Origin of the sequence: Cupriavidus oxalaticus, assembly GCF_016894385.1 — a bacterium.
Classification (GTDB): domain Bacteria; phylum Pseudomonadota; class Gammaproteobacteria; order Burkholderiales; family Burkholderiaceae; genus Cupriavidus; species Cupriavidus oxalaticus.
Genome location: NZ_CP069811.1, coordinates 2,383,093 through 2,605,209, shown reverse-complemented (window position 1 = coordinate 2,605,209; position 222,117 = coordinate 2,383,093). Strand labels below are relative to the sequence as shown.

Sequence of the window (222,117 nt, the reverse complement as noted above, 5' to 3'; positions counted from 1 at the left end):
CTCAAGCGCCGAGAAGGCCTTTTCAGCCAGGACCTGCGCGCGCGGCAACTGCTGTTGGGGTGGGGGGTGGTCCACGGTCATAGAGGATTCGCGTTGGCGGCCCGACCAACGCATTAACCTGTCTCACTGCGACGTGCAGTGCAGACACCCTGTCGGCGATTGTACATGAGAGATTCGTGAGGGTGAGACAAGTCTGAGCTTCGCCTATGGGCCGCGTTCCTGCGGTCAAGTACGACGGCAGCTGAAGCAACCTTGCTGCTTCTGAATGACGAAATCGACCTCTGGGCATTGGGCTGATATTTGGTCACCCAACTGCTAAACGCGCCGGGATTCGATAGCCTGTACAAAATGCATGCCAGGTTGCTTCTGAGCCCCGGGGCTACTGCCGCCCAGGGGATGATGGTCCGCCACCCTCGGATGTACCTTTGGCGCAGGCCGTCCACGTTCGAGCGTTGCCCATCCAGGCATGGTGTGTCGCTTCGCCTACACTGAAAGTGCCGCGATTTTGGCGTGTGTCGTGCCATTCGAGTTGGGAGTCAATCATCGAAGGAGCTTGGTCATGGATTCAGGGTTCGCGGCCGCCGGCGTCATCTTCCTGATCGCGCTGATTTTCATCTCCGCTTTCCGCGTCCTGCGCGAATATGAGCGCGGTGTCGTATTTATGTTGGGGCGTTTCTGGAAAGCCAAAGGACCGGGACTCGTGTTGGTCATTCCGGCGATTCAACAAATGGTGCGGGTAGACCTTCGTACGGTAGTGCTGGATGTGCCGGCGCAAGATCTGATGTCGCATGACAACGTCTCGGTCAAGGTCAATGCCGTGGTTTACTTTCGTGTGGTGGACCCCGAACGCGCCATCATCCAAATTGCGAACTTCCGCGAAGCCACCAGCCAGCTTGCGCAGACCACCCTCCGATCGATATTGGGCAAGCATGAACTTGATGAGATGCTGGCCGAGCGCGAGCGCCTCAATCTCGATCTCCAGGCAGTGCTTGACCTTCAGACCGATGCCTGGGGCATCAAGGTCTCGAGCGTGGAGATCAAGCGTGTTGACCTCGATGAGTCCATGGTGCGTGCAATTGCCCGACAAGCCGAAGCAGAGCGCGAGCGGCGCGCGAAGGTGATTCACGCGGAAGGCGAACTGCAAGCGTCGCTTAAGCTGTTGGCGGCGGCGCAGATGCTCGCAAAAGAGCCAGCCGCGATGCAACTGCGGCTCATGCAGACCCTTACGCAGGTCGCGAGCGACCGGGAGTCCACCATTGTCTTCCCGCTTCCCATCGACATCAGCAACACTCTGCCTTCTGAAAGGGCCGCAGGGTAGTCATGACGGAGCATCCTTCGGACGGCCCGCATCCAAAGCATTTGAGCGATTCGCCATGACACTTCCCGGGCCCGCGTCCAGCGCAAGCGTGACGCCGTGGCCGCACCTCAGCTATGCTCGTCGTGTCTGGTCACCAGCAAGACCGGGACGGGGGAGGCGGCTAACACTCGCGCGGCAACCGAGCCGAGGATGGCTGACAGGAAGGCGCCCCGTCCGTGCGTGCCCATGACGACAACGTCGGCCTGGCACGCTCGGATCATGTCCACGATCCGTGGCGCCGGCTCACCGATGCACGGATGCTCCTTCACGGCGCAATGGGCCGCCTTCAGCAGCGGACGAATGGCATGGAAGGCGTCTTCAGCGGCCTCGTTTGCCCATTGGTCGATCTGCGTCTTTGAGAAAAATGCCTGCGGCCTGCCGCTGATTTCGGGAAACGCATGCACCAGGTGCACTTCCAGCGGACGTTCGAAGAGACCGGGAGAGACCAGCCTTCTCGCCGCGGCGATGCTGTAAGGCGAGCCGTCACTCGGTAGCACGACAATGGTCATCCCTGCCTCCCTTGAAGCGATTCAAGCTCACGTTGGCCCGTCCGCAAGTCAAACGGTTGGTAGCAGCGACACCGCATGCCCCAATGCCCGTTCCTGGCCACCCCTTGGTCCGATGTTGCGAAGCATCAGGCTCCCCTTATGGGCAAGTCAAATTAACCTAGGTTGGGCTGCCGACAGCCCGAAGATTCTTCAGGCTGCACGGCCCATGAAACCAGCGTATGCGAGGTCGCGTTCACCGTAAGAATTCGTTAAAAGATAGTCGCAGAAAAGTATTTTATTAATCACTTCCGTTGTTGCTGCCCTTCTTGGCCGCACAGCAGAAAGATAAGCGGTCGAGGGGCGGCTGCAAAGCCGATATTGCTGCCCGGCTCAACTGAATGGGATTTCGCACACCATTCACCTGCACATCTCATTGTCTCTCGCGTCCGCGCCAGCCGATTTTTATGCGTTTTTTATACCTTTGTATCGCCTTTATATCCTTTTTTTATCGCCCCATCGCTAAGCTGCAAGCCGAAGAATCGCTTTGAGGTGTTTTGTCATGGATGGGATCTTTCTAATCGTTTTGATTGGCTTCGCTGTACTGAGCGCAGCCCTGTTAGGGCTATGCGTCATGCTCGCTAAGGACAATGCGTCCGACAGGGAGCAGTGATGGACTGGACTAACCTGCTGAGCGGCGCGCTGGCCGTCGCCATCTTCGTGTACCTCCTTGTTGCGCTGTTCCGGCCGGAGAAATTCTGATGTCCTCGCAATTCGTGGGTCTGCTGATCCTGTATCTCGCCATCCTCCTGGCGTGTGCACCATTCCTTGGGCGCTACCTGCGGCGCGCTGTGGAGGACAACGGCTACGTATTGACCGCGTGGGGCCGTCCGCTGGAGCGGTTGCTGTATCGCCTGGGCGGCGTGCGAGCCGAAGCCGAGATGGGGTGGCAGCAGTACACCGTCGCAGTGATCGCTTTCAACCTGCTTGGTGTGGTCGCGGTCTACGCGCTGCAGCGCCTGCAGGGCCTGTTGCCGCTCAATCCGCAAGGCTTTGGAGCCGTTTCGCCCGACTCGGCTTTCAATACGGCGATCAGCTTTGTGACCAATACCAACTGGCAAGGCTACGCCGGTGAATCGACCATGGGCTATCTGGTGCAGATGCTCGCGCTCACCGTGCAGAACTTCCTGTCCGCAGCGACCGGGATCGCGGTGGTGTTCGCGTTGATTCGCGGCTTCGCTCGGCAAAGCGCGACCACGATTGGCAACTTCTGGGTCGACATGACGCGGATCACTTTGTACGTGCTGGCGCCGATCGCCACGGTGATCGCGCTCGCGTTGGCCAGCCAGGGTGTGATCCAGAACTTCGACGCCTACAAGGACGTCAGCCTGGTCACGCCGGTCGAATACATCCAGCCCCAGGTCAATGCGGCCGGGCAGCCGGTGCTCGATGCCGAAGGCAAGCCGGTGACCGAGGCTGCAAAGACAGACAAGCAAACGCTTGCGATGGGCCCGGTGGCTTCGCAAGAGGCCATCAAGATGCTCGGCACCAACGGAGGCGGCTTTTTCAATGCCAACTCGGCGCATCCCTTCGAGAACCCGAATCCGCTGACCAACTTTATCGAGATGCTGGCGATCTTCCTGATCCCCGCTGCACTGTGCTTCACCTTCGGTGAGATGGTGGGGGACCGGCGCCAGGGGGTGGCGGTGCTGGCATCGATGACGGTGATCTTCATTGCCATGGCGTGCGTGGCGGCGCTTTCCGAGCAGATGGCCAATCCCGCACTGGCTGGCCTGCCGGTCGACCATACCACCTCGCTGCTGCAGGCGGGCGGCAATATGGAAAGCAAGGAAACACGCTTCGGCATCGCGGCCTCGGCCTTGTTCGCGACTATCACCACCGCGGCATCCTGCGGCGCGGTCAATGCCATGCATGACTCGTTCACCGCCATCGGCGGCCTGGTGCCGATGCTGCTGATGCAGCTGGGCGAGGTGGTGTTCGGCGGCGTCGGCTCAGGCCTGTACGGCATGCTCGTGTACGCGGTGCTGGCGGTGTTTATCGCCGGCCTGATGATCGGCCGCACGCCCGAGTATCTCGGCAAGAAGATCGAGACCTACGAAATGAAGATGACGGCGGTGGCGATCCTGGTCACGCCGCTGCTGGTGCTGCTTGGCACTTCGGTCGTGGTGATGGCTGAGGCGGGGCGTGCAGGGGTGTTCAATCCCGGCACACACGGGTTCTCGGAGATCCTGTACGGCTTGTCGTCGGCCGCCAACAACAACGGCAGCGCCTTTGCCGGCCTGTCCGCGAACACGCCGTTCTACAACACGCTGCTGGCTGCCGCGATGTGGCTCGGTCGCTTCTGGATCATCATCCCGGTGCTTGCGCTGGCGGGTTCACTGGCGGCCAAGAAGCGCGTTCCGGCGAGCGGCGGCACGATGCCGACGCACGGCCCCCTCTTCGTGGTGCTGCTGGTGGGTACGGTGCTGCTGGTGGGAGCACTAACCTATGTCCCCGCACTCGCGCTGGGGCCGATCGCTGAGCAGCTCCAGGGCGTCGCGACGGCCATCGCGGGCAAGTAAGGCGACCAACTGACCAAGAGATACCAGGCATTCCTGGGCGCCTGGCACCACTACAGCCGAACAGGCCAGGTGTCAGCGCTTTCAGGGGATTGCGGAGAGACCATGCAACGAGATTCAATGGCCCCTAAGGCCAAAGGCGAGAACAAGGCGCCGGAAGTTGGCGCTTCCAACCCTGTACAGGCGCAAGGTATGCCGGTCGCCGGCCAGCAGAGCGTTCCCCATCACCATCACCATCATCATCCCCATCGCCCGGCGGCGCGCAGCATGTTTGCGCCGGAATTGGTGAAACCGGCGCTCGTTGCTGCCTTCAGGAAACTGTCGCCGGTCGACCAGCTGCGCAACCCAGTGATGTTCGTGGTCTACGTCGGCAGCATCCTGACAACAATCCTCTTCCTGCGTGCGATGTTCGCGCCTGCGGCCACTGCCGGCAGCGAGAGCGCCGGCTTTATCCTGGCGGTATCGGTCTGGCTGTGGTTCACGGTGCTGTTCGCCAACTTTGCCGAGGCTCTCGCCGAAGGCCGCAGCAAGCAGCAGGCCGAGGCGCTGCGCGGTCTGAAGACCACGGTGACCGCCCGCGTGCTGAAGGACGGCAAGCGTGGCGGCGCCACTGAGGCGCGGGCTGCCACCGCGCTGCGGCGCGGTGACGTGGTGCTGGTGGAAGCCGGCGACATGATTCCGGGAGATGGCGAGGTCATCGACGGCGTGGCTTCGGTCGACGAGAGTGCCATCACCGGCGAATCGGCACCGGTGATCCGCGAGTCCGGCGGCGATTTCTCATCGGTGACTGGCGGCACGCGCGTCCTGTCCGACTGGATCGTGGTGCGCATCACCACCAATCCGGGCGAGAGCTTCATCGACCGCATGATCACCATGGTGGAAGGGGCCAAGCGCCAGAAGACGCCCAACGAACTGGCCCTGACCATCCTGCTGGTCGGCCTGACGCTGGTGCTGCTGCTGGCCACCGCCACGCTGCAACCGTTCTCGCTCTACGCCGTGCTGGTCACGAAGGCTGGCATACCCGTGACCGTAACCGTTCTGGTGGCGCTGCTGGTCTGCCTGATTCCGACGACCATCGGTGGCCTGCTGTCGGCCATTGGTGTGGCAGGCATGAGCCGGATGATGGAAGCGAACGTAATCGCGACCTCGGGTCGCGCGGTCGAGGCCGCGGGTGATGTGGACGTGCTGCTGCTCGACAAGACCGGCACCATTACTCATGGTAACCGCCAGGCCTCGCGTTTCATCCCGGCGCCGGGCGTGTCGCTGTTGCAGCTCGCCGAAGCGGCGTGGCTGTCCTCGCTGGCTGACGAAACGCCGGAAGGTCGCAGCATCGTGACGCTGGCACGCCAGCAACCGGGGCTCGTCGCGCCGCAGATCAGCTCGCTGGCGCCTCTGTTCGTACCATTCAGCGCCCAGACCCGCATGAGTGGCGTGGACCTCACGGACGAAAAAGTTGGCCGCCAGGTGCGCAAGGGCGCGGCCGATGCGGTGCGTCGCTACGTGACCGGGCGTGCCGGAAAGTTTCCGGATGCCGTGACGCAGGCCGTGGAAGAAGTGGCGCGCGCCGGCAGCACACCCCTGGTGGTGGCTGACGCCAGCGGCGCGTCGGTGCGCGTGCTTGGCGTCATCGAGTTGAAGGACATTGTCAAGACTGGCATCCGCGAACGCTTTGGCGAACTGCGCAAGATGGGCATCAAGACGGTCATGATCACCGGCGACAACCGCCTGACCGCAGCATCGATTGCCGCCGAGGCGGGCGTCGATGACTTTTTGGCCGAGGCCACGCCGGAGGCCAAGCTCAAGCTGATCCGGCAGTACCAGGCGGAAGGGCGGCTGGTAGCAATGACCGGTGACGGCACCAACGACGCCCCGGCGCTGGCGCAGGCCGATGTCGCCGTGGCCATGAACAGCGGTACGCAGGCCGCCAAGGAGGCCGGCAATATGGTCGACCTGGACAGCAATCCGACCAAGCTGATCGAGATCGTCGAAATCGGCAAGCAGATGCTGATGACGCGCGGGTCATTGACGACCTTCAGCGTGGCCAATGATATCGCCAAGTACTTCGCGATCATCCCGGCGGCGTTTGCCACCACGTATCCGCAGCTCGACCTCCTCAATGTCATGGGCCTGGCGACGCCGGCCTCGGCCATCATGTCGGCAGTGATCTTTAATGCACTGATTATCGTCGTATTGATCCCCCTGGCCCTCAAGGGCGTCGTCTACCGACCGCTCGGTGCGGCCGTGCTGCTGCGCCGCAACCTGCTGATCTACGGACTCGGTGGCATCCTGGTGCCGTTCGCCGGGATCAAGCTGATCGACATGGCCCTTGCCCTGTTCGGCTGGGTCTGAATTCCCTCGGAGCTTTCATGAATACCGACGCGTACTCTCAACAGCCATCCTCGCAGCCACTCTCCGCGCCGCTGCAGGCGGGTCTGGTCCGGCCGATGGTGGTATTGTTTGTCGCCTTGTCGCTGATGACGGGCCTGCTCTACCCGGGCGTGATCACCGGCATCGCGAAGGCCGTGTTCCCGCACCAGGCCGGCGGCTCGCTGCTCGAGAAGGATGGCAAGACCATGGGATCCGAACTGATTGGTCAGCCGTTCTCTGATCCCAAATACTTCTGGGGCCGATTGTCCGCGACGACGCCGATGCCATATAACGCCTCGGCGTCGTCGGGATCCAATCTGGGCCCGAGCAATCCGTCGCTGGCCGACGCGGCTCGCGCCCGCATCGAAGCGCTGCATGCTGCGGATCCCGGCAACCACGCGCCGGTGCCCGTTGACCTGGTCACATCCTCGGCCAGCGGGCTGGATCCGCAGATCAGCCCGGCAGCCGCCGAATACCAGGCAGCGCGCGTCGCACGGGTCCGGGGCTTCGCGCTGGAGCAGGTCAGGGCGCTGATTGCCGCGCATACTGAAAAGCCACTATTGCCAGTGCTGGGCGATCCGGGCGTCAATGTGCTGAAGCTGAATCTTGCGCTGGACAGTGTTGCACCACAGCGATGACGCGGTGACCATATAAGGGATCGAACAGTGCGGCGTTTGCCAGGATTGGGGTGGCTCGTTTATGTCTGATGCCCAATTTCGTGAAGCCGGCGCTCGCCCCGACCCCGACGCGTTGCTCCAGATCGTGCAGGCCGAGGGGGAGCGGGCAGCACGCGGCAAGCTCAGGGTTTACTTTGGCGCATCGGCCGGGGTGGGCAAGACCTTTGCCATGCTGACGGCAGCGCGCGCAGCGGCGCAGCAGGGCACGGATGTCGTTATCGGCATCGTGGAGACCCACGGCCGTGCCGAGACTGAAGCGCTGATCGCCGGTATCGAACGGCTGCCGATGAGGGACGTGCCGTATCGTGAGCGGGTACTCAAAGAGTTTGACCTGGATGCTGCGCTGGCCCGTCAGCCTGCGCTGATACTGATGGACGAACTGGCCCACTCGAACGCGCCGGGCAGCCGCCATCCCAAGCGCTGGCAGGATATCCAGGAATTGCAAGCGGCCGGCATCGATGTCTGGACCACTGTCAACGTGCAGCATCTCGACAGCCTGAATGAAGCGGTGGGAGGCATCACTGGCATCCGCGTCTGGGAGACAGTGCCAGACATAGTTTTCGATAGCGCGGACGAAGTCGTGCTGGTTGACCTGCCAGCCGACGAACTGCTGCGCCGGTTGAAGGAAGGCAAGGTTTACCTGCCGGAACAGGCCCGGCATGCGGCACGCAACTTCTTCCGCAAAGGCAACCTGATTGCCCTGCGCGAGTTGGCGCTGCGTCGTACCGCGGATCGCGTTGACGACGATGTGCGGGCCTGGCGGCAGGCAGAAGCCGTGCAAGCGGTCTGGCGCACGCGCGAAGCGGTGCTGGCCTGCATCGGCAGCGGCGACGATGCCGAGCAGGTGGTCAAGAGTGCACGACGTCTGGCGGGGCAACTGGATTGTGACTGGCATGTGGTAACGATCGCCACGCCGCGGCTGGCGCCGCCGTCCACTGCAGGAAAAGCTCGCCTGCAAGCGGCCATGCGTCTAGCCGAGGAACTTGGCGCACGTACAGAGACCCTGGCAGGCAACGATATGGTGCAGGCCGTGGTGGGCTACGTGCGCCGCCACAACCTCACCAAGGTTGTGATTGGCCGGGCCCCGGCGGACTGGCGCCGTGGCGGCACCTCGCTGACGGAGCGAGCGCGTTCGTTGCTCGCCCTGGCACTGTCGCCCTTTGTTGACGCGCCGGCCTGGCTGTTCGGCCGACGCAGCTTTGCTGATGCGCTGGCGCTCGGCTGTCCGGAAATCGACATTATCCGTGTAGCGGCTGACACCACGCGCGCCGACATTCGCCAGCGCCACGGTGCCGAAGAACCCGAATCGAGCGAAGCAGAGGATGGCGCGAAGCGTAAGGACTACGCCTGGGCGGTGGTCTGGTGCGGCGGTGCCGTGCTGCTGTCGGCACTGGCGTTTCGGTGGTTCGACGTCGTCAACATCGCCATGTTGTTCCTGGCAGCAGTGGTCGGGGTCGCGCTACGTCATGGCCGCGGGCCCGCTGCGCTCGCCTCCATCCTCGCCGTGGCCGCCTTTGACTTTTTCTTTGTGCCGCCGCGGTTGTCGTTTGCTGTCAGCGACGTGCAGTACCTGCTGACCTTTTTGGTGCTGCTCTCCGTCGGACTGGTCATTGGACAACTGACGGCCGGCTTGCGCGAGCAGGCAAGCCTGGCCGTGCAGAGGGAGGAAGACGCGCGTACGCTGTACGAGCTGGCGCGCGAGTTATCCGCCGCACTGATGCCCGACCAGATAGTTTCGATTGGCAGTCGCTTTCTGCGCGCGGCGTTCGATGCCAACTCAGCCTTTTTTCTTGTGTCGCCGGAGGGACGGCTGCTGCCCCCTGTGGCGGACGCAGGTCAGCAAGACACGACGGTGCGCACAGATTCCATCGACCGCGTACTGGCTGAATGGGTCTTCGTGCACGGCCAGCCCGCCGGTACCGGCACTCATACGTTGCCTGGCAGCACCGTGCTGTACCTGCCGCTGAAGGCGCCCATGCAGACCCGGGGCGTGCTGGCGGTCGAACCTGCGGCGTCGCGCGCGTTTGCGCAGCCCGCGCTGCGGCGGCAGGTCGATGCATTTTGCACGCTGATTGCCATCGCCATCGAGCGGCTGCACTATGTCGAAGTCGCACAGGAGGCGCTGCTGTCGATGGAGTCCGAGCGTCTGCGCAGTTCGCTGCTGGCCGCTGTGTCTCATGACCTGCGCACACCCCTGACCAGCCTGATTGGCATGGCCGAGACTATGCAGCGCAGCGTTCCTCCGCTGGTGCCAACGCTGGATCAAACCGTATCCGCAATGCTCGAGCAGGCGAAGCGGATGCGGACGATGGTGGTCAATTTGCTGGACATGGCGAGGCTGCAGAGTTGCGATGTCCGCACCAACAAGGAGTGGCAGTCGGTGGAGGAACTGGTCGGCGCCAGCCTTGCATCGATGCGCGACGCGCTGGCGCGCCATCGCGTCGTCGTGGCAGATCTGTCGACCGTCCCATTAGTCGAATGCGACGCTGTCTTGATCGACCGCGTGCTATGCAACCTGTTGGAGAACGCCGCAAAATACACACCGGTGGGCACTGAAATCCGGATTTCAGCCGCAGTTGTCCAGCACGAGATCCGCATCTCCGTCGAAGATGACGGGCCGGGCGTGCCCAAGGGCAAGGAACGCCAGATATTCGAGAAGTTTACGCGCGGCGAGCGCGAGTCCGCCACGGCCGGAGTCGGCCTGGGCCTGGCTGTTTGCGAGGCGATCATGCAAGCGCATGGCGGCCGTATCTGGGTGGAGGCCGCCCAGCGGCCGGATCTACCGATGCGACCCGGCGGCCGGACGGGAGCGCGCTTTACCATCGCATTGCCTCGCGGAAATCCGCCAGCCGTCGAGCTTGACCCGACCGATGTCTGACAATTGCCGCACACCCGAGGAGAGGCATTGATGCCGTTCGATTTTTCCCCAACGATCCTCCTCGTCGAGGATGAGCCGCATATCCGGCGCTTTGTTCGCGCGACACTGGAATCTGAAGGCTGCGCAGTATGCGAGGCCGAAACGCTCAAGCGCGGATTGATTGAGGCAGGGACACGCCAGCCTGACCTTGTCATTCTCGACCTGGGACTGCCGGACGGCGATGGCGTGCAGTTGATCGGCGAGATGCGAACCTGGACCAATGTACCGATCCTGGTGCTGTCGGCTCGCAGTGGAGAGACCGACAAGGTCGGAGCGCTCGATGCCGGCGCGGACGACTATCTGACAAAGCCGTTTGGCGTCGCGGAGCTGATCGCGCGTCTGCGCGTCCTGCTTCGCCGCCATGCGAGGACCAATCCGCAAGGCTCCTACCAGATTACGTTTGGCGACGTTCACGTCGACCTGGCCAGCCGCTTGGTCACGCGTTCCGGACAAGCCGTACATCTGACACCGATTGAATATCGCCTGTTGGCGGTGTTGATTGCGAATCGTGGCAAGGTCATGACGCATCGGGAGTTGCTGCGCGAGGTGTGGGGACCCTCGCAGGCGGAAAGCAGTCAATACTTGCGCGTCTACATGGGACATCTGCGGCACAAGCTGGAAGCTGACCCGGCCCAGCCTGCTCATCTGCTGACCGAGGTCGGATTGGGTTACCGGTTTGCGGGATAGGACCGAAGCAAACGCGAATCTTTATGTGGATTGCACGCCGACGCTGCAGCTTTTGATACATTTTTTAGGCGTCAGGACATATCTTGGCGAGGCTCCCTCTCATAGGGTTCCTTTAATTTTCGCCAAACGAAAATGACTCTCCTGCGCCAGACTTCCGGTGCGCTGCTTGCTTGCTTGCTTGCGCCGTGCCTGCCCTTACCCTGTTTGCCGCCGTGCCCGCCATGGCGCAATCCCAGCCTGAAGCCGAAACGCCCACGCACACGTTTAGCGCGAACGTCTCCGTCGCCACCGACTACCGCTACCGCGGCTTGATGCAAACCAATCGCCGGCCCGCGATCCAGGGCGGCTTTGACTACAGCCATGCCAGCGGCTTCTACCTAGGCAACTGGAACTCGAACATCAGTTGGCTGGGCGACAGTAACGCGGAAGTGTCGGCTCCTATCGAAATGGATTTTTGTGGCGGCTACAAGGGCATGATTGGCACGGACTGGAGCTACGACATCGGGGTGCTGCAGTACTTCTACCCCGGCGACTACCCGGCAGGCTCACGCGGCCCTATACCTCTGACGTCTACGCCGGGCTGGGCTACGGCCCGATGACGCTGAAGTACTCCTATGCGCCGACCAACCTGTTCGGATTCGCGGGCAGCAAGCATAGCTGGTACATCGACCTGTCGGCGAACCTGCCGCTGGATGTCTGGGGACTGACGCTGAATACGCATGTCGGCTATCAGAAAGTGCAGGTTGCCAACGCTTCGTATGTGGACTGGAAGATCGGCCTGACCAAGGGCCTGGGCAAAGGCTTCGCGCTGGCGGTGGCCTATATCGATACCAATGCCGACAAGGCCGTGTACACGAATGCGAAAGGCCGCTACATGGGGCGTGGCACCGCGTGGGCCTCGCTGTCGAAGACGTTTTGAGCGAACGTGCGCTTATTCTGGGCACGACGGGCGAGGGAAGCCTGCTTTCCACCCACGAGCGGCAAGTCTTCACGGCGGCAGTGCTCGAAGCCGTCCATGGAGAGCTGCCGGTGATGGCTGGCGTAGGTGCCGTCGATACGCGCGCGGTGTGCGCCCAGGTTGCCGAGCTGGATGCCTTTGAACTGGCCGGCTATCTGGTTGGTGCCGCCGCCGTACTACCTGAGGCCTTCCGATGAAGGTCTCATGTGGCATTTTGGCGAGGTGGCGCGCGCAACGGTCCGACCCTTGATGCTGTACGACGTGCCGAAGCGGACAGGCTGTTCGATGTCGCCGGCGCTGATCCGGTCTCTGTTGGCACATCCGCAGATCGTGGCGGTCAAGGAGTGCGACAGCGGCAATTTGCGGGCATTTTTCAACATCCGCATGTCACTGCGCTCTGCGGCGAGGATGCGGCCCTGCTGGATCACCTGCTGACTGGCGGGGCAGGCATTGTCGCCGCGCCCTCGCATATCCGTCCTGACTTGTTCTTGCGCCTGCTGCATCTGGCGCAGACGGGCCGATTGTGCGCCGCCCGCGCCTTGTTTGCGAGGCTTGCCCCGTTGATCTCGCTCCTGTTCGAAGAGCCGAATCCCGCTCCGGTAAAGGCGGCCTTGGCCCTATCTGGCGTGATTTCGCCGGAAACCAGACTGCCGTTGCAGCCGGCAAGCGCCGCGCTGGTCCAACGACTGGAAGAAGCCATGGCCCTTCTTCCGCCAGCTTCCATGGCATGGGATCCACATCTGGTGAAAGGCTAGCCACCTTCGTCCGGCTTCGCCGCAAGTAGGCCTTGGCTGGCCGGCAACCGGTCCCTTTTATGCGCTGTTTATGCCGTGAGCGGAGTTCTTTACACAACTTTTACGGTGGCATTTGTACATTGATAGTGGGCTTGGCCGCATGAGCTTCGCCACAACGCGGTCTCGAGCGTACGCCAAGTTTTGCGGAACTCTCCAGGAGCCGATCCTCCGAGGCGACCATGAAACCTCCTGTTCCACTCTTCTTCACCTGCACGACGTGCGGACACGTTCATTCCGAGACGCTGCAGGATTTGGTTTCGGGAAAACTGCCTCAGCCACTGACTTGTCCGGCTTGTCGCACTGAGTTGAACGTCGACTGGGACTGGATCAATGACCAGGCCCAGCAACTGGGACTCGTCTTCCCGGCGCGATAAGCTGTCCTCATCACCGGCCGCAGGCAATGCGAGGATGCCACGCCGCAAAATTTCATTACGAGCCGCAGCCGCCGCTCGGACGGCTTGGGAAGATTCCTGTGCCAGGGGACATGCGCGCTGTCGGGGTAACGTTAGCGATGTCGTTGGCGCCCTGGGTATGTCTTTGGCGGTTTGGGTGCGAGTTCGCTATACGCACTGCAGGAAGCCTTCAGCTCAACCATGGCTCACAAGATGCGCGTGGCCGTGACAGCGCGGTGGGGCCGAATCGCCGAGATCTCGATGCCTTCGAGCGACGCGTTCAGTTCGGCCAGCGTGAAGCCACGCTGGGCTACGAAGCGCACGATGCGTTCGGCATGCACCCCACGCAGCTCGGGCCGTGGCGGCTCATGCACGGCAGCGCGCCCCGGCCGGCATGTGGTTCTTACCGGACGTTGTAATTCTGCCGCGCGTCCGCACTAGCCCCCGCCCGCCCGCAGGCCGGCGCGCATAAGGAACGCAATTTGCGATGCTTCCTTATTTGCGGTGCTTTATCAGCGATGAACCATTGCCCGCCCGGCGCGATGCCGGGCTCATCCTGAGGAGGAAGCGGCAGATGAAACCAACCCTGAAGAAAATCGGCTCGCAGGTGGTCGTGCTGACCGGCGCCACCAGCGGCGTGGGCCTGGTCACCGCGCGCAAGGCCGCCGCGCGGGGTGCGCGGCTGGTGCTGGTGGCGCGCAGCGAGGATTCGCTGCACAAGCTGGCCGAAGAACTGCGCGAGCAGGGCGCCGAAGTCATCACTGTCACTGCCGATGTCGGCCGGCACGAAGACGTCGCCCGCGTCGCGCATGCCGCGATCGAGCGCTTCGGCGGCTTCGACACATGGATCAACAACGCCGGCGTGACGATCTTCGGCCGCCACGGCGACGTGCCGCTGGAAGACCAGCGGCGGCTGTTCGACACCAACTACTGGGGCACCGTCCATGGCTCGCTGGCGGCGGCCGCGCACCTGCGCGAACGCGGCGGCGCCATCATCAACATGGGCAGCGAGGCCTCCGACGGACCGCTGCCGCTGCAGAGCGCGTACGCGGCCTCGCAGCATGCGATCAAGGGCTTTACCGATTCGCTGCGGCTGGAACTGGAGCAGGAGCAGGTGCCGGTCAGCATCACGCTGATCAAGCCCGCCGGCCTGGAAACGCCGCTGGCCATGCATGCCAAGAACTTCCTCGACGTCGAGCCGCGCCTGCCGCCGCCGCTGTACGATCCGGCGCTGGCCGCCGATGCGATCCTGTTCGCCGCCGAGAACCCGCGCCGCGATCTCTTCGTCGGCGGCGCGGCCAAGGCCTTCTCCGCGGCGGCGTACCACACGCCGCATGCCTTTGACCGCTTCATGCGCCGCTTCATGGGCCGTGCCCAGCAGACCCGCCACCCGGCCGGCCCGCTCGAGGACAACACGCTGTACGGCAGCGGCAGCGGCCTGCAGGAGCGCAGCGGCACGCGGACCGCGCTGCAGTCGTGCCCCTATACGACCACGGCGCGGCATCCGCTGCTGGTCACCGCGCTGGTCGTTGGCGCGTCCGCCGCGTTGGCGGCGGTGGTGCAGATGCGCCGGGGACGCTAGCCCTCCGGCCCGTCCCCGCCTTACGGGCAACCGGCGCGCCGCGTGATGGGCGCTGCGGTCGCGGTCGGTGCCACGAACACCTATCATGGATCTGGATGCCCGCCGGTTGGTGGGCATTTAGCCGTGCCGCATGCGTACATTGCATGCCGGCCATGGTGGCATGCCGGGCGCCCGCATCTGTTCCTATTGAACGGCCTGCCATGTTCGTTCACTACCACATAGGGTTTGTCCATGTCGGAGCCGCAAGCGGCAAAAGGTGCCCGCGCGCCACATCTGGCAGAGGCGGGAGACGTCCTACCCGGGCAAGCCGGCGAGCCGGTCGTTGAGCAGGTCACCGAGCAATACCGGCGCCTGCTCGATGCAGTCGAGGACGTGGCGGTGTTCGAAACGGATGCAGCGGGCCTGATCGTGGCATGGCCCGACGCCGCGCGGCGCGTGTTCGGCCATCGCGCCGAAGACATCGCCGGCCGCCATTTCTCCTGCCTGCACCGCGCCGACGATGTCGCCGCCGGGTTGCCTCAGCAGTGGCAGCAGGCCGCTGCGCGGGCCGGCAGCGCGCGCGACCGGGGCTGGCGCGTGCGCCGGGACGGCAGCCAGTTGCAGGCCGCCTGTGTCATGCATGCGAGCGCCGGCGGGTTCGTGGTGGCTTGCCGCGATATCACCGTGCAGGAAGCCGCATCCGAGCACGCCAGCCTGGCGGAGTCGCGCCTGCAGCTGCTGGCCGACAACCTGCCCGGCACCGCGGTCTGCGAACTGGACCTGGATGGCACCATCCGCAGCTGGAACGTCGGCGCGCAGGCCGTGACCGGATACGCGGCGGCTGACGCGATCGGCAAGCCGCTGGCGCTGCTGTACGCCGGGCCGGATGCCGCGGCCGGACGCGACCGCGCGGCGCTCGAAGCCGCGCGCGCCTGCGGCCAGTGGGCCGGCGACGAGCGCCTGGCACGCCAGGATGGCGCGATCGTGCGCTGCCAGACCCGCATGGTGCTGGTGCGCGATGCCGCGGGGTGTCCGGCCGGGCTGATCTGGACCGCGCGCGACATCAGCGACGCACTGCGCCTGGAGCTGCTCGAGTCCGGCAACCGGCGCCTGCAATCCTTCCTTGCCATCCTCGGGCACGAACTGCGCAACCCGCTGGCGCCGGTGCGCAATGCGGTCGAGGTGATCGCGCTGACGCCGGACGCCGATGCGCGCATCCGGCATTGCGCCGCGATCATCGACCGGCAGCTGCGCCAGCTCGAGCGGCTGGTCAACGACCTGCTCGATGTCGGCCGCGTGACCGCGGGCAAGATGAAGATGGAGCTGACGCCGACGTCTTACAACGACGTGGTCAGCAACAGCCTGGAGGCGATCCGGCCGGTGCTCGATGCCGCCGGCCAGCAACTGGTGGCGGAGTTGCCCGCGGTTTCGCCGCACGTGCGCGCCGATGCCAACCGGCTGGGGCAGGTGCTGCTGAACCTGTTCAGCAACGCCACCAAGTACACCCCGCGCGGCGGCACCGTCAGCGTGCGGGTCCAGGTCGAGCCGGCGCGCGTGGTGACGATCGTCTCCGATACCGGCCGTGGCCTGGCGCCGGTGGCGCTGGACCGGATCTTCAACCTGTTCTCGCAGGAAGCGGAGGCTGGCAGCCGCAGCGGGCTCGGCGTCGGGCTGGCGCTGGCCAAGGCCGTGGTCGAAGCCCACGGCGGCGCGATCCAGGCCGACAGCGCCGGGCCGGGCCAGGGCAGCACCTTTACCGTGATCCTGCCGCGCGCCGCCGCGCCGCGCCGCGAAGCCGCCGCGCCGGCGCCGGCGCCAGGAACGCCGCCGCGGCGACGCGTGCTGGTGGTCGACGACAATGCCGATTCCGCCGACAGCATGGCCGAACTGCTGAACATGCTCGGCCACGAGGCGCGCGCGGCCCATGGCGGCCACGAGGCGCTGGCGCTGGCCGGCAGCTTCCGCCCGGACTGCGTGCTGCTGGATCTGGAGATGCCCGACATGTCGGGCTATGAAGTCCTGCTGGCGTTGCGCCAGACCTGCGCCGCGCAGGTGCGCTTCCTGGCGCTGACCGGGCGCGGCACCCCGGAGGACCAGCAGCGCAGCAAGCTGGCCGGCTTCCATGCGCACCTGACCAAGCCGCTGGCAATCGACGCGCTGTCGCGCGCGCTGGCCGATCCGGCCACCGGCGCGTCACCGCCTCAGAGCGACCGGTAAGCGTCCAGCCGGTTGTACAGTGTCTTCAGGCTGATGCCGAGGGCGCGCGCCGCCTGGCGCTTGTCGCCGTCGAAGCGCGCCAGCGTGGCCATGATGATCTCGCGCTGGGTATCGGCCAGCGTGGTGCCCACGCGCACGTTGACCACGCCGTCCACGGTGGTGGGCCGCGGCGGCTGCGTGGCCAGGTTGGGATTGCCGATCTCCACCACCTTGTCGGCGAGGATAAAGGCACGGTAGACCGCGTTCTTCAGCTCGCGCACGTTGCCTGGCCAGTCATAGCGCGCCAGCCGGTCGAGCGAAGCGGCCGAAAAGGCCTTGTCGCTGTGTTCCATCGCGTTGTATTCGGCGAGGAAGTGCCGCGCCAGCGGCACGATATCGTCCGGGCGCTCGCGCAGCGGCGGGATATGCAGCGGAAACACGGCCAGCCGGTACAGCAGGTCTTCGCGCAGCTGGCCGGTGCGCACGGCGTCGACCGGGTCGCGGTTGGTCGCGGCCAGGATGCGCACGTCGGTGACGATCAGCGTATCGCCGCCGACGCGGTGGAAGGTGCGGCTTTCCAGAACCCGCAACAATTTGATCTGCATCTCGAGCGGCATTTCGGTGACTTCGTCCAGGAACAGGGTGCCGCCCTGCGCCTGCTCGAAGTACCCCGCCTTCTGCTCGATCGCGCCGGTAAAACCGCCTTTCTCGTGCCCGAACAGTTCCGACTCGATCAGCGTCGGCTGGATCGCGCCGCAGTTGACGGCAATAAAGGGACCGTTGCGCCGCGCGCTGCGCTCATGCACGGCACGCGCCACCACTTCCTTGCCCGAGCCGCTTTCCCCCACCGCCAGCATGGTGACATCGGTCGGCGCCACCCGCTCCACCTGGGCCATCAGGCGCTGCATGGCCGGCGCGGTGCTTTCCCACAGCAGCGAGACCTGCGAGGGCACGGCGCGGCGCGGCGCGCCTTCCCCGCCCGCCGTGGAGAGAGTGGCCTGGCGGGTGGAGGCGGGGACGGCGGCGCTGCGCCGCGGAGGCGTGGTGGTCACTGGCACGATCGAAGTCAGGGCCTGGCGAGCTTGTCGTGTGGGGGTGGGAAGTTCCTATGCTAGCCTTTGCCACAGGGCCTTGCCATAGCCGCGCGGTCCTGCGCGGAAAGGTCCGACAGCGGTGTCAGACAGACACCGGCAACCACGGCGCCAGGCCGCGCTTAGACTTGCATTACGCAGTGGACTGGCAGTATGCAGTCGGAACCGTGCCGCCCCTGTCCTGAAATGCCCGGAATGCCTGCCTGCCGCGCTTCGCATGGCGCGCGGCGGCGGCTGCGGCACCTGGTGCCGGGCGGGCGCGGGGCGGGAAAGCAGGCAGGCATTTTTGCCGGTTCCGCAGAAGTTTCCATTAAGTCTCACTGACGGATCGTATGCCCCACATCCTGATTGTCGATGACGATGAAAACGCATGTGCCGCGCTGGCGGAGATCGTGGCCATGGAAGGCTTCACTTCCGCCACCGCCGGCAGCCTGCGCGAAGCCCGGCTGCAGTTCGGCTGGCACATGCCCGACGCGATCGTTGCCGACCTGCGCCTGCCCGACGGCAATGGCATGGAGCTGTTCGACGAGGTCGGCGCCTCCGGCGTCGAAGTGATCCTGACCACCGGCTATGCCAGCGTCGAAAGCGCGGTCGACGCACTGCGCGCCGGCGCTACCGACTACCTGGTCAAGCCGATCAACGTGGCGCGGCTGCAGACCGTGCTCAAGCGCCTGGCCACCACCGGCGAGCTGCGCGCCGAAATCCATTCGCTGCGCGGCGAACTGCGCCGCTACGGCCGCTTTGGCCGCCTGATGGGCAGCTCGGAGGTGATGCAGGCGGTCTATGACCAGCTCGCGCGCGTGGCGCCCACCGAGGCCACGGTGCTGCTGATCGGCGAAAGCGGCACCGGCAAGGAGCTGGCCGCGCAGACCGTGCACGAGCTGTCGTCGCGGCGCCGCCAGCCCTTCCTTGCGGTCAATTGCGGCGCGATCTCGCCCACGCTGATCGAGAGCGAGATGTTCGGCCACGAGCGCGGCAGCTTTACCGGCGCCGACCGCCAGCACAAGGGCTACTTCGAGCGCGCCGACGGCGGCACGCTGTTCCTCGACGAAATCACCGAGATGCCGGCCGAGCTGCAGGTCAAGCTGCTGCGCGTGCTGGAGACCGGCACCTTCATGCGCGTGGGCACCAACCGCGAATGCCATGCCGACGTGCGCGTGCTGGCCGCCACCAACCGCAACCCGGAAGAGGCCGTGGCCGACGGCAAGCTGCGCGCCGACCTGTTCCACCGCCTCAACGTGTTCCCGGTGGAGCTGCCGCCGCTGCGCGCGCGCGGCGACGACGTGATCCAGATCGCCAACCTGATGCTGGACCAGCTCAACGGCGAGCAGGGCACGCAGCGGCGCTTCGCCCCCAGCGTGCTCGACAGCCTGCGCCTGCATGCCTGGCCGGGCAATGTGCGCGAGCTGCGCAATTTTGTGCAGCGCGCCTTTATCATGGCCGACGAGGACCTCATCACCGAGGTGCAGGTGCCGCTGCAGGTGGCGGCCACGCAGGCCCCCGGCGCGGCGGTGGTGTCGGTGCCGGTAGGCATGTCGCTGGCCGACGCCGACCGCCAGCTGATCTTCGCCACGCTGGAGCAGTGCGCCGGCGTCAAGAAGCACGCCGCCGAGATCCTTGGTATCAGCCTGAAGACTTTGTACAACCGGCTGGAAGATTATGCCGCCCGCGGGGAGCTGCCCGAGTGGCTGCGCGCCTCGCGCAATGACACGGGATCGTCGGCGACCGGTTGACTGGCCTGGGATGCCATGCGGGCTGGCCTCCCGGCGCTGCGCGCAGCACGTTTCTTGCTTCCAGGCCAGGCAGACAACCTGGCCGACCAGACGCCAATCCGACCATGACGCAACCGCAGCCGCCGTCCAGCCAGCCGGACGTTTCTGACGATCATTCCAAGGAGGTGGCCGCGGGCGCGGGCTCCGCCGACGCGGCGGTGGTGCGCGCGGTGCAGGAAGTCAGCACGCTGATCGAGCAATCGGCCCATGACCTGCGTTCATCGCTCAATGCCATCCAGAGCTGGGCCTACGTGCTGGACCGCGCCTTCGATACGGCGCCGGCCCCGGCGCAGCGCGCGCTCGACGGGATTCGCGCCGGCGCCCGGCAGCAGCTGGCGCTGATCGAGGAAATGGAGGAATCGGTGCGACTGCTGGCCGACGAGCGCCCGCCGAGCTGGCAACGCATCGACCTGCTCGACGCCGCCGCGCAGGCCATTGCCGACCGCCGTCCGGCCGCCGAGGCGCGAGGGGTGCTGCTGGCCCCCGTCACCACCGACGGCGCGGGGGATGGCGCGTATGGCATCGACGGCGATGCGAACCGCCTCGTCCCGTTGCTGCGGCACCTGCTGGTGCATTGCATCTGGCGCGCGCCGGCGGGCGGCTCGGTGGCCATGCATCTGTTCGGCGAGCCTGCCCACGTGAAGCTGCGCATCACCGAGAGCCCGCCGCTGGACCACCAGCGCAGTGCCAGCCGGCTGGCGGCGCTGACCGACTTCTTCGGCCGCCGCGCCGCGGCCGACGGTGCCACGCCGGCACGGCAGAGCACCGCGCTGCTGCTCACGCGGCGCATGGTCGAGATGCATGGCGCGGTGCTCAGCGCCGAAAGCGACGGCTGCGACGAGGACAGGATCAGCGTCTGCATCGCCGTCAGGTTTCTGCGCCAGCCACGTATGGCGTGACCGCGCGCGGTGCGCGCCTTCCATCCTTTGCTTGACGATGTAGTTTTTACCGGCATGTCCGGCCCGGTGCGCATTGGCCGGGCGCCGGCGGCGCGCCCGGCGTGGCGCCCGGCGGGCAGATGGCGCGCGGCGGTGCGGCCCGGCCGGTCTGGCCCGGCCTTTGCATGGGTAAGTCACTCAACCAAGGAGGGAACAACCATGCCTACCGCCAGCCGCAAGTCCGACAAGGCCGCGCAGGTTGCCCGCAAGCCGTCCGGCGCGAAATCCTCGGCATCCACCGCAAGATCCTCGGCCAAGCCTGGTGCGCGATCGGCCGCCAAGCCGGCCGCGAAGCCTGCTGCAAAGACTGCGACCAGGGCTGCGGCAAAACCAGCGGCCAAGCCGGCAGCGAAGCCGGCAGCGAAGCCCGCTGCCAAGGCCGCCAAGCCTGCTGCAAAGACCGCCAGGCCTGCTGCAAAGACCGCGACAAAGAGCGCGGCTCGGCCTGCAGCCAAGGCCGCGAAGGCTGACAAGCCGCAGGCGATGCGCGCCAGCGCCGCCGCGGACAAGCCCCTGCGCGGCAAGGAAGCCAGGACTTACCAGGCCGCCGTCGACGACTCCCTGGAGATGACCTTCCCGGCCAGCGACCCGATCTCGCCCAGCGCCGCCATGCATGCCGAAAGGAAGACGCATACCGCGCGCGACGACGTCGACTGGAAGCTCAAGCGCGGCAGCGAGCAGCAGCCCGTGGGAGCCAAGCCGGCGGGCCAGCGCAAGGGCAGCGCACGCGGCCGCTAGCGTAGCCGGTGGGCGATTCCGATCAACAAGAAAGGGAGCCAGCATGACCGCCATCGTCGCAGGTCGATTCGACAGCTTCAGTACCGCCGAATCCGTCGCCAGCCGCCTCAAGGCGCGTGGCTTCGCGGACCAGGACCTCAGCCTGTTCTATGTCAACCCGCCCGGGCAGCACGCCGCTTACCCGGTGGGCGGAGACCACGCGGTCGATGCCGGCGCGCGCAAGTCCGGCGCCGGTGCCATTGCCGGCGTGGTGATCGGCGCCGCGGCCGGCGCTGCCGTGGGCGCGATGCTGGTGGCGGCGCTGTCCGCCGTGCCGCCGGTGTCGATCCTGGTGCTGGTATTTGCCGTGGGCCTGGGCGCGTACCTCGGCTCGCTCGCGGGCGCACTGGCGCTGGCGCGCGATGGGCGTCGCAACCCGGTGACCGGCCAGCCGCCGGTGCGCAACGCCGGCGTGCTGCTGGCCGCGCACGTTCCCGGCGGCGATACCGCCGCGGTCGCGGACCTGCTGCGCCGGGAAGGCGCCAAGGACGTGGAGCGGGCCGACGGGCAATGGGTCGACGGCCGCTGGGTGGATTTCGACCCGCTGGTGCCGCCGGTGCCGGCAGACGCGCGCCGCCAGGCACAGGGCAGCCGGCCCCGCACGGAATGACTTTCTGCAGCGACCTTCTGCAGCAGACCTTCTGCAGCGACTTGTTGCAGCCAACCCGAAACGGAGGTGTCCATGACCCCAGTCCAACCTGAATCCCCTGGCGAGCAGCCGCGCGGCGCATCGATCGTCGGCGGCATCGACCGCAATTCCCCGGGCCCCGGCCCGTTCGTGATGGCCGCCGATACGCTCGAGGGCAACAAGGTGGTCGACCCGGCGGGCGACGACATCGGCACCATCGACCACATCATGATCGATGTCCTGGGCGGCCGGGTCGCGTATGCGGTGCTGGCGATGGGCGGCTTCCTCGGCATCGGCGAGAAGCTGTTTGCGTTGCCGTGGTCCGCGCTGACGCTGGACACGCGCCGCAAGTGCTTCGTGCTCGGCGTCGAGAAAGACCGGCTCAAGGCCGCGCCCGGGTTTGACAAGGACCACTGGCCGAGCATGGCCGATTCGCAGTGGGCCACCAGCATTCACCAGTACTACGGCATTTCGCCGTATTGGGAAGCGGACCGCTACGATCCATGGGCGTGACCCGGGGAGACGGCGCTGTGGGCCAGTGAGCGATGAACGAGGCGCCGGATCTGATCCGGCGCTTCTATTTTGCGTGGAGTCAGACCTTGTGGTTGATCTGTCCGTACGGGCGCTGCGACGGGTCGGCTTGCATGCCGCTGTCTTCGGGCTGCGCCGGTGCCTCCGGTGGGGGTTCGTGGCGCAGCGACAGCGCGTTGTGCACGCCGAGCACGCCGGCGCTGACGGCCGCGGCCTTCTCGATGCGCTGCGCGGTGTCGACATCCTCGACGCAGCCTCGCACGGTGACCCGGCGATCCGCGACTTCGAGCGTCACGCCGTCGGGAAAGCGGCCGTCGAATGCCGCGGCGATCTCGGCGCGCACCGCCACGCGCAGGGCTTCGTCGTCGGCGGCGGTGGGGCGCGTGGTGGGGGGCGTGGAGGGGGGCGTGGAGGGGGAAGGGGCATTCTGTTTCATCTCGTCGGCTCCTCGACAGGAAAACCATGTCCGGCGCAAGAAGCATTCCCGCGGGCAAGTGCCGCGCGCGTTGTAGGACTGCGCCCGCTGCACGCCGGCCCCATGCTCTCCATACAATGAAATCAGCATGCCGCCGCGCCGGCGCACGGCGCGAAGGGGCAAGTGCAATCGAGGAGCGCAACGATGAGCAAGTCCAGCCCGATCCTGCCGGGCTTCAATCCTCCGCCACCGTCCGGCAAGCGTGCCGGCATATGCCACGCGTTTGACCGCTTCGCGGGCGGTGCCACGCGCCATGCCGGCTCCCCTGCTGCATTCGTGCTCGCGCTCGGCGTGGTGGCCGCCTGGGCCATCACCGGGCCCATGTTCGGGTTCTCCGAGACCTGGCAGCTGGTGATCAACACCGGCACCACCATCGTCACCTTCCTGATGGTGTTCCTGATCCAGCAGAGCCAGAACAAGGATGCCGTGGCGGTCCACCTCAAGCTCAACGAGCTGCTGGCCTCGCACCGCGAAGCCAGCAACATGCTGGTTTCGATCGAAGACCTCGACGAGGAAGAGCTGCGCCAGCTGGTGACCTTCTACCGCCACCTGGCCGAACTCGCCGACAAGGAAGACGGCGTCAAGATGAGCCATTCGCTGGACGAGGCGCGCGAAAACCACGCGGCCAAGCAGCACGCGCGTGCCTCGCGGAAGTACCGCCCCGAGGACGGCGGCAGCGGCGCCGATGCGCGTGCCGCCGCCGGCGCCAGTCCATAAGCCGCACCACCGGGCCGCGGCGCCCAAGGTCGCGGTAACCGTCAACTTGTCGCGCCAGCAGGTCATCGAGCAAGGAGCCACCCCGTGTCCGATCCAAACAAGGCAAGCAAGCGCAAGCAGATGGGGCCGGCCGCCGCGCCCCGCGCGGTCATGGTGTACGGCTGCGATTCGCTGGGGCAGCCGGACAGCCACCTTGGCACCACCATGGCCAATATCGCGCGCAAGGTGGCCGAGATCGCAGGCATCGGCTATGCCGGAGCCTACGATGATGCCGCGCCGGGCCAGCCGCGGCCGTACCTGGTGCCCGCGCAGACGCTGGTCGGGCAGGACCTTGCCGCGCGCCTCGGCGTGCATGCGGAGGGCGACCTGTTCGGCGGCGTGGTGCCGTACGCGTTCGTCGCCACCAAGGCGATCACGCACGGGCTGGTCGCGCCGGGCGCGGCCGCTCCCGAAGGATGGAGCGAGGCCTTCGTGCAGCGCGTGGTCGGCGCGACGCTGCCGGGCTTCACTGCGTTCACCCTCGCCGATGCGCGCACCGCGGGCAAGCGCCTGCTGGCACTGGGCCCGGTGCGGCTGAAGGAGCCATGCGGCATCGGCGGGCTGGGCCAGTGCGTGGTCGACAGCGAGCGCGCGCTGGAGGAAGCGCTTGAAGCCATGCCCGACGCCGTGGTCGAAGCCCACGGCATCGTGGTCGAGCGGGATCTGGACGCGCCCCAGACCTATAGCGTCGGCCAGGTGGAACTGGCCGGACTGCGCGCCAGCTATTGCGGCACGCAGGGACTGACGCAGAACAACCGCGGCCAGCAGGTCTACGGCGGCTCGACGCTGACGGTGGTGCGCGGCGGCTTCGACACGCTGCTGCAGCAGCCGTTCGACGCGCGCACGCTGGCCGCGGTGCGCGCGGCGATGGTGTATCACGACGCCGCGCTGGCGTGCTATGCCGGCATGGTGCTGACGCGCTGCAACTACGACGTGGCCTTCGGCCCGGCCGCGGGTCCCGGTGCCGACCGCGAGCAGGTGCTTGGCGGCGTGCTCGAGCAGTCGTGGCGTGTCGGCGGTGCCACCGGTGCCGAGCTGGCCGCCCTGGCGGCGCTGCAGAGCGATCCGGGCCGCGCCCAAGTGGTAGCGTCCACGCGCGAAGTGTACGGCGCGAACGTGCAGGTGCCCGCCGGTGCCGAGATCTATTTCCAGGGAGAGGACCGCCACGTCGGTCCCCTGACCAAGTACGCAAGGCTGGAGCCCGATTCCCATGGCAACCCATGAAGAACTGCTGCAGATTCAAAGCGAGGGCGGCACCATTGCCGGCACCCTGATCAGTCCCGAGACCCGGCTGCCCGGCGTGCTGTTCGTGCACGGCTGGGGCGGCAGCCAGCAGCAATACCTGGCACGCGCGCGCAAGGTCGCGGGGCTGGGCTGCGTCTGCCTGACCTTCGACCTGACCGGCCATGCCGGCACCAGGTCGCAGTACGAGACCGTCACCCGCATGCGCAACCTGGCTGACGTGGTTGCCGCATACGACACGCTGGTGCGGCAGCCTGAAGTCGATCGCAACGCCATCGCGGTGGTGGGCAGCAGCTACGGCGGCTACCTGGCGGCGCTGCTGAGCGCGATGCGCCCGGTGCGCTGGATGGGCTTCCGCGCGCCGGCGCTGTACATGGATTCCGGCTGGGAGCTGCCCAAGCGCCAGCTGCACCGCGAACAGGACCTGGTGGCGTACCGGCGCAGCGTGGTCCCGCCCGAAGACAACCGCGCCGTGCGCGCCTGCGCGGAATTTGACGGCGACGTGCTGGTGATCGAATCCGAGCACGACCAGGTGGTCCCGCACGCCGCGGTGATGAGCTATGTCGACGCATGCGTGCATGCCAGCTCGATGACCTACCGCGTGATCAAGGGCGCCGACCATGGGCTGACCGACGAGGAAAGCCAGCGCGCCTACAGCAGCCTGCTGGTCAACTGGCTGCGCGAGATGATCACCGCGGCGCGCGCCGGCCCGGTCAGCGCCGACCGTGCCCTGGAGCCGAAGCCGCGGCCCGCGGCAGCGGAGCCCGACGACGAGATCGTCGCCATGGGCGGGGTGGTGCCGCCGCCGGCTTCGGGTTCCGCCGGCGCGCCGCCGGCCAGCGCCGAATAGTGCGGAACAGCGCCGAGTGGCGCCGGTTGCCAGCACGCCGCCTGCATGGACAGCACCCTGCCCGCCACCGAGGCCGCCGCGGCGCTTGACGCCGTGCTGCGCGATGCCGGCCTGCGCTACGTCGACGACGCCAGCCCGGGGATCACGCGGCGCCGCCAGGGCAGCGGCTTCAGCTATCTCCGCCCCGATGGCCAGCGCGTGCGCGACGGCGCCACGCTGGCGCGCATCGCCGCGCTGGCCATCCCGCCGGCGTACGAGTCGGTGTGGATCTGCCCGGATGCGCGCGGCCATCTGCAGGCCACGGGGCGCGACGCGCGCGGGCGCAAGCAGTATGTCTACCACCCGGAATGGGCGGCACTGCGCGATTCAGACAAGTACGCGCGCCTGCCCGCCTTCGGCGCGGTGCTGCCGCGGCTGCGCGCCCGCGCCGCGCGCGACCTGCGCCGCAACGGCATGCCGCGTGAGAAAGTCGTGGCGGCGGTGGTGGTGCTGCTCGATGCCACGCTGGTGCGCGTGGGCTCGCCGCGCTACGCGCAGCAGAACCGCACCTACGGCCTGACCACGCTGCGGCGCCGGCACGTGACCGTGCGCGGCAGCCGGCTGCGCTTCCAGTTCACCGGCAAGAGCGGCATCACCCACGACGTCTCGGTCAACGACCCGCGCCTGGCGCGCGTCGTGCGCAACTGCGCCGACCTGCCGGGCCAGCGGCTGTTCAAGTACCGCGACAGCGACGGCGAGATCCGCGAGATCGGCTCGGCCGATGTGAACGCCTACCTGAAGGAGGCGACCGGCGGCGAATTTACCGCCAAGGATTTCCGCACCTGGGCCGGCAGCGTGCATGCGCTGGCAATCCTGCGCAAGCTGCCGCCGGCAGCCAGCGAAACGGCGCGCAGGAAGGCCGTGGCCGACGCGATCCGCGAGGTGGCGCGCCAGCTGCGCAATACCATGGCGGTTTGCCGCAAGTGCTATGTGCATCCCGGCGTCATCGAGGCTTACCTGTGCGGCGTGCTCGAAGCCGGCGGAAGGGCGCCGTCGGTGACCCGGCTGCGCGCTGACGAAGCCCGCTTGCTGCGCCTGCTGGCCGCGGTGCAGCGCGATGGCTGAGCGGGGAGCCGGCGGGTGGCCATTTGGTGGGGGGGCCATTCGGTGACTGGCCATTTCGGCACAGGGGTTCAGCACGGCAGCGGGCCGAGATAGCCGGGCAGCTCGCGCGCGCCTGTGGCATGCGCCAGGCGGAACGCGTGCGCCAGGGCGGCGGCGAATTCATGCGCCGTGTCGAACGGGCCCGGCACGTTGCGGCGGAAATAGTCGGCCCAGCGGAAATCCGGGTAGGCGGTCTTGACCTTGCGATAGCCGCCGGCAAGCTGCACGAACGCCTCCAGGCTGCGGTAGGGGTCGTCGCGCATGTCGTGGATGGCCTCGGGCAGCTCGGCCAGCGGCCGGCGGCGGCCGTGCTCGTCATACGGGTGGACCAGGTGGTTGGCGACCATGTGGCGCCAGAATGCCGGCACGTCGAGATCGCTGGCATCGGCGTGGACGATGCCCGGCACGTGGGTCAGGCCAAGGTCGTGCCAGGCGCGCACCCAGTGGTGGTGGTCGACCACGTAGAGGCCCTGTTCCGGCCCGACCACCAGATGGACGCGGTGCCGGTCCAGGAACGCAGCGCGGTCCTCGGGCGGCACGCGGCGCGTCACGTGGACCTTTTGCGCAACGTGATAGCCACCGACGGTGATCTGGGTCGGGTGCAGCGCGTCCAGGGGCACCATCAGCTTGCTGCCGGGACGAAACTTGCGGGGATGGCGTGGCATCTCGGCGCGGCGCGGCGCGTGGCTGCGCCGCGCCGATGTCGTCTGGGGCTCAGCTCTTGTTCAGCGTGCGCTCCGGCGACGTGCCGGTGTCTTCGCCGCCGACTTCCGAGCCGGCGGCCCAGGCCGAACCGCGGTCGCCCTGGCCACCTTGCCCGCGCTCCACGCGCAGCCGGTTGTCGACCTCGGTCACGCCGAACACCGCGTCAGCGATTTCCTCGATGACATACTTCTCGCGGCGCTCGCGCACGGTGCCGTCCAGCGTGACCACGCCGTTGGCCACTTCCACGCTGACTTCGCCGACATCGATGTACGGATTCATGGCCAGGCGCTCGCAGACATCCTCGCGCACGCGCTCGTCCGAGCGGTGGTAGCCCTTGGGTCCGGTCATGCGCCTGCCAGCGTGCTGGCTGTGCTGGCTCCAACCCTGCGCGGCCGCCTGCTGGCCGAAGGCCCGGCTGCGGCGATAGCCGTGATCGTCCGGATAGACCCGCTGCCCGCCGCTGAACGACTGGCCGCCGCTGGCGGAATCGCCATAGTAGCCGCTGCCATAGCTTGGCTCGCCGCCGCGCTGGCTGCGGTCGCGCTCCATGCCTTCGCGCCAGTGCAAGGCGCGGCCGCCGCGCTCGCCGCCGCTGCCCCGGTCATCGCGCTCGCCGCCGCGGCCGCGCGGCCCGAAGCGGTCTTCGTCGCGGTAACCATAGCCCGAGTCCCGTTCCTGGCTGCGATAGCCGCTGTCTTGCACCGACGGGCGATAGCCGCCGTAGCCGCTGCTGTAGGGATGACCGGTGCCGCCGGCATCCGAAGCGCCATAGCCCGGCTGGCCCCAGCTGCCGCGGCCCTGGCCGGCGGGCGTATCCTGCTGGTACCACGGACCGCCGTGGCGCGCGGATTCGCCGCCGCGGCGTTCATCGCCCCGCTGCTCATTGCCGCGCTCACCGCCATACGGGCCGGTGCCGGAGCGGCCACGGCCTTCGCCGCGCCACTCACCGCGCCAGTCGCCGCGGCCTTCGCGCTGCTCTGCGCGCTCATCACCGCGCCAGTCCTCGCCCCATTCCTGGCCCCAGTCTTCCGAGCCGCTGCCCTGGCTCTCGTCGCGCCGGCCCGCTTGCCGGCCCTGGTCCTGATTGCCCCGGCGGCTGCCGCGGTCGTTGCGGAAGTTGAACATTGCTTGCCTCCTGGCTGAATGGTCCGGCTTGGCCGTAGCCCGCGCAAAGGACTGGCTGCGGCGCCGGGCCGTTGAAGTGCGGTGGTTTCCGCGGGGGAAAGCCGCACAGGCACAGCGAAAGCCGCAAAATCCGTGCCCCTTCGCCAGCGCGCCGGCACGCCGCTGCGCGGGCTGCTGCGCTGTAAGGATTGCCGGGCGATGTAAGGGTTACGGGCGGCTGCCACGTCACCGCAGCTGGCGCGGCGCGCTGCCGAGGCAGCATGCAGAGTGCATCCCAGCGGCATGGAACTTGCGCGGCACGCGCATGGGCCAGCGCGCCCTCCACTGACAGCAGACAGGAGTCAGCCATGTCCACACCGAAGAGCGTCCCACCCCAGCACCAGGAACGCCAGCCCGGGCTGGAAGCACCCATGCGGCCGCAGCCGGACAGCGGCGCGGACGACTACGTCGGCAGCGGCCGCCTGCAAGGGCGCGTGGCGCTGATCACCGGCGGCGACAGCGGCATCGGCCGCGCCATCGCGGTGGCCTTCGCGCGCGAAGGCGCCGACGTTGCCATCGCCTACCTCGATGAACATGCCGACGCCCGCGAAACCGTCGAACTGGTCGAAGCCGCCGGGCGCAAGTGCCTCGCCGTCGCAGGCGATCTGGCCGACTGCAGGCATGCCGAAGCGGTTGCCCGCCAGACGCTGCAGCAATACGGCAAGCTCGATATCCTGGTCAACAACGCCGCCGAGCAGCATCCCGAGAAATCCCTCGAAGACGTCGACGAAAACCAGGTCGAGGCCACCTTCCGCACCAATGTCTTCGCCATGTTCCACCTGACGCGCGCGGTGCTGCCGCACATGAAGGCGGGCGCGTCGATCCTGAACACCACGTCGGTGACTGCATATCGCGGCAGCAAGCATCTGCTGGACTACTCGGCGACCAAGGGTGCGATCGTGTCGTTCACGCGTTCGCTCGCGCTGCAGGTGGTCGAGCGCGGCATCCGCGTCAATGGTGTTGCGCCGGGCCCGATCTGGACCCCGCTGATCCCGTCCACCTTTACCGCGGAGGAAGTCGCCGAGTTCGGCAAGAAGACGCCGATGGGCCGTCCGGGACAGCCGTTCGAAGTGGCGGCGGGCTTCGTGTTCCTCGCCTCGGATGCGGCGAGCTATATCACGGGGCAGGTCCTGCACATCAACGGCGGCGAGGTTGTCAACGGCTGAGCGGGCGTCGCTGTCCCCACACGCCAGGGACGCCGTGTAGTTCGGGCGCCGCGCTTGCAAAAATTGCACGTTCCGCGCGCCGCCACGGCCGCTACCGTGGGTAAATCCGGCGCGGGCGTGGCTCTTGCAAGCGGCCTGGGGAAGTACCGCCTCCATTCATCGATAGCAGGGAGCCACCATGTCACCGATCGTAGCGGGTCGCTTCGACTCCATCGCCAGCGCCGAAGACGCGGCGCGGATCTTGTTCGCGCGGGGTTTTTCGGTGTGGGACGTTTCCATCATGTCGGTACGGCCGCCTGGCGAAGCGCAGCCCGAGACCCAAGCCGACAAGAGCGCCGGCAACGTGATGCTGGCCGCCTGCGTCGGCAATGGCCTGTCGTCGGTCGTGGTCGACGTGCTGCGCGAAGCCGGCGCGAGCGACCTGGAGCGCGCACAGGGCCGCTGGGAATGCGGCCAGTGGACCGACTTCGACCCGAACGTGCACGGCGAGCCGGTGCGGGACGGCGAGGGCGAATACTGGCCTCGGCCGCTGGCACGGGAATCGGTGGCCGAGCAATCCACCGGCAACGAGGATCCCGGCAGCGAGCTCGAGCATTTCGTCAACCAGAAGCGTGCCGAACACGACTGAACGGCGCGACCGCGCCAGCGCGAGGAACGGCAATGCCATTGCCGAACTGGCGCGGCTGCGTCCCACGCAGCTCACGCTGGGCTATATCCACGTCAGCCACAAGAAGGAAGTCACGCAGCGCCACGCGGACCCCCGCGACCGCGCGGCGCTGCGGCGCTTCATGCGCAGGCACCGCATCAAGACCGTGGCGGGCCCCGGCGGCAGCCTCTATATCGTCGATCACCATCACTGGGCGCGCGCGTGGCTGGAGCTGGGCTACCGCAAGGCGCCGGTGCGCATCCTGCGCGACCTGAGCGAACTGGGGCCGTCCGCCTTCTGGAAGCGCATGCGCGAGCTCGGCCATATCCATCCATACGACGAGCACGGCAAGCTGCAGGGCCACAAGGCGCTGCCGCCCACCGTGATGGGCATGCGCGATGACCCGTACCGCAGCCTGGCAGCGTTTGCGCGCGCGGCCGGCGCCTACCGCAAGCCGGGCAATGCCTATGGGGATTTCCGCTGGGCCGGCTTCCTGCGCGATCGGGTGGTGCAGGATCTCCACAGCATCGCGGGCTTCGGGCTGGCGCTGTCCGAATCGATCAAGCTTGCGCGCAGCCCCAAGGCCAGGCGGCTGCCGGGATTTTGTGGCAGGCCAGAAGACTACGAGAACGGGAAAGGCTGAAACGGCGCGCCGTTCCCGCCCCGGCGGGAACGACGGGAGGAAAGGAACGGATCAGCGCTCCGATTTGTGCTTCGGCAGTTTTTTGGTCTTGGTCGATGCCATCTTGTCGAGTTCCTTTTCGCTCATCGACTTGTACATCGAGCGCGAGGCGCCTTTCAGCGATCCGGCCTTCTTGTCCCCGCGCTTGGCGGAGAGCGCCGCTCCCGCGGCCTGCTGTTGCGCCTTCGATTTGGCTGGCATGTCAGTCTCCTTGGAGGGTGCAGAAAAGATGGGGTAAAAGATGTGCTGCTGTCAGTTAACCACTGTCATTCCCGCCTGCGCGGGAATGACGATAGGGTCTGCCAGCCGCCATCGCCCGCTGGGCGGCCGGAACGCTATATCCGGCCGAGAACCACGAGCAGCAGCACGATCAGGACGATCAGGCCCAGGCCGCCGCTTGGCCAGTAGCCCCAGCCGGAACTGTACGGCCAGGCTGGCAGGGCACCCAGTAGCAGCAGGACAAGAATGATCAGAAGGATAGTGCCGATTCCCATGGCTTGCTCCTTGTTCGTGGATCGGGGAAGCCGGGGCTTCCGTACCGAAGCGGCCCGCGCATCTGAAAGGCCACTGCTCAAGGTTCAGCCTATGCCACGGCCCGGCCGCGTCCCTCCGGGCAGGGACTGATATCGGTGTAGGAATCGGACGACGCCGTGCGCCGCGAGCGGCTTTGACGCGCTGCACAACGGCTCGTGCAGCACATTGGCACAGCACATCGGCGCAGCATCGGCGAAGTGGATGGGTGCGCGTTCAGCCCGCCTCGGTCAGGCCGTGCTCGACCGCGTAGACCGCCACTTGGACGCGGCTGGCGAGGTTGAGCTTCTTCAGGATGTTCTGCACGTGGATCTTCACCGTGCTTTCGGCCACACCGAGATCGCGCGCGATTTCCTTGTTGCTTTCGCCGCGCGCCAGCCCCTGCACGATCTCGCGCTCGCGCGCGGTCAGGCGCGGCGCGTCGTCGTGGCGCGGCGCGGCGGCGGGCGCCGGCGTGCGGAACTGCGCCACCAGCTTGGCCGTCATGCTGTCGGAGATCACCGGCTCGCCCGCGGCGGCGCGGCGGATGCCGGCGATCAGCGCCTCGGTCTCGATGTTCTTGATCAGGTAGCCGCGCGCACCGCTGCGCAGCGCGGCGGCCAGCTCCTCGGCTTCCTCGGACACCGTCAGCACGATCACCGCGGTCTGCGGCAGGTCTTCCACCAGCAGCTGCAGCGCCTCCAGCCCCGACAGGCCGGGCATGTTCAGGTCCAGCAGGATCACGTCGGGGCGATGCTGCTTGGCGCGCTTGATACCCTCCACGCCGTCGGCGGCTTCGTCGACGATCTCGAAATCGGTCTGGCGCTGCAGCAGCGCGCGGATGCCGGAGCGGAACAGGGTGTGGTCGTCGATCAGCAGGATGCGGATGGTCATGGCTGGGTCTCGGTGGTCTGTGGGGCGCGGCGCGGCAGCACCAGCTCGATGCGCACGCCGCGGCCGGGGGCCGCCTGCACGTGCAGTTGCGCGTCCAGGCGCGCGGCGCGCTCGCGCATGATGTTCAGGCCGATATGCGCGTCGGCGCGCGTGGCGAGTTCGGCGGGGTCGAAGCCTTCGCCGTCGTCTTCCACCACCAGGCGGAAGTCGCGGCCGTGGCTGAGCGCCACCGTCACGTGCGCGGCCAGCGCGTGCTTGCGCACGTTGGAGAGCGCTTCCTGCAGGATGAAGAGCACCTGCAGCTGCTGTTCCGGCGACAGCGGCCGGCCGCTCGCGCCGATGCCGTCGGCTTGCTCGTCGATGGTGAGCGTGGCTTCGGTGCGGCACTGGCGGCGGAAGCGCGCCACGGTGTCCTCCACCGCCGGGCGCAGCTCGCCGCCGCCCAGGCGCGAGCGGAAATTGTTGAGCAGCTCGCGCACGTCCTGGTAGCTCTCTTCCACGCCGTGGCGCAGCATGGGCACGATCTCGCGGGTCTCGCCAAGGTCGTCGCGCGCGACCGCGTCGTCGAGCAGCTGCACCTGCAGGTTCAGGTAGTTCAGGCCCTGTGCGATGCTGTCGTGCAGGCCCTGCGCCACCAGGTTGCGTTCTTCGACCACTGCCAGCTGGCGCGCGGTCGCCGACAGCCGCAAGTGTTCCAGCGCCGTGCCCAGGTGCTGGCCCAGCGTTTCGAGCAACTGCCGGTCGGAGGCGGGCAGCGCGCGCGGGGTGCGGAAATGCAGCGCGAATACGCCGGTGGCGCCGCGCTGGCTTTCGATGCGGAAGGCGGCCAGCGCCTGGAAGCCGTTGCGCGCGCACGGCGTGCCGTCCTGCCTGCCGTCCCGCCTGCCGCGCAGGTCGGTAATGGTAATCACGGCCTCGCGCGTGGCGTCGCCGCAGTGGCAGGCATCGGCGGCGGCACACGACGCGGCCTCGGCCAGCGCCGCGGGCAGGCCTGCGCTGGCCAGCAGGTGCAGGCGGCCGTGGCGCGGGTCGAGCACGCGCACGCTGCCGCCCTCGGCGTCGAACTGGCGCATCACGCGCGCCAGGAAGCCGCGCGCCATGGTGTCGGCGTCGCTGGCCTGGTTCAGGAACGCCGCCATGTCGTACAGCGTCTCCAGGTCGCGGTTCTGGCGTTCCAGCTCGGCGGTCTTCTGCGCCACGCGCGCCTCCAGGTCGCGGTACAGGCCCTGCAGCTCGCCGGCCATGCGGTTGAAGCCTTCGCTGAGGGTGCCGAACTCGTCGCGCGTTTCCACCGGCAGGCGCAGCGAGAACTCGCGCGCGGCCATGCGCCGCAGGCCGTCCTGCAGCCGCAGCACCGGCAGGATGATCCACAGGTAGAGCAGGTAGATCACGGCCACGGTGCCGACGCAGGCCATCAGCGCCAGCGCCGTCTGCGACAGGCGCAGCAGGTCGGTCTTGCGCGCGCTGTCGTGCTCGATCATGCCCACCAGCGTGTCGGCCTGCGCCACGAAGCCCGGCAGCGCGGCGATATAGCGCGCCGGCGCGGTGCTGTCGGCGCCGGCCATGGCGATCGGGCGCAGCTGGGTGTGCCAGTCCTGCGTCACGCGCGCGAGCTGGGCGTGGATGGCGGGCTCGTCGGGCAGGAACAGCGGGCGCGACGGGTTGCCGCGGCGCAGCTGCGCCAGCGTGCCGTCCAGCGCCTGCACCTGCATCGCCAGCGCGTTGTCGCGCTGCGCGTGCGCCATGGTCAGCTCGATCGCGACCCGGTTGGCGCGCATGCGCAGGCTGCCGGCGTCATTGATGGCGGCGCCGGCGCCTTCGAGCTTCCAGGACAGCCACAGCGTGCCGGAGATCATGCCGAGCACGACCAGCAGCACGGCCAGCGACAGCGAGATGATGCGCGTGGAAAGGCGATGGCGCAGCGGGGTGGCGGCCTGCGCTTCGGCCGGGGGATCGGCCGGTAGATCGGTGTAAGGCATGGTTCGGTATCGGGGGCTACCTGTCAGGGGAACGCCGGCGTGCTGTCAGTCGTCAGTCGCGCGCGCGTCTCGAAGGCAATTCTCCACGTGACAGGCGCCGCACTACCTGCGCCAGATCAACAAAACGCAAGGTCGGCCACGTCGCATGTGCGCGCGGGGCCGCATTGCGCGGCCGGCGTCAAGCGCGATGGTGATGGATACGACGCTATTGACATATCACGTTGTGATATATCGACACACCGATCCCTCTTACACCGGCTATTGGCGCCCGACTTATCCCCGATCAAATCCCCACGCCGGGCCGCGTCCTAGCATCCGGTCAATACCGGTCCGGAGAATCCATACCATGTCTGATGGCATCGACACCCTGGTGCAGCAGCACCGCAGTTGCGACGCCGCGCTGGCACGCCTGGAAGGCGCGCTGCGCGACGCCGACTGGACCCAGGCCGCCGCGGCATTCGCCGAGCTGGAGGCCGCGCTGGCCGGCAACTTCGGTGCGGAAGAGGCGCGGCTGTTCCCCGCCTTCGAGCAGGCCACCGGCATGGCCGGCGGCCCGACCGCAGTGATGCGACACGAACACGACGAAGTGCGCGCGCTGATGGACAACGTGCGCGAATGGCTGTCGCTGCGCGACGCCAATGCGCTCGCGGCCGAGACCGACACGCTGGTGGTGCTGCTGCAGCAGCACAACATCAAGGAAGAGAACGTGCTGTTCCCGATGTGCCGCGCGCATGTGCCGGGTCTCGATGCCGTGCTCGGCGGCATTGCATAGCGCTGGCGAGGCAGGGCAACCGAAATGAAGGCCGCCAATCTCGACTACGAGCGCGCGCCGCGTCCCGCGGTGGTGTTCGGTTGCCTGGTCCCGGCGCCATGGCTGGGCGCCGCGGCAGGGCTGCTGCTCGCGGCCGGGCCCGCCGACGGCTTGCCTGACCGCTTTGCGCCGCTGGCGCTGGTGGCGGTCCATGTGCTCGCGCTGGGCATGCTGATGCCGGTGATGGTGGGCGCGTTGTTCCAGATGATGCCGGTGGTGGCGGGCGTGGCCGTGCCGGGTGCCGGCTTGCTGGCGCCGTTTGTCGCCGTTGCCGGTGCCGGCGTGGCCGCCGGGCTGGGCTTCGGGCTGCTTGGCGGCATGCCGCAAGGCATGCAGGCCGCCGCCGCGGCCGGCGTGCTGCTGTTGCTTGCCGGCGCGCTGCTGCTCATGGCCGGACGGCGCGTGGCGGCGGTCGATGCCACCACGCGCACGCTGGCCGGCATCGGCGCGCCGATGCTGGCCGCGGTGCTGTGCGGCATCGCGCTGGCCGGCACCTTCGGCGGCTGGTGGCACATGCCGGTGGCGCCAGTGCTCGGCATGCATATGGCCTGGGCGCTGGGTGGCTGGCTGGCGGCGCTGGTGACCGGCGTGGCCACGACAGTATTGCCGATGTTCTGGCAGACGCGGCGCCTGCCCGCGGCACTGGCGCGTGGCCTGCCGATGGCGCACTGGGTGCCGCTCGCGCTGTTCAGCGGCGCAACCCTGCTGTGGCCCGGGCAGCCTGCCCTGGGCCAGGCGGCGCTGCTGGCGTGGCTGGCGTTCGTCGCCGTGGTGGCCGCCTGCGGGCTGGCAGGCACGCTGCGCGCGCGGCGCCGCCAGGACCCGCTGTGGCTGCTGTGGCCGGTGGCCAGCGCCAGCATGCTGGGCGCTGCCGTGCTGGGGGCGGCGGCAATCGTGTCGCCCGCATCGGATATGCCGCTGGCGTGGTGGGCCGGCACCATGGCGCTCGTCGGCACCGGCGTGCTGCCGGTCACGGCGATGCTGGGCAAGATCGTGCCGTTCCTGGTCTGGCTGCACCTGCGCCGGCTGCTGCCGCCGCGCGCGCGTGTGCCGGCCATGCAAGCCATCATCGTGCCCGCCCGCCAGCGCCGCCAGGCGTGGCTGCTGCTGGCGGCCTACTTGCTGCTGCTGGCGCTGCCGCTGGCGCCCGTGCCGCTGGCGCGCACCGCCGGCCTGCTGCTCGCCGCGGCCAATGCCTGGCTGGGCTGGCAATTGTTGTCCGCGTTGCGCTGCATGCGGCAGATGCGCCGCAGTGGCGGCCTGCCGCCGCGCCATGCGGCCTGGAATGCTGAAGGCAGTCATGCCGAAGGAGGTCATCACCATGGGTGAAGCCATCAACCTGGAAGCGCTGCCGCTGTTCCGCGGCGTCGATGCGGCCGTGGTAACGCAGCTGCGCGCCGCGGCCACGCTGCGCTGCCTGCGCAAGGGCGAATACCTGTTCCGTGGCGGCGAGCCGTGCGCCGGCCTCTATATCGTGGCGGAGGGCCTGCTCAAGCTGGCGCTGCAGCCGCCCGCCGGCGACGAGGCCGCCTGCGAGCGCGCCATCGAAGTCTTCGGCCCGGGCGCGGCCTTCGGCGAAGACCTGCTCTGCCTGGACGTGCCGGGCCGCATGGCCTGCCAGGCGCAGACGCGCACGCTGGTGCTGCAGATCGGCAAGGCGGCGCTGTGGCAGGCCGTCATGCAGGAGCCGCTGCTGGCCGCGCAGCTGCTGCGTAACCTGTCGGGCCGGCTGCATGGGCTGATGCGCGACATCGAGGCAATCAGCCTGCAGACCGCGCTGCAGCGCGTGGCGGGCTTCCTGCGCGAGCAGGCGTTTGCCACGCGGCGCACCTGGCTGGCCTGCACGCAGCGCGTGATTGCGTCGAAGCTGGGGATTACGCCCGAGACCCTGTCGCGCGTGATGCACAGGTTCTGCGCCGAGCGGCTGGTGCGGATCGAGCGCGGCAAGATCTACCTGATCGATCCGGATGGGTTGGCGCGCCAGGCCGGCGTGGGGGAGCTGGCGGTGGCCTGAATGTCGGCACGTCAGGCACGTCCGGTGCCGCGTGCCGGGGATCCGGACGCGGCACGCAGGCTCAGGCCGTAGCGGCCACCCTGGCAGGGGCCAGTGCCGCTGGCTTTTCCCCTGTCATCAGGTAGTGGATCAGCTCCGCCACCGGGCGGATCGCCTCGCCGAACGGCAGCGCGCCCTTGCCGCGGAAGAACAGCCCGCGTTCCACGTCGCCACGCACCGCCTGCGCCAGCTTGAGGTCGATGCAGAACTGGCCGATGCGCCCAATGCCGTCGCGCAGGCCGCACGACTGCAGGCAATCGAACCCTTCCAGGCACTCGCGTACCTTGGCGCGGCGCTGCAGCCTGGCCTCGCTCGACAGGTAGCGCGACAGCCATGGCGTCAGCACCGCGCGCGCCGGCAGGCCGGCCACGCTGGTGAACTCGCGCAGCGTCTCGGGCCGCGCCGTGGCCAGCACCTGCTTGAAGGCCGGATGCGCATCGCATTCCTCGGTGACGGCAAAGGCGGTGCCGAGCTGCACCGCCGCGGCGCCCTCGTTGAGCCAGTGGCGCACCTTGGCATGGCTGTCGATGCCGCCGGCCAGGATCAGCGGGATGCTGTCCCATGCCAGCCCCAGCGACTGGAACAGCTCGCGGCATTCGGCCAGCACGCGCGAGAACGAGAAGCGCGGCTCGGACAGGTCCTGGATCGTGGCGGCGCCAAGGTGGCCGCCGGCATGGGCCGGGTGCTCGACCACGATGGCATCGGGCAGCCGGCCCTTCTTCATCCAGCGGCGCAGCACCAGGCCGATGCCGCGCGACTCGGACAGGATCGGGATCAGCGCCACCTTGGGGTGGCCGGCGGCCAGCTCGGGCAGGTCCAGCGGCAGCCCGGCGCCCATCACGATGGCATCGGCGCCGCTTTCGCACGCCTGGCGCACCAGCGAGGCATGCGAGCCGACTGCCTTCATCACGTTGACCGCGATCAGCCCGCGGCCTTCCGACAATGTGCGCGCGGCGCGGATCTCGCGGTCGAGCGCCTCCAGGTTGGCGGCTTCGATGGCCGCTTTGTCGCGTCCGCCGCGGGTGCGCGCCATCAGGTCCGGGTGGTGGTGGCGCAGGTCGATGCTGGCGATGGTGCCCACGCCGTTCTCGCGTGCCACTGCGCCGGCAAGCCGGTGCGCCGAGATGCCGATGCCCATGCCGCCCTGCACGATGGGCAACAGGCGGCGGCCGGCCAGCTTCAGCCAGTGTTCGTTCATAAAAGGAATCTCCGGAAGGTGAATCGCGTGTGGCCGGCAGCCGGCCTGGCGCGGGGGGTGACTGGCGAAGCGTGGCACAGCGGAAAGACCCTGCGTTTGCCGCAGGTCAAGCCCACGGGCGCTGCCTGCCATCGGCCTATGCCGACCGGCATACGCCGGCGCCAGCCAGGTGCCGTTGGTGCCGGTTTGCGCGCGATCAAGCCCCTTTCGCCAGCGCGTGGCTAGCATCGGCCGCTGTCCTTGTCCTGTTTCCCCTTGTTCCCCACACCATGACAACTGCCTGTACTGGTCCGGACGCGGCCACCGTTGCGCCTGCCTGCGCGCCGCGCCGGCCCCAGCTGGTCGCGCCCGCCGGCTCGCTGGCGGCGCTGCGCATGGCGCTGCAGCACGGCGCCGACGCGGTCTACCTCGGCCTGCGCGATGCCACCAATGCCCGCAATTTCGGCGGCCTGAACTTCACCGAGGCCGACATCCGCACCGGCGTCGCCGAAGCCCACGCCCGCGGCGCGGAAGTGCTGTTCGCGATCAACACCTTCGCGCAGATGGGCGCGGTGGCGCAGTGGCACCGCGCCGTCGACGCCGCCGCGGAACTGGGCGCCGACGCGGTCATCATGGCCGACGCCGGGCTGATGGGCTACGCCTGCGAGCGCCATCCCGGGCTGCGGCTGCACCTGTCGGTGCAGGGCTCGGCCACGCATGCCGATGCCATCGAGCTGATGCGCGAGCGCTTCAATATCCGCCGCGTGGTGCTGCCGCGCGTGCTGTCGCTGGCGCAGATCGGCAAGCTCGCGCGGCAGACCAGCGTCGAACTGGAAGTGTTCGGCTTCGGCAGCCTGTGCGTGATGGCCGAGGGGCGCTGCCTGCTGTCGTCGTACGCGACCGGCGATTCGCCCAATAACAAGGGGGTCTGCTCGCCCGCGCACGCCGTGCGCTGGACCGAGCAGGACGGCACCATGCAGGCGCGCCTGTCCGGCATCCTGATCGACAGCTACGCGCCGGGCGAGCCGGCCGGGTATCCGACGCTGTGCAAGGGCCGCTTTGAAGTGGAGGGCGAGCGCGGCTACGTGCTCGAGGAACCCACCAGCCTCAACGCGCTGTCGCTGCTGCCCGCGCTGGTCGGCATGGGCATCGCCGCGATCAAGATCGAGGGGAGGCAGCGCAGCCCGCGCTATGTCGCCGATGTGGTGGGCGTGCTGCGCGCCGCCATCGACGACGCCTGCGGCGATCCCGCCCGCTTTGCGCCGCGCCAGGAGTGGCAGGCCACGCTGGGCCGACATGCCGAGGGCGACCAGGTGACGCAGGGCGCCTACGACCGGCCATGGCGGTGATGCGGATGGATGCGACCAGCCTAGATCGCCCCGTCGATCCCGCCGCCACCCCAGCCACGATGGAACCTGCCATGCCCGATACCGCCACGGCGACCGCGCCTCGAGCTGTCTCACAACATACTGCACCGCCATTCGGCATCGCCCTCGGCCCGCTGCTGTACTACTGGCCGCGCGAGCGCGTGCTGCAGTTCTACGCCGCGGCCGCCGATGCCCCGGTCGACCGCGTCTACCTCGGCGAGACCGTCTGCACGCGGCGCCACGAACTGCGCCACGCGCAATGGCTGGAGATCGCGCAGATGCTGCGCGATGCCGGCAAGGAGGTGGTGCTGTCCACGCCGGTGCTGGTGGAGAACGATACCGACATTGCCTGGATGCGCCGCGCCTGCGAGCAGCACGGTTACCTGGTCGAGGCCAACGACCTCGGCGCGGTGCGCTGCATGGGCGGGCGGCCTTTCATCGCCGGCCCGCACCTGAACGTCTACCACGCCGACACGCTGGCCTGGCTGGCGGGGCTGGGCGCGGCCGGCTGCGTCGTGCCGGTGGAAATGGACGGCCGCACGCTGGCCGCGCTGGCCGCGGCGAGGCCGGGCGGCGTTGGCGTCGAAGCCTTTGCCTGGGGCCGCATGCCGCTGGCGTTCTCGGCGCGCTGCTTCACCGCGCGCCACCATCGGCTGCGCAAGGACAGCTGCGAGTTCCGCTGCATGGACTACCCCGACGGCCTGGTCGCCGCCACCGGCGAAGGCCAGGCGTTCTTCACGCTCAACGGCGTGCAGACGCAGAGCGCGACCTGCCTGGACCTGTGCGGCGAGGCGCTGGCCATGGCCGCGATGGGCGTGGACATGCTGCGCGTCAGCCCGCACTCGACCGGCACGCTGGAGGTGGTGCAACAACTGGCGGCGATCCGCGCGGGCGAGTGCGCGCCGGCGCCGAGCGGCATCACGCCGGCGGGGGCGCAGCCCTGCAACGGCTACTGGCATGGCGGCGCCGGCATTGCGTGGGAGGCACGGGCATGAAGGCGAACACAACCCCATTGCACAAGCTGATGGCCGGCGTGCACCGGCGCATGCCGGCGCGGGGGCGCGCGCTGCCGCTGGTGGCGGCGCTGGAGCTGGCGCGCCGCGCCGGCTGGCTGGAGCCGCCGGCCGCGCTGGAAGGCCATGTGTTCCTGCTGACGGTACAGGACCTGGGGCTGGAAGTGCCGTTCCGCTGCGAAGGCGGGCGCTTCCGTACCGCGGGCGCCGGCAGCGGCGAACCTGCGCTGACGCTGCGCGCCGCCGCGGTGGACTACCTGCGGCTGCTTGGCGGCGAGGCCGACACCGACACGCTGTTTTTCCAGCGCAAGCTGGTGATCAGCGGCGACACCGCGCTCGGGCTGGAGGTCAAGTACTGGCTGGATGCGGCGCCGCGGCCGGCGTGGGTCAGCCAGGCGGCGGCGCGGCTGGTGGCGCTGCAGGGCGCGCTGACGGTACGCGCGGGTTAGCCGGCGCCATGGCCTGGCCACTGCCGTTCAGGCCGCTTCGCCATCCAGCATGTACCGGTTGCGGCCTGCGCGCTTGGCGCGGTACATCGCGCTGTCGGCGCGATGCAGCAGCGGCTCCAGCCGGGGCGACTCGGGCACGGCGCAGACAGCGCCGACGCTGATGGTCACCACCGGCTGCACCGGGGTGCCGCGGTGCGCGATGTCAAGCTCGCGCACCGCGGCGACCATGCGGCGCGCCACCTCGCGGGTCTCTTCGCGCGAGGCGCCGGGCAGCACCGCCGCGAATTCCTCGCCGCCCAGCCGCGCGCAGAACTGCTCGCCCGCTACCGTGCCGGCCAGCGTGCAGGCGATCTGGCGCAGGCAGTCGTCGCCTGCCAGGTGGCCGTGCAGGTCGTTGTACTGCTTGAACAGGTCGACATCCAGGATCAGCAGCCCCACGGGCTGGCCGCGCTCATGCGCGCGGGTCACGGCGGCGAGCGACTCGCGCTGGAAGTAGCGCCGGTTGAAGATGCCGGTGAGCGCGTCGACGTCGAGGTCGGCCTGCACTTGCCACAGCTGCTCCTCGGTCTGGCCAAGGCGCGCGGCCAAGGCCAGCTCGCGCGACTGGAAGCGGCTGATGTCGTGCATGAACACCAGGCTGCCGATCTGCCTGCCGTCCAGGCGCGCGACGCTTTCGACCGCCAGCTCGAACGGGGCGCCCGGCGGCACGAACGGCGTGGCGGGCGCAAGGCCGGGCGCAGCCTGCGCGGGTTTCTGCGCCGATTCCAGCGCCGATTCCAGCGCCGTCCCCCATCCCGCCGGCACCGGGCTGCCGCGGTGCAGCGCCGGCCACAACCGGGCCGCAGCGGGGTTGAATTCCACGACCGCGCCCTTGGCGTCGACGATCACGCAGCCCTCGCGCAGCGCGTCGAACACGCGCAGCCGGGCGTAGTGGCCGATATCGTCGAGATGCGTGCGCAGCGCGCAAAACCACACCAGTACCGCCATCAGCGAAAACGTCGCCGGGGTCAGGTCGCCGCCCAGCGGGCCGGTCCAGCGGTTCAGGTAAGCGACATGGGCAATCAGCGGCAGCGCCAGGCCGCCGGCCAGGATGACGCGGCCGCGGCGCGACAGGGCGTCGTTGGGCACTTCGGCCGTCATCAGGAAATACCAGCTCAGCGCCAGCAGCGAGTAAGACCAGAAGGCCACCACGACGTAGCCCGCGCCATGCTCGAACACCGCGCCGGGCGCGACCCCGGGCGGCATCAGCGTGATGCGTGTCCAGACCAGGTGGTGGCGCTCGTTGGTGAAGACCAGCACCACCGTCACCACCGCCGCCAGCACCGGCAGCCACAGCCGCGACCATGGCACCACGTAGCGGGGGCGGCTCAGGTGCACCATCGCCACCAGCCAGCCGATCGGCACCGCGACGATGCCGATGTACTGGATCTTGGCCCACAGGATGCGCCCGGGCAGGTCGGCCGAGCTGATCTCAAGCAGGCGCCCGCCGCTCCAGACCACCGCGCCGAAGGCCAGCACCAGGAACGCCTGGACGGTGGGGTCGTCGCGCCGGGGCCAGGTGGCAATGGCCATGCCGATGCAGCAGACGACGGCAACGGTGAGCAGCAGGACCAGTGGATATGAGGGCATGAACCGGGGCGCGTCCTGAACCAGTCCTGTGTGGAGATCCGCCAGCCGGGACGGCGGGGATGGCGGATCGGGATGTCATGATCTGCATGATACCGGGGCGCGCGGGCTGTCATGGCAAGCACGCAGGAAAAATTGGCCGCGGCGTGCCGGCACGCAACGCCACGGCGCCTGGGGCGGGTGAGTTCGCGGGTAATTTCGCGGGTCAGTTCGCGCGCGGACGCGGTGTCTCGCGGACCAGCCAGGCGGGAATGTCGGTGACGGCCTTCGCCCCCGCGGTCCAGTCCGTCAGCGGTCCCTGCATGAACAGGTGGCCCCAGCCATCGATCCATTTCTGCTGGGCGCGCGCCAGCAGTTCCAGCATGGCCGACGCATAGTGCAGCGGCCCGCCCAGCAGCGGCAACTCGCTGGCGATCTCGCGCGCGTACAGGCTCTCGGGATCCTGTTCCGCCAGCAGGCCCACGGTGTCGAAGCGTATTTCGTCCGCCATGCTGCGGGCAAATTCCAGGTTCAGCTCGGCCATGCGGCGCCACGTGTCGGCCAGGTCTGCCTGCATGGACTGGAACTGTTGCAGGCTGGCAAAGCCTGCCGTGAAGACGGCAGGGAATGGCCAGAAGGTTGGCGTTGCGGTCATCATCATGGGCATCTCCGGTTAGGGTCCACAGGTTGCGCCGGCCGCAGGGTGCTGGGGACAACACATGCATGTTGCACTGCAAACGACGTCTGACTAGCTTAGCCAGAGGACGCGGCCTTTGCCATCGCGGATGCCGCCGGCGCCCTGATGCCGTTCAGTTAAGGTATCAAGCCCCACCGTCATTTCCCGCGAAGGCGGGAACGACTGTGGTCAGCTGAACAGCATTACCGCCGGCGCCCTTCATTTGCAGCCCAGGCGCCTGGCCAGCTTGTGCAGGTTGCTGGCGTCCACGCCGAGCTGCCGCGCCGCCTGCGCCCAGTTGCCGCCATGGGCGTGCAGCGCCTGTTCGATGCAGGTGCGCTGGGTCTGGTCGACGGCCTCGCGCAGGCTCGTGCCGGGGACGATCGCGGGCAGCGCGGCGCGCGCGGCCTCAGCCAGCGCTGGCGGTGCCGCATCGAGTCCGTCCAGGTCGAGCAGCTCGGTCTCCAGCGTGACGATGTCGTTGCGGCCGGCGCCGCGGCTGACCGCGCGCAGCGCGGCGCGGCTGAGCACGTGCTCGAGCTCGCGCACGTTGCCGGGCCAACGGTAGCGCCGCAGCGCATCCTGTGCCGCCGGCGACAGGCGCAGGCTGCGCAGGCCCAGGCGGGCGCGGTTCAGTTCCAGGAAGCGCCCGGCCAGCAGCAGCACATCGTTGCCGCGCTCGCGCAGTGGCGGGATCGGGATCGGGTAGACCGACAGGCGGTGGTACAGGTCGGCGCGGAACGAGCCATCGCGCACATGTTCGCGCAGGTTGCGGTTGGTGGCGGCGATCACGCGCACGTTGACGCGGCGCGGCCGGTCCGAGCCCAGCCGCTGGATCTCGCCGTTCTGCAGCGTGCGCAGCAGCTTGGCCTGGATCGACAGCGGCAGCTCGCCGACTTCATCGAGGAACAGCGTGCCGCCGTCGGCGGCCTCGAAGCGCCCCGGGCGTTCGCCGGTGGCGCCGGAGAAGGCGCCGCGGGCGTGGCCGAACAACTCGCTCTCGGCCAGGGACTCGGGCAGCGCCGCGCAGTTGACGTGCACCAGCGGCTGCGCGCGCCGGCGCGACTGGCGGTGCAGCCGGTGCGCGAACAGCTCCTTGCCGACCCCGGTCTCGCCCAGCAGCAGCACCGGCAGCTCGGTATCGGCAACGACTTCCAGCTCGTGCAGCAGGTTGGCGATGGCCGTGCTCTGGCCGACGATTTCGCCGGTGATGTCGCCGGCGCCGGCCGTGCCTTCGTCGGCAACGGGCTTGCCCCGTGCCACCTGCAGCGCCAGGATCTCGGCCTCGAGCCGGGTGGTGCGGATCGCCGCCTCGACCACCACGGTGAGCCGCTGCAGCTCGGCCTGCGCGGCGGCGTCGAAGGTGCCCACGGTGAGCGCATCGAGGGTCAGCACGCCCCATGGCTGTCCTTCGACCTCCAGGCTGGTGCCCATGCAGTCATGCACCGGCAGCGGCTCGCCCACGTGCTCGTCGATCAGGCCGTCGTACGGGTCGGGCAGCACGCTTTCGTGGTGGAAGCAGGTCACGCCGCGCCGCGCCAGGATTGCCGCCAGGCGCGGATGCAGGCCGACGGCAAAGCGCCGGCCCAGCGCGTCGCCGACCAGGCCGTCCACCGCCAGCGGGCGCAGGTGGTCTTCTTCCAGCCGCAGCAGCGCCACGGCGCCGCAGCGGAAATGCGCCCGCAGCCCGCTGACCAGGCGCTGCAGGCGCACGGCATGGGGCAGGTCGGCCACCAGGTCGGCCAGCAACTCGGGAACGATCGCGGAATCGGTCATGGTGAAAAATACCTGCTGCGGTAATTAGTACCACGGGAAGTGTAGGGTATTTAAAACCGTCCGTACAGCAACTCGTTGATATGGAATGGTTTTTTTCAGGCACGCTCCTCGCGTTATGTCATGCGGACGCAACTTCCCACACAGGAGCACCTCATGACCTACCAGGACCAATCGCTCGGCCAACTGGCCCGCCGCATTCCCGGCGCGACGCGCATCTTCCATGACTACGCGCTCGACTTCTGCTGCGGAGGCAAGCAGACCCTGCGCGATGCCGCGCTCGAAAAGGGCCTCGATGCCGCTGCCATCGACAGCATCGAAGCGCGGCTGCATGCCCTGCACGACGACGCCGCACCTGCCGGACAGGACTGGAACGCCGCGACGCCGGCCGCGCTGATCGACCATATCCTGACGCGCTTCCACGCCCGCCACCGCGAGCAGCTGCCCGAACTGATCCGGCTCGCAAGCCGGGTCGAGCAGGTCCACGGCGACCGGCCCGAATGCCCGGTCGGCCTGGCCGACCACCTGACCGGCATGCTCGGCGAGCTGGAAACCCATATGCAGAAAGAAGAGCAGGTGCTGTTCCCGATGCTGACGCGCGGCCTGCAGGCCGCCGCCGGCCGCCCCATCGCGGTGTTGCGCATGGAGCACGACGACCACGGCGTGGCGCTGCAGCGGATCGCCGACCTGACCAACGACATCACGCTGCCGCGCGCGGCCTGCAATACCTGGCGCGCGCTTTACCTGGGCCTGCGCGCGCTGCGCGAAGACCTGATGGAGCACATCCACCTGGAAAACAACGTGCTGTTCGAGAACGCCGCCGTGACCGACACGGTGGCCGCCACCGTGCCCGCCACCGGTTGCGGCTGCACGGGCCACGCCTGAACCGCGCACCACCCATCACAACCCCAACGAATTCACATCATGGGTTCCTACCGCAGACTCTGGTTCTTGCTGATCGCCGTGCTGGCGGTCACTTTCTCCCTGCTCGGCTACTACGGCGTCGAGGTGTACCGGCAGGCTCCGCCAATACCGGACAAGGTGGTCACGGCCGAGGGCCGCACGCTGTTCACCGGCGAAGAGATCCTGGACGGCCAGACCGCCTGGCAGTCGGTGGGCGGCATGCAGCTCGGCTCGATCTGGGGCCATGGCGCCTACCAGGCGCCGGACTGGACCGCCGACTGGCTGCACCGCGAACTGACCGCGTGGCTCGAGCTGGCGGCGCAGGACACGTACGGCCGTCCGTACGACAAACTGGCCGCGCCCGAACAGGCCGCGCTGCGCGAGCAGTTGCGCACGGAGTACCGCGGCAATGCCACCGATCCGGCCACCAACGTGCTGACCGTGTCGAAGCGCCGCGCACAGGCCATCGCCAACACCGCGGTCTACTACGACCAGCTCTTCTCCGACGCGCCGGCACTGCACACCACGCGCGATCACTTCGCCATGAAGGAGAACACGCTGCCCAGCGCCGAGCGGCGCCAGCAGCTGACGCAGTTCTTCTTCTGGACCGCATGGGTCGCCTCGACCGCGCGCCCCGGGCATGAAGCCACCTACACCAACAACTGGCCGCACGAGCCGCTGATCGGCAACCAGCCGACCAGCGAAAACGTGGTGTGGTCGGTGATCAGTGTGGTGGTGCTGCTGGCCGGCGTGGGCTTCCTGGTGTGGGCGTGGGCCTTCCTGCGCGGCAAGGAAGAAGCGCCGCCGCAGGCGCCCGCACGCGACCCGCTGCTGTCGGTGGCGCTGACCCCGTCGCAGCGCGCGCTCGGCAAGTACCTGTTCCTGGTGGTGGCGCTGTTCGTGTTCCAGGTGTTCCTGGGCGGCTTTACCGCGCACTACACCGTCGAGGGGCAGAAGTTCTACGGCATCGACGTCTCGCAGTGGTTCCCGTACGCACTGGTGCGCACCTGGCATATCCAGAGCGCGCTGTTCTGGATCGCCACCGGCTTCCTGGCCGCGGGCCTGTTCCTGGCGCCGCTGATCAACGGCGGCAAGGACCCGAAGTTCCAGCGGCTCGGCGTCGATGTCCTGTTCTGGGCGCTGGTGGTCGTGGTGGTGGGCTCGTTTGCCGGCAACTACCTGGCGATCGCGCAGAAGCTGCCGCCGCACCTGAACTTCTGGCTGGGCCACCAGGGCTATGAATACGTCGACCTGGGCCGGCTGTGGCAGATCGGCAAGTTCGCCGGCATCCTGATCTGGCTCGGGCTGATGATGCGCGGCATCCTGCCGGCGCTGCGCGCGCGCGGCACTGACCGCAACCTGCTGGCACTGCTGACCTCGTCGGTGGTGGCGATCGGCCTGTTCTATGGCGCGGGCCTGGCCTACGGCGAGCGCACCAGCCTGACGGTGATGGAGTACTGGCGCTGGTGGGTGGTGCACCTGTGGGTGGAAGGCTTCTTCGAGGTCTTCGCCACCACCGCGCTGGCCTTTATCTTCGCCACGCTGGGACTGGTGTCGCGCCCGATGGCGACCGCGGCCAGCCTGGCCTCGGCGTCGCTGTTCATGCTCGGCGGCATCCCGGGCACCTTCCACCACCTGTATTTTTCCGGCACCACCACGCCGGTGATGGCGGTCGGCGCCGCGTTCAGCGCGCTGGAAGTGGTGCCGCTGATCGTGCTGGGCCATGAGGCCTGGGAGAACTGGCGCCTGAAGCAGCGCGCGCCGTGGATGGCAGACCTGAAGTGGCCGCTGATGTGCTTTGTCGCGGTGGCGTTCTGGAACATGCTGGGCGCCGGTGTATTCGGCTTCATGATCAACCCGCCGATCGCGCTGTACTACATCCAGGGCCAGAACACCACGCCGGTCCATGCGCATGCGGCGCTGTTCGGGGTCTACGGCTTCCTGGCGCTTGGCTTCACGCTGCTGGTGCTGCGCTATGTGCGGCCGGCCTACCGGCTCAGCCCGGCGCTGATGAAGACGGCTTTCTGGGGCCTGAACGCCGGCCTGGTGCTGATGATCGGCACCAGCCTGCTGCCCATCGGCATCATCCAGTTCCTGGCCAGCGTCGAGCATGGCACGTGGTACTCGCGCAGCGAGGAGTTCATGCAGCAGCCGATCCTGCAGACGCTGCGCTGGGTGCGCACGTTCGGCGACGTGGTGTTTATCGTCGGTGCGGTGTCGTTTGCCTGGCAGGTGGTGCTGGGGCTGGCTAACCGTACCCCGGCCGCGGCGGACGCGGCGGCGGTGAGGCTGAAGGCGGCTGCGCGCTGACGCGCGCGGCTACGCGGCAGTATTGAAGCAGTAAGAGGTAAGGAGAGGCAGTACTTGCCCGCCCGGTTTCCGGGCGGGCGTTTTTTTGCGTCAGTTGTAGCCAAGAATCGCGATCGTCGCGACGTCTGGCCGGTCGTTCGAGTTGTCCGTCAGCACTTCCGTGGGCGTTTTCTGCTGACTCACCCGATGCGGCCTGATCTGCGGCGCTTGCCGGGTAGCCCCGGACAACGATACGGGGGACGGGTCAATGCTCGTGGTGGCGTTCATATGCATTTCTCGGTAATAAGCGCTTCGGGTCGACTACGTTTCAGGCGCGGCTTGCCTGGGCAACGCCATCGTGGGATTTCTGGGTCCGGCTGCGTTTGATGATGCCGAACACGATCAGCACCACGGGCAGGATCAGCAGGCCTTCGGCCAGTTCGGGATCGACGGGCAGCTTCACGACATGCAGCGCCTTCAACCCCGCTGCCGCGATGGACAGCACGTAGTACGAGATCGCGGCGACAGACAGCCCCTCGACCGCATGCTGCAGATGCAGCTGGTTGCGCGCGGTACGCTCCAGTCCGGCCAGCAGCCGGGTGACATCGCGCTCCTGGGTCAGGTTGACGCGGGTGCGGAGCAGGTCGACAGCACGCGCGACCCGTGCCGCGATCTGTTCGTGGCGTGACCAGACGCTGCGGCACGTCTCCATGGCGGGGCCGAAACGTCGCTCCATGAACTCCGAGATCGTGGGCATGCCTTCGATTCGCTGTTCCCGCAGCTCGTGGATGCGCGCCAGCACGATCCGCTCATAGGCGCGCGACGCGCTGAAGCGTCCGCTGTGCCCCGACAGCGATTCCACGCGCACGGCCAGTTCGGTGAGCCTGTCCAGCAGTTCCGCATCGTCCTCGCCGGCGCGACGGGCGTCCATGGCCCGCATCAGCTCCTGGAGCGAGCCGTGAATGTCGTCGAGCTCGCGGCCCAGGCTGCGTGCGACCGGCAGCGCCAGCAACGCCATCATGCGATACGTCTCGATCTCGTAGAGCCGCTGCAGCAGCCTGCCGCCCTGTTCCTCGCGGAAGTCCTCGTCGATCGCGAGGATGCGCATATAGCCGTCGGCCCGCACATTCCAGTCGCAGTAGACCTTGCCGCCGCCCAGGACATCGCTGCCGACGAGAACCGGCCCGTCGAGCCAGTGGCGCAAGTCAGCGCTCGCGGCGGCTGCGGCATTTCCGCGGAGCAATTCCATCCGGACCGCATGAAAGCGCTTGCCCGCCAGCAGGCTCAGCCAATCTGCCGGAACACGATCGATGGCGAGGTCGTTGAAGTAATCGGTGTCGTCGCGCGGACTGACGAAGGTGAAGGTGGAGAACTCGGTGTGCCGCTCCCACTTCAAATGCCAGCCGAAGGGCGACTGTACGGCGTGGTGCGTGACCCCGTCCGTGGGCAGCGCCATGCCGGTCTGTTCGCACAAGGTGCGGACGAGATGTTCGTGGATCGCAGGATCCTCATCCGAATAGATCGCGTAGTGGGTCAGTGACACGCTGCGGCTGAGCCGAAGAAACGGGCGGGCGTGCAATTCAGCGACCAGGGAGGCGCGCAGCGGGTGGTCGACAAGTAGCGAAGTGGCTTGGTTGTCCATGCTCGGAGGGCGGATGGCTGAAATCCGTGGTCAAGACGTGGTGCAAGGTTGCGGTCCACGTTGTTTGTTTGCTGTTGCCGAATATCGCACGCCGCTTTCAAGAAGAAAAACGCATAATGTTGATTGGTGCATTCAGTTTTCCTGATAGCCATGAAGATGCTCGACCACGATGTCCTGGCTACGGTAGTCGCCGTCGCCGAGACCGGCAACATGACGCGGGCCGCCGAGGCGGTGAACCGCTCCCAATCCGCTGTCAGCATGCAAATCAAGGCACTTGAGGAAGCGCTGGGGCGGCCCCTGTTCGTGCGGCGTCCGCGCAGCATTGTGCTGACGCACGAGGGTGAAGTGCTGCTGGGCTTCGCCCGGCGGATGCTGGCCCTGCACGACGAAGCCTGGGCCGCCGTGGTACGGCCGGAGGTGACCGGCAAGGTAGCGATCGGGGTGCCCGACGACTACGCATCATCGCTGCTGCCATCGGTGTTGAAGAAGTTCTCGACGACGTACCCGAAAGTGCAGATCCAGGTAGTCGGCCTGCCCAGCAGCGCGTTGGCGCCACTGGTCAAGGACGGCACCGTCGACCTGGTCTGCGGCACGCGCGTGAAGGGCTTGTCGGGCGACTTCATCCGCTACGAGCCGATGGCATGGGCCGCCATGACGAACGGGCCGCAAGTCTGGGAGGACAGGCCGTTGCCCATCGCCGTGTTCATGCCGGGCAGCGTGGCGCGCGAGAATGCGATCCGCAGCCTGGATCGCGCACGGATTGCGCATCGAACTTCGTACGAGAGCCCGAGCCTGCTGGGTTTGCTCAGCATGGTCGAGGCTGGCCTGGCCGTCGCGGCGCTGGCCCGGTGCGCGATCCCGCCCCAACTGACCGTGCTTGGCCAGGCCCATGGGCTGCCCGACCTGCCGCCGCTCGAGCTGATCCTTGCCCGAAGCGCGAAGTCCAAGCGGCCGCCTTGCGATTTCCTTGCCGAGCAGATCATGACGGACCTTCGGACAGGGGCAGGGCAGGCCTAGCACCGGTCGCCTGTATTAAGGCGACGCTTAAATGGGTGGCTTGTCGCTAATGCCGTTCAGTTAAGGTATCAAGCCCCACCGTCATTCCCGCGAAGGCGGGAATCCAGCGTCTTTTGAAGTCACTGGGTTCCCGCCTTCGCGGGAACGACTGTGGTGGCTGGTCGCCGCTTTTATCCCCGCTGTTATCCCCGCTTTTATCCCCGCTTTTATCCCCACTGCGCCGGCACGATGCAGACATGGCTAACCCCGGTGGGATAGTCCATACTGCATTGCGTGCATTCTGGCTCTAACCATAAATCCAGGGAGCTAGCCATGAAGCTGACCTGCATTGCTTGCCTGGCCTTCGTACTTGCCGGATGCGCCATGAACCAGGGAGCGCCAGCCAGTCCACAGGCGTCCCGCACCGAATCCTGCAAGCAGGCCTCAGAGCAGGAAATCGCCGCGTTGTTTGATCGATGGAACCAGTCACTGCAGACCGGCGATCCCAACAAGGTGGTGGCCAATTATGCGGAACGGTCGATCCTGCTTCCGACGGTATCCAACAAGCCGCGCCTGACCCCCGCCGATAAGCTCGACTATTTCAAGGAATTCCTGCAAAGCCGTCCCGCCGGCAAGATCGACTTTCGCAGCATCGAGCTGGGCTGCAATTATGCGGTGGATGCCGGCATCTATACCTTCACCTTCGCACGAACGGGGGCCGTGGTGAAGGCTCGCTATACCTACACCTATCGCTGGACTGGTTCGCAATGGCTGATCACAAGCCATCATTCGTCGGCCATGCCGGAGAAGACCTGACGCAACCTTGGGCCTCAGGAGCCCTTGCGCCCGGCCATATGATGCAGGTACGCCAGCAGGTCCTTCAGGTCGGCATCCGATAGCGTCCTTTCGTCGATGGCCGGCATGCGCGCGCCGGGCCACCAGCGTAGTGACTGCGGGTCGCGGATCAGTTTGGTCAGCTTGTCGTCGCCCATGTACTCCACCACGCTGTGCGGCACATTGAGATCCGGGCCGAGGTGGGCATCGCCGACCTTGTTCAGCGAATGGCATGAAAAGCAGACACGCTGGAAGGCCGCGAACCCGCGCATGACCGCACCGTCGGCCGGCTGGTCGGAGGCAGGCCGGATGGCCGCAAAGCGCTCCGCGGGCGACGCGGTGAGATCGATGCGCGCGATGCTGTAGGTCCAATGGCTTTCATTGACCACGGATGCGGCGCGCCCCGACGGCAGCGTCCAGATCAGGCGAAACGGGCCGATGCCCTGGCCCTTGAGTTTCGGCCACGGCCTCGCAGGATTTTCTACGGCCAGCCAGGCCCGCGGCGCGTCGGCGCTATCGGCCAGCAACATCCGGATGGGCAGGTGGGAGACATAGCCATCGCTGGCCGCGGTCGTGGCAGTCGCGCTGGCCTCCACAGGCATGCCGCGCAACAGGGAGGCCATGGGGATCGCCTTGAACGTCAGGCGGCGTTTCAGGTTGTCATCGTCGACCGTCACGTCGGTCAGCCGGCGGTCCTTTAGCAGCGCATCGACCGTCCAGCTGCGTTGCTGCGTGCCAGCCGAAATGACCAGCGTGGCCGGCTCGGCGCCGCTCGCCGGACTTGCAAGCAAGGCCATGGCGCAGCCAAGCGCTCCAACTGCCTTTGCAATCCAGGCCTTCATGGGTGTTTCTCCGGAAGCGGGTAATGTGTCGAAATGCGCGCGTCGAAATGCGCGCGTCGAAATGCGGGTCGAAGGCTCAGTGTAATAAAAAAAAAACGGACAGCCTGCGCTGCCCGCTTCTTTTCCGCCTACCCTGCCTGTTACCTCGCGCTCACCGCCACCGCACGCTCCATGGCTTGCTGCTGCCGCAGGACCTCCGTCGTCTGACCCTTCCCGTCCGGTGCCCAGCCCGGAGGCATCAGCAGGTAGCCGATCGCATTCAGCAGGCCGCCAGCGTTGATCATGTCCTTGCCCAGGCCGATCCAGTGTTCGAACTGGTTGACGAACGGGTTGTGCGTGGTGGTCGGGTGGACCAGGCCGTAGCGGCAGGGCTCGTCCTCACGCTCTTCCACGTAGGTGCCGAACAGGCGGTCGAAGATGATCAGCACGCCGCCGTAGTTGGCATCCAGGTAATCCACATTCGAGGCATGGTGCACGCGGTGCGCCGACGGGGTGTTGAACACTTTTTCGAACCAGCCCAGCTTGGGGATCCAGGTGGTATGCAGCCAGAACTGGTACAGCAGGTTCAGGCTCAGCGTGGACAGCACGACCTCCGGACGAACCCCAAGCCAGACCAGCGGGGCAAAGAACATCGACGCGCCAAGGATCTTGCCGGTCCAGCCGAGGCGATAGGCCGTACCCAGCGTCAGTTCATTGGGCGAGTGGTGGACCGCGTGCGTGGCCCAGAAGAAGCGGATGCGGTGCGAGGCGCGGTGGTACCAGTAGTAGCAGAACTCTTGCCCGAGGAAGAGCAGCAGCACGGCCAGCGCGCTGTTGATCTCGACGGTGAAGATCCGGTGTTGCCAGGCGAGCGCGAAGATCGGCGTGGCCAGTGACAGCGGCAGCAGTGCCATCAGCTTGCGCCCGGCCATGTCGGCCAGCGACAGTCCCATTTCGTGCCAGGGGTAGGCCTTGCCTTGCTGGCGGGCCCTGCGCGCCAGGAAGAAGGCTTCGACCAGTGAGATCGCCACGACGAAGACTGTGGCGAGAAGGGTGATCTTGTGGAGGCTGTGCATGATCGTCCTGTGGGGTCAGTGGTGACGCCTGGCTTTACGGGGAGCGGCATTGCTGCGTCGGTGAGGCAAATGTAGTGGCCGATCGCGGCCGGCGCCATGTGGGAAATATGTCGCCGCATGTCATGCCTGACGGGGCCGCCGTCGTGTAACACCGCGACATGTTTTCCGCGTCGAATTTCGCCAGACCCCGACCTATAGTTCGGTCCGTTGCCGCGCTGCACCGGCCGGCTGAAACCGAAACCTAAGGACCTGTGATGACCTCGCGCTTCTCCAAATTCCCCCGCATTCCCCGCTTCCTTGGCGCTGCCGCCGGTACGCTGGTCCTGCTGGCAAGCAGCCAGGCCTTCGCCTCGACCGTGGTGGTCGCCCCGGCCAGCGTGTACGTCCGTCCGCAGGCGGTGGTGGTTGCGCCGCCGCCCAAGGTGGTGGTCAAGCCTGCACCCAAGGTGGTCGTGGCCTCGGCGCCGCTGCCAACGGTGGTCGTGAAGGCCACGCAGCTGCCGCGTAATGTCTACGTCGCATCCCGCCCGGTCTACTTGGTGCGGTGATATTCACGGGTCAATGCGCGGGTGCCGTATGCGTATCCGCGAACCTGAGTTCACAACGCCGGCAGAGGCCGGCCAACGGAGAAACACCATGAAGAAGATGATTGCAGTAGTCGCCATGTGCCTGGCTTCTGCAGGTGCGTTCGCGCAAAGCGCCGACATGCCCGCTGCCGCCGCCAACCCGCGCGTGGAGCGTGCGATGCAGCAGTTGCAGGGCCGCTTTGCCGGTGCAAATACCACGCACGACGGCAAGCTGACGCGCGAGCAGGCAGCCGCCGGCATGCCGATGGTCGCGAAGCATTTCGACCAGATCGACGCGCAGCGGACCGGCTATGTGACGCTGCCGCAGATCGAGGCGTTCATGGGGCAGATGATGATGTCGCGGTAATCCCGGTCTCCCGCGGTCCACGGGTCCGCTGGATCAGTTGAGCGGCTTGACGCGACGGAACGAGCGCAGCATCGCGAGGTCATAGGCGATCTTCAGCAGGCCGCAGGCGACCAGCGGCGTACTGGTAAAGCCGTAGGCCATCAACGCGGCGGCGAGCGCAGGACTGAGAGCCGCAGTCAGGCTGCGCGGCACCGCGGTCAGGCTTGCAGCAGCCGCCCGTTCGGGCGGTGTGACAACGGCCATCACATAGGCCGTCCGGGTCGGCACATCCATTTGCGACAGCGCGCTGCGAGCCAGCAGCAGTGCCAGGCTAAGCGCCAGCGTGGGTGCAAAGGCAGCTGCGATCAGGCACAGGCTGGACGGAATATGCGTGAACACCATCGTATTGAGCAGGCCGATCTTTCGCGCCAGCGGCACCGCAGCGAGTTGCGAGAACGTCGTCAGTACCCCTGCCACGAAGAAGAACTGGCCGGTCGCGGCCGGACTCAGGCCGAAACGCTGCATCAGCCACAGCGACAGCAGCGAATTGACGACGAGCCCGCCCGCGAACGCGTCGACACTGAACAGCATGGCCAGTCGTAACACGATTGGACGGGAAGGACCCAAGGGTGTTCTCGCCGCGGTCGCCGCTCCATGTGGCTGAGCGACAGGTACGCGCGCATACAGACGCCACAGCAGCAACCCTATGATCCCGTAGAAGACGAACATCAGGCGCATCGCATCGAGCAGCGGCAGCCGGGATTGCCCGGCCAGCCATGCCGGTATCGCCGCCGCCAGTGCCCCGAAGGCGGACGAGAATGCGCCGATCAGGCCATAGCGGGCGAACAGCGCCGTCCGGGTGTCGGGCGTTGCCGATTCCGCCAGCCGCGCATGTTCCAGCGGCAGGAAGATACTGACATCGCCGGACCCGGGGTTGAGCGTGCCGACGAAGGCGATCATCAGGAGCGGCCACAGCGTGGAGAAACCCGCGAAGGCGAGGCCAGTCGCAAACATCAGGGCAGCCGCCAGCATCATCAGGCGGCGTTGCGGGTAGCGGTGCCCAACGAGCCCGATCAGGATCGTGGCGAGGGCGGAGCCGATCAGCGTCGCGCTGCTGATGAGCCCGACCGCCATCGAGTCGAAGCCGAGCGCCAGCAGATAGGACGGCAACAGCACGGCAACATAGCCATCGCAGATGCCACGCAGCGCGCGGCCGGCAAGCAGCGGCATGGCGTCGGCGTGGACACCGGATGGCAGCGCGAGGCGTTCGAGCCAGTGGCTTCCGGTGTTCGAGGGGTGGTCATTAGTCGCCATCGCTGATCCAGCCCCGCCGCTCCACCAGGTCGCGATGCATATAGCCGGCCAGCGCGACCGGCCCGCCAAAGCCGGTCGTGCCCAGGCGAAGAAAATAGAGCACGAGCTGCCAGAGGGTATAGGCAGGGCGCTCCGCGGCCTCCGGCGGTGCCATGCCGCTTGATTGCATGCGATTCATCACGAAGTCCTGGAGGGAAGCCGAAGTCAGGGCTTCCTGTTGGTGGAAAAGTGTGCGTAAAGCGAATCCAGCACCGCGCCGATTTCCGCCAGCAGGGCGTCATCATCCTTCAGGCGCGCGCGTGCGCCGGCCAGCATGGCCTCGAAGCCGCTGGCTTCCGGTACCGCAATGCCGCCGATGTTGCGCGCCTCTGACAGGGCCGCTTGCAGTTCGGCGTAGTCGGCGGTGCGGTCGAACAACGCCCGGAAAGCGCTCTCCTCCTCCGGATCGGCGGCGCGGACATTCAGGAGCCAGGCTTGCCCGCCTTCCTGGCGCGCCTCGCCGGCCAGCTCGCGCAACTGGGCGACCTGCACGTTGCCCGCGGGCAATAGATAGGCGCCGTCACGCAGTGCGGCGCAACCAATGGTCTTGATCGCGCGCCAGATCCGCATCCGGGCGGTGGCGCCGGAGGTTGGTAGCGTGACGATCAGCAGGGCCCAGGTGTCGGGGAACGCCGTCATGAGCGCATGTTAGAAGCCCACAACTTGCATTTCAACGGTGTAGATGTCTCTACAAAAAATGCTCTTGGGCCACATTTGAGGCATGACCTGGACCCCGGTCGCGCCCGCACACGATAGGTCAGGTAAAATTGCGCCTCATGTCGCGCGTGATTGCCATCCTCCTGATGCTGATCCTGCCGCTGCAGGCACTGGCCGCAGCGCAGCGGCAGCTCGCGCATTCCGCCGGTTTCCCGGTGGATCACATGGCGGCGCATGCCGATCATGTCCCCCATCACCACGATGATGACGGGGATATCACGTTCGACGATTCCGCTGCCTCCGCGTCGCACCAGCTCGACTTCGACTACGGCATGCACTTCCAGGCGCCGCTGCCCGGGGGGCTGCCGCTGTCGCTGGCGCAGCGGACGCAGCCCAAACCGTTATTCCTCGGCGGCCGCATGCCTGATCCCCGCGGCAGTCCACCTTTACGCCCCCCTCACGCGCCCGCCTGACGGCGGGGCACTGATCTCCTGACTGCATCCCGTGGCGCAATGTCTTGTGCCGCGCCCCGCCGCATTTGCTTCGTTTTTGCAATTTGCATTGGGGATTCCATGCGGAAGATTTTCATTTCCATTGTTGCGTCCGCGCTGCTGCTGCCGTCGGCCCATGCCCATCCAGCGCCGGCGGACCTGCACGCGCTGTTCAATACCGCGTGGGAGCGGTCCGTTGCCTTCCAGGCGACCGAAGGGCGGCGCCTCGAGGCCGCGGCCAGCCGGATCCAGGCCGATTCGCTGATCGCCGGGCCGCCTACGCTCGGGCTGCTGCACCGGGATGACCGCTGGACCGAGAAGCGCGGCCTGCGCGAGAGCGAGGTCCAGCTTGGCGTCCCCGTATGGATGCCAGGGCAGCGTGCGGCACGCGGCGACCTGGCCGACGCGCAAGCGGCCGAAGCTGAGGCCGGCGGCGACCTGGCGCGGCTGAATCTTGCTGCGGAGGTGCGCGAGCGAGTCTGGCAGCTCGCGGCCGCGGAAGCGGAGCGCGATGTGCTGCGGCATCGCGCAGAGATCGCCGCGTCATTGCGCGACGATGTGCGCCGGCGGGTTGCCGCCGGCGACCTCGCGCGCACCGACCTGCTGCTGGCGCAGCAGGACCATCTGGCGGCACAGGGCCTGCTGGCGGACAGCGAGGGGCGGCTGGTGGACGCCAGGACGCGGCTGCTGCAAGCGACCGGGGTATCGGCCCTGCCGCTTCGCTTTGACGAAGCCGCGGCGCCAGTGAGCGACCCTGCTGCCGCCGCCGCGACCCACCCGCGGCTGGAAGCGGCGCAGCGGGCCGTGCAGCGCGGCGAGCGTCAGGTGAGCTACCTGCGCAAGTCGCGCCGCGACGCGCCGGAAGTCGGCGTGCTGTACCGCAATGACCGTGCGGGCGGCGGCATGCCCAGCGACCAGACGGTCGGCTTGTTCATCAAGATTCCGTTTGCCACAGAGGCGCGCAACATGCCACGCGAGTCGGCCGCGCAGACGGATCTGATGACGGCGCGCGCCGAACTCGACCGCACCGAGCGCGTCGTTCGCTCCGAAATTGACGCGGCACGCCAGGCGCTGTCGCTGGCGGAGCAGCAGCTCAGGCTCACCGAAGAGCGCAGCGCCACGCTGTCCGAGCGGGCAGCGCTGCTACGCAAGGCTTTCGATGCCGGCGAACTCGGCTTGCCGGAGGTGCTTCGCGCCCAGAACCATGCCCTCGAAGCCCAAGCCGACCTGGCGCGCCAGCGCGCCCGGCGCGGGTTCGCCATTGCCAACCTGAACCAGGCTCTCGGAGTGCTGCCATGATCCGCCAGTTCTTTCTGACTTTGCTATTTTGCTGCGCCTGCGTGGCGCATGCCGGGCCCGGGGCCCACGGACCAAACGGCGAACACCTGGACGCGCCGGCAAGCACCGGTGCTGCCGTGAATGCCCAGCCGGTCATCGAAGCCAATACGGAAACGTTCGAACTGGTTGGCACCCTGGCTGCCGATGAACTGTCGGTGACGGTGGACCGCTATGCCACCAACGAACCGGTCCTGAACGGCAATCTGGAGGTCGAGTTCAACGGCATCAAGGCGCAAGGCAAGCTGCACGCCGACTTCGGCGACTACTCCTTTACCGACGAGAAGCTCCTCAGGGCGCTGCGCCAGCCCGGCAACCACGCGCTCGTGTTCACGCTGATTGCGGGGAATGAGTCCGATCTGATCGAGGGCAGCCTGAACGTTGTTGCTGACGGGCACGACCACGGCCTTGGCGCGTTCTGGAAAGCGCGCTGGCCGTGGATCGCCCCCGTTGCGCTGGTACTGGCCGCTGCGGCCGGGTTCGTATGGCGCCGCCATGCAGGCAAGAAGAGCTGAGGCCAGACATCATGTCCAGGATTTCAAGTTTCGTAGTCATTGCTATGGCACTGGCCGCTAGTGCGGGCATGCCAGTCCAGGCGGGACCCGGTGCCCATGGGCCCAATGGCGAACACCTCGATGTGGCCGGCGCGGTATCGGGCACGGGGCTGGCCAGGCTGCCGGATGGCAGCGTCCACGTGCCCAAGCTCGCGCAACGGCGCATGGGCATCCGGACCGCGCTGCCGCAGGAAGCCACGCATCCGATGACGGTGGAGCTGAACGCCGTGGTGGCGATCGATCCCAATGCCGGTGGCCGCCTCCAGGCGGGACACGCCGGCTGGATCGAGCCGCCTCCCGGTGGCTTCCCGGTGCTGGGGCAGCGCGTTGCCAAGGGGCAGGTGCTGGCCGTGCTGCGGCACAAGAACGAACCCTTCGATACCGGCAACCAGCAGGCCCGCCTGGCGAGCCTGAGTGCCGACCTCAAGCTGGCGCAGCAGCGGCTGGCGCGGCTGGAGTCGCTGCAGGACAGCATCCCGCGCAAGGAGATCGAAGCCGTCCGCGCGGAAGTCCGCAGCCTGTCCGGCCAGCGCGACGCGGTGGGCAAGAGCCTGCGCCACACCGACAACCTGACCGCGCCAGCCAGCGGAATCATCGCGACCGCCAATGTCCTGGCCGGCCAGGTGGTGGCGGCGGGCGACGTGCTTTACGAAGTGCTGGATCCGGAGCGGATGCTGATCGAAGCCAACACCGCGGATGCCACGCTGGCGGGCCGCATCCAGGGCGGCACGCTGGGCCGCGCGGACGGTGGCAAGCTGGAATTCGTCGGCGCGGGCCGCAGCCTGAAGAACGGGGCCGTGCCGCTGATGTTCCGGCTTGCGGGCAAAACGCTGCCGCTTGCCGTTGGCCAGCCGGTGACCGTGGTAGCCACGCTGACCGACACGGCCACGGGCATTGCGCTGCCAGCCGAGGCACTGGTGCGCAATGCCAGCAATGTGCCGGTGGTATGGATCAAGTCCGGGACACAGCGCTTTATCGCCCAGCCGGTTGAGGCCCGGGTGCTGGATGCGCGTACCGTGGTCGTGGTCAGGGGCCTGTCGCCGGAGAACCGCGTGGTGGTGTCCGGCGCGGCGCTGATCAACCAGGTCCGCTGAGGGGCGCGCATGTTCAACTGGATTGTTCGCGCGAGCCTTGGCAACCGGCTGCTGGTCCTCGCCGTCGCCGTCATTCTGATGGCGTACGGCGCCTTCACCGCGTGGCGCACGCCGGTGGATGTCTTTCCGGACCTCAACAAGCCGCTGGTGACCGTGATCACGGAGGCCGGCGGCATGGCGCCGCAGGAAGTCGAACTGCTGGCCTCGTTCCCGATCGAGACTGCGCTCAACGGTATGCCGGGCGTCACGCGGGTCCGCTCGGTGTCCGGCGTCGGCTTGTCCATCGTGTATGCGGAGTTCGACTGGGGCAGCGATATCTATCGCAACCGCCAGCTCGTGTCGGAACGGCTTGCCCTGGTCAGGGAGCAATTGCCCGGCGGGCTCACGCCCATCCTTGGGCCGGTATCGTCGATCATGGGCGAAATCATGTTGATCGCCTTGCCGATCGATCCGGCCAGGGCCAGCCCCATGCAGGCGCGCGAGTATGCCGATTTCGTGCTGCGTCCGCGCCTGCTGTCGGTGGCCGGGGTGTCGCAGGTCATCCCGATCGGCGGCGAAGTGCGCCAGTTGAGGGTGGAACCGGACACCGCCAGGATGGCGCAGTTCGGCGTGGCGCTGCCGCAGGTGGAAAACGCGTTGCGCGACTTCGCGGCCAATACCAGCGGCGGCTTCATCGACCTGAATGGCCGCGAATACCTGATCCGCAACCTCGGGCGCACCAACCGCCTGGAAGACCTCAAGGGACTGGCCGTTGCCTACAAGGACGGTGCGCCGGTGCTCCTCGAGCAGGTGGCGAGTGCGCGCTATGCCGCGGCGCTCAAGCGCGGCGATGCCGGCTTCAACGGCAAGCCGGCAGTGATCGTCAGCGTGCAGAAGCAGCCCGCGGCGGATACGGTCCGGCTGACGCGCGAGCTGGAAGCAGCGCTGGGCGAACTGAAGCGAGGACTGCCTGCGGGCGTGTCCGCGCCGCAAATCCTGTTCCGGCAGGCGGACTTTATCGAGGCGTCGATTGGCAATGTGGTCGAGGCGCTGCGCGACGGCGCCATCATGGTCGCCGTGATCCTGTTCGCCTTCCTGCTGAGCGCGCGCACCACCGCGATCTCGCTGGTCGCGATCCCGCTGTCGCTGGCGGTGACTGCGCTGGCCTTCCATCTGCTGGGCCAGTCGATCAACGTGATGACGCTGGGCGGGCTGGCCATTGCCATCGGCGAGCTGGTCGACGACGCGGTGGTCGACGTGGAGAACATCCTGCGCCGGCTCAGGCAGCGCGCAAGCCTGGAGGATCCGCCGTCCGTGCTGGAAACGATCTGGCGCGCGTCGGTCGAAGTCCGCTCCGGCATCGTCTATGCCACGCTGGTGGTGGTGCTGGTATTCGTGCCGCTGTTCGCGCTGCCCGGCATCGAGGGGCGGCTGTTCGCGCCGCTGGGTATTGCCTATATCGTGTCGATCCTGGCGTCGATGCTGGTGTCGATGACGGTGACCCCGGTAATGTCGTACTACCTGCTGCCGCGCATGAAGCGGCTGGAACATCCGGACAGCCCGCTGGTGGCGTGGCTCAAGCGGCTCGATGCCAGGATGCTGGACTGGTCGTTCCCGCGCGCCAAAGCCGTGCTTGCTGCGGCCGCCGTCACAGTGGCCCTGGCGGCCGCCACCGTACCCTTCATGCCGCGGACCTTCCTGCCGTCCTTCAACGAAGGCTCGCTGGTGATGTCGCTGATGCTGAATCCCGGCACCTCGCTGGCCGAAGCCAACCGCATGGGCGCACTGGCCGAGACGCTGGTCCGCCAGGTGCCTGAAGTCACCCAGGTGGGACGGCGCACCGGCCGCGCCGAACTCGACGAACATGCCGAAGGCGTGCATTCGTCCGAGATCGACATCGACCTGACGCGCTCGGATCGTAGCCGGGAGCAAGTGATGGCCGCGATCCGCGCCCAGCTTGCAAGCCTTCCGGCGTCGGTCGCGATAGGCCAGCCGATTTCGCACCGGCTGGACCATCTGCTGTCCGGCGTGCGGGCGCAAGTCGCGCTCAAGATCTATGGCGATGACCTCGATACGCTGCGCGGGCTGGCGGAGAACGTGCGCGGGCGGCTGGCTGCCATACCGGGGCTGGTCGATATCACGGTGGAGCGCCAGGTATTGATTCCGCAGGTAAACGTGCGGCTCGACTACCGCAAGGCAGCGCAATACGGCATCCCCGCGGGCGAGGCGCTGAAGGCTCTGCAGACCTTGTCCGATGGTTCGCGCATCACGCAATTAATCGAAGGCGTGCGCCGCTACGACCTGGTGGTGCGCTTGCCGGATGCCGGCCGCACGCCGCAGGACCTGTCCCGCATCATGCTGGAATCGCCGCGCGGGCCGGTGCCGCTGTCGGCTCTCGCCACCGTCGAAGAGGGCGACGGCCCCAACCAGATTGGCCGCGAGAATGGCCGGCGGCGCATCGTCGTCTATGCCAACACCGACGGCTCGGATATGTCGAGGATCATCAGCGAAGTACGTGGCGCCGTGGCGCGCGCCGGGCTGCCGGGCGGTTACTTCATCAGCATCGAAGGCCAGTTCCAGGCGCAGGAGCAAGCCACGCAACTGATCGTGCTGCTGTCCCTGGTGTCGCTTGCGCTGATCTACCTGGTGCTCTACTCGCGCTACCGCTCGGCGACGCTGGCGCTGATCATCATGGCCAACATTCCGCTGGCGCTGATCGGCAGCGTCATCGCGATGTGGATCGGCGGACTGGCGCTGTCGGTGGCATCGATGGTCGGCTTCATTACGCTGACGGGCATCGCGACCCGCAACGGCATCCTGAAAGTCAGCCACTACATCAACCTGTGCCGCCACGAAGGAGAAACCTTCGGGATCCCGATGATCGTGCGGGGATCCCTGGAACGGCTGACCCCGGTACTGATGACTGCGCTGGTTGCCGCATTTGCGCTGGTTCCGCTGCTGGTGTCGGCCGATGCGCCAGGCAAGGAGATCCTGCATCCGGTTGCCGTGGTGATATTCGGCGGCCTGGTCAGCTCGACCATCCTCGATGCCGTGTTGACGCCGCTGGCCTTCTGGCTGTTCGGGCGCCGCCCGCTGGAGCGGATCCTGTCGCAGCGGCAGGGCGACATGTACTGAACATGGGCTTTGGCAGCGACGCCCCCAAGTTGCTGCATCAATGGAGTATGCGATGAAGAAGCAGATCACAACCATCCTGATTGCCACCAGCCTTGGCGTGTCCGGCCTGGCGCTGGCCCACGGCGCGGGGCCCGCACAGTACGGCGGCATCGTGCAGGCGGCCAGCGACCTGCAGTTCGAACTGGTCAACAAGGATGGCGCGGTCACCATCTATGTTGACGACCATGACAGGAAATTGCCCGTGGCCGGTGCCAGCGGCAAGCTGACGGTGCTGACGGGTGCCAGGAAGACGGAAACCACGCTTGCGCCGGGCGCTGGAAACGCGCTCGTGGCGGCCGACAAGCTGTCGCTGCAGGCTGGCGCCAAGCTGGTTGCGACGATCCGGTTTGCCGATGGCAAGACCGTGACGGCGAGATTTGTGGCGAAGTGATTTGTGGCGAAGTGATTTGTGGCCAAGTGATTCGTGGCAAGTAACAGGTGCCGGCGGACCAGGGTGGCGAAGGCGGATCATATGTGCCCGTCAACACAGTTCAGGAGCAGGCCGGCCTTCCGCCTGCCTTGACGCCCTCGCCATTGGTGTAGCACCATCGTTCGCTAGCAAAACCCGCCTGACCTCGCCATGAACGACCCGCTCAAGCCTTCGTCCACCATCGCCAGTGAATGGCAGTCACCGCCGGACCGCACCAGCGTGACTGACGACGCGCATGTCGAAGACATCATCCCGCTGCCGCCGCCCGAACACCTGATCCGCTTTTTCCCGATCCGGAACACGGCGGTCGAGTCGCTGATCACGCAGACGCGCCAGCGCATCGCGCGTATCCAGCATGGCCAGGACGACCGGCTGCTGGTGATCATGGGGCCTTGCTCGATCCACGACCCGCAGGCGGCGCTCGAATATGCGCGGCTGTTGCTGGCGCAGCGGCAGCGCCATGCCGGCACGCTGGAGATCGTGATGCGGGTGTATTTCGAGAAGCCCCGGACCACGGTCGGCTGGAAAGGGCTGATCAATGATCCTTATCTGGACGAGAGCTACCGTATCGACGAAGGCTTGCGCATTGCGCGCAGCCTGCTGGTCGACATCAACCGCCTCGGCCTGCCGGCGGCGGGCGAGCTGCTGGACGTGATCTCGCCACAGTACATCGGCGACCTGATCTGCTGGGGCGCGATCGGCGCCCGCACCACGGAAAGCCAGGTGCATCGCGAGCTGGCTTCGGGTAGTTCAGCGCCGATCGGCTTCAAGAATGGCACCGACGGCAACATCAGGATTGCGATCGACGCGATCCAGGCGGCATCGCGTCCGCACCACTTCCTGGGCGTGCACAAGAACGGCCAGGTCGCGACGGTGCACACCAAGGGCAATCCGGATTGCCACGTCATCCTGCGCGGCGGCAAGGCCCCCAACTACGATGCGGATTCCGTGGCGGCGGCCTGCAGGGAGCTGCAGGCGGCGGGGCTGGGCGACGCGCTGATGGTGGATTTCAGTCACGCCAACAGCAGCAAGCAGCATCAGCGGCAGATCGATGTGGCGAGAGACGTGGCGCAGCAGGTCCGTCGCGGTAGCCGGTCGATCTTCGGGGTCATGGTCGAAAGCAATCTGGTGGCCGGCGCGCAGAAGTTCACCCCGGGGCAGCACAGCCCGTCCGCCCTGACATACGGGCAGAGCATTACCGATGCCTGCATCGGCTGGGACGATTCCCTGGCCATGCTGGAAATGCTCGCCGACGCGGTCGACGAACGCCGCGGCCTCAAGCGCAACACCTAGCCTGCGCGCCGTGCCTTAGCGCGGCGTTCCCGCCTGCTGCGCCTCGGCCACGATCTCGCGGATCGCCTGCTCGAAGGCCTCGGCCGGCTGCCCGCCCGTGACCAGGTAGCGGTTGTTGAAGATCACCGACGGCACCGACTGGATGCCCAGCTGCTGGTACTCGCGCTCTTCGGCGCGCACGTCGTCGGCATACTGGCCGCTTTCCAGCACCCGGCGCGCAGCGTCCGCATCCAGGCCAACCGACGCGGCAGCTTCAAGCAGTACGGCATGGTTGCTGGGATCCTTGCCGTGGGTATGGTAGGCACGCAGCAGCGCCAGCTTCAGCGGGACTTGCCTGCCTTCCAGGCCGGCCCAGTGCAGCAGCCGGTGCGCGTCGAACGTGTTGTAGACAAACGCGCGTTCGCCGAAGGTGAAGCCCACGCCGGCGCCGCGCTCGCGGATCATGGCCTGGGTTTCGGCGATCTGCGCGGGCGTGCGGCCATACTTCCTGCCGAGGTAGTCGACGATGGCCTGGCCTTCGGGGCCCATGTCGGGGTTCAGCTCGAACGGATGCAGCACGATCTCGGCGTCGACGCCGTCGCCCAGCCGCTGCAGCGCCAGCTGCAGCGAAGACAGGCCGATGGCGCACCAGGGGCAGGCGATGTCGGAGACGAAGTCGATTCTGAGGGATTGGGTCATGGCGATTTCCTGGCGGGCTCAAACGGGAGGATGGCCGACAGGGTAGCCTGACTTGCGGATCTTTGCTGGAAGGATGCTGTTGCTGCGGCCGGACCCGCAGGCCCGGCCGGCAGCACGTCAGTCCCAGTGGCGGCCAGGGCCGCGGTGATCGCCGTGGCCGTCATGACGATGGGCCCATTCGCGCCCGCGCCACTCGCGGCGAGCTTCACGGTATTCCGCGCGGTGATAGCCGGGACGATAGTCGGCCCGATAGTCGGGGCGATAGCGCACCGGCACCGGGGCTACCACCACCGGGCGCGCCGGGGCATAGGCGACCGGGGCAGGGGCATACACGACCGGCGCCGGCGCGTAGACCGGGGCCGGGCGGTACACCGGGGCAGGCTCGGCCACCACCACGGCGGGCGCGCCGATATTGATGCCGACGCTGACGCCGGCATGGGCCGCGGCGCTCGCCGCCAGCAATGCACCGCCTGCTACTGCCATTGCTAGGATTCGTTTCATGGCTGCCTCCCAAGGGGCGTTGGACATGGGCTCACTGTAGGGGCAGGGTCCGTAATATTGGGCGCTCGAAGTGTTGCAAGTGTGACGCGGTGTAACCTGCCCACTCACCTGCTGCCCACTCACCAGCCCACTCACCAGCCCACTCACCCGCGGGCCTGTATCATGCAGCCTCGCCGTTCGTTGCCCCGTGTTGCCATGCGCCGTACCGTCTTGCCCGCAGCTTCCGCCCTTGCCTTGTCCGCCCTCGCCGCGATGTTCATTGCATTCCCCGCCGTGGCGCGTGCCGAACCTGACCTGCAGGCCGGCAAGGCATTGTTTGCCACGCGCTGCGCGTCGTGCCACTACGTGGGCCGCAATGCGCGCGGCGCGTTCGGCCCGCAGCTGAACGGCATCTTCGGGCGGCAGGCGGGCACCACGACGGATTTTCAGTATTCGGACGCGATGCGCACATCCAGGGTGGTGTGGTCGCACGACACGTTGAGCGCGTTCCTGCGTTCCCCGGCCAAGGTTGTGCCAGGCACGAAGATGCGGTTCTGGGGCCTGGGCAACGACAAGCAGATCGAAGACCTGCTCGGCTACCTGCAGACCTTCCGTTAAGGCGTTCGTTTATCAGGCGTTCGCTTATTCCTGCTCGCCGGGGAAATGCGGCCCCGGCCCTTCTCCGGCCAGCGCATCCTGTGGGTTGCGCAGCGGGCACGCCTTCAGCGACAAACAGCCGCACCCGATGCAGCCGTCGAGCTGGTCGCGCAGCAGCGTCAGCGTGCGGATGCGTTCATCCAGGTCGTCGCGCCAGCTGGCCGACAGCCGGCGCCAGTCCGCCACCGTCGGCGCGCGCCCGTCGGGCAGCTTCTGCATCGCCGCAGCGATCACCGCCAGCGGCAGCCCCATGCGCTGCGCCACGCGGATCACCGCCAGCCGCCGCAGCACGGCGCGCGCATAGCGGCGCTGGTTGCCGCCGCTGCGCGTGCTGGCGATCAATCCGCGCGATTCATAGAAATGCAGCGCCGATACCGCGATGCCGGTGCGTTCGGCCACCTGGCCGACCGACAGCAGTTCCTCCGCGGGCCGTGGCCGGCGCCGGCGCGGCGCCTCGGCCGTGGCAGGCGTGGTGGAAACAGGTGGGGAAGTCCTGGGCATGGCTGGCAGGTGGGGCAGGTGGGGCAGGTGGGGCAGGTGGGGCAGGTGGCGGCGGCGGAATGCCCATGCTACCACCATGGCCGCGCTTGACCTTAACCTAACTTGAGGTTTGATACTTGCGGCTCCATTGTTCGCCTTCGCCTGACACAGAGTCGATGACCATGCTGACGCTTGCCCGCCCCAATGCTTCGCTGAACCTGATCAATCCCCCCGCGTTGTACGACCCGCGTCCCAACGGCTATTCGCACGTGGCGGTAGTGGAAGGGCCTGCCCGCATCGTCTACGTGGCCGGGCAGGGCGGCGAGGATGCCGCCGGCTGCCTGGCGGCGGATTTCCCGCGGCAGGTGGCGCGGGCCATGCAGAACCTGCGCATTGCGCTGCAGGCCGCGGGCGCCGACGTGGGCGATGTCGCCAAGCTCACGGTACTGGTGGTCGATCACTCGCACGACCGCCTGCGCACCTTCGGCGCCGCGCTGCGCGAGATGTGGGGCGACCGGCCGGCGCCGGCCTGCACGCTGATCCCGGTGCCGCGGCTGGCGCTCGACAACATGCTGTTCGAGATCGAGGCGACCGCGGTGCTGCCCGCCTGAGTCGCGCGGGCAGTTGCTGCGTACGTTACTGCTGCGGGCGCGGCGCCGCGCTGAAGGTCTTGTTGACGATCTTCCACGCGCCGTCGATCTGCAGCAGCGTCATGTAGTCGGTAAAGACCACGTCCGGATGCTCCAGCACGACCTTGGCCACGCCGGCATTGCCGACCACGTCGAACTGGGCGATGGCGCGCCGGCGCTGCGCTTCATCGGCCGGCGCATGGCCGGGGCAGCGCGCGGCGATAAAGTCTTCCACCGTCAGCGCATGCAGCTTGCCGTCGCGGAACGAGACGATGCGGGCGTCGGCATGGAAGGCGCGGCGCATCACCTCGGGGTTGCCAGTGGCGTGGCCCTGCAGGTAGTCCTCGATCGGGGCCAGCGCGGCGGTGTGGCGGGAAGTCAGGCCGGTTGCACTGTAGGTCATGGTCTCCTCCAAAACTGGGGCGGCGCGGGACGCACCCCGGCCGCTACATTGAAAGGGTTGATTGTATTCCAGTTTTGTATGCAAAAAAGACTGTCCCATCTATCTTTAATGCCGTTCAGTTAAGGTATCAATCACAACTGTCATTCCCGCGGCAGGCGGGAATCCAGCGTCTTGAAGCCCCCCGATGGGGGACAAAAAGTCACTGGGTTCCCGCCTGCGCGGGAACGACGGCGGTTAACTGAACGGCATTCACCCATCTATCTCCGCTGTAACCACGCTGCGATTTGCTCCCGCAGCCGCCTGCCTTCTCGACCCGCGCCCGCACCGCGGCGCCGTTGCCGTAGGCCGGCCAGTTCGACCATGCGCGCACGCGTGGCGGGCGCATTGGCGACTTCGGCCAGCGCCTTCTCCAGCTTCTGCTGCACCGGCGCGGGCAGCGCGGCCGGCGCCAGCAGCGCGAACCACGTGCCCATCTGGAAGCCGGGATAGCCGGGCCGCGTGGTGTCGAGGTGGTGTCGAGGGGTGTCGAGGTGGCGTCGAGGTGGTGTTGATGTGGTGTTCGTGTGCTGCCGTATCAGGCGGGCTGGTCCAGCCAGGGGCTGCGCACGCGCGAGAAGCCGCCCGCCTGGTCGTAGGCATGGCCCAGCTGCAGCACCGCCGCGTCGGCCTGCGCCGGCCCGATGATCTGGATGCCGGCAGGCAGCCCCTGCGGGCCGAAGCCGGCGGGCGCGGCCAGCGCCGGCAGCCCGGCCATGGTGGCAGGCACCACGGCCTGCATCCAGCGGTGGTAGGTGTCCATGTCGCGGCCGCCGACGGTGCGCGGCCAGTCCCATCCGGCGTCGAACGGGAACACCTGCGCCGCCGGCAGCACGAGGTAGTCGAAGCGCTCGAACAGCACGCGCAACGCCTGGTACCACGCGCTGCGCTCGCACAGGGCTTCATAGACGCGCGTGCCGGGCAGCGCCAGGCCGCGCTCGATTTCCCAGGCTGCCTCGGGCTTGAGCAATGCGCGCGTGGCCGGGTCGCGGTACAGCGCGGCGTTGGCGCCCGCCACCGAGAAGCTGCGCAGGTCGATCCAGGCATGCCACAGGCGCTCCAGCTCGAAATCCGGCAATGCGGTGTCGACGTCGCAGCCGAGCGCGCTGAAGTGGTCCAGCGCCCGCTCGCAGGTTTCGAGCACACCGGGCTCGGTGGGCAAATGGCCGCCCAGGTCGCCAAGCCAGCCCACCCGCACACCTTTCCAGTCGCGCGCGGGCGGCAGCGTGAAGGCGCCGGGCGCTTCGGCGCGGCGCGTCAGCGGCATGCGCGCATCGAAGCCGGCCTGCACCGACAGCAGCAGCGCCAGGTCGGGCACGTTGCGCGCCATCGGCCCGGCCACGCTGAACTGCTGGAAGAAGACCTCGTCGGCGGGCCCGTGCGGCACGCAGCCGACCGAGGTGCGCAGCCCATACACCTGGTTGAACGCCGCGGGCGTGCGCAGCGAGCCCATCATGTCCGATCCGTCCGCCACCGGCAGCATGTGCAGCGCCACGGCCACCGCGGCGCCGCCGGAGCTGCCGCCGGCCGAGCGCGCCGGGTCGAAGGCATTGCGGGTGGTGCCGTAGACGGGGTTGTAGGTATGGCCGCCCAGGCCGAACTCGGGCGAGTTGGTGCGGCCGATAAAGACCGAGCCCGCGGCGCGCATGCGCTCGAAGATTGCGGCATCGCTCTGGGTGACCTGCCCGGCAAAGATCGGCGAGCCCCTGGTGGTGACCATGCCCGCCGCCGGGCTGATGTCCTTGGGCGCTTGCGGAAAGCCGTGCAGCGGGCCGCGGCTGCTGCCGCGCGCCAGTTCGGCATCGAGTGCCTGCGCCTGGGCGCGCACCGCATCGCGGTCGACCGGGGCGACGATGGCGTTGACGCGCGGGTTGTGGCGGTCGACCTGGCCGAGGAACGCGTCCAGCACCTCCACGCAGGAGACCTCGCGGGCATGGATGGCGCACGACAGGGCGACGGCATCGAGTTCGGTGATCGGGTCGGTGGGAAGCGCGGTGGAAAGCCTATCTGCCATGGGTTCTCCCGGTGTCTCCTGTGGTGTCGGGAAAAAGCATACGGGCCGGGCCGGACTTTACGCAATCGATGATTTTTTCAAATATCCTTGCGTAAAACGCAAAGCGGCGAAGCGTTGCGCCGCCGCATTCCAGGGAGCCGCCCCATGCTGTCGCACCGCCTGCAGGACACTTCGCTGCGCTACTTCCTGGAGGTGGTGCGCAGCGGCTCGCTGACCGAGGCGGCGCAGCGCCTGAGCGTGACCGAACCCTGCCCGAGGGGGTGCGCGCCTTCCTGGGCTTCGCCCGGGAGCGCCTGACGGCGGAGATGGGCGCGGGGGCCTGAACCTGCGCTGGCGGCGCTGGCCTATGCCGCGCGCTTGCGCCGGGCGGCGGGCCGGTTCAGCACCACCCACGCCGGTGCATGGTCGCTGGGATGATCCTCGCCGCGGACCCAGGTGTCGACGCCCGCATCGCGCAGCCGCGGGGCCAGGTCGGCGCTCAGCAGCAGGTGGTCGATGCGCAGCCCGGAGTTGGTCTGCCAGTGCTGGCGGAAGTAGTCCCAGAAGGTGTAGATGCGTGCCTCGCCATAGTGCGCGCGCAACGCGTCGGTCCAGCCTTGCGCCAGCAGGCGCGCGTAGGCCTCGCGGCTTTCCGGCTGCAGCAGCGCGTCCTTGCGCCACGAGCGCGGGTTGTAGATGTCTTCGTCGGTGGGGACCACGTTGTAGTCGCCCGCCAGCACCACCGGATGGCCGCTGTCGAACAGCGTCTGCGCATGTTCGATCAGCCGCGCGAACCAGGCCAGCTTGTAGTCGAATTTGGGCCCGGGCTGCGGATTGCCATTGGGCAGGTACAGGCAGCCGACCAGGATCCCGTGCACGGCTGCCTCCAGGTAGCGGCTGTGGCTGTCGTCGGGATCGCCGGGCAGGCCACGGCGCACTTCCACCGGCTCGGTGCCGCGCGCCAGGATGGCAACGCCGTTCCATGACTTCTGGCCGTGCCAGATGGCGCCGTAGCCGGCTTCGCGCAGTTCGCGCGCGGGAAAGCCCTCGTCGGCGGTCTTCAGTTCCTGCAGGCAGGCCACGTCGGGTGCCTCGCGCTCCAGCCAGTGGCGCAGCGCGCCGATCCGGCTGCGGATGCCGTTGATGTTGAAGGTGGCGATCTTGAGGGCGGGCATGGGCACCTTGCGCGTCGGCAACGAGGCCGGCCGGCACAAGTGCCGGCCGGGACAGCTGCTGCGGGCACCGGCGCGTTGCCAGTGCGCTGGTGCAGCAGCTTAAGCGCGCCACGTGCTGCCGGTAGCCTCCGAGGTGCTCGTGCTCGTGCTGCTGCCAGAGCCTTCACGGCGCACCCGGATGTCGTTGTGGACTTCCTTCACGCCGTAGGTGCCGTCGGCCAGGTCCTCGATATAGTACTTCTGGCCGCGCTCGCGCACCGTGCCCGTCAGCGATACCACGCCATCGTTCACGTCGACGCTGACATCGCTGACGTCGACGCCGCGCGCATAGCTGAGCCGCTCGCAGATCTGGTCGCGGATGCGGTCGTCGCTGCGCTGGTAGCCGCGCGGGCCAGCCTTGCGCTCGTGCTCGCGCTGGTCGGTGCCGAACAGGTCGCCGACCGCTTCGCCGATGCGGCGGCCGAGGTTGTAGAGCACGCCGCGGTCTTCGCGGTCGTCGTCGCGATAGTCTTCCCTATCATCGGTTTCCCAGCCACGCTGCCGTGCCGCCTCGCGGCTGTAGCGCTGGCCGTACCGCGGCTCGTCCTCGCGCTGGTCGCGGTCCTCGGTCCAGTAGCGGGTGTCGCTGCGCAGGTCGCGGAAGTAGCTGTCGCGGTTGCGGGCGCGGGCCAGCTCATACGGGTCGCGCGCGCGTTCGGCGCTTTCGCGCCACTGGCCTTCGGCGTAGTCGTCATCGCGCTGCCAGGCTTGCGGATCGCGCCATTCGCCGGCGCGTTCCCAGCCATAGCCACCGTTCAGGCCGTAGCGCAGGCTGCTGCCGGCACGGCGGCGATAGCGCTCTTCGTCCTGATCGCGCTGGCTGCGCGCATCACGCTCATGCCGGCGCCCTTCATCGCCCTGGTCGCGCCGAGAACCCTGGAAGTCCTGCCGGGCGCGGCTGCCGTAATCGCTACCGTAATCGCTACCGTAACCGCTCCGGTAATCGCCGCGGCTGCCGTACTCACCCGGCGTCGGCCGCTGCAGATACCTGCCGGCGCCGTACTCGTCACTGTAGCTGCCGGCCTGGCGCGCCGGGCCCCCGTAGCTGGTCTGGCCCGGCGTCAGCTGCTGGCGACGGCGCTGCGTTTGCCAGGGATCGCGTTCGGATTCCGGTTGCCAGTCGTCGTCTTCCCACGCCTGGCGGCGTTGGCGTTCGTCGTAGTAGTAGCTCATGCTGTTTTCCTGATATGTGAATGGCGCCATACGCGGACGAGCACAACAATGTCCGCATTCCGGTGGCGGGTTATCAGGAGCGGCAAGATTCATACCGTGCGGCAGCCGCGCGGCTGCGGCCCGGGTGACGCCGCAGGCCGTGCAAGCCTTGCAGACCTTGTAAGGGATGCAGGGTGGGGAACCGGGAGAAATGCCGCGTTCTCCACAACGGGGCGGCGCCGCGGACCAGCGGACGAAAAGCGACACCCGCATGGATAGGCTGGTGCGGGCGGCCGCGGCGACGCTTGTGTTTACCCTGAAAACCAGCCCAAGCCACGCCCGCGACACCGGGGGATATGTCAGAATCCGCCGGCAACCCGTCGCGCCGACGCAACGGCAGGGCCCCGCAACCACACTGGCATGACAAGCACAACCAGAGTCCTGATCGTCGAGGATGACCCGGCCGCGCAGAGCCGCCTGGTGCAGGCCGTCGAGATGCATGCGCCCGCCAGCACCGTGGCCGGCTGCGCCGGCAGTGTCGCCGATGCCCTTGCCTGGCTGGCGCTGCACCAGCCCGACGTCCTGCTGTGCGACCTGGGCCTGCCGGACGGCAGCGGCATCGCCGTGATACGCCAGGCGCGCGAACGCTATCCCGAGTGCGAATGCATGGTGGTCACGGTGTTCGGCGACGACCAGCACGTGCTGGCCAGCATCGAAGCCGGCGCCATCGGCTACCTGCTCAAGGACGAGACCACCGACCGCATCGCCGCCTCGATCGGCGAACTGCGCGCCGGAGGCTCGCCGATGAGTCCGCTGATTGCGCGCCAGGTGGTCAACCGCCTGCGCGGCGAGCCCGCCGGGGCCGCTGGGTTGGCCGGGGCCGCCGAAGGCGCCGGACGCGGCAACGCCGCCCAGCGCGGCGTCACGCTGTCCGCGCGCGAAAGCGAGATCCTCGACCTGATCTCGCGCGGCTACACCTATGCCGAGACCGCGCGCTATGTCGGCCTGAGCGTGCATACCGTGCAATCGCACATCAAGAACATCTACGGCAAGCTGGCGGTGCGCTCGCGCGGCGAAGCCGTGTACGAGGCCGCCAAGCTCGGCCTGCTCAAGTCCCTGTAGCGTCCTGCGCCATGCCGCCAGCCTGGCTGCGACTCACCCGGACCGTGCTTGCCCTGCTTGCCGTGCTGCTGCCGCTGTCGTGGCTGGCGTCGCCGGCCCGTGGTACCGCGCCGGCGGCAAGCGACGGGCTGGTGGAGCTGGCGCAGGCCGTGCGCAGCGCCACGCTGCGCGACGGCACCGTGCTGCCGGCGCAGCCGCTGACGCTGCCCGACTACTGGGACCGCGCGCTGCCGGGCAAGTCCGGCACGGCGGTCTACGACCTGCGCTTCGACCGCGGCTGGCCGGCGGCGGCAGCGGCGGGGCTGTTCGTGCCGTGGGCGGGCGGCAGCTACGAGGTGCGCCTGAACGGTATCCTGGTGGCGGCCGGCGGCAGCCTGGCCGCGCCATCATCCGCACTGGCCAAGCGCCCGTACTATGTGCCGTTGCCGCCGGAGCTGGTGCGCGAGCACGGCAATACGCTGCGCATCACGGTGGCGGCGCGCGCGTTTTCGCGAGCCGGCCTGCTGCCGGTCACGGTGGGGCCGGCCGAGGCGGTGCGCGCGCGCTACCAGGACGCGTTCATGGTGCGCGTGGCCGGGCCCTTCATCGTTGCCGTGCTCAGCGCCGTGCTCGGCACCATCGCGCTGCTGATCTGGTGGCGCCAGCGCGATCCGCTGTTCGGCCTGTACGGCCTGGCGGAGATCGCCTGGAGCATCCGGCTGCTCGACTATTTCGTCGACGACCTGGCACTGCCGCCGGAGCTGCGCGGCTATATCGTCGCGGCCGCGCGCGAGGTCTTCCTCGGCGCCATCGCCAAGTTCTGCCTGCTGGTGATCCGCGTGCCCTGGCGCTGGCTGCACCGCACGCTCAACGCCTACCTGTGGCTCGCGCTGCCGGTGCTGGCGCCGCTGGCCGCGCTGTCGAGCCATCCGCTGGTGTTCCCGCTGAGCTGGCTGGCCAAGGTCGGCATCATCCTGACGGTGTCGGTCGCGCTGGTGTGGGCGGCGCTGCGGCATCCCAGCCGCGAGGCCAGGCTGCTGGCCGCCACCGTGGGCGTGTCGGCGGTGCTGTTCCTGGGCGACTGGCTGCGCGTGTGGCTGACCGGCGACTACTACTGGGTGCGCTCGATGACCCGCTATGTCTCGGTGCCGTTCAGCGTGGTCATGGCGTGGATGCTGGTGGAGCGCTATACCAGCGCGGTGCGCAGCCTGCAGCGCGCCAACCAGGTGCTGAGCGAGCGCGTGGCGCAGCGCGAGGCCGAGTTGCGCGCGGTGTTCGCACGTGCGCAGAAGATCGCCGCGGAGCAGACCGCGCTGCGCGAGCGCAGCCGCATCCTGCGCGACATGCACGACGGCCTCGGCAGCCAGCTGGTCACCACGCTGTCGATGCTGGAGTCGGGCCAGCCCAGCCGCGCGGAGATCGCCGGGCAGGTGCGGCATGCGCTGGACTCGCTCAAGCTCTCCATCGATGCCATGCAGGACACCGGCGGCGACCTCGCGGCGGTGCTGGGCAACCTGCGCTACCGGCTGGGGCCGCGCATCGAAGAGGCCGGCATCGCCATCCACTGGCAGGTCGAGCGGCTGCCGGTGCTGCCCCACTTCACCGCGCGCAAGGTGCAGGAACTGCAGTACCTGCTGCTCGAGGGCTTCACCAACGTGCTGCAGCACGCCGGCGCCGGCGCGATCACGCTGGCGGCGCATGCCGACCCGGTGGCGCAGGTGATCCGCGTCACGCTGGCCGATGACGGGCGCGGCTTCGACGTCGGCGCGACGCGTGGCGGGCGCGGGCTGCGCAACATGCAGGTGCGCGCGGCGGCGATCGGCGGGCGGCTGCAACTGCAATCGGTGCCGGGCCGGACGACGCTGACGATCGAGCTGCCGCTGGCGCCGCCGGCGGGGGAGGGCGGCGAGGAGGGGGAGGGGCTGGCACCCGCGGCCTAGCCGTGCCGCGGCGGCACGGTCCGGCGGGATCGCCGTTGCTTCGCGCGCAAGCACAATTTCCTCCCCCTGCGCGTGCATTTTGCCCCGAGGCAGGGCATTTCCTGCACCCCGTTTGCGCATCGTCAAAACGATCGGAATTCGTGCTTCAGGGCTGGAAAACGCGGCCGATAAGGCGGGGGAAAGCCAACCCCTTGCAGCCCATTTCCTTTCAGTTAAGGCATCAAACACTACCGTCATTCCCGCGCAGGCGGGAATCCAGCGTCTTTTGAAGTCACTGGGTTCCCGCCTGCGCGGGAACGACGGTGGTTAACTGAACGGCATTAACCCCTTACCAGTCCCTTCTTGCCAGTCCAGCCGAGCCGATGACCGCCTTTTTCCGCCCCGCCGAGCGCCTGATGGCGCGCCTTGACATCAACCAGAAACTGATCCTGATCGCAGTGCTGTTCCTCGTGCCGCTGTGCGGCGCGATGTACGTCGTGCTGCATGGCTCCGCGCAGTCGATCCGCACCACCGACAGCGAACGGCGCGGCCTGGCCATCGTCGGCCACGCGCTCGACTTCATGCGCGAGACGCAGGTCCGGCGCGGTGCCGCGAATACCGTGCTGGCCGGCAACGCCGGCTTCCGGCCGACCTTCGACGCGGCCGACGGCAAGGCCGCGGCCAACCTCGCGGAACTGCTGCGCGCCACCGCCGACAACCCCGGCTTTGCGCTCGAGCCTGCGGCGCGCAAGCTGGAGCAGGACTGGCAGCATCTCCGCGGCCTTGGCCTGAACACCACGGCCGAGCCGCTGTTCGAGCGGCACAGCGCGCTGGTCAGGCAGACGCAGCTGTTTGTCGCCGACGTGGCCGAGCGCTCGGCGCTCGCGCTCGATGGCGAAGCCGGCGCCTACTACCTGCTCAGCCTGATGGTCGGCCCGATGCCGCGCCTGGCGGAGCACAGCGCGCTGGCGCGCGGACGCGGCGCCGGCATCATCGCGCAGGGTGGCTATGCCGACGCCACGCAGCAGGCCGACCTGGGCGCGCTCGCCGAGCAGATCCAGGACGGGCTCGAAACCATCCGGCGCGATGTCGCGCGCGCGCGCAAGCATGCGCCGGCATACCAGCCGCAGGTCGATGCAGCCATGCAGCAGCTGGCGGCGATGGACAGCTTCCACCGCACGCTCAAGGCGCGCATGCTCGGCGCCAGCGGCATCGGCATCGATGCCAAGGCCTATTTCGATGAAGCCAGCGCGGCGATCAACGGCGTGCTGGCCGCCAACAAGCAGCTTTCGGCGATCGCCGGCGCGCTGCTGGCGCAGCGCGTCGCCGCGCAGCAGCGCCAGTTCGTGCTGCTGGCCACGCTGGGCGTGGTCGCTCTGGCCCTTGCCTTCTATCTGTTCGGCGGCTTCAGCCGCGGCATGCGCAGCGACGTGCGCACCGTGGGGGACATGGTCGACCGCATCAACGCCGGCGACCTGAGCCTGCGCATGGCGGTGCTCGGGCGCGACGAGTTCAGCGAGGTCAAGCGCCACCTGCTGTCGCTGGTGGACAGCTGGCGCGGGCTGATCGGCGAGACCAAGGCCGGCGCGCACAACGTGCTGGCTGCCGCCGGGGAGATCGCGCAGGGCAATATCGACCTGTCGCAGCGCACCGAGGAACAGGCCTCGTCGCTGGAGCAGACCGCGGCCAGCATGGAGCAGCTCACCGCCACCGTGCAGCAGAACGCCGGCAGCGCCGGACAGGCCAGCGAGCTGGCGCGCGAGGCGTCGGACATCGCGCTGGCCGGCGGCGCCGCGGTGGGGCGCATGCAGCAGACCATGCAGGACATCGAGGCCGATTCGCGCCGCATTGTCGACATCATCGCGGTGATCGATGCCATTGCCTTCCAGACCAATATCCTGGCGCTGAACGCCGCGGTGGAAGCGGCGCGCGCGGGCGAGGCCGGGCGCGGCTTCGCCGTGGTGGCGACCGAGGTGCGCGGGCTGGCGCAGCGCGCCGGCAACTCGGCCAGGGAAATCGGCACGCTGATCTCGCAGTCGGCGCAGCGCGTGGCATCCGGCACCTCGCTGGCGGTGGATGCCGCCGCCAGCATGGACAGCACGGTGGCCGCGATCCGGCGCGTGACGGCGATGATGGACGAGATCAGCCATGCCTCGCGCGAGCAGAGCAGCGGCATCGCGCAGGTCAACCAGGCGGTGGCGCAGATGGATCAGGTCACGCAGCAGAACGCCGCGCTGGTGGAGGAGGCCGCCGCCGCGGCGCAGTCGCTGCAGGCGCAGGCGCAGCAGATGCAGCGCGCGATGGCGGTGTTCCGCACCGAGGCGCAGGCGGCGTGATGCCGGCGGCGCGGCGTCAGCGCCGCAGCAGCCAGATCACGACCGAGACCACCACCGACACCAGGATGCAGGTCGTGATCGGCAGGTAGAAGCTGAAGCCGTCGCGGACGATATGGATGTCGCCGGGCAGGCGGCCAAGGCGGTCGAAGGGCAGCCTGGACAGCCAGGGCCAGGCTGCGGCCGCGGCGATCAGCAGGCAGCCGAGGATGAGGAGCACGCGTTGCATGGCGGGTCGAGGACAGGGCGTCAGGGATTGGGACGATGCTGAGCAGTTCGACCGGCGTGGGCGCCGGGGATTCCTCGATGCGGCGCCGGCGGCCCATATCGTCGCTTCCGACGAGTCATGCGGCGGCGCGGCTTCGCGATACTGGCCCCTGCCCTGCGCATCCCGCGCCGCCGGAACAGGAAGCCGCCCCTCATGACCCAGCATCCCATGCAGTCCACCCCGCTCACGCCGTTCGAGAATACCGATATCCGCACCCTGGTCGACGAACAGGCCGCGCTGCGCGGCGCCCACCCGTTCCTGGTGTGGGAGCCGTTCGAAGGCGAGGGCCGCACCTGGACCCATGCCGCCTTCGGCCAGGCCGTGCGCCGCTTTGCCGCCGGCCTGCAGGCGCGCGGCGTGCAGCCGCGCGAGCGCGTGCTGGTGCACCTGGACAACTGTCCGGAATCGGTGATCGCGTGGCTGGGCTGCGCCTACGCCGGCGCCGTGCCGGTCACCACCAATACCCGCTCGAGCGCCGACGAATTGGCCTACTTTGCCCGCCACAGCGGCGCGGTGGCCGGCATCACGCAGCCGCGCTTCGCGGCGCAGGTGCGGGACGCGGCGCCGGCGCTGGCGTGGATCGCGGTCACCGCCACCGACAACGGCGCGCCGGCCGCCGCGCCCGGCGACGGCTTCCTGCGCTTCGACCAGGTCGACGCGGACCCGGCCACGCTGGCCGAACGCCCGCACGACCCGATGGCGCCGTTCGGCATCCAGTACACCTCGGGCACCACGTCGCGGCCCAAGGCGGTGCTGTGGACCCATGCCAATGCGCTGTGGGGCGCGCGGCTGTGCGCGCAGCACGAGGACCTGCGCCCGGACGACGTCCACCTGGTCCACCTGCCGCTGTTCCATACCAACGCGCAGGTCTACTCGGTGCTGGCCTCGCTGTGGGTTGGCGGCACCGCGGTGCTGCTGCCGCGCTTCTCGGCTTCGCGATTCTGGCCGGTGTCGCTGCGGCATCGCTGCACCTGGACCTCGATGGTGCCGTTCTGCGTGCGCGCGCTGCTGGCGCATCCGGTGCCGCCGCAGCACAGCTACCGGCTGTGGGGCAGCGGCGTGAGCTCGCCGCCGACCGACGCGCATTTCCGCGTCAAGACCATCGGCTGGTGGGGCATGACCGAGACCATCACGCACGGCACCATCGGCTCGGTGCACCGGCCCAATCCGCCGCTGTCGATGGGGCGGCCCGCGCCGGGCTACGAGATCCATGTGCTCGATGCCGACGGCAGGCCCGTTGCGCCCGGCCAGACCGGCGACCTGTACGTGCGCGGCCGGCGCGGCGTCTCGCTGTTCCTGGAATACGCCAACGACCCGGAGGCCACCGCCGCGGCCTTCCGCGAGGACGGGCTCTTTATCACAGGCGACCGCGTGCGGTTGGGGCACGACGGCGCGCTCTTCTTCGCCGACCGCGCCAAGGACATGCTGAAGGTGGGCGGCGAGAACGTCGCCGCGTCCGAGATCGAGCGCGTGATCGCGGCCGTGCCGGGCGTGGCCGAGGTGGCGGTGGTCGGCCGCAAGCATCCGATGCTGGACGAGGTGCCGGTGGCGTTCGTCATCGCCGTGCCGGCGCCGGAAGCCGAATTGCCTGCGCGCATCGCACAGGTGTGCGCGGCGCAGCTCGCCGACTTCAAGCAGCCGCGCGAAATCCGGCTGGTGGACAAGCTGCCGCGCTCGACGCTGGAGAAGGTGGCCAAGGCGCAGCTGCGCGCGCTGCTGGCAGAGGGCTGACAAACGGAAAATGCGAGGCTGTCTGCGCCCCTCTCCCGCTTGCGGGAGGAGAGACAACATTCGCAGCCATTGACGTTGTCAGCAGCGTGAGCGCGGCAAGGCCGCGCTTTTGTTTCCGTGGATTCCCTTCAGCTTGCGTTCACCGCCACCGCCCGTTCCGCCTGGGCCTGCTGGCGCAGGCTTTCGGTGGTGTCGCCGCTGCCGTCCGGCGTCCAGCCCGGGGGCATCACCAGGTAGCCGATTGCCTTGGTCACGCTGCCGGCCCTGGCCATGTCGCCGAACAGGCTGACCCAGTGCTCGAACTGGTTGACCAGCGGATTGTGCGTGGTGGTCGGGTGGACCAGGCCGTAGCGGCAGGGCTCGTCTTCACGCTCTTCCACATAGGTGCCGAACAGGCGGTCGAAGATGATCAGCACGCCGCCGAAGTTGGCATCGAGGTAGTCGATGTTCGAGGCATGGTGCACGCGGTGCGCCGAGGGGGTGTTGAACACGTATTCGAGCCAGCCCAGCTTGGGGATCCAGGTGGTGTGCAGCCAGAACTGGTACAGCAGGTTCAGGCTCACCGTGGCCAGCACCACTTCGGGACGAACGCCCAGGAAGACCAGCGGCGCGAAGAAGATGGCGGTGCCGGTGATCTTGCCGGTCCAGCCGAGGCGATAGGCCGTACCCAGCGTCAGTTCGTTCGGCGAGTGGTGGACCGCGTGCGTGGCCCAGAAGAAGCGGATGCGGTGCGAGGCGCGGTGGTACCAGTAGTAGCAGAACTCTTGTCCGAGGAAGAGCAGCAGCACGGCCAGCGCGCTGTTGATTTCCACCGTGAAGATGCGGTGCTGCCAGGCAAACGCGAACACCGGGGCGGCCAGCGACAGCGGCAGCAGCGCCAGCAGCTTGCGGCCGACCAGGTCGGCCAGCGACAGGGCGACTTCATGCCAGGGGTAGGCCTTGCCCTGGCGGTTCGCCTTGCGTGCCAGCACGAAGGCTTCGACCAGAGAGACCGCCACGATAAACGCCGTGACGTAGAGGGTGAATTTTCCGAGGTTGTGCATGGCGGGTCCAGTGCGGTGAGGTGGGACGCTTGGCTTGCCGGGTTGCTGCTTGCTGCGTCGGTGAGGCAAATGTAGTGGCTGGACCCGTGCGGCGCCATCCAGCAATTATTTCGCCGCATGTCATGCGCGGCAGGCCGCAGGCGGTGTAACACCGCGACATTTTTTCCACCGCGAAAAGCCACCGTCCCTTTCCTATAGTTCGACCGTCGCCGCGACACGTTGCGCGGCATGAACCGAACCGGAAGGACCTGCCATGACGAAACGCCCTGCCAATACTGAAAGCTCCCAGCGCCCGACGCGCAAGCCGCGCCTGCACCGCCTGCACCGCCTGCTCGGCATCGCCGGCGGCGCGCTGGTGATCCTGGCGAGCACGCCCGCCTTTGCCGCATTCGGCGGGCACGGCACGGCGTACACGCCGCGCGGCACGTTCAGCAGCGGGCATGTCGGCGCCTGCGGTGGCGGCAGCTGCTCGCACGCCGGTGGCATCGAGGGCCCCTATGGCGGCCTGGCCACCAACACCGGCACCGTGACGCGCACCGCGCCGGGCCAGTTCAGCAACAGCGGCACCGCCGTCGGTCCCAACGGCCGCTCGGTGCAGCACGACGGCAGCACCAGTTGCGCCGGCGGCACCTGTTCGCACAGCGGCGACCTGACCGGCCCCAATGGCCAGACCGCCACCACTTCCGGCAGCGTGACCCGCGAAGGCGTCGGCCAGTACTCGTCGTCGGGCACCGTCACTGGCGCAAATGGCAATACCTACGGGCACGCCGCTTCGACCAGCTGCGCCGGCTCGACCTGCTACCGCTCGGGCACCGTGACCGGTGCACAGGGCGGCACCGTCGCGCACTCGGACAGCGCCACCAGCGTGGCGCCCGGGGTCGTGACCACCAGCGGCGGCACTACCGTGGTCCACGGCGCGGTGGCGACCGGCGGCACGACGGTTGCCACGGTCGGAACGGCCGGCACCGAGGCTGCCGTCGGCACGGTGGGCACGACGGTGGCGGTCAGCACGCCGCCGCCGCCGCCGGTCCGCGTCGTGGTCGCCGCACCGGTGCCGCGCGCGGTCTATTTCGCACCGCGCGCGGTCTACGTCGCCCGTCCGGCCGTCATGATCCCCGGCCACTGGGCCGGCGGCGTGTGGGTGCCCGCCCACGTGGTCTGAGCGCGACGACGCGTTCCCCGTCGATTTCCCGTCACCAATTGCCGGCAAGGGCCGGCTGTCCCACGGAGTCCCCCATGAAGAAGATGATTGCAGTGCTTATGTTGTGTATTGTTTCTGCAGGCGCCTATGCACAAAGTGCCGAGATGCCGGCGGCGGCAGGTGCCGGTGGCGTGCGCGCCGAGCGTGCGCTGCAGCAGCTGCAGGAGCGCTTCGCCAGCGCGAACACCGCGCGGGACGGCAAGCTGACCCGCGAGCAGGCGCAGGCCGGCATGCCGATGGTCGCGAGCCACTTCGACCAGATCGACACGCAGCGGCTGGGCTACGTGACGCTGCCGCAGATCGAGGCGTTCATGAAGCAGAAGATGCTGTCGCGCTGACGCGTGGCGCCGAAGTTGGCGGAGACCCGTGATGGAACAGGTGAACAGGATTGTCGTGCTCGACGATGAAGCCGAGCTGCGCAACATGCTGCAACGCTTCCTGACCGGGCATGGCTTCCGCGTGCGCGCGGTGGCCGACGGCAAGCAGCTCGACAAGTACCTGCAGCGCGAGCCGCACGACCTGCTGGTGCTCGACCTGATGATGGAGCCCGAGGACGGCCTCACCATCTGCAAGCGCCTGCGGGCCGAGGGCCACACGCTGCCGATCCTGATGCTGACGGCCAAGGGCGACCCGATGGACCGCGTCGCCGGCCTGGAAACGGGTGCCGACGACTACCTCGCCAAGCCCTTCGTGCCGGACGAGCTGGTGGCGCGCATCCGCGCGCTGCTGCGCCGGCAGAAGATGTCGGCCGGCGACCCCACCGTGACCACGCAGCGGCTGCGCTTCGGCGACTTCACCTTCGATGTCGGCAAGCAGACGCTGCTGCGCGGCGGCGAGCCGGTCGAAGTGCATTCGGCGCAGATGCTGCTGCTGCACGCGCTGGGATCGTCGCCGAACCGCGCGGTCAGCCGCGAGAACCTGCTGGCGCGGGCGCGCGGGCGCGACCATGACGCGCTCGACCGCAGCATCGACGTGCAGATCCTGCGGCTGCGCCAGATCGTCGAAGACGACCCGTCCAAGCCGCGCTTCATCAAGACCGTGTGGGGCGTCGGCTACATGCTGGTCGCCGGCGTGGAATCGTGACGCGTTCGTCGTCCCTGCTCGGGCGCCTGCTGCCGCGCTCGCTGCTGGCGCGCAATATCCTGCTGCTGGTGGCGCTGGTGGCCATCACCCAGGCGTGTTCGCTGACGGTGCTGCTGCATTACGTGCAGCGCCCGCGCATCGAGCGCGCCGCCATCGTCTTTGCCGATTACGTGCGCACGCTCGACCGCGTGGTGGCGGCAATGCCGCTTGACTCCAGCGGTGCCGCGGCCGCGCGCATGGGCGCGCAGGCGCAAGCGCCCGAGCACGCCGCCGTGAAACCCGCGGCCGATCTGGAGCACCTGCTGCGCACCTGGCAACGCGATGTCTTCATGGAGGCGCTGCGGCGCCACCTGCCCGCCGACATGCCGGTGCGATGGCAGACCGGCGAGGCCGAGCAACTCTGGATCCGCATGCATGTGGGTGGCGAACCCCGCTGGATCGGCCTGCCGATCAGCGAGGACGTGCGCGCCGGCGGCATCGCCACGGCGCTGGCGCTGTCGACCGCGCTGGCGCTGCTCGCGGCGCTGACCGGCTACCTGATCCAGCGCCACCTGAACCGGCCGCTGCAGGACCTTGCGCGTGCCGCGCAGGACATCTGCGCCGGATCGACACCGCCACCACTGCCGACCGACGGCCCGACCGAGATCGCCCAGGTCAGTGGCGCCTTCAACCAGATGACGCAGGCGTTGCAGCAGGCCGAGCAGACGCGGGCGCTGATGCTGGCGGGTGTCTCGCACGACATCCGCACGCCACTGACCAAGCTGCGCCTGGCCATGGCCATGTCGATCCCGCGCGGCGCCGACGACGCGTTCGTGGCCTCGGCCGAGGGCTACCTGGACCACATCGAGACCATCCTGCAGCAGTTCATGGACTACGCCGGCAGCGGCGAGAAAGAGCAGCCGCAGCCCGGCGACGTCAACGCGCTGGTGTCGCAGCTCGCCGCCGACTTCGCCGGCCTGGGCCATGAATTCGAGCTGTCGCTCGCGGAATTGCCGCCGGTTCCCTATCGCCCGGTCAGCCTGATGCGGCTGCTGATGAACCTGATGCAGAACGCTGTCGTCTACGGCAAGTCAGGCTTCAGCGTGCGCACGTGGCGCGATGCCGCGTGTGCCTATGTTGCCATCGGCGATCGCGGCACCGGCATCGCCGCGCACGAGCTGGAGCAGCTCAAGGCGCCCTTCAGCCGCGGCGCCAACGCGCGCGGCCACGCGGGCGGCACGGGGCTCGGGCTGGCCATTGTCGAGCGCATCGCGCGGCTGCACGGCGGCTCGCTGCAGTTCCGCCAGCGCGATGGCGGCGGGCTCGAAGCGGTGGTGGCGCTGCCGCTGCAGGCACCGGCGGCGTAGCGCTGCATCTCCGCCTTCCCGCGGCGCCGTGACATGGCGCGAAATAATTGCCAGATGGCGCTGCGCGCGGGTTTTTCCCATACTTCCGTCACCGCGATGCCGAACGGCAACACACTCGGCAACACCGAGGCAGGCAACGCGGCAAGAAGCTCCCGATGGTTTGCGATCCCCTGATGCAACGATGTCGGTGACAGCTTTTCCAGACCACTGACGGCACGACTCGCCAACCCAAGGAAACCGATATGCGCAACGCTCTCCAGACCATCGCCAGGCAAACCAAGCGCCTGACCGTCGCCGCACTCGCCGCCACCGCCATGCTCGGCGCCGGCTGCGCCAACGCCGGTGTCACCGGCATCGACCAGATGGGCCTGATGCAGGCCGTGCACGCCGACGTGATCTACGTCCACGCGTTCGACGCCGATGCCGGGCAGGTGAAGCTCGACGGCGGCCTGGTGCAGAAGGTCAGGATGATGGCCACTGGCAGCTCGTCGGCGAGCGCGCAAGGCCAGACCGCCGCCGAAGCGCGCGAGCAGGTCGCCAGCGAAATCGTGCGCGAACTGCGCGGCATGGGCCTGAACGCGGTGCGTTCCGATGCGCCGGCGCCGGCTGGTGCCAGCGCGCTGGTCGTCGAGGGCGATTTCCGCAAGATCGATGAAGGCAGCGGCCGCCGCCGCCTGCTGATCGGCCTGGGTGCCGGCAAGAGCGAAGTCGGCGCCGACGTGCGCATCTCGTACCAGCCTGCCAACGGCACCCCGGTTCCGCTGCAGAGCTTTGTTGCCAGCGCAGATTCGGGTCATATTCCGGGCGTGGCGGAAACCGCGGGCATCGGCGCCGCGGCGGGGCATGTCGCGATGGCGGCAGCCGGTGGCGCCGGCGTGCACGGCGCCACGGAAATGACGCGTGACTCGATTTCCGCCGATGCCACGCGCCTGGGCAATGCGATCGCCAGTCAGGTCGCGGCTGCGAGCACCGAGGAAGGCTGGCTGACTGCTTCGGCGGCCCGGTAAGCCCAGTGGCGCGTTGGCACGCCCGGGCGGCAAATGCTGCTGTCCGATTTCGGATCAAGGCCTGTCGCCTGCCGGTTTGGCCGCACGGCGCCCCATCCCTAGACTCAAGCCGTTCGAGTCAAGGAGAACGCGCCATGGCAACCCTGCCACCCTTACTTTCCCAAGTGTCCGCCTGCATCCTCGGGGCGCTTTGCCTGCTACCGGCCGGCGCCGCCGTCGCCCGGGACTGGCCCACCAAGCCGGTCACGCTGGTGGTGCCGTTTCCGGCCGGCGGCGGCACCGACCTGCTGGTCCGCACCATCCAGCCCAAACTGCAGGCGGCGCTTGGCCAGCCTGTGGTGATCGACAATCGCAGTGGCGCGGGCGGCACCATCGGCTCGACGTTCGTGGCGCGTGCCGCACCGGACGGCTACGTGGTGGGTGTGGCGACCACCAGTACGCATGCGGTCAGCGCCAGCGTCTTTCCCCGGCTGCCGTACAAGCCGGCCACCGACTTTGCCTATGCCGGCTTTATCGGCACGTCGCCTTATGTGCTGGCGGTCAATCGCGCGCTGCAGGCACCTGACGTAAAAACGCTGCTCGACCGGCTGCGGCAGCACAAGCTTGCACAGCACAGCTTTGCCTCGGTCGGCGTGGGCACCGTATCGCACCTGATCGGTGTGCAATTCCATGCGTTGTCCAAAGTGCCGCTGACGCATGTGCCATATCGCGGCGCAGCGCCCGCTTATACCGACCTCATCGGTGGCCAGGTACAACTGATGTTCGACAATCCCGCGGGGCTTGTGCCGTACCTCCGCGCCAGCAAGCTGGTTGCCGTTGCGACGACCGCGCCGACGCCGCTGCTGCCCAACGTGCAGACCTTCGCCAGCCAGGGCGTGCCGGGTTTCACGCAGCAACTCTGGTATGGGCTAGCGTTTCCGCGCGGGACACCAGCGTCGGTCGTTGCGCGCATGAACCAGGCGCTCGATCAGGTGCTGGCGGACAAGGACACCATCCGCGAACTTGCCGACAAGGGCGTGACGGCGCGCGCGGGCACACCTGCAGACATGCTGGCCGCCGTGCAGCATGACCTGTCTTACTGGGGCGCGATTGCCCGGTCCGTGGGGGCGACGATTGAATAAGCCACAGCAATACCCCATGCCCGCGCGCGGCCGCGTCGCGCTGATCGATGTATTCGTGCGCGGTCCCGGCGGCGGCAATCCGGTGCCGCTGGTGGCCGATGCGCAAGGCATGTCCGAGACGGATATGCAGCAGGTCGCGGCGGGCCATGGGCATGAATCCGCCTTCGTGCTGCCGCCGTCAGTCGATGGGGCGGACCTGCGCCTGCGCTTTTTCGTGCCGCGGCACGAGATGGAGATGTGCGGCCATGCCACCGTGGGGGCGTTGTGGGCGCTGCGCCAGTGGGGCCGCTGGACCACGCCGGCCGCGCGCGTCGAGACGCTGAGCGGCATCGTGACGGCGCGCTGGGACGACGCGGCACGGCGCGTCTGGATCTCGCAGCCGCCGGTGCAGGCAAGCGCGCTGGATGCGGCCCAGCGCAGAGCGGTCGCCGCGGTGCTGGGCCTGCCGGACGATGGCGCCCGCCATGCCATGACCAATGCCTGCACCAGCCGCGTCAAGACACTGGTGGCGATGCCCGATGTGGCGTCGCTGTCCGCGCTGCAGCCGGATTTCACGCGGATGCCGGCGCTGTGCGATGCGATCGGGTCCACCGGGCTGTACCCGTACGCGGATGCGGCGACGGAGGATCCGGCAGTGAACCCGGCTACGCGGGCGGTACATGCCCGGCAGTTTCCCCGCTCCTCCGGCTACCCGGAGGACGCCGCCACCGGCATTGCCGCCGCGGCGCTGTGGGGCCACCTTGCCGGCGATTCTCCAGGTGTCGCACCGGTGCTCGCGGTACGGCAGGGCGAAACCATGGGCCGCCCGTCGGAGATCGTGGTGGCACCGCGCGTGGCGGCCGACGGCACGGCGCAGGGCTGCTGGCTCAGCGGCGTGGTGCGATGGAGCCAGTCATGAACTCCGCAACGCCGGAAGCGCGGCTCGCTGCCGCGGGCTTTGTGCTGCCGCCCGCGCCCGTGCCGCGCGGCAGCTACGCGCCGGCCTGCGCGTTCGCCGGCCGCATCAGCATCAGCGGCCAGACGCCGCGGCGAGACGGCATTGCGATGGCTGGCTGCTGCGCTACTGAAGCCGATATCCCGGCCGCCCGCGTTGCCGCCGAGGTGGCGATGCTGAATGCGCTGGCCGCGCTGCGCGCCGCCGCCGGTGGCCGGCTGGCGGCGGTTCGGCAGGTCACGCGGCTGCGCGGCTTCGTGCGTGCGCATGGCGATTTCACCCGGCATTCGGCCGTGGCGGACAGCGCCTCCGCGCTGCTGGCACTGGCGTTCCCCGATCAGGCGCTGCCAGCCCGCACCGTGGTGGGCGTGGCAAGCCTGCCGGACCGTGCCTGGATCGAGATCGAACTGGAGGCCTGCCTGGCGTGAATGGCAGGTGTGTTCAGCCTGCCGGCGGCACCTCGCGCAGCAGGCGCGCGAGATGGCCGCTGCTGGCAAAGCCAAGGCGCTCGCTGACGCGGGAAAGCGGCAACCCTGCGGCCAGCAGGCTGCGCGCATGCGCCGCGAGCACGCGCCGGCGGACCGCGACCGGGCTGGCGCCAAATTCAAGCTGGCAGGCGCGCTGCAGCTGCCGCGCCGAGACGCCCAGGCTGCCGGCCGCGGCATCGATCGACGGCAGCGCCTGGTCGCGCTCCAGCGCCGCGCTGAAGCAGCGCACCAGCCGGAGCGCGAGCGAGGCCGGCTCCTGCGGCAGTGCCAGCAGCGGGCTGGCCATGACCTGGCCGACGATGGCGCGCACCAATAGCTCTGCGCTGGCAGGGGCAAGCCCCGGCGTCAGCAGCGCTTCGAGCATCGCCAGCGCAGCGCCGTCGAGCCGCAGCGCGCCGTAGGGCGCGGACCCGCGCAGCCTGTCAGGGGGCAGGTAGAGTTCGCCGTGATGCTGGCGGCCGGCTTCCGCCGCGGTGAAATGGCGAGTCGATGCCGGCAGCAGCACCGCGCCGCCGCGTACCAGCGTGGCCGCCACCGGGCCGGACTGTGGCGCATCGGGCTGGTTTTCCCACACGCTGCGCAGCCGGCCGGCGCGCGTCCACAGCAGCATGCTGCAATCGTGCGTGTGCCATTCGCGCCGGAATCCCGCGTGGCGGCTTTCATGCAAGGCAAAGCCGCGCTCAGCGGTCAGGTGCAGCTTGGGGGAATAATGTGTCTGGGCAGCCACTTCGGCGGGCGATGTATGAGGGTAAGCCGTGCCGACGATGGTGCCATATCCGCGGCGGGACTGGGGAGTCCCCGCCAGCAAGCGCTACGGCACGGCGGGCACGGCGGACGGCAATTCGGACGGCAAGGCCATCGCCTCCGCCACCACCCCGCCCACCAGCACCACCGCCGGGCTGGCCATCCCGGCGGCCAGCGCTTCGGCCAGCGCCTGCACCGTGCCGGTCCATGAACGCTGTTCCGCGCCGCCCGCATGCATCACCACCGCCGCCGGCATATCGGGTCGCATGCCGGCCGCCAGCAGCCCGTCGCGGATCGCCGCGAGCCGGCTCATGCCCATGTAGATGACCAGCGTGGTGCCGCCGCGCACCAGCGCCTCCCAGTCGGGCGAGCCGTGTTCGCTGGTGTGCCCGGTGACGAAGGTCACGCCGTGGCAGTGGGCGCGGTGGGTCAGCGCGACGCCCAGGGCCTGCGCCGCCGCCATGCCGCTGCTGATGCCGTTGACCACTTCCACCGGCACGCCGTGCGCGCGCAGGAAGGCGGCCTCCTCGCCGCCGCGGCCGAACAGCAGCGGATCGCCGCCCTTGACGCGCGCCACGGTGCGGCCGGCCAGCGCATGCTGCAGCGTCAGCTGCTGGATGCGCGCCTGGGTGACCGAGCAGCGGCCGCCGCGCTTGCCGACCCACTCGACATGCGTGCCGGGCCGGGCATAGCAGGACATTTCCGGCGCGACCAGATCATCGACCAGCCATACGTCGGCGGCCGCGAGCGCGCGCACCGCGCGCACCGTGACCAGGTCGGGGCTGCCGGGGCCGACGCCGACCAGCCAGACCTTGCCGGGCTTCAGGGGAGAGTTCATGTGTAGGACTCCTGCACGCGCGGCGGCGCGGCGTCAATGACTGGTGCCGGCCGAACGCGTGGTCTTGTTGAAGACGTTGTACTTGCCGATGGGCTTGTCCATCGGGATGCGCTTCACTTCCCGCAGCGTGGCGGCGTCATAGACCACGATCGCGCCGTCGCGCTCCATCAGGCTGACCAGCGCATAGCGCCCGTCGCGCGTGAATTCCACGTGCGCGGCGGTGCGGCCCGGGCTGGGCGTGACGCTGCCGGCGACCTGCAGGCTCTGCTTGTCGATCACCTGCAGCGTGTCGCGCCGCGGGCTCATCATCGCGTCGGCCCAGGCGTAGCGGCTGTTCTCGTGACTGCGCAGGAAGAAGCCGGGGCCGTTGGTCGGGATGGTGGCGACGGTGTGCCAGTCCTGCATGTCGATCACCGGGATGCGGCCCTGCCCGAGGTCGGGCGACGCCATCACTGCATGGCCGTCCCGTTCCCACGTGATGCCGCTGCCGAGGTGGGGCATGCCACCGAGCGCCAGCGCGGCCACCTTGCGGCCCTGGTCGAGGTCGATCACCTGCCCGCCGCCGCTGCGCGATGCGCCGAGGATGTGGCGGTAAGGCTGGTCGAAGAAGAAGTCGTCGAGCACATCGTCCAGCACGATCGCACGCGGCGCCAGCGACGCCAGCGGCTTGCCGGCGGCGTCGGCATACGGGATCTCCCAGACCTCGGCGATGTCCTTCAGCGCCGCGATAAAGCTGTGGCGCGGCGCCGCGTCGTAGACCGCCGACACCCGCGAATCGTCGCCGCTGCGGCCCTTGACCTCGATCACCCGCGCCAGCGACAGGTCGCCGGCGCGCAGCAGCACCAGCGTGCGCGGCAGCGTATTGCCGGCCAGCACCCAGCGCCCGTCGTCGCTGACGGCCACATTGCGCGTGTTGATGCCGACACGGATCTCGGCGACATAGGCCAGGTTCCACAGGTCATACTTGCTGACCCAGCCGTCACGGCTGGCCATGTAGACATAGCGCCCATCGCGGCTGAACTTGGGGCCGCCGTGCAGCGCGAAGCGCGTGGCAAAGCGATGGATCGGTGTGAGCCGGTCGCCGTCGAGCACGGTCATGTGATGGCTGCCCGCCTCGACCACCACGAACAGGTTCTGCGGATCGGCGCTGAAGACGGGATGCGCGGGCAGCGTGCCGGGTGCATGCATGACGACGTGGCTGGCACGGATCGTGTCGGCGCCCCATTGCGGCGCGGCGGCGGGTGCCGTGCGCAGCCAGCGCGCCAGCGCCTGCAGTTCCGGCGCCGCCAGCGTGGTGCCGAAGGCCGGCATCTGCGTTGCGGCGCGGCCGTCGCGCAGCACGGTGTCGAGTTCGCTGGGGCGCAGCCGCTCCAGGCTTTCCGGCAGCAGTGCGGGGCCCATGCCGCCGAGGCGGTCGGTCCCGTGGCAGGCGGCACAGTGCTGGCCATAGAGCGCGGCAGTTGGCTCGGCAGAATCAAGCGCGGACACGGATTGCATCCCGCAGACCAGCGCCAGGGACAGGAGCCATCGGGCGAGGCGCATCATGCCGCCACCTCCGTGCCGGGCGCGTTGGCGATCTCGGTATCGCTGAGGTAGCAGCCCGGATCCTCCGCCCACGCGTTGCCGGTCAGCGCTAGCGCACGTACGCGGGTATTGCCGTTGCAGATGGCACGCTGCGCGCAGTCCGCGCAGCGTCCCTGCAGCGGGCGCGGCCGGCTGGCCAGTCCCGCCATCAGCGGATCGGCGCGGCTTGCCCAGATCTCGCCGAAGGGCCGTTCGCGCACGTTGCCCAGCGTGACGTGCCACCACATCGTGTCGGGATGCACGTTGCCGAGGTTGTCGATATTGGCCACGCCCACGCCGGTGGCGTTGCCGCCCCACTGTTCCAGCCGCTGGCGCATGTCGGCGACGCGGTGCGGGAAGCGCTGCGCGATCCAGTACAGCAGGTAGACCCCGTCGGCATCGTTGTTGCCGGTGACGAAGTCGCCGGCGTGGCCCGCGCGCGTACGCGCCCAGACATGCTCGAACAGCCAGTCCAGCGCGGCACGCGTGCGCGCATGCCGCGCGTCTTCGGCGCGATGGCTGCGCGCGCGGCCGGCGTAGTTGAAGTGGGACAGGTAGAACTTGTCGATGCCTTCGCGTTCGGTCAGCGCGACGAGGTCGGGCAGCTGCGCGGCGTTGGCCTCGGTCAGCGTCATGCGCACGCCGACGCGCAGGCCGGCGGCGCGCGCGGCGCGCAATCCCGCCAGCGCCTGCGCGAAGGCGCCGTCGCTGCGGCGGAAGCGGTCGTGCGTGGCGGGCAGCCCGTCCAGGCTGACGCCGACATAGTCGAAGCCCGCCGCGGCCAGCCGTGCGGCATGGCCGGCATCGAGCAGCGTGCCGTTCGACGACAGCGACAGGTGGAAGCCGAGCGCGCGCGCATGGGCGGCAATGTCATACAGGTCCGGCCGCAGCAGCGGCTCGCCACCGGACAGGATCAGCGCGGGCACGCGCGCGTCGCGCAACTGTGCCAGCACCCGCAGTGCCTCGGCGGTATCCAGCTCGCCCTTGAAGTCGGTATCGGCAGAAGTGGCATAGCAATGCCGGCAGTTGAGGTTGCAGCGGCGGATCAGGTTCCAGATCACGACCGGACCGGCAGCCTTGCGGGCAGGCGGCACCGGCCCGGCATCGCGCAGGGCTTCCATGAAGCGGGACAGGCGGAACATCAGCGTGGCTCCTGTGAGGCAGCGACGGCCGGCGGCAGGCGCAGGCCGGTTTTCTTCAGGATGCGGGTGGACCACAGCACGTCATGCGCGCGGCAGGCGTGGCCCAGCAGCGCCGCGATGCGGTCGATCTGCGGCGCCGCGTCGGCGCGCGTGCGCGCATGGACCATCGCGAACAGGTTGTAGGGCCAGTGCGGCAGCCGGCGCGGGCGCAGGTAGCAGTGGCTGACGAAGGGCAGCGCACCGACGCGTTCGCCGAGCGCATCGACGCAGGCATCGTCCACGTCCCACACCGTCATGCCGTTGGCGCGCCAGCCCAGCCGGTAGTGGTTGGGTACCGCGCCGATGCGGCGCAGCGTGCCGCGCGCCTGCATCGCCGCCAGCCGGGCGATGACTTCGGCTTCGTCGAGTCCCAGCGTGGCGGCCACTGCCGCGAACGGCGCCGGCTCCAGCGGCAGGCCCGTTTGGGTGGCGCGGATCAGGGCAAGGTCGATGACATCGTGGGCGGCGGTGGACATCATGCGGGAAGGTAGAGGTTGACGAAGAACTCGCGCGCCTTGGGAAACGGCAGGATCTCGACGCCGGCCGCGGCGGCAATGCGATCGAGCGCCGGCGCCACGTCTTCGGCCCGCGCGACCGCCAGCACGAACCACAGGTTCAGGTGATGGGTGCGCTGGTAGTGGTGCGCGACCTCCGGGAAGGCGTTGATCGCGCCGGCCACGGCGTCGAGACGCTGTGCCGGCGCATGGCAGGCGCACAGCACGAAGCGGCCGCCCGCGCGCTCGATCTGGTAGAGCGGGCCGAAGCGTGTCAGCACGCCGCGGTCGAGCAGCCGGCGCAGCCGCGCCAGCAGTTCGTCCTCCGCGATGCCGAGCGAGGCGGCAGCCTCGGCATACGGCCGCGGCACCAGCGGCAGGCCACGCTGCAGCGCGTTGATGGTGCGGCGGTCGGTGGCGTCGATGGTGTCGACGGTGTCGGGAAGCACGGCACCGGAGGCATCGGCTGTCATGCTCAAGCCGCCTCCTGCGTGGCGTAGCGCGTGCCGCGCTGCTTGTAGCAACGGGTGCCGACCAGCACCGCGCCGGGCGCCTGGTCCAGCCCGACGGTGGCGCGGATGTGGTCGAGCGCCGGCTGCAGGTCGCGCGCGTCGCGCGCATGGATCATCGCGAACAGGTTGAAGGGCCAGGCCGGCAGACGCCGCTCGCGCCGGTAGCACAGTGTCACGCGCGGCTGGCGTGCCAGGCGCAGGCCGATCGCGTCGACACGGGCGTCCGGCACGTCCCACACGCACATGGCGTTGTGCCCGTAGCCGAAGCGGCCATGGCGCAGCACCACGCCCAGGCGGCGGATGACGCCCTGTGCCGACCACTGCGCAATCCGCTCCAGCACGCGCGGCATCGGCAGCCGCGTGCGCGTTGCCAGGTCGTGGAACGGGCGCGGCGTCAGCGGCAGGCCCGCCTCCAGCGCCGCCACCAGGCGCCAGTCATCCGCATCCAGCGTGACCGGCGGCACGGGGGCAGCAGGCCGGCGCGGCCGCCGGCGGCGGCCGCCGGTACCGAGCGCAAAACCCAGGTCGATGTGGTACTCGCGCGCCATCGGCAGGTCCAGCGGCACTTGCCCGGCCATCTCGGCAATGGCGGCGAGCGCGCCGTCCAGTGTGCTGCGCTCGCGTGCGCCCGCGACGAACCACAGGTTGTAGGCGTGGCCGCTGCGCGCGTAGTTGTGGCTGACCGGCGCGCAGGCGCTGACGCGCGCGGCGACGCGATCGAGCTGTGCCGTCGGCACGCTCAGCGCGGCCAGCGTGCTGACGCCGATCACATTGGGCGCGAACACCGCGCCGACGCGGCTGATCCGGCCAGCGCCCAGGTCGCGCGCCAGCAGCGACAGCAGCGTGTGCTCGCACAGGCCCAGGCCTTCCGCGAGCGCCTGGTAGGGGCGGGGCTGCAGCGGGAAGCCGTGCTGCAGCGTGTCGTACAGGGTGCGTTCGTCGAGCATGGCGCCCCCTTACATGCCGAAGCGCTGCGCCCGCGCGGTGAAGAAGATGCCGCTGGGATTGTCGGCCGGCAGCGTGGCGATGCGCGCCAGCGTGCCGGTGTCATAGACCTCGACGCGGTTGTCGTCGCGGCACGACAGCCACAGCGCCTCTCCCTTGGGCGTGAATTCCATGTGCAGCACGCCGCGGCACGGGCGCAGCGTGCGTACCACCTCGCGCGTGGCGGTGTCGATGACCTGTACGGTGTCGTTGTGCGGGAAGGCGAAGTTGACCCAGACTTGCCGTCCGTCCGGGCGTGCCATGACAAAGACCGGCTGGCCGGCCAGCGCCACGCGCGCGGCCTGCTGCCAGCCGCGCGCGGGGTCGGCCACCAGCACTTCGTGCCGGCCGATGGCCGGCAGCCATGCCTGGCCCTGCGCCATCGCCCAGCCGCGCAGGTGCGGCATCTTGTAGACCGGCAGCGGCTGGCCGCCGCGGCCGTAGCCGGAGAGGATGCGGCGTGCCTGCGGCGGCGCCTGCCACAGGTCGACCAGCGCCAGCCCGTCCTCGCCGAACAGGCCGGCGAGGTACCAGCGTCCGTCGGGCGTGACCAGGCCGTCGTACGGCTCGCGCCCGGCCGGCAGGCGCGTCACCTGCGGATAACGCGGATCGGCGGCATCGATGATCCAGATCTCGCCGGACTCGAACAGGCTGGCGGCAAAGCGCCTGCCCGGCAGGTCGGCCAGGCCCACCACCTTGGCGCGGCGCCCGTCCTGGCCGATGGCCGGCAGGTCCGCCAGCGGCTCAAGCGTTTGGGCATCGAACAGCCGGATCCCGCCCGGCGCGTAATTCTGTGCGGCCACCACGCGGCCATCCTGCGAGATCGCGCCGCCGATGCTGTTGCCGGCCTGCAGGATGCGGTGCGTGATGCGCGCGTCCAGCAGGTCCACGCGCGTGAGCCCGCCGTCGCGGCCGAACACGTAGGCGTAGCGCGCATCGCGCGAGAACACCACGCTGGCGTGCGACAGGTCGCCCAGGCCGTCGACCGTGGCCAGCCGCGTCATGCCGGTGGTTTCCACGATCTGCAGCCGGCCGGCGGCACGTTCCACCACCACGCCGAGATCGCCGGTGCCGCGCACCGCGCCGGCACAGCCGGCCAGCAGCGCTGTGGCGCAGGCGAGGGCGGTGGCCAGTCCGCGCATCAGCGTGCCGGCGCCGCGTTGACTGGCATGACGGCCGGCATGGCGGTCGGCATGACGGTCGGCGGGGTGCCGGCCCGGAGTCGTTCGATCAGCCATTGGGCTTCATCCTGCGTCATGAAGGGTTGCCAGGGCGGCATGGCGGTGCCGGGCCGCCCGTACAGCACGGTGGCGACGAGGCTCTCGGGCGGCTTGCCCGCCAGCGCCTCGCGCGTCAGCGGCGGACCCAGGCCGCCGCGCAGCGTCATGCCGTGGCAGGCGCCGCAGTCATCGCGCAGCCAGTGCGCCAGTTGCGCCTGCCGGGCGGGCGTGGGCTGCGCCGATGCCGCTGCCGGCGCGGTCAGCAGCGCCGCGGCCAGCATCGTCACCGTGGCGCCACGCCACGCCCGGGCAATCAGAGCGAGAGGATCCATTTGGCCAGCGTGTTGGCCTCGGCCTCGCTGACGGCGTTGGCCGGCATCGGCATCGCGCCCCACTGGCCGTTGCTGCCCTTCAGGATCGACTGGACCATATGCGGCTGCCCGTCTTTCTTGCCTGCGTATTTGGCCTTGACGTCCTTGAAGGCCGGTCCGATCAGCTTCTTGTCGACGCCGTGGCAGGACAGGCAGGCCTTGCTGGATGCAAGCTGCTGGTTGGCATGGGCGACGCCGGGGACGGCGGCGCCGAACGACAGGACACAGCCGGCGGCCGCTAGCAGCGCGGGGAGGCGCGCGGTCAGGTGGGTGGGGAGCTTCATCGTGATTTCTCCGTTTGGGGGAATGGAACCGGGCACCGCACCGAGAGGGCGGTGCGATGCCGCGGGTTTTTAGTAAACGTCGTGCTGCGTGTTGTAGGCGTTGAACTTGCCGGTTGGCGTGACCAGGCGCTTGTCCTTGATCACGGTCTTGAGCGTGCGCGTCTTGTCATCGACCACCACCAGCGCGGACTCGCCGTCCTTGGTGCCCCAGACCGAGAACCAGACCTCGTCGCCGGCCTTGTTGTATTCGGCCTGCACCACGCGCTTGGCGCCGGCGCCCTTCAGGCCGGCCCAATCGGCGATCGGCAGCACCTTGAAGCCGTCTTCCAGGTTGCGCGTATCGAACACCGCCACCGACTGGTTCAGCTTGGCATCGGGATTCAGCGGCGTGTCGACCCACAGGTTCGAGGACCTGGGATGCGTCTTGATGAACAGCGAGCCGCCGCCCTGGCCCTTGAGCGTCTGCACCACCTTCCAGGCCTGCGCCGGATTCCCGACGGGATCGGTGCCGATCAGGCTGATGGTCTCGTCGCCCAGGTGGCTGGTGGCCCAGACCGGGCCGAACTTCGGATGCGTGAAGTTGGCGCCGCGCCCCGGGTGCGGGGTCTTGCCCACCTCGATCAGCGCGGCGAGCTTGTCTTCCTTGGTGTCGACCACGGCGATCTTGTCGGACGCGTTGGCCGCGACCAGGAAGTAGCGCCCGGTGGAATCGAAGCCGCCGTCATGCAGGAACTTGGCCGAATCGATGGTGGTGGTCTTCAGGTTGGACAGGTCCGAGTAGTTGACCATCAGGATCTTGCCGGTCTCCTTGGCATTGATCACGAACTCGGGATGGTAGTGGCTGGCGACGATCGAGGCGACGCGCGGCTCGGGGTGGTACTCGTTGTCGACGGTCATGCCGCGCGTGGACACCACCTTCAGCGGCTTGAGCGTGTCGCCTTCCATGATCACGTACTGCGGCGGCCAGTACGAGCCCGCCACCGCGTACTTGTCTTCATAGCCCTTGTACTTGGAGGTTTCGACCGAGCGCGCCTCCATGCCGATCTTGACCTCGGCGACGATGTCCGGCTTGGGCAGCCACAGGTCGATCAGGTCCAGCCGCGCATCGCGCCCGATCACGTACAGGTAGCGGCCCGACGCCGACATGCGCGAGATATGCACCGCGTAGCCGGTCTTGACGATGTTGATGATCTGCTTGCTGTCGCCGTCGATCAGCGCGACCTCGCCGGCATCGCGCAGCGTGACCGAGAAGAGGTTGTCCAGGTTGTACTGGTTCATCTTCTTCGTCGGCCGTTGCGCGACGGGCAAAATGTCCTTGCGGCTTTTCTCGATATCGGCGAGCGAAAATTCCGGCGGCGTCGGCGGATCGAGCTGGATGTAGCGGGCCATCAGGTCGACCTCCTTGTCCGAGAGATCGCCGGACGTGCCCCAGTTCGGCATGCCGGCCGGGCTGCCGTACTTGATGAAGGTCTTCAGGTATTCGGAGCCGCGCGCGCGGGTGATGTCGGGCGTCAGCGGCTTGCCGGTCGCGCCCTTGCGCAGCACGCCGTGGCAGCCGGCGCAGCGCTCGAAGTAGATCTGCCTGGCATGGTCGAACTCGGCCGCGGTGAGCGTGGGGAGTGCCGCCTTCTGTTCGGCTTTTGCTTCAGCCTTCGGTGCGGCCTTAGCGGTGTTGGTGGCTGCCTGGGGAAGTCCCAGCCAGAGCGACAGCGGCAGTGCCGCGAATGCGGGGTGAAGCCATTTTCTTGCTTTCATGGTGCCGTGGTTCAGCGGGTTGTGGAAAGCTGTTGTCGCGGTGCTTGTGGGGCGCGAACTGGCACCAGGCGCTTGCAGTGATGATGCGGACACACTGCGAGTAGGGGATTGACTGGCATCAAACCGTGCTGGATGTTCACGCAAAGGTTTGTGCGCGCAACCGAGGATGGTTGCGTGTGTGCCTCGCAGGCGCGTGCATGCCCAGGTGGTGCGCTATCCCGCGGGATAGCGCACCACCCTCATGGCATGGCGTGGAGAGAGGTGGACCGACGCGCTGCTAATCCTTGATCAGCAGCACAGGACAGTGCGCATGGGCGAGGACCCGTCTTGCCACCGACCCGACGATGGCATCCAGGAAGCTGCCCCGGCCATGCGAGCCCATCACGATCAGGCTGGCACCGATCTGGCTGGCGTATTCGACGATGCGGGCCGGCGCAAAGCCGGTGAAGCCATGGCGCTCGAACGGGATCCCGGCTTCGCCGAGGATGGTGGCCACCGAGCCCATCGCCTTCTCGTTCTGTTCGCGATGCCAGTCGTCGAGCGTGGCGCGGTCGATGAAGGACTTGATGTCGCCGGGGACATCCGGCTCGCAATGCACCACGTGCACGACGAAGTCGCGGCTCAGCAGCGGGCTTTGCGCCAGGTAGCGCGCAGCCGCGTCGCTATAGGACGACCCGTCGGTCGCCAGCAGGATCTTGTTCATGGCTTGCTCCTCATGTGCGCCGGTTTCCGGCCCCGCGTCCGCGCGGTGCGCCGCTGCGGCCCGGCTGATCGCCCGCTGCGGCGGCTCGCCTGGTCCTGGCCTGGCTGAGCAGGACGGAGACAAACAGCGTCATCGCGACCGCGCCCAGGGACCAGTGCACCGGTACGTGGAACCACGGCTCGATCAGCATCTTGGCACCGATGAAAGCGAGCACGATGGCGAGGCCGTACTTCAGGTACTGGAAATGCGCCGCCAGGTTGGCGAGCAGGAAATACAGGGCCCGCAACCCCATGATCGCGAAGATGTTCGAGGTGAAGACGATGAACGGATCGGTGGTCACGGCAAAGATCGCCGGGATGCTGTCCACGGCGAACACCAGGTCGGTGGCCTCGATCATCAGTACCACGACGAACATCGGGGTCGCATAGCGCAGGCCGCCGATGCGCACGAAAAAGCGTTCGCCGTGATAGTCCGGGGTGATGCGCATATGGGCGCACAGGAAGCGGACGATGGGATTGCGCGCGAGGTCGGGCGCATGCCGGGACATGAACAGCATCTTGATGCCGGTGATGACAAGGAACACGCCGAACACGTAGAGGATCCAGGCAAACTGGCTGATCAGCCATACCCCCACCAGGATCATGACGGCGCGCATCAGGATCGCGCCGAGCACGCCGAGCAGCAGCACCCGGCGCTGCAGCTCCGGCGGCACGGCGAAATAGCTGAAGATCATGGCGAACACGAACATATTGTCGACCGACAGCGACAGCTCGATCAGGTAGCCGGTGTAGAACTCGAGCACCTTGCGATAGGCCGCCTCGTGGCCCGCTTCCTCGGCCACCACCCACCACAGCGCGATGCCGAAGAGCGTGGCCAGGGTCATCCAGGCGAGGGTCCATCCGAGCGCCTCGCGCGTGGAAACGCGGTGTGCATGCCGTCCGCCAAGGACAAAGATGTCCACGAGCAGCGTGCCCAGCACCAGAACGAAGAATCCGGCCCACATCGGGGCAGTGGCAAAGGTGTGCATTGCCTTACGGGGTAACGGCCGGGGGCTGGCGCCCGGTCCGGCCAACAGGGATCATGGCAGCTGCCGCGCGAGGTGGGGCCGCGCAGGCTGGGCCTTCGCGCGCAGTGCATCGGGTTCGCCGCAGTAGTGCAGGATCTCGGTGCGGGCGGCATTGCGCAGCCGCATTGCCGCGGGCCAGTCCTGCCCGTCAGGAGACAGGGGCCGGCCGATGACGACGCTGATCGGGCCCCGGCGCGGCAGCCACTGGCCGTCGCGCAGCACCGAGCGGGTGCCCCGCAGCGCAATGGGAACCACCGGGGCGCCGGCACGGGCGGCGGCGAGGAAGGCGCCCGAGCGGAAACGTTGCAGCCCGGGCTCGCGGCCGAAGGTGCCTTCCGGGAACAGCAGGGCAGACCGTCCGGCGCGCACCGCCGTGACCAGCCGCTCGATGGCCTCGGATTCGCGCACGTTGTCGAAGCGGTCGATGAAGTCGGCCCCGATGCTGGACAGGTAGGCGCCCGGGATGCGTTGAGCTTGCAGCTCGCGCTTGGCCACCACGCATACCGGCATGGGCAGTGCGGCGATCAGCACCATGCCGTCCAGGTAGCTGGCATGGTTCGATACCAGCACGCAGGCGCGATTGCGCGGCAGGTGCTCCAGCCCCTGCACGAACCATGGCACGGCGGCCAGCCGCAGCAGCAGCCGGGCCGCATGATGGCTGAGCGCCCAGCCCATGGCAGGCCGGTGCATCGCCACCGATGCCAGGCACGTCACCGGCGCCATCGCGGCGAACAACAGCCAGGCGTACAGCGAATAGGACAGCCCGGCGGCGGCATGCCGGCCGCGCCGCAACTGCGGCAGCAGCGCCTGCCAGCCGAAGCGCGCAATCTGCAGCCATGGCGCGGCGTCGCCCAGGCCGGTGCCGCCATGCTCGAACCGCTCGCGGCAGGCGGCGCGCCGGATCTTGCCGCTCGACGTCTTCAGGATGGTGTGCGGCGGCACCAGCACGACATGGTCCGGCGGCATGCCCAGTACATCGAGCGCGGTCTTCAGCACCTGCCGTTGCAGCGCGCGGCGTGCCGGTTCGTCCGTTGCAGCGGTTTCCGCCATCACCACGATGTGCTCGGTGCCGCTGTCCGGATCGGGGCTGCCGAACACCGCGACGCAGCCCTTGCGGATGCCCGGAATCGCGCCGATGGCCTGCTCCACTTCGTAGGGATAGAGATTGCGGCCGCCGCGAACGATGGTTTCCTTGGCGCGGCCGGTGATGAAGAGCTCGCCGTCGGCGATATAGGCGTAGTCCCCGGTATTGAGCCAGCCGCGATCGAAGAGCTGGCGCGTCTGTGCCGGGTTGCGGAAATAGCCGCTGGTGGCCGAAGGCCCGCGGAACTGCAGCAGGCCCTCCTGCCGCTCGGGCAGCTCGCAGCCGCTGGCGTCGACGATGCGGAGTTCGTGGCCGGGCAGCGGCCGGCCGCACGAGGGGATCTCCATGGTGTCCCGCTCGCCCGCCACGTCTGGCCCGTCCGCCTCGGCAGGAACGGCCCGCGATGTGCGTACGAATGCGGCGCGGTCGATGAGGTCGGCAGTCAGATTGCGTCCCGGCGGCGGAAACGTCAGGCCAACCGAGGCCTCCGCCAGCCCGTAGACCGGCGCAGCCGCTTGCGCGCGCAGCCCATGCCGGGCGAAGCGCGCCGTGAACTTGCGCATGGTCTGCAGGCTCACGGGCTCGGCGCCGTTGAAGGCGAAACGCCAGCTCGACAGGTCCAGCCCCGACAGGTCCGCCTGGGCCAGCCTGTGCAGGCACAGTTCATATGCGAAGTTGGGCCCGCCCGACAGCGTGCCGCGGTATTTGTGGATCGCCCAAAGCCAGCGCTCGGGCCGCGCCAGGAACGTGAGCGGCGACATCACCACCAGCGGGAAGGCGTAGTACAGGCTGCCCAGCCAGGCGCCAATCAGGCCCATGTCGTGATACAGCGGCAGCCAGCTGACAAAGACGTCGCGCGAGTCGGCCGACAGCGCCGTGCCCATGGCGCGCAGGTTGGCCAGCAGGTTGGCATGCGTCAGCACCACGCCCTTGGGCGAGCCGGTGCTGCCGGACGTGTATTGCAGCAGCGCAATGTCGTGCGCGCGCAGCATCGCATGGACCGGCGCTGTGGCTGTGTCCTCCACCTCTTGTGGCGTCAGCACGCTGTGCAGCGTGCCGGTGCCGGCCTTGAGCAGGGTGGCGAGCGGCCGGGCTTCGGCCACCGTGATCAGGATTGGCGCCTGCGCGTTGGCCAGGATGCCGGCGTGGCGCTGCAGGTGGTCGCCGATCTGCGCCAGCCGCGCTGGCGGGTAGAGCGGCACGGGGATGCCGCCTGCCAGCAGGATGCCGGTAAAACAGTAGAAGTACTCCGCGCTGGTTGGCAGCATCAGCGCCACGGTCGTACCGGCGCGCACGCCGCGTGCGGCCAGGCCGGCGGCTACGGCGCAGGCGCGCCGGTGCAGTTGCGCAAAGCTGATCGGCGTATCTTCGCCGTCGCCGCTGTGCAGGATGATGTGGGTTCGGTCAGGGTGGTGGTGCAGGTGCCAGCGCAGCACGTCCGTGATCGTGGCGGCACCGTCTGGCGCCTGCGCCGCGGTATCCGCCGGTGCCGGGCGGGCCAGCCGCGCGGGCGCATCTTCGGCGCCGGGCGGCAGGTCCCTGGCGGCGAGCACGGCGCGCAGCAGTGCGCGCGGGGTGTCGGCCTGGGCCAGTACCTGCTCCGGCAGGCTGACGCCGAAACGCTGCTCGATGCGGGTCAGCAGTTCGGCGCGCGTCAGGCTGTCGAAGCCCAGTTCGGCCTCGAGCGCGCTGTCCATCGAGGGTGTGGCCGCCGCGCCGGTTTCCGTCTGCGGCCGCATGGCGGTAGACATCTCCCCCACGATGCCGAGCAAGGCATCTTCGTAGTTCTGCCGCGGGGGTGAGTCTTCGTTCATTCGCTTGGTGACTGGGTCCGGGCGCATCGGCAACCGCCGCCTGCCGCGGACGGGCAAGCGGCAGCACTGACGGCGCCGGTACTGACACCCCTAAAGATAGGCGGCTTGTGGAAATTGTCGAGGCAGGTGGCGGGGCCGGCACAAGCGCCGGGGTTCCGGTGACGCACAGACGCAGCATTGCGCACATGCGGCCGGGGCTGCCGTCAGGCGGCGGCCATGTCCATCGCCTGGGGGAAAGCGCCAGGGTCGAGCGGATCCAGATGGTTCCGGCCGCGCATGGCGAGAATGAACCGCCCCACCTGCGCGGTATCGTCCAGCGGCAGGCATGGCAGCAATGTGTCGAGCCGCGCATCGGTAGCTACCGCGACGATCGACGGATCGCAGGGATAGTAGGGCGCACGCCCATGCGCCGGGCGATACACCTCGATGCGCGGAATATCCTCCCGGCGGAAGCCTTCGACCAGCGTGAGGTCCGCCGGCCGCAGCCGCGCCACCTGTTCAGCAAGCGTGGGCTCCGCTTCGCCGGCCAGTTCGCGCACGATGGCGTAGCGATAGGGCGAGGCCACCATCACCTCCGTCGCACCGGCCGCGCGAAAGCGCGCGCTGTCCTTGCCGGGAGGCTCGAGTTCCAGCGGATGGTGGCTGTGCTTGATCACGTTGACGGCCAGGCCTTGCGCGCGAAACCAGGGCAGCAGTGCGGTAATCAGCGTGGTCTTGCCGCTGCCGGAGGTGCCGGTGATGCCGAAGATAAAGGGATTCATGTTGTGACGGATTCGGTTTGTGCGGCGGTAACGGGCAAAGGGCATACCAGCGGCAGGAAGGCATCGGCGCGTTGCGAGTAGGCCAGCAGCGCACCGGCCTGCAGGTCGAAGTACCAGCCGTGCAGCGTCAGCCTTCCTGCTTCCAGCGCGCGCCGCACGAACGGGAAGGTCTGCAGGTTGCGCAGCGAGACCAGGATCGCCGCCTGTTCGCAGGCGCGCTGGCGCCGCTCGGGGCTGGCGTCGGCAAGCGTTTGCTCCACCTGCCGGCGCGCCGGTGCGGCGATGCGCACCCAGGCGCCGAGGTAGTCGGCTTCGTCGCCTTCGTCGGGAGGATGGTCGCCGGCATCGGCCGGCTGGGCGAGCAACGCGCGGATGCCGCCGCAGCCGCCATGGCCCATCACGATGATGCGGTCGACGCGCAGCTGCTCGACGGCGAACTGGATCGCCGCGGACACGCCGTGCAGGCTGCCCTCATGACGCCCGGTGCAGGGCGGAACCAGGTTGCCGATATTGCGCACGGTGAAGAGATCGCCCGGATCGCAACCCAGCAGCAGCGCCGGGTCGACCCGCGAGTCGCAGCAGCCGATCAGCAGCGTCGGCGGTTGCTGGCCGCTGCGCAACGTATCGAACAGGCTCGGCGCATCATCGAAATAGCGTTGCTGGAACCGTTCGAAGCCCTTCAGCAGGTGTTCGATCTGATGCATGGCGGCGTCCGTTGGTCAGGATGGCGGCGCTACTGCACCAGCGGGCTGTCGGCCCCTTCCAGCTCGATGCCTTCGATACGGGCGCGGCCGATCAGCAGGCTGGCGTACTGCTTCCAGGCGCGGTCGCGCGCCGCCGTGGCCAGCGCACAGGCGATGTCGCCGCGCACGGCGTCGAAGGGCAGGCGGGTGCCGGTGCAGCGCTCCAGCACGCGCACGATATGCAGCCCGAAGCGGGTCTCGACCAGCTGCGGCAGTACGCCCTCGTGTTGCGCGGCAAAGAGCGCGCGCTCGAACTCCGGCGCGGTTTCGCCGCGGAACACGCGGCCCAGGCGGCCGCCGTTGTTGCCGCTCGGGCAGTTCGACAGCGCGCGGGCATGCTGCGCGAAGCTCGACGGATCGCCGCGCACCAGCGCCAGCGTTTGTGCCGCGATCTCGCGCAGCGCGTCCAGCGGCACGCGCGGCGTCACCTGGAACAGGATGTGGTCGGCCTCGACCCATTCGCCGTCGCGGAAGCGCTCCGGACGGCTGTCGTAATGGCGGCGGCAGCTGGCTTCGTCCGGCTCGGGGATGCCGGCCTCGCGTTCCAGCAGCGCCATGGCGAGCGCGTCGTCGTCCTGGCCCGGCACGCTCAGGCCGATGCGGCCGGCCTCTTCGCGCACCAGCACGCGCAGGATGGCCGAGATCGTCGCCATCTTCGCGGGATTGGCCGCGTCGTGATGATGGTCCAGCTCGCGTTCGATATCGGCGTCGCGCAGTTCCACGCCGTTGACGGTGACAGGCATGTCGGTTCTCCGTGGGTGTCAGAGTGGGTTAGCGTGGATTAGCGGCCGCGTACCAGCTGCCAGGCGCGGCCGACGTAGCCGACCGAGGCGAAGCCGCTCCACACGTGCACCAGCCGCGTGAACGGGAAGATCGCGAACAGCGTGATGCCCATGAACAGGTGCGCCTTGAACAGCAGCGGGGCGTCGGCGATATAGCTGGCGGCATCGCCGCGCAGCGTGACGAGGTGCTGGGCCCAGGTCATCAGCTGCACCATCATGTGGCCGTCCATGTGGCTGGCCGATTCAAAGATGGTGGACAGGCCCAGCAGCAGCGTGACCAGCAGCCACAGCAGCAGCACCTTGTCGCCGGTGCGGGTCACGGCGGACACGCGCGCATTGGTCAGGCGGCGGTGCAGCAGGATCAGCAGGCCGGCCAGGCACATGGTGCCCATCACGCCGCCGGCGGCCATCGCCACGCCTTGCTTGAAGCCGTGCGAGATGCCCAGCGCGTCCCATACCGCCACCGGCGTCAACAGGCCGACCAGGTGGCCGAAGAACAGGCCCAGGATGCCGACGTGGAACAGGATGTTGCCCATGCGCAGGTTGCCGCGGTAGAGCACCTGCGAGCTGTCGGTCTTCCAGGTGTACTGCTCGCGCTCGAAGCGGGCCAGGCTGCCGAACAGGAAGATGGCGGCAGCGATGTACGGGTAGATGCCGTAGAGGAATTGGTGAAGGGTGGCCATGGTGTGTTAGCTCGGTAAATGGGCTGCAAGGGCGTACGTGTGTCTCTGCCGATTGTGTTCCCCTCTCCCCTCAGGAGAGAGGGCAGGGTGAGGGGTGGTTGAAGCACCGGCGCTTCGTCGAAGCTCCCGCCCTCACCCCCGCCCCTCTCCCGCGAGCGGGAGAGGGGAGAAAACAGTCGGATTGCGAAGGCATATCAGCATGGCACCGGCACTGGCGCCGTACCGCGCGGATAGAACTTCACCGCCTGGGGCCCGGTCTGCGGCCCCAGCAGCGGCTCTACGCCATCGGCGCCCGGGCCGAAGGTCTCCAGCGCCTCGTCCATGTCCCGCACCGGCGGCTCCTGCTGCGGTTGCGGCTGCACGTCGGTCAGCGTGCGCAGCACGGCGAACACGCCGGCGTATGGGCTCTGGTTGCGCGCGAGCCGGTCGCCGATCGCGGCCAGCACGTGGATCGCCTCGCCCAGCAGGTGTTCGGCGCGCTCGTCCTTGCCATCGGCGTCCAGCGCGCCGAGGAACTCCAGGAACAGCGGCACGTAGTCCGGCAATTCCGACGCGGCCGGCTCGAAGCCGTCGCGCCGGTATTCGTCGATCAGGTCGACCATGGCCTGGCCGCGGTCGCGGCTTTCGCCGTGCACGTGCTCGAACAGGTGCAGCGAGTGCGACGGGTTGCGGTCGAAGGTGGCGACATAGTTCTCCTGCAGCGTGATCAGCGCTTCGCCGCGCAGCATGTCGGTCACGGGCGCCAGCATGTGGCGCGCCTGCGGCCATTCGGCCAGCGCGGCGTCGATCTCGGGCAGCGCGTCAAGCAGGTCCTGCTCGGGATAGCCGAGCAGCGCGCTGAGGATGGGGTAGAGGGGCATGTTCTTCTCCGGTTCGTTCGCGGGCGCTCAGCTCATCACGGGCTTCTTGCGCGACCTGGGCATGTCGACGAAGTGCACGCTGCCCTGCGGCTTCTTGCCGAACAGCGCGCCATCCGAGGTCCCGCCCGAGCAGCCGTTGCCAAAGGTGAAGCCGCAGCTGGCCTTGTCGTTGAAGCTGTCCTCGACCATTTCCTTGTGCGAGGACGGGATCACGAAGCGGTCCTCGTAGTTGGCGATGGCCATGGTCTGGTACATGTCCTCGACCTGTGCCGGCGTCAGGCCGACCTGCTTCAGCACATCCAGGTCCTGCACGCCGTCCACCACCTGCGAGCGCTTGTACGCGCGCATCGCCAGCATGCGGTCCAGCGCCGACAGCACCGGCATCACGTCGCCCGCGGTCAGCAGGTTGGCCAGGTACTTGAGCGGGATGCGCAGGCTCTTCACGTCGGGGATCACGCCGTTCATGCCCATGTGGCCGGCCTCGGCCGCGGACTGGATCGGCGACAGCGGCGGGACGTACCAGACCATCGGCAGGGTGCGGTACTCCGGGTGCAGCGGGAAGGCGATCTTCCATTCGCACGCCATCTTGTAGACCGGCGACTTGCGCGCGGCGTCCAGCCAGGCCTGCGGAATGCCCTGGCGCAGCGCCTCGGCCTGCACCGCGGGATCGTGCGGATCGAGGAAGACGTCGAGCTGCGACTGGTACAGGTCGCGCTCGTCGGCCACCGATGCGGCCTGCTCGATGCGGTCGGCGTCGTACAGCATCACGCCGAGGTAGCGGATGCGGCCGACGCAGGTCTCGGAGCAGACCGTAGGCTGGCCGGCCTCGATGCGCGGATAGCAGAACAGGCACTTCTCGGCCTTGCCGCTCTGCCAGTTGAAGTAGATCTTCTTGTACGGGCAGCCAGAGATGCACATGCGCCAGCCGCGGCACTTGTCCTGGTCGACCAGCACGATGCCGTCATCCTCGCGCTTGTAGATCGAGCCCGACGGGCACGAGGCCACGCAGGCCGGGTTCAGGCAGTGCTCGCACAGGCGCGGCAGGTACATCATGAAGGTGTTCTCGAAGGTCGAGTACATCTCCTTCTGCACGTCGTCGAAGAGCTTGTCGCGGCCGCGCGAGCTGAACTCGCCGCCGAGGTCGTCCTCCCAGTTCGGGCCCCACTCGATCTTTTCCATCTTGCGGCCGGTCAGCACCGAGACCGGGCGCGCGGTGGGCGGGGTCTGCGACAGCGGCGCCTTCTGCAGGTGCTCGTAGTCGTAGGTGAAGGGCTCGTAGTACTCGTCGATCTGCGGCAGGTTGGGGTTGGCGAACAGGTTCGCCAGGATCTTCAGCTTGCCGCCCTGGCGCGGCTCGAGCGTGCCGTCGGCATTGCGCTTCCAGCCGCCCTGCCACTTGTCCTGGTTCTCCCATTCCTTGGGATAGCCGATGCCGGGCTTGGTCTCGACGTTGTTGAACCACGCGTACTCGACACCGTCGCGGCTGGTCCAGACGTTCTTGCAGGTCACGGAGCAGGTATGGCAGCCGATGCACTTGTCGAGGTTCAGCACCATGGCCACCTGGGCGCGGATCTTCATTGCGTTGCTCCTTCCTTGTTCGTTTCTACGAGCGGCCCTTCCAGCCAGTCGACCTTCTTCATCTTGCGCAGGATCACGAACTCGTCGCGGTTGCTGCCCACGGTGCCGTAGTAGTTGAAGCCGTAGGCCAGCTGCGCGTAGCCGCCGATCATGTGGGTGGGCTTGGTCACGGCGCGCGTCACCGAGTTATGGATGCCGCCGCGCATGCCGCTGGTCTCGGCACCCGGCACGTTCACGATCTTTTCCTGGGCGTGGTACATCAGGCACATGCCCTTGGGCACGCGCTGCGACACCACCACGCGCGCGGTCAGCGTGCCGTTGACGTTGAACACTTCGACCCAGTCGTTGTCGCGGATGCCGTTGGCGCGGGCCTCGGTTTCCGAGATCCACACGTGCGGGCCGCCGCGTGACAGCGTCAGCATGCGCAGGTTGTCGGAGTACGTGGAGTGGATGCCCCACTTCTGGTGCGGCGTGATCCAGTTCAGCACCAGCTCCGGGTTGCCGTTGGGCTTCTTGCCCAGCATCGGCGCCACGGTCTTGGTGTCGATGGCCGGCTTGTACACGCACGCGCCTTCGCCGAAGTCCAGCATCCAGCGGTGGTCCTGATAGAACTGCTGGCGGCCGGTCAGCGTGCGCCAGGGGATCAGCTCGTGCACGTTGGTGTAGCCGGCGTTGTAGCTGACCTCTTCCGATTCCAGTCCCGACCACGTCGGCGCGGAAATGATCTTGCGCGGCTGCGCCTGCACGTCGCGGAAGCGGATCTTGTCGTGCTCGCGCCCTTCGGCCAGGTGGGTGTGGTCGCGGCCGGTGATCTTCGACAGCGCTTCCCACGCCTTGACGGCGACGTGGCCGTTGGTTTCCGGCGCGAAGGTCAGGATCATCTCGGCGGCGTCGATTGCGGTTTCGAGCTTCGGGCGGCCCTGGCTCACGCCCGGTTCCGTCACCGTGTGGCTCAGGTCGCCGATTTCCTTCACCTCATGCTGGGTGTTCCAGTTGATGCCCTTGCCGCCATTGCCGAGCTTGTCGAGCAGCGGGCCGATCGAGGTGAATTTCTTGTAGATGTCTGCGTAGTTGCGCTCGACCACCGTCATCGACGGCGCGGTCTTGCCCGGGATCAGGTCGCACTCGCCGGCCTTCCAGTCCTTCGGCTCGAACGGCTGGCCCAGTTCGCCCGGGGTGTCGTGCAGCAGCGGCGTGCAGACCAGGTCCTTGCGCGTGCCCAGGTACGGGCCGGCGATCTCGCTGAACTTCTTCGCGATGACCTTGTAGATTTCCCAGTCGGTCTTGCTTTCCCACAGCGGCTGCACGGCCTCGGACAGCGGATGGATAAAGGGGTGCATGTCGGACGTGTTGAGGTCGTCCTTTTCATACCAGGTTGCCGTCGGCAGCACGATGTCGCCATACAGGCAGGTGGTGCTCATGCGGAAGTCCAGCACGGTCAGCAGGTCGAGCTTGCCTTCCGCGGCCGGGCGCACGTTGACTTCGCTCGGCGTGATCGCGTCGGCCTCGTCGCCGAATACGGCGTTCTGCGTGCCGAGCAGGTACTTCAGGAAATACTCATGTCCCTTGCCCGAGCTGCCCAGGATGTTGGAGCGCCACACGAACATATTGCGCGGGAAGTTGGCGGGATTGTCCGGATCGTCGCAGGCGAACTGCAGCGCGCCGGACTTCAGTTGCTCGACGGTGTAGGCCACTGGGTCCTTGCCGGATTGTTCGGCCGCATCGACCACGTCGAGCGGATTGGCGCCGAGCTGCGGCGCCGACGGCAGCCAGCCCATGCGCTCGGACTTCGCGTTCAGGTCGAGCAGCGACAGGCCGTCATAGCGCTTGCGGTCGGCGGTCGGCGACAGGATCTCGTCGACGGCCAGCTTCTCGTGGCGCCACTGGCTGGTGTGGTTGTAGAAGAACGAGGTGCCGTTCATCTGGCGCGGCGGGCGCGACCAGTCCAGGCCGAACGCCAGCGGGGCCCAGCCGAACTGCGGGCGCAGCTTCTCCTGCCCGACGTAGTGCGCCCAGCCGCCGCCGCTCTTGCCGATGCAGCCGCACATCATCAGCAGGTTGACGATGCCGCGGTAGATCATGTCGTTGTGGTACCAGTGGTTCAGCGCGGCACCGACGATCACCATGCTCTTGCCCTGCGTGCGGTCGGCGTTGTCGGCGAACTCGCGCGCCACCTGGGTCACCAGGCGGGCCGGCACGGAGGTGTGCTTTTCCTGCCAGGCTGGGGTGTAGGGCACGTCGTCTTCATACGAGGCCGCCACGTTGGGGCCGCCCAGGCCCTGGTCGACACCGTAGTTGGCCATCTGCAGGTCGTACACGGTCGCCACCAGCGCGGTGCTGCCGTCGGCCAGCGTGATGCGGCGCGCCGGCACGCGGCGGCGCAGCAGTTCGTCGTGTTCGCCGCCGAAGTAGGGGAAGCCGACCTCGACCACTTCGTCGCCGTTGCCGACCAGCGACAGGCGCGGCTCGACCGCGCGGCCGCTGCCGCCGTCCTTCATTTCCAGGTTCCAGCGGCCCACTTTCTCGCCGCCGTTGTGCGCGGCCTCGCCCCAGCGGAAGCCGATCGAGCCGTTGGGCGCGACGATCTCGCCGGTGGCATCGTCGATCTGCAGCGTCTTCCACTCCGGATGGTTGGCTTCGCCGAGGTTGTCCGCCAGGTGCGAAGCGCGCAGGAAGTGGTCGGGCACCAGCGTGCCCGCGTGGTCCTGGTTCTCGCGCAGCAGCACCAGCATCGGCATGTCGGTGTACTGCCTGATGTAGTCGCGGAAGTAGGCGGACTTGCCGCTGGCGTGGAATTCCTTCAGCACCACGTGGCCCATGGCCATCGCCAGCGCGGCATCGGTGCCTTGCTTCGGGGCCAGCCAGATATCGCCGAACTTGACCATCTCGCCGAAGTCGGACGACACCGCCACGGTCTTGGTGCCCTTGTAGCGGACCTCGGTGTAGAAGTGGGCATCCGGGGTGCGCGTCTGCGGCACGTTGGAGCCCCACACCATCAGGTAGGTGGAGTTGTACCAGTCGGCCGATTCGGGCACGTCGGTCTGTTCGCCCCAGATCTGCGGGCTGGCCGGCGGCAGGTCGCAGTACCAGTCGTAGAACGACAGGCAGGCGCCGCCGAGCAGGCTCAGGTAGCGCGCGCCGGCGGCGTACGAGACCATCGACATGGCCGGGATCGGCGAGAAGCCGATCACGCGGTCCGGGCCGAACTTCTTCACGGTGAAGGCGTTGGCCGCGGCGATCATCTCGGTGGCGGTGTTCCAGTCGGCGCGCACGAAGCCGCCCTGGCCGCGCACGCTCTTGTAGCGCGCCGCCTTCTCCGGATCCTGGCTGATCGATTCCCAGGCGGCGACCGGGTCCATGGTCTTGCGGGCCTCGCGCCACATCTCCATCAGGCGGCCGCGGATCATCGGGTACTTGACGCGCTGCGCGGAGTAGACGTACCAGCTGTACGAGGCGCCGCGCGGGCAGCCGCGGGGCTCGTGGTTGGGCAGGTCGGGGCGCGTGCGCGGATAGTCGGTCTGCTGCGTCTCCCACGTGATCAGGCCGTTCTTGACGTAGACCTTCCAGGAGCAGGAGCCGGTGCAGTTCACGCCATGGGTGGAGCGCACGATCTTGTCGTGCTGCCAGCGGCTGCGGTAGCCGTCTTCCCACTTGCGGTCTTCATGCACGACCGCGCCATGGCCATCCGAGAAGGTGGACGTGACGCGCGACATGAACTTCAGTCGATCCAGGAAATGACTCATTTGCTTGTTCTCCGCGAGGCTTTTCTGCGGCGCTCCGGGGATTGCGGGAGCGTTTGCAGGGACACCTTGAGCTTATGGGGGAGCGGGGCGGCAGCCAATTCGCTGGTGGAACAGCCGCCGTGTGGCGATCGGGGGAGGTGCCGGGTGCCGGGCTAGTTCCGAAGAACTAGTCCGGCCGGCAAGGTGCTCAGCAGGGCATGGGGGCATTGCGGCGCGCGTAGTACCACCACGTCACCAGCACGCAGCTGACATAGAAGGCGATGAAGCAGTACAGCGCGGCGTCGGGCGCGCCGGTCAGCTCCAGCGAGGTGCCGAAGCTCTTCGGGATGAAGAAGCCGCCGTAGGCGCCGATGGCACCGGAGAAGCCCAGCACCGCGGCCGACTCCTTGCCGGCATCCTGCAGCGCCTGCCGCTGCGCGGCCTCGCCCTGGCTCCTGGCGGCGCGCTGGCGCTCGGTCAGGAAGATCACCGGGATCATGCGGAAGGTCGAGCCGTTGCCGATGCCGGTCAGCGCGAACAGCGCGATGAAGGCCGCCAGGAAGAAGGTGAAGTTGCCGCCGGCGCCGTCATGCGGCAGCGCCGCCAGCACCGCGAACACCGCCGCGATCATGCCGAGGAAGGTCCACAGCGTGACGCGCGCGCCACCGAGCTTGTCGGAGATCCACCCGCCCACGGGGCGCGTCAGCGCGCCCACCAGCGGCCCCAGGAAGGCATAGGCGGTGGGGTTGACGTCCGGGAACTGCGACTTGGTCAGCAGCGCCAGCCCGGCCGAGAAGCCGATGAACGAGCCGAAGGTGCCGACGTACAGCCAGCACATCAGCCAGTTGTGCTGGCGCTTGAAGATCACGGCCTGTTCGGCGAACGAGGCCCTGGCATCGGCGATGTCATGCATGCCGAACCATGCGGCCAGCGCCGAGACGATGATGAACGGCACCCAGATGAAGCCGGCGTTCTGCAGCCACAGGTTCTGCGCGGCGCCGTTGGCCTGGTACTGCTGCGGCTCGCCGCCGAGCGCGCCGAACACCGCCAGCGACACCACCAGCGGCGTGACGAACTGCACCACCGACACGCCCAGGTTGCCGATGCCGGCGTTCAGCCCGGTAGCCAGGCCCTTCTTCGCCTTGGGAAAGAAGAAGCTGATATTGGCCATCGACGAGCTGAAGTTGGCGCCGCCCAGCCCGCACAGCAGTGCCAGCACCAGCAGCGTGGGATAGCCCGTGGACGGGTCGCGCAGCGCGAAGCCCATGCCCAGCGCCGGGACCAGCAGCAGCGCGGTGGAGATCGCGGTGAAGCGGCGCCCGCCGAAGACCGGCACCAGGAAGGAATAGAAGATGCGCAGCGTGGCGCCGGACAGCGCCGGCAGCGCGGTCAGCCAGAACAGCTGGTTCTTGGTGAACTGGAAGCCGGCGCGGTCGAGGTTGACCGCGACCACGCTCCACAGCATCCAGACCACGAAGGCCAGCATCAGCGCCGGGATCGAGATCGACAGGTTGCGGTAGGCGATGCGTTCGCCCTGGTCGCGCCAGAAGGCCGCGTTCTCGGGCTCCCAGCGGGTGAGTACGGATGAGGTCATGATCGATGTGCCTTGGTTGAGAGCGCGGAGGCGCGCGGGAGGAATGAGCGTTCGGTGAATCCGTCAGGCGGGCTGCGTGAGGCCGACGGCCTGCGCCTTGCGCTGGCGTTCGGCGCGCTGGCTGTAGTGCATCCACACCAGGCTCACGCACACGGTGCCGTACATCAGCATGAAGCAGCTGCTGCGCACGCCGGTCAGGTCGGCCAGCATGCCGAACAGGATCGGCAGCACGAAGCCGCCCAGTCCGCCGGCCAGCCCAACCACGCCGGAAACCGCGCCGATGTTGTGCGTGAAATCGTTGGAGATGAACTTGAAGACCGAGGCCTTGCCGATGGCGAAGGCGATGCCGACCACGAACAGCAGGAAGGTGAACACCGTGGGCGTCAGCGCGATGCGGAAGCCCTGCGGGCCGCCGGTGGTCTGGATGATGAGGTCGGTCTGCGGATAGCTCAGCAGGAAGAAGCCGACCCAGCTCACCCACATCACCCACCAGGTGGTGCGGTGTGCGCCGTAGCGGTCGGAGATCCAGCCGCCGATGGCGCGCAGCACGCCGCCTGGCAGCGAGAAGCAGGCGGCCAGGAAGGCGGCGGTCTTGATGTCGAAGCCGTATTCGCCGATGTAGTACTTGGTCATCCACAGCGACAGGCCGACATAGCCGCCGAACACCACCGAGTAGTACTGCGAATAGCGCCACACGCGCGGATCGCGCATCACCGCCAGCTGCTCGCGCCAGCCCACGCTGGACTTGACCATGTGCGCCGGGTTGCTGCGCGAGAACACCCAGAACAGCAGCGCGGTGACGAGCATCGCCACCGAGTACACGCGCGGCACCACGGTCCAGGTGCCGGCCGCCAGGATCATCGCCGGCGCGACGAACTTGGTCAGCGCCGCGCCCGAGTTGCCGGCGCCGAAGATGCCCATCGCCAGGCCCTGGCGCGAGCGCGGGAACCAGCGCGCCACGTAGGGCGTGCCGACCGAGAACGAGCCGCCCGCGAGCCCGACGAACAGGCCCAGCACCAGCAGTTGCCACAGGCTGTGCGCGTAGGAGATCAGCCAGATCGGGATCACCGTGGCCAGCATCAGCACGAAGAAAACGATGCGGCCGCCGAAGCGGTCGGTCCAGATGCCCAGCGGCACGCGGATCAGCGACCCGCTCAGCACCGGCGTGGCGGCCAGCAGGCCGAATTCGGTGTCGTTGAGGCCGAGTTCCTGCTTGAGCGGGATGCCAAGGACGGCGAACAGCATCCAGACGGCAAAGCAGATGGTGAATGCGAAAGTACTGGACGCCAGCGTGATTGCCGCGCCGGCCGGGACGGGTTCCGGCGCGCGTGTTTGGGTGGCCATGGCCATGCTCCTGTGTCAACTTTGGCGGGGGTGATGCCAGAGTAGGGGCGGGCACTGGTGCTGCCTATTCGCCGGCAGCACAGCGCGCCACATGGAGCGATCTGTCGTTGGAGGTAGTTCTACCGGCGGAGGTTGGCGGCGCGGCGCTGGTGCTATCGTGATCGCGGCACGCATGGCACCCGTTTGCGTGCTTGCGGCAATCCTGCGCCAGGTCAAGAATCTGACGCATGCCGTCCCGGCACTGCCGGATTCACCAGATATACCGACCCGCTCCGCCCGCCATGGAAACCATCCCGATCCTTCCTTCCCGGCCCTCGCCCTCGGGCAAGACCCCTGCCGGGCCGCCGCCACGCGGCTTCGCCTTGTTCGCGCTGGGGTTCCGGCCGTTCTACCTGGGCGGCGCTGTCTTTGCCGCGCTGGCGATGGCGGCATGGTCGGCAATGCTCGCGGGGATGCATTCGGTCGGGCCGGCGCCGGTGCTGCCCGCGATGTTCTGGCACGCGCACGAGATGGTGTTCGGCTTTGCCGCGGCGATCGTGGTGGGTTTCCTGTTCACGGCAGGACGCGCCTGGACCGGCCAGCCCACGCCGACCGGTGTCGCGCTGGCCGTGCTGTTCCTGTTGTGGCTCGCGGGACGCGTTGGCATGTGGATCGCGCCGGGCACCGTTGCCTTTGCCATCGAAGGCGCATTCCTGCCGCTGGCGGCGCTGGCGTTCACGCGCACGCTGGCCAGGGCCGGCAACCGGCGCAACTACCCGCTCGCGCTGGCGCTGTGGCTGCTCGCCGTGGCCAATATCGCTGCATTGTGGCTGCAGGCCGGCGGGCATGACGTCGCGGCGCTGCATGCCTGTCGCGCCGGCGTGGCGCTGGTGACGCTGTTCGTGGTGGTGATCGGCGGCCGCGTGATCCCGATGTTTACCACCAACGCGATTCCCGGCTTCCGCCTGCGGCAGTACCAGCAGGTCGATCGGATGGTGATCCCGGCAACAGTGCTGGGCCTGGCCTCGGGACTGCTGCCGTTGCCGGGATGGCTGGCCGCGGCGCTGTCGCTGCTCGCCGCCGGCGTGCTGGCGGTGCGCGTGGCGGGATGGCGCGGCTATGCGGTCGGCAACCGGCCACTGCTGTGGGTGCTGCACCTCGCCTATGCATGGCTGCCGCTAGCGTTGCTGCTGCAGGCACTGGGGGCGCTGGGGCTGGTGATGGCCGGGCTGGCGACCCATGCGTTCACGGTGGGCGTGCTCGGTGTGGCCATCATCGCCATGATCACGCGCACCGCGCTGGGCCATACCGGGCGCATGCTGGTGGCCGGCCGCACGGAAACGGTGGCGTACTGGCTGATTGCCATGGCCGCGGCATTGCGGGTGTTCGGTCCGATGGTGTGGCCGGCCGGCTACCTGCACTGGATCTGGGGCGCGGGGGCGTGCTGGGTGGCGGGGTTTGGCCTTTATGCGCTGACTTATGCGCCGCGGCTTGCGCGCCCACGGGTGGACGGCAAGCCGGGTTGAACTGGCGGATCAGGGGCAAGGGTGCGCCGCCGAGCGCCGGTAATCGCCCGGTGTCATGCCGGTCCAGCGGCGGAAGGCGCGGAAGAACGAATTGGCATCGTCGAAGCCGAGCCGGAAAGCGATTTCTCCCAGCGACATATTGCCCTCGGTCAGGTATCGGCCGGCCAGTTCGCGACGCACATCTTCGCACAGCGCGCGGAAGCCCGTGCCGGCCGCCATCAGCCGGCGCTGCAGCGTGCGTTCGCTGATGTCGAGGTGGCGCGCCACTGCAGCCAGGCTCAGTGCGCGCTCGCCGGCCAACTGGTGCAGGGCGGTGCGCACGTCGTCCAGCGATGCCGCCGCGTGCCGCGCGTCGCCCGTGGCGGCGGGCGCCGCCGGACGGCTGTGGGCGCGGGCGACCAGGCGCAGCGCGAGGTCGCGCCGGCCAAACACGATCGCGTCTTCCGGCTCCCCGAAGCGCACCGGGCAATCGAAGGCTTCGGTATAGCGCAGGTGCCAGTCGGGCTGGCCGATGCGCAGCGAGACCCGCAGCGGATGCAGCGGCTTGCGCGTGAACTGGCGCCCGAAGGCCAGCAGCGAGCACAACTCCATGTCGATGCGCGGGCGGGTGTCAGGCGCCTCCGGCTCGCTCGGGCGGATACAGACCCAGGCCTCTTCGCCCTGCCGGCGCAGCTCGATGCGGTCGCCCATCATCAGCTTCTGGTAGCGCGCGATACGCCGCAGCGCCGTGCCCAGCGACGGGCCCGCCATGGCCGGCATGCCTGCCAGGCCGAGCAGGTCGGGCTGCATCCGGCTGCCCAGCCACAGGCCGATGGCGGGATCGCCGGTGGCCTGGTAGACCGCGCACAGCAGGTGGCTCGCCTGCTGGGGCCCGGCCTCGGGCGTGTCCGGGGAAGAAAGGGTTTCGGGATCGGACTCTGGAGCAGGCACGAGCGCCGACACATCGTAACCGCCTTCACGCAGCGCGTGCAGCAGCTCACGAGGGAACGGCCTGGCCTGGATTGGCTCTTGTAGTGGCATTGTTATTGGCTGGCAAATTGGCGCAAGGCGCCTGTGCTAGCCCCCGGTAAGTCTGAGATTACGCGGTGGTGGCGGCGCCTTCAAGGGCACGCGGGGGGAGGATGTGTGGTCCAGGCAGCGCAACCAGCGGGCTGGCCAGGGGCGGGGCGCGCAGCGCCGGGGGAGGGCATCGCCGGGACTAACAAGGATCGATGCGCGGATCGATGCGCGGGTCGGTGCAACGCGTTGCCTAAAATTTGTGCGGTCCGGTGCGTTGCCGCACAGACCAAGGCTTCCGGGGAGGAGGAAGGCAGGATATCCACAGATTCTGTGGATATCACGCCAGGGTTTTCAACATGGGTTTGTGCGGCTGCCGCAATCTGCCGGAAACCGGTATGCTGCACTGTTTTGGGAGCAGGGCAACACTGCGCAAGCCGCGAGGGTGTCGGCGCCGGATGCCATCCATGCCGATATCGCGCATGATTCCTGGCCTATCTTCGCGGAAGTTGCCGCTTCCCAGCTGCCAGCCGCCTCGACTGGCATAACCGCAATGCCAAACTGCCTGCCGCCATGCGTCATGACCGGTCGTCCGCAGTGCCCTCCTGCCTGACATGCCTCGCCACGTTGGCCGCCACCGTGGCGCTATGCGGCTGCGTGGCGCAGTACCGGGTGCCGTCGGGCGCCCCCACGGCCAGCGTGCGGCTGCTGACCAATACCGAGGAAATCACGTCTTTCGCGGTGGTCGACCCGGCCAGGTGCCCGGTGCCGGCACGGCCGCTGATCCTGGCCGGCACGGGCAAGCAGTTGTCGGCAATGGGCCGGGATCGCGAACTGGGCCTGCCGGGGCGCTCACCAGAGCCGCCGGCACGCACGCGCGAACGGCTGGTCGAGGCAGGCCGGCGCATCTACGTGGCCGTGACGTCCGTTGCCGAGCCGCCGTTGCCGGAGCAGCGCTGCGCGGCCGGGGTGTCGTTCGTGCCCGCGCCGGGGGGGCTCTATGAAATCCGGTATCAGCGTGACGAGGCCGCGAGCCAGTGCTCGGCGCAGGTATTGCGGATGCAGCCGGTGGAAGGTGGCGGCGCGCGCCTGACGGCGGAACCGACGCAGAAGGGCTTCCGCGCGCTGCGCAAGGAGTATGTGTGCCAGGCGCTGTGACGGCGCCCTGGGCGGCGCCGCAACGATAGCGCGCCGGGCAGGCCCCCGCCTGCCCGGCAGGCGGGATTACTGCTCGATCAGGAAGCGCTCGGGGCGCTTGCCCAGCCATGCCGGGGCGCGCCCGCGGCCGGACCAGGTCTTGCCGGTCTTGGGATCCATGTACTTGGGCGGCAGCGCCGAGCCCGAAGCCGCCGCCTTCTTGTCGGCGGAACCTGCGGGGCGGCCGCGTTTGCGCCGCGGCATGATGTCTTCCGCGGTCAGGCCATATTCGGTCATCAATTCGCGGATTTTGTCGATCACGCCGGCGACTTCCGTCGCGCGCACTTCATTCAGCTTGGCTTCCAGCGCTTCTTTCTCAGCCAGGAGTTGCTTGTATGTCGCCATTTATTTCCCCTTTCTGCAATTAGGCCGATGCATGGTACTAGAACTTCGGGCGTCGGTTGACATAAAAATTTTACAAAAAATGCCGGGGATTGCACGGATTGATTGCGGGGGCGCGCCATTGCGGTGTCCGTACTGAGGCAAATGGCAATGCCGCCGCTCCAATTTCCACCAAAGGAAAAACACTGGAGCTGCGGGTTTTTGCACCTAGACTGGTTCTCTGCATTGCGCAACCTTTTCCGGAGATGTCATGAACCAGCAGATCTTTGTCAATTTGCCAGTACGCGACCTGCAAGAGTCGATCGCGTTTTTCACGAGCCTTGGCTTTGCCTTCAATCCGCAATTTACCGACGACACCGCCACCTGCATGATCGTTGGCGAGAACATTTTCGTGATGCTGCTGACCGAAGCCAAGTTCCGCAGCTTTTCGCCGAATGACATCTGCGATGCGCGCAAATTCACCGAAGTGCTGGTTTGCCTGTCGATGGAAAGCCGTGCGCGCGTCGATGAAATGGTGAATGCCGCAGTGACCGCGGGCGGCAATACCTACAAGCCGCCGATGGACCTGGGATTTATGTACGGGCATGGCTTCCAGGACCTCGATGGCCATGTCTGGGAGCTGGTGTACATGGATACGGCGGCAATGCAGGGGGCGCAGTAATTCGTGCACCAAAAAAACAGCCCGGGAAAGCAGGAAGCCCGGGCTTGAAATCCACCTGGATCGCGGTGGAGGAGACAACTTGTCGTGGACGTCCCGGGCCGGTTGCCCGGGATGCGGGATGTGTCAGGCAGGATCAGATCGCCCAGCCGCCGGCATAGAACGCAGCCAGTACCACCGCGATGGCGACGGTGCCGACATTGAGCTTGCGCCATTCGCCGGCGATGACGCGGCCCACCACCAGGGTGCAGAAGCCCAGCATGATGCCGGTGACGATATTGCAGGTCAGCACGATAAACACCGCGCAGACCAGGCCGGCCATGGCGTCGACCAGGTCGTCCATATGCAGGCGGCTGACGCTGGACAGCATCAGCAGGCCCACGTACATCAGCGCCGGCGCGGTGGCGTACGACGGCACCAGTGCCGCCAGCGGCGAGAAGAACATCACCGCCACGAACAGCAGGCCCACCACCACGGCGGTCAGGCCGGTCCTGGCGCCTGCGGCCACGCCGACGGTCGATTCGATATAGGCCGCGGCCGGTGCGCCTCCAAAGAAGCCGGAGAAGATCGAGCTGACCGAGTCCGCCGTCAGCGCGCGCCCGCCGTTGTGGATATGGCCGGCGGCGTTGAGCTGCCCGGCCTGTCCGGCCACGGCGCGGATGGTGCCGGTGGCGTCGAACACGGCGGTCATCACCAGCGCCAGCACGCTCGGCAGCACCGCCGCGGACAGCGCGCCGCGCAGGTCCATGGCGCCGATCAGCGAGGTGTGGCCCGGTGCGCTCAGCGACGGCAGCGCAAACACGCCGGTGAACTTCACCGCCGGATCGAAGGCCAGGCCCAGCGCCGATATTGCGATGATCACCAGCAGGATGCCGCCCGGCACCTTGCGCCGCTCCAGGCCGAAGATCGCGGCCAGGCCAAGCACCGACATCACCACCGGGAACGCGGTGATCTTGCCCAGCGCCACCGGCAGGCCGGGGTGGGTGTTCTTGACCACCAGGCCGACTTCATTGGAGGCGATCAGCAGCAGGAACAGGCCGATGCCGATGCCCGTGCCATGCGCCACGCCTGCCGGCAGGTTGCGCAGGATCCAGGAGCGCACCCCGGTCACCGAGATCGCGGTGAAGATCAGGCCCATCAGGAACACCGCACCGAGCGCGACCGCCGGGGACAGGCCCTGGCCCAGCACCAGGCCGAAGGCCATGAACGCGGTCAGCGAAATGGCGCAGCCGATCGCGATCGGCAGCTTGGCCCACAGGCCCATCAGCAGCGAGCCGAAGGCGGTGGTCAGGCACACCGCGACAAAGACCGCGCTGGTGTCGAAGCCGGCCTTGCCCAGCATGCCGGGCACGACGAAGACCGCATAGACCATTGCCATGAAGGTGGTGATGCCCGCCACCACTTCCTTGCGCTGGGTGCTGCCGCGCGCGGTGATCTCGAAATAGGCGTCGAGCCGGTTCCGGACCTCGGGGACGTTGGGGCGTGCCGCATCGGTTTCCGTCGCTGACGACGGATAGGGCTGCTCGATCATGATGAACTGTCTCCTTGCAGGGCGCTGCAACGTCCGTCGTACGGCGCGTCGTCAGGCTTGTCTCACGTGGTTCTGGCTGTTTTGGGCTGGAGGCCTGGTGTCCTGGCCAACCCGCTGTTATCGGTGTGCCGGCTTGTCGTTGCCTTCTTGTGCGGGCGTGATCTGGGCAAGGCTGAAGGCTAGGTGAGTGCGAGGGACTCGTCATAACCGCAGCGGAATGCGCGGCATGCGTGGTGGGGAATACCAAATGTGCGGGATGGTTATCTTCAAGGGCGGGGCCAGCACCAGGTGGCGCTTTGAGCCTCCGGGCATTATCACGTACCTCATATACGGCCTATAGGGGCTGACCCGGAGGCCTCGCATGGTACTTCGCTATACTAGGGATAACCCTTAGCTGCCTCGCACGACTGGCCGAAATCCGGTTGGATATGCATTATGAGGCACTTAACATTCCTCCGATCCGGAAAAGGAACCATTGCCATGCAAGTGCTCGCCGACACGCTTTATCGTCAACCCGCCCAAGCCAGATCGCAGGCCAATCCCCAGGCCAGGCCCAATCTCCGTGCTGCCGCCGAGCCGGCGCGCGCGCTCGACTGCCATGCCCGCATGGGCAGTGGCCGCTCGCTGGCGGCCCGTGTTCGCGAATACTTCGCCCGCGGCTGGACGCTCTACCTCGACAACGCCCGCGCGGCAGCGCCCCTGATCCACCTCTGAAGCCGCTTGCGTGGCGCGCCCGTGCTCAGTACATGCCGGTACGCGCCATGAATGCCTGCAGGGTGCAGCCGCGACCCAGCAGCAGCCGGCGCGTGTGCAGGCCTTCGCGCTCTTGGGGGCTTACCATCTCGCCCAGCCATGTCAGCGTCTTCTGGCGCAGGTCGACATAGCCGCCGTCGTAATCCGCGCCAAGGACTTGCCATAGCGCATGCGCCCCGGCCGACTGGCGGGCGCCGCTCAGCAGGCACAGCCCGCCGTCCAGCGCCCAGCGGTACAGCGCCCTGGCCAGGCCGCGACGCTGGTAAGCGGGCGCAAACTTCGTATGCGGCGCGCGCACCCATGGGTCGGCGCGCCGGCCTACCTCGATCAGGCGGTTGAACACGGTATAGCCGGCCAGGCGCCGCTGCATCACGTCTTCCACATACACGTAGTACTCGCCATCGGCTTCGCGGTAGCGCAGCCGCAGCGCCGGTGTGCCTGTCGGCAGCGCCGGCATGTCGTGCAGGCGGTCGCCGGGCCGGTGGATGCGGTCGTGGAGCGCGCCCAGTTCGCGCTCGATCTCGCCCGAGGCGAGTTCCACGTCGATGCGCAATGCCAGCGGACGCGTCAGGGCCGATGTCAGGCCCAGGGCAGGAAACGGGACCATGGCCGCGCCTCAGGCTTCGAGGAGCAGGTAAAGGGCGGCAAGCGCCACCATGGCAAGAAGGGTCTGGCGGTAGAGTTGGGGCATGACTGGCTTTCTCCTGGCTGCATGATCAAGCGGATGCCGGATGGCAATCCGCGTCATGTGCCGTGCGGGGAAGCTCAGGTCTGCTGGAGGGTAGTGTCCCGAGCTGCCCGCACGGCCAGGAAAAGCACGGCGCTGCGGACCGCGCCTTGGGCGGCGTGGTCAATGGCGTAGCCCGGTTGCCGCGCGGTCACGACAAACGCCGCCGCCGGCAGGGCCGGGCGGTTCGATGCGGCGAAGCGGACGATGCGAGACATTGGGCGTGGGGCGTCGGAAATAGGGCGAACCCTGCTTATGCCATATTTCTGTGGATATGTCCAGCCAACTTGTCGATATCCGCTTTTATCTGCTGCCTACCCGCGTGCTGGGCGCAGGCGGGTCGCGATCTCCCTAACGGCCTCGGCACCAAATCTCAATTGTGAACACTGTCTACATGTACTAGACTCGGATGCATCGCTCAACGGCCTTCCCGCAGGAGCCATGATGACGACGTCCCCCGAAACCGGCCCGATCATGCTGCTGGTCGCCACCACCAAGGGTGCCTGGACCTTGACCAGCGACGCCGGCCGCAGTCACTGGCAGGTGGCAGGTCCCACCTTCCTTGGCCACACCATCCACCACATCGTGCAAGATCCCCGCGAGCCGTCGCGGATGCTGATGGCGGCGCGTACCGGCCACCTTGGCCCGACGGTGTTCCGCTCCGCCGACCGCGGCCGCAACTGGACCGAGGCCACGCGCCCGCCCGCCTTCGACAAGGTGCCTGAAGGCGAGACCGGCCGCGTGGTCGACCATGTGTTCTGGCTCACCCCCGGCCATGCCAGCGAACCCGGCGCCTGGTACGCCGGCACCTCGCCGCAGGGGCTGTTCCGCAGCACTGACCACGGCGCCTCGTGGGAGCCCGTGTCGGGCTTCAACGACAACCCGATGTGGCGCAACTGGACCGGCGGCGAGCAGGACGGCACCCCCGACGGGCCCAAGATGCATTCCGTGCTGGTTGATCCGCGCGACAAGCGTCATCTCTACATCGGCATGTCCAGCGGCGGCGTGTTCGAGAGCACCGACGCGGGCGCCAACTGGCAGCCGCTGAACCGCGGCAGCCTGGCCAACTTCCTGCCCGACCCCAATCCGGAATACGGGCAGGATCCGCATTGCGTGCTGCAGCACCCCGCCAACCCCGACATCCTGTACCAGCAGAACCATTGCGGCATCTATCGCATGGACCGGCGTGAAGGCGTATGGAAGCGCATCGGCGAAGCGATGCCCGCCGAGGTGGGCGACATCGGCTTCCCGATCGTCGCGCATCCGCGCGATGCGCGCACGGTGTGGGTGTTCCCGATGGACGGCAGCGATGTCTGGCCGCGCGTCAGTCCCGGCGGCCATCCCGCGGCCTATGTCACCCGCGACGCCGGCGAGACCTGGCAGCGCCAGGATCGCGGCCTGCCGCCCGAACAGGGCTGGTTCACGGTCAAGCGGCAGGCCATGGCCACCGACAGCCATGGGCCGGTGGGCGTGTACTTCGGCACCACCGGCGGCGAGATCTGGGCCAGTGCCGACGAAGGCGAGCACTGGCGCTGCATCGCCAGCCACCTGCCGCAGGTCTACGCTGTCAGCGTGGCGCGGCCGGCCTGAGTCGGAGGGCAGCCATGCAGGTACGCATTGCCACGCCGCTGTTTTCCTATACCGGCCAGCGCGAGTATGTGGAAGCCCACGGCGCGAACATCGGCGCGCTGCTGGACGACCTCGACCGGCAGTTTCCGGGGATGCGGTTCCGCATTGTCGATGAGCAGGGGAAGTTGAGGCCGTATATCCGCGTCTTCGTTAACCGGACGCAGTTGATGCGGCTGGATGCGCCGCTGCGGGAGACGGATGAGGTGCATATCCTGCAGGCGCTGGCGGGAGGATAGACGGTTTGCTCTCCTCTCCCGCTTGCGGGGGGGGGAGCGTTCACCAGCCGTGGTGCCTTCGTCCAGGCAGCCGCTGGTCTATAGCGTCTGCAAGTAAGCCCACGGATAGATCCCGCGATCGTGCCCGTCGTCGAACACGATCTGGATGCCATAGCCCATATCCTCCACGCCGACGACGCGCGCAGTTGCTGCCTGCGTTTCTCCCCCAGGCTTGCTTCGGCATGCAGCACAACGGCACGCTGCACGCAGGCGCGAGTGCTCTAGCGACTGGCAGCGCCCATCCGGCCAGTGGATGCGCAGCGTCCCTTCAACCCAGGCCAGTTCCAACCGCGTAGGCACCAGCATGCTCATGCCACACCATGCGGTTGCCCGATCTGCGCCAGCGACAGCGCGGCTTCCTTGCGCAGGTTGCTGATCGCATGGGCCAGCTGCATGGTGAGGGGCGCCAGCGCCTGCCGGTCGCCGAGCTTGCCCAGTGCGCGCGCAGCCTGCAGCCGGACCTGCCAGTAGGCGTCTTCCAGCGCCCCGATCAGCGGGCGCACGGCTTCGGCGAATTTCAGCTTGCCCAGTGTCTGCGCGGCTTCCTCGCGCACCTGCCACGCGCTGTCGCCGAGCGCGGCAAGCAGCGCATCGCGCGCCGACGCGTCGGCAGCCAGCCCGAGCGCCCCTGCCGCGGCACGCCGGACTTCGGTGTCGGCATCGCTGGCGGCGACTTGTGCCAGCGCGGGCAGCGCTTCGCTGCGCCTGAGCCAGCCCAGCACGGTCACCGCTTCGCGCCGCACCGGTGCGGCGGCGTCGGCCAGCGCTGCCATCGCGGCATCGAAGCCCGGCGCGTAGCGCAATTCGCGCAGAGCGCGCCAGGCTGAGGCGCGGACAAAGGGATCTTCATGCGCCACCCAGGGCAGCACGGCCGCGCCGGAGCCGGAATCCTTCAGTTCCGCCAGCGCCAGCGCCGCGGCTTCCGCCACCTCGCGGTCGGCATCGGCCAGCGCGGCGGCGAGCGCGCGCACGACCGCGTCCGCCTCCCAGCTGGCCAGCGTGCGCGCGGCTTCGGCGCGCACGGCTGCGGCGGGGTCGGATTGCAGCCGCTGCAGCAGCAGCGGCACGCCGGCTTCGTCTTCAAGGTCGGCGAGTTGCAGCACCGCCACGCGGCGCACGGCGGCATCGGGGTCGGACAGGCGCGCGGCGAGGGCGCCGATGGCTGGGTCCAGGGCAAACAGGAAATCGTCGGGCATGGAAGCGATCGATGGCAATGGGGCGGTCAGGCGATGGGGCGGTCAGGCAATGGGGCGGTCAGGCGATGGCGCCGGCGGCGCGGCGCATACCTTCGTGGTTGTGATGCAGCAGCGCGCGGCAATGGCGCTTGAGCCGCACAAAGGCGTCGTCGGTCAGCAGGTCGCCGTGGCGGGGCCGGTCGAAGCGGATATTGATATCGTCGAGGATCCGGCCAGGACGCGGCGACATCACCAGCACGCGGTCGGCCAGGAACAGCGCCTCGTCGATATCATGGGTGACGAAGACCACGGTGGTGCGCATCTGCGCCCAGACGTCGAGCAGCAATGACTGCATATGGGCGCGGGTCTGCGCGTCGAGCGCGCCGAACGGTTCGTCCATCAGCAGCACGCGCGGCCGGTTGATCAGCACGCGTGCGATCTCCACGCGCTGCTGCATGCCGCCGGACAGCTGCGCGGGGTAGCGCCGCGCGAAGCTGCCCAGCCCGACCAGGTCCAGCAGCGCCTGCGCCTCGCGCCGGCGCTCGGCGGCGGGCATGCCTTGCATCTTCAGGCCGAAGCTGACGTTGTCCAGCACGCGCTTCCACGGGAACAGCGAATGCTGCTGAAACACCAGCCCGCGCTCCGGCGCGGGGCCACGCACCGGCGCGCCATCGAGCAGGATCTCGCCCGCCGCAACCGGCAGGTGCCCCGCGATGGCGCCCAGCAGGGTCGACTTGCCGCAGCCCGACGGGCCGAGGATGCAGACGAACTGCCCGGCGGGGATGTCGAGGGAAAACTGGTGCACGGCGGTGAAGGCGGCATCGCCCTTGCCCAGTGCGACGTCGACAGCGCGCACCTGCAGCCGGCCCGCGTCGATGGTGGGGCGGGTGGTGCTCATGCGCGCGCCTCCTGCAAGCGCGCCCACGGCATCAGCCACGCGCCGGCGCGCTTGATCAGCGCGCTGCTGCCCATGCCGAAGGCGCCGATCAGCAGCATGCCGACGACGATATCGGCGTAGTTCTGCAGGTTGTAGGCTTCCCACGTGTAGTAGCCGATGCCGTACTGGCCGGCGATCATCTCCGCGGTGACCAGGCAGAACCACGACGTACCCATGCCGATCGCCAGCCCGGTGACGATGCTCGGCAGCGCGGCCGGCAGCAGCACCTCGGGGAACACGGCCCAGCGCCGCGCGCCGAGGCTGCGCGCGGTGGCGACCAGCCGCGGATCGGTACGCTCGACGCCGTGGATGGTGTTGAGCAGGATCGGGAACAGTGCGCCGATAAAGGTGATGAAGATCATGCTCAGTTCCGACGAGGGGAACATCAGAATCGCCAGCGGAATCCACGCCACGCCCGGGATCGGCCGCAAGACTTCCAGCGGTGGCAGCAACAGGTCTTCCAGCCAGCGCGAGCGGCCGATCAGCATGCCCAGCACGATGCCGGCCAGCGCCGCCGCGCCAAAGCCGGCAAACACGCGCGCCAGGCTGTTGCCAAGATGCAGCACCAGCTTGGGCGACTGCAGCAGCTGCCACGCGGCGGGCACGACGTCAGTGGGCGCCGGCACGTTGGCAAAGGTAACGATGCCAAGGTGCGCCTTGTGCGCCGAAGCCAGCTGCCATAGCACGATGCAGCCCGCCAGCGCGGCAATCCGCACCAGCCAGCGCGCCATCCGCGCGCGGGACTGCCTCGCCGCGGTGGGCGCCAGGCGCGGCGCCCCAACATCAAGGGTGATCGAGGTCATGGGCGCGCTCCGCTTCAGGGATTGCCGGCAACCGCCACGGCGGCGCCGCTGACTGCGGCATAGTTGCGCACGCTGCCGCCGTGGTCCTTCGCATAGCTGTCGGCCGAGCCCTTGAGCAGGAAGGCACTGACCTGCCCCTTGCCGTCCTGCACGTACCACACCTTGTCGGCGAGCAGCTTCAGGCCGGTGTTGCGGTCATGCACGTACAGCACGCGCGCCTTCCTGCCTTCCCTGCCGGCCTGCCGCAGCGCGGCGAAGGCCGCTGCCGGCGAGGCATAGTTGCGCACCGTGGGCTCGCCCTGCAGCCACAATTGCGCGGCCAGCTTGGGATCGGCGATGGGTTTGCCGGTGGCGGCATCCCTGGCCGCCAGCGGCTGTTTGTCGTAGGACTTCAGCCGCGCGTCGTAGTCGAGGCCTTCCAGCCTGAACGCCTCGCGGATATAGCGGTCGTCGATCACGCCGTCGGCGTTCAGGTCGGCATCGGTGCGCTTGAGCAGCTTCAGCGTCTCGATCGAGGTCTGCAGGGCCTGCCGGTATTCCGGCTTCCACGTGTAGTCGAGGTTCTGCAGGCCGAGCGGGCCGTGGAACAGGTAGTCCACCTCGGCGTCGATGCCGGTCACCTTCGCGATCAGCTCGCTGTGCTTCTCCGGCTCGGCGGCCATCAGGCGGTCGGCCTCGATCGCGGCGCGCAGGTAGGCGACCACGATCTCCGGATACTTCTGCGCATAGGCCGCGTTGACCAGCGCGCCGTGGAAGGTCGGCGCCTCGGCCTGGGAGCCGTCATAGATCTTGCGGGCAAAGCCGCGGAAGGTGAACAGCTCGGGGAACGGCACGAAATTGGCATGCCCGTCGACCTTGTGCGCCTGCAGCGCCGAGCCGCCCACCTCAGGCGACTGCGACACCAGCGTCACGTCGTTGTCCGGATCCCAGCCCTGGCGCTTGATCGCGCGCAGCAGCATGCCGTGCGCGGTGGAGCCGAACGGCACCGAGATGGTCTTGCCCTTGAGTTCCGCCAGCGACTGGATCGGCGAATCGGCCGGCACCACGATACCGTTGCCGGTGCCGATGGCATTGCCCGACAGCGGCGCGATAAACAGGCTTTTCTTGCCGGCCTTCTGGAATGCCGCAGCGTTGAGCGAGCCGGGAAAGTCCGCCATGGCGCCGATATCGAGCTTGTCGGCCACCATCTCGTTGGTCAGCGGCGGGCCCGAGGTGAAGTTCTTCCACTGCACGTCGTAGGTGACGTCCTTGTACTTGCCGGTGCGCGGCAGGTATTTGTCGAGCAGCTTCAGCTCGCGGATCAGCAGGCCGCCGGTGGCGCAGTTGATGGTGGTGTCCTGCGTGCCGATGGCGATGCGGATGGTCTCGGCGCCGGCGGTGCCGGCCAGGCTTGCCGCGGCCACGGCGAGCAGCAGGCGGATGCTGTAAGACGTCTTCATGGGGCGTTCCTGTGATCGATTTCTTGTAAGGCGATGCAGTGGTTCAGCGCAGCAGGTACGGAATTTCGACCCGTACCGCGCCGGTGGGGCAATCCTTCTCGCAAGGCATGCAGTACCAGCACTCGTCGAACTGCATGTAGGCCTTGCCCTTGCTCACGTCGATGGCCAGCAGGTCCATCGGGCAGACATCGACGCACACCGTGCAGCCCTTGTCGGCAATGCACTTGTCTTCATCGATGGTGACCGGCGCGCTGCTGCGCTGGGCGATCTCATGCGGGGTGTAGGCCATGGCTCGGTTTCCTCGTTGCGGGCTTCAGGCGGCTGCCAGGGTGGGTTCGGTGGCAGCGGTGGTGGCAGCGGCGCGGCTGACGCGCAGCCGCTGGTAAGCGGTGGCGTCATCGCCTTCCACCGGCACCACATAAGGCTCGATCGCGCGCTTGTGGCTGACCATGCGGCCCGAGGCGTCCTTGCTCAGGTGCGTATGGCAGAACCATTCGGCGTCGTTGCGCTGCGGGTAGTCGACGCGGTGGTGGTACAGCCCCCAGCGGCTCTCGGTGCGGAACAGCGAGGCGCGCGCCGCCATCTCGGCGCAGTCGCGGATCGCCATGACCTCGACCGCGCGCATCAGCTCGTGCGGATTGGCGGCGCGGATCTGGCCGATGTCTTCGGCGATGGCGTCGAAGCGCTGCAGGCCGATTTCCATCTTGCGCGTGACCTTGGGCGGCTGCAGGTAGTCGTTGACCATGCGCCGCAGCTTGTATTCCACCTGCGCCGGCGGCAGGCCGTGCTCGCGCGCCAGCGGCGCGAAGATGCGCGCGCGCTCGGCGTCGACCTGCGCCGCATCCGCTTCAGGCAGGGCGCGGCCGGCGACGTAGTCGGCCGCGTTGTGCCCCGCGAACCAGCCATAGGTGAACGCGCCCAGCATGTAATTGTGCGGCACCGCGGCCATGTCGCCGGCGGCATAGAGGCCGGGCACGGTGGTCTCGGCGCGCTCGTTGACATGCACGCCCGAGGCGCTGTGCCCGCTGCAGAAGCCGATCTCCGAGATATGCATCTCCACCATCTGCCGGCGATAGTCCGTGCCGCGCCCGGCGTGGAACTGCCCGCGGCTGGGGCGTTCGTTGGTGTGCAGGATGGTCTCGATGGTCTGGATGGTCTCTTCGGCCAGGTGGTCGAGCTTCAGGAACACGGGGCCGTTGCCGCCCTGCCGCTCCTGGTAGAACTCCCACATCATCTGGCCGCTCCAGTAGTCGCATTCGATAAAGCGCTCGCCCTTGCCATTGGCGGTATAGCCGCCCAGCGGCCCGGTCACGTAGGCGCAGGCCGGGCCGTTGTAGTCCTTGATCAGCGGGTTGATCTGGAAGCATTCCAGGTTGGCCAGCGCCGCGCCGGCGTGATACGCCATGGCATAGCCGTCGCCGGCATTGGTCGGGTTCTCGTAGGTGCCCATCAGGTAGCCGGAGGCGGGCAGGCCCAGGCGGCCGGCGGCGCCGCAGCACAGGATCACGGCGCGTGCGCGCACCACGTGGAAGTCGGCGGTGCGGCAGTCGAAGCCCATCACGCCGCACGCGGCGCCGCCGGCATCGGTCAGCACGCGCGTGGCGACGATGCGGTTGGTGATCTCCACGCGCGCGCGCTTGAGCTGGCGGTACAGCACCTTCTTGACGTTGTGGCCCTCCGGCATCGGCAGCACGTACGAACCCATGTGGTGGACCTTCTTCACCGCGTAGTCGCCGGTCTCGTCCTTCTCGAAGCGCACGCCCCAGCGGTCGAGCTGCTCGATGGTGGCAAAGCTGTGGCGCGCATAGGCATAGACCGTGGACTGGTCGACGATGCCGTCGTTGGCGACGGTGATCTCGCGGGTGTATTGCTCGGGCGTGGCGTGGCCGGGGATGACGGCGTTGTTCAGGCCGTCCATGCCCATCGAGATCGCGCCGCTGCGCTTGACGTGCGCCTTGTCGAGCAGCAGCACGCGCAGCGCCGGGTTGCGCTCCTTGGCCTTGATCGCGGCCATCGGGCCGGCGGTGCCGCCGCCGACGACGACGATGTCGTATTCGTGTGTCAGGGTGTTCATGCGTTGGGATTTCCCTTGCTGGCAGGTTTGCGGGTGCGGGCGTGGCTGCTGCTGGCGAGGCTGGCGTGGCCGGCGTATCAGGCGTATCAGGCGTATCAGGCGTATCAGGCGTATCAGGCGTATCAGGCGTATCAGGCGGCTGCGCCTTGTGGCGCTCGGCACGCGGCCGGTACTGGAAGGCGTCGCCGCGGAAGTAGAGGAATTCGTAGTCGATCGGCGTGCCCCGCGATGTCGTGGGTGGCCAGGTCAGCGCCGAGCAGCCGCACCCGCCGCCGCTGGGGCGAGGCGGGGCTGGGTCCGGTTCGTCATCGGATCGGTCCATCTTGTTATGACAAGTTGGCAAGAACTATATGGACGCCGCCGCCGCCAAGGAACGAAGCAATCCGGATATCCAACGATGAAATCCGAACATGCCGCCCGTGCCCGCCTGCCTCAACTCTCCAGTTCCCGCGCCGATATCCAGTCATGACTCCTGCCGTCCGCCAGCCGCCGCGGCGGCAGGGTAATGACCGCACAGCGGCACACACGGCGGCTACAGACCATCAACGCACGGCACGGGAGCGACGCATGAGCAGTTCCATGAGGGACATCGACGAACGGACTAACCTCACCAACAACAACCAGTTCGAGCTGCTGCTGTTCCGGCTGGGCGATGCCGAGCACAGCGGGCAGTCCGAGTTGTTCGGCATCAATGTGTTCAAGGTGCGCGAGATCCTGGTGATGCCGCCGGTGACGACCGTGGTCGGGGCCGACCCGTCGATCCTGGGCATGTCCGATATCCGCGGCCAGGTGATTCCCGTGATCGACCTCCCCAGACTGGTGGGGTGCAAGCCGCGCAACGGGCTTGGCATCCTGCTGGTGACCGAGTACGCGCGCTCGACGCAAGGCTTCGCGGTCGAGGCGGTGGAGGAAATCGTGCGCCTGGAGTGGAACCAGGTGCACTCGGCCGAGGCCAGCGTGCGCACCGGCCACGTGACCAGCATCGCCAAGCTGGATGCCGGCACCGACCAGGCGCGCCTGGTGCAGGTGCTGGACGTGGAGCAGATCCTGCGCGATGTGCTGCCGGCGCGGCAGCCGGACGTCGAGCCGGGCTCGGTCGGCCCGCAGCTGACCCTGCGCCCGGGCCTCAAGGTGATCGCCGCCGACGACTCCGCGCTGGCACGCGGCCTGATCGAGCAGGGCCTGAAGGCGCTCGGCGCGCCGGTGCTGATGACCAAGTCGGGCAAGGAAGCGTGGGAACTGCTCGACCGCATCGCCGCCGAGGCGGCCAGCCACGGCAAGTCGGTGCAGGACGAGGTGGCGCTGGTGCTGACCGACCTGGAAATGCCCGAAATGGATGGCTTTACGCTGACGCGCAAGATCAAGGCCGACAGCCGCCTGAAGCAGCTGCCGGTGGTGATTCACTCGTCACTATCGGGTGAGGCCAGCGAAGAGCATGTGCGCAAGGTGGGGGCGGATGCCTACGTGGCGAAGTTCGTCGCCAGGGAACTGGCCGATACCATCCGCCAGGTGCTGACGCGCTGAGCGGGCGCTGATTTCGGTACCTGAGTTCGGTGCCTGAGTTCGGTGCCTGAGACCACAACCGGCGTGGCCTTAGGCAGCACAAGGCACAAAATCCTTCAGGCTGCAAGCATTCCCGTACGTTTACGGTTTGCCTATAAAGCGGGCACTCCAGTACGAGCCAAGGCCGGCGCGCCCTTGACGGTTGTCAAGAGGGGGGATATCCACCGAAGCTGTGGATAGATCCTGTGGACAAGTCAGGCGTCCCGGCCGAACTGCCCGGGACGCCTGCCGGCGGTCCTGCGTGACCTCCACGCCCTGCCGCGCTCCCTTGCTCGCTCTCTCCCCTGTCTGGCCTTGCCCGGTCCTGCCCGGCGCCGTTACTTCGGTTGCTCCACCGTGCGCAGATAGGGCTTCAGCGTCTTGAACCCTTGCGGGTATTTCTTCTTCGCATCTTCGTCCGAGACCGATGTCGGGATGATGACGTCCTCGCCCGGCTTCCAGTTCACCGGCGTGGCCACGGTGTGCTTGGCGTTGAGCTGCAGCGAATCCAGCAGGCGTAGCACTTCATCGAAATTGCGTCCCGCGCTCATCGGATACACCAGCATCGCCTTGACCTTCTTGTCCGGGCCGATGATGAACACCGAGCGGATGGTGGCGTTGTCCACGGCCGTGCGCGGCCCGGCGCCGCTGGCTTCGGGGTGGATCATGTCGTAGAGCTTGGCCACGGTCAGGTCGGCGTCGCCGATCATCGGATAGTTGACGGCGGCGCCCTGGGTTTCCTCGATGTCCCTGGCCCAGCGCTGGTGGTCGCTGACGGGATCGATGCTCAGGCCGATGATCTTGGTGTTGCGCTTGTCGAATTCGGGCTTCAGCCGCGCCATGTAACCCAGTTCGGTGGTGCATACCGGCGTGAAGTCCTTGGGGTGCGAGAACAGGATCGCCCAGTTGTCGCCGATCCATTCATGGAAGCTGAGCTTGCCTTCCGTGGTGTCCGCGGTGAAGTCCGGGGCTTGTTCGCCCAGTCGAATCGCCATGGTTGCGCTCCTTGCAGTTGGCATGGGGTTGGAAAAGGCGCGGTGCCGGCGTGCCGGCCCCGCGTGCGATTGGCTGCCGCCTAGCGCAGGACCAGCACCGGGATCGTGCTGTGCGTCAGGACTTTTTGCGTTTCACTGCCGATCAGCAACGCCTGCAACCCGCGCCGCCCGTGCGAAGACATCACGATCAGGTCGCAGCCGCGCTGCTCGGCGCACTGGATGATGGCCTGCCACGGGTGGTCGTCGGTGGCGGTGACGGTGTCGCACGGCACGCCGGCCTGGCTGGCAGCACGCGTGACCGCGGCCAGGAAGGTATCGGCATGGCGCGCGGCCTCGGCCGCGAACGAGTCCCTGCTGTCCTGCTGGCTGGTCAGCCGGTACGTCAATACGTGGTACTCGGGAATCACATGCAGGCCCGTCGCGCGGGCGCCGATGCGGCTGGCGAAGGTCATGGCGCGGGCCACCGTCGCTTCGGCGCGTGCGGAGCCGTCGGTGGGGACAAGGAGGTGCTTGAACATGATGGCCTCCGATTGCAGTGAATAGCCGTGTCCGCCGGGCCGTTCCGCCCGGACCGTCCGGACGAGCCACTCCAGTATAGGAATTGGCCGGTGATAGCGACAGGTCGCGTGCAGGCTTTGCAACGCCGTGGCACGGCGCCTTTGCGCCTGCCCTTGCCGAGGCGATGTCGCGCGGCCGGCGCAAGCGGCAAGCAGCGGCACTAGCGGCACTAGCTGCACGTGGCAGCACCGCATGTCACGTTCATTAGCATGTTGTTATCATTTCATGCACCCGCTCCCTCCCACCAACGTTGACCCATTGCAAGGAATCTCCGCATGATCGCGCTGCGCGAAGCATGGCAGGCCGGGCTGTTCCGCCGCGCCAACTGGCTGCCCAACCTGGTGTCGGGCGTGATCGTCGGGGTGGTGGCGCTGCCGCTGGCGATGGCGTTCGCGATCGCCTCCGGCGCGAAGCCGGAGCAAGGGCTGTACACGGCCATCGTCGCCGGGCTGGCGGTGTCGATGTTCGGCGGCAGCCGCCTGCAGATCGCCGGGCCCACCGGCGCGTTCATCGTGGTGCTGTCCGCCATCACCGCGCGCTACGGCATCGGCGGGCTGCAGCTTGCCACGCTGATGGCCGGGCTGATCCTGCTGGCGCTGGGCCTGGCGCGGCTGGGCGGCGTGATCCGCTACATTCCCGCCCCCGTGATCGTGGGCTTTACCGCCGGCATCGGCGTGATCATCTTCGTGGGGCAATGGCGCGACTTCTTCGGGCTGCCGCCGGTAGCCGGCACCCACTTCCATGAAAAGCTGTGGCACCTGCTGCAGGCGCTGCCGCAGTGGCATGCGGCCACCACCGCGCTGGCGCTGGGGAGCCTGCTGCTGGTGCTGGGCGCGCCGCGCATCCGCTGGCTGCACCGCATTCCCGGTCCGCTGGTGGCGCTGGTGGTGGCCACCGCGGTGCAGGCGCTGTTCCGCTTCGACGGCGTGGCCACCATCGGCAGCGCCTTCGGCGGGCTGCCGCGCGGGTTGCCGGCACCGTCGCTGCCGGAGATCTCGCTGGCGCGCATGATCGAGCTGGCCGGACCGGCCTTCACCATCGCCATGCTGGGCGCGATCGAATCGCTGCTGTCCGCGGTGGTGGCCGACGGCATGGCCGGCACCCGGCACGATTCCAACCAGGAGCTGGTGGGGCAGGGCGTCGCCAATATCCTGGCGCCGCTGTTCGGCGGGTTTGCCGCCACCGGCGCCATCGCCCGCACCGCCACCAATATCCGCAACGGCGGCAACAGCCCGCTGGCCGGCATCACCCATGCGCTGACGCTGGTGCTGGTGCTGCTGTTCCTGGCACCGCTGGCGGCGAGCGTGCCGCTGGCGACGCTGGCCGCGATCCTGTTCGTGGTGGCTTGGAACATGAGCGAGGCGCGCCAGTTTGCGCGCATGGTGCGCCGCGCGCCGCGCGCCGACGTGGCGATCCTGCTGATCACCTTTACGCTGACCGTGCTGACCGACCTGGTGGTCGCGGTCAATGTCGGCGTGATCCTGGCCATGCTGCAGTTCCTGCGGCGCATGTCGGCTTCGGTGGAAGTGACGCGCCAGGACGCGACGGGTATCGAGCGCGAGCTAAGCGTCGAACCGGGTGCGGCCGAATCCCTGGGGGAGCGGATGCCGCCGGGTGTGCTGGTCTACGCCATTGACGGCCCGTTCTTCTTCGGCGCGGTCGAGGCCTGCGAGCAGGCGCTGGTGCACACCCATACCGAGCCGCGCGTGCTGCTGATCCGCCTGGGCCGGGTGCCGTTCATCGACATGACCGGCTTGCAGACGCTGGAAGCCGTGATCCGCACGCTGCGCCGGCGCGGCGTGGCAGTGGTGCTGGCCGAGGCCAATGCGCGCGTGCGGCAAAAGCTGGAGCGGGCCGGGGTGCTGGCGGCGCTGGGGCAGGAAAACTACGCGGATGCGCTGGCGCAGGCGGTGCGGCGCTGCGGCGTGCTGGCGGGAGAGGGCGCTACGGAGCAGGACCGCGAGGACACCGGCGCCTCGCACTGATCTACTTCTTTTGCCGACCGCTGCCGGCGGGCCGTGCCTTGGTGGCGTACTCCACGCCGTGCTGGGCCAGGTAATCGCGGATCAGCTGGCGCACCACCTGCGACGGCGTCAGGTCCTGCGCGGCGCACAGGGTTTCGAAGGCCTTCTTCTTGACCGGGTCGATCAGGATGGTGAGGCGGGCGGTTTTGGTTTCCATGAGGGGTGTGTCGGGCGGTCCGGCTGGATCGCTCGCATTATATACAGCGCGAATGCCTGACAATTGCCGAGGGCTTGCTCCCCTCTCCCGCGTGCGGGAGAGGGGCCGGGGGAGAGGGCAGGCGGTGGCTATGCTGACCCGGCGGGACTTCGTTGACACTCCGGCCCTCTCCCCCACCCCTCTCCCACTTCGCGGGAGAGGGGAGCGTTCGCAACGGGCAGCAGGGTTTGCAGGCGCTCTCGCTGGCGATCCGCTAAGCCGGCATCTCCAGGTCCGCAATCACCGCCGCCAGAAACCGCGCCGCCTCGCCCCCCGTCACCACCCGGTGATCAAACGTCAGGCTGAGCGGCATCACCCGATGCACCGCCGGCACACCGCCGGCCGCGACCACCTCGTCCCGCACCCGTCCCGCCCCAAGGATCGCCACCGTCGGCGGCACCACGATCGGTGCCGCGTAGCGCCCCGCGATCATGCCGAAGTTGGACAGCGTGATGGTATTGCCGCGCATCTCTTCCGGCGCGATGGTGCGCGCCCGGATGTCCGCGCGCATGCGGTCGAGCCCGTGGCGCAGGTCGGCCGCGTCGCGGTTGCCCACGTCGCGCAGCACCGGCACGAACAGCCCTTCGGGCAGGTCGGCGGCAATGCCGACGTCGATCTTCTTCAGCACATGGCGGCGCCCGGTCTGGCCCTCGTACCAGGCGTTCAGGCCCGGCTCCGCGCGGCAGCCGGCCACCAGCGCGCGCACCAGGCGGATGGTGACGTCGGCGCCCGCCTGCCAGGCGTGGATATCGGCATCGTCCATCACCGTGGCCGCGGCGACCTCATTCTGCGCGCGCGCCATGTTCTGCGCCATCGCGCGGCGCACGCCGCGCAGTTCCTCGGGCGTGCCCAGTTCGGCCAGCGTGGCGGCCACGCGTTCGACGTCTGCGGCGGTGACAGTGCCCTCCGGCCCCGACGCGGTGGCTATCGCCAGGTCGACGCCGAGGCGCCGCGCCAGCGCGCGCACCGCGGGCGTGGCCTTGATCCGCGCGGCCATGCCGGCGGCAGGCGCGGCCGCGCCCGGCGGCGCCGCTTCGCTGGCCACGCGCGCGCCGACCTGCACGGACCCGACCACCGTGCCGGCATCGGCGTCCTCGCCCGCGCCCTCGAAGCCGACCAGCGGCGCGCCCAGGTGGACGATATCCCCAGGCTGCGCATGCAACCTGGCGATGGTGCCCGCATAGGGCGAGGGGATCTCGACGATGGCCTTGGCGGTCTCCACCGACAGCAGCGGCTGGTCCGCGGCGACCGCATCGCCAACCTTGACATGCCAGCTCACGATCTCGGCCTCTTGCAGGCCTTCGCCCAGGTCGGGCAGCTTGAAGACTCTCATCGGCGCTTCCTCGGCTTGGTGGGTCGCTCAGCGCTGCCTGGCGTCAGTCAGGCAGCCATGGCCTTGCGTGCCGCGTCGACGATGCGCGCGGCGCTGGGCAGGTAGGTATATTCCAGCCGCGCCAGCGGCACCACGGTGTCGAAGCCGGCCACGCGCTGCACCGGCGCCGCCAGCGAATACAGCCCGGCATCGGCCAGCTCCGCCGCAATCTCCGCGCCGAAGCCCGCGGTGCGCGGCGCCTCGTGCACGATCACGCAGCGCCCGGTGCGCGCCACCGCTTCGAGGATGGTCTGCATGTCGAGCGGCTTGAGCGTGGCCACGTCGATCACGGTCGCGCTCACGCCCTCTGCGGCCAGTTCGTCGGCGGCGGTCAGCGTCTCCTGCACCATCGCGCCCCACGTCACCAGCGTGATGTCGCTGCCTTCGCGCAGCGTGAAGCAGGTATCGAGCGGCAGCGCCGCGCCGTCGTCGGCGACCTCCTGGCGAAACAGCCGGTACAGCCGCGTGGGCTCGAGGAAGATCACCGGGTCGGGATCGGCGATCGCGGCCAGCAGCAGCCCGTAGGCGCGCGCCGGCGACGACGGCACCACCACGCGCAGCCCCGGCATATGGGCGAATATCGCTTCCGGGCTTTCCGAATGATGCTCGGGCGCGTGGATGCCCGCGCCGCACGGCGAGCGCACCACCAGCGGGCAGCTCAGCCGCCCGCGCGTGCGGTGCCGCATGCGCGCGGCGTGGTTGATGATGTGGTCGATGGCCGGGTAGATAAAGCCGGTGAACTGGATCTCGGCCACGGGCCTGAGTCCCATCGCCGCCATGCCGATCGCCGCGCCGACGATGCCGCCTTCGGCCAGCGGCGTATCCATGACCCGCGCCGCGCCGAAGCGCGCCTGCAGTCCCGCGGTGGCGCGGAACACGCCGCCGTTGACGCCGATGTCCTCGCCCAGCAGCAGCACGTCGGGATCGCTCTCCAGCGCATGGCCCAGTGCCAGGTTGACTGCTTCGACCAGGTTGATTTCCGCCATGGTTTGCTCGCTTTGGTCGTTGGTGGCCAAGGGGATGAAAGCGCTAGCCGTGCTGCGCGGGATAGCGCCGAGCGGTCTCCAGTTGCGCCTGCAGCGCCGGCGGCATGGTGGCGTACAGGCAGTCGAACATCGCCGCGGGATCCGGCGGCGGCAGCGCCAGGTAGGCTTCGACGGCTTGCGCCACCTGCTGCGAGCAGTCCTTGACCAGCGCCTCTTCGCGCGCCGCGTCCCATGCGTTCAGCGACAGCAGATGCGTGCGCAGGCGCAGCAGCGGCTCTTCCTGCCAGTGCGCCTTGACGCTGGCTTCGTCGCGGTAGCGCGAGGCATCGTCCGCGGTGGTGTGGTCGCCCAGCCGGTAGGTGATGGCCTCGATCAGCGCGGGGCCGCCGCCCGAACGCGCGCGCTCGATGGCCTCGCCCACGCGGTGCCGTACCGCGACCACGTCGTTGCCGTCGATCTGCTCGCCGGGTATGCCCGCCGCGATCGCCTTCTGCGCCAGCGTCTGCGCCGCGGTCTGGCCGCTGCGCGGCATCGAGATCGCCCACTGGTTGTTGTTGACCACGATCACCATCGGCGCGCGCCACGCGCCGGCCATGTTCATGCCCTCATAGAAATCGCCCTTGGAGGTGCCGCCGTCGCCGAGCAGGCACACCGCCACCCTTGGCTCGTTGCGCAGCTGGAAGGCATAAGCCGCGCCGGCGGCATGGCACACCTGGGTGCCGATCGGCACGCAGTTGGCAAAATCATGCGGCGCCGCCGCAAAACCGCTGCCGCGTTCGTCGCCGCCCCAGTACAGCAGGCTCTCGGTCATCGTGACGCCCCGCACAAACTGCGCCGCGTGGTCGCGGTACGAGGGCACCAGCACGTCTTCGGGCCGCATCGCAAAGGCCACGCCGACGCCGATGGCTTCCTGTCCGAGGGCCGAGGCAAAGGTGCCGATCTTGCCGGTGCGCTGCAGCGCGATCGCCTTCAGGTCGAACTGGCGCGTCAGCACCATGGCCTGGTACAGCGGCAGCAGCGCATCAGGGTCGCTGGCAAAGGGCGGGGGCGGGGAAGTGGGGGAAGGGGGTTCGCCCGGCGGGGCGAGATAACGCGTATAGCCGATCTCGAAGCTCGCAACCATGGACATGGCAGGTCTCTCGATGCGCGTGTCGTGTTGTGATCCCGGGCGTGCTTTGTGGGCGCGCGCGGCATGTGTAGTCGAGTGTAGGGTATTTGCGGCGGATTGGCGGCGGCAATTGTCTTGCCGTGCACAAGGCGGGGCGGGCCCAGGCACGGCCAACGAAAAAGGGGCTCCCGTGCGGGAGCCCCTGCGCAGATGATCCGCGCCGGATCAGCGCTGGTACGGCGGCGGCACGAAGCCCGCGAAGCGCTGCTGCGTCACCGCCTTGAACTCGGCCGACTGGTAGGCTTCCTTGATGTCCTTGACGAACGGCTTGTTGACGTCGGCCGTCTTCACCGCCACCAGGTTCATGTAGTAGTCGGGAATCTTTTCCAGCGCCAGCGCGGTGGTCAGCTTCAGCCCCGCGGCCAGCGCGAAGTTGCCGTTGACGAAGGCGTAGTCGACATCGTCGAGCGAACGCGGCAGCTGCGCGGCCTCCAGCTGGATCAGCTTGAGCTTGTGCGGGTTGGTGTCGATGTCGCGCTCGCTGGCGCGGACCGGGTCGGTGCCCGGCTTGAGCGTGACCCAGCCCACCTGCTGCAGGATGGCGATGGCGCGCGCCAGGTTGGTCGGGTCGTTCGGCAGCGAGACGGTGTTGCCCGGCTTCACTTCCGCCAGCGTCTTGTGCTTGTGGCTGTAGATGCCGATCGGCGCGGTCGGGACCTGGATGATGTCGGTCAGCTGCAGCTTGCGGTCTGCCGAGAACTTCTTCAGGTAAGCCACGTGCTGGAAGGCATTGGCATCGATGGCGCCGTCGGCCAGCGCCAGGTTGGGCTGCACGTAGTCGCTGAACTCGATGATGGTGACCTTGTAGCCGCGCTTTTCCAGCACCGGCTTCACGCCGTAGCGGATCTGGTCGGCGTACGGGCCGGCGGTGGCGCCGAAGCGGATTTCCTTCTTGTCCGGATCGGCGGCGCCCGCGCCTTGCACCACGCCCAGCGCCAGCACTGCCGCGGCTACCGCGAGGCCGAATTTCCCGTATCGCATCAAAACGCTCCCCTGTTGTTCGTTGGTCGTCTGTCGGAGAGCCCATTGTATGGAAGCCAAGTCATCTGGCGAACGAGTTCTTAATCATGCCGATATGCCTGAAGCGCATATAGGCCGCATGCCGGCAGCGCGGTGCACTACGCTGAAGGACGCCAAGCCCATCCTTGCACGGAGGCCGCCATGCCCGAACAACTGACCCGGCATCCCGATGTCACGCTGCAGGTCCTGCGCAGCGCCGGCGCCCGCTGCGGCGAGGGCGCGCCGCAGGACATCCTCAAGGCATGCCCGCGCGAGCGCTTCTGCAAATTGCCCGGCGGCGAAGTCTGCGTGTACGGCCTGGATAACGCCGTCACCATGACGCAGATCACGGCCGCCGACTGGCACGCGCTGGCACAGCAGGCGGGCCCGCCGCCCAATCCCGGCATGGCGCCGCTGACACTGGCCGGCGCGGGCACGGCGGGGCTGCTGGCCGGGGTGCTGCTGACGGCCCTGGTGGTCCGCCGACGGCGCGGCTCTGGCTGAGCAGCCCAGGCGGCCCGGGCAACACACCGGCGCTGGCATGGTGTTTGCGGCGCTTCTCGGGCCATGACACCGTTGCCACCCGCCCCCGACAGCACCCCCCTGCTGGAGAACGGAGAAGCGTACTTTCCGCGCGCATCCGGGGCGATCGCGCACGCGCGCCAGAGCGAGCTGGTGGAAACTTTTATCCTGTTCGACGGCGAGGCAGGAAAGAAATTGCACGCCGCCTTGCTGGCCGCCGCGCGGCGTCGCGTGCGCGTGGCCGTCGCTGTGGACGGCTTCGGCCCGCACCACTTGCCCCCTGAATCCGGGGAGTCCGGGTGATGGTCGCGCAGGCGCTTTCGGCAATCCGGCACCACGCGCGCTGGCCGATGTGGCGGCGCGCGCTGGGCATCCTGTTCATCGCGGCAGTGCTTGCGCTGATCGCGCGCAAGCTGGGAACCATCGACTGGGACGCGGTCCTCGCCGCGCTGCGCGGCTTCGACCGCCGCACGCTGTTGCCCGCCGCGGGTTTCGCGGTGCTGACGGGTTTGCTGTACAGCCAGTTCGACGTGCTGGGGTGCCGCTACGCCGGCCACCCGCTGCCGGTGCGTCGGGTGATGGCGATCGCCTATGTCAGCTACACGATGAGCCTGAACCTGGGCGCGACGCTCGGCGGCGCGGGCGTGCGCTACCGGCTGTATTCGCGCGCGGGCCTGAGCCCGCCACAGATCTGGAGCGTGTTTGCGGTGGCGGTCAGCAGCAACTGGCTTGGCTACGCGCTGCTGGCGGGCATCATCCTGGCCGGGCAGCTGGTAGTGCTGCCGCCCGAGTGGGGTATCCCGCCGGCGGCGACGCGGCTGATTGGCGCAGTGATGCTGGCCGCGCCGGCTGGCTACGTAGCGGCATGTGCGGCGTGGCAGGGTCGGCACCGTACTGTGCGCGACCATGACATCTATGTGCCGTCACCGCGCTTCGCGCTGTTGCAGATCCTGGTGTCGGCGGGCAACTGGGCGGCGGTGGCTGGCATCCTGCATGCCTTTCTGCATGCGCATGCGGACTATTACACGGTGCTGGGCGTATACCTCGCCTCCGGGCTGGCGGGTGTGGTGATCCGCGTGCCGGGCGCGCTGGGTGTTGTCGAGACGGTGTTTCTGACGATGCTGGGCGGACAGGTGCCGCATGGGTTGCTGCTGGCGGCGTTGATCGCGTACCGGGCGTTGTATTACCTGATACCGCTGGGTATTGGTACCGTTGGGTATTTCCTGCTGGAGGCGCGCGGGAAGAAGCTGGCGGCGGGGACGGAGATCGAAGACGGCCAACGCCGGTAGTGAACGCTCCCCTCTCCCGCCTGCAGGCGGGAGAGGGAAGAAAACCTGCGCTTACGCCGCCGCCAGCGCCCGATCCAGGTCCTCGAGCAGGTCATCGATATGCTCGATGCCCACCGACAGCCGCACCATGTCCTCGCTGACACCAGCCGCCTTCAACTCCTGCGCATTGAGCTGCCGATGCGTGGTCGATGCCGGATGCGTCGCCAGCGACTTGGCATCGCCGATATTGACCAGCCGCGTGAACAGCTGCAGCGCATCCAGGAAGCGCGCCCCGCCTTCGCGGCCGCCCTGCTTCAGCCCGAACGACAGGATGCCGGGACCGCGGCCGCCCAGGTACTTCTGCACCAGCGCGTGGTCCGCATGGTCGGGCAGGCCGGCAAAGTTGACCCATTCCACCTTCGGGTGCTGCTGCAGGTGGCGCGCGATCGCCAGCGCGTTCGCAGTGATGCGGTCCAGCCGCAGCGCCAGCGTCTCGATGCCTTGCAGGATCAGGAACGCGTTGAACGGCGACAGCGCCGCGCCGGTATTGCGCAGCGGCACCACGCGCGCGCGGCCGATATAGGCCGCCGGCCCCAGCGCCTCGGTGTAGACCACGCCGTGGTACGACACGTCGGGCTCGTTCAGGCGCCGGAAGCGCGCCTTGTGCTGCGCCCACGGAAACTTGCCGCTGTCGACGATGGCGCCGCCGACGCTGTTGCCGTGGCCGCCCAGGTACTTGGTCAGCGAATGCACGACGATGTCGGCGCCATGCTCGAACGGCCGGCACAGGTACGGCGAGGGCACGGTGTTGTCGACGATCAGCGGCACGCCGTGGTTGTGCGCCACGCGTGCGATCGCCTCGATGTCGACCACGTTGCCGAGCGGGTTGCCCACCGACTCGACGAACACGGCCTTGGTGCGTTCGTCGATCAGGTCGCCGAAGCCCGACGGGTTGCGGCCGTCGGCAAAGCGGGTCTCGATCCCGGACTGCGGCAGCGTGTGCGCCAGCAGGTTGTAGGTGCCGCCATACAGCTGGCTCGCCGAAACGATGTTGTCCCCGGCCTCCGCGATGGTCTGGATCGCGTAGGTGATCGCGGCCATGCCCGATGCCAGCGCCAGCGCGCCGACGCCGCCCTCGAGCGCGGCCAGGCGCTGCTCGAGCACGTCGTTGGTCGGGTTCATGATGCGACTGTAGATGTTGCCCGCGACCTTCAGGTCGAACAGGTCGGCGCCGTGCTGCGCATTGTCGAAGGCGTAGGCCACCGTCTGGTAGATGGGCACCGCCACGGCGCGGGTGGTCGGATCGGGCGAGTAGCCGCCATGGACGGCCAAAGTTTCGAGTCTCATGTTCTTCTCTGGGTTGTGTGCCGGACATGCCCGGCGGCGCGGCGCTCGCAAGCGCTCCGCCGGGCCGGATGATGGTACCAGCGAGCCGCCGCACTGCCGAGGCAGTGCGGCCGCCATGGTCACGGAGGGCACCCCAGCGAGGCAAGGAAGCTTATTGCATTTGGATATGCGGCCGGCACGAGCGTGCCGGCCGCTGGCACGACTCACGCGGCGCGCTGCGCGGCGGCATCGGCGTGGTCCGCCGGCTGGTTGGCCGGGGCCGTGCCGTCGCGGCGCACGCCGGCCTTGACCGCCACGCTGTGGCGCCCGTCCACGCTGACCGGCACCGCGCCGACCACGGTGGCGCGGCGCACCACGCGCTTGGCGTCGCCGTAGTCGTTGATGGCGTAGTGCTGCGTGGCGCGGTTGTCCCAGATGGCGACATCGCCCGCGCGCCAGCGCCAGCGCACCGTGTTCTCGAGCCGGTGCACGTGGCCCTGCAGCACCGACACCAGGTGCGCCGAATCGACCGACGAATAGCCGAGCAGCTTCTTGACGAAGTGCCCCAATACCAGCGTGCGCTCGCCGGACTCGGGATGCACGCGCACCACCGGATGCTCGGTTTCATAGAGCGCGGAGGTGAACACCTCGCGATAGCGCTTCAGCCCCTCGCTGCTGGCGTTCACCCGCGAGGCCGCGTAGTCGTAGTCGTTGGTGTGCAGCGCCCACAGCTTGTCGGCCAGCTCGCGCAGCGGCTCGGGCAGGTCCTGGTATGCCGCGGCGGTGTTGGCCCACACGGTGTCGCCGCCGGACGCGGGCACGGTCACCGCGCGCAGCACCGACACCGCCGGATAGGCCAGGTCGAAGGTCACGTCGGTATGCCAGGAATTGGCGCGGCCGCCGTGTTCGGAATCGAGCTCGAGCAGCTGCGTGCCGTCGCGCGGGGGCACGGTCGGGTGCGGCACCAGTTCGCCGAACAGCGCGGCGAAGCGCTGCTGCGCGCTGTCGTCGAGATGGACCTGGTCGCGGAAGAACAGCACCTTGTGCCGCAGCAGCGCGGCACGGATGGCGGCGAAGGTCTGCGCAGGCAGGTCGCCATGCAGCGCGACGCCGCGCACTTCGGCGCCGATGCGGCCGGCTACCGGGTGGATATCGAGCTGGACTACCTGGTCTTGCTGGGTTGCTTGGGTCATTGCTGGGCTCCGGGAAAATGCGGGTGGGTCATCGAGGGTGAGCAATCGTTCGAATGCGGTCAGGCGGGTTCGGCAATGGTTTCGGCGGCGATAGCCTGTCCGGCGAATTCCTGCAGCACGGCATCGCGCACGCGGGAAAAAGCCTGCCCGGCGCGCTCGCGCGGATGCGGCAGGCCGACCGGCACGATGCGGCGGATGCGGCCGGGCCGCGGCTCCATCACCACTACGCGGTCGCCGAGGTACACCGCCTCCTCGACGTCATGCGTGACCAGGATCATGGTGATGCCCTCGGCCTGCCAGATGCGGTGCAGCTCCTGCTGCAAATAGCTGCGCGTCATCGCGTCGAGCGCGCCGAACGGTTCGTCGAGCAGCAGGATCCCGGGGCGCGTCACCAGCGCACGCGCAATCGCCACGCGCTGCGACATGCCGCCCGAAAGCTGGTGCGGATACGCCTGCTCGAAGCCGCGCAGCCCGACCAGTGCGATATGCTCGGCGACATTGCGGTCCTTCTCCGCCGCGCTGCCCGGCGTGTTCAGCAGCGCCAGCCGGATGTTCTGCTCCACCGTCAGCCACGGGAACAGCCGGTGCTCCTGGAACACGATGCCGCGCTGCAGGCTGGTGCCGGCCACGCGCTTGCCATCGAGCAGGATCTCGCCGCGGTAGCCTTCTTCCAGCCCTACCACCAGCCGCAGCAAGGTCGACTTGCCGCAGCCGCTGGCGCCGACGATGCTGACAAACTCGCCCGGGGCGATGGTCAGTGTGATGTCCTCCAGCACGGGCAGGGTGCGGCCCTTGACCTCGTACTGCTTGTGCAGGTGAGCGATGCTGAGCGTGCCGGCATGCGCCATGTCGTTCTCTCCAGAAATTTTGAGGAAGCGGTCCGATCAGCCCGCCGCCACCGAGCTGCCGCGCCACGCGAGCAGCCGTCGTTCGATCCGGCTGGCGATCCAGTTGAGCGTGAAGCCGACCAGCCCGACCACGATCACGCCGAAGATCACCAGGTCCATCCAGAAGTTCTCGCGACCGTCGATCATGGTGTTGCCGATGCCCTTGCCCGAGACCAGCAGGTACTCGGCGCCCAGCGTCGCCAGCCACGCATAGATCAGCCCCAGGTGGATGCCGGCGAAGATCGACGGCGCCGCCGACGGCAGCACCACGCGCCACAGCACCTGCGCGCGGCTCAAGCGCAGCACGCGCGCCACTTCCAGCAGGTCGGCGGGCACCGCGCGGATGCCTTCGAAGGTGTTGAGCACCACCGGGAAGAATGCCGCCAGCGACAGGAACACCACCTTGGCGGTATCGCCCAGCCCGAACCACACCGAGATCAGCGGGATCCATGCGAACAGCGAGATCTGCTTGACGGTATGGAAACTCGGGCCGACCAGCCGCTCGAACAATCGCGACAGTCCCAGCGCCGCGCCGAATACCAGCCCCGCGCTGGCGCCGATGGTGAATCCGGCCACGTCGCGCCACAGGCTGGCCGACAGCGAGACCAGGAGCGCGCCGCTCTGGAACTGGCGCACCGCGGTGTCCCACACGGCGGATACGGGCACCAGCAGCGGCGACGTGGTCCATTGGAAGCGCACGGCGGCCCACCACAGCGCCACCAGCACCAGCGGCAGGATCCAGCCGCGCAGCGCGCGCGGCACGGCAAGACGGAAATGCCTGGCGGAAACGTTCATCGTGGCCTCCGTTTCAGAATCCCGGCTTGCGCCAGCGCAGCACCGCGCCTTCTGCCAGCGCCAGCACCTTGTCCAGCGCAAAGCCGATCACGCCCACCACCACCACCGCGGCAAGCACCATGTCGAGCTGGAACAGCTGGCGGCCGTAGACGATCATGTAGCCCAGCCCCTCGGACGAAGCCAGCAGCTCCACCACCACCAGTGCCAGCCAGGCATGCGTGAGGCCGTAGCGCACGCCGTTCCACACCGGCGCCGCCGCAGCGGGCAGCACCACGCGCACGAGCGTCTGCCAGCGCGTCAGCTGCAGCACGCGCGCCACTTCCAGGTAGCGCACCGGCACGCTGCCGATGCCCTTGTAGGTATTCAGCGCCACGGGCACGAACGCCGCCTTGGCGATCAGGATCACCTTGAGCGCTTCGTCGATGCCGACCAGCAGCATCAGCAGCGGCAGCCAGCCCAGCACCGGCACCTGGCTGAAGGCCTTGAAGGTCGGGTACACGTAGTCGCGCAACGTCGGCGACAGCCCCATCGCGGCGCCCAGCGCAAGGCCGCCGAGCAGGCCCACGCCGAAGCCGCCCGCGACGCGCAGCGCGCTGATGGCCAGGTTGGCCTGCAGTTCGCCGCTGCTCCACAGCTCGGCCAGCGTGCGCGCGACGTCATCGGGTGCGGGCAGCACCTGCGGCGGGATCCAGGCATGGCGCGATGCCACGTACCAGGCCAGCAGCAGTGCCAGCGGGACCGGCCAGGCGAGCAGCCAGCGCGTGGCCTGGCGCCAGTTCAGGGTCTTGTTGTGCAACGGGGCCGTGCGCGGTGCGGCGGCGGGTAGCGACAGGTCGGCGGCGGACATGGCATCAGGCTCCCAGGATCTTGCCGTTGGGCTGGTACACGGGCCAGTAGGTCTGCAGGCTCAGGTCGTTGAGCGCGGCCTTGAGGAAGCGCTGGTCGATCCACTGGTCGACGTCGAAGCGCGCACGGCTCAGGCGGAAGCGATAGGCCTGCTCGACGGCGTCCTTGTAGCGGCTGACCAGGAAGGGATCGAAGTTGGGATTCAGCCGCACGCGCAGCGGCTCGCCGTCGAAGTCTTCCTTCCAGTGTTCGTATGGCGTGCCGGCGCGGGCCCAGGTGCGCAGCACCTCTTCGCGATGGCTTTCGTCGGAGGCCCAGCGCGCGGCTTCGACCGCGGTCTTCACCAGGTGTTGGGTGGCCTCGGGATAGCGGCTGGCGAAATCGTCGGTCACGAGCACATGGCTCTGGCGCGTGTAGATCGGCGACTGGTTCTTGCTCGAATAGAGGATGCGTACCGCGCCCTTGTCGCGCAGGCGCAGGATGTCCATGGCGCCGATGGCCGCGTCGATGTCCTTGGTGGACAGCGCCGCGAGATAGCCGGCGGTATCGAGGTTGAGCAGGCGCAGGTCCTTGTCGGTGAGGCCGTTGGCCTCCAGCAGGCGCAGCGCGGGAAGATGCATGTTGGTGCCCTTGAACAGGGACACGCGCTTGCCGCGCAGGTCGGCGAGCGTCTTCAGCGGCGAGTCGGGCGGTACGCCGACATAGATGTTGGCGCGCACGCCGGTAGCCAGCACCAGCCGCGTCTTCAGCCCGGCGGCGCGGCCGACCAGCGACGGCAAATCGCCCTGCAGCGCAAAGTCGAGCTGGCGGTTGGCCAGCGCCTCGTTGACCGCGGGGCCCGCGCCCTTGAAGAAGAACCATTCGACGCGCGTGCCGGTGGGCTTGAACGATTCCTCCAGCCAGCCGCGTGCGTGCGCAATCGCGAGCGAGCTGCCGGCAAAGCTGGGCGGCGTGCCGGTGGCTGGCTGCGCCACGCCGATGCGGATCACGTCGGGCCGTGCCGACGGACTCGCGCTGAATGCGGACAGCGGCGACAGCGATGCGGCCAGGCCAAGGCCTGACCACGCCGCGCCGCGCAGCAGGTCGCGGCGGCTCAAGCGGGATTGCAGTGCATCGGTACCGTGGGATCCGGCGGCGGTACGGGGGCGCGGGGCCTTCATCGTGCAGACCTTCTCGAAGTGGAGGACGGCTCAACGATAAGCGGCGCCGCGCGCGGACCTGAACGAATGATTCCGGCATTGGATATCGGCACGGCGCATATGGCGCGCCGCCTCTAATGTCCAGACATGGATATGCGATAAGCGGATAAGTGCCAGCGATTTGATTCGTTGACCGTGCTTGCGTCGGTTCCCTACATTGCAAGCTTGTACGCGGCATTCGCTGCCGCGCAGGCTTTCCCGAATCCAGAGCTGCCATGACGACCGCAATCGCCCACGCCACTGTTTCGCGCCAGCAGAGCGCTCCACCTTCCAACGTCATCGATGCCGGCCAGGATTTCGAGATTCGCGCGCTGGACGCGCCGCTGGGTGCCGAGGTGCTCGGCCTCGACCTGTCCCGCCCGCTGTCCGGCAGCGATTTCGCGCGCATCCATCGCGCCCACCTCGACTATCACGTGGTGGTGTTCCGCGACCAGCGGATCACCCCGGCGCAGCAGGTCGACTTCAGCCGCCGCTTCGGCCCGCTGCAGGTCCACGTGCTGCACCAGTTCCAGCTGCCCGGCCATGCCGAAGTGCTGGTGGTGTCGAATGTGGTGGAGAACGGCAAGCCGATCGGGCTCGGCGATGCCGGCCACTTCTGGCATTCGGACCTGTCGTACAAGGAAAAGCCGAGCCTGGGCTCGCTGCTGCATGCGCGCGAGCTGCCCGCCGCAGGTGGCGATACGCTGTTCGCCAACATGCACCTGGCATGGGATAGCTTGCCCGCGGAACTTCAGCGCACCGTCGACGGCCTGTACGCCGAGCACACCTACCTGGCGCGCTATGCCGAACTGCAGCAGCGCAGCCCGTGGCGCCCCAACCTGACGCCGGAGCAGATCGCGCAGGTCAGGCCGGTATTGCAGCCGGTAGTGCGCACCCATCCCGAGACCGGCCGCAAGGCGCTCTTCGTCAGCGAGCACTTCACCACGCGCATTGCCGGCCTGCCCGAAAACGAGAGCCGCGACCTGCTCGAGCAGCTGTTCGCGCACAGCGTCAAGCCCGAGCACGTCTACCGCCACCAGTGGCAGCCGCATGACCTGGTGTTCTGGGACAACCGCTCGCTGCTGCACCTGGCCGCGGGCTGTCCGGACCACCTGCGGCGCGTGATGTACCGCACCACCATCGAAGGCGACGTGCCGCGCTGACGCGGCATTCGCTTCGCCGTGCATCCCAGGCGCGCGCAAGCCGCGTGCGTCCCATCCACGATTTCCCGGAGTTCATTCATGTTCCAACGTGTTTCCCGCAAGCTGGGCCTGCTCGCACTGAGCGCCGGCCTGGCGATTTCCGGCACCGCACACGCCGAAGGCAAGCTGCGCATCGCCGAACAGTTCGGCGTGGTCTACCTGCTGCTCAACGTGGCGCGCGACCAGCAGCTGATCGAAAAGCACGGCAAGCAGCAGGGCGTCGACGTCAAGGTCGAATGGACCCAGCTGTCCGGCGGCGCAGCGGTCAACGACGCGCTGCTGTCCGGCGCGATCGACATCGCCGGTGCCGGCGTCGGCCCGCTGCTGACGCTGTGGGACCGCACCCATGGCAAGCAGAACGTGCGCGGCGTGGCCTCGCTCGGCAACTTCCCGTACTACCTGGTGAGCAACAATGCCAAGGTGAAGACCATTGCCGACTTCACCGAGAAAGACCGCATCGCCTTGCCGGCGGTGGGCGTGTCGGTGCAGTCGCGGGTGCTGCAGCTGGCAGCGGCGAAGCAATGGGGCGACAAGGAGTACAACCGGCTCGACAAGTGGACCGTGGCGGTGCCGCATCCCGATGCCGCTGCCGCGATCATCTCGGGCGGCACGGAAATCACCGGGCATTTCGGCAACCCGCCGTTTCAGGAGCAGGAGCTGGCCGGCAACCCGAACGCGCGCATCGTGCTGAACTCGTATGACGTGCTGGGCGGACCGAGCTCGTCGACGGTGCTGTACGCGACCGAGAAATTCCGCAACGACAACCCCAAGACCTACCGCGCCTTCGTCGATGCGCTGGCCGAAGCGGCTGCGTTCGCCACCGCCAATCCGGAGGCCGCCGCCGATATCTACCTGCGCCAGAGCAAGGCCAGGACCGACCGTGCGCTGCTGGTGCGCGTGCTGAAGAACCCGCAGGTGCAGTTCAAGGTGGCGCCGCAGAACACGCTTGTGCTGGCCTCGTTCATGCACCGCGTCGGCGCGATCCGCAACCAGCCGAAGTCCTGGCAGGATTACTTCTTCCAGGACCCGGTCACCGCGCAGGGGAGCTGACCATGGCCACGCACAGCCTGCGCGTGGTGTCGGACCGGGCCGCGCCGCTGCTCCCGCCGTTGCTTCAGATTGACGGCGTCTCGCTGGAGTACCGCACGCCCGAGCGCATCGTGCGCGCCACGCACCAGGTCAGCTTCGACGTGCATGCGGGCGACCGCTTCGTGCTGCTGGGGCCCTCGGGCTGCGGCAAATCGACCTTGCTCAAGGCGGTGGCCGGTTTCGTCGCGCCCGCCGAGGGCGAGATCCGGCTGGAAGGCCAGCGCGTGCGGCAGCCCGGTCCGGACCGGATCGTGGTGTTCCAGGAGTTCGACCAGCTGCCGCCGTGGAAGACCGTGGTGCAGAACGTCATGTTCCCGCTGCGGCAGGCGCGCGGCCTGTCGCGTGCCGAAGCGCGCGAGCGCGCGCTGGACAGCCTGGAGAAGGTCGGGCTGGCCGATTTCGCGGATGCCTACCCGCATACGCTGTCGGGCGGCATGAAGCAGCGCGTGGCGATCGCGCGGGCGCTGGCAATGCGGCCCAAGGTGCTGCTGATGGACGAGCCCTTTGCCGCGCTCGACGCGCTGACGCGCCGGCGCATGCAGGAAGAGCTGCTGGCGCTGTGGGACGACGCGGGTTTCACGCTGCTGTTCGTCACGCACTCGATCGAGGAAGCGCTGGTGGTGGGCAGCCGCATCCTGCTGCTGTCGCCGCACCCGGGCCGCGTGCGCGCCGAACTGAACAGCCACCAGTTCGGCCTGGCCAGCCAGGGCGGCACGGAATTCCAGGCCGCCGCGCAACGCATCCACACCATGCTGTTCGGCGAGCCCGCCGCCGAGGCGCAGACGCCGCGCGCGCGCAGCGCAGCGAGCCGTTAGCCGGCCGCTAGCGAGCCGGCTGCGGAAAGAGAAAGACGCACCATGACGCAATCCACCCTGGCGCTCCCGGAGTCGCCCGAACTCCGCCCCGACTTCCGGCCGCTGGTGCGCCCGGAATACGAGCGCGACATCGAACCCTTCACCGACGCGCCGCTGGCGCGCGCGCTGCCGTGGCAGCAGCGGCTGTGGCAGCACGGCTGGCTGCGCAAGGCCGTGATCCTGCTGGCGCTGGCACTGGTGTGGGAAATCGTGGCACGCGTGCAGGACAACGACCTGCTGCTGCCGACCTTCCTGGCGACCCTGCGCGCCTTCGTGCAGGATGTGGCCAGCGGCGAACTGCCGGGCAAGGCGGCGGTGTCGCTGTCGGTGCTGCTGCGCGGCTATGCCGCGGGTATCGTGCTGGCGTTCGTGCTGACCTCGCTGGCGGTGTCGACGCGCTTCGGCCGCGATGTGCTGGACACGCTGACCGCCATGTTCAACCCGCTGCCGGCGATCGCGCTCTTGCCGCTGGCGCTGCTGTGGTTCGGGCTGGGCACCACGAGCCTGGTGTTCGTGCTGGTCCACTCGGTGCTGTGGCCGCTGGCGCTGAACATGTACGCCGGCTTCCAGGCGGTGCCGCAGACGCTGCGCATGGCCGGGCGCAACTACGGCCTGCGCGGGCCGCGCTATGTCGCGCTGGTGCTGGTGCCCGCCGCGCTGCCGGCGATCCTGTCGGGGCTGAAGATCGGCTGGGCCTTTGCCTGGCGCACGCTGATCGCGGCCGAGCTGGTGTTCGGCGCGTCGTCGGGCAAGGGCGGGCTGGGCTGGTTCATTTTCCAGAACCGCAACGAGCTCTATACGGACCGCGTGTTCGCGGGCCTGGCGGCGGTGATCCTGATCGGCCTGCTGGTGGAAGGGCTGGTCTTCACCACGCTGGAGCGGCTGACCGTACGCCGCTGGGGCATGCAGCACTAACCTTGCCTCGCACGGAGCAGGAGCGCGTGCGCGCCCCGCTGCAGGGAGGGCATCGACGGCCATCCGGCGCTCAGGAAGTCTCCTTTCCCCCTATCGCATCCTATCGCACCGAAGCCTACCGCTGCGATCGACTGGGCTGAGTGCCGCCGCGCTACATCGTCGCGTGCCGGACCCAGAACGCCGGGCCGCGGCACGCGGCGGCGCTGAACGCCGGCGGCGGCAGGCCGTTGCGGCCGGCGCTCGGGCGCGGCTCGATCTGTTCCCAGATTCGCAGCATGGCCATGATTTTGGGCAAGGCCTTGACGCCGGTGGACGTGGGCAGCCAGCTGGGGTTGCCCACACTGAACAGCGGCGTGCCGAGCGCGGCCTCCAGGCCGCGGATCTGGTAATGGAGTCTCTGGGTCTGGATGCCCAGCGCTTGCGCGGCGCGGGCGGTGTCGCGGTGCTGCATCAGTGCGACGAAAGCGCGCAACGACAGGAAGCTGACGCGCCTGTTGTTGACAAGATTTGCCATGCGTGTGCCCTTGCCGGGATGAGCACTGGCGGTGCGTTGGACACCGTTGCGCGGCGGGGAGGCGATGCATCCCCGGGGGCGCGGCCTGTTGCCGGCGGATCGAAGTGAATCGATCGTAGCGGCGCGCGCACGGGGGCAGGACGAGGAAGTTTCCGAGTTGAGGTGGGGAAAGTTCTTGATCGGGTGATGATGCCGGCGCGCTTCAGTGCATCGGCAAATGGCCGATCGCCGTCAGCGCCTGCATCACCTCGGGCGACAGGCGGCGTTCGCGGCACGGCACGCCGGCGGTCTCCAGCGTGGTCCACAGGTCGGCAGCGCCAGTGACGATGCGTTGCCGCAGGTGCGCCAGATATGCATACTCCGCGGACGTCAGCGGGCGCGGCGCGCTGCGCAGGTCATCCAGGATGGCGCCAAGCGAAAGGGCGGGAACGGTCATACCAGGGTCGGGAATAGCAGGGCGGGACATTGATGCAGTATTGACGCGAGATTCTTGCGCGGTCGGCGCGGTAAGCAACGCATGATTTTATCCAGCGGATGCAGTGCCTGCTTAACCAAATGCGACCGACTTTGGCCGCAATTCTGCTTGCATGTCGGCGAGTGGCGATTGCGCGGCGGCAATGTGGCGCATGCTGGGGCTGGTGGGGCGCGCAAGCCGCTTGCACGCGGCCGTTGCCATTAGAGGCATCCTTCAGCGCGAGCAGGGGTGTTGCATAAAAACGCCAGTCCGCCAGAGCGGGGCAGCGGCGCCGGAACCACAACTGGCCCGCCATGCACGCCCCCGGCTAGACGGGGGTGCCACCTGCCGGCGCGCGCGGGCTATCATGCGCGTTTGCCGAGCGCCGGCGGCCTGTCCCGGCGTGTCGTGACCGCCCCCTGGCCCCAGTACCGCTCATCGGATTGACGGCAAGGCGGACCGCCTCCTTGAGGATTCCCGTGCACCTGGACCAGCAGACCATTGCGGTCGTGATGATGGTGTTTTTCTGCAGCACGCTCGTGATCGCGGCGGGGCTGGTGTTCGCGCTGCGCGCGAGCGAGGCGGGGCGCCTGTGGGCATCGGGGCACGTACTGGCATCCGGCGCGGGCCTGGCGCTGGCGTTGAGCGCGGCCACCGGCACCCTCCACCTCGGCACGCCAGGGGCGGGTGCCTTCGTCATCGGCTGGCTGCTGATCTACCGCGGCGTGCGCGTCTATTACGGCGTACCGGCGTACCCGGGCGCGCTGGCCGGTGCCGCCACCATCGTGCTGGCCATCCTGGTGGCCGTTGGCGGCCTGCCCGGCGGGCCTCAGCTGGTGTTGCGCGTGGTCTACGGCGTGCTGGCGCTGTTGTCGCTGGCCACCTTTGCCACGCTGGCGCGCGCCGGGCGCGGGCGGCGCAGCATCGGTGCCCCGCTGGTGCTGGTCGCCAGCCTGGTGCAGCTGGCCACGCAGCTGGCCGGCTTCAACCATGCCATGCGGCCTGCCGGTGCCGATGCCGCGCCGATGATCCTGTTCTTCGCCGGCCCCGCCGGTTCGGCCTGGATGCTGGCGCCGCTGATCGCGACGCTGCTGGGCCTGTTCGGCTTCACCGTGATGGCGATGGAGCAGATCGTCGCGCACAACGAGAGCGGCGCGCGCGTCGATGCGCTGACCGGCCTGCTCAACCGCGGCGCGCTGGAGATGTCGGCGCTGCAGCTGGTGGCGCGCTGGCAGCGCGACGGGCTGCCGCTGTCCTGCCTGGTGATCGACATCGACTACTTCAAGCAGGTCAACGACACCTTCGGCCACCATGCCGGCGATGCGGTGCTGCGCGAAGTGGCGCACGCGCTGGACAACTCGCGCCGCGCTTCCGACGTGGCCGGGCGCTATGGCGGGGAGGAGTTCTGCATCCTGTGCCCGCACACCGACGAGCAGCAGGCGACAGCACTGGCCAACCGCATCCTGCGCAAGGTGCGCGCGATCGCGCTGCCCGGCGCGCAGGGCTTTGCCAGCGTCAGCATTGGCGTGGCGCAGCTGCGCGGCGGGCAGGGCAGCAAGGAAGGCCTGTGGCGCGCGCTGTTTGCCGATGCCGACCGCGCGCTGTACCACGCCAAGGAGCACGGGCGCGACCGTTATGTGCTGGCGTCGTCGATGGCCGCGCCGGTGCCGGGCCACGCCACGGCGATGCTGGAACCTGTCGCCGACTCCGTCGCCTGAAATCGGGGACCGCCCCGCGCCTGCCATACAATGGCGCCCCCGCCCGTGCTCGCGTCCCACCAGCGCTACCCGCGGCCAGCGGGCAACTGATGTGGTGTCTTGCAGGAAAACTTGGAATCCATGATGTCAAACGCATGCGGCCTGGACTTCGGCACGTCCAACTCAACCGTCGGCTGGAGCCGCCCCGACCGCCCCGCGCTGCTGCCGCTGGAAGACGGCAAGCCGACGCTGCCGTCGGTGATCTTCTTCCACGCCGAGGATCCGCTGGTCAGCTATGGCCGCGCCGCGCTCGGCGATTATCTGGCCGGCTATGAAGGGCGGCTGATGCGCTCGCTCAAGAGCCTGCTCGGCACTTCGATGATGGATGACAGCACCGAGGTGATGGGGCAGGCCATGCCGTTCCGCAAGCTGCTGGCGCATTTCATCCGGGAACTGAAGACCCGCGCCGAGCAGGCCGGCGGCACCACCTTCTCGCACGCAGTGCTGGGCCGCCCGGTGTTCTTCATCGACGAAGACCCGGCCGCCGACCGGCTCGCCGAGGAGACGCTGGCCGAGATCGCGCGCGACGCCGGCTTTGCCGAGATTGCGTTCCAGTACGAGCCGATTGCCGCCGCCTTCGACTACGAAGCCGGCATTTCGCGCGAGGAACTGGTACTGGTGGCCGATATCGGCGGCGGCACCTCGGACTTCTCGCTGGTGCGCCTGTCGCCGGAGCGCGCCCGCAAGACCGACCGCAGGGAGGACATCCTTGCCAACGGCGGCGTGCATATCGGCGGCACCGACTTTGACCGCGCGCTCAGCCTGGCGCGCGCCATGCCGCTGCTCGGGCTGGGCAGCCAGCTGCGCAACGGCAAGGCGATGCCGTCGAGCCAGTATTTCGACCTGGCCAGCTGGCACACCATCAACTACGTCTACACGCGCAAGGCCTGGTCGGTGGTGATGGACAACTACCGCGACGCCGCCGATACCGTCAGCCTCGACCGGCTGGTGCGGCTGATCCGCGAGCGCGCCGGCCACTGGCTGGCGATCCAGGTGGAGGGCGCCAAGATCGCGCTGTCGGATGCGGCCAGCACCGAGATCGACCTGCACCGGCTGGAGCAGGGGCTGACGCTGACGATCACGCGCGACGAGTTCGATGCGTCGATCGACAAGCTGGTCGCCAGGACCGAGAGGACGGTGCAGCAACTGCTTGTTGATGCGGGCGTGGACGGCAATGGCGTCGATACCATCTTCTTCACCGGCGGTTCCAGCAGCGTGCCGTTGCTGCGCCAGCGGCTGGCGGCACTGCTGCCGCAGGCGCGCTGCGTCGAAGGCGACCGTTTCGGCAGCATCGGCAGCGGCCTGGCGCTGGATGCGGTGAGGAAGTTCGGCTAAGGAAGTTCGGAGGGCGTTCGGCTCGACCGGCGCGCCTACTGCTGCAGCATGTCGCGCAACGCAAAGCCGTCGCCCACCGCCAGCCTGGCCGCCCGCAGCGCGCCACGCGCCGCGGCGGCATCGCCCGCCAGCCGCAGCATTGCCGGCAATTGCCACGGCGCGCGCAGCAGCCCGCCCAGCACCGCCGTCACATCGGTCTTGCCGCCTGCGCCCATGCCTGCCGCCGCGGCGGCCGGTACGGCGCGGCTGGCCGGGTCGATAATCACGCGGCAAGCCGCGAACGGCAGCCGGCAGGCCGTGGCCATGCGCGCGGCGAGATGCGATTCCATGTCGACGCACAGCGCGCCGCTGGCCTGCCGCAGCGCCTGCTTTGCGGCGATGTCGAGCACCGGCTCGTCCGCGCCGGCGATGGGGCCGACCCGGGCATGCGGCAGCGCGGCGTGCAGCGCGTGGGTCCAGTCCGGCGCGGTGTCGTAGCGTTCGCCGGGCGCGCGGATCTCATCGGCGATGACCAGGTCGCCCGGCGCCAGCGCCGGGTCCAGCCCGCCGGCGACGCCGAAGCTGACGATGCCCCGGCATGCGCGGCTGGCCATGGCCGACACCTCCTGCTCCAGCGCGATGCCGCGCAGCCCGTGCACCACGCGGCAATGCGGGCCGGCGGCGATGCCGGCCTCGAAATCCATGCCGGTGACGACCATGACGAAGGGCGCGTTCACAGGCCCCACGTCACGCGGCCCTCACCGCCGCCGCCATCGTCACCGCCACGCTGCAGGTTGCGGTAGCGCGCCAGCGCCCACAGCGGGAAATAGCGCGCGTAGCCGTGGTAGCGCAGGTAGAACACGCGCGGGAAACCCACGGCGGTGAAGCGCGGCTCGTGCCAGAGCCCGCCCTCCTGCGGCGGGCGCTGCGTGCGCAGCAGGTAGCCGATGCCGCGCGCGACCGCCGGGTGCTGCACCGCGCCGGCCGCCATCAGCGCCAGCAAGGCCCAGGCAGTCTGCGATGCCACGCTGGGCGCGGGCTCATGGCCGCGGTAGTCGAGCCGGTAGCTGCCACCGTCTTCGCCCCAGCCGCCGTCTTCGTTCTGGATGCCGGCCAGCCAGTCGGCGGCGCGCCGCACCGCGGGCGCGTCGGGCCCCAGGCCGGCCGCATTCAGCGCGCACAGCGCGCTCCAGGTGCCGTAGATGTAGTTGGTGCCCCAGCGGCCGAACCAGCTGCCATCCGGCATCTGCTCGGCCAGCAGGTAGCGCAGCGCGCGCGCGGCGGGCTCGCTGCTGGCGGGCGTGGCGCCGGTCTGGCACAGCATCGACAGGCAGCGTGCCGAGACATCCGCGGTGGGCGGGTCGAGCAGCGCGCCGTGGTCGGCGAAGGGGATGTTGTTCAGGTACAGGTGCGTGTTTTCGGGCTCGAATGCGCCCCAGCCGCCGTTGCCGCTCTGCATGCCGACGATCCATTCGGCCGCGCGCGCCGCCGCTTCGTCGTAGCGGCCCGGCGCGGCGTGTTCGCGCATGTAGCGGTCCATCGCCGCCGCCACGACGGCGGTGTCGTCGACGTCCGGGTAATGCGCGTTGGCGTACTGGAAGGCCCAGCCGCCCGGGCGCACCCGCGGGCGGCGCACGCTCCAGTCGCCGCGCACGTCGAGCACCTGCAGCGGCTTGAGCCAGTCCAGCGCGCGCCCCACGGCCGCGGCCGCGCGCGCCTCGCCGGTTTCGAGCAGCGCATGCGCGGCCAGCGCGGTGTCCCACACCGGCGACAGGCAGGGCTGGCAGTAGGCCTCGTCGCCATGCTCGACCAGCAGCCGCTCGACCGAGCGCCGCGCCACCGCGCGCGCGGGATCGTCGGCCGGCACGCCCAGCACGTCGAACATCATGACGCTGTTGGCCATCGCCGGGAAGATCGCGCCGAGCCCGTCCTCGCCGTTCAGCCGCTCGCGCACGAACCGTTGCGCCGCGGCGATGGCGCGCCGGCGCAGCAGGCCCGGGAACGCCGGCTCGGCCACGCGCAGCAGCGCGTCGAGGCCGCGGAACAGGTTGTACCAGCCGGCATGCTGGTGCGGCGCGCGCGGCGCCAGGCCGACGCTGCGGCGCGGATTGGAGAAGAGTTCGCCGATGCCGACCCCGCGCGGGTTGCGCGCGCGCGGGCGCAGGCTGTTCAGCACCAGCAGCGGCACGATCACCGTGCGCGCCCAGTAAGAGACCTTGGACAGGTGGAACGGGAACCAGCGCGGCAGCAGCATGATCTCCACCGGCATCATCGGCACCGCCGTCCACGGCATCACGCCGTACAGCGCCAGCAGGGTGCGCGTGAACACGTTGGTGGCCTCGGCGCCGCCCATGGCATGGATGGCCTGGCGCGCGCGCGCCATGTGCGGGGCCTGCGGATCGTCGCCCGCCATCTTCAGCGCGAAGTATGCCTTCACGCTGGCGCTGACGTCCGCCCGCCCGTCATGGAACAGCGGCCAGCCGCCATCGGCGTTCTGGATGCGGCGCAGGTAGCGCGCGATGCGCGCTTCGAGCGCCAGGTCGGGCGCCTCGCCAAGGTAGTGCACCATCAGCACGTATTCGGCCGGGATGGTGGCGTCGGCTTCCAGCTCGTAGACCCAGTGGCCATCGGGGCGCTGCTGGTGCAGCAGCGCATCGACGGCGACGCCGATGCCGTGGTCGAGCTCCTGTGCGGCAGATTGCTGGCCGAACGCAGGGGCGAATGCGGGATCGGCGGCGATCCGGATAGGCGGGGCTGTCGTGGCGAAGGCGGTCTCGTTCATCGACATGCGGACTCCTTGTGCCGGCGCGGGCGGGATGATCCGTGCCCGGCCTCGGCTTGCATCGGCTTACATCGCTGGCAACGGCGTGCGGCACTCAGCCAATGGCGTGGCGCAGCATGATCCAGAGCAGCTGCGCGCGCGGCAGCCGCACGCGCTGGCGCGGCGCCCGCCAGCCCTGCATGCGCAGGCGCGCGAGGATGCGGTGGTAGACGTCGGCCATGATGCGCGGCGAGCGCACCAGCCGCGCCGGGCAGCGCGCCATGATGGCGTTGGCCTGGTCGTAGTGCGCCTGCGCTTCCTGGGCCACTGCCGCGCAGGCCTGGCCGATTGCCGCATGCGCGACCACTGCCTGCGGCGTGGCGCGCGCGGCATCGATGCCGGCGGTGGCCAACGCCTCGGCCGGCAGGTAGAGGCGGCCGATGGCGGCATCCTCGTCGATGTCGCGCAGGATGTTGGTCAGCTGCAGCGCACGCCCCAGGTGGTGCGCCAGCGCGAGGCCGCACGACGTTTCCAGGCCGAACACGCGCACCGCCAGCCGGCCCACCGCGCTCGCCACGCGGTCGCAGTACAGGTCGAGGGTGGCGGCGTCGGGGGCGCGGATGTCCTGCACCACGTCCATGGTCATGCCGTCGATGACGGCGAGGAAATCCTGCTGCTGCAGGTCGAAGGCACGGATCTGCGCGGCCAGCGGCCGCAGCGCCGCGGGCGGGTTGCCGGCGTAGCAGGCGGCGATGTCGCAGCGCCAGGCATCGAGCCCGGCCAGGCGCTGCGCATGCGGGGCGAGGTCGCCGGCGATGGCGTCGGCGATGTCGTCGACCGCGCGGCAGAACGCGTAGATCTCGAACATGGCCTGGCGCTGGTGCGCCGGCAGGATGCGCAGTGCGGCATGGAAGGAACTGCCGGCAGAGGCGGCGGCAGCTGCGCTGGAGCCGGCCACGGCGGCGGGGGTGTCTTGCGTTGCGATTTGAGTAACGGCCACGTAACTCCTCGACACGCTGCGTACCTTCCCGCGCAGCGCGCGCAACGGGGTGCGCGCCCACGCGCGGGCGGTGGTTGTGGGTCGGGCGATTATAGCAACATCACCCCGGGCATCGCGGCGCCCTGGCCGTCGGCAGGGAGGCAGCGGCGCAAGGCTGGCGCGCAAAAGAAAAGCCCCGCGCCGGAGCTGCGGGGCTTGCTGGCCGGCGCGGCGTCGCGAGACGCCGCCGGACCGGGCCGGTCTTAAACCGGTATCAGACGGCCTGAATCTTGGTGGCTTGCTCGCCCTTCTGGCCCATGGCCTTGACGTAGCGCACCTTCTGGCCTTCCTTCAACGACTTGAAGCCCGAGCCTTCGATTGCGGAGAAGTGCGCGAACAGATCGTTGCCGCCTGCGTCCGGCGTGATGAAGCCGAAGCCCTTGGCGTCGTTGAACCACTTAACGGTACCGGTTTCCATATCTATCTCAACCTTGGATTTCAAAATGAGCGAAAAACGCTCGTTATACACCGTGTGCAACGCAGGCAACGGCTTTTTGGGTTTGCCGCTGCTGCATCCGTATGACCTCGATATGTCGCTGTTGTGACAACCGAAAGCGTCACGGAACGACACACCAAATGACACACCCCAAAGGGCGCTGCACAAGTGGGAATCATTCTGCCGAATTTTCCCAACGTGTCAATCAGGCGAAGCGCCTAATCATGATGAGAGGTTCCGATAGGAGATATTAACGTCTTCTACTTCGCATTCGATTCAGTGAATTCCCTGAGTCCGGCTGCCTGGGCGGTTTCGACTGAATTTCAGACGGGTGCACCTTGAATGCGCGGCGAATGCCGGTTCCTAGTGCAGAAGGCTCGCGTTTCGGTGCATTGTTTCGTTTTGTTTCAAACGGCATTACCGCATTCGGGGGATGTGTTTACCGTTCGGGTGCGGACTGCATCGGTTCAGGGCAAATCCGGCAGGGAGAAATACCGGAGCGCTCCATTTCGCAGAACGATGCTCGCGTTACGTATATAGGGTGAACCCCTGAAAATGCGTCGCCGCGGTGCTGAAAGCCGTGTGGCTGTTGTCTCGGCAGGGTAAGTCCCGATTGCTGGGCGGTGCCACTGGTTGCTCTGGATGCCCAGCCTCGCTTCGCCACCTGTCGGATAGCAAGAATTTTCTTGCCTTCTGTCGTCCGGAAGGCCCGTTGGTGCGTTAGCTGTCCGTCCCCTGAGCCTTGACTGCGTGGATCGCTGCATGGAAGGGGTACGCCGGGGGGGCGGCGTGAGGCAGTGCGGGTCGGCAACGGGTTCAGTATTCACAACAAAGAAGTGATAAGAATGGCAGGGGTTAAGGTGCAAGTCGCGCCGCGCATCTATGTGCCGGTGCGCATCAAGTTCGCGGTCGCGCTGGTCGTGGCAGTGGGCTGGACCGTCTTTTCGGTGTGGATGGCGCAGCAGTGGATGTCCGACCTGACCGGCAGGGTCGGTGTGGTGGCCGCCGCGCTGCTGGTGGGCGGCATTGCCATCGTCCCCGGTTTCATGAACGCTTTCCTGATCGCCAGCCTGGCCATGGACCGCCGGCCGCCGCGCCGGCCGCTGGACGACTATCCACCGCTGACCATCCTGATTGCGGCCTACAACGAAGAAGCGTCGATCCTGGACACGCTGGCCAGCATCGAGCGGCAGAACTATCCGGCGCCGTTGCAGGTGATTGTCATCAACGACGGCTCGCGCGACGCCACCGCGTCGCTGGTGCGCGGCGCCGAGGTCAAGTATCCGTGGCTGCGCTTGCTCGACATGCCCGGGAACGGCGGCAAGGCAAAGGCGCTGAACGCCGGGCTGAAGCTCGCGCTGAACGAGTTGCTGGTCACCGTCGACGCTGACTCCTACCTGCAGAAGCTCGCGCTGGTCAGCATCGTCGAGCGCTATCGCCAGGATCCGCCCAATACCCGTGCCGTGGCCGGCAAGATCCTGGTGCGCAATTCGCGCCAGAACTGGCTGACGCAGTGCCAGGAATGGGACTATTTCCAGGGCATTGCGGCGATCAAGCGCATGCAGTCGCTGTACCAGGGCACGCTGGTCGCGCAGGGCGCGTTCTCGATCTACGACCGCCAGGCGCTGCTGGAGGTGGGTGGCTGGGACGACTGCGTCGGCGAGGACATCGTGCTGACCTGGGCGCTGCTGAAGGCCGGCTACCGCGTCGGGCACTGCGAGGACGCCTGCATCTTTACCAACGTGCCCGACAACGTGCGCCAGTTCGTGCGCCAGCGCCAGCGCTGGGCGCGCGGCATGATGGAGGCCTTCCGCCAGCACCCGGGCATCCTGCTGGTGCCGCGCATGTCGACCTTCTTCGTCTACTGGAACCTGCTGTACCCGTGGCTGGACCTGGCTTTTACGCTGGGCTTCGTTCCCGGCATCGTGCTGGCGCTGTTCGGCTACTACTGGATCGCGGGGCCGATGACGCTGGCGCTGCTGCCGCTGGCGGTGCTGATGAGCGTGCTGATGTTCACGATCGAACGGCGCATGTTCGACCGGCTCGGCCTCAAGGTCAGGCGCAACCGCGTCGGCCTGTGCATTTACGTGATTTTCTACAGCCTGCTGCTCCAGCCCGCGAGCGTGCTCGGCTATATCGACGAACTCTTCAAGACGCGCAAGACCTGGGGTACCAAGTGAAACGATTCGGCTTTGTGTTGGTGTGCGCGGTGCTTGGTTCCCTGGGTGCAAAGACGGCGGTAGCGGAGGAGGAAAAGGCGCTCGACCAGGGCTTCGGCCCGGAATTCCTGGCCACCAACGACAGCGAAGGCTTTCGCTCGCGCCGCCTGTCGGTCGAATACCTGCCCAGCATCCAGCACGCCGACCACCTGTTCGGCCTGCGCGCCAGCGACTATCGCTACAGCCAGGCCGGCTGGGCCCGCCACGGGCAAAAGGTGAGCGTGTTCGGGCGGCAACTGGATCCGGCCACGCTCAACGGCTGGATCTTCGACGCGGGCGTGTTCACCCAGGGCGGGCATACGCTGCTGACGCTGGATGGTGGCTACCGGCTGCCGCTGGCAAAGCGCACCGCGCTGGAAGTCTTTATCAACCGGGACTGGGTCGAGACCCAGACCGCGCTCGACCGCGGCGTGTCCTATACCTTTGCCGGCGTGGCGCTGGACCAGGGCATCGGCCCGCACGTGACGCTGGTGGGCGTGGCCGGGCAGCAGTATTTCTCCGACGGCAACCGCCGCGACCACGGCCGCGTGCGGTTGATCTACCAGCCGTCGCTCGACCTCGGCCTGACGTTGCAGGCGCGTTTCCGCGCCTACCGCAGCACGCAGGACGACGTGGGTCGCGCGTACTTCAACCCCGAGCACTACTCGGAGACCATGCTGGCGATCGGCTGGCGCCAGCGCTACCAGGGCTGGATGGGCGCGCTGGTGGCCGGCCTGGGGCGCGAAAAGATCGACGACTCCCCGCTCCAGCCCACCCGCCTGTTCGAGGTCAGCCTGCAGAGCCCGGTGCGCGCCGCGCAGTCGCTGCGCCTGCGTGCCGGCTATAACCGCAGCGCCTCCTACAGCGGCCCTGACTATCACTATCGCTACGTGATAGGTGAGTGGATCATCCGCTTCTGAGCCGCGCCTGAGCGGCTCGCCAACTCCCCGCCGTACCGATTCCTGCCCCCAAGATCGTTGCGATTGGCCGGATGTTCGCCACGGATCGATGGCCGATCCCGGCATGTTGCGCCGCGCCCCTCGTCGTGAGCCTCGACGGCGGGTGTCGCTGTTAGGTAACATTGCAACTTCCGGCTTGCTTCGGCCACGCTTGCCGTGCGATTGACCATGGGCCGCGCCCGCCAGGGTGGATATCAGAGCCGTCAGTATTGCCCGGCGCGCGGTCGCAGTGGCAGTCGCAGTAGGCAGGGGGGAGTGGATGAGAATTGCCTCGGTGGAGGACGATCCGGATCAGGCCGAGCTGATCCGGCAGATTTTGGGCGAGGCCGGTTTCGAGTGCGAATCGTTCGCCAATGGCGCCGATTTCCTGCGCGCGCTGCGCGAACAGGCGTTTGACCTGCTGATGGTCGACTGGCAGCTGCCCGGCACCAGCGGCTACGAACTGGTCAGCTGGGTGCGGCAGAAGTCCGGCAACATGCCGCCGATCCTGTTTGTCACCAGCCGTACCGGCGAGGCCGACATCGTCGCCGGCCTGAGCGTCGGCGCCGACGACTACATGCTCAAGCCCATCCGTGCCGGCGAACTGGTCGCGCGCGTGCGCTCGCTGCTGCGCCGCGCCTATCCGGAGGCCGCGCAGGAAGTCGAGCTGATCCGGCGCGGCAACTACACCGTCGATCCCCATACCCGCGCCATCACCCTTGGCGGCCAGCCCGTGCAGCTGTCGCCGCGCGAATATGAGCTGGCCCTGTTCCTGTTCCGCAATACCGGGCGCCTGCTGGCGCGCGAGGTGGTGGAGCAGGCGGTCTGGGGCCGTGCCATGGGCGCCGGCTCGCGCACGCTCGATACCCATATCTCGCGGCTGCGGCTGAAGCTGGCGCTGCGCCCCGAAAACGGCGTGCGGCTGACGTCCGTGTACTCGCACGGCTATCGCTTTGAGGAAATTTCCGCTGCCGAAGCGGAAGCTGACGAGGCCGGCGCGGATGCGTAAATGGATTGGCACGGCTGCGCTGGCCTGGTTGGCCGGCGTGGCAGGTCCGGCCCAGGCCGGGCCGGCGGGCGCGGAGGGCGCCGATTTCCTGTACCTGGTGGAGCCGGGCGATACCCTGATCGGGCTGGCCGAGCGCTACATGGCGTCGGCCGATGGCTGGCGCACGCTGCAGCGGCTCAACGGCGTGGCGGACCCTTACCGGCTCGTGCCCGGCTCGCGGCTGCGCATCCCGCTGAGCCAGATCCCCGAGCAGGCCGCGTCGGCGCGCGTGGTCTATGTCAACGGCGAAGTGCGCGCCAACGGCCGGCCGGTGCAGGTGGGCATGTCGCTGGACGAATCGGCACGGATCGAGACCCCGGCGGCCGGCTCGGTCACGCTGGAACTGCCGGACCGCAGCCGCATCACGCTGCCGCCAAATACCACGGTGGCCGTGCGCCGGCTGCGCACGTTCGCGCGCAGTGGCCTGACCGATACCGTGATCCGCATCGAGCAGGGCGGCGCCGATACCCGCGTGGCGCCCGAGGGCAGCGGCGTGGGCCGCTTCGAGCTGCATACGCCGATGATGGTCACGGGCGTGCGCGGCACCAGCTACCGGGTCGCGGCCGACGCCGCGGGCAGCCGCAGCGAGGTGCTGGCAGGCCGCGTCGGCGTCAGCGCGGCGCGCCCGGCCAGGCCCGTACCCGCCGGTCACGCCATGTCGGCGGCGGCGCAAGTGAGCGCCGGCTATGGTGTCGGCGTGTCCGACCGCGGCCGGCTGTCGCAGCCGGTGGCGCTGCTGCCGGCGCCGGTGTTGCTGCCCCCGGCCGATACCGTGCTGGGCCCGGCCTTCGACGCCGCCTGGCAGCCGGTGTCCGGCGCCAGCGCGTACCACGTCAAGGTGGCGCGCGACGCGGCGCTGACCGAAGTGGCCTGGAGCGGCACCACCACCGACACCCGCGCGCGTCCGGAGGGCCTGCCCGAAGGCACGCTCTATCTTGCCGTCAGCGCCGTCGACGCCAACCGCCTGACCGGCCTTGCCGCGCAGGCGCCGGTGGCCGTGCGGCTGAACCCGCCGGCGCCGTTCACGCTGCAGCCCGCGGCGGATGCGGTGCGCTATGGCGAGACGGTGGCGTTCGCCTGGGCGGCGGTGCCTGGCGCCGCCAGCTATGAACTGGCCGTGGCCGGCGATGCCGGCTTCGCCGGCGCGGTGGCACTGCACCCCGCCGCCGAGCCCGCAAGCGCGCAGCCGCAGGCGCCCGGCCAGTACTGGTGGCGCGTGCGCAGCGTCGACGCCGCGGGCCGGCCCGGCCCCTGGTCGGCGCCGGTCGCCTATCGCGTCGAGCCGCCGGGCCCGGTGCCGTCGATGCAGGACGACGGCAAGACGCTGCAGGTCGGCTGGCCCGCCGACCGTGGCGCGGGCACCGGCTACCGGGTCCAGTTGTCGGCCGATGCCGGCTTCGCCACGCTGCTGGTGGACCAGCACACCGAAACCAACGCCATCGAGCTGCCGCGCCCGGCGCCGGGCGTCTACTACGTGCGGGTCGCCCGCGCGGCGCCGGGGGCCGTGCCTGACACGGGGGCGTTCTCCGCGCCGCAGCGCATCGAGATCTTCACCTACCTGATGGATGGCAATGGCGCTGCCATCGGCGCGGGTGTCGGGACCGATGGTGGGGCGGGTGGCGGGACGGGTGGCGGTGGCCGTATCCGCCTCCACTGAGCCCGCCGCGCCGGCCCGCGCCTTCGGCCGCCGTACGCTGGCCGAATGGTGCGTGCTGGTCGCGGCAGTGCTGGTCCTGGCGCTGCTGGCCGCGCGCCAGGGCTGGACCGAGCGCGCCGACCTGGCCGCCTACGACACCGCCATCGCCGCCCAGCACCATCCCGCCCGCGACGACATCGTCATCGTCGCCATCGACGACGCCAGCATCACCGCCATCGGCCGCTGGCCCTGGCGCCGCGCGGTGCTGGGGCAGCTGGTCGAGCGCATTGCCGCCGGCGGCCCGCGCGTGATCGGCGTCGACGTGATCCTGTCCGAGCGCGACACCCGCTATCCGCAGGACGACGCGCTGCTGGCGCGCAGCCTGGCGCAGGCGGGCAACGTGGTGCTGCCGGTGGTGGCCGAACCGAGCACCGGCGGCACCGGCGGCATGCTGGTGCGCTACCCGCTGGCCGGCCTCGGCGCCGCGGTTGGCCACATCAACATGGTGGTCGATACCGACGGCGTGGCGCGCCAGGTCTGGCTGCGCGAAGGGCCGCAGCCGGTCGAGGCCGCGGGGGTGCCGCACCTTGCGGCGGTGATGGCCGGCATGCTGGCAGAGCCGGGACGCGCACCGCGGGCGCTGGACAGCTACCGCCAGGAAGCCGCTCGCCTCACCGAAAGCAACGGCTGGCAGCGCAGCGGCCGCGTACGCATCCCCTACGCCGGCCCGCCCGGCACCTTTGCGCGCGTGTCGGCGCGCGACGTGCTGGAAGGCCGCATCGATCCCGCGCGCTTTGCCGGCAAGGCGGTGCTGGTCGGCGCCATGGCCACCGGCATGGGCGACGTGCTGCCCACGCCGGTATCGCGCGACGGCCGCGGCATGAGCGGCGTCGAGATCCTGGCCAATACGCTGCAGGCGCTGACCGATGGCGACGCCATCCTGGCCGTGCCGCGCGGCTGGCAGCTCGCGGGAACGCTGCTGGCGGTATTGCTGGCGGCGCTGGCCGCGCTGCGTCTGCCGCCGCGCGGCGCGCTGGTCGCCACCGGGCTGCTGCTGGTGGCCCTGCTGGGCGGCTCGCTGGCGCTGCTGGCCCTGGCACGGCTCTGGTTCGCCCCGGCCGCGGCGGCGCTGGGCTGCCTGCTGTTCTATCCGCTGTGGGCGTGGCGCCGCCAGGAAGCGGCGCTGCGCTTCCTGGCCGACGAACTGGCGCGGCTGGAGCGCGAGCCGGGCCTGATGCCGGCGCCGCACTACACCGGCGCCACGCTGGACAGCCGCATGCGCGCCGTCTATGGCATGAGCGCCAGGCTGCGCGGCATGCGCCGTTTCCTCTCCGACGGGCTGGAAAGCCTGCCCGATGCCACCGCCATCTGCGACCTGGCGGGCGGCGTGATGCTGGCCAACCGCCGCTGCGTGGCGCTGGCGCCGGCGGTGCTCGGGCGCGTGGCCGCGGCAGGCGATACCGGCGAGCCGCGTGCGCCGATCCGCGACGTGATCGAGGCGCTGTTCCCCGCGCCGGCGCCCGCGCTGGCGTACTGGCATGCGCTGCATGGCCGCCACGCCGGGGTCCGTCCCGTGCAGGATCCGGTCCCCGAGGGCGGCATCGAGGTTGCGGGCCGCGGCGACCGCCGCTACCTGCTGCACGGCGCGCCGCTGCACGGGGAGTCCGGCGCGGTGGCGGGGCTGATCGTCAGCGTCACCGACATCACGGCGATCCGCGTGGCCGAGCGCCAGCGCGAGCAGATGCTGCGCTTCCTGTCGCATGACATGCGTTCGCCGCAGGCATCGATCCTGGCGCTGATCGAGCTGCACGAGCGCCGTGCCCGCGGCGACGCCGGCGATGCTGGCGACAGCAACAGCGCCGTGCTGCACCGCATCGCCGCCCACGCGCGCCGCACCATGACGCTGGCCGACGATTTCATCAGCGTGGCGCGCGCCGAGTCGCAGTCGCTGGCCTTTACCGAAGTCGAGCTCGGCGGCCTGGTGCTGGATGCCACCGACCAGCTGTGGGCGCTGGCCAACGCCCGCAGCGTGTCGCTGCAGGTCGACCTGCCCGACGAGCCCGCCGTGCTGCGCGGCGAGCCCTCGCTGCTGGTGCGGGCCATCGCCAACGTGGTCAGCAATGCCATCAAGTTCAGCCCGCACGGTGCCGAGGTGGCGGTGACGCTGACGCACGCAGGCGAGCATTTCGTGATTGCGGTGCAGGACCATGGCCCCGGTATCGACGAGGCCGACCAGGCGCGCCTGTTCGAGCCCTTCGTGCGCCTGCACGAGGGCCGGCAGGGCGCGCCGGACGGCACGGGGCTGGGCCTGGTGCTGGTGCGCGCAGTGGCCGAGCGGCATGGCGGCAAGGTCACGGTGCAAAGCGCGGCAGGTGCCGGCGCAACATTCCGGATCGAACTGCCAACCGGTTAAGTGCGGCCCATGACAGCAAGGTGGAGTCCGCCGACACAATTGTTGCCATTCGAAAAGAGTGGAGTTGCGTAGCATCGGAGCCGCCGCTGGAGCCGCATCCGGCGGTCTTTGCGCCCTTGCCAGCTCCCCCAACGGCCTTACTGGCTTGGGCGGCTTTTTTCGCGCGCCGTGCGGCCTGCGGGCATCACGCCCGCAAGGTGTCCGGTTCGCGCCGCGCGCGGAACGTCAGCACGAAGCGCGTCCTGCCCGCGGCCGACTCGGCGGCGATGGCGCCGCCGTGCGCGGCCATGATCGCCTGCGTGATCGCCAGGCCCAGCCCGGTGCCGTCCGAATCCGGACGCGCGCGCGACTTGTCGGCGCGTGAAAAGCGGTCGAACAGCGACGGCAGGAATTCGGGCGGAATGGTTTCGCCTTCGTTTTCGACCACGATATCCAGGGCCTCCATCGCCTCCACCGCCTCCGTCCCTTCCTGCGCGCCGGCGCGCGGCACGATCGTCACCATGACCGGCTTGCCCGCGGCGGCGTGCCGCAGTGCGTTGGACAGCACGTTGCTGAGCGCGCGCCGCACCATCAGCCGGTCGCCGGTGATGCGGCCGCTGCCGTGCTGCCGCAGCTGCACGCCCTTGTCCTCGGCCAGCGCATCGTAGAAGTCGAACAGCGCCGCGACTTCCTCTTCGACCGCGATGCGCTCCGCGCTGGGCAGCGTGATGCCGTGTTCCATCTTGGCCAGGAAGAGCATGTCGGACACCATGCGCGAGAGCCGCTGCAGCTCCTCGGCGTTGGACGCCAGCACCTCGCGGTACTTGGCCGCATCGCGCGGCTGCGACAGCACCACGTCGGTCTGCGTCATCAGGTTGGTGATGGGCGTGCGCAACTCATGGGCCAGGTCCGACGAGAATTCCGACAGGCGCCTGAAGTCGTCCTGCAGCCGCGCGAGCATGGCGTTGAGCGTGGCGGCCAGGTCGGCCATTTCCACCGGCACCGCCTCCACCGGCATGCGCTCGTCGAGCTTGTGCGCGGTGACCGTGCGCGCGCGCGATGCCATGGTGCGCAGCGGCGCCAGCCCGCGGCGCGCCGCCCACCAGCCCAGCAGGCCGCTGGCCAGCGCGGCCAGCGCGGTGTAGAAGGCCAGCGACTGGCGGAACGCCTGCATGAAGTGGGCGTGCAGTGCGGTGTCCATGCCGACCACGATGCGCAGCGCGCCGGCGCCCGGCACCTGCGCCACGGCGCGCAAGCCGCGGTAGGCCTGCCCGCGCTGCTCCCAGGCGAAGGTATCGCGATCCGCCGGCAGCGCCGCGGCCGTGGCCTGCGCGGTGCCGAAATCGAAACCATGCGTGGCGTACACGCGTTGGCCATCTGCGTTGCGCACCTCGGCGACGAAGCCGGGATGGTGCTCCAGCGCCTGTCCCAGCCGCTGCGGCAGCGACGCCACCGGGCCTTCGGCCGCGATCTGGCGGACCAGGCGCACGTTGTCGCCCAGCACGGCATAGTCCTCGTCGGCGAAATGGCTGTCCATCGCCAGCCAGATCAGCACGCCCAGCCCCAGCAGCACCGCCGCCGACGACAGCGAAAACAGGATCGTGAGCCGCGCCGTCAGCGACAGCCGGGCCTTCATGCCGCATCCTCCGGGTCGGGCTCTTCCAGCACATAGCCCATGCCGCGCACGGTCTGGATCAGCCGGGGCGCGAAGCCGTCGTCGATCTTGGCGCGCAGGCGGCGGATGGCCACGTCGATCACGTTGCTGTCGCTGTCAAAGTTCATGTCCCACACCTGCGAGGCGATCAGCGAGCGCGGCAGCACTTCGCCGCGGCGCCGCGCCAGCAGCTCGAGCAGCGCGAACTCCTTGCTGGTCAGCGTGATGCGGCGCCCGGCCCGGGTGGCGCGCCGGCGGCCCAGGTCGAGTACAAGATCGGCCACCTGGATCCGATCGAGCGCCATCTGCGCCGTGCCGCGCCGCAGCAGGGTGCGTACGCGCGCCAGCAGTTCGGAGAAGGCGAAGGGCTTGACCAGGTAGTCGTCGGCGCCCAGCTCCAGGCCCTTGACGCGGTCGGCCACGCTGTCGCGCGCGGTCAGGAACAGCACCGGCACGGCGTTTTCGGCGGCGCGCAGCGCCTGCACGATGCGCCAGCCGTCCATGTCGGGCAGCATCACGTCGAGGATGACGAGGTCGTAGGGCTCGCTCATGGCCAGGTGCTGGCCGTCCAGCCCGTTGTGCACGAGGTCGACGACAAAGCCCGCTTCCGTCAGGCCCTGGCGCAGGTATTCCCCGGTCTTGGACTCGTCTTCCACTACCAGCAGTTTCATTGGCCTTGGCTTCCTTTGTCATCGATGGTTCCGGCAACTCTACGCGTGTACCGCGCGCGCGAACATGACCGGAAGATTACCGGATTGTCATGTTCCGGTCAGGCGCGGGTAGGGTGGCGCTGGCTACGCTTGCCCTGCCTTGATCAACAACCTGACGCCATGCGACGCCACCGACCTACGGGCCTCCTGCTGCCCACGCCTGCCGACTTGCCACGCCGCCGCTTCGTCCAGGGGCTGGTGGCCGGCGGCGTGGTTGCCGGGCTGGCAGGGTTTGGCGGCGCCGGCGCGCTGGCCAGCACGCCCGCCCGCGCCACTGCCGCCGCGGCAGGAACCGCGCCGGTGCTGCGCGGCACCGAGTTCGACCTCGTGATCGGCGAGTCGCTGGTCAACTTCACCGGCAAGCCGACGGTGGCGACCACCATCAACGGCATGCTGCCGGGCCCGACGCTGCGCTGGCGCGAAGGCGACACGGTCACCATCCGCGTCACCAACCGGCTGCGCGAGGCGACCTCGATCCACTGGCACGGCATCATCCTGCCGTTCGAGATGGACGGCGTGCCGGGCATCAGCTTTGCCGGCATCGCCCCGGGGGAGACCTTCACCTACCGCTTCAAGGTCGCGCAGCAGGGCAGCTACTGGTATCACTCGCACTCCGGTTTCCAGGAGATGACCGGGGTCTACGGCGGCATCGTCATCGACCCGGCCGAAGGCCGCGCGCACGGACATGCCGACCGCGACTACACCGTGCTGCTGTCCGACTGGACCGACGAAGACCCGATGCGGGTGCTGACCAAGCTCAAGGTGCAGAGCGACTACTACAACTACAACCAGCCTACCGCCGCCGATTTCTTCCGCGACGCGGCGCGCGACGGGCTGAAGCAGGCGCTGGACAAGCGCCGCATGTGGAACCAGATGCGGATGAGCCCGACCGATCTTGCGGACCTGTCGGGCGCCACGCTGACCTACCTGACCAACGGCCTCACGCCGGCCGGCAACTGGACCGGGCTGTTCCGCCGCGGTGAGACCGTGCGGCTGCGCTTCATCAACGGCTCGGGCAATACCTTCTACGACGTGCGCATTCCGGGGCTGAAGCTGCGCGTGGTGCAGGTCGACGGGCAGGACCTGGAGCCGGTGACCGTCGACGAATTCCGCTTCGGCCCTGGCGAGACCTGCGACGTCGTGGTCGCGCCGCAGGACGACGCCTACACCGTCTTCGCGCAGGCGATGGAGCGCACCGGCTATGCGCGCGGCACGCTGGCCGTGCGCGAAGGCCTGTCGGCGCCGGTGCCCGCGCCCGACAAGCCGGAGTGGCTGAGCATGACGGACATGATGGGTGGCATGGGTGGCATGGGTGGTATGGGCCATGGCGGCGCGCATGGCATGGACCACAGCCAGCACGGCATGGATCATGGCCAGCACGGCATGGATCATGGCCAGCACGGCATGGCGGCGATGGCGGCCGAGCCGTCCCTCAAGGTGCCGAGCAAGGTTGCGCGCCATGCCCGCACCGAGTACGGCGCCGGCACCGACATGCGCGTCGACATGGCGCGCACCAACCTCGACGACCCCGGCATCGGCCTGCGCAACAACGGCCGGCGCGTGCTGACGCTGGCCGACCAGCACACCATCGGCGGCCCGATGGACCCGCGCGGCCCGGGCCGCGAGATCGAGCTGCACCTGACCGGCAACATGGAACGCTACACGTGGTCGTTCGACGGCGTGGAGTTCGGCAAGTCGACGCCGGTTTATTTCAAGTACGGAGAACGGCTGCGCGTGATCCTGCACAACGACACCATGATGACCCACCCCATGCACCTGCACGGCATGTGGAGCGAACTGGAAGCGCCGGACGGCAGCTTCCAGGCGCGGCGCCACACCATCCCCGTGCAGCCGGCGCAGCGCATCAGCTTTCTCGTCACCGCCGACGCGCTGGGACGCTGGGCCTGGCATTGCCACCTGATGATGCATATGGATGCGGGCATGTTCCGCGAAGTGGTGGTGGCGTGATGACGGCAATGAAGAAGGCTTCCCGCTCGCTGGCCGGGCCCGCCACCCGCGTCGCGGCCGCCGTGCTGGCACTGGCGGCGCTGGGCGCCGCGTCGGCACAGGAACAGCACGCGCATGGCCATCAGGGGCATCAGGAGCATCAGGGGCATCAGGGGCATGATGTGCCGGCGCAGGACGTCTCCCCGATGCAAGGCATGGAGCCGATGCAGCCGATGCAGCCGATGGAACCCATGCAGCCCATGCAGCCCATGCAGCCATCCGGCGCGATGGACCACGGCGACATGAAGATGCAGGGCGGCAGCGCCCCGCCCGATGCGCGCGATCCGCACGCGTATTCCGGCGGCTACCAGCTCGGTGTCGGCAAGTACGCGCTGGGCGACAAGCGCCAGCTGATGATGGCCGACGAGCACCTGTTCGCCTCGGTGCTGGTCGACCGCCTGGAGTGGGCCCACGCCAGCGGCGAAAACGCCGCGGCCTACGAGGTCCAGGCGTGGTTCGGCAACAGCTACGACAAGCTCGTGCTGAAGGCCGAAGGCGAGGCCGCGCAGGGAAAGATGCATGAGGCCCGCACCGAACTGCTATGGGGCCATGCCGTGGCCAGCTACTGGGATACCCAGCTGGGCCTGCGCAACGATGCCGGCAGCGGCCGTCCCGCGCGCAACTGGCTGGCATTCGGCATCCAGGGGCTGGCGCCGTACTGGTTCGAGGTCGACGCCACCGCCTACGTCGGCACCAGCGGCCGCACCGCGCTGCGGCTTGCCGCCGAGTACGAGCTGCTGCTGACGCAGCGCCTGATCCTGCAGCCGCGCATCGAAGCGAACCTGTACGGCAAGAACGATCCCGAAACCGGCATCGGCAGCGGCCTGTCCAGCGGCACCGTGGGCGTGCGCCTGCGCTATGAGTTCAGCCGCCAGTTCGCGCCCTATATCGGCGTCGAGCGCTACCAGGCCTTCGGCAACACGGCGGACATGATCCGCACCGCCGGCGGCCGCGCCGGCGAGACGCGCTTCGTGGCCGGCGTGCGCATGTGGTTCTGAGCGGCCGCCATTTTTCTTTCTTACTACCAATACGGAGCACAGCCATGCGAATCAAGCGCCCCCTGATCGCCACCATTGCCGCCGCGGCCGCGCTGGCCAGCAGCGCAGCCCTCGCGCATCCCAGGCTGGTCACATCCTCGCCCGCCGACAAGGCCGAGGTGGCCGCGCCGCAGAAGATCGAGCTGACCTTCTCGGAAGACCTCGTCACGCAGTTCTCCGGCGCCAACCTGGTGATGACCGGCATGCCCGGCATGGCCAACCATGCGCCGATGAAGATGGCCGCTCGCGTGTCCGCCAGCAGCGATCCCAAGGCCATGGTGATCACGCCGGCGCAGCCGCTGCCCGCGGGCAGCTACCGCGTCGAATGGCGCGCCGTGTCGGCCGACACGCATCCCGTCACCGGCAATTTCTCCTTCACCGTCAAGTGATGGCGGGCCATGGACTGGCTCGCCGTGGCGCTGCGCCTGGCGCTCTATGTCGTCCTGGGCCTGGCATTCGGCCTGCCGCTGTTCTGCCTGACCGGGCTGCGGCGCGATGAACACGGTGCGCGCTTCGCCGCGCAGTGCCGCGCCATTGCGCTAGGTTGCGCGCTGGCCGGCGCCGTGCTGTCGCTGGCGGCGCTGGTGGTGATGGCCAGGACGATGAGCGGCGCGGCGTCGTACGCCGCACTGGATCGCGATGTCTTCGGCATGATCGTGACCGGCACGGCGTATGGCATGGCCTGGTCGGTGCGCGTGGCGGCGCTGGTGCTGTGCCTGCCAGCGGTGCTGGCGCTGCGCGCGCGGCCCGTGGCGCAGGCCGTATTGCTGGCAACACTGTCGGCGGCGGCGCTGGCATCGCTGCCCTGGGGCGGCCACGGCGCGATGAGCGAGGGCCTCGGCCATTACGTGCACCTGGCTGCCGACACGGCGCACCTGCTTGCCGCGGGTGCGTGGGCCGGTGCGCTGGCCGCCTTCGTGCTGCTGTCGCGGGCACGGCCGCGATCCGATGCCGCCGCGTTGTCGCTGCTCAGCCGCACGGCCAACGGCTTCGCCAGACTCGGCACCGGCATCGTCGTCACGCTGGTGCTGACCGGCGCGCTGAACTACGGCTTCGTCGTCGGGGCCGGGCTGCGGGACTTCCCGCTCACCGCATACGGTGGCCTGCTGGCCGCCAAGCTCGCGCTGTTCATGTCGATGCTGGCGCTGGCCGCGGCCAATCGCTTCCGCCACGCGCCGCGGCTGGCGCAGGCATTGCGAGCGGGCCAGCCTGCCTTGGCGGCGCGCGCGCTGCGGCGCAGCGTGGCGCTGGAGGCGGCCGCGGGCTCGGCGGTGCTGGCGCTGGTCGCGGCGCTGGGCATGCTGTCGCCTGCGATGAGCTGATCCGGGCCGCATCCCCGGCCGGTTGCCGGCGGTGCCGTTCCCGCGCCAGCCGGCGCGCGGTGCGTTTCCTCAAACGTAGGCGATCAGGCGCCCGGCACAGATCACCAGCACCCACATCACCACCGACACGACGGCACTGATGCGCGCGCCGGCCGGCGGCGCGCGCTCCACGTCCCAGCCGAGCCGGCTGTCATGCAGCCGCCGGTACGGCACGGTGTGGAACCACGCGACGTTGAGCAGCGCCAGCGCGACCAGGCACAGCTTGGCGAGGAAGGCGGGATTGGTGGCCAGTTCGTCCGCATGCGCCATGAACAGCAGCACGCCGCTGGCGGCGACGGCGACAAAGGCCGCTACCGTGAACGGCAGTGCATGGCGCAGCAGCAGGCTGACCGGCAGCCGGCGCCCAAGCCCGGCCAGGCGCATGTCGACCACGACGATGGAGCCGAACAGCAGCGCCATGCCGGCTAGATGGACGATCTCCACTGCCGGGTAGGCCCACGCCGAGGCGCGCAGCGATGCCGAGAACGGCAGCCGCGCCAGGCCGGCGGCCCACTCGCTCCATTGCGCCAGCAGTGCCGCCATGGCGCGTGGCGGCTCAGCGCAGCTCGACGGTCTTGCCGTCCATGGTGATGCGCTCGGCGCGCAGCTCGTCGGCCTTTTCCTTGCTGGCGTAGCCGACCAGCGTGACCTCGCGGCCCACGGCGACCTTGTCGGCGGTGGCGCCGCGCGCTTCCATGCGCGACACCGGCGCGAGGATGGCCAGCCAGCGCTTGCCGCCCGCATCGATGCGGATGTGCGCGTGCGGGTTCTCGTAATGGCTCTCGACGATCTTGCCGGTCAGCGTCATGGGCTTGGTTTCGTCGTAGGTCGACCAGCCGTGGTGGGCCAGGGCCGGTACAGCGGCCAGCGCCAGCGTGGCGCTGGCGGCGAGGATCAGCGAGCGGAAGCGGTTCGGCATGGGGCGGTCTCCGGTCAGGTGCTGCGCAGGGTGCTGGGTCAGGTGCTGGGTCAGGTGCAGTATAGGCGGCGCTGGACCGCCTCGCAGGTCCGCTTTATGGCCACATCATGGCCGGCAGCTGTCCGCGCGCTGCACCAGCCGGTGCAGGCTCGGGCTCATGGGCTTGAGCGCGGCACGCTCGGCCGTCAGCGCAATGGCCAGGTTGCGGCGCCCGGCACGCAGCGCCGACTCGAGCAGCGTCAGGCCGATCACGTCGCGCTGCGCATGGCTGCCGCCGAAGCGATGGGCGATCAGCCGCACCGGCAGCAGCAGGTCGATCGCCCCGGCGTAGTCGCCCTGTTCGAACGCGATCAGCGCATCGGCCACCGGCAGGCCCACGTCGCGCGCCATCATGGCGTTGGTGCCGTTGCCCAGCGCGGCGCGCTCGAGCGCGGCACGCAGCTGGTCGACGGCCGCAGGCCGCTGTGCACCCAGGCTCGCCATCACGGCGTGGACGTCGTTGAAGGCGTAGTAGCCGGCCGCGCCGCGGCCCAGCCAGTCGTCCGCCACGGGCGGCCAGCGCGTGCCCACGTCGACGCCGCGCAGGCGCAGCCGCCACAGCAGCGCGGAGGCATCCACCAGGTCCAGCGCGATCGCCGGCGCCGGGCGGCTGATCTCGCGGTCGTACAGCGCCAGCACGTCGTCGGTGTTGCCGGCTTCGAGCTGGAACAAGGCCAGGTGCCACCAGTTGTGCACGGCCAGCATGTTGTCCTCGGACCAGTCGTCGCGGCGTGCATCCAGCCAGGCGATGCCGTCGTCCAGCCGGCCCTGCATCTCCATCACGTGCGCCACCGCGTGCACCGCCCACGGGTCGCGCGGGTTCAGTTCGAGCGCGCGCCGGCCGCTTTCCTCGGCGCGGCCGTAGAGCTGGGTTTCTTCCAGCCCGAAGGCATGCATGCCGAGCAGGTAGCCGTAGCCCGGCATGCCGTCGTCCCAGTGCGGCAGCGCCTGCGCGACGCGGTCGCGCAGCATCGACGACTGCCCCAGCAGGAAGTCGCCCAGGTGCGCCACCTGGATCGCCAGCAGGTCGCGCGGATAGTCGACCACGATATCGCCGTACAGCCGCAGCGAGCGGTCGAACTCGCCGTCCAGCCACGCGCGCGCCGCGGCCAGGTGGCGCTGCTCGCGCTCGTTCAGCCCGGCGAGCGCCTCGCCGGCTTCGACGCTGTCGCGCAGCATGGGCTCGGCGGTGCCGTCGCCGGCGGTCAGCATCAGGCCGGCGCGCAAGGCATGGCCCATGGCGAAGCCGGGATCGGCGTCGAGCGCGGTGTCGATGACGCCGAGCGGGTCGCCGTAGTAGCCGTTCAGCAGGCGCAGGGCGGTCTCGTACAGCTCGACCGAGCGCGCGTTTTGGGTGGAGACCGCGAGATCCCTTGAGTCCGTCAATGCCATGGCATCCTCCGTGCGGCCCGGCCGACGCCGGGACTGTCAGAATCATCGTAGACCGCAAAACGGTGCATGCAACGGACCCCGTGTCGCAATCCGGGGCATACGCCGCATACGCCGCATGGCGCAAGCCGCCTGTGCGTTATGGGGCGCTGAGGAGGGCGCTGGCGGGCAAGCGGGATGCCGGCCTAAGTTACACTGCCGTACCCCATTCACCTCCACGCCACGACAACACGATGGCCTTCCCCATGAAAACTCTCGCGCTTCTTGTCGGCTCCCTGACCCTTGCCTGCGCCGCTGCCTCTGCCATGGCCGCGGGTCCGGCGGCTTCCGCGCCCGCCGCCCCCGCCGCTCCTGCGGCGCCGCAGACGCTGCCTTCGGGCATGACCATCCAGCACCTGGTCAAGGGCACCGGCGCTTCGCCCAAGGCCACCGACTCGGTGCAGGTCCACTACCGCGGCACGCTTGCCGACGGCACCGAGTTCGACAGTTCGTACAAGCGCGGCCAGCCGATCTCGTTCCCGCTCAATCGCGTGATCCCGTGCTGGACCGAAGGCGTGCAGGCGATGCAGGTGGGCGGCAAGGCCAGGCTGACCTGCCCGGCCTCGACGGCCTACGGCGCGCGCGGCGTGCCGGGCACGATCCCGCCGAACGCGACGCTGACGTTCGAAGTGGTGCTGCTGGGTATCGGCAGCTGATCGGGGCGCGGGCGCCGCTTCAACGCGGCGCCGCCGGCTGCGTGGGAACCGGTGCAGCAGCCGGTGCCGACGGCGCGGCCGGCTCGTTGCCCTCGTTCTCGTCCTCGTCCTCGTCGCCGTAGTCCGGCAGCGCCGTGTCTGCGCCCAGCAGATAGCGCCTGCGCTGCAGGTAGGCGTCGCGCACGAACGAGTACTTGTCCAGCGCCGCCAGCGCCAGCAGGTCGGTCGCGCCCAGCAGGTTGGCGCGCACGTCGACCACGTTGGCGCCAAACAGCGAGTTGCGCACCGCCGGCTCGGCATAGGTGATGGGGTCAAACTGGAAATTCACGTACAGCCCCACGCCGTCGCGAAACGAACTCGGGCCGAACAGCGGAAGCACCAGGTACGGCCCCGAAGGCACGCCCCACGTGCCCAGCGTCAGCCCGAAATCCTGCGAACGCTTTTCCAGCCCGGCCGGCGTGGCGATATCGATGAGCCCGCCCAGCCCGAGCACGGAATTGACCGCGACCCGCATAAAGCTTTCCGCCGCAGCCACGCCCTTGCCCTGCAGCAGGTTGTTGGCAAAGTTGCCCACGTCCGCGAGATTCGAGAAGAAATGGCTGACGGCGGTGCGCACCGGCTCCGGCGTGACGGCCTTGTAGCCCTGCGCGACCGGCTTGGCCACGTACTGGTCGAGCTTGTCGTTGACCGTGAACACGGCGCGGTTCATCGGTTCGAGCGGATCGTCGGGGTTGGCCTGCGGGCCGGTGGCGCAGCCCGCGAGCAGGGCCGCGGCAGCGGCTGTGGTGGCAAGGCAGAGGGCAGGCGTGCGCGGGCGGGTGCGGGAAGGCATCGTGCGAAAAATCGTGCCGGCTCAGGGGGACGGCGCGGCGGGTTGGTCCTGGCCGGGATGCGCGTCTTCGCGCGGCCGGCCCATCAGGATCGGCTGGAAGAACACTGCGCCCACCAGCGTGCACGCCAGCGCCAGCGCCAGCAACTTGCCCATGCTGGCAGTGCCGGGATGGTGCGACAGCCACAGGCTGCCGAAGGCGGTGGCGGTGGTGGCCGCGCTGTACAGCACCGCATGCGTCAGGCTCGATTGCAGCAGCTTGGTCTTGCCGTGCCGCCAGGCGATCACGTAGTAGATCTTGAAGGCCACGCCGATGCCCAGCAGCAGCGGCAGCGCGATCACATTGGCGAAATTCAGCGCAATGCCGAACACCACGCACAGTTCCAGCGTGACGATGGCCGACACCAGCAGCGGCACCAGGGTGCGCAGCACATCGCCGAAGCGGCGCAGCGTGATCCACAACAGCAGCGTGATCGACAGCACCGCCCAGGCGCCGGCCTGCCCGAACGCCGTCATGATGGTGTCGGCCGAACCGCGCACGGCGATAGGCCCGCCGGTGGCGGCAGGCTCCACGCGCTGCACCGCGGCGATAAAGCGGTCCAGCGCGGCTTCGCGCTGCGCGCTGCCGGCAGGGGGCAGCTTCGGGCTGACGCTGACCAGCGCGCGGCCATCGGGCGCGATCCAGTCGCGCACCAGATCCGGCGGCAGCATTTCGCGGCTGACCGGCTGCGGGCCGAGCGCGAGCCTGAGCCGGGCCAGCCCCAGCTGCAGCGGCAGCGCGATCGCGCGCTCGGCGCGGTCGCGCGTGGCGGCGTTGGCGCCGGCGAGTTTTTTCAGCGTGGCGGACAGGTGCGCGGCTTGGGCCGCGCCGGGGCCGGGATGCTCGTCGGCGGCGATGGAAAGCTGACGCGCGGCGTTGCGCAGCGCATTGACGCGGGCGGTGTCGGTCGCGGGCGTGGCGGTCGGCTGCGTAAGCGCCGGCATCAGCGCGGCCGACGCCTGCGCGATGGCCTGCAGCTTGGGCGGCTGGTCGTCGGGGATAAAGCTCTGCAGCGTGACCGCGCGCGCCACCTCCGGCAATGCCGCGAGCCGGGCGGCGCTGTCGCGCGCCGCCTGCAGCGACGGCGCCAGCACGCTGACGTCCTCGGTGCCGGCCTGCGGCGCGTCTTTCAGCGCCAGCAGCGTCGCCATCGATTCCGATTGCGGGTCTTTCAGGTGCAGCGGGTCGAAATCGAAACGCAGGCCCGGCAGCAGCGGCGCGCCCGCAAGGATGGCCAGCAGCGTCACCAGCAGCACCGGCTTGCGGTAGCGCTCGAAGAACAGGTCCGCCGGCGCCAGCCAGGCAAAGCCGGGCGCCTCGGCCTCGCCGCCGGGCCGCAGCACGCAGATCAGCGCCGGCAGCAGCGTGAAGGTGGTGGCGAACGCGATGATCATGCCGAAGCCGGCGATCAGGCCAAGCTCGGCCACGCCGCGGTAATCGGTCGGCAGGAAGCAGAAGAACGCCGCCGCGGTCGCGGCCGCGGCCAGCGCCAGCGGCGCGCCGACCGCATGCGCGGCCCTTCCCAGCGCCTCGACCGCGTGGTCGCGGTCATGGCGCTCGGCGCGGTAGCGCACGCCGAACTGGATGCCGAAGTCCACGCCGAGGCCGACGAACAGCACCGCGAACGCCACCGAGATCATGTTCAAGGCGCCCACCATGGCCAGCCCCAGCGCCGCGGTGATCAGCAGCCCGGCGAACAGGCTCGCCAGTACGGCCACGATCAGCCGCGCCGAACGCAGCGCCAGCCACAGGATCAGCACCACCACCAGCACGGTCAGCGCGCCGTTGAGCGCGGCGCCGTCGCTGACCGAGGCAAATTCATCGTCGGCCAGCGCCTGCGGGCCGGTCAGCCGCACCGTCGCCTGGTAGCGCTGCGCCAGCTGCAGGTCGGCGGCCGCCTGCCGAATCGCGCGCGATGCCGCGGCGCCGGCCTGCAGGTCGCTGTAGTCGAGCACCGGGCTGACCGCGACGTAGCTGTAGGCATGGCCATCCGGCCCGGGCTTGAGGCTGTCGTCGACCAGTCCGGCCCACGACAGCGCCGCCGGCTTGCCGGCCAGCACCTGGTCCAGCGCCTGCGCGCTGCTGCCGAGCAGCTTCGCCATGTCGCCAAGCTTGACCTGGCCCAACTGCAACGGCAGCGTCAGCGTGGTGGTGAGGGTGTCCGAGAGGCCACGCAGCGTGGGGTCGTGCGCCAGCGTGCCGACCAGTGGGCGCGCCTGCACGAGTTGCTGCGACAGCTGGCGGACTTCGCCCGGACTGGCGAACAGCAGCCCGTTACGCGCGAAGAACGCCCCCCCGCCAGGCTGGCTGACGGCGGTGAAGCGGGCCGGTTGGCGGCGCAACGCCTCGGCCAGCGCATCGGCGGCGGCATCTGCCAGCTCCGCTGCGGGCGCCTGGACCACCGCCAGGATCAGTTGGCTGCGTTGCGCAAAGGCGGCGTTGATGGCGGCATTGCGTTGTGCCCACGGCGCGTCTGATTCAAGCAGGCGGCTGATGTCGGTGTTGATCGCAAAATTGCGCGCCACGTAGACACCGCTGGCCGCGGTCAGCACTGCCGCCAGCATGATGACCCGCCATGGCCGGGCCGTGGCGAGCCGGACGATGCGTGTCAGCAGCGAAGTCAGCATGGGCGGATCGGGAAGGAGCACGAACCGCGAGTATATCGGCTGGCGGCGTGCTGCATGCGGCATGCGGCATGCGGGGCCGAGCAGGGCAGAAGTGTTCCGCTATACTGGCCGCGCACTTGCCAACCGCGCCTGACAGCCATGCGCCACCCGCGCGGCCACACTGTCCCTCCTGCACGAGAGCCATGAAGAGTTACGGTTTGCTTCCCCTGGTGCCGCTTGCGGCGGTGGTCATGGTCGCAACGGCGCACGCCCAGGCGGTCCAGCCCGCCGCCAGCCCCGAGAAGCTGGTGCAGGCGGCGGTCGAAGGCGTGATCGGCACGATCCAGTCCAACCCCGACACGCGCGCCGGCGACCTCGCCAAGATCACCGCGGTCGTGCGCAAGCAGTTCCTGCCTTATGCCGATTTCCAGCGCACCACGCGGCTGGCGGTCGGCAGCGCCTGGCGCAGCGCGACGCCGGAGCAGCAGAAGCAGCTTTACGAGCAGTTCGAGACGCTGCTGGTGCGCAGCTATGCGGTGTCGCTGGCGCAGCTGCGCGAGCAGAGCGTCAGGTTCCGCTACCAGCCGGCCAAGGCCGGCAGCGGCGCCACCGACGTGGTGGTGCAGACGCGCGTGATCAACAACGCCGACGAGATGCAGATCGACTACCGGCTGCAGCGCACCGCCGCCGGCTGGCGCATCTATGACATCAACATGATGGGCGCGTGGCTGATCGAGGTGTATCGCAAGCAGTTCGCCGATATCGTCGCGCGCGGCGGCGTGGACGGACTGGTTACCTACCTGACCACGCACAACGCCCGGCAGAACGCCGACTAGGCTTTTTGCGCCTCGCGCACGGCGAGGTGGTGTGGATGATGACCGGCTCGCAGGATGGCGGCTGGCATCGCACGATCCCGAATCAGTGCGTGGCGGCGTCCTGGGCCTTGGCCGCCTGCCGGCCCTGACTGGCGGGCGGCTTTGCGCGCCGGATCTCCTCCAGCTTGATCTCGACGTGGCGCGAGAACACATATTCCGCCGGCCGTTGCCGGTCCAGCGCAATGTCCGGCGCCATCGGTCCGCTGGTGCGCACGCCGCGCAGGCTCACGCCCAGCGCCTTGAGCGGGTGAGCGAAGGTGTCCGCCACCGCGGTGGCCTCGTAGCCGCTGTGCACCATGCAGTCGGCGCACTTCTCGTAGTTGCCGGTGCCGTAGGCGTCCCAGTCGGTCTCGTCCATCAGCTCGCGGAAGGTCCTGGCATAGCCCTCGCCGACGAGGTAGCACGGCCGCTGCCAGCCGAACACCGTGCGCGCCGGGTTGCCCCACGGCGTGCAGTGGTAGGTCTGGTTGCCGGCCAGGAAGTCCAGGAACAGCGTCGACTGGCTGAAGGCCCAGTTCTTGCCGGCGCGGCCGCGGCCCAGGATGTCGCGGAACAGCTGCCGGGTCTTGCCGCGGTTCAGGAAATGCTGCTGGTCGGGCGCGCGCTCATAGGCATAGCCCGGCGACACGGTGATGCCGTCCACGCCCAGCGCCTTGACCGAGTCGAAGAACCTGGCCACGCGCTCGGGCTCGGCATCGTTGAACAGCGTGCAGTTGATATTGACGCGGAAGCCGCGTTCCTTGGCCTGCCGGATCGCCGCCACGGCGCGGTCGTAGACGCCTTCCTGGCACACCGAGCGGTCGTGCATCTCGCGGTCGCCGTCCAGGTGCACCGACCAGATGAAATACGGGCTGGGCCGGTACTGGTCCAGCTTCTTCTCCATCAGCAGCGCGTTGGTGCACAGGTAGACAAAGCGGCGCCGGGCGATGATGCCTTGCACGATCTCCGGCATGTCCTTGTGCAGCAGCGGTTCGCCGCCGGCGATCGAGACCACCGGCGCACCGCACTCGTCAACGGCTTCCAGGCATTCCTGCACCGACAGGCGCTGGTTCAGGATCGGATCGGGATAGTCGATCTTGCCGCAGCCCGAGCAGGCCAGGTTGCAGCGGAACAGCGGCTCCAGCATCAGCGCGAGCGGGTAGCGTTTCTGCCGCGACAGGTGCTTGCCGACGATGTAGGCGCCCACGCGGGCGACCTGCAGGAGCGGAATGGCCAAGGCAGGTTCCTCTGGTTGGGTTCAGCCGGCGATATTCTCGTTGGTGCCGGCAGCGGCAGGCGCGGGGTCGGGTTCGGCGCGGGCCTCGGTGCGGGCCTCGGCGCGGGCGGCGGCCTTGCCAGCCTTGCGCGGCGCGGCGGGCGGCCTGACCTCGGCCAACTCGGCGGGCAGGCGGAATTCGGCATGCTCCTCGCGCCCGGCCATGGTGGTGACCTCGACCGGCCCCAGCTTGCGCAACGCGGCGATCACGTCCTCGACCATTTCCTCGGGCGCCGAGGCGCCGGCGGTGATGCCGACCACGCTGGCGTCGCGCACCCAGGCCGGGTCCAGTTCGCTGCCATCGGCGATCAGGTAGCTGGGCACGCCGCTTTCGGTGCCGATCTCGCGCAGGCGGTTGGAGTTGGAGCTGTTGGTCGCGCCGATCACCAGGATGACGTCGGCCAGCTTGCACAGGTCGCGCACGGCGCTCTGGCGGTTTTGCGTGGCGTAGCAGATGTCGCGCGTATCGGGGCCGACCAGGTTGCTGAAGCGGCGGGCCAGCGCGGCGATGATATGGCGGGTGTCGTCAACGCTCAGCGTGGTCTGCGTGACATAGGCCACCGGCGTTTCGGGCGGCAGGTCGAGCTGCTCGACCTCGGCTTCGTTCTGCACCAGGATCACCTTGCCCGGGATCTGGCCCATGGTGCCTTCCACCTCGGGATGGCCGGCATGGCCGATCAGGATCACGGTGCGGCCGCTGGCGGCGTACTGGCGTCCCTGGGTATGGACCTTGATCACCAGCGGGCAGGTGGCATCGATGGCATGCAGCTGGCGCTGGCTGGCATCGGCCACCACCGCACGGGAAACGCCGTGCGCGCTGAAGATGGTCACGGCGCCGGCCGGAACTTCGTCGAGTTCTTCGACAAAACGCGCGCCCTTGTCTTTCAATCCCTCTACTACGTGCTTGTTATGCACAATCTCATGCCGCACGAACACCGGCGCACCGTGCTTGACGAGGGCGCGGTCGACGATCTCGATCGCGCGCACCACGCCGGCACAGAAGCCGCGGGGCTGAGCCAGAATCACCTGCATAGAGTAGACCCCCTGACCCTTTGCAACGGGTTTCAGCAATTGGGATGGCGGGAATTGCGATCCACAAGCCGGCGCCGCACCGGAGATTCATCAGGATCACATTTCCGTCACACGATGGTTACTATATACCCGACACGTGCGCTTTGTCTGGCAGCGCCGCGGCCCGGAGGGCCGGACGGCGCGTGCTGCCGGCAGCCTTTGCGGCGCTTGTGCCTCACCGGGAAAACGGCTTTATGACGAGAAACGATGACGTGCTGGTGACAGGAGCCTCGGGTTTCCTCGGATCGGCGGTCGCGCGGCAGGCGCTGGCGCGGGGGTTCAGCGTGCGCGTGCTGGTACGCCCGCAGAGTCCGCGCACCAACCTGTCCGGCCTGCCGGTGACGGTGGCCGAGGGCGACATGCGCGACGCCGCCGCCGTGGCCGCCGCGCTGCAGGGCGTGCGCTACCTGTTCCACGTTGCCGCCGACTACCGGCTGTGGGCGCCCGATCCGGAGGAGATCGTGCGTACCAACGTCGATGGCACGCTGGCGGTGATGGAGGCCGCGCAGCGCGCCGGCGTCGAGCGCGTGGTCTATACCAGCAGCGTCGCCACGCTGCGCGTCGCCGGCGCGCGGGCGCCGGTGGACGAGACCGCACCGATGCATCCGCACGAGGCCATCGGCGCCTACAAGCGCAGCAAGGTGCTGGCCGAACGCGCGGTCGAAAGGCTGGTGGCCGAGCGCGGCCTGCCGGCGGTGATCGTCAATCCGTCGACGCCGATCGGCCCGCGCGATGTCCGGCCCACGCCCACCGGCCGCATCATCGTCGAGGCGGCGACCGGCAAGATTCCGGCCTTTGTCGAAACCGGGCTGAACCTGGCGCATGTGGACGACGTCGCCGAGGGCCATTTCCTGGCGCTGGAGCGCGGCCGCACCGGCGAGCGCTACATCCTGGGCGGCGACGACGTGATGCTGCAGCAGATGCTGCGCGATATCGCCGAGCTGTGCGGTCGGCGTCCGCCTACCATGCAACTGCCGCGCTGGCCGCTGTATCCGTTGGCGCACGCGGCGGAGGCGGCGGCGCGGGTGACGGGGAAGGAGCCGTTCATCACCGTGGATGGGCTCAATATGTCGCGGTATCGGATGTTCTTTACGTCGGCGAAGGCGCGGCAGCAACTGGGTTATGCGCCGCGCACGTACCGCGAAGGACTGCGCGATGCGCTGGCGTGGTTTCGCGCGCAGGGGTATCTGGCGAAGTGAGTGGCAAGTGAGCGGCAAGTGAGCGGCAAGTGAGCGCTCCGGCTCAGGACCGCGCCGGCGCCTGCGCACGGCCCTTCCACTGCCCGCCGCGCCGCAGCCAGTAGCGGCGCGCCGAGTCGATGGTCGCCCCCAGGTAGAACAGCGCCGTCACCGGCAGCAGCGGCGCCAGCCATGCCGGCTGGCGGTACTCGCGCAGCATCGGCAGGTAGGCAAACGCCATTGCGCCCCATGCCAGCCACGCCGGCCACAGTCGCCAGCCGCCGGCCAAGGCCAGCACCGGCGGCGCCAGGTAGGTCAGCGCCATGCCCGCCACCGCGCCCGCCAGCAGCAGTGGCGAGTAGCGCAGCTGCGTATAGGCGCTGCGCGCGATCATGTCCCACAGGCTGCGCCAGTCGTCATAGGGGCGCAGCGACAGGCTGTCGTCGGCCAGGTCCAGCCGGATCGCGCCGCCAGGCTTGATGCGTGCCGCCAGGCTGCAATCGTCGATCAGCTCGCCGCGGATCGCGGCAAAGCCGCCGATGCGCGCCAGCGCCGGGCGCCGGACCAGCATGCAGCCACCCGCCGCGGCAGCCACGCGCGAGCGCGGGTCGCGCACGCGGGCAAACGGGTAGAGCTTGGCAAAGAAAAACACGAACGCGGGCACGACCAGCCGCTCCCACGCCGATTCGCAGCGCAGCCGCACCATCAGCGAGACCAGGTCGCGCTGCTCGTGCTCGGCGCGCGCCACCAGCGCGGCCAGCACGCCGGGGCCATGCCAGATGTCGGCGTCGGTCAGCCAGACATGGCAGGCGTGCGGGGCGATGCGGTCGGCTTCGGCCAGCCCCTCGGACTGGGCCCAGACCTTGCCGCTCCAGCCGGCCGGCAGCTCGCGCGCGCCGATCACCGACAGCGCCTGCGGGCGCGCGGTGGTCGCGGCGGCGGCGCGGGCGAGATCGGCGGTGCCGTCCTGGCTGTGGTCGTCGACCACCACCAGCGTGAGGTGCCCCGGGTAGCGCTGGCCGAGCACGCCCGCCACCGCGTGTGCGATCACCGCGGATTCATTGCGTGCCGGGATGATGGCGACCACCTCCGGCCATTGCGCCGGCGCCGGGGCGGCGGCCGGCTTGTGCACGCGCCAGAAGCCGGCGCGCAGGCACAGCAGCCCGCACCAGACCGCCAGCGTCAGCCACGACAGCGCCAGCGCGATCTCCATGGCCGACTTCAGCAGGCGGCGCGCCGGCCGGCATTGGCAGCGTTGTGGCGCGGTGCGGCGCAGGTGTCAGGCGTTTCGGACATTCGGCCCCCTTGGCAATGGATTGCCCGGGGCCATTGTAGCGAGGCGCGCTGCCACGCGCACCCCGCGCGCACTCGCGAACGTTCGGGTGCGTTAGCTGACCGGTCCGCGCGAGCGGCTTGCGCGAGAACTGGACCGCGTCAGCACTGCTGGATCGCGCAAGCACTGCCAGTGCCTGCTTTAGCCGGGCGTGACGCTGCTGTGGTTATTGTTTTCCGGCGCCACCGGTGTTGCCGGTGGCATTGGCGCTGCGGGTACGGGTGCGGCAGGTGCAGCCGGCACCGGCCGCCCTGCCGGATATGCAGGCGCGGCAGGCGCGGCAGGCGGATTGGACGCGGTCGGATAAGGCGGCGGGGCAGGCGCTACGGGCGTGACCGGTGCCGGTGCCGGCACTGTATTTGCCTCAAAACCCGGCGGCACCGCCATCACCGTCTCTCCCTGGTCCAGCGCCAGGCTGGACTCTTCCTCGCCACTGCCAGCGCCGGTCACCGGCGCGGAGGCCGACGCCATCGGCGTGCTGGCCGGCGGCTTCACATCCGCCTCGGGCGCCGGCAGCGCCGGACGGCGCGGCGCCGGACGCGGCGCGGTGGCGCCGTTGGCCTTGTCGCTGCCGAACAACTGGGTCCACCAGCCGCGCACCTGCTTGCCGAGCGAGGCGAGCACATGGCTTTCCTCGTACTCGGCAAAGCGTGCGCGACTGTCGATGACACGGCCGCGCAACGCGCGCTGGTAGAAGTCGCCGACCATCGGCAGCGCGCTGCGCGCGCCCTGGCCCCAGTAGTCGCTGCGCAGCGTGACGCGGCTGTCGTTGAAGCCGACCCAGGCACCGGCGACCAGTTCCGGGTGCATCATGATGAACCAGCCGTCGGCGTTGTCCTGCGTGGTGCCGGTCTTGCCGGCCACGTCGGCGCGGATGCCGTAGCGCGAGCGGATGCCGGCGCCGGTGCCGCGGTCGATCACGTCGCGCATCACGTCAAGCAGGGTCTGCGTGGTGGCGTGAGGCAGGGCACGCTCGGCGCGCGCCGGGCGGAATACCTGCAGCACATTGCCGTTGCGGTCTTCGATGCGCGTGACCATGGTGGGCGCGATGTAGTTGCCGGCGTTGGCGATGGTGCCGTAGGCGGCCACCATTTCCTTGAGCGTGACCGGGCTGGTGCCCAGCGCCAGCGACGGCACCTCCTCGAGCCGGCTTTCGCGCACGCCCATCGCGCGCGCCAGCCGCGCCACGCGCGCCGGGCTTACCTGCTGCATCAGCTGCGCGGTGATGGTGTTGCGCGAATAGACCAGCCCGTCGCGCAGGCTCATCGCGCGCCCGGTGGGGCGGCCCTCGTCCGACGGGCGCCAGATCTCGCCGCCGGCCAGCTCGATCTCGACCGGCTGGTCCATCAGCGTGTCGTCGGGCGACTTGCCCTCGTCGAAGGCCGCGCCGTAGACGAAGGGCTTGAAGGTCGAGCCCGGCTGGCGGCGCGCCTGCTGCACGTGGTCGAACGCGTCTTGCGTGTAGTCGCGGCTGCCGACCCAGGCGCGGATCTCGCCGTTGCGCGGATCGATGGCGAGGAAGCCCGCCTGGATGCGTGTCTTCTGCTGGTGCAGCGCGCGCATGAAGGCGCCGTTGGTCAGCAGGTGCTTGATCGCGTCTTCCGGCGGCGTGCCGGCGGCGGTGGCGGCGCGGTATTCCGGCGACTCGCGCACGAAGGCCTGCACCAGCGCGCGGTCCGCGGCCCAGCCCGCGCGCGGCGCCCAGGCTGCGTTGGCGATCGCCTGCAGGCGGTTGCCCTGCTGCGCCACCGCCTGCGTGGCCATGGCCTGCAGGCGCGCGTCGATGGTGGTGCGCACCACCAGGCCGTCGGCGTAGATGTCGTAGCCGTTGCGGTCGGCCCAGCCGATCAGCCACTTGCGCAGCTGCTGCGCGAAATGCGGCGCGGGACCGGGCGGCTCGGTCTGGCGCTCGAAGTCGATGCGCAGCGGACGGCGTTTGAGCTGCTCGTAGCGGGCCGCGTCGAGCTTGCCGCGCTTGACCATCTGCCCCAGCACGATATTGCGCCGGTCCAGCGCGCGCTCGGGGTTCAGCACCGGGTTGTAGTAGCTGTTGCCCTTGAGCATGCCGATCAGCGTGGCGCTCTGCAGCACGTCGAGCGAGCGCGCCGGCTTGTCGAAGTACGTGCGCGCGGCCATCTCGATGCCGAACGCGTTGTACAGGAACGGCACCGTGTTCAGGTAGGTCTCGAGAATCTCGTCCTTGGTGTACAGCGCCTCGATCTTGAACGCGGTGACGGCTTCCTTGAGCTTGCGCGTCAGCGTGGGCGCGCGGCCGATCTCGTCGGGGTAGAGGTTGCGCGCCAGCTGCTGGGTGATGGTCGAGCCGCCCTGGCGGTCGCCCGAGAAGGTATGGACCGCGGCCGAGGCGATGCGGCGCCAGTCGAGCCCGTGGTGCTCATAGAAGCGGTGGTCTTCGGTCGAGATCAGCGCCGCCACCACGTTGGGCGAGATCTGCTTGAGCGGCACCCAGTCGCGGTTGGCCCACTTGAAGACCGCCAGTTCCTTGCCGTCGGCCGACAGCACCTGCGCCGGCTGCTCCGACTTGGCCTTGCGGATGTCGCTGATGCCTGGCGTGAACGGCACCAGCGCCAGCACGTACAGCAGCAGGGCTGCCGGCACGGCGGCCATGCCCACCAGCACGCCGCGGCGCGTGGGGCGCAGCGAGCCCGGCCGGGTCAGGCCCAGGCGCGCGCTACGCGCGCGCAGACTGGACAGGTGGTGGTGCTGGATCGAGGCGGAGAGCGGAGCCTGCAGCGAGGCAAGCCGGGTCTTGATCTCTGCCAGCTTCATGAGGCGAAGCTGTCGAGGCAAAGGCACATGGCGGCACGGGGCACTGGCATTACCGTCGTCGGAAAAGCCTGCATCCTACCAAAACGATCCCGTCGCTTACAGGGAAAACCCCCATTCGGGTGCTATTCGGCACATTGTGCTGCGGACTACTCGTCACAAGGCTTTCATATTGCGCCAGCACAATGCGCCGGCCGCACTTCTGCGGACGTGCGCCGCCCCCGGTGCAGCGCGGGCCAGCCCAGCCCAGGCAGTGGCTGGCCGCCGGCCCCGGTCGGACCGGCGCGGTGTCATGGAATCACCATAAAACAGAGAAATCACAGTGAAGAAAGCTCTCCTTGCAATGACGGCAGCAGTGGCCGCCACGGCGGCATCCGGGGTGGCCTCGGCCCAGTCCGCATCGAACGTAACGCTGTACGGCATCGCCGATGCCGGCCTCGAAGTCATCAGCCACGTGCCCGGCAGCAATGGTGCCCAGGGCACGTCCACGCGCCTGAACTCGGGCAACCTGTCCGGCTCGCGCTGGGGCCTGCGCGGCACCGAAGACCTGGGCGACGGCCTGAAGGGCATCCTCGTGCTGGAAAGCGGTTTCGATATCGATACCGGCACCTCCGGCCAGGGCAACCGCCTGTTCGGCCGCCAGGCCTACGTGGGCCTGCAGGGCGGCTTCGGCGCCGTCACGCTGGGCCGCCAGCAGAACGCGCTGTACGACCTGTTCGGCGCCTTCGACCCGATGGGCGTGGGCCCGCGCTACTCGCTCAACAGCGTCGACTCGGCCTTCAACGGCCGCGCCGACAATGCCATCAAGTACACCGGCAAGTTCGGCGGCCTGACCGCCACCGGCTTCTACAGCTTCGGCCGCGACAACAACGGCGAAGTGCCGGGCGAACCCAAGGTCGCGCGCAACTTCGGCGGCGGGCTGTCGTATGCCGCCGGCGGCTTCTCGGTCGGCGCCGCCTACGACCAGTACCAGGGCGCCACCGTGGCGCTGCAGGACCGCAGCGCCAGGCGCGCCGCGGTGGGCACCGCCTATGCCTTCGGCGGTGCCAAGGTGTTCGCCGGCTACCGCTGGCTGAAGGACGATGGCGTCTCCAGCGCCACCGCCGCCGCGACCCGCAGCAATGTCTACTGGGCTGGTGCGCAGTACCGCTTCACGCCCGCCTTCCTGGTGACCGGCGCCGCCTACTACAACGACACCCGCAACAGCGATGCCGATCCGTGGATGTTCGTGCTGTCGGCGGACTATTCGCTGTCCAAGCGCACCGACGTGTACCTGAACGTGGGCTACGCCAAGAACAAGAACGGCTCGGCCCTGGGCCTGAACGGCGTGGGCACCGTGGTCGCGGGCGAGAACCAGACCGGCGCCACCATCGGCATGCGTCACCGCTTCTGAGCGCAGCCTGCGGATGCCCGCCCGCGATGGCGCTCCGGCGCCGCGCACGGGCGGGCCGTGATGTTCATATCGACACCTTGCCTGTGCGGGGTTCGTTGGGCCGGTTCCTCGATCGGCCCTTTTTTCTTGCACGGCCTAGCGGTAGGCCGCGGCACTGATGAACTGCCCGAACCGCTCGCACCAGATCACCACCGCACGGTGCTGGCCGGGATCGACGCCATCCGGCAGCGCCACGGTGAAATTGCCGAATGTCTTCAACGGTGCAACCTGCACCGCGCGGTCCTTGATGCCGAGGAAAGCCGCCTCGGTGTCGACGAACTCCGGCACCAGGTAGATCCGGTAGTCCGGCCCCGGCGCCACGCTGCCTTCGAAGGCAATGGCGCGGGCCGACACATGCAGCCGTCCGCTGGCCCAGTGCAATGCGTCACTGCCGGCCAGGTCCTTGCGGAAGGCGCCGGAAAAGGCCGCCTGCCGCGCCACCGCCTGTACCTGCCCGGTGCTCGCCCCCGCCTGCTCGGTCAGGATCGGCAGCACATAGATCCCGGCCGCAAAGCCGGTCGCCAGCATGGCGAGGTGCGTCAGCGCGAGGATTGCGATCTTGCGGGGAGACTTGGCCGTCATGTCTGGCTCCGGTTGCGGGCGAGGGGACACCGGTTGGTCGTGGCCGATGCGGCTTCCTGACAGCAAGTTTCAACCGCAGTCATCAAAGCAACCCAGGAATGTGGTTATGATTTCTCGTCTTCATGACGAGAAGCTGCCTATGACACTCCACGTCACGATCCGTACCATCCGTACGGGTGCGCTGCAGACGGCCCGCTACCAGGCCCAGGTCTACCCGACCACCGATGCCGAAGCCCTGCCGCTGCTGGCCACACCCTGGAGCGAACGCGAGGCCGAGGTCTTTCGCGACGCTCAGTTCTGGGCCCAGCGCCACGCCTACATCGTGTCCAACCCGCGGGTGGGGACGTACTACGGCATTCCATGCCGGCGTTGACTCCGGCACGCCGGCGCGGTGCGCTGCCGCTGGCGGCGGCATTGATGCTGGCGGGCTGCACCGCCGAGAACGTGGCCGGCGTCCTGTCCGGTGGGCGCGATGGCCTGTGGCGCAACGTGCAGCAGCGCTGCCTGGCGCCGCCGCAGCCGCAGCATGCCGATTGCGCCAGCGTCGACCGTGCCCGCGGGCTGGTGCTCTACAAGGACGCGATCGGCGTGTCGCACTACCTGGTGATCCCGGTGCGGCCGGTGACGGGCGTGGAGGATCGCAGGGCGTGGGACGGCACCGGTGCCAACGCCTGGGCCTTCGGCTGGGACGAGCGCGGCATCGTCGGACAGGCGCTGGGCAAGCCGGTGCCGGACGACATGCTGGGGCTGGCGGTCAATTCCCGCACCTCGCGCAGCCAGGACCAGCTCCATATCCACCTGGATTGCATCAGTGCCGCGGCGCGCGCCTTCGTCAATGGCGCGAGCGGGCCGATCGGCACCGCATGGACTTCGCTGCGCTTCGATGGCAAGCCGGTGCGGGCCCGGTTTATCCCGGCTGCCGAGCCGGTCTTGACGGCCGACCCTTTCGCGCTGGTCGGAGGCAGGGCTGACGACCCCGGCGCCAGCGCCATCCCGGTGCCGCCGCCTGACCGGGGCATCTTCCTCACCTATGGTCAGGACCGGCAGGGCCGCCCTGGCTTTTTCCTGGTGGACCAGCCGGTCCACGCCGCGGGCGGCAGCAATGGCCATGCGAGCGACTTCCTGGACCGGCGCTGCCGGCTGGCGGCGGAGTTGCCGGCAGCGGGGTAGCGCGGCCGGCAGTTTCGGGGTCTAGCGGACGCCCGGCATGGATGCGGTGGCGGCCGGTGCCGATGCGGGTGCCGATGCGGGTGCCGATGCGGGTGCCTGGGTAGACGGTCCTCCGGACCGCTGCCCGGGCGTGGCCGCCGTGCCCGCCGCCAGGCCGTCCAGCACCTTGGCCGCCGCCAGGTGCTGCGGAATCACCAGCCCTTCGCGCGCGGTGGCCACGTTGATCTGCCCGCCCTGGGCGCTGCCGCGCGCGACCAGGTCGCGGCCATGCCGGTACACCAGCCGCGTCAGGTCGGCCACCTCGGTATCCGACAGGTCCGGGCCGGTCACCAGGATCGCCGCGGTGGCGATGGTGCGCACCGGCTCGCGCAGGCCGGGGTAGGTGCCGGGCGCGATGCTGGCGCGGAAATAGCCCGCCTTCTGCCCGACCATTGCCGCGATCGCGCGCTCGTCCAGCGGCAGCAGCCGCAACGGCAGTTCGCTCAGCGCATCGCGGATGCTGTCGGACGGCACGCCGATCACCTGCATCACGGCATCCACCTGGTTCTGGCGCAGTGCCACCAGCGCCGCGCCCAGGCCTACTTCCTCGACCTTGAAATCGTTCTCGGTCAGTCCGTGCGCGGCCAGCACGCGCAGCACCGTGCCGCGCGAGGCCGCGCCGCGCTCGCCCACCGCGATGCGCTTGCCGCGCAGGTCGGACACCGAGCGCGCCGGATCGCCGTCGCGCACCAGCACATGCACCGGCTCCGGGTACAGGCTGCCGATGGCGCGCAGCGATGCGTGCGGCCCGTCCTCGGCAAAGGCGCCCTTGCCCTCGTAGGCATCGAGCGCGGCATCGCCCTGCGCCATGGCCGCCGAGACCTTGCCGCCGCGCAGCAGGCGCAGGTTCTCTTCGCCGCCTCGGGTCACCAGCGGGATGGCGCGCGCGCGCGCGCCCTCCACCAGCGCGCGCACGAAGCGCAGGTACTGGCCGTGCTCGGCGCCGGCGGCAATGGCATAGCCCTCGTCGACGCGGGCCAGCCGGGCGCGGATATTGGCGTGCGCGGTGGTCAGTTCCTGCTCGATCACCGCGCGCTGCGCCGGAGAGGCGTCCTTCTGGACCGCCTCGACCACCTTGCGCATGGCGTCCAGGATGGCCGCCGGGCCCGTGGGCGCGTTGGTGGCCACGGCCGGCGCCTCGGCCGGGCGATAGCCGGCGGGCTGCACGCTGACCCAGCGCTCGCCGTCGCGCCGGTACAGCGCGGTGCCGTGCGCGCGCAGGATGTCGCCGGCCTTGTTGCCGCCGCTGGTGATCCCGGTGATGCCACGCGGCCCCGCGCCCAGCGCCGAGATCAGGCCGGCCACGCCGGGCGAATCCCATGCGCCGAAGTCATAGTCGCGCAGCAGCTTCAGTTCCGCGTCGAAATACACCACGCGCCGGGTCTCGCCGGCCGGTGCCTTGGTGTCGGACTGCGAGCCGCGCCGGTCGATGCCGACCAGCTGCACGGTGCCGGGCGGCAGCGCCTGCGCCAGGCGATCGTCGAGATCGGCGCGGATGCCGTCGGCGTTCGGGCCGCCGCCGCAGCCGGCCAGCCACAGGCTGGCCAGCAGCGCAAGAAAGAAGGCAAAGCAGGCGCGGCGCATGTCAGCCTCCGATCAGCGGCAAGGCCAGCATCATGGTCAGCACGAACGCGTTCATCAGGTCGACAAAGAACGCGCCGGCCAGCGGCGTGATCAGGTAGCTGGTGGGCGCCGGCCCGTAGCGCGCGGTGATCGCGCGCATATTGGCCATGGCGGTCGCCGTGGAACCCATGTTGAAGCCGATGAACGCGGCCGAGGTGACCGCCGCTTCGTAGTCGCGGCCCATGAAGCGGAAGCAGACGAACACCACGTAGAGGATGATGAACACCACCTGCATCGCGATGATCAGCAGGAACGGGCCGGCCGACAGCGCCACCTCGGCCAGGTCCAGCGCCATCATGGTCATGACCAGGAACAGCGACAGGCAGACGTTGGTGATCAGGTCGGTGGCGCGGTCGTCGAAGCGCAGGCCGATGAACGGCAGCAGGTTGCGGATCGCGATGCCGAGCATCATGCACCACAGGAAGCCGGGGATGGTGATCGGACCCGCCGGCATCTGCGCCGCGATCCAGCGCCCGCCGATCACCGCGGCCAGGATGCCGGCCAGCGCGGCAAGCGCGCCGACCGTGGTGATCGGCGAGAGCGCAGCGGCTTCCTCTTCGGTGTCGCCGGCCTCGCGCGCGGTCGAGCGCAGCTTGTAGCGCGAGATCAGGTACTGCGCCACGGGACCGCCGATGATGCCGCCGACGACCAGGCCGATGGTCGCCACCGTCATCGACAGGTCCATCACCGCCTGCAGGTTGTTGACCTCGGCGAAGCGCTCGGCATAGGCGGCCCCGGTGCCATGGCCGCCCACCAGCGTGATGGAACCGCTCACCAGCCCGAAGATAGGGTGCAGGTCGAGCGCTTTGGCCATGGCCACGCCGACGGTGTTCTGCACCACGATATAGGGCAGCAGGATGATCAGGAAGATCACCAGCGCCTTGCCGCCGCGCTTGAGCATGCGCAGGTCGGCGCCAAGGCCGACGCCGCCGAAGAACATCAGCAGCAGCACAGGCTTCATGCCGGGATCGATGACCACGCGGAAATTTGCCGCCGCCGCTGCCACCGACGCGACGATGGCGAACAGCAGCCCGCCGGTGACGGGGTCGGGGATGTTGTAGCGCGACAGGATGCCGACGCTGCGGTTGACCAGGGTGCCGATCAGCAGCACCACCACGGCGGTCAGCAATGAAGCCAGCAGGTCGAGATTCATCGGGGCGTCCTGGCGGTAAGTCCTGCGGTGGGGCGCCGCTGGCCGTGCCGGTGCGCACTGGCCGCCAGCGGGGTCTGGCGAGAAGCATGCATCACTACGGGTTGTAGACGTACGGGGGGGAGAAGGCAAGGAAAGGATCGGGGGCGCTCGGAAGCCAGAAGCAAAGCCAACGGTGTTGGGTGCACCTAAGCCGCCCGAGCTGGCCTCAGCAAGGTGTTCTCCCCTCATGGGGAGAGGGCCGGGGTGAGGGGTGGTTCAGCGAGGCACCACATCAAGCGGAGCCTATGGTTTTGAAGAGCATAACTTTCGTGGAGGCGCCCGCCCTCACCCCTGGCCCCTCTCCCGCGCGCGGGAGAGGGGAGCAAACCGGCAGCGAGCAAGCCGCTCAACGCGCCCGCAACGCATCCACAATGTTCATCCTCGCCGCCCGCACCGCCGGCAGGAAGCCACCCACCAGCCCCATTCCCATCGCGAACGCCAGCGTCTGCAGCGCGATCGCGGGCGTCAGGATGAAGCGGAACGACAAATCGGCAAACGTCTGGAAATTGGTCGTCGAGAACGATGCGAACTGCATCAGCGCGGCAAACGCGAGCCCGGCCATGCCACCCACCAGTCCGAGCAGTGCCGCCTCGATCAGGAAGGCCACCAGCACGTTGGCACGCTTGAATCCCAGCGCGCGCAGCGTGCCGATCTCGGCCACGCGGTTGGCCACCGACGCGTACATGGTGATCATGGCGCCGATCATTGCCGCAACCGAAAAAATCGTGGACAGCGTAACGCCGAGGATATTGATAAAGCTGGACAGCGCCTTGGACTGGTCGCTGTAGAAGACCTGCTCGCGCTTGGCCTCGTCGGCCAGGCGCGGGTCCACGTCGATATCGGCGCGGAAACGCTCGAACAGCGTGGGATTGGCCAGCCGCACCACCATCGACGAATACGCATTGCGCCGGAACGACTGCATCAGCTGGTCGACATCGCCCCAGATCTCCGAGTCGAAACCGCTGCCGCCGGCGTCGAAGTGGCCCACCACGGTCCACTCGCGCTGGGCGAAGCGCAGGTGTTCGCCGATCTGCACCCCGGCAAAGCCGCCGGCAATGCTGCTGCCGACAATGATTTCAGCCGAGCCCGGACGGAACATGCGCCCCGCCACGAGCCTGACCTGCGGACGCAGCGCCATGCCCAGCGGCGAGATGCCGCGGATCACCACGTTGGAGGGCTGCCCGGTGCTGGACTTGGTCAGCGAGATCAGCACCACCGCCTCGCGCGAGGCCATCGGCTGGCCGGCGCCGGTCATGGCCACCGCGGGGTGCATTTCCAGGATGCTGGCCTGCCCGCGCTCGACGGCGCTCTGGATCTCGGTCTCGGCGCCCTTGCGGATCACCACCACGTTGTCGTGCTCGCCGGTGGTGACCAGCGTCTTCTTCAGGCCGGCATCCAGCATCAGCATGGTGGCGAAGACAAAGACCACCAGCGCCAGCCCGCCCGCGGTCAGCGCCGTGGTCAGCCGCCGGGCCCAAAGATTGCGCGCGATATAGGTGAGGGGGATCGCCATGGCCGGATGCGTCAGCCAATCGCCCGCAGGCCTTCGACGATGCGCACGCGCGCAGCCTGTACCGCCGGCACGATGCCGGCGGCGATGCCGACCGCCAGCGCGCACGCGGCCTGCGCGCGCATCGTTTCCGGCGATACCGTGAACACCGGGAACACGCCGCCGACCGCCTGCTTGAAGGCCGCCGCCATCGGCGGCGTGGCGAGCATGCCGAGCGCGCCGCCCGCCACGCAGATCGCCAGCGACTCGCCGAACACCAGCAGCGCCAGGAAGCCCGGGCCGAAGCCCAGCGCCTTGAGCGTGGCGTATTCCACGGTGCGCTCGCGCGCGCTCATCGCCATCGCATTGGCCATTACCGCCATGATGATCACGATCACCACATAGGACACCACGCGGATCGCCGCGATGATCTGGTTCGACATGGCGACGAAGCCGAGCTGGAAGGCCTGCTCGGTCTCGGTCAGCGTCTCCGCCAGCGAGTTGCGGAACACGGCATCGACATTGCGCGAGATCGCCGCGGTGTTGTCGGGGTTGTCCACGCCCAGCACATAGACCCCGACCTGGTCGGCCTGGCGCGGCGTTTTCTTGCGGATGGTCTCGTTCAGGTATTCCCAGTGGAACACCATCTGCCGCGTGATGATGCTTTCGTCGCGGCCGTCCATGATGCCGCGCACCACGAACTCCCAGGTGCCGGGGTAGATGGTGCCCTTGATCGGGATCACGTCGCCGATCTTGAAGCCGAACTGGTCGGCCAGTTGGCGGCCCACCAGCGCCCCTTTGCGGTCGCGCTGGTACTCGGCGCGCTGCTGTTCGGGAACGATGAATTCCGGGTAAAGATCGAGGTAGTTGTCCGACACCGCGAACTGCGCGAAGAAATTCTTGGGATCGCGATAGACGCCGCCGAACCAGTTGGAACGCGCCACCGTGGTCACGCCGTCGACGCCGCGGATGCGGCCCTCGTAGCTGAGCGGCAGCGGGAACACCAGCGAGATCGCATTGCGCGTCACCAGCCGCGCGCTGGACGCGGCCGAGGCGCCGGCGTACCACGCGTCGATCACGGTCTGCAGCAGCCCGAACGCCAGCACCGCGATCACCAGCCCCAGCACGGTCAGCGCGGTGCGCAGCTTGTGCCGCAGCGCGTTGCGGGTGATCAGCTTGAGCGCGTACATGATGGGTCAGGCCACCTCGCCGCGGATCAGCTCGCCCTTCTCCAGGTGCACCAGCGAGCCCGCCGCGGCCGCGGCATGGGCGTCGTGCGTGACCATGATGATGGTCTTGCCGAGTTCCGCGTTCAGGCGCTGCATCATCGCCAGGATTTCCGCGGCGGAGGTGCGGTCGAGGTCGCCGGTGGGCTCGTCGGCGACGATCAGCGACGGGTCGGTGATCAGCGCCCGCGCGATCGCCACGCGCTGCTGCTGCCCGCCCGACAGCTCGGACGGGTAGTGGCTCATGCGGTCGGCGAGGTTGACCATGTCCAGCACCAGTTCCACGCGCGCACGCCGTTCCGCGCGCGGCAGGCTGGTCAGCATCAGCGGCAGCTCCACGTTCTCGAATGCGGTCAGCACCGGCATCAGGTTGTAGAACTGGAAGATAAAGCCGACGTTGGCCGCGCGCCAGTCGGCCAGCGCGGCTTCGGGCAGCTGCGTGATATCGAGCCCGGCCACCTGCAGCGTGCCGCTGTCGGGGCGGTCGATGCCGGCGATCAGGTTCAGCAGCGTGCTCTTGCCGGAGCCGGACGGTCCCATCAGCGCGACGAAGTCGCCCGCGCCGATATCGAGCGAGATATCGGTCAGCACCGGCACGGTCTGCATGCCGCGCCGGTAGGACTTGGCGACGTGGCTGATCCGGACCAGCGGCGCGGCATTCATGCGCTCACCCTCAAGGCTTGGCCGGCGTGACGCGGTCGCCGTCGCCAAGCTTGTCGCCGGGCGACAGCACCAGCACGTCGCCCGGCTTGACGCCCTGCACCGCGACCAGCTCGCCGAGCTTGTCGCCGGTCTTGACCGGGGTTTCGTGCGCCTTGCCGTCACGGACCACGTAGACCACCGGCCGGCCATCGCGCATGACCACCGCGGCCGGCTGCGCCGCGATGACGGGCTGGCGGTCCTGCGCCGTGGCGGCGCGCGACAGGAAGGCGATCTTCGCGCTCATGTCCGGCAGCACGCGCGCGTCGCGGTCGACGAAGCGCACCTTGACCAGCACCGTGGCCTTGGAGCGGTCCACCGTCGGCACGATGCGCGATACCTGGCCGGCCAGGCGCACGCCGGGCAGGGCATCGAGCAGCAGTTCGCATGGCTGGCCGGGGTGGATCCTGGCGATATTGGATTCGGCGACGTCGGCTTCGACTTCCAGCGTCTCCATGTCGGCAATGGTCACGATCGCGCCCTTGGTATCGGCGGCGGCCGAGAACGGCGTGATGTTGTCGCCGACGTTGGCATGCTTGACCAGCACCACGCCGTCGAACGGCGCGCGCACGACGGTCTGCTCCACGGCAACTTCAGCCGCGCGCGCATTGGCCTGCGCCGAAGCGATCGACGCCTGCGAGCTGCTGACCGAGGCCCTGGCCTTGTGATAGCGTGCGACGTCGGCATCGTACTGGTTGCGCGAGATCGCGTTCGGCACGATCAGGATCTCGGAGCGGCGCAGGTTGACCTCGGCGTCTTTCAGTTCTGCCTGCTGCAGGGCGAGGTTGGCTTGTGCCACCTTCACCTGGGCCTGCGCCTGGGCGAATGAGGCCGACACGTCCTTGCTCTCGAGCCGGGCGATGACCTCGTCCTTCTTCACGCGCGAGCCTTCCAGCACGCCCAGCCATTCGAGCCTCCCCTGCGCCTTGGACGCGACTGCGGCCTTGCGCTGCGGCACGACATAGCCGGTGGCATTGAGCAGCGTGAAATTCTGCGTGGGATAGGCCGAGGTAACCGTTGTGGTCTGCACCGACCGCGGGCCGGCGAGCCTGACGGCGATGCCGAGCACGGCCAGCAGGATCAGCGCGATGCCGGCATAGCGCAGCCACCTGCGCCGGGGACGGACGCGGGCGCCGGGCGCGGCGGTGGCGCTGCGGTCGATTTTCAGCCTGGACAGGTCGTGATCAGCCAATTGCGCGCTTCCTCCGGCAGGCCTGGCGCGAGGGCGGCCTGCGTGTTGCCGTTGTGGTGGGCGGGGGGCTTCCCAGTATAGCGGGGTGCGCGGGGGATTACATGTTGCGGTGTCGTCTACCAATCGTGTGCCCCCTCTCCCGCTTGCGGGAGAGGGGAGCAAACCGGCGGCGGGAGGCGCGTTGTCAGCTAATGTTCCGCCTCCACCGCCAGCTTCAGCTTGCCCAGCGCAAACTCCCACTGCCTTCCAATCGCCTCCAGCGAGCGCCGCGCCGCCTCGACCTGCCCGGGCTCGAACATCCACAGCCGCTCGCGCCCGGCCTTGCTGTCGCGTACCAGCCCCGCCTGTGACAAGACTTCCAGGTGCTTGGTCACCGCCTGCCGGGTCATGGCGCTGCCGGCGGTCAGTTGCGCGATCGACATCGCGCCGCCCGCGCATAGCGCCGCCACCAGCCGCAGCCGGGTCTCGTCGCCCAGCGCGGCAAAGACCGCGGCGGACTGCTGCAGATCCAGCGCTTCAGGCGCCGGTGACGTGCTTGCGGACATTCTTTACCTGTTCGTCCCAGCCGCCGCTGTTGATACGGAACGCTTCCATGCGGCGTTCGGGCGGGATCTGGTCGAAGCCCGACTCGACCACGGTCAGCATGGTGCCGCCGTCGACTTCGCGCAGCGTGAATTCCACCAGCGTGCTGGGTTCGCCGGAATAGTCGCGCCCGCGTTCCAGCGGCGCGGGGTGCCAGCGCCAGGACAGCAGCCTTTCCGGCTCGACGCGTTCGACCTGCACGTCGAACTTCAGGTACTCGTAGCCGGGGTAGGTGATGCTGCCGACGGCGCGCTGGCCGGGGGCGAAGGCGGCGCCGTCGAACTTGACGCCGAACCAGCTGCCGAAGGTATCGGCATCGGCCAGCGCGTGCCAGACGCGCGCCACGGGGGCTTCAATCAGGATGCTGCGTTCGATGCGGTCGGTTTCTGCGGGCATGTCCGGTCTCCTGTTTCGGGTTGATATGCAACCGTGTAGTTGCATGTTAGGAGACAGGGGGAGGGAGCGCAACCAAAAGGTTGCTGATGATGCGATCGCTAGCGTCCACCTCGCCGACCAAGGCCAGGCTGGCCGGGCAGGGGAGGCGCGCAACAACGTGTGTTTCTAGTTATTCGTACTGGGAAACAATTGTTGCATTAGCGGAAGACCTGACCCTATACTGGGCGCGCGCTTCCCGCATTCACCGGCCGCGTGCCTCGACACCATCATGACCCACGTATTCCATCGCAATCCGCGCCAGACACTGCCCGTCGCCGTTGCCGGGCAGGGGATCGAACTGATCGACAGCGAAGGCAGGCGCTACCTCGATGCCTCCGGTGGCGCTGCGGTGTCGTGCCTGGGGCACGCGCACCCGCGCGTGATCGAGGCGATCAAGGCGCAGCTCGACACCATCGCCTACGCGCATACCTCGTTCTTCACCACCGAGGTGTCGGAAACGCTGGCCGAAACGCTGGCGCAAGCCGCGCCCGGAGATCTCGACCACGTGTATTTCGTCTCGGGCGGCTCCGAGGCCGTGGAATCGGCGCTGAAGCTGGCGCGCCAGTATTTCGTCGAGGCGGGCCAGCCGGGCCGCCGCCATTTCATCGCGCGCCGCCAGAGCTACCACGGCAACACGCTCGGCGCGCTGGCGATCGGCGGCAATGCCTGGCGGCGCGAGCCGTTCCTGCCGCTGCTGGTGCCGGCGCACCACGTCTCGCCATGCTATGCCTATCGCGACCAGCAGGCCGGCGAGACCGACGCGCAGTATGCACAGCGGCTCGCCGACGAGCTCGAAGCGAAGATCCTGGAACTGGGGCCGGACACCGTCGCCGCTTTCGTCGCCGAGACGGTGGTCGGCGCCACCGCCGGCGCGGTGCCGCCAGTGGGCGACTACCTGAAGCGCATCCGTGCCGTGTGCGACAAGTACGGCGTGCTGCTGATCCTGGACGAGGTGATGTCCGGCATGGGCCGCACCGGTTACCTGTTCGCGTGCGAAGAGGATGGCGTGGTGCCGGATATCGTCACCATCGCCAAGGGCCTCGGGGCCGGCTACCAGCCGATCGGGGCGATGCTGTCGACGCGCCGCATCTATGACGCCATCGTCGGCGGCAGCGGCTTCTTCCAGCACGGCCATACCTACATCGGGCATGCCACCGCCTGTGCAGCGGCGCTGGCGGTGCAGCGCACGATTGCCGAAGACAGGCTGATGGCCAATGTGCTGGTCCGCGGCGAACAACTGCGTGCGCGGCTGCGCGAGGCGCTGGGCGGGCATCCCAACCTGGGCGACGTGCGCGGGCGCGGGCTGTTCGTCGGCGTGGAGTTTGTCGCGGACCGCGACAGCAAGGCGACGCTCGATCCCGCGCTGAAGACGCATGCGCGGCTCAAGTCGGCGGCGATGCAGAACGGGTTGCTGGTCTATCCGATGGGTGGCACGGTGGACGGCGTGCGTGGCGACCACGTGTTGTTTGCGCCGCCGTTTATCTGTACGGAGCTGGATATCGACAATATCGTGGGGCGCTTTGCCGAGGCGGTGCAGGCGGTGCTGCCGGTTGGGTTGGTCGCTGCGATGTAGGGCGTGGGCGCGGCGAGCGCCGCCTCGCCATCAAGTGCGGTGGTGCGCCAGCGCGCCGATACGCAAGCCTCCACCGCTGGCGACGGCTCTCCTCTCCCGCAACCGGGAGAGGGGAGCAAACCATCGGTAGGGAGGCATTGTCGCAGCGCCGTTCAAGCCTCCAGCTTGAACTCCCCCACCACCTGCTGCAACTCCGTAGCCTGCCCCGCCAGCGCACTCGATGCACTGGCCGCCTGCTCCACCAGTGCGGCGTTCTGCTGCGTCACGCTGTCCATCTGCGCCACCGCTTCATTCACCTGCGCGATCCCCGCGCTCTGCTGTTCCGAGGCCACGGTGATCTCGCCCAGCAGCGCCGTCACGCGGCTGACCGATTGCACGATTTCATGCATGGTCTCGCCGGCCTGGCCCACCAGCGCCGAGCCGCTGTCCACCTGCTGCACCGACGCATCGATCAGCTGCTTGATCTCCTTGGCTGCCGCTGCGCTGCGCTGCGCCAGCGTGCGCACCTCGCCCGCCACCACGGCGAAACCGCGGCCCTGCTCGCCGGCGCGCGCGGCTTCCACCGCGGCGTTCAGCGCCAGGATGTTGGTCTGGAAGGCAATGCCTTCGATCACTTCGATGATGTCGGTGACCTTGCGCGAGCTGGCGCTGATCGCCGACATGGTCTGGACTACGTTGCCGACCACCTCGCCGCCGCGTTCGGCGATCCCGGATGCGGCTTCCGCGAGGCCATTGGCCGCGCGTGCGCGTTCGGTGTTCTGGCGCACCATCGCGGTCAGTTCGCCCATGCTGGCCGCGGTCTGCTGCAGCGAGGCGGCCTGCTCCTCGGTGCGCTGCGACAGGTCGGTATTGCCGGCGGCGATCTGGTGCGAGGCCGCGCCGATGGAATCGGTGGCGGCCTTGATGCGCGTCACCAGGTCGGTGAGCATGTCTTCCATCTCGCCCAGCCCGCCCAGCAGCCGGCCGAATTCGCCGCCGCGCTCGGTCTCGAAGTCCTGGCTCAGGTCGCCGGCGGCCACCGTTTCGGCGATATAGACCGCTTCGGCCAGCGGCGCCTCGATGCTGCGCGCCAGCGCCCAGGTGGCCGCCACCGCCACCACCAATCCGGCCACGCCAAGCGCCACCAGCAGGGTGCGCGCGTTGCCGTCGCCGGCGCCCTGCATGCGCGGCAGCGCGATCGCAATGCCGACCGCCGCCAACGCCCACATGGCGCCAAACGCCGCGCCAAGCCTTATCCGTATCCCCAGACTCTGCATGTCTCCTCCGTTCCCCAGCTTTCCAAGTCGGCCGTTACGGCGCCTCGCCGGTGCCGGTTTGCCGGCCCGCACGCTTGACGCCTCAACCTACGGTTATCGACGCGAAAGGGCGGGGCTTGAGGGAATATTTGCGGTGTGGCGCCAAAGGTACGCGCAGGCGGCCCGGCTCAGCCTTCGCGGTAGCAGAACGTCTCGAACCATGACGCCAGCGCCTCGCGCGCCGGCGCACTCAGCGATGCGCCAGGCACGGCAGCGGTCCCCGTCCGGCAGGCCTGCACGGCATAGTGGCGCACGCCTTGTGCGGACAGCGAGCGTGCCAGCGCCAGCAAGCGCGGCTCGCTGAGACGGGCGGGATCCCACGTCGTCCGGCATTCGAACGGAACGCCGGCGCCGGGCAGCTGTGCCAGGCTGGCCTGCACCCGCGCCAGGCCGCCGGGCCGCCCGACCAGCGCATCGTGGCCGGCCGCGTCCGCCTTGATATCCAGCCCGACCCAGTCCAGCTGTGGCAACAGCGCGGCGAGCCGGTGCGGGTAGATGCCGGCGGTATGGAGTCCCACCTTGAAACCGAGCCCGCGCACCGCCGCGGCCAGCTCCGGCAGGCGCGCTTCGCTGAGCGGCTCGCCCCCGGAAAACACCACGCCGTCGAGCAGCCCGGCACGGGTCTTCAGCCAGTCCAGCACCGCTGGCCAGGCGTAGGCCGCATGGCGCCGCTGCAGGTGGGCGTTGTGGCAATAGCCGCAGCGCCACGGGCAGCCGGCGATAAACAGCACCGCCGCCAGTTGGCCGGGCCAGTCCACGCTGGAGAAGGGCACCAGCCCGGCGAGCGCCGGCCCGCCGCGCAATGACGCCGCTGGCGCCGGCGCGGGGATCGGCATGACCGTGCGGCAGGGGCCGTCAGCGGCAGGCGCTTTCGGTGAAGAAACGCCGCTCATTGAATTCCCCCTGCTTGCCGGTGTTGAAGGACGTCACGGGCCGGTGGTAGCCCATCACCCGGGTCCAGACCTCGCAGCGGGTACGCAGGGCGGGATCGAGGGCCGGCGTGGCTGGCTGGCGCGATTCGGTATTCATGAGAGCTCCTCTTCAGGTTGGGTTTGCGGCGCGCTGGCCGCGGCTGGGGTGCGTGCCAGCAGTTCGGCATCGCACCGTGGACAGAACTCGTGGCGCCCGCTCAGGTAACCGTGCTTCGGGCAGATCGAGAAGGTGGGTGTGACGGTGATATACGGCACGCGAAAGCGTGACAGCGCGCGCCGGACCAGCGCCTTGCAAGCCTGCGCGCTGGACAGGGCTTCGTTCATGTACAGGTGCAGCACCGTGCCGCCGGTGTACCTGCCTTGCAGCGCCTCCTGCATCGACAGCGCGGTGAACGGATCGTCGGTATAGCCCGCCGGCAGCTGGCTGGAATTGGTGTAGTAGGGCTGCCCGGCCGTGCCGGCCTGCAGGATGTCGGGCCAGCGCTTGCGGTCTTCACGCGCGAAGCGGTAGGTGGTGCCTTCGGCCGGCGTTGCCTCCAGGTTGTAAAGGTGGCCGGTCGCCTCCTGGAATTCGCCGATGCGCGCGCGCACATGGTCGAGCAGCCGCAAGGCCATGGCATGCCCGCCCGGCGTCGTGATGTCGTCGGCGTCGCCGGAGAAATTCCGGATCATCTCGTTGACGCCGTTGACGCCGAGCGTGCTGAAGTGGTTGCGCAGCGTGCCGAGGTAGCGGCGCGTATAGGGATACAGCCCCGCGTCGATGTAGTGCTGCACCACGCGGCGCTTGTCTTCGAGCACATCGCGGCCCAGCGCCAGCAGGCGGTCCAGTGCCGCCATCAGCCCGGCCTCGTCGTCGCGGTGCAGGTAACCCAGGCGCGCGCAGTTGACCGTGACCACGCCGACCGAGCCGGTCTGCTCGGCCGAGCCGAACAGGCCGTTGCCGCGCTTGAGCAGTTCGCGCAGGTCCAGCTGCAGGCGGCAGCACATGGAGCGGACCATGTGCGGCTCCAGGTCGGAATTGATGAAGTTCTGGAAGTAGGGCAGCCCGTAGCGCGCCGTCATCTCGAACAGCGGCTCGGCGTTGGCATGGTCCCAGTCGAAGTCCGGCGTGATGTTGTAGGTGGGGATCGGGAAGGTGAAGGCGCGCCCGCGTGCATCGCCCTGCATCATCACCTCGATGTAGGCGCGGTTGATCATGTCCATCTCCGGCTGCAGGTCGCCGTAGGTGAACGGCATTTCCTCGCCGGCGATATATGGCACCTGGCCGGCCAGGTCCTGCGGGCAGGTCCAGTCGAAGGTGAGGTTGGTGAACGGCGTCTGCGTGCCCCACCGGCTCGGCACGTTCAGGTTGAACACCAGCTCCTGCATCGCCTGGCGCACCGCGCGGTAGTCCATGCGGTCGTGCCGCACGAACGGCGCCATGTAGGTATCGAAGCTGGAAAACGCCTGCGCGCCGGCCCACTCGTTCTGCAGCGTGCCGAGGAAGTTGACGATCTGGCCGACGGCGGCCGACATATGCCTGGGCGGGTTGGCCTCGACCTTGCCCGGCACGCCGTTGAAGCCTTCCGCCAGCAACTGGCGCAGCGACCAGCCGGCGCAGTAGCCGGACAGCATGTCGAGGTCATGGATATGCAGGTCGCCGTCGCGGTGCGCCTGCCCGGCTTCCGGGCTGAAGATATGCGACAGCCAGTAGTTGGCCGTGACCTTGCCGGCAACGTTGAGGATCAGCCCGCCCAGGCTGTAGCCCTGGTTGGCGTTGGCGCGCACGCGCCAGTCGCGCTGGGCCAGGTATTCCTCCATGGCGCTGGCCACGTCGACCTGGCTGCCGGGCTGTGCCGGCGGTGGCGTGCCGGCTTGCTGTGCGTCGCGCATGCTTACCCCTTTATGTAGTGTGTGTTGCGAAGATTAGCACTACATATAGTGGTCGTGAGTGGCCGAAGTCAGGTGTTCGGCTCCCGGCTTGATGGCTGTCAACCGGCATGGCTGGCGCCGGGCCGGCGGGGACCGCGCTTGCGCGGGCGCAAAGCCATGCTGGCGGGCGGGACATTCCCGCTGCGGCGAACGCAGGTCCGCCAAAACGCAAACCGGCCCCGAAGGGCCGGCAGGCAGTTCACGCGTAACGCGTGGCGAAAGATCAGGCGGCTTGCTTCAGTGCTGCCAGCGCGCGCTGGCCGGCCACCAGTTGCTGCGCCACCTCCGCCACGCGCGCCCCCAGGTGCTCGGCGGTGCGCAGGTCGGCCGGCGGCGGCGCCACCTCGGCGCTGACATCGGCGTCGGACTGCGCGGCGGCGCCCAGGAAGAAGCCATGGCGGTTCAGCGAGTCTTCGGTCGACTTGGAGTTGTTGTGACCCGGAGGCAGGCCCAGGTTGACCCAGTGCATGCCGTGCTGCGCCGCGAAGATGGCGATCTGCTGCAGCGTTGCCAGCTTGTCGCCCGAACGCGAGGCGGCGTTGGTGAAGCCGGCCGCGACCTTGTTGGCCCACTTGCCGCCCTTGGCGAACACGTTGCGCGAGGTGGCGTCCATGAAGCCCTTGAACTGCGCCGAGGCGCTGCCCATGTAGGTCGGCGCGCCGAAGATGATGGCGTCGACCTGCTCCAGCGTGTCCCAGTGCTGGTCGATGTCCTCCACCGGAATCAGCAGGCTTTCGGCGCCCGCCACGCTGCCGGCGCCGCGGGCGACGGCCTGGGCCTGCCTGGCGGTGTGGCCGTAGCCGCTGTGGTAGACGATGGCGACGCGGGTGGGTTGGGTATGCATGGTGTCTAGTCCCTTGATTTTAAAAATCTGAATGACCGTTTGCTGCGTTGCGCTGTAGCGTGTCTGCCTTCTGCATCGCGGATTGTGTCGGCCGGTGAAGAGAGTTTAGGCAGACGGTTACCCCTGCGTGAGGCCATTCATGAAACAAGTTATTGAAATATTTTGAAGTTTCGATGGCGCCCTACTGGAGGATCTTCCATATAGCGCTATCCCGGGTTTTCCCCGCAGCGGCGGCCATGGAAAAGCGCCCCGGGACGCGATAAAGTCGCGGCACCACCACCTGTGGCCCACGCCCCCGACCACCATGAGACCAGGCGGCACGCAGCCTTCGTCGGTCATGCACCCGCGCCGTCCCTGCCTCCGCGTGCCGGCGCCCAGGGCATTGGCGCTGGCAGCCTTGCTGCTCACATGCGCCGGTGTGCGCGCCGCCGATCCGCCGGACAGCGCGATGGCCGCCGCCACCGGCGAAACCCTCCCCGACATCGTGGTCACCGCCACCCGCAGCGAGCAGCGCCGCTTCGACGCGCCCGCCGCGGTAGACAGCGTGCCGGTCGATCCGCTGCGCAGCGCCACGCCGCTGGTCAACCTGTCCGAGGTGCTGGCGGGTGTGCCGGGCGTGGCCGTGCGCGACCGGCAGAACTATTCGCAGGACCTGCAACTGGCGGTGCGCGGCTTTGGCACGCGCTCCACGTTTGGCGTGCGCGGCGTACGGCTCTATGTCGACGGCATCCCCGCGACCATGCCCGACGGCCAGGGACAGGCCTCCACCGCCGACCTGCCCAACGCCGGCCGCGTCGAGGTGCTGCGCGGCCCGTTCGCGCAGATGTACGGCAATGCCTCGGGCGGCGTGGTGCAGGTGTTCACGCCCGATCCGCCCAAGGACGGCTTTACCGCGCGCGCGTCGACCGGCTTCGGCTCGGACGGCCAGTGGCAGGCCGGGGTGGCGCTGGCCGGCGGCAACGAGCGCCTGGGCGGCTCGCTCGATGCCTGGACTTACCAGACCGACGGCTACCGCGTCCACTCGGCGGCGCGCCGCTACCAGCTCAATGCACGCGTGGTGGCGCAGCCGGCCAGCGGCACGCGCGTGACCGGCCAGTTCAACTACTTCAACCAGCCGCTGGCGCAGGATCCGCTCGGGCTGACACGCGCGCAGGCCGATGCCAACCCGCGCCAGGCGGTGCCGGCGGCGACCCAGTTCGACACCGGCAAGAACGTCGAGCAGGCGCAGGCGGGCGTGGTGGTGGAGCACCAACTGAGCGACATCGACAGCCTCTCGGGGCGTCTCTATGGCGGGACCCGCAACCTGTACCAGCGGCTCGGCTTCAGCGGCGCCGCGCCGACGTCGTCCGGCGGCATCGTCGACCTGGATCGCATCTATGGCGGCGGTGCGCTGTCCTGGAGCCGGCGCACCACCGCCAACGGCCTGCCGCTGCTGTGGACCGCCGGGGTGGAGGCCAACGGCATGCGCGACGGCCGCAACGGCTACGTCAACCAGGATGGCAGCCAGGGCGCGCTGCGGCGCGACGAGACCAATACCGCGACCGACCTGGGCGCCTTCGCGCAGGTCGACTGGACCTTTCACCCTGCCTGGCAAGTGGTCGGCGGCGTGCGCGCCAGCCGCGTGCGGCTCGGCATCGACGACCAGTTCATCACCGCGGCCAGCCCGGACGACAGCGGTACCGCCACCTACAGCAACGTCAGCCCGGTGCTCGGGCTGGTGTGGCATGCGCTCGATAGCCTGAACGTCTACGCCAACCTCGGGCGCGGTTTCGAGACGCCGACGCTGACCGAGGTCGCCTACGGTCCCGGCGGCGTCGGCAGCAACCTCGGCCTGCGCGCCTCGACCAGCCGCCAGGGCGAGATCGGCATCAAGTGGCAGGCCGACGGGCAGCGGCTGGAAGCGGCGCTGTTCGATGCCGACAGCCACGACGAAGTGGTGCCGCAATCGAACAACGCGGGCCGCACCGTCTACCAGAACGTCAACGGCGTGCGCCGGCGCGGTTTCGAGCTGGGCTGGCGCGGCGGCTTCCTGGGGCAGGTCGGCACGCCGGGGCAGGGCGGCGGCAGCCGCATCGAGGCCGGGCTGGCCTATACCTGGCTCGATGCCTATTTCGGCGATGCCTTCGTCAACGCGCAGGGTCAGACCGTGGCCGCGGGCAACCGGCTGCCCGGCACCGCGCGCCACAGCGTCAGCGCCGAGGTGGCCTGGCGGCCGCTGGCGCCGCTCACGCTCGGTGCCGAGATGCGCGTCGACAGCCGCGTCTATGCCGACGACCTCAACACCCAGGCCGCGCCCGGCTACGCGGTCTTCAACCTGCGCGCGGGCTATGAGTTCCGCATCGGCGCGGCCCGCGCCTACCTGTTCGGCCGCATCGACAACGTGACCGACCGGCGCTACATCGGCTCGGTGATCGTCAACGAGGCCAACGGGCGTTACTTCGAGCCGGCACCGGGCCGGCGCTTCTTTATCGGGCTGCGCGCGGCCTTGTAGGCTCGGCGTGCGGCGGTGGTGCGCCCAATCTCGTTGGATTGCCTGTTGCGCCATTGCCCTTTAAGGTGTTGGCTTTGGCCGCGTCCGCCTGCAGGCCGGCAGCGCGCCAGCCTGGAGTTTGCGTAATGACCGCGCCCCTGCCAGACGTTCCCGTCGTGCCGCCGTCGGACGACCGTACCCGCCGCATCATGCTATGGGTGGTGGCGGTCGGCTTCTTCATGCAGACGCTGGACTCGACCATCGTCAACACCGCCTTGCCGTCGATGGCGCGCAGCCTGGGCGAGAGCCCGCTGCGGATGCAGTCCGTGGTGATCGCCTACTCGCTGACCATGGCGGTGATCATCCCGGCCTCGGGCTGGCTGGCCGACCGCTTCGGCACGCGCACCGTCTTCCAGGCCGCGATTGGCCTGTTCGTGGCCGGCTCGCTGCTGTGCGCGTATGCGCCCACGCTCAACTTCCTGGTCGGCGCGCGCGTGGTGCAGGGCGTGGGCGGCGCCATGCTGCTGCCGGTCGGACGGCTCTCGGTGCTGCGCACCTTCCCGCGTGAACAGTACCTGCAGGCGCTGAGCTTCGTTGCCATCCCGGGCATGATCGGTCCGCTGATCGGCCCCACGCTCGGCGGCTGGCTGACGCAGGCGCTGTCGTGGCACTGGATCTTCCTGATCAACGTGCCCGTCGGCCTGCTCGGCGCGCTCGCCACGGTCCGCTATATGCCGAACGCGAAACTGTCCGGCATCGGGCGCTTCGACATCGCCGGCTACCTGCTGCTGGCCGTCGCCATGCTGGCGCTGTCCTTCTCGCTCGACGGCCTGGCCGGCCTGGGCTTTCAGCACGCCACCGTGCTGTTGCTGCTGATCGCCAGCATGGCCGCGCTGACCGCCTATGGCCTGCATGCCAACCGCCGCAAGCAGCCGCTGTTCCCGCTGCGCCTGTTCCGCATCCACAGCTTCAGCGTCGGCCTGCTGGGCAACCTGTTCGCCCGCATCGGCAATGGCTCGATGCCGTTCCTGATCCCGCTGACGCTGCAGGTCAGCCTGGGCTATTCCCCATTCGATGCCGGCCTGATGATGCTGCCCGTCACAGCCGCCGGCATGGCCTCCAAGCGGCTCGCCACCCGCCTGATCCAGCATCACGGCTATCGCCGCGTGCTGGTCTCCAATACGTTCGTGGTCGGCCTGGTGATGGCCGCCTTCGCGCTGATCACGCCGCAACTGCCGCTATGGCTGCTAATCCCCTTGCTGGCCGTGTTCGGCATGGTCAATTCGATCCAGTTCACGGCGATGAATACCGTGACGCTCAAGGACCTGAGCGGCGCCGGCGCCAGCAGCGGCAACAGCATGCTGTCGATGGTGCAGATGCTGTCGATGAGCCTGGCGGTGACGTCGGCGGGGGCGTTGCTGGCCACGTTCCAGCATCGGTTTGGCGGGGACACGGCAGCGGTGTTGCCGGCGTTTCATGCCACGTTTGTGTGCATGGGGCTGATCACTTGTGCGTCGGCTTGGATTTTCATGCAGTTGGGGCGGCAGGAGGTGGCGCCGGCGTTGCCGGTGAGGCATGGGGAGAAGGAGGTGTGAGCCGGTCTTATGAGTGGCTTCGGCAGGTTAGCGGTTCTCAATGAATTCAATGCTTTCCAGCAGTTTTCTGACCTCTGGTTCCACGCTTCTATGGTTGCCGGACAGGCTATCGACCACCGATCCTCCAATCAATACGTTACCCTCTGGGGAAACCAGGCAAAAAGATAGGTGACGTGCGCGTTTATTTTCATCTCCAAAAGTGTCGTCAATGGTGCTTATCGCCCCAGCGGCATTGATGCTTTTCATTTCACGTACAGTAAAGGATGTCTCTGGCGGCGCCCAATAATTCTGATCTGAATGCGGCCACTGCACCCAGTGTCCATTTTTTTGCACGAGACCAGAGAACCTCTTGCAGAATTCGTTTTTCCCCTTCGTGTCACATAGAAAGTCTATTATTACCGCATTTGGTAAGCTGGAGCGCTTCAGCTTCGCATCATAAATGGCGCTCGGTATATCTTGTTTAGGGTATTCACGAATTTCTCCTCCAAGTGAATCATTCAACTTGAATTTGCAGATTCCAACGTTTACGAGATGCGTTGTTTTTCTGCCAGATGACAAAGCCGCGCGTTCTCTGGTATCGGAAACCGGGCTCGCGATTGCGAATGCCACACAAAGCAGAATTTGTAGGGATGTGGCTAGCTTGTACAACGATCGAGTCACCACGGGCGCCTCCGCGTAAAGTCATCGGGTACCTCATGAATAGCTCCATTTGCACTCGAAAATTGCGGTGTGTCACACAGGATGACTAGTGCATTGGCGTAGACGCGGTAGCGTTCTGTCATGTTGTTGATTTCGAAGTTGCCGTAGACAGCTGCGGGAATGTTGACGATGGCAGCGGTGCGGCGCGCTGTCTCATTGCTGTAGTAGACCCTTCTTCCGGTCGAAGTATTGACGACGATACGCACATTCTGACTTTCCTTGTCGGCGAATAAAGATGCTGTTTCTGTTCTATGTTTGCCGTCCAGGTGGTACTTCGTCCAGTAAAACCCGGCACTTTGCGAAGCTTCGTCATCGCTCTCTTCGAGGCTATTCCGCCATCCTTGCAACTGTTGCACGGACGATCTTTCTGGTGATCTACCACGCCATCGGAAATAGTTGTAGTAATTGTTGTCGCCGCGGTTGAGGTTTCCACGGGGATTTGTAAGTTGCAGGAAACCTCTGCCATACCACCCGCGATGTAGATTCGCATCCCTTCCATAATTCTCACGGAAGTCCCTCAGCCATGAGGTTTCTACTATCGCGTTTTGAAAAAAAGCTGCCATTCTGAGCGCTGAGTTGATGCCATATTTCCGAAGAGAGATATTTAAAGCATGCCGATTGAGATCAATAAATCTATTGGTCTTGGCAATGACCTCTACCTCTTCCCAATCATAACCTTCGCTCGTCTTGCGAATCGAATAGGTCGGAAGCAGTTGCTGCAGTTCAGCCTTGCTGAGCCACTTACATTTCCTGAAATGACTGATAAACTCCTTTGGGTTAAAGTGCCAATGGTCAGCGTCGATGCCGGGGTTTGCCTCTTCCCAGAACGCCAGTGCCCTGTGATGACGCTCGAAGCGGTCATATGCCTCTGTCGTCAGCGGGCACGACAAGGCCTCATGAGGCGACTTGAGCCAACCCCAGCGCGAAGCGATATTGTTCTTCTCCCATTCGGTGGGAAACCTGCAGATCGTTTTTCGCAGCCGCTTCTGAACAAGTTCTTTCGATAGCTGAGCGACAGCTTCCTTGTGGCTGACGACGTTATTCCCGTCCTTGTCCAGCCAGCGCCGCAGCGTCGCAGAGTTGCAGAGACTGTCCGGCGTCTTGTCATCGTCGACCAATGTCCATCCCATCCAGTGCGGGAAGTCGGCGTCGGAGAAGCTGAGCACCTTGTTGCTGTGCAGATTGACATAACCCTGCATGACGGCGGGAGGCGCATCCGGGTTGGCGGGGTCGATACGTGGCGCATTGATTCGGACCCATAGTGGCGCATTCACTGGAGCAAGGGCGTCCGGGCCGATCACCCGACCGAAGCGCAGCAACTCATAGCCAGCGCTTGGGCACATCGGGTATGCCTTGGTTGCGATACCGTGCATCTGGTACTCAAAGTTCTCCGAGCAAAGCGGCTTGCCAACTTCTTCGAAGTTGCCTGAACCGAGCGGCACCTCGCGATACGTGTGAACGTAGCGGGCACCATGCTTGTCGGCAGCGCTTTCTGGCTGCAGGCGAATCCGTACGTAAAGCGGTTCAGTCACCGTTGCTACCGGCTCGGCGGTGTGCGTGGCATTGGCCGCTTCGCTTGCATAGAGCAATATGGGCAAGTCGGTGCTGGCGGTAATCTTGAAATGCGCATCCCCATAAAGGGCGTCGGTGCGAGCGGCCTTCAGCGTATCAAGCCGACCCGAGTCACGGCCGACCAGTCGCTTCAGGTTCGTGCTATCGCAAATGATTTCGAAGTGAATGCAATCCGGCGTGCCATAGATCTTGCCTGCCGTGCCGATCTTGTCTTTGCGGAAGACGCGCTTGTCCTTTCCGAAGGTGTCGAGGAAGTGCTTGTCGATGTCCGACAAGTGAAGGTAGATGGAGAAAAACGTCACCTTGCCGTTGTTCCCTTCTCCGATCTCGGTCTCATGCTGGATGACGACACATCCGTCGTCGGTCCACTCCCCGCGATACATCAGCGCATGGTTTTTGTCGCTGACTTCCGGCTGGGGTTTGCGCAGATAGACAATGATGCCGTCGGCGATGGTTCGAACCGGAAGGGCCTGGCGGCTGCCTGCCGGCTTTGCCGTCAAGTGAATGCCGCCGTGCCAGCCGAGAGAGTGGCTGAGAGGAAAGCCACCAGCGCCCGGCTTGCCGCCCTCCATCGCGCAATTCATCCACTCGCCATCAGCGAATGTGCTGTCCATCACTTTGTCGATGTCGGTGACATCACCGGCGCCTTCTGCCGCGCCAGGTAGGAAGGGGGGACTGATCAGCATGATGATGGTCAGAGCGAAACAGGAAAATCGCCGTTGGGTTGTGCGAGGCCAGTCGGCATGCTGGGGAGCCGGAAGCCCAATTCCTTGGGCCCAGGCAGACTGTGGGCACTCGCATGCGCTCTCCAGGTGCCCGGCGTGCCGTGTTCGATCCCGACGGCATTGATGCGGATGTAGCTGCCGCCGGCGTTGAGCAGGATTTCCTTCTTCGCCGTGATCTCGATTCGATCCTGCGCGCTGATCAACCGCAGCACTTTCTGCGCAATGATTTCGATGTCATCGCTCTGTGCCTGGATTTCGATCTTTCCCTTTGCGGCAAAGAGCCGCATGCCGGCGTTGCGCGCGAACAGCACTATTTTTTCGGCGGCGCTGGCCAGCCAGCTCTTGCCAGTGGCAATCGACAGGTGGCTGCCAGTCGTGATGGCGGTATGCCGGCCGCTATGCAGGTGAATATCCTCCGCCGCGGTTGCCGCGATGCCGCAAGGGCTAGCCAGCGCAAGATGCGATTCGGAAAATTCGCCTTGTTTGCCACGGCCTTTCAGCGTGTCGTGCTGCGCCTTGAGCGCGCTGGCAACATCGGCCTGCTGCCCGTCCTGCGCGCGCTGATGGTCGGCGGCTTTGGCCAGCGCATGCTGCAGTTCCTGCGCGGCCGCGAGCCGCTGCAGCGTTTCGCCGATGTCCTTGTGGTAGCTGACAGCCTCGGCACGGATCTCCGTGGTCAGCAGCAGGCCGGAGCCACCGCGTACCGCGCCCCAGCCATCGGTGCGCAGCTCGAATCCTTCGCCGCGCTTCTCACGCCGGCCCTCGGCGTCGGGAATGCGCGTGAGGTAGCCCAGGCCAAGCATCGATGCCTGGTGGTCGCTGCCTAGCTGGGTCTGGATCTCGCCCTGCGTGTCGTCCTGCACGAAGGTGTTGTGCCGCTCGCCGAACAACTCCTTGCTGCGAATGCCGGACAGCGCATGCTGGCCCGGCAACACCCAGGGTGGCAGGTTGAGCCGGTTCGGCATCCGGCCGGTGATGATCGGGGAGTCGGGATCGCCATGCAGGAAATCGACGATGACTTCCTGCCCGATCCGCGGGATATGCGTCGCGCCGAACCGGTCGCCCTGCCAGGCCTGCGAAACGCGGATCCAGCAGGAGCTGTTGGCATCGCGCCGGCCGATGCGGTCCCAGTGCAGCTGGACCTTGACGCGGCCGTATTCGTCGACCCATAGCGCCTCGTTCTCGGGCCCGACCACCGTGGCGGTCTGCGGGCCATGGGTACGCGGCTTGGTGCGCAGGCGCTCGGGCCGAAAGATCTCAGTGGCTGGCTGCGCCTGGAACGCGGCTTCGCAGCGCCACCGCTGGCCCTCGCCGGAGGCCTCGGCGACGTCTTCGAGCACCAGGGTGGTATCGAACACCAGGTATTCGCGGTTGGCGGCGGCTTGTGCGAACCCGGCAAGCGTAAAGGTGCAGCCCGGCACCACGGCGCGCACGTTGCCCTGGCCCGCGACCCGGCTGCCGTGCTGGCGGATCGTCTCCATGCGGATGCGCGACAGCATGTCGCCCTCGCGCCATGGGTCGTTGCCGGTGGCCGGCTGGGCATGGTCGCCGGGGTATTCGTAGACCTCGCCCTCGGCATGTGCGGTGTCGCGCGGGTCTTCCGTGGCCACCGACAGGTCGGCACGAGGCTTGACGAAATCGTAGTCGGTGCTGGTCCATTTGCCTGATACCAACTGGTCCCGCACGTGGAACGCATGCAGGTGCTCGGCATCCGCACGATCCGCCGAAGGCCGCCAGCTCAGCGTATGGTAGGCGGGACTGGCGAAGCGGCGGAAGGCACCATTGCCGTCGCTCAGTACCAGGCGATGATGGCCGCGGCTGTGCTCAAAAAAATACGAAATGCCCCATTCCTGCGTCAGGCGCTCGAAGAACGCGAAGTCGGTCTCGCCGTATTGGACCTGGTATTCGCGTGTCGGATAGCGGGCGACGTCGAGGCGATTGTCGACGGGGAACGGGTAATCGGCGAGCAGCTCCTGCAGGATGTCGACAACGCTCTTTTGCTGGAAGATCTTGAAGTCCGAGGTCAGCGTTGCCAGGAACAGCCACGGGCGCAGCGTCAGGCGGTAGATGATGTGGCGCCCGTCAGGCTGTGGCCCTTCGACCCGGGTCACGATGCCGGTGATCTCGCGCGTGCCGGCACCCGTGCCGTCGAGTTCGATCTCCAGTGTGAGTTCGTTGCCCTGCATCGCTGCCAACTCGAGATTGGCGGCGGGGCCGTACACCGTGTGCCGTTCGTCAGGTGTCTTGATGTCGACCGCATAGGTGAACAAGCGGTTCAGTCCCTCGTTGCCCTCGACGCGGGCAACGGTCATCGCGGTGTGGCCGAGGATCTGTGGCAGAAAATCGCCGCGCAGGAGGACAGTGCGGGAAGAACCCAAAGGCAAGCGATTACCCATGCAATAGCACTCCACGGAGTTCGGCCGCGGAATTCTGGAGACAGGGTTTGGTGGATGTGCTGGCACGCAATGATCATGCGTGCAGCGCGCCCCTTCGCGGCGGTCACGGACGATGATAGAAACGATCGTGCCGCGCTCTCAATCGGACGAATCTGAGAACTGTCGGGGAATCTGCTGCTTTGGGAGGAGCGCTGCGTGCGCAGCGGCGCAGGACATCCACCCGGCGCGGATCTGCCTGCCGAGGCTTGCCCGGCAGGAGCCCCGAGGCCACAGCGGCTGAGTTCGCTGCACTGCACCGAAGGCCGCAGCGCCGACGGGCGAACTTCGCGGCGCCGGGCGGCTCCTAACGTCATGAGCCGCCATCGCGCAGAGGCAGGCGCAGGACCATGGAAAACAATGACGAACGCCGCGCTACGAGCGCGGGTGCCTATACGGTGCCGCGCAATGATCCGGCCACGCCCGATGGTGCCGGCGCAGTCTCCGGCGCAGTCGCCGCGCCAGCCAAGGTCCACGCGGTGGCTCATCCGCCGCTGGCCTCGCATCGCGAGTGCCCGCTGCCGCATGCCTTGGCGAGCTGTCCGCAGGCCGATACGCTGTCGCCGGCGGTACGCTACGGCGAGTTGTTCGTCGATGTCCAGCACAGCGGCCTGTTCGCCGACAGCAAGACCTTTCCGGACTGCATTCCCGGCTGCGACCCCGAACGGATCGTCGCGAGCTATCGCCAATCCCGCATCGAGCCCGGCTTCTGCCTGGCCGACTTCGTGCAGGCGCACTTCACGCGCGCAATCGTGCCGGACAGCCACTATGTCTCCGATCCGGCCCACACGCTGCGCGAACACATCGACGGCCTGTGGCCGGTGCTGACGCGCGAGCCGGTTGCGCATCCGCCGCTGTCGTCGCTGCTGCCGCTGCCGCATCGGTATGTGGTGCCAGGCGGGCGCTTCGGCGAGCTGTACTACTGGGACTCCTACTTCACCATGGTCGGGCTGGCCGCAAGCGGGCGCGGCGACCTGCTGCTGGAAATGGCGCGCAACTTCGCCTACCTGATCGACACCTACGGGCTGGTGCCCAACGGCACGCGCAACTACTACCTGAGTCGCTCGCAGCCGCCCGTATTTGCGCTGATGGTCGACCTGCTCGAGCGCGAACAGGTCGCCAGCGCGCGCGACTTCCTGCCGCAGCTTCGGCGCGAGTACGAGTTCTGGATGGACGGCGCCCAGGCCCTGTGTCCGGGCTGCGCCCACCGGCGCGCGCTCTGCCTGCCCGACGGCGCTGTGCTCAACCGCTACTGGGACGACCGGCCTTGCCCGCGCGAGGAAGCCTTCCTGGAAGACGTGCAGACCGCCGAGCGCAGCGGCCGGCCACATCACCTGGTGTTCCGCGACCTGCGCGCCGCCGCCGAATCGGGCTGGGATTTCAGTTCCCGCTGGCTCGACTTGCCGCTGGCGGGGCACCCGGCGGATCTCGCCACCATCCGCACCACCGCGGTCCTGCCTGTCGATCTCAATGCCTTGCTGTGGCACCTGGAAATGCGCCTCGCTACATTGTGCGGGCAGGCCGGCGATGCCGATGCCGACCACTTCCTTGCCGCCGCGCAGCGGCGCGAAGCCGCCATCCGGCAATACATGTGGGACGCCGCCGCCGGCATCTTCGTCGACTACGACTGGTGCCGCGGAACGCAGCGGCCATGCCTGACCGCGGCCACGATGATGCCGCTATATCTCGGTCTGGCCCGCGCGGAGGAGGCCGCCGCCATTGCGCGCGCAGTGGACGCGCGCCTGATCGATGCCGGCGGACTGGCCACCACGGAACTCACCTCCGGCCAGCAGTGGGACCATCCCAACGGCTGGGCGCCGCTGCAATGGCTTGCGGTGCGCGGCCTGGCCCGCTATGGCCACGACGGCCTGGCGCGCGACATCGCGCAGCGCTGGCTGGCCACGGTCGCCGGTCTCTATGCGAGGGAATGCAAGCTGGTGGAAAAATACCGCATCGAGGCCACCGGCGAACGGGCCAGGGGTGGCGGAGGCGGCGAGTATCCGCTGCAGGACGGGTTCGGGTGGACCAACGGCGTAGCCAGTGCGCTGATGGCGCTGTATGGGGACTTGCCGGCGACGTGCCTGAACGCCTAGCGCTCGCTCGTCGGGCCCACCACTGTCGACATGGTTGAAATCACTTGCAAAGAAAAGTCATTTCTGTTTCCCCTGGTCGTCTGCAAGGATGGTTGTACGGGCGGTACGTGGTGCCGCCGTGATCCTATTGGGGGCGGCATGTTCACTTCAGTTCGAGGCTGGCTCAGCAAGGCGTGGTGGGCGCAGGCCGCGCTGGTAGCGCTGCTGGTGCTGGGCATGGCGCCTTCTGCGCAGGGCCAGGCCGAGGGCAGGAAGCCCAATATCCTCATTATCTGGGGCGATGACATCGGCTATTGGAACATCAGCGCCTATAACCAGGGCATGATGGGCTACAAGACGCCCAATATCGACCGTATCGCGAAGGAGGGCGCGCTGTTCACCGACTGGTACGGCCAGCAAAGCTGCACCGCCGGCCGCGCTTCGTTCATCACGGG

Annotated in this window: 204 protein-coding genes and 8 pseudogenes (2 of these 212 cut by a window edge); 96 read left to right on the top strand and 116 right to left on the bottom strand. The window is 68.4% G+C overall.

Translation table 11 applies throughout. The features are described 5' to 3' along the window. Positions 1 to 81, bottom strand: partial view of a Na+/H+ antiporter NhaA gene (nhaA, locus tag JTE92_RS11385; RefSeq protein WP_063237474.1) — the start only. 1,320 nt of this gene lie to the left of the window's left edge; 81 of the gene's 1,401 nt are visible here — the first part of the coding sequence; its start codon is at positions 79 to 81; the stop codon falls past the left edge of the window. Positions 82 to 559: 478 nt separating this feature from the next. Here nhaA and JTE92_RS11380 point away from each other — a divergent pair, with 478 nt between their 5' ends. Then, entirely contained in the window at positions 560 to 1,318 is a 759-nt protein-coding gene (locus JTE92_RS11380) for a slipin family protein (protein ID WP_063237473.1), read from the top strand. 107 nt (positions 1,319 to 1,425) lie between these two features. Here the strand turns inward: JTE92_RS11380 and JTE92_RS11375 are convergent, their stop codons facing one another. After that, positions 1,426 to 1,866, bottom strand: coding sequence for a universal stress protein (locus JTE92_RS11375; protein ID WP_063237472.1), 441 nt, complete (start codon positions 1,864 to 1,866; stop codon positions 1,426 to 1,428). 648 nt (positions 1,867 to 2,514) lie between these two features. On the opposite strand from JTE92_RS11375, the gene kdpF reads away from it, so the two are divergent. From kdpF to JTE92_RS30405, 9 genes and pseudogenes are all read left to right on the top strand, one after another. Beyond that, positions 2,515 to 2,604 carry a K(+)-transporting ATPase subunit F gene (kdpF, locus tag JTE92_RS11370; RefSeq protein WP_063237471.1) on the top strand — a complete coding sequence of 30 codons (90 nt, stop codon included), beginning with the start codon at positions 2,515 to 2,517 and terminating at the stop codon, positions 2,602 to 2,604. Continuing rightward, on the top strand, positions 2,604 to 4,424 hold the full coding sequence (gene kdpA, locus JTE92_RS11365; protein ID WP_063237470.1) for a potassium-transporting ATPase subunit KdpA: 1,821 nt from the start codon (positions 2,604 to 2,606) through the stop codon (positions 4,422 to 4,424). The genes kdpF and kdpA overlap by 1 nt, the downstream gene beginning before the upstream one ends. A gap of 102 nt (positions 4,425 to 4,526) precedes the next feature. Next, the gene (gene kdpB, locus JTE92_RS11360) at positions 4,527 to 6,770 is read left to right on the top strand and encodes a potassium-transporting ATPase subunit KdpB (protein WP_116386897.1); all 2,244 of its coding nucleotides are present in this window, start codon (positions 4,527 to 4,529) and stop codon (positions 6,768 to 6,770) included. A gap of 17 nt (positions 6,771 to 6,787) precedes the next feature. After that, positions 6,788 to 7,426 (top strand): potassium-transporting ATPase subunit KdpC, encoded by a 639-nt coding sequence (kdpC, locus tag JTE92_RS11355; protein ID WP_084254460.1) that lies wholly within the window; start codon positions 6,788 to 6,790, stop codon positions 7,424 to 7,426. Positions 7,427 to 7,487: 61 nt separating this feature from the next. Next, a complete protein-coding gene (locus tag JTE92_RS11350) occupies positions 7,488 to 10,343 on the top strand; it encodes a DUF4118 domain-containing protein (protein ID WP_063237467.1) in 2,856 nt (951 codons plus the stop codon). A gap of 30 nt (positions 10,344 to 10,373) precedes the next feature. Further along, the gene (gene kdpE, locus JTE92_RS11345; RefSeq protein WP_063237466.1) at positions 10,374 to 11,069 is read left to right on the top strand and encodes a two-component system response regulator KdpE; all 696 of its coding nucleotides are present in this window, start codon (positions 10,374 to 10,376) and stop codon (positions 11,067 to 11,069) included. Between the two features lie 221 nt (positions 11,070 to 11,290). Beyond that, a pseudogene (locus JTE92_RS11340) lies at positions 11,291 to 11,988 on the top strand (TorF family putative porin). Further along, positions 11,985 to 12,224 (top strand): dihydrodipicolinate synthase family protein, encoded by a 240-nt coding sequence (locus JTE92_RS30630; protein ID WP_253072982.1) that lies wholly within the window; start codon positions 11,985 to 11,987, stop codon positions 12,222 to 12,224. The pseudogene JTE92_RS11340 and the gene JTE92_RS30630 overlap by 4 nt, the downstream one beginning before the upstream one ends. Then, positions 12,160 to 12,782: pseudogene (locus JTE92_RS30405) on the top strand (dihydrodipicolinate synthase family protein). The gene JTE92_RS30630 and the pseudogene JTE92_RS30405 overlap by 65 nt, the downstream one beginning before the upstream one ends. A gap of 637 nt (positions 12,783 to 13,419) precedes the next feature. Here JTE92_RS30405 and JTE92_RS11330 read toward each other — a convergent pair. After that, the gene (locus JTE92_RS11330; protein WP_157096910.1) at positions 13,420 to 13,587 is read right to left on the bottom strand and encodes a hypothetical protein; all 168 of its coding nucleotides are present in this window, start codon (positions 13,585 to 13,587) and stop codon (positions 13,420 to 13,422) included. A 200-nt stretch (positions 13,588 to 13,787) separates the two neighbouring features. On the opposite strand from JTE92_RS11330, the gene JTE92_RS11325 reads away from it, so the two are divergent. Both JTE92_RS11325 and JTE92_RS11320 read left to right on the top strand, forming a co-directional pair. Then, positions 13,788 to 14,795: an SDR family oxidoreductase gene (locus tag JTE92_RS11325; RefSeq protein WP_063237465.1), complete on the top strand. Its 1,008-nt coding sequence runs from the start codon at positions 13,788 to 13,790 to the stop codon at positions 14,793 to 14,795. A gap of 231 nt (positions 14,796 to 15,026) precedes the next feature. Beyond that, positions 15,027 to 16,991: a hybrid sensor histidine kinase/response regulator gene (locus JTE92_RS11320; RefSeq protein ID WP_063237464.1), complete on the top strand. Its 1,965-nt coding sequence runs from the start codon at positions 15,027 to 15,029 to the stop codon at positions 16,989 to 16,991. Here the strand turns inward: JTE92_RS11320 and JTE92_RS11315 are convergent. After that, positions 16,976 to 18,028: a sigma-54 interaction domain-containing protein gene (locus JTE92_RS11315; RefSeq protein WP_063237463.1), complete on the bottom strand. Its 1,053-nt coding sequence runs from the start codon at positions 18,026 to 18,028 to the stop codon at positions 16,976 to 16,978. The genes JTE92_RS11320 and JTE92_RS11315 overlap by 16 nt on opposite strands. 365 nt (positions 18,029 to 18,393) lie before the next feature. Between JTE92_RS11315 and JTE92_RS11310 the strand changes: the two genes are divergently transcribed. After that, positions 18,394 to 19,794 carry a sigma-54-dependent transcriptional regulator gene (locus JTE92_RS11310; RefSeq protein WP_063237462.1) on the top strand — a complete coding sequence of 467 codons (1,401 nt, stop codon included), beginning with the start codon at positions 18,394 to 18,396 and terminating at the stop codon, positions 19,792 to 19,794. Positions 19,795 to 19,898: 104 nt separating this feature from the next. Continuing rightward, positions 19,899 to 20,732 (top strand): sensor histidine kinase, encoded by an 834-nt coding sequence (locus tag JTE92_RS11305; protein ID WP_063237461.1) that lies wholly within the window; start codon positions 19,899 to 19,901, stop codon positions 20,730 to 20,732. Between the two features lie 173 nt (positions 20,733 to 20,905). Here the strand turns inward: JTE92_RS11305 and JTE92_RS11300 are convergent, their stop codons facing one another. Beyond that, positions 20,906 to 21,244 carry a hypothetical protein gene (locus JTE92_RS11300; protein ID WP_204620454.1) on the bottom strand — a complete coding sequence of 113 codons (339 nt, stop codon included), beginning with the start codon at positions 21,242 to 21,244 and terminating at the stop codon, positions 20,906 to 20,908. A gap of 10 nt (positions 21,245 to 21,254) precedes the next feature. On the opposite strand from JTE92_RS11300, the gene JTE92_RS11295 reads away from it, so the two are divergent. The 3 genes from JTE92_RS11295 (at position 21,255) to JTE92_RS11285 (ending at position 22,689) form a co-directional block, all read left to right on the top strand. After that, on the top strand, positions 21,255 to 21,509 hold the full coding sequence (locus tag JTE92_RS11295) for a hypothetical protein (RefSeq protein ID WP_063237459.1): 255 nt from the start codon (positions 21,255 to 21,257) through the stop codon (positions 21,507 to 21,509). Between the two features lie 43 nt (positions 21,510 to 21,552). Next, positions 21,553 to 22,158, top strand: a complete 606-nt coding sequence (locus tag JTE92_RS11290) for a hypothetical protein (RefSeq protein WP_063237458.1) — start codon at positions 21,553 to 21,555, stop codon at positions 22,156 to 22,158. A gap of 72 nt (positions 22,159 to 22,230) precedes the next feature. Continuing rightward, positions 22,231 to 22,689: a PRC-barrel domain-containing protein gene (locus tag JTE92_RS11285; protein ID WP_063237457.1), complete on the top strand. Its 459-nt coding sequence runs from the start codon at positions 22,231 to 22,233 to the stop codon at positions 22,687 to 22,689. 79 nt (positions 22,690 to 22,768) lie between these two features. On the opposite strand, the gene JTE92_RS11280 is transcribed toward JTE92_RS11285, so the two are convergent. After that, positions 22,769 to 23,143 carry a BON domain-containing protein gene (locus JTE92_RS11280; protein WP_116386900.1) on the bottom strand — a complete coding sequence of 125 codons (375 nt, stop codon included), beginning with the start codon at positions 23,141 to 23,143 and terminating at the stop codon, positions 22,769 to 22,771. 183 nt (positions 23,144 to 23,326) lie between these two features. On the opposite strand from JTE92_RS11280, the gene JTE92_RS11275 reads away from it, so the two are divergent. The 4 genes from JTE92_RS11275 (at position 23,327) to JTE92_RS11260 (ending at position 27,134) form a co-directional block, all read left to right on the top strand. Further along, positions 23,327 to 23,899, top strand: coding sequence for a low affinity iron permease family protein (locus JTE92_RS11275; protein ID WP_063237456.1), 573 nt, complete (start codon positions 23,327 to 23,329; stop codon positions 23,897 to 23,899). Positions 23,900 to 23,983: 84 nt separating this feature from the next. Beyond that, complete coding sequence (locus tag JTE92_RS11270) at positions 23,984 to 25,162, top strand: DUF3182 family protein (RefSeq protein WP_063237455.1); 1,179 nt, start codon at positions 23,984 to 23,986, stop codon at positions 25,160 to 25,162. Beyond that, on the top strand, positions 25,149 to 26,030 hold the full coding sequence (locus JTE92_RS11265) for an alpha/beta hydrolase family protein (protein ID WP_232353406.1): 882 nt from the start codon (positions 25,149 to 25,151) through the stop codon (positions 26,028 to 26,030). The genes JTE92_RS11270 and JTE92_RS11265 overlap by 14 nt, the downstream gene beginning before the upstream one ends. Positions 26,031 to 26,075: 45 nt before the next feature. After that, positions 26,076 to 27,134, top strand: a complete 1,059-nt coding sequence (locus tag JTE92_RS11260) for a DNA topoisomerase IB (protein ID WP_063237454.1) — start codon at positions 26,076 to 26,078, stop codon at positions 27,132 to 27,134. Between the two features lie 68 nt (positions 27,135 to 27,202). Here the strand turns inward: JTE92_RS11260 and JTE92_RS11255 are convergent, their stop codons facing one another. Next, positions 27,203 to 27,838: a ParB-like protein gene (locus JTE92_RS11255; RefSeq protein WP_063237453.1), complete on the bottom strand. Its 636-nt coding sequence runs from the start codon at positions 27,836 to 27,838 to the stop codon at positions 27,203 to 27,205. A gap of 49 nt (positions 27,839 to 27,887) precedes the next feature. Continuing rightward, entirely contained in the window at positions 27,888 to 29,003 is a 1,116-nt protein-coding gene (locus JTE92_RS11250; protein WP_063237452.1) for a BON domain-containing protein, read from the bottom strand. 347 nt (positions 29,004 to 29,350) lie between these two features. Between JTE92_RS11250 and JTE92_RS11245 the strand changes: the two genes are divergently transcribed. From JTE92_RS11245 to JTE92_RS11235, 3 genes are all read left to right on the top strand, one after another. Further along, a complete protein-coding gene (locus JTE92_RS11245; RefSeq protein WP_063237451.1) occupies positions 29,351 to 30,208 on the top strand; it encodes an SDR family oxidoreductase in 858 nt (285 codons plus the stop codon). A gap of 178 nt (positions 30,209 to 30,386) precedes the next feature. Then, entirely contained in the window at positions 30,387 to 30,836 is a 450-nt protein-coding gene (locus JTE92_RS11240) for a hypothetical protein (protein WP_063237450.1), read from the top strand. Then, a complete protein-coding gene (locus JTE92_RS11235) occupies positions 30,820 to 31,497 on the top strand; it encodes a ParB-like protein (protein WP_063237449.1) in 678 nt (225 codons plus the stop codon). Before JTE92_RS11240 ends, JTE92_RS11235 begins: the two co-directional genes overlap by 17 nt. A gap of 51 nt (positions 31,498 to 31,548) precedes the next feature. On the opposite strand, the gene JTE92_RS11230 is transcribed toward JTE92_RS11235, so the two are convergent. The 4 genes from JTE92_RS11230 to JTE92_RS11215 form a co-directional block, all read right to left on the bottom strand. Continuing rightward, a complete protein-coding gene (locus JTE92_RS11230; protein ID WP_063237448.1) occupies positions 31,549 to 31,737 on the bottom strand; it encodes a DUF3008 family protein in 189 nt (62 codons plus the stop codon). A 134-nt stretch (positions 31,738 to 31,871) separates the two neighbouring features. Beyond that, positions 31,872 to 32,030, bottom strand: coding sequence for a DUF3309 family protein (locus JTE92_RS11225; RefSeq protein ID WP_084254457.1), 159 nt, complete (start codon positions 32,028 to 32,030; stop codon positions 31,872 to 31,874). A 253-nt stretch (positions 32,031 to 32,283) separates the two neighbouring features. Then, a complete protein-coding gene (locus JTE92_RS11220; RefSeq protein ID WP_063237447.1) occupies positions 32,284 to 32,940 on the bottom strand; it encodes a response regulator in 657 nt (218 codons plus the stop codon). Beyond that, positions 32,937 to 34,919 (bottom strand): type IV pili methyl-accepting chemotaxis transducer N-terminal domain-containing protein, encoded by a 1,983-nt coding sequence (locus JTE92_RS11215; RefSeq protein ID WP_063237446.1) that lies wholly within the window; start codon positions 34,917 to 34,919, stop codon positions 32,937 to 32,939. The genes JTE92_RS11220 and JTE92_RS11215 overlap by 4 nt, the downstream gene beginning before the upstream one ends. Positions 34,920 to 35,265: 346 nt before the next feature. Here JTE92_RS11215 and JTE92_RS11210 point away from each other — a divergent pair, with 346 nt between their 5' ends. The 3 genes from JTE92_RS11210 to JTE92_RS11200 are packed head-to-tail and all read left to right on the top strand — an operon-like array spanning position 35,266 to position 37,744. Further along, positions 35,266 to 35,691: a hemerythrin domain-containing protein gene (locus JTE92_RS11210; RefSeq protein WP_063237445.1), complete on the top strand. Its 426-nt coding sequence runs from the start codon at positions 35,266 to 35,268 to the stop codon at positions 35,689 to 35,691. 24 nt (positions 35,692 to 35,715) lie between these two features. Then, the gene (locus tag JTE92_RS11205) at positions 35,716 to 37,059 is read left to right on the top strand and encodes a hypothetical protein (protein WP_063237444.1); all 1,344 of its coding nucleotides are present in this window, start codon (positions 35,716 to 35,718) and stop codon (positions 37,057 to 37,059) included. Continuing rightward, complete coding sequence (locus tag JTE92_RS11200; protein ID WP_063237443.1) at positions 37,031 to 37,744, top strand: Crp/Fnr family transcriptional regulator; 714 nt, start codon at positions 37,031 to 37,033, stop codon at positions 37,742 to 37,744. The genes JTE92_RS11205 and JTE92_RS11200 overlap by 29 nt, the downstream gene beginning before the upstream one ends. A 61-nt stretch (positions 37,745 to 37,805) precedes the next feature. Here the strand turns inward: JTE92_RS11200 and JTE92_RS11195 are convergent, their stop codons facing one another. After that, on the bottom strand, positions 37,806 to 38,981 hold the full coding sequence (locus JTE92_RS11195) for an NAD(P)H-dependent flavin oxidoreductase (RefSeq protein ID WP_063237442.1): 1,176 nt from the start codon (positions 38,979 to 38,981) through the stop codon (positions 37,806 to 37,808). A 269-nt stretch (positions 38,982 to 39,250) separates the two neighbouring features. Here JTE92_RS11195 and ubiU point away from each other — a divergent pair, with 269 nt between their 5' ends. The 3 genes from ubiU to ubiT all read left to right on the top strand — a co-directional run bounded on the left by ubiU (position 39,251) and on the right by ubiT (position 41,789). Next, positions 39,251 to 40,309 carry a ubiquinone anaerobic biosynthesis protein UbiU gene (gene ubiU, locus JTE92_RS11190; protein ID WP_029045314.1) on the top strand — a complete coding sequence of 353 codons (1,059 nt, stop codon included), beginning with the start codon at positions 39,251 to 39,253 and terminating at the stop codon, positions 40,307 to 40,309. 71 nt (positions 40,310 to 40,380) lie between these two features. After that, positions 40,381 to 41,322, top strand: a complete 942-nt coding sequence (locus JTE92_RS11185) for a U32 family peptidase (protein WP_063237441.1) — start codon at positions 40,381 to 40,383, stop codon at positions 41,320 to 41,322. After that, positions 41,319 to 41,789 carry a ubiquinone anaerobic biosynthesis accessory factor UbiT gene (gene ubiT / locus JTE92_RS11180; protein ID WP_063237440.1) on the top strand — a complete coding sequence of 157 codons (471 nt, stop codon included), beginning with the start codon at positions 41,319 to 41,321 and terminating at the stop codon, positions 41,787 to 41,789. Before JTE92_RS11185 ends, ubiT begins: the two co-directional genes overlap by 4 nt. 27 nt (positions 41,790 to 41,816) lie before the next feature. On the opposite strand, the gene JTE92_RS11175 is transcribed toward ubiT, so the two are convergent. The 3 genes from JTE92_RS11175 to norR form a co-directional block, all read right to left on the bottom strand. Beyond that, positions 41,817 to 43,418: a histidine kinase N-terminal 7TM domain-containing protein gene (locus tag JTE92_RS11175; protein WP_063237439.1), complete on the bottom strand. Its 1,602-nt coding sequence runs from the start codon at positions 43,416 to 43,418 to the stop codon at positions 41,817 to 41,819. A 202-nt stretch (positions 43,419 to 43,620) separates the two neighbouring features. Next, the gene (locus JTE92_RS11170; protein WP_232353407.1) at positions 43,621 to 44,055 is read right to left on the bottom strand and encodes a phasin family protein; all 435 of its coding nucleotides are present in this window, start codon (positions 44,053 to 44,055) and stop codon (positions 43,621 to 43,623) included. A 234-nt stretch (positions 44,056 to 44,289) separates the two neighbouring features. Then, positions 44,290 to 45,846 carry a nitric oxide reductase transcriptional regulator NorR gene (gene norR, locus JTE92_RS11165; RefSeq protein ID WP_063237438.1) on the bottom strand — a complete coding sequence of 519 codons (1,557 nt, stop codon included), beginning with the start codon at positions 45,844 to 45,846 and terminating at the stop codon, positions 44,290 to 44,292. Between the two features lie 153 nt (positions 45,847 to 45,999). On the opposite strand from norR, the gene ytfE reads away from it, so the two are divergent. Together ytfE and JTE92_RS11155 are read left to right on the top strand one after the other, a co-directional pair. After that, complete coding sequence (gene ytfE / locus JTE92_RS11160) at positions 46,000 to 46,728, top strand: iron-sulfur cluster repair protein YtfE (RefSeq protein WP_063237437.1); 729 nt, start codon at positions 46,000 to 46,002, stop codon at positions 46,726 to 46,728. A gap of 39 nt (positions 46,729 to 46,767) precedes the next feature. Beyond that, positions 46,768 to 49,056: a nitric-oxide reductase large subunit gene (locus JTE92_RS11155; protein ID WP_063237436.1), complete on the top strand. Its 2,289-nt coding sequence runs from the start codon at positions 46,768 to 46,770 to the stop codon at positions 49,054 to 49,056. A gap of 90 nt (positions 49,057 to 49,146) precedes the next feature. Here JTE92_RS11155 and JTE92_RS11150 read toward each other — a convergent pair whose 3' ends face one another. Then, positions 49,147 to 49,323, bottom strand: coding sequence for a hypothetical protein (locus JTE92_RS11150; protein ID WP_157096908.1), 177 nt, complete (start codon positions 49,321 to 49,323; stop codon positions 49,147 to 49,149). Positions 49,324 to 49,363: 40 nt separating this feature from the next. After that, positions 49,364 to 50,677, bottom strand: a complete 1,314-nt coding sequence (locus tag JTE92_RS11145) for a DUF3422 family protein (protein WP_063237434.1) — start codon at positions 50,675 to 50,677, stop codon at positions 49,364 to 49,366. A 13-nt stretch (positions 50,678 to 50,690) separates the two neighbouring features. Between JTE92_RS11145 and JTE92_RS30620 the strand changes: the two genes are divergently transcribed. The 3 genes from JTE92_RS30620 (at position 50,691) to JTE92_RS11135 (ending at position 52,489) form a co-directional block, all read left to right on the top strand. Continuing rightward, complete coding sequence (locus tag JTE92_RS30620; RefSeq protein WP_255286395.1) at positions 50,691 to 50,822, top strand: hypothetical protein; 132 nt, start codon at positions 50,691 to 50,693, stop codon at positions 50,820 to 50,822. Positions 50,823 to 50,827: 5 nt separating this feature from the next. Beyond that, positions 50,828 to 51,694: a LysR family transcriptional regulator gene (locus JTE92_RS11140; RefSeq protein ID WP_063237433.1), complete on the top strand. Its 867-nt coding sequence runs from the start codon at positions 50,828 to 50,830 to the stop codon at positions 51,692 to 51,694. 312 nt (positions 51,695 to 52,006) lie between these two features. Next, on the top strand, positions 52,007 to 52,489 hold the full coding sequence (locus tag JTE92_RS11135) for an SgcJ/EcaC family oxidoreductase (protein ID WP_063237432.1): 483 nt from the start codon (positions 52,007 to 52,009) through the stop codon (positions 52,487 to 52,489). A gap of 14 nt (positions 52,490 to 52,503) precedes the next feature. Here the strand turns inward: JTE92_RS11135 and JTE92_RS11130 are convergent, their stop codons facing one another. Together JTE92_RS11130 and JTE92_RS11125 are read right to left on the bottom strand one after the other, a co-directional pair. Continuing rightward, positions 52,504 to 53,349 carry a cytochrome c gene (locus tag JTE92_RS11130; protein WP_063237431.1) on the bottom strand — a complete coding sequence of 282 codons (846 nt, stop codon included), beginning with the start codon at positions 53,347 to 53,349 and terminating at the stop codon, positions 52,504 to 52,506. A 140-nt stretch (positions 53,350 to 53,489) separates the two neighbouring features. Beyond that, a complete protein-coding gene (locus JTE92_RS11125; protein WP_063237430.1) occupies positions 53,490 to 54,404 on the bottom strand; it encodes a sterol desaturase family protein in 915 nt (304 codons plus the stop codon). Between the two features lie 254 nt (positions 54,405 to 54,658). On the opposite strand from JTE92_RS11125, the gene JTE92_RS11120 reads away from it, so the two are divergent. Continuing rightward, a complete protein-coding gene (locus JTE92_RS11120; protein ID WP_063237429.1) occupies positions 54,659 to 54,952 on the top strand; it encodes a hypothetical protein in 294 nt (97 codons plus the stop codon). Between the two features lie 88 nt (positions 54,953 to 55,040). Beyond that, positions 55,041 to 55,337 (top strand): EF-hand domain-containing protein, encoded by a 297-nt coding sequence (locus tag JTE92_RS11115; RefSeq protein WP_063237428.1) that lies wholly within the window; start codon positions 55,041 to 55,043, stop codon positions 55,335 to 55,337. 33 nt (positions 55,338 to 55,370) lie between these two features. Here the strand turns inward: JTE92_RS11115 and JTE92_RS11110 are convergent, their stop codons facing one another. The 4 genes and pseudogenes from JTE92_RS11110 to JTE92_RS11100 all read right to left on the bottom strand — a co-directional run. Further along, positions 55,371 to 56,630 (bottom strand): MFS transporter, encoded by a 1,260-nt coding sequence (locus tag JTE92_RS11110; protein WP_063237427.1) that lies wholly within the window; start codon positions 56,628 to 56,630, stop codon positions 55,371 to 55,373. Next, positions 56,623 to 56,799: pseudogene (locus tag JTE92_RS11105) on the bottom strand (chromate transporter); the annotation flags it as partial. The gene JTE92_RS11110 and the pseudogene JTE92_RS11105, both read right to left, overlap by 8 nt. 35 nt (positions 56,800 to 56,834) lie before the next feature. Further along, a complete protein-coding gene (locus tag JTE92_RS30850; protein ID WP_503108265.1) occupies positions 56,835 to 56,945 on the bottom strand; it encodes a hypothetical protein in 111 nt (36 codons plus the stop codon). Between the two features lie 45 nt (positions 56,946 to 56,990). Continuing rightward, positions 56,991 to 57,308, bottom strand: a pseudogene (locus JTE92_RS11100) (Chromate resistance protein ChrB); the annotation flags it as partial. A gap of 137 nt (positions 57,309 to 57,445) precedes the next feature. On the opposite strand from JTE92_RS11100, the gene JTE92_RS11095 reads away from it, so the two are divergent. From JTE92_RS11095 to JTE92_RS11065, 7 genes are all read left to right on the top strand, one after another. Then, positions 57,446 to 57,799: a hypothetical protein gene (locus tag JTE92_RS11095; protein WP_063237424.1), complete on the top strand. Its 354-nt coding sequence runs from the start codon at positions 57,446 to 57,448 to the stop codon at positions 57,797 to 57,799. A 99-nt stretch (positions 57,800 to 57,898) separates the two neighbouring features. Continuing rightward, positions 57,899 to 59,116 carry a TolC family protein gene (locus JTE92_RS11090; protein WP_063237423.1) on the top strand — a complete coding sequence of 406 codons (1,218 nt, stop codon included), beginning with the start codon at positions 57,899 to 57,901 and terminating at the stop codon, positions 59,114 to 59,116. Next, positions 59,113 to 59,667, top strand: a complete 555-nt coding sequence (locus JTE92_RS11085; protein ID WP_063237422.1) for a hypothetical protein — start codon at positions 59,113 to 59,115, stop codon at positions 59,665 to 59,667. Before JTE92_RS11090 ends, JTE92_RS11085 begins: the two co-directional genes overlap by 4 nt. Before the next feature lie 68 nt (positions 59,668 to 59,735). Then, positions 59,736 to 60,800: an efflux RND transporter periplasmic adaptor subunit gene (locus JTE92_RS11080; RefSeq protein WP_232353408.1), complete on the top strand. Its 1,065-nt coding sequence runs from the start codon at positions 59,736 to 59,738 to the stop codon at positions 60,798 to 60,800. Positions 60,801 to 60,809: 9 nt separating this feature from the next. Then, the gene (locus JTE92_RS11075) at positions 60,810 to 63,914 is read left to right on the top strand and encodes an efflux RND transporter permease subunit (protein ID WP_063237420.1); all 3,105 of its coding nucleotides are present in this window, start codon (positions 60,810 to 60,812) and stop codon (positions 63,912 to 63,914) included. 52 nt (positions 63,915 to 63,966) lie between these two features. Then, positions 63,967 to 64,344 (top strand): hypothetical protein, encoded by a 378-nt coding sequence (locus tag JTE92_RS11070; protein ID WP_063237419.1) that lies wholly within the window; start codon positions 63,967 to 63,969, stop codon positions 64,342 to 64,344. Between the two features lie 189 nt (positions 64,345 to 64,533). Then, positions 64,534 to 65,676: a 3-deoxy-7-phosphoheptulonate synthase gene (locus tag JTE92_RS11065; RefSeq protein WP_063237418.1), complete on the top strand. Its 1,143-nt coding sequence runs from the start codon at positions 64,534 to 64,536 to the stop codon at positions 65,674 to 65,676. Positions 65,677 to 65,691: 15 nt separating this feature from the next. On the opposite strand, the gene JTE92_RS11060 is transcribed toward JTE92_RS11065, so the two are convergent. Further along, on the bottom strand, positions 65,692 to 66,354 hold the full coding sequence (locus JTE92_RS11060) for a DsbA family oxidoreductase (protein WP_063237417.1): 663 nt from the start codon (positions 66,352 to 66,354) through the stop codon (positions 65,692 to 65,694). A gap of 117 nt (positions 66,355 to 66,471) precedes the next feature. Further along, positions 66,472 to 66,855 carry a hypothetical protein gene (locus JTE92_RS11055; RefSeq protein WP_084254455.1) on the bottom strand — a complete coding sequence of 128 codons (384 nt, stop codon included), beginning with the start codon at positions 66,853 to 66,855 and terminating at the stop codon, positions 66,472 to 66,474. 195 nt (positions 66,856 to 67,050) lie between these two features. On the opposite strand from JTE92_RS11055, the gene JTE92_RS11050 reads away from it, so the two are divergent. Continuing rightward, entirely contained in the window at positions 67,051 to 67,452 is a 402-nt protein-coding gene (locus JTE92_RS11050; protein ID WP_063237415.1) for a c-type cytochrome, read from the top strand. Between the two features lie 24 nt (positions 67,453 to 67,476). Here JTE92_RS11050 and soxR read toward each other — a convergent pair whose 3' ends face one another. Next, positions 67,477 to 67,992, bottom strand: a complete 516-nt coding sequence (gene soxR, locus JTE92_RS11045) for a redox-sensitive transcriptional activator SoxR (protein ID WP_063237572.1) — start codon at positions 67,990 to 67,992, stop codon at positions 67,477 to 67,479. 161 nt (positions 67,993 to 68,153) lie between these two features. Between soxR and JTE92_RS11040 the strand changes: the two genes are divergently transcribed. After that, complete coding sequence (locus tag JTE92_RS11040; protein WP_063237571.1) at positions 68,154 to 68,582, top strand: RidA family protein; 429 nt, start codon at positions 68,154 to 68,156, stop codon at positions 68,580 to 68,582. A gap of 25 nt (positions 68,583 to 68,607) precedes the next feature. On the opposite strand, the gene JTE92_RS11035 is transcribed toward JTE92_RS11040, so the two are convergent. The 3 genes and pseudogenes from JTE92_RS11035 to JTE92_RS11025 form a co-directional block, all read right to left on the bottom strand. After that, the gene (locus JTE92_RS11035) at positions 68,608 to 69,003 is read right to left on the bottom strand and encodes a nuclear transport factor 2 family protein (RefSeq protein WP_063237414.1); all 396 of its coding nucleotides are present in this window, start codon (positions 69,001 to 69,003) and stop codon (positions 68,608 to 68,610) included. 199 nt (positions 69,004 to 69,202) lie between these two features. Beyond that, positions 69,203 to 69,494: pseudogene (locus tag JTE92_RS30400) on the bottom strand (hypothetical protein); the annotation flags it as partial. 83 nt (positions 69,495 to 69,577) lie between these two features. Then, positions 69,578 to 71,053, bottom strand: a complete 1,476-nt coding sequence (locus JTE92_RS11025; protein ID WP_063237412.1) for an amidase — start codon at positions 71,051 to 71,053, stop codon at positions 69,578 to 69,580. A 144-nt stretch (positions 71,054 to 71,197) separates the two neighbouring features. Here JTE92_RS11025 and JTE92_RS11020 point away from each other — a divergent pair. Then, positions 71,198 to 71,296, top strand: a pseudogene (locus JTE92_RS11020) (LysR family transcriptional regulator); the annotation flags it as partial. A 101-nt stretch (positions 71,297 to 71,397) separates the two neighbouring features. Here JTE92_RS11020 and xth read toward each other — a convergent pair. Further along, positions 71,398 to 72,207, bottom strand: a complete 810-nt coding sequence (xth, locus tag JTE92_RS11015) for an exodeoxyribonuclease III (protein WP_063237570.1) — start codon at positions 72,205 to 72,207, stop codon at positions 71,398 to 71,400. A gap of 99 nt (positions 72,208 to 72,306) precedes the next feature. Beyond that, the gene (locus JTE92_RS11010) at positions 72,307 to 73,419 is read right to left on the bottom strand and encodes a BON domain-containing protein (protein ID WP_063237411.1); all 1,113 of its coding nucleotides are present in this window, start codon (positions 73,417 to 73,419) and stop codon (positions 72,307 to 72,309) included. 399 nt (positions 73,420 to 73,818) lie between these two features. Here JTE92_RS11010 and JTE92_RS11005 point away from each other — a divergent pair, with 399 nt between their 5' ends. From JTE92_RS11005 to JTE92_RS10995, 3 genes are all read left to right on the top strand, one after another. Beyond that, positions 73,819 to 74,520, top strand: coding sequence for a response regulator (locus JTE92_RS11005; protein ID WP_063237410.1), 702 nt, complete (start codon positions 73,819 to 73,821; stop codon positions 74,518 to 74,520). Between the two features lie 44 nt (positions 74,521 to 74,564). Continuing rightward, positions 74,565 to 76,439 (top strand): sensor histidine kinase, encoded by a 1,875-nt coding sequence (locus tag JTE92_RS11000; RefSeq protein ID WP_232353409.1) that lies wholly within the window; start codon positions 74,565 to 74,567, stop codon positions 76,437 to 76,439. Positions 76,440 to 76,801: 362 nt separating this feature from the next. Beyond that, a complete protein-coding gene (locus JTE92_RS10995; RefSeq protein WP_063237408.1) occupies positions 76,802 to 78,754 on the top strand; it encodes a methyl-accepting chemotaxis protein in 1,953 nt (650 codons plus the stop codon). Positions 78,755 to 78,770: 16 nt separating this feature from the next. Here the strand turns inward: JTE92_RS10995 and JTE92_RS10990 are convergent, their stop codons facing one another. Further along, positions 78,771 to 78,980, bottom strand: a complete 210-nt coding sequence (locus JTE92_RS10990; RefSeq protein WP_063237407.1) for a DUF2905 domain-containing protein — start codon at positions 78,978 to 78,980, stop codon at positions 78,771 to 78,773. Positions 78,981 to 79,172: 192 nt separating this feature from the next. Here JTE92_RS10990 and JTE92_RS10985 point away from each other — a divergent pair, with 192 nt between their 5' ends. Further along, positions 79,173 to 80,750 carry an AMP-binding protein gene (locus JTE92_RS10985; RefSeq protein ID WP_116386901.1) on the top strand — a complete coding sequence of 526 codons (1,578 nt, stop codon included), beginning with the start codon at positions 79,173 to 79,175 and terminating at the stop codon, positions 80,748 to 80,750. Between the two features lie 128 nt (positions 80,751 to 80,878). Here the strand turns inward: JTE92_RS10985 and JTE92_RS10980 are convergent, their stop codons facing one another. After that, positions 80,879 to 81,793: a sterol desaturase family protein gene (locus JTE92_RS10980; protein WP_063237406.1), complete on the bottom strand. Its 915-nt coding sequence runs from the start codon at positions 81,791 to 81,793 to the stop codon at positions 80,879 to 80,881. Positions 81,794 to 82,046: 253 nt separating this feature from the next. Here JTE92_RS10980 and JTE92_RS10975 point away from each other — a divergent pair, with 253 nt between their 5' ends. The 8 genes from JTE92_RS10975 to JTE92_RS10940 all read left to right on the top strand — a co-directional run bounded on the left by JTE92_RS10975 (position 82,047) and on the right by JTE92_RS10940 (position 88,913). Continuing rightward, a complete protein-coding gene (locus tag JTE92_RS10975; RefSeq protein ID WP_232353410.1) occupies positions 82,047 to 82,955 on the top strand; it encodes a hypothetical protein in 909 nt (302 codons plus the stop codon). Positions 82,956 to 83,029: 74 nt separating this feature from the next. Next, a complete protein-coding gene (locus JTE92_RS10970) occupies positions 83,030 to 83,332 on the top strand; it encodes an EF-hand domain-containing protein (RefSeq protein ID WP_063237405.1) in 303 nt (100 codons plus the stop codon). A 31-nt stretch (positions 83,333 to 83,363) separates the two neighbouring features. Further along, entirely contained in the window at positions 83,364 to 84,077 is a 714-nt protein-coding gene (locus tag JTE92_RS10965) for a response regulator (RefSeq protein WP_063237404.1), read from the top strand. Beyond that, the gene (locus tag JTE92_RS10960) at positions 84,074 to 85,423 is read left to right on the top strand and encodes an ATP-binding protein (RefSeq protein ID WP_239477784.1); all 1,350 of its coding nucleotides are present in this window, start codon (positions 84,074 to 84,076) and stop codon (positions 85,421 to 85,423) included. The genes JTE92_RS10965 and JTE92_RS10960 overlap by 4 nt, the downstream gene beginning before the upstream one ends. 242 nt (positions 85,424 to 85,665) lie before the next feature. After that, positions 85,666 to 86,430, top strand: coding sequence for a DUF4410 domain-containing protein (locus tag JTE92_RS10955; protein ID WP_063237403.1), 765 nt, complete (start codon positions 85,666 to 85,668; stop codon positions 86,428 to 86,430). A gap of 134 nt (positions 86,431 to 86,564) precedes the next feature. Continuing rightward, a complete protein-coding gene (locus tag JTE92_RS10950) occupies positions 86,565 to 87,551 on the top strand; it encodes a Bug family tripartite tricarboxylate transporter substrate binding protein (protein ID WP_063237402.1) in 987 nt (328 codons plus the stop codon). Between the two features lie 16 nt (positions 87,552 to 87,567). Beyond that, entirely contained in the window at positions 87,568 to 88,449 is an 882-nt protein-coding gene (locus tag JTE92_RS10945; RefSeq protein WP_063237401.1) for a PhzF family phenazine biosynthesis protein, read from the top strand. Further along, a complete protein-coding gene (locus JTE92_RS10940; RefSeq protein ID WP_063237400.1) occupies positions 88,446 to 88,913 on the top strand; it encodes a RidA family protein in 468 nt (155 codons plus the stop codon). The genes JTE92_RS10945 and JTE92_RS10940 overlap by 4 nt, the downstream gene beginning before the upstream one ends. Before the next feature lie 13 nt (positions 88,914 to 88,926). Here the strand turns inward: JTE92_RS10940 and JTE92_RS10935 are convergent, their stop codons facing one another. The 23 genes from JTE92_RS10935 to JTE92_RS10825 form a co-directional block, all read right to left on the bottom strand. Further along, positions 88,927 to 89,583: a helix-turn-helix transcriptional regulator gene (locus JTE92_RS10935; RefSeq protein WP_306431053.1), complete on the bottom strand. Its 657-nt coding sequence runs from the start codon at positions 89,581 to 89,583 to the stop codon at positions 88,927 to 88,929. Positions 89,584 to 89,784: 201 nt separating this feature from the next. After that, entirely contained in the window at positions 89,785 to 90,555 is a 771-nt protein-coding gene (gene cobA, locus JTE92_RS10930) for a uroporphyrinogen-III C-methyltransferase (RefSeq protein WP_063237398.1), read from the bottom strand. Between the two features lie 33 nt (positions 90,556 to 90,588). After that, entirely contained in the window at positions 90,589 to 92,100 is a 1,512-nt protein-coding gene (locus JTE92_RS10925; protein WP_174544837.1) for a nitrite reductase, read from the bottom strand. Next, complete coding sequence (nirJ, locus tag JTE92_RS10920) at positions 92,097 to 93,260, bottom strand: heme d1 biosynthesis radical SAM protein NirJ (RefSeq protein ID WP_063237397.1); 1,164 nt, start codon at positions 93,258 to 93,260, stop codon at positions 92,097 to 92,099. Before nirJ ends, JTE92_RS10925 begins: the two co-directional genes overlap by 4 nt. After that, positions 93,260 to 93,775, bottom strand: a complete 516-nt coding sequence (gene ahbB, locus JTE92_RS10915) for a siroheme decarboxylase subunit beta (RefSeq protein WP_084254464.1) — start codon at positions 93,773 to 93,775, stop codon at positions 93,260 to 93,262. The genes nirJ and ahbB (JTE92_RS10915) overlap by 1 nt, the downstream gene beginning before the upstream one ends. Next, positions 93,775 to 94,266 (bottom strand): AsnC family transcriptional regulator, encoded by a 492-nt coding sequence (locus JTE92_RS10910; protein ID WP_063237395.1) that lies wholly within the window; start codon positions 94,264 to 94,266, stop codon positions 93,775 to 93,777. The genes ahbB (JTE92_RS10915) and JTE92_RS10910 overlap by 1 nt, the downstream gene beginning before the upstream one ends. A gap of 2 nt (positions 94,267 to 94,268) precedes the next feature. Further along, positions 94,269 to 95,252, bottom strand: coding sequence for a siroheme decarboxylase subunit beta (gene ahbB, locus JTE92_RS10905; RefSeq protein ID WP_063237394.1), 984 nt, complete (start codon positions 95,250 to 95,252; stop codon positions 94,269 to 94,271). A gap of 9 nt (positions 95,253 to 95,261) precedes the next feature. Then, complete coding sequence (locus tag JTE92_RS10900) at positions 95,262 to 96,527, bottom strand: cytochrome D1 domain-containing protein (protein WP_174544836.1); 1,266 nt, start codon at positions 96,525 to 96,527, stop codon at positions 95,262 to 95,264. Continuing rightward, the gene (locus JTE92_RS10895; protein ID WP_063237392.1) at positions 96,431 to 96,841 is read right to left on the bottom strand and encodes a c-type cytochrome; all 411 of its coding nucleotides are present in this window, start codon (positions 96,839 to 96,841) and stop codon (positions 96,431 to 96,433) included. Before JTE92_RS10895 ends, JTE92_RS10900 begins: the two co-directional genes overlap by 97 nt. Then, positions 96,823 to 97,164 (bottom strand): c-type cytochrome, encoded by a 342-nt coding sequence (locus JTE92_RS10890; protein WP_063237391.1) that lies wholly within the window; start codon positions 97,162 to 97,164, stop codon positions 96,823 to 96,825. The genes JTE92_RS10895 and JTE92_RS10890 overlap by 19 nt, the downstream gene beginning before the upstream one ends. Before the next feature lie 69 nt (positions 97,165 to 97,233). Continuing rightward, positions 97,234 to 98,919: a nitrite reductase gene (locus JTE92_RS10885; protein ID WP_063237390.1), complete on the bottom strand. Its 1,686-nt coding sequence runs from the start codon at positions 98,917 to 98,919 to the stop codon at positions 97,234 to 97,236. 277 nt (positions 98,920 to 99,196) lie between these two features. Continuing rightward, positions 99,197 to 99,622, bottom strand: a complete 426-nt coding sequence (locus tag JTE92_RS10880) for a universal stress protein (protein ID WP_063237389.1) — start codon at positions 99,620 to 99,622, stop codon at positions 99,197 to 99,199. 10 nt (positions 99,623 to 99,632) lie between these two features. After that, positions 99,633 to 100,649 carry a TerC family protein gene (locus JTE92_RS10875; RefSeq protein WP_063237388.1) on the bottom strand — a complete coding sequence of 339 codons (1,017 nt, stop codon included), beginning with the start codon at positions 100,647 to 100,649 and terminating at the stop codon, positions 99,633 to 99,635. Positions 100,650 to 100,700: 51 nt separating this feature from the next. After that, positions 100,701 to 103,586, bottom strand: a complete 2,886-nt coding sequence (locus JTE92_RS10870) for an AMP-binding protein (protein WP_063237387.1) — start codon at positions 103,584 to 103,586, stop codon at positions 100,701 to 100,703. A 203-nt stretch (positions 103,587 to 103,789) separates the two neighbouring features. Next, a complete protein-coding gene (mobB, locus tag JTE92_RS10865) occupies positions 103,790 to 104,347 on the bottom strand; it encodes a molybdopterin-guanine dinucleotide biosynthesis protein B (RefSeq protein ID WP_084254453.1) in 558 nt (185 codons plus the stop codon). Beyond that, on the bottom strand, positions 104,344 to 105,051 hold the full coding sequence (locus JTE92_RS10860) for a carbonic anhydrase (RefSeq protein ID WP_063237386.1): 708 nt from the start codon (positions 105,049 to 105,051) through the stop codon (positions 104,344 to 104,346). Before JTE92_RS10860 ends, mobB begins: the two co-directional genes overlap by 4 nt. 29 nt (positions 105,052 to 105,080) lie before the next feature. Further along, a complete protein-coding gene (locus JTE92_RS10855) occupies positions 105,081 to 105,833 on the bottom strand; it encodes a peptidylprolyl isomerase (protein WP_063237385.1) in 753 nt (250 codons plus the stop codon). Positions 105,834 to 105,871: 38 nt separating this feature from the next. Further along, positions 105,872 to 106,555 (bottom strand): respiratory nitrate reductase subunit gamma, encoded by a 684-nt coding sequence (gene narI, locus JTE92_RS10850; protein ID WP_063237384.1) that lies wholly within the window; start codon positions 106,553 to 106,555, stop codon positions 105,872 to 105,874. Between the two features lie 194 nt (positions 106,556 to 106,749). Then, positions 106,750 to 107,415: a nitrate reductase molybdenum cofactor assembly chaperone gene (narJ, locus tag JTE92_RS10845; RefSeq protein ID WP_063237383.1), complete on the bottom strand. Its 666-nt coding sequence runs from the start codon at positions 107,413 to 107,415 to the stop codon at positions 106,750 to 106,752. Positions 107,416 to 107,442: 27 nt separating this feature from the next. Beyond that, the gene (gene narH / locus JTE92_RS10840; protein WP_063237382.1) at positions 107,443 to 108,993 is read right to left on the bottom strand and encodes a nitrate reductase subunit beta; all 1,551 of its coding nucleotides are present in this window, start codon (positions 108,991 to 108,993) and stop codon (positions 107,443 to 107,445) included. After that, a complete protein-coding gene (locus JTE92_RS10835; RefSeq protein WP_063237381.1) occupies positions 108,990 to 112,736 on the bottom strand; it encodes a nitrate reductase subunit alpha in 3,747 nt (1,248 codons plus the stop codon). Before JTE92_RS10835 ends, narH begins: the two co-directional genes overlap by 4 nt. Before the next feature lie 187 nt (positions 112,737 to 112,923). Beyond that, the gene (locus JTE92_RS10830; RefSeq protein ID WP_063237380.1) at positions 112,924 to 114,309 is read right to left on the bottom strand and encodes a NarK family nitrate/nitrite MFS transporter; all 1,386 of its coding nucleotides are present in this window, start codon (positions 114,307 to 114,309) and stop codon (positions 112,924 to 112,926) included. Positions 114,310 to 114,372: 63 nt separating this feature from the next. Continuing rightward, positions 114,373 to 115,653, bottom strand: coding sequence for an MFS transporter (locus tag JTE92_RS10825; RefSeq protein WP_063237379.1), 1,281 nt, complete (start codon positions 115,651 to 115,653; stop codon positions 114,373 to 114,375). A gap of 281 nt (positions 115,654 to 115,934) precedes the next feature. Here JTE92_RS10825 and JTE92_RS10820 point away from each other — a divergent pair, with 281 nt between their 5' ends. Then, on the top strand, positions 115,935 to 117,158 hold the full coding sequence (locus JTE92_RS10820; RefSeq protein WP_063237378.1) for an NnrS family protein: 1,224 nt from the start codon (positions 115,935 to 115,937) through the stop codon (positions 117,156 to 117,158). 9 nt (positions 117,159 to 117,167) lie between these two features. Here the strand turns inward: JTE92_RS10820 and JTE92_RS10815 are convergent, their stop codons facing one another. Then, a complete protein-coding gene (locus JTE92_RS10815; protein ID WP_063237377.1) occupies positions 117,168 to 118,178 on the bottom strand; it encodes an AraC family transcriptional regulator in 1,011 nt (336 codons plus the stop codon). A gap of 549 nt (positions 118,179 to 118,727) precedes the next feature. Here JTE92_RS10815 and JTE92_RS10810 point away from each other — a divergent pair. Beyond that, the gene (locus JTE92_RS10810) at positions 118,728 to 119,312 is read left to right on the top strand and encodes a hypothetical protein (RefSeq protein ID WP_063237376.1); all 585 of its coding nucleotides are present in this window, start codon (positions 118,728 to 118,730) and stop codon (positions 119,310 to 119,312) included. 66 nt (positions 119,313 to 119,378) lie between these two features. Here the strand turns inward: JTE92_RS10810 and JTE92_RS10805 are convergent, their stop codons facing one another. Continuing rightward, positions 119,379 to 119,696, bottom strand: coding sequence for an H-NS histone family protein (locus JTE92_RS10805; RefSeq protein WP_063237375.1), 318 nt, complete (start codon positions 119,694 to 119,696; stop codon positions 119,379 to 119,381). 247 nt (positions 119,697 to 119,943) lie between these two features. Between JTE92_RS10805 and JTE92_RS10800 the strand changes: the two genes are divergently transcribed. Next, positions 119,944 to 120,354: a VOC family protein gene (locus tag JTE92_RS10800; protein WP_063237374.1), complete on the top strand. Its 411-nt coding sequence runs from the start codon at positions 119,944 to 119,946 to the stop codon at positions 120,352 to 120,354. Between the two features lie 133 nt (positions 120,355 to 120,487). Here the strand turns inward: JTE92_RS10800 and JTE92_RS10795 are convergent, their stop codons facing one another. Continuing rightward, positions 120,488 to 121,882 (bottom strand): NCS2 family permease, encoded by a 1,395-nt coding sequence (locus JTE92_RS10795; protein WP_063237373.1) that lies wholly within the window; start codon positions 121,880 to 121,882, stop codon positions 120,488 to 120,490. Positions 121,883 to 122,362: 480 nt separating this feature from the next. Here JTE92_RS10795 and JTE92_RS10790 point away from each other — a divergent pair, with 480 nt between their 5' ends. Continuing rightward, positions 122,363 to 122,596 carry a hypothetical protein gene (locus JTE92_RS10790; protein ID WP_063237372.1) on the top strand — a complete coding sequence of 78 codons (234 nt, stop codon included), beginning with the start codon at positions 122,363 to 122,365 and terminating at the stop codon, positions 122,594 to 122,596. A gap of 25 nt (positions 122,597 to 122,621) precedes the next feature. Here JTE92_RS10790 and JTE92_RS10785 read toward each other — a convergent pair whose 3' ends face one another. Continuing rightward, complete coding sequence (locus JTE92_RS10785; protein WP_063237371.1) at positions 122,622 to 123,242, bottom strand: hypothetical protein; 621 nt, start codon at positions 123,240 to 123,242, stop codon at positions 122,622 to 122,624. A gap of 564 nt (positions 123,243 to 123,806) precedes the next feature. Here JTE92_RS10785 and JTE92_RS10780 point away from each other — a divergent pair. Together JTE92_RS10780 and JTE92_RS10775 are read left to right on the top strand one after the other, a co-directional pair. Continuing rightward, entirely contained in the window at positions 123,807 to 124,952 is a 1,146-nt protein-coding gene (locus JTE92_RS10780) for a beta propeller repeat protein (protein ID WP_063237369.1), read from the top strand. A 14-nt stretch (positions 124,953 to 124,966) separates the two neighbouring features. Continuing rightward, a complete protein-coding gene (locus tag JTE92_RS10775) occupies positions 124,967 to 125,227 on the top strand; it encodes a MoaD/ThiS family protein (protein WP_063237368.1) in 261 nt (86 codons plus the stop codon). A gap of 78 nt (positions 125,228 to 125,305) precedes the next feature. Here the strand turns inward: JTE92_RS10775 and JTE92_RS10770 are convergent, their stop codons facing one another. The 8 genes and pseudogenes from JTE92_RS10770 to JTE92_RS30780 all read right to left on the bottom strand — a co-directional run. Then, positions 125,306 to 125,578, bottom strand: a complete 273-nt coding sequence (locus tag JTE92_RS10770) for a gamma-butyrobetaine hydroxylase-like domain-containing protein (RefSeq protein ID WP_232353413.1) — start codon at positions 125,576 to 125,578, stop codon at positions 125,306 to 125,308. Continuing rightward, positions 125,575 to 126,462: a HEAT repeat domain-containing protein gene (locus JTE92_RS10765; protein ID WP_116386902.1), complete on the bottom strand. Its 888-nt coding sequence runs from the start codon at positions 126,460 to 126,462 to the stop codon at positions 125,575 to 125,577. The genes JTE92_RS10770 and JTE92_RS10765 overlap by 4 nt, the downstream gene beginning before the upstream one ends. A 58-nt stretch (positions 126,463 to 126,520) precedes the next feature. Then, positions 126,521 to 127,339 (bottom strand): ABC transporter ATP-binding protein, encoded by an 819-nt coding sequence (locus JTE92_RS10760; protein WP_063237366.1) that lies wholly within the window; start codon positions 127,337 to 127,339, stop codon positions 126,521 to 126,523. Next, complete coding sequence (locus tag JTE92_RS10755) at positions 127,336 to 128,181, bottom strand: ABC transporter permease (RefSeq protein WP_063237365.1); 846 nt, start codon at positions 128,179 to 128,181, stop codon at positions 127,336 to 127,338. The genes JTE92_RS10760 and JTE92_RS10755 overlap by 4 nt, the downstream gene beginning before the upstream one ends. A gap of 14 nt (positions 128,182 to 128,195) precedes the next feature. Next, complete coding sequence (locus JTE92_RS10750) at positions 128,196 to 129,620, bottom strand: ABC transporter substrate-binding protein (protein ID WP_063237364.1); 1,425 nt, start codon at positions 129,618 to 129,620, stop codon at positions 128,196 to 128,198. A gap of 43 nt (positions 129,621 to 129,663) precedes the next feature. Then, positions 129,664 to 129,909: a 4Fe-4S dicluster domain-containing protein gene (locus tag JTE92_RS10745; RefSeq protein WP_063237363.1), complete on the bottom strand. Its 246-nt coding sequence runs from the start codon at positions 129,907 to 129,909 to the stop codon at positions 129,664 to 129,666. 24 nt (positions 129,910 to 129,933) lie between these two features. Beyond that, positions 129,934 to 131,694, bottom strand: a complete 1,761-nt coding sequence (locus tag JTE92_RS10740) for a fumarate reductase/succinate dehydrogenase flavoprotein subunit (RefSeq protein ID WP_063237362.1) — start codon at positions 131,692 to 131,694, stop codon at positions 129,934 to 129,936. Beyond that, positions 131,691 to 131,917, bottom strand: a pseudogene (locus tag JTE92_RS30780) (hypothetical protein); the annotation flags it as partial. The pseudogene JTE92_RS30780 and the gene JTE92_RS10740, both read right to left, overlap by 4 nt. Positions 131,918 to 132,261: 344 nt before the next feature. Here JTE92_RS30780 and JTE92_RS10735 point away from each other — a divergent pair. Further along, on the top strand, positions 132,262 to 133,218 hold the full coding sequence (locus JTE92_RS10735) for a chemotaxis protein (RefSeq protein WP_063237361.1): 957 nt from the start codon (positions 132,262 to 132,264) through the stop codon (positions 133,216 to 133,218). Between the two features lie 356 nt (positions 133,219 to 133,574). On the opposite strand, the gene JTE92_RS10730 is transcribed toward JTE92_RS10735, so the two are convergent. After that, complete coding sequence (locus tag JTE92_RS10730; protein WP_063237360.1) at positions 133,575 to 134,231, bottom strand: peroxiredoxin; 657 nt, start codon at positions 134,229 to 134,231, stop codon at positions 133,575 to 133,577. 80 nt (positions 134,232 to 134,311) lie between these two features. Next, the gene (locus JTE92_RS10725; protein ID WP_063237359.1) at positions 134,312 to 134,749 is read right to left on the bottom strand and encodes a universal stress protein; all 438 of its coding nucleotides are present in this window, start codon (positions 134,747 to 134,749) and stop codon (positions 134,312 to 134,314) included. A gap of 315 nt (positions 134,750 to 135,064) precedes the next feature. On the opposite strand from JTE92_RS10725, the gene JTE92_RS10720 reads away from it, so the two are divergent. After that, entirely contained in the window at positions 135,065 to 136,774 is a 1,710-nt protein-coding gene (locus JTE92_RS10720) for a SulP family inorganic anion transporter (RefSeq protein ID WP_063237358.1), read from the top strand. Position 136,775: 1 nt separating this feature from the next. On the opposite strand, the gene JTE92_RS10715 is transcribed toward JTE92_RS10720, so the two are convergent. The 5 genes from JTE92_RS10715 to JTE92_RS10695 all read right to left on the bottom strand — a co-directional run bounded on the left by JTE92_RS10715 (position 136,776) and on the right by JTE92_RS10695 (position 141,516). After that, positions 136,776 to 136,970, bottom strand: coding sequence for a ribbon-helix-helix protein (locus tag JTE92_RS10715; protein WP_063237357.1), 195 nt, complete (start codon positions 136,968 to 136,970; stop codon positions 136,776 to 136,778). Between the two features lie 253 nt (positions 136,971 to 137,223). Next, on the bottom strand, positions 137,224 to 138,342 hold the full coding sequence (locus tag JTE92_RS10710; protein ID WP_063237343.1) for a dihydrolipoamide acetyltransferase family protein: 1,119 nt from the start codon (positions 138,340 to 138,342) through the stop codon (positions 137,224 to 137,226). Between the two features lie 47 nt (positions 138,343 to 138,389). Next, on the bottom strand, positions 138,390 to 139,367 hold the full coding sequence (locus tag JTE92_RS10705) for an alpha-ketoacid dehydrogenase subunit beta (RefSeq protein WP_063237356.1): 978 nt from the start codon (positions 139,365 to 139,367) through the stop codon (positions 138,390 to 138,392). 43 nt (positions 139,368 to 139,410) lie between these two features. Beyond that, positions 139,411 to 140,496, bottom strand: a complete 1,086-nt coding sequence (pdhA, locus tag JTE92_RS10700; RefSeq protein WP_063237342.1) for a pyruvate dehydrogenase (acetyl-transferring) E1 component subunit alpha — start codon at positions 140,494 to 140,496, stop codon at positions 139,411 to 139,413. A gap of 204 nt (positions 140,497 to 140,700) precedes the next feature. Continuing rightward, a complete protein-coding gene (locus JTE92_RS10695) occupies positions 140,701 to 141,516 on the bottom strand; it encodes a MetQ/NlpA family ABC transporter substrate-binding protein (RefSeq protein ID WP_063237341.1) in 816 nt (271 codons plus the stop codon). 180 nt (positions 141,517 to 141,696) lie between these two features. On the opposite strand from JTE92_RS10695, the gene JTE92_RS10690 reads away from it, so the two are divergent. The 3 genes from JTE92_RS10690 to JTE92_RS10680 all read left to right on the top strand — a co-directional run bounded on the left by JTE92_RS10690 (position 141,697) and on the right by JTE92_RS10680 (position 143,345). Further along, on the top strand, positions 141,697 to 142,038 hold the full coding sequence (locus JTE92_RS10690; protein WP_063237340.1) for a hypothetical protein: 342 nt from the start codon (positions 141,697 to 141,699) through the stop codon (positions 142,036 to 142,038). A 63-nt stretch (positions 142,039 to 142,101) separates the two neighbouring features. Next, complete coding sequence (locus tag JTE92_RS10685) at positions 142,102 to 142,359, top strand: hypothetical protein (protein WP_063237339.1); 258 nt, start codon at positions 142,102 to 142,104, stop codon at positions 142,357 to 142,359. Further along, positions 142,359 to 143,345 carry a lysylphosphatidylglycerol synthase domain-containing protein gene (locus tag JTE92_RS10680; RefSeq protein WP_063237338.1) on the top strand — a complete coding sequence of 329 codons (987 nt, stop codon included), beginning with the start codon at positions 142,359 to 142,361 and terminating at the stop codon, positions 143,343 to 143,345. The genes JTE92_RS10685 and JTE92_RS10680 overlap by 1 nt, the downstream gene beginning before the upstream one ends. 51 nt (positions 143,346 to 143,396) lie before the next feature. Here the strand turns inward: JTE92_RS10680 and JTE92_RS10675 are convergent, their stop codons facing one another. The 6 genes from JTE92_RS10675 to JTE92_RS10650 all read right to left on the bottom strand — a co-directional run bounded on the left by JTE92_RS10675 (position 143,397) and on the right by JTE92_RS10650 (position 149,531). Beyond that, the gene (locus JTE92_RS10675) at positions 143,397 to 144,671 is read right to left on the bottom strand and encodes an O-acetylhomoserine aminocarboxypropyltransferase/cysteine synthase family protein (protein WP_063237337.1); all 1,275 of its coding nucleotides are present in this window, start codon (positions 144,669 to 144,671) and stop codon (positions 143,397 to 143,399) included. 203 nt (positions 144,672 to 144,874) lie between these two features. Beyond that, a complete protein-coding gene (locus tag JTE92_RS10670; protein ID WP_063237336.1) occupies positions 144,875 to 145,843 on the bottom strand; it encodes a TauD/TfdA dioxygenase family protein in 969 nt (322 codons plus the stop codon). A 59-nt stretch (positions 145,844 to 145,902) separates the two neighbouring features. Then, a complete protein-coding gene (locus tag JTE92_RS10665) occupies positions 145,903 to 146,691 on the bottom strand; it encodes an ABC transporter ATP-binding protein (RefSeq protein WP_063237335.1) in 789 nt (262 codons plus the stop codon). A 36-nt stretch (positions 146,692 to 146,727) separates the two neighbouring features. Then, positions 146,728 to 147,525: an ABC transporter permease gene (locus JTE92_RS10660; protein WP_063237334.1), complete on the bottom strand. Its 798-nt coding sequence runs from the start codon at positions 147,523 to 147,525 to the stop codon at positions 146,728 to 146,730. Between the two features lie 13 nt (positions 147,526 to 147,538). Further along, a complete protein-coding gene (locus JTE92_RS10655) occupies positions 147,539 to 148,372 on the bottom strand; it encodes an ABC transporter permease (protein WP_063237333.1) in 834 nt (277 codons plus the stop codon). Positions 148,373 to 148,376: 4 nt separating this feature from the next. Beyond that, a complete protein-coding gene (locus JTE92_RS10650; protein ID WP_371136889.1) occupies positions 148,377 to 149,531 on the bottom strand; it encodes an ABC transporter substrate-binding protein in 1,155 nt (384 codons plus the stop codon). Between the two features lie 254 nt (positions 149,532 to 149,785). Between JTE92_RS10650 and JTE92_RS10645 the strand changes: the two genes are divergently transcribed. From JTE92_RS10645 to JTE92_RS10630, 4 genes are all read left to right on the top strand, one after another. Next, positions 149,786 to 150,712: a TauD/TfdA dioxygenase family protein gene (locus tag JTE92_RS10645; RefSeq protein WP_063237331.1), complete on the top strand. Its 927-nt coding sequence runs from the start codon at positions 149,786 to 149,788 to the stop codon at positions 150,710 to 150,712. Positions 150,713 to 150,790: 78 nt separating this feature from the next. Then, positions 150,791 to 151,801, top strand: a complete 1,011-nt coding sequence (locus JTE92_RS10640) for an ABC transporter substrate-binding protein (RefSeq protein ID WP_063237330.1) — start codon at positions 150,791 to 150,793, stop codon at positions 151,799 to 151,801. A 2-nt stretch (positions 151,802 to 151,803) separates the two neighbouring features. After that, entirely contained in the window at positions 151,804 to 152,655 is an 852-nt protein-coding gene (locus JTE92_RS10635) for an ABC transporter ATP-binding protein (protein WP_063237329.1), read from the top strand. 42 nt (positions 152,656 to 152,697) lie between these two features. Continuing rightward, the gene (locus tag JTE92_RS10630) at positions 152,698 to 153,609 is read left to right on the top strand and encodes an ABC transporter permease (RefSeq protein ID WP_063237328.1); all 912 of its coding nucleotides are present in this window, start codon (positions 152,698 to 152,700) and stop codon (positions 153,607 to 153,609) included. 151 nt (positions 153,610 to 153,760) lie between these two features. On the opposite strand, the gene JTE92_RS10625 is transcribed toward JTE92_RS10630, so the two are convergent. Together JTE92_RS10625 and JTE92_RS10620 are read right to left on the bottom strand one after the other, a co-directional pair. Continuing rightward, positions 153,761 to 154,123 carry a helix-turn-helix domain-containing protein gene (locus JTE92_RS10625; RefSeq protein ID WP_063237327.1) on the bottom strand — a complete coding sequence of 121 codons (363 nt, stop codon included), beginning with the start codon at positions 154,121 to 154,123 and terminating at the stop codon, positions 153,761 to 153,763. A gap of 202 nt (positions 154,124 to 154,325) precedes the next feature. Continuing rightward, on the bottom strand, positions 154,326 to 154,559 hold the full coding sequence (locus JTE92_RS10620; RefSeq protein ID WP_232353414.1) for an IclR family transcriptional regulator: 234 nt from the start codon (positions 154,557 to 154,559) through the stop codon (positions 154,326 to 154,328). A gap of 497 nt (positions 154,560 to 155,056) precedes the next feature. On the opposite strand from JTE92_RS10620, the gene JTE92_RS10615 reads away from it, so the two are divergent. Both JTE92_RS10615 and JTE92_RS10610 read left to right on the top strand, forming a co-directional pair. Beyond that, entirely contained in the window at positions 155,057 to 156,295 is a 1,239-nt protein-coding gene (locus tag JTE92_RS10615) for a GGDEF domain-containing protein (RefSeq protein WP_063237325.1), read from the top strand. A gap of 120 nt (positions 156,296 to 156,415) precedes the next feature. After that, positions 156,416 to 157,669 carry an Hsp70 family protein gene (locus JTE92_RS10610; RefSeq protein ID WP_063237324.1) on the top strand — a complete coding sequence of 418 codons (1,254 nt, stop codon included), beginning with the start codon at positions 156,416 to 156,418 and terminating at the stop codon, positions 157,667 to 157,669. Between the two features lie 35 nt (positions 157,670 to 157,704). On the opposite strand, the gene JTE92_RS10605 is transcribed toward JTE92_RS10610, so the two are convergent. The 4 genes from JTE92_RS10605 to JTE92_RS10590 all read right to left on the bottom strand — a co-directional run bounded on the left by JTE92_RS10605 (position 157,705) and on the right by JTE92_RS10590 (position 161,866). Then, entirely contained in the window at positions 157,705 to 158,385 is a 681-nt protein-coding gene (locus JTE92_RS10605) for a phosphorylase (protein ID WP_084254449.1), read from the bottom strand. Further along, positions 158,382 to 160,436 (bottom strand): squalene--hopene cyclase, encoded by a 2,055-nt coding sequence (shc, locus tag JTE92_RS10600; RefSeq protein WP_063237323.1) that lies wholly within the window; start codon positions 160,434 to 160,436, stop codon positions 158,382 to 158,384. The genes JTE92_RS10605 and shc overlap by 4 nt, the downstream gene beginning before the upstream one ends. A gap of 88 nt (positions 160,437 to 160,524) precedes the next feature. Next, positions 160,525 to 161,409: a presqualene diphosphate synthase HpnD gene (hpnD, locus tag JTE92_RS10595; protein WP_063237322.1), complete on the bottom strand. Its 885-nt coding sequence runs from the start codon at positions 161,407 to 161,409 to the stop codon at positions 160,525 to 160,527. A gap of 253 nt (positions 161,410 to 161,662) precedes the next feature. Then, positions 161,663 to 161,866, bottom strand: a complete 204-nt coding sequence (locus JTE92_RS10590; RefSeq protein ID WP_029045406.1) for a cold-shock protein — start codon at positions 161,864 to 161,866, stop codon at positions 161,663 to 161,665. 863 nt (positions 161,867 to 162,729) lie between these two features. Between JTE92_RS10590 and JTE92_RS10585 the strand changes: the two genes are divergently transcribed. The 5 genes from JTE92_RS10585 (at position 162,730) to JTE92_RS10565 (ending at position 170,117) form a co-directional block, all read left to right on the top strand. After that, positions 162,730 to 164,064, top strand: coding sequence for a glycosyltransferase family 2 protein (locus JTE92_RS10585; protein ID WP_084254448.1), 1,335 nt, complete (start codon positions 162,730 to 162,732; stop codon positions 164,062 to 164,064). Between the two features lie 29 nt (positions 164,065 to 164,093). Beyond that, positions 164,094 to 165,002, top strand: coding sequence for a hypothetical protein (locus JTE92_RS10580; protein WP_157096907.1), 909 nt, complete (start codon positions 164,094 to 164,096; stop codon positions 165,000 to 165,002). Between the two features lie 298 nt (positions 165,003 to 165,300). Beyond that, on the top strand, positions 165,301 to 166,029 hold the full coding sequence (locus JTE92_RS10575) for a response regulator transcription factor (protein WP_063237321.1): 729 nt from the start codon (positions 165,301 to 165,303) through the stop codon (positions 166,027 to 166,029). Then, complete coding sequence (locus JTE92_RS10570; RefSeq protein WP_063237320.1) at positions 166,022 to 167,725, top strand: FecR family protein; 1,704 nt, start codon at positions 166,022 to 166,024, stop codon at positions 167,723 to 167,725. Before JTE92_RS10575 ends, JTE92_RS10570 begins: the two co-directional genes overlap by 8 nt. Then, a complete protein-coding gene (locus JTE92_RS10565) occupies positions 167,673 to 170,117 on the top strand; it encodes a CHASE2 domain-containing protein (RefSeq protein ID WP_084254447.1) in 2,445 nt (814 codons plus the stop codon). Before JTE92_RS10570 ends, JTE92_RS10565 begins: the two co-directional genes overlap by 53 nt. Before the next feature lie 184 nt (positions 170,118 to 170,301). Here the strand turns inward: JTE92_RS10565 and JTE92_RS10560 are convergent, their stop codons facing one another. Together JTE92_RS10560 and JTE92_RS10555 are read right to left on the bottom strand one after the other, a co-directional pair. Beyond that, positions 170,302 to 171,732 carry a heavy metal sensor histidine kinase gene (locus JTE92_RS10560; RefSeq protein WP_063237319.1) on the bottom strand — a complete coding sequence of 477 codons (1,431 nt, stop codon included), beginning with the start codon at positions 171,730 to 171,732 and terminating at the stop codon, positions 170,302 to 170,304. Next, a complete protein-coding gene (locus JTE92_RS10555; RefSeq protein ID WP_063237318.1) occupies positions 171,729 to 172,421 on the bottom strand; it encodes a heavy metal response regulator transcription factor in 693 nt (230 codons plus the stop codon). The genes JTE92_RS10560 and JTE92_RS10555 overlap by 4 nt, the downstream gene beginning before the upstream one ends. Before the next feature lie 159 nt (positions 172,422 to 172,580). On the opposite strand from JTE92_RS10555, the gene JTE92_RS10550 reads away from it, so the two are divergent. From JTE92_RS10550 to copD, 4 genes are read left to right on the top strand one after another with little or no spacing between them, the layout of a single operon-like run. Further along, positions 172,581 to 174,428: a copper resistance system multicopper oxidase gene (locus tag JTE92_RS10550; RefSeq protein ID WP_063237317.1), complete on the top strand. Its 1,848-nt coding sequence runs from the start codon at positions 172,581 to 172,583 to the stop codon at positions 174,426 to 174,428. An 8-nt stretch (positions 174,429 to 174,436) separates the two neighbouring features. Continuing rightward, positions 174,437 to 175,465 carry a copper resistance protein B gene (locus JTE92_RS10545; protein WP_063237351.1) on the top strand — a complete coding sequence of 343 codons (1,029 nt, stop codon included), beginning with the start codon at positions 174,437 to 174,439 and terminating at the stop codon, positions 175,463 to 175,465. Between the two features lie 44 nt (positions 175,466 to 175,509). After that, positions 175,510 to 175,893 carry a copper homeostasis periplasmic binding protein CopC gene (gene copC, locus JTE92_RS10540; protein ID WP_063237316.1) on the top strand — a complete coding sequence of 128 codons (384 nt, stop codon included), beginning with the start codon at positions 175,510 to 175,512 and terminating at the stop codon, positions 175,891 to 175,893. Between the two features lie 9 nt (positions 175,894 to 175,902). Beyond that, complete coding sequence (gene copD / locus JTE92_RS10535; RefSeq protein WP_063237315.1) at positions 175,903 to 176,826, top strand: copper homeostasis membrane protein CopD; 924 nt, start codon at positions 175,903 to 175,905, stop codon at positions 176,824 to 176,826. A 69-nt stretch (positions 176,827 to 176,895) separates the two neighbouring features. On the opposite strand, the gene JTE92_RS10530 is transcribed toward copD, so the two are convergent. From JTE92_RS10530 to JTE92_RS10520, 3 genes are all read right to left on the bottom strand, one after another. Beyond that, positions 176,896 to 177,408: a DUF6644 family protein gene (locus JTE92_RS10530; RefSeq protein ID WP_063237314.1), complete on the bottom strand. Its 513-nt coding sequence runs from the start codon at positions 177,406 to 177,408 to the stop codon at positions 176,896 to 176,898. A gap of 13 nt (positions 177,409 to 177,421) precedes the next feature. Beyond that, positions 177,422 to 177,784 carry a DUF6152 family protein gene (locus JTE92_RS10525; protein ID WP_063237313.1) on the bottom strand — a complete coding sequence of 121 codons (363 nt, stop codon included), beginning with the start codon at positions 177,782 to 177,784 and terminating at the stop codon, positions 177,422 to 177,424. Between the two features lie 105 nt (positions 177,785 to 177,889). After that, positions 177,890 to 179,215 carry a tetratricopeptide repeat protein gene (locus tag JTE92_RS10520; RefSeq protein WP_063237312.1) on the bottom strand — a complete coding sequence of 442 codons (1,326 nt, stop codon included), beginning with the start codon at positions 179,213 to 179,215 and terminating at the stop codon, positions 177,890 to 177,892. Between the two features lie 242 nt (positions 179,216 to 179,457). Here JTE92_RS10520 and JTE92_RS10515 point away from each other — a divergent pair, with 242 nt between their 5' ends. Continuing rightward, positions 179,458 to 179,907: an FKBP-type peptidyl-prolyl cis-trans isomerase gene (locus JTE92_RS10515; protein ID WP_063237350.1), complete on the top strand. Its 450-nt coding sequence runs from the start codon at positions 179,458 to 179,460 to the stop codon at positions 179,905 to 179,907. Between the two features lie 19 nt (positions 179,908 to 179,926). Here the strand turns inward: JTE92_RS10515 and JTE92_RS10510 are convergent, their stop codons facing one another. Continuing rightward, positions 179,927 to 180,739, bottom strand: a complete 813-nt coding sequence (locus JTE92_RS10510) for an MlaA family lipoprotein (protein WP_063237311.1) — start codon at positions 180,737 to 180,739, stop codon at positions 179,927 to 179,929. Between the two features lie 21 nt (positions 180,740 to 180,760). After that, positions 180,761 to 183,403: a hopanoid transporter HpnN gene (gene hpnN, locus JTE92_RS10505; RefSeq protein WP_063237349.1), complete on the bottom strand. Its 2,643-nt coding sequence runs from the start codon at positions 183,401 to 183,403 to the stop codon at positions 180,761 to 180,763. Between the two features lie 182 nt (positions 183,404 to 183,585). On the opposite strand from hpnN, the gene JTE92_RS10500 reads away from it, so the two are divergent. After that, the gene (locus JTE92_RS10500; protein ID WP_063237310.1) at positions 183,586 to 184,218 is read left to right on the top strand and encodes an MlaC/ttg2D family ABC transporter substrate-binding protein; all 633 of its coding nucleotides are present in this window, start codon (positions 183,586 to 183,588) and stop codon (positions 184,216 to 184,218) included. Positions 184,219 to 184,300: 82 nt separating this feature from the next. Here JTE92_RS10500 and hpnH read toward each other — a convergent pair whose 3' ends face one another. After that, the gene (hpnH, locus tag JTE92_RS10495) at positions 184,301 to 185,473 is read right to left on the bottom strand and encodes an adenosyl-hopene transferase HpnH (RefSeq protein ID WP_063237309.1); all 1,173 of its coding nucleotides are present in this window, start codon (positions 185,471 to 185,473) and stop codon (positions 184,301 to 184,303) included. 21 nt (positions 185,474 to 185,494) lie between these two features. After that, positions 185,495 to 186,544, bottom strand: coding sequence for a 4-hydroxy-3-methylbut-2-enyl diphosphate reductase (ispH, locus tag JTE92_RS10490; protein WP_063237308.1), 1,050 nt, complete (start codon positions 186,542 to 186,544; stop codon positions 185,495 to 185,497). Positions 186,545 to 186,777: 233 nt separating this feature from the next. Here ispH and hpnA point away from each other — a divergent pair, with 233 nt between their 5' ends. Further along, positions 186,778 to 187,782, top strand: coding sequence for a hopanoid-associated sugar epimerase (hpnA, locus tag JTE92_RS10485; RefSeq protein WP_063237307.1), 1,005 nt, complete (start codon positions 186,778 to 186,780; stop codon positions 187,780 to 187,782). Between the two features lie 43 nt (positions 187,783 to 187,825). On the opposite strand, the gene JTE92_RS10480 is transcribed toward hpnA, so the two are convergent. Both JTE92_RS10480 and JTE92_RS10475 read right to left on the bottom strand, forming a co-directional pair. After that, on the bottom strand, positions 187,826 to 188,974 hold the full coding sequence (locus tag JTE92_RS10480; protein WP_063237306.1) for a glycosyltransferase: 1,149 nt from the start codon (positions 188,972 to 188,974) through the stop codon (positions 187,826 to 187,828). Between the two features lie 261 nt (positions 188,975 to 189,235). After that, positions 189,236 to 191,884 (bottom strand): penicillin-binding protein 1A, encoded by a 2,649-nt coding sequence (locus JTE92_RS10475; protein ID WP_063237305.1) that lies wholly within the window; start codon positions 191,882 to 191,884, stop codon positions 189,236 to 189,238. Between the two features lie 319 nt (positions 191,885 to 192,203). Between JTE92_RS10475 and JTE92_RS10470 the strand changes: the two genes are divergently transcribed. Beyond that, complete coding sequence (locus JTE92_RS10470) at positions 192,204 to 193,274, top strand: porin (protein WP_063237304.1); 1,071 nt, start codon at positions 192,204 to 192,206, stop codon at positions 193,272 to 193,274. A gap of 135 nt (positions 193,275 to 193,409) precedes the next feature. Here JTE92_RS10470 and JTE92_RS10465 read toward each other — a convergent pair whose 3' ends face one another. Further along, positions 193,410 to 193,895 carry a DM13 domain-containing protein gene (locus JTE92_RS10465; protein ID WP_063237303.1) on the bottom strand — a complete coding sequence of 162 codons (486 nt, stop codon included), beginning with the start codon at positions 193,893 to 193,895 and terminating at the stop codon, positions 193,410 to 193,412. A gap of 139 nt (positions 193,896 to 194,034) precedes the next feature. On the opposite strand from JTE92_RS10465, the gene JTE92_RS10460 reads away from it, so the two are divergent. Then, positions 194,035 to 194,268 (top strand): hypothetical protein, encoded by a 234-nt coding sequence (locus tag JTE92_RS10460; RefSeq protein WP_063237348.1) that lies wholly within the window; start codon positions 194,035 to 194,037, stop codon positions 194,266 to 194,268. After that, positions 194,256 to 195,065, top strand: coding sequence for a CDP-diacylglycerol diphosphatase (locus JTE92_RS10455; RefSeq protein ID WP_063237302.1), 810 nt, complete (start codon positions 194,256 to 194,258; stop codon positions 195,063 to 195,065). Before JTE92_RS10460 ends, JTE92_RS10455 begins: the two co-directional genes overlap by 13 nt. 21 nt (positions 195,066 to 195,086) lie before the next feature. On the opposite strand, the gene JTE92_RS10450 is transcribed toward JTE92_RS10455, so the two are convergent. The 8 genes from JTE92_RS10450 to JTE92_RS10415 all read right to left on the bottom strand — a co-directional run bounded on the left by JTE92_RS10450 (position 195,087) and on the right by JTE92_RS10415 (position 203,503). Then, on the bottom strand, positions 195,087 to 196,688 hold the full coding sequence (locus JTE92_RS10450) for a TAXI family TRAP transporter solute-binding subunit (RefSeq protein WP_063237301.1): 1,602 nt from the start codon (positions 196,686 to 196,688) through the stop codon (positions 195,087 to 195,089). Position 196,689: 1 nt separating this feature from the next. Beyond that, positions 196,690 to 197,880 carry a sodium/glutamate symporter gene (gene gltS, locus JTE92_RS10445; protein WP_063237300.1) on the bottom strand — a complete coding sequence of 397 codons (1,191 nt, stop codon included), beginning with the start codon at positions 197,878 to 197,880 and terminating at the stop codon, positions 196,690 to 196,692. 385 nt (positions 197,881 to 198,265) lie between these two features. Beyond that, complete coding sequence (locus tag JTE92_RS10440) at positions 198,266 to 199,432, bottom strand: ABC transporter permease (RefSeq protein ID WP_063237299.1); 1,167 nt, start codon at positions 199,430 to 199,432, stop codon at positions 198,266 to 198,268. Between the two features lie 11 nt (positions 199,433 to 199,443). Next, positions 199,444 to 200,598 (bottom strand): ABC transporter permease, encoded by a 1,155-nt coding sequence (locus JTE92_RS10435; protein WP_063237298.1) that lies wholly within the window; start codon positions 200,596 to 200,598, stop codon positions 199,444 to 199,446. A gap of 6 nt (positions 200,599 to 200,604) precedes the next feature. Beyond that, positions 200,605 to 201,297 carry an ABC transporter ATP-binding protein gene (locus tag JTE92_RS10430; RefSeq protein ID WP_063237297.1) on the bottom strand — a complete coding sequence of 231 codons (693 nt, stop codon included), beginning with the start codon at positions 201,295 to 201,297 and terminating at the stop codon, positions 200,605 to 200,607. A 10-nt stretch (positions 201,298 to 201,307) separates the two neighbouring features. Further along, positions 201,308 to 202,525, bottom strand: a complete 1,218-nt coding sequence (locus tag JTE92_RS10425; protein WP_063237296.1) for an efflux RND transporter periplasmic adaptor subunit — start codon at positions 202,523 to 202,525, stop codon at positions 201,308 to 201,310. Positions 202,526 to 202,713: 188 nt separating this feature from the next. Beyond that, the gene (locus tag JTE92_RS10420) at positions 202,714 to 203,070 is read right to left on the bottom strand and encodes an ArsR/SmtB family transcription factor (protein ID WP_063237295.1); all 357 of its coding nucleotides are present in this window, start codon (positions 203,068 to 203,070) and stop codon (positions 202,714 to 202,716) included. Then, on the bottom strand, positions 203,042 to 203,503 hold the full coding sequence (locus JTE92_RS10415) for an SRPBCC family protein (RefSeq protein WP_063237294.1): 462 nt from the start codon (positions 203,501 to 203,503) through the stop codon (positions 203,042 to 203,044). Before JTE92_RS10415 ends, JTE92_RS10420 begins: the two co-directional genes overlap by 29 nt. Positions 203,504 to 203,771: 268 nt before the next feature. Between JTE92_RS10415 and JTE92_RS10410 the strand changes: the two genes are divergently transcribed. Further along, positions 203,772 to 205,115, top strand: a complete 1,344-nt coding sequence (locus tag JTE92_RS10410; protein ID WP_063237293.1) for an aspartate aminotransferase family protein — start codon at positions 203,772 to 203,774, stop codon at positions 205,113 to 205,115. Between the two features lie 152 nt (positions 205,116 to 205,267). Here JTE92_RS10410 and JTE92_RS10405 read toward each other — a convergent pair whose 3' ends face one another. From JTE92_RS10405 to JTE92_RS10385, 5 genes and pseudogenes are all read right to left on the bottom strand, one after another. Then, positions 205,268 to 206,371: a methyl-accepting chemotaxis protein gene (locus JTE92_RS10405; RefSeq protein WP_063237292.1), complete on the bottom strand. Its 1,104-nt coding sequence runs from the start codon at positions 206,369 to 206,371 to the stop codon at positions 205,268 to 205,270. A 167-nt stretch (positions 206,372 to 206,538) separates the two neighbouring features. Then, the gene (locus JTE92_RS10400; protein ID WP_063237291.1) at positions 206,539 to 207,246 is read right to left on the bottom strand and encodes an anaerobic ribonucleoside-triphosphate reductase activating protein; all 708 of its coding nucleotides are present in this window, start codon (positions 207,244 to 207,246) and stop codon (positions 206,539 to 206,541) included. 19 nt (positions 207,247 to 207,265) lie between these two features. After that, positions 207,266 to 207,439 carry an anaerobic ribonucleoside-triphosphate reductase gene (nrdD, locus tag JTE92_RS30615; RefSeq protein WP_116319437.1) on the bottom strand — a complete coding sequence of 58 codons (174 nt, stop codon included), beginning with the start codon at positions 207,437 to 207,439 and terminating at the stop codon, positions 207,266 to 207,268. Next, positions 207,436 to 209,160 (bottom strand): annotated as a pseudogene (locus tag JTE92_RS10390) (ribonucleoside triphosphate reductase); the annotation flags it as partial. The gene nrdD and the pseudogene JTE92_RS10390, both read right to left, overlap by 4 nt. A 316-nt stretch (positions 209,161 to 209,476) precedes the next feature. Next, complete coding sequence (locus tag JTE92_RS10385) at positions 209,477 to 210,097, bottom strand: flavodoxin family protein (protein ID WP_063237289.1); 621 nt, start codon at positions 210,095 to 210,097, stop codon at positions 209,477 to 209,479. A gap of 304 nt (positions 210,098 to 210,401) precedes the next feature. Here JTE92_RS10385 and JTE92_RS10380 point away from each other — a divergent pair, with 304 nt between their 5' ends. Further along, positions 210,402 to 212,588, top strand: a complete 2,187-nt coding sequence (locus JTE92_RS10380; protein ID WP_063237288.1) for a TonB-dependent receptor family protein — start codon at positions 210,402 to 210,404, stop codon at positions 212,586 to 212,588. A 188-nt stretch (positions 212,589 to 212,776) separates the two neighbouring features. Beyond that, positions 212,777 to 214,162: a multidrug transporter subunit MdtD gene (gene mdtD / locus JTE92_RS10375; RefSeq protein ID WP_116386969.1), complete on the top strand. Its 1,386-nt coding sequence runs from the start codon at positions 212,777 to 212,779 to the stop codon at positions 214,160 to 214,162. 27 nt (positions 214,163 to 214,189) lie between these two features. Here mdtD and JTE92_RS10370 read toward each other — a convergent pair whose 3' ends face one another. The 3 genes from JTE92_RS10370 to JTE92_RS10360 form a co-directional block, all read right to left on the bottom strand. After that, positions 214,190 to 214,663, bottom strand: a complete 474-nt coding sequence (locus JTE92_RS10370) for a hypothetical protein (RefSeq protein ID WP_147318599.1) — start codon at positions 214,661 to 214,663, stop codon at positions 214,190 to 214,192. 155 nt (positions 214,664 to 214,818) lie between these two features. Continuing rightward, positions 214,819 to 217,119 (bottom strand): M23 family metallopeptidase, encoded by a 2,301-nt coding sequence (locus tag JTE92_RS10365; RefSeq protein ID WP_063237286.1) that lies wholly within the window; start codon positions 217,117 to 217,119, stop codon positions 214,819 to 214,821. 8 nt (positions 217,120 to 217,127) lie between these two features. Beyond that, on the bottom strand, positions 217,128 to 219,470 hold the full coding sequence (locus tag JTE92_RS10360; RefSeq protein WP_063237285.1) for a type VI secretion system Vgr family protein: 2,343 nt from the start codon (positions 219,468 to 219,470) through the stop codon (positions 217,128 to 217,130). Between the two features lie 470 nt (positions 219,471 to 219,940). On the opposite strand from JTE92_RS10360, the gene treF reads away from it, so the two are divergent. Then, the gene (treF, locus tag JTE92_RS10355) at positions 219,941 to 221,683 is read left to right on the top strand and encodes an alpha,alpha-trehalase TreF (protein ID WP_063237284.1); all 1,743 of its coding nucleotides are present in this window, start codon (positions 219,941 to 219,943) and stop codon (positions 221,681 to 221,683) included. Between the two features lie 138 nt (positions 221,684 to 221,821). Beyond that, a protein-coding gene (locus JTE92_RS10350; RefSeq protein WP_116386905.1) for an arylsulfatase crosses the window boundary here: on the top strand, positions 221,822 to 222,117 show its start. 1,291 nt of this gene lie beyond the right edge of the window; the window shows 296 of its 1,587 coding nt (coding positions 1–296); its start codon is at positions 221,822 to 221,824; its stop codon lies off the right edge, out of view.

What these genes read in the sequence shown, in the direction of transcription:
- JTE92_RS11380 (WP_063237473.1), top strand. Translation starts at nt 560, where the DNA reads ATGGATTCAGGGTTCGCGGCCGCCGGCGTCATCTTCCTGATCGCGCTG.
- JTE92_RS11375 (WP_063237472.1), bottom strand. Translation starts at nt 1,866, where the DNA reads ATGACCATTGTCGTGCTACCGAGTGACGGCTCGCCTTACAGCATCGCC.
- kdpF (WP_063237471.1), top strand. Translation starts at nt 2,515, where the DNA reads ATGGACTGGACTAACCTGCTGAGCGGCGCGCTGGCCGTCGCCATCTTC.
- kdpA (WP_063237470.1), top strand. Translation starts at nt 2,604, where the DNA reads ATGTCCTCGCAATTCGTGGGTCTGCTGATCCTGTATCTCGCCATCCTC.
- kdpB (WP_116386897.1), top strand. Translation starts at nt 4,527, where the DNA reads ATGCAACGAGATTCAATGGCCCCTAAGGCCAAAGGCGAGAACAAGGCG.
- kdpC (WP_084254460.1), top strand. Translation starts at nt 6,788, where the DNA reads ATGAATACCGACGCGTACTCTCAACAGCCATCCTCGCAGCCACTCTCC.
- JTE92_RS11350 (WP_063237467.1), top strand. Translation starts at nt 7,488, where the DNA reads ATGTCTGATGCCCAATTTCGTGAAGCCGGCGCTCGCCCCGACCCCGAC.
- kdpE (WP_063237466.1), top strand. Translation starts at nt 10,374, where the DNA reads ATGCCGTTCGATTTTTCCCCAACGATCCTCCTCGTCGAGGATGAGCCG.
- JTE92_RS11325 (WP_063237465.1), top strand. Translation starts at nt 13,788, where the DNA reads ATGAAACCAACCCTGAAGAAAATCGGCTCGCAGGTGGTCGTGCTGACC.
- JTE92_RS11320 (WP_063237464.1), top strand. Translation starts at nt 15,027, where the DNA reads ATGTCGGAGCCGCAAGCGGCAAAAGGTGCCCGCGCGCCACATCTGGCA.
- JTE92_RS11310 (WP_063237462.1), top strand. Translation starts at nt 18,394, where the DNA reads ATGCCCCACATCCTGATTGTCGATGACGATGAAAACGCATGTGCCGCG.
- JTE92_RS11305 (WP_063237461.1), top strand. Translation starts at nt 19,899, where the DNA reads ATGACGCAACCGCAGCCGCCGTCCAGCCAGCCGGACGTTTCTGACGAT.
- JTE92_RS11295 (WP_063237459.1), top strand. Translation starts at nt 21,255, where the DNA reads ATGCGCGCCAGCGCCGCCGCGGACAAGCCCCTGCGCGGCAAGGAAGCC.
- JTE92_RS11290 (WP_063237458.1), top strand. Translation starts at nt 21,553, where the DNA reads ATGACCGCCATCGTCGCAGGTCGATTCGACAGCTTCAGTACCGCCGAA.
- JTE92_RS11285 (WP_063237457.1), top strand. Translation starts at nt 22,231, where the DNA reads ATGACCCCAGTCCAACCTGAATCCCCTGGCGAGCAGCCGCGCGGCGCA.
- JTE92_RS11280 (WP_116386900.1), bottom strand. Translation starts at nt 23,143, where the DNA reads ATGAAACAGAATGCCCCTTCCCCCTCCACGCCCCCCTCCACGCCCCCC.
- JTE92_RS11275 (WP_063237456.1), top strand. Translation starts at nt 23,327, where the DNA reads ATGAGCAAGTCCAGCCCGATCCTGCCGGGCTTCAATCCTCCGCCACCG.
- JTE92_RS11265 (WP_232353406.1), top strand. Translation starts at nt 25,149, where the DNA reads ATGGCAACCCATGAAGAACTGCTGCAGATTCAAAGCGAGGGCGGCACC.
- JTE92_RS11260 (WP_063237454.1), top strand. Translation starts at nt 26,076, where the DNA reads ATGGACAGCACCCTGCCCGCCACCGAGGCCGCCGCGGCGCTTGACGCC.
- JTE92_RS11255 (WP_063237453.1), bottom strand. Translation starts at nt 27,838, where the DNA reads ATGCCACGCCATCCCCGCAAGTTTCGTCCCGGCAGCAAGCTGATGGTG.
- JTE92_RS11250 (WP_063237452.1), bottom strand. Translation starts at nt 29,003, where the DNA reads ATGTTCAACTTCCGCAACGACCGCGGCAGCCGCCGGGGCAATCAGGAC.
- JTE92_RS11245 (WP_063237451.1), top strand. Translation starts at nt 29,351, where the DNA reads ATGTCCACACCGAAGAGCGTCCCACCCCAGCACCAGGAACGCCAGCCC.
- JTE92_RS11240 (WP_063237450.1), top strand. Translation starts at nt 30,387, where the DNA reads ATGTCACCGATCGTAGCGGGTCGCTTCGACTCCATCGCCAGCGCCGAA.
- JTE92_RS11230 (WP_063237448.1), bottom strand. Translation starts at nt 31,737, where the DNA reads ATGCCAGCCAAATCGAAGGCGCAACAGCAGGCCGCGGGAGCGGCGCTC.
- JTE92_RS11225 (WP_084254457.1), bottom strand. Translation starts at nt 32,030, where the DNA reads ATGGGAATCGGCACTATCCTTCTGATCATTCTTGTCCTGCTGCTACTG.
- JTE92_RS11220 (WP_063237447.1), bottom strand. Translation starts at nt 32,940, where the DNA reads ATGACCATCCGCATCCTGCTGATCGACGACCACACCCTGTTCCGCTCC.
- JTE92_RS11215 (WP_063237446.1), bottom strand. Translation starts at nt 34,919, where the DNA reads ATGCCTTACACCGATCTACCGGCCGATCCCCCGGCCGAAGCGCAGGCC.
- JTE92_RS11210 (WP_063237445.1), top strand. Translation starts at nt 35,266, where the DNA reads ATGTCTGATGGCATCGACACCCTGGTGCAGCAGCACCGCAGTTGCGAC.
- JTE92_RS11205 (WP_063237444.1), top strand. Translation starts at nt 35,716, where the DNA reads ATGAAGGCCGCCAATCTCGACTACGAGCGCGCGCCGCGTCCCGCGGTG.
- JTE92_RS11200 (WP_063237443.1), top strand. Translation starts at nt 37,031, where the DNA reads ATGCCGAAGGAGGTCATCACCATGGGTGAAGCCATCAACCTGGAAGCG.
- JTE92_RS11195 (WP_063237442.1), bottom strand. Translation starts at nt 38,981, where the DNA reads ATGAACGAACACTGGCTGAAGCTGGCCGGCCGCCGCCTGTTGCCCATC.
- ubiU (WP_029045314.1), top strand. Translation starts at nt 39,251, where the DNA reads ATGACAACTGCCTGTACTGGTCCGGACGCGGCCACCGTTGCGCCTGCC.
- JTE92_RS11185 (WP_063237441.1), top strand. Translation starts at nt 40,381, where the DNA reads ATGCCCGATACCGCCACGGCGACCGCGCCTCGAGCTGTCTCACAACAT.
- ubiT (WP_063237440.1), top strand. Translation starts at nt 41,319, where the DNA reads ATGAAGGCGAACACAACCCCATTGCACAAGCTGATGGCCGGCGTGCAC.
- JTE92_RS11175 (WP_063237439.1), bottom strand. Translation starts at nt 43,418, where the DNA reads ATGCCCTCATATCCACTGGTCCTGCTGCTCACCGTTGCCGTCGTCTGC.
- JTE92_RS11170 (WP_232353407.1), bottom strand. Translation starts at nt 44,055, where the DNA reads ATGATGATGACCGCAACGCCAACCTTCTGGCCATTCCCTGCCGTCTTC.
- norR (WP_063237438.1), bottom strand. Translation starts at nt 45,846, where the DNA reads ATGACCGATTCCGCGATCGTTCCCGAGTTGCTGGCCGACCTGGTGGCC.
- ytfE (WP_063237437.1), top strand. Translation starts at nt 46,000, where the DNA reads ATGACCTACCAGGACCAATCGCTCGGCCAACTGGCCCGCCGCATTCCC.
- JTE92_RS11155 (WP_063237436.1), top strand. Translation starts at nt 46,768, where the DNA reads ATGGGTTCCTACCGCAGACTCTGGTTCTTGCTGATCGCCGTGCTGGCG.
- JTE92_RS11150 (WP_157096908.1), bottom strand. Translation starts at nt 49,323, where the DNA reads ATGAACGCCACCACGAGCATTGACCCGTCCCCCGTATCGTTGTCCGGG.
- JTE92_RS11145 (WP_063237434.1), bottom strand. Translation starts at nt 50,677, where the DNA reads ATGGACAACCAAGCCACTTCGCTACTTGTCGACCACCCGCTGCGCGCC.
- JTE92_RS30620 (WP_255286395.1), top strand. Translation starts at nt 50,691, where the DNA reads ATGGCTGAAATCCGTGGTCAAGACGTGGTGCAAGGTTGCGGTCCACGT.
- JTE92_RS11140 (WP_063237433.1), top strand. Translation starts at nt 50,828, where the DNA reads ATGAAGATGCTCGACCACGATGTCCTGGCTACGGTAGTCGCCGTCGCC.
- JTE92_RS11135 (WP_063237432.1), top strand. Translation starts at nt 52,007, where the DNA reads ATGAAGCTGACCTGCATTGCTTGCCTGGCCTTCGTACTTGCCGGATGC.
- JTE92_RS11130 (WP_063237431.1), bottom strand. Translation starts at nt 53,349, where the DNA reads ATGAAGGCCTGGATTGCAAAGGCAGTTGGAGCGCTTGGCTGCGCCATG.
- JTE92_RS11125 (WP_063237430.1), bottom strand. Translation starts at nt 54,404, where the DNA reads ATGCACAGCCTCCACAAGATCACCCTTCTCGCCACAGTCTTCGTCGTG.
- JTE92_RS11120 (WP_063237429.1), top strand. Translation starts at nt 54,659, where the DNA reads ATGACCTCGCGCTTCTCCAAATTCCCCCGCATTCCCCGCTTCCTTGGC.
- JTE92_RS11115 (WP_063237428.1), top strand. Translation starts at nt 55,041, where the DNA reads ATGAAGAAGATGATTGCAGTAGTCGCCATGTGCCTGGCTTCTGCAGGT.
- JTE92_RS11110 (WP_063237427.1), bottom strand. Translation starts at nt 56,630, where the DNA reads ATGGCGACTAATGACCACCCCTCGAACACCGGAAGCCACTGGCTCGAA.
- JTE92_RS30850 (WP_503108265.1), bottom strand. Translation starts at nt 56,945, where the DNA reads ATGCTGGCCGGCGCACGCGCGCGCCTGAAGGATGATGACGCCCTGCTG.
- JTE92_RS11095 (WP_063237424.1), top strand. Translation starts at nt 57,446, where the DNA reads ATGTCGCGCGTGATTGCCATCCTCCTGATGCTGATCCTGCCGCTGCAG.
- JTE92_RS11090 (WP_063237423.1), top strand. Translation starts at nt 57,899, where the DNA reads ATGCGGAAGATTTTCATTTCCATTGTTGCGTCCGCGCTGCTGCTGCCG.
- JTE92_RS11085 (WP_063237422.1), top strand. Translation starts at nt 59,113, where the DNA reads ATGATCCGCCAGTTCTTTCTGACTTTGCTATTTTGCTGCGCCTGCGTG.
- JTE92_RS11080 (WP_232353408.1), top strand. Translation starts at nt 59,736, where the DNA reads ATGCCAGTCCAGGCGGGACCCGGTGCCCATGGGCCCAATGGCGAACAC.
- JTE92_RS11075 (WP_063237420.1), top strand. Translation starts at nt 60,810, where the DNA reads ATGTTCAACTGGATTGTTCGCGCGAGCCTTGGCAACCGGCTGCTGGTC.
- JTE92_RS11070 (WP_063237419.1), top strand. Translation starts at nt 63,967, where the DNA reads ATGAAGAAGCAGATCACAACCATCCTGATTGCCACCAGCCTTGGCGTG.
- JTE92_RS11065 (WP_063237418.1), top strand. Translation starts at nt 64,534, where the DNA reads ATGAACGACCCGCTCAAGCCTTCGTCCACCATCGCCAGTGAATGGCAG.
- JTE92_RS11060 (WP_063237417.1), bottom strand. Translation starts at nt 66,354, where the DNA reads ATGACCCAATCCCTCAGAATCGACTTCGTCTCCGACATCGCCTGCCCC.
- JTE92_RS11055 (WP_084254455.1), bottom strand. Translation starts at nt 66,855, where the DNA reads ATGAAACGAATCCTAGCAATGGCAGTAGCAGGCGGTGCATTGCTGGCG.
- JTE92_RS11050 (WP_063237415.1), top strand. Translation starts at nt 67,051, where the DNA reads ATGCGCCGTACCGTCTTGCCCGCAGCTTCCGCCCTTGCCTTGTCCGCC.
- soxR (WP_063237572.1), bottom strand. Translation starts at nt 67,992, where the DNA reads ATGCCCAGGACTTCCCCACCTGTTTCCACCACGCCTGCCACGGCCGAG.
- JTE92_RS11040 (WP_063237571.1), top strand. Translation starts at nt 68,154, where the DNA reads ATGCTGACGCTTGCCCGCCCCAATGCTTCGCTGAACCTGATCAATCCC.
- JTE92_RS11035 (WP_063237414.1), bottom strand. Translation starts at nt 69,003, where the DNA reads ATGACCTACAGTGCAACCGGCCTGACTTCCCGCCACACCGCCGCGCTG.
- JTE92_RS11025 (WP_063237412.1), bottom strand. Translation starts at nt 71,053, where the DNA reads ATGGCAGATAGGCTTTCCACCGCGCTTCCCACCGACCCGATCACCGAA.
- xth (WP_063237570.1), bottom strand. Translation starts at nt 72,207, where the DNA reads ATGCCCGCCCTCAAGATCGCCACCTTCAACATCAACGGCATCCGCAGC.
- JTE92_RS11010 (WP_063237411.1), bottom strand. Translation starts at nt 73,419, where the DNA reads ATGAGCTACTACTACGACGAACGCCAACGCCGCCAGGCGTGGGAAGAC.
- JTE92_RS11005 (WP_063237410.1), top strand. Translation starts at nt 73,819, where the DNA reads ATGACAAGCACAACCAGAGTCCTGATCGTCGAGGATGACCCGGCCGCG.
- JTE92_RS10995 (WP_063237408.1), top strand. Translation starts at nt 76,802, where the DNA reads ATGACCGCCTTTTTCCGCCCCGCCGAGCGCCTGATGGCGCGCCTTGAC.
- JTE92_RS10990 (WP_063237407.1), bottom strand. Translation starts at nt 78,980, where the DNA reads ATGCAACGCGTGCTCCTCATCCTCGGCTGCCTGCTGATCGCCGCGGCC.
- JTE92_RS10985 (WP_116386901.1), top strand. Translation starts at nt 79,173, where the DNA reads ATGACCCAGCATCCCATGCAGTCCACCCCGCTCACGCCGTTCGAGAAT.
- JTE92_RS10980 (WP_063237406.1), bottom strand. Translation starts at nt 81,793, where the DNA reads ATGCACAACCTCGGAAAATTCACCCTCTACGTCACGGCGTTTATCGTG.
- JTE92_RS10975 (WP_232353410.1), top strand. Translation starts at nt 82,047, where the DNA reads ATGACGAAACGCCCTGCCAATACTGAAAGCTCCCAGCGCCCGACGCGC.
- JTE92_RS10970 (WP_063237405.1), top strand. Translation starts at nt 83,030, where the DNA reads ATGAAGAAGATGATTGCAGTGCTTATGTTGTGTATTGTTTCTGCAGGC.
- JTE92_RS10965 (WP_063237404.1), top strand. Translation starts at nt 83,364, where the DNA reads ATGGAACAGGTGAACAGGATTGTCGTGCTCGACGATGAAGCCGAGCTG.
- JTE92_RS10955 (WP_063237403.1), top strand. Translation starts at nt 85,666, where the DNA reads ATGCGCAACGCTCTCCAGACCATCGCCAGGCAAACCAAGCGCCTGACC.
- JTE92_RS10950 (WP_063237402.1), top strand. Translation starts at nt 86,565, where the DNA reads ATGGCAACCCTGCCACCCTTACTTTCCCAAGTGTCCGCCTGCATCCTC.
- JTE92_RS10945 (WP_063237401.1), top strand. Translation starts at nt 87,568, where the DNA reads ATGCCCGCGCGCGGCCGCGTCGCGCTGATCGATGTATTCGTGCGCGGT.
- JTE92_RS10940 (WP_063237400.1), top strand. Translation starts at nt 88,446, where the DNA reads ATGAACTCCGCAACGCCGGAAGCGCGGCTCGCTGCCGCGGGCTTTGTG.
- JTE92_RS10935 (WP_306431053.1), bottom strand. Translation starts at nt 89,583, where the DNA reads ATGCTGCTGTGGACGCGCGCCGGCCGGCTGCGCAGCGTGTGGGAAAAC.
- cobA (WP_063237398.1), bottom strand. Translation starts at nt 90,555, where the DNA reads ATGAACTCTCCCCTGAAGCCCGGCAAGGTCTGGCTGGTCGGCGTCGGC.
- JTE92_RS10925 (WP_174544837.1), bottom strand. Translation starts at nt 92,100, where the DNA reads ATGATGCGCCTCGCCCGATGGCTCCTGTCCCTGGCGCTGGTCTGCGGG.
- nirJ (WP_063237397.1), bottom strand. Translation starts at nt 93,260, where the DNA reads ATGTTCCGCCTGTCCCGCTTCATGGAAGCCCTGCGCGATGCCGGGCCG.
- ahbB (WP_084254464.1), bottom strand. Translation starts at nt 93,775, where the DNA reads ATGTCCACCGCCGCCCACGATGTCATCGACCTTGCCCTGATCCGCGCC.
- JTE92_RS10910 (WP_063237395.1), bottom strand. Translation starts at nt 94,266, where the DNA reads ATGACAGCCGATGCCTCCGGTGCCGTGCTTCCCGACACCGTCGACACC.
- ahbB (WP_063237394.1), bottom strand. Translation starts at nt 95,252, where the DNA reads ATGCTCGACGAACGCACCCTGTACGACACGCTGCAGCACGGCTTCCCG.
- JTE92_RS10900 (WP_174544836.1), bottom strand. Translation starts at nt 96,527, where the DNA reads ATGGCTGATCGAACGACTCCGGGCCGGCACCCCGCCGACCGTCATGCC.
- JTE92_RS10895 (WP_063237392.1), bottom strand. Translation starts at nt 96,841, where the DNA reads ATGGATCCTCTCGCTCTGATTGCCCGGGCGTGGCGTGGCGCCACGGTG.
- JTE92_RS10890 (WP_063237391.1), bottom strand. Translation starts at nt 97,164, where the DNA reads ATGAAGCTCCCCACCCACCTGACCGCGCGCCTCCCCGCGCTGCTAGCG.
- JTE92_RS10885 (WP_063237390.1), bottom strand. Translation starts at nt 98,919, where the DNA reads ATGAAAGCAAGAAAATGGCTTCACCCCGCATTCGCGGCACTGCCGCTG.
- JTE92_RS10880 (WP_063237389.1), bottom strand. Translation starts at nt 99,622, where the DNA reads ATGAACAAGATCCTGCTGGCGACCGACGGGTCGTCCTATAGCGACGCG.
- JTE92_RS10875 (WP_063237388.1), bottom strand. Translation starts at nt 100,649, where the DNA reads ATGCACACCTTTGCCACTGCCCCGATGTGGGCCGGATTCTTCGTTCTG.
- JTE92_RS10870 (WP_063237387.1), bottom strand. Translation starts at nt 103,586, where the DNA reads ATGAACGAAGACTCACCCCCGCGGCAGAACTACGAAGATGCCTTGCTC.
- mobB (WP_084254453.1), bottom strand. Translation starts at nt 104,347, where the DNA reads ATGAATCCCTTTATCTTCGGCATCACCGGCACCTCCGGCAGCGGCAAG.
- JTE92_RS10860 (WP_063237386.1), bottom strand. Translation starts at nt 105,051, where the DNA reads ATGCATCAGATCGAACACCTGCTGAAGGGCTTCGAACGGTTCCAGCAA.
- JTE92_RS10855 (WP_063237385.1), bottom strand. Translation starts at nt 105,833, where the DNA reads ATGCCTGTCACCGTCAACGGCGTGGAACTGCGCGACGCCGATATCGAA.
- narI (WP_063237384.1), bottom strand. Translation starts at nt 106,555, where the DNA reads ATGGCCACCCTTCACCAATTCCTCTACGGCATCTACCCGTACATCGCT.
- narJ (WP_063237383.1), bottom strand. Translation starts at nt 107,415, where the DNA reads ATGCCCCTCTACCCCATCCTCAGCGCGCTGCTCGGCTATCCCGAGCAG.
- narH (WP_063237382.1), bottom strand. Translation starts at nt 108,993, where the DNA reads ATGAAGATCCGCGCCCAGGTGGCCATGGTGCTGAACCTCGACAAGTGC.
- JTE92_RS10835 (WP_063237381.1), bottom strand. Translation starts at nt 112,736, where the DNA reads ATGAGTCATTTCCTGGATCGACTGAAGTTCATGTCGCGCGTCACGTCC.
- JTE92_RS10830 (WP_063237380.1), bottom strand. Translation starts at nt 114,309, where the DNA reads ATGACCTCATCCGTACTCACCCGCTGGGAGCCCGAGAACGCGGCCTTC.
- JTE92_RS10825 (WP_063237379.1), bottom strand. Translation starts at nt 115,653, where the DNA reads ATGGCCACCCAAACACGCGCGCCGGAACCCGTCCCGGCCGGCGCGGCA.
- JTE92_RS10820 (WP_063237378.1), top strand. Translation starts at nt 115,935, where the DNA reads ATGGAAACCATCCCGATCCTTCCTTCCCGGCCCTCGCCCTCGGGCAAG.
- JTE92_RS10815 (WP_063237377.1), bottom strand. Translation starts at nt 118,178, where the DNA reads ATGCCACTACAAGAGCCAATCCAGGCCAGGCCGTTCCCTCGTGAGCTG.
- JTE92_RS10810 (WP_063237376.1), top strand. Translation starts at nt 118,728, where the DNA reads ATGCGTCATGACCGGTCGTCCGCAGTGCCCTCCTGCCTGACATGCCTC.
- JTE92_RS10805 (WP_063237375.1), bottom strand. Translation starts at nt 119,696, where the DNA reads ATGGCGACATACAAGCAACTCCTGGCTGAGAAAGAAGCGCTGGAAGCC.
- JTE92_RS10800 (WP_063237374.1), top strand. Translation starts at nt 119,944, where the DNA reads ATGAACCAGCAGATCTTTGTCAATTTGCCAGTACGCGACCTGCAAGAG.
- JTE92_RS10795 (WP_063237373.1), bottom strand. Translation starts at nt 121,882, where the DNA reads ATGATCGAGCAGCCCTATCCGTCGTCAGCGACGGAAACCGATGCGGCA.
- JTE92_RS10790 (WP_063237372.1), top strand. Translation starts at nt 122,363, where the DNA reads ATGCAAGTGCTCGCCGACACGCTTTATCGTCAACCCGCCCAAGCCAGA.
- JTE92_RS10785 (WP_063237371.1), bottom strand. Translation starts at nt 123,242, where the DNA reads ATGGTCCCGTTTCCTGCCCTGGGCCTGACATCGGCCCTGACGCGTCCG.
- JTE92_RS10780 (WP_063237369.1), top strand. Translation starts at nt 123,807, where the DNA reads ATGACGACGTCCCCCGAAACCGGCCCGATCATGCTGCTGGTCGCCACC.
- JTE92_RS10775 (WP_063237368.1), top strand. Translation starts at nt 124,967, where the DNA reads ATGCAGGTACGCATTGCCACGCCGCTGTTTTCCTATACCGGCCAGCGC.
- JTE92_RS10770 (WP_232353413.1), bottom strand. Translation starts at nt 125,578, where the DNA reads ATGAGCATGCTGGTGCCTACGCGGTTGGAACTGGCCTGGGTTGAAGGG.
- JTE92_RS10765 (WP_116386902.1), bottom strand. Translation starts at nt 126,462, where the DNA reads ATGCCCGACGATTTCCTGTTTGCCCTGGACCCAGCCATCGGCGCCCTC.
- JTE92_RS10760 (WP_063237366.1), bottom strand. Translation starts at nt 127,339, where the DNA reads ATGAGCACCACCCGCCCCACCATCGACGCGGGCCGGCTGCAGGTGCGC.
- JTE92_RS10755 (WP_063237365.1), bottom strand. Translation starts at nt 128,181, where the DNA reads ATGACCTCGATCACCCTTGATGTTGGGGCGCCGCGCCTGGCGCCCACC.
- JTE92_RS10750 (WP_063237364.1), bottom strand. Translation starts at nt 129,620, where the DNA reads ATGAAGACGTCTTACAGCATCCGCCTGCTGCTCGCCGTGGCCGCGGCA.
- JTE92_RS10745 (WP_063237363.1), bottom strand. Translation starts at nt 129,909, where the DNA reads ATGGCCTACACCCCGCATGAGATCGCCCAGCGCAGCAGCGCGCCGGTC.
- JTE92_RS10740 (WP_063237362.1), bottom strand. Translation starts at nt 131,694, where the DNA reads ATGAACACCCTGACACACGAATACGACATCGTCGTCGTCGGCGGCGGC.
- JTE92_RS10735 (WP_063237361.1), top strand. Translation starts at nt 132,262, where the DNA reads ATGAGCAGTTCCATGAGGGACATCGACGAACGGACTAACCTCACCAAC.
- JTE92_RS10730 (WP_063237360.1), bottom strand. Translation starts at nt 134,231, where the DNA reads ATGGCGATTCGACTGGGCGAACAAGCCCCGGACTTCACCGCGGACACC.
- JTE92_RS10725 (WP_063237359.1), bottom strand. Translation starts at nt 134,749, where the DNA reads ATGTTCAAGCACCTCCTTGTCCCCACCGACGGCTCCGCACGCGCCGAA.
- JTE92_RS10720 (WP_063237358.1), top strand. Translation starts at nt 135,065, where the DNA reads ATGATCGCGCTGCGCGAAGCATGGCAGGCCGGGCTGTTCCGCCGCGCC.
- JTE92_RS10715 (WP_063237357.1), bottom strand. Translation starts at nt 136,970, where the DNA reads ATGGAAACCAAAACCGCCCGCCTCACCATCCTGATCGACCCGGTCAAG.
- JTE92_RS10710 (WP_063237343.1), bottom strand. Translation starts at nt 138,342, where the DNA reads ATGAGAGTCTTCAAGCTGCCCGACCTGGGCGAAGGCCTGCAAGAGGCC.
- JTE92_RS10705 (WP_063237356.1), bottom strand. Translation starts at nt 139,367, where the DNA reads ATGGCGGAAATCAACCTGGTCGAAGCAGTCAACCTGGCACTGGGCCAT.
- pdhA (WP_063237342.1), bottom strand. Translation starts at nt 140,496, where the DNA reads ATGTCCATGGTTGCGAGCTTCGAGATCGGCTATACGCGTTATCTCGCC.
- JTE92_RS10695 (WP_063237341.1), bottom strand. Translation starts at nt 141,516, where the DNA reads ATGCGATACGGGAAATTCGGCCTCGCGGTAGCCGCGGCAGTGCTGGCG.
- JTE92_RS10690 (WP_063237340.1), top strand. Translation starts at nt 141,697, where the DNA reads ATGCCCGAACAACTGACCCGGCATCCCGATGTCACGCTGCAGGTCCTG.
- JTE92_RS10685 (WP_063237339.1), top strand. Translation starts at nt 142,102, where the DNA reads ATGACACCGTTGCCACCCGCCCCCGACAGCACCCCCCTGCTGGAGAAC.
- JTE92_RS10680 (WP_063237338.1), top strand. Translation starts at nt 142,359, where the DNA reads ATGGTCGCGCAGGCGCTTTCGGCAATCCGGCACCACGCGCGCTGGCCG.
- JTE92_RS10675 (WP_063237337.1), bottom strand. Translation starts at nt 144,671, where the DNA reads ATGAGACTCGAAACTTTGGCCGTCCATGGCGGCTACTCGCCCGATCCG.
- JTE92_RS10670 (WP_063237336.1), bottom strand. Translation starts at nt 145,843, where the DNA reads ATGACCCAAGCAACCCAGCAAGACCAGGTAGTCCAGCTCGATATCCAC.
- JTE92_RS10665 (WP_063237335.1), bottom strand. Translation starts at nt 146,691, where the DNA reads ATGGCGCATGCCGGCACGCTCAGCATCGCTCACCTGCACAAGCAGTAC.
- JTE92_RS10660 (WP_063237334.1), bottom strand. Translation starts at nt 147,525, where the DNA reads ATGAACGTTTCCGCCAGGCATTTCCGTCTTGCCGTGCCGCGCGCGCTG.
- JTE92_RS10655 (WP_063237333.1), bottom strand. Translation starts at nt 148,372, where the DNA reads ATGTCCGCCGCCGACCTGTCGCTACCCGCCGCCGCACCGCGCACGGCC.
- JTE92_RS10650 (WP_371136889.1), bottom strand. Translation starts at nt 149,531, where the DNA reads ATGAAGGCCCCGCGCCCCCGTACCGCCGCCGGATCCCACGGTACCGAT.
- JTE92_RS10645 (WP_063237331.1), top strand. Translation starts at nt 149,786, where the DNA reads ATGACGACCGCAATCGCCCACGCCACTGTTTCGCGCCAGCAGAGCGCT.
- JTE92_RS10640 (WP_063237330.1), top strand. Translation starts at nt 150,791, where the DNA reads ATGTTCCAACGTGTTTCCCGCAAGCTGGGCCTGCTCGCACTGAGCGCC.
- JTE92_RS10635 (WP_063237329.1), top strand. Translation starts at nt 151,804, where the DNA reads ATGGCCACGCACAGCCTGCGCGTGGTGTCGGACCGGGCCGCGCCGCTG.
- JTE92_RS10630 (WP_063237328.1), top strand. Translation starts at nt 152,698, where the DNA reads ATGACGCAATCCACCCTGGCGCTCCCGGAGTCGCCCGAACTCCGCCCC.
- JTE92_RS10625 (WP_063237327.1), bottom strand. Translation starts at nt 154,123, where the DNA reads ATGGCAAATCTTGTCAACAACAGGCGCGTCAGCTTCCTGTCGTTGCGC.
- JTE92_RS10620 (WP_232353414.1), bottom strand. Translation starts at nt 154,559, where the DNA reads ATGACCGTTCCCGCCCTTTCGCTTGGCGCCATCCTGGATGACCTGCGC.
- JTE92_RS10610 (WP_063237324.1), top strand. Translation starts at nt 156,416, where the DNA reads ATGATGTCAAACGCATGCGGCCTGGACTTCGGCACGTCCAACTCAACC.
- shc (WP_063237323.1), bottom strand. Translation starts at nt 160,436, where the DNA reads ATGTCGATGAACGAGACCGCCTTCGCCACGACAGCCCCGCCTATCCGG.
- JTE92_RS10590 (WP_029045406.1), bottom strand. Translation starts at nt 161,866, where the DNA reads ATGGAAACCGGTACCGTTAAGTGGTTCAACGACGCCAAGGGCTTCGGC.
- JTE92_RS10585 (WP_084254448.1), top strand. Translation starts at nt 162,730, where the DNA reads ATGGCAGGGGTTAAGGTGCAAGTCGCGCCGCGCATCTATGTGCCGGTG.
- JTE92_RS10575 (WP_063237321.1), top strand. Translation starts at nt 165,301, where the DNA reads ATGAGAATTGCCTCGGTGGAGGACGATCCGGATCAGGCCGAGCTGATC.
- JTE92_RS10570 (WP_063237320.1), top strand. Translation starts at nt 166,022, where the DNA reads ATGCGTAAATGGATTGGCACGGCTGCGCTGGCCTGGTTGGCCGGCGTG.
- JTE92_RS10565 (WP_084254447.1), top strand. Translation starts at nt 167,673, where the DNA reads ATGGTGGGGCGGGTGGCGGGACGGGTGGCGGTGGCCGTATCCGCCTCC.
- JTE92_RS10560 (WP_063237319.1), bottom strand. Translation starts at nt 171,732, where the DNA reads ATGAAGGCCCGGCTGTCGCTGACGGCGCGGCTCACGATCCTGTTTTCG.
- JTE92_RS10555 (WP_063237318.1), bottom strand. Translation starts at nt 172,421, where the DNA reads ATGAAACTGCTGGTAGTGGAAGACGAGTCCAAGACCGGGGAATACCTG.
- JTE92_RS10550 (WP_063237317.1), top strand. Translation starts at nt 172,581, where the DNA reads ATGCGACGCCACCGACCTACGGGCCTCCTGCTGCCCACGCCTGCCGAC.
- JTE92_RS10545 (WP_063237351.1), top strand. Translation starts at nt 174,437, where the DNA reads ATGAAGAAGGCTTCCCGCTCGCTGGCCGGGCCCGCCACCCGCGTCGCG.
- copC (WP_063237316.1), top strand. Translation starts at nt 175,510, where the DNA reads ATGCGAATCAAGCGCCCCCTGATCGCCACCATTGCCGCCGCGGCCGCG.
- copD (WP_063237315.1), top strand. Translation starts at nt 175,903, where the DNA reads ATGGACTGGCTCGCCGTGGCGCTGCGCCTGGCGCTCTATGTCGTCCTG.
- JTE92_RS10530 (WP_063237314.1), bottom strand. Translation starts at nt 177,408, where the DNA reads ATGGCGGCACTGCTGGCGCAATGGAGCGAGTGGGCCGCCGGCCTGGCG.
- JTE92_RS10525 (WP_063237313.1), bottom strand. Translation starts at nt 177,784, where the DNA reads ATGCCGAACCGCTTCCGCTCGCTGATCCTCGCCGCCAGCGCCACGCTG.
- JTE92_RS10520 (WP_063237312.1), bottom strand. Translation starts at nt 179,215, where the DNA reads ATGGCATTGACGGACTCAAGGGATCTCGCGGTCTCCACCCAAAACGCG.
- JTE92_RS10515 (WP_063237350.1), top strand. Translation starts at nt 179,458, where the DNA reads ATGAAAACTCTCGCGCTTCTTGTCGGCTCCCTGACCCTTGCCTGCGCC.
- JTE92_RS10510 (WP_063237311.1), bottom strand. Translation starts at nt 180,739, where the DNA reads ATGCCTTCCCGCACCCGCCCGCGCACGCCTGCCCTCTGCCTTGCCACC.
- hpnN (WP_063237349.1), bottom strand. Translation starts at nt 183,403, where the DNA reads ATGCTGACTTCGCTGCTGACACGCATCGTCCGGCTCGCCACGGCCCGG.
- JTE92_RS10500 (WP_063237310.1), top strand. Translation starts at nt 183,586, where the DNA reads ATGAAGAGTTACGGTTTGCTTCCCCTGGTGCCGCTTGCGGCGGTGGTC.
- ispH (WP_063237308.1), bottom strand. Translation starts at nt 186,544, where the DNA reads ATGCAGGTGATTCTGGCTCAGCCCCGCGGCTTCTGTGCCGGCGTGGTG.
- hpnA (WP_063237307.1), top strand. Translation starts at nt 186,778, where the DNA reads ATGACGAGAAACGATGACGTGCTGGTGACAGGAGCCTCGGGTTTCCTC.
- JTE92_RS10480 (WP_063237306.1), bottom strand. Translation starts at nt 188,974, where the DNA reads ATGGAGATCGCGCTGGCGCTGTCGTGGCTGACGCTGGCGGTCTGGTGC.
- JTE92_RS10475 (WP_063237305.1), bottom strand. Translation starts at nt 191,884, where the DNA reads ATGAAGCTGGCAGAGATCAAGACCCGGCTTGCCTCGCTGCAGGCTCCG.
- JTE92_RS10465 (WP_063237303.1), bottom strand. Translation starts at nt 193,895, where the DNA reads ATGACGGCCAAGTCTCCCCGCAAGATCGCAATCCTCGCGCTGACGCAC.
- JTE92_RS10460 (WP_063237348.1), top strand. Translation starts at nt 194,035, where the DNA reads ATGACACTCCACGTCACGATCCGTACCATCCGTACGGGTGCGCTGCAG.
- JTE92_RS10455 (WP_063237302.1), top strand. Translation starts at nt 194,256, where the DNA reads ATGCCGGCGTTGACTCCGGCACGCCGGCGCGGTGCGCTGCCGCTGGCG.
- JTE92_RS10450 (WP_063237301.1), bottom strand. Translation starts at nt 196,688, where the DNA reads ATGCGCCGCGCCTGCTTTGCCTTCTTTCTTGCGCTGCTGGCCAGCCTG.
- gltS (WP_063237300.1), bottom strand. Translation starts at nt 197,880, where the DNA reads ATGAATCTCGACCTGCTGGCTTCATTGCTGACCGCCGTGGTGGTGCTG.
- JTE92_RS10440 (WP_063237299.1), bottom strand. Translation starts at nt 199,432, where the DNA reads ATGGCGATCCCCCTCACCTATATCGCGCGCAATCTTTGGGCCCGGCGG.
- JTE92_RS10435 (WP_063237298.1), bottom strand. Translation starts at nt 200,598, where the DNA reads ATGTACGCGCTCAAGCTGATCACCCGCAACGCGCTGCGGCACAAGCTG.
- JTE92_RS10430 (WP_063237297.1), bottom strand. Translation starts at nt 201,297, where the DNA reads ATGAATGCCGCGCCGCTGGTCCGGATCAGCCACGTCGCCAAGTCCTAC.
- JTE92_RS10420 (WP_063237295.1), bottom strand. Translation starts at nt 203,070, where the DNA reads ATGTCCGCAAGCACGTCACCGGCGCCTGAAGCGCTGGATCTGCAGCAG.
- JTE92_RS10415 (WP_063237294.1), bottom strand. Translation starts at nt 203,503, where the DNA reads ATGCCCGCAGAAACCGACCGCATCGAACGCAGCATCCTGATTGAAGCC.
- JTE92_RS10410 (WP_063237293.1), top strand. Translation starts at nt 203,772, where the DNA reads ATGACCCACGTATTCCATCGCAATCCGCGCCAGACACTGCCCGTCGCC.
- JTE92_RS10405 (WP_063237292.1), bottom strand. Translation starts at nt 206,371, where the DNA reads ATGCAGAGTCTGGGGATACGGATAAGGCTTGGCGCGGCGTTTGGCGCC.
- JTE92_RS10400 (WP_063237291.1), bottom strand. Translation starts at nt 207,246, where the DNA reads ATGCCGATCCCCGCGCCGGCGCCAGCGGCGTCATTGCGCGGCGGGCCG.
- nrdD (WP_116319437.1), bottom strand. Translation starts at nt 207,439, where the DNA reads ATGAATACCGAATCGCGCCAGCCAGCCACGCCGGCCCTCGATCCCGCC.
- JTE92_RS10385 (WP_063237289.1), bottom strand. Translation starts at nt 210,097, where the DNA reads ATGCATACCCAACCCACCCGCGTCGCCATCGTCTACCACAGCGGCTAC.
- JTE92_RS10380 (WP_063237288.1), top strand. Translation starts at nt 210,402, where the DNA reads ATGAGACCAGGCGGCACGCAGCCTTCGTCGGTCATGCACCCGCGCCGT.
- mdtD (WP_116386969.1), top strand. Translation starts at nt 212,777, where the DNA reads ATGCTATGGGTGGTGGCGGTCGGCTTCTTCATGCAGACGCTGGACTCG.
- JTE92_RS10365 (WP_063237286.1), bottom strand. Translation starts at nt 217,119, where the DNA reads ATGCTGATCAGTCCCCCCTTCCTACCTGGCGCGGCAGAAGGCGCCGGT.
- JTE92_RS10360 (WP_063237285.1), bottom strand. Translation starts at nt 219,470, where the DNA reads ATGACCGTTGCCCGCGTCGAGGGCAACGAGGGACTGAACCGCTTGTTC.
- treF (WP_063237284.1), top strand. Translation starts at nt 219,941, where the DNA reads ATGGAAAACAATGACGAACGCCGCGCTACGAGCGCGGGTGCCTATACG.